Annotated in this window: 117 protein-coding genes (1 of these 117 running past the window's edge); 79 read left to right on the top strand and 38 right to left on the bottom strand. The window is 47.2% G+C overall.

The window, feature by feature from the left end:
- Nucleotides 1-257 precede the first annotated feature (257 nt).
- On the top strand, nucleotides 258-1,427 hold the full coding sequence (locus ACYVGR_RS14005) for a glycoside hydrolase family 88 protein (protein ID WP_460957609.1): 1,170 nt from the start codon (nucleotides 258-260) through the stop codon (nucleotides 1,425-1,427).
- 103 nt (nucleotides 1,428-1,530) lie between these two features.
- On the opposite strand, the gene ACYVGR_RS14000 is transcribed toward ACYVGR_RS14005, so the two are convergent.
- On the bottom strand, nucleotides 1,531-2,235 hold the full coding sequence (locus tag ACYVGR_RS14000) for an SGNH/GDSL hydrolase family protein (protein WP_460957607.1): 705 nt from the start codon (nucleotides 2,233-2,235) through the stop codon (nucleotides 1,531-1,533).
- Nucleotides 2,236-2,411: 176 nt separating this feature from the next.
- Here ACYVGR_RS14000 and ACYVGR_RS13995 point away from each other — a divergent pair, with 176 nt between their 5' ends.
- Both ACYVGR_RS13995 and ACYVGR_RS13990 read left to right on the top strand, forming a co-directional pair.
- On the top strand, nucleotides 2,412-3,020 hold the full coding sequence (locus ACYVGR_RS13995) for an RNA polymerase sigma factor (protein WP_182463993.1): 609 nt from the start codon (nucleotides 2,412-2,414) through the stop codon (nucleotides 3,018-3,020).
- Complete coding sequence (locus ACYVGR_RS13990; RefSeq protein WP_460957605.1) at nucleotides 3,010-4,761, top strand: hypothetical protein; 1,752 nt, start codon at nucleotides 3,010-3,012, stop codon at nucleotides 4,759-4,761. Before ACYVGR_RS13995 ends, ACYVGR_RS13990 begins: the two co-directional genes overlap by 11 nt.
- Before the next feature lie 230 nt (nucleotides 4,762-4,991).
- Here ACYVGR_RS13990 and ACYVGR_RS13985 read toward each other — a convergent pair whose 3' ends face one another.
- From ACYVGR_RS13985 to ACYVGR_RS13970, 4 genes are all read right to left on the bottom strand, one after another.
- A complete protein-coding gene (locus ACYVGR_RS13985) occupies nucleotides 4,992-5,891 on the bottom strand; it encodes an SDR family oxidoreductase (protein WP_460957603.1) in 900 nt (299 codons plus the stop codon).
- 257 nt (nucleotides 5,892-6,148) lie between these two features.
- Nucleotides 6,149-8,935, bottom strand: coding sequence for a malto-oligosyltrehalose synthase (treY, locus tag ACYVGR_RS13980; RefSeq protein ID WP_460957601.1), 2,787 nt, complete (start codon nucleotides 8,933-8,935; stop codon nucleotides 6,149-6,151).
- Between the two features lie 158 nt (nucleotides 8,936-9,093).
- Nucleotides 9,094-9,777 (bottom strand): DUF421 domain-containing protein, encoded by a 684-nt coding sequence (locus ACYVGR_RS13975; protein WP_460957599.1) that lies wholly within the window; start codon nucleotides 9,775-9,777, stop codon nucleotides 9,094-9,096.
- Between the two features lie 7 nt (nucleotides 9,778-9,784).
- The gene (locus ACYVGR_RS13970; protein WP_460957597.1) at nucleotides 9,785-10,474 is read right to left on the bottom strand and encodes a YetF domain-containing protein; all 690 of its coding nucleotides are present in this window, start codon (nucleotides 10,472-10,474) and stop codon (nucleotides 9,785-9,787) included.
- 178 nt (nucleotides 10,475-10,652) lie between these two features.
- Between ACYVGR_RS13970 and ACYVGR_RS13965 the strand changes: the two genes are divergently transcribed.
- Both ACYVGR_RS13965 and ACYVGR_RS13960 read left to right on the top strand, forming a co-directional pair.
- Nucleotides 10,653-12,392: an alpha-amylase family protein gene (locus tag ACYVGR_RS13965; protein WP_460957595.1), complete on the top strand. Its 1,740-nt coding sequence runs from the start codon at nucleotides 10,653-10,655 to the stop codon at nucleotides 12,390-12,392.
- Nucleotides 12,393-12,693: 301 nt separating this feature from the next.
- A complete protein-coding gene (locus tag ACYVGR_RS13960) occupies nucleotides 12,694-12,852 on the top strand; it encodes a hypothetical protein (protein WP_460957593.1) in 159 nt (52 codons plus the stop codon).
- A gap of 32 nt (nucleotides 12,853-12,884) precedes the next feature.
- Here ACYVGR_RS13960 and ACYVGR_RS13955 read toward each other — a convergent pair whose 3' ends face one another.
- Both ACYVGR_RS13955 and ACYVGR_RS13950 read right to left on the bottom strand, forming a co-directional pair.
- Nucleotides 12,885-13,334, bottom strand: a complete 450-nt coding sequence (locus ACYVGR_RS13955) for a hypothetical protein (RefSeq protein ID WP_460957591.1) — start codon at nucleotides 13,332-13,334, stop codon at nucleotides 12,885-12,887.
- 59 nt (nucleotides 13,335-13,393) lie between these two features.
- Nucleotides 13,394-13,894: a hypothetical protein gene (locus ACYVGR_RS13950; RefSeq protein WP_460957589.1), complete on the bottom strand. Its 501-nt coding sequence runs from the start codon at nucleotides 13,892-13,894 to the stop codon at nucleotides 13,394-13,396.
- A gap of 309 nt (nucleotides 13,895-14,203) precedes the next feature.
- Here ACYVGR_RS13950 and ACYVGR_RS13945 point away from each other — a divergent pair, with 309 nt between their 5' ends.
- Both ACYVGR_RS13945 and ACYVGR_RS13940 read left to right on the top strand, forming a co-directional pair.
- Nucleotides 14,204-14,800 carry a cysteine hydrolase family protein gene (locus ACYVGR_RS13945; RefSeq protein WP_460957587.1) on the top strand — a complete coding sequence of 199 codons (597 nt, stop codon included), beginning with the start codon at nucleotides 14,204-14,206 and terminating at the stop codon, nucleotides 14,798-14,800.
- A gap of 327 nt (nucleotides 14,801-15,127) precedes the next feature.
- Nucleotides 15,128-15,616 carry a response regulator gene (locus ACYVGR_RS13940; protein WP_460957585.1) on the top strand — a complete coding sequence of 163 codons (489 nt, stop codon included), beginning with the start codon at nucleotides 15,128-15,130 and terminating at the stop codon, nucleotides 15,614-15,616.
- A gap of 408 nt (nucleotides 15,617-16,024) precedes the next feature.
- Here the strand turns inward: ACYVGR_RS13940 and ACYVGR_RS13935 are convergent, their stop codons facing one another.
- Nucleotides 16,025-16,450 (bottom strand): hypothetical protein, encoded by a 426-nt coding sequence (locus tag ACYVGR_RS13935; RefSeq protein WP_460957583.1) that lies wholly within the window; start codon nucleotides 16,448-16,450, stop codon nucleotides 16,025-16,027.
- Nucleotides 16,451-17,222: 772 nt separating this feature from the next.
- Here ACYVGR_RS13935 and ACYVGR_RS13930 point away from each other — a divergent pair.
- The gene (locus ACYVGR_RS13930; protein ID WP_460957581.1) at nucleotides 17,223-18,131 is read left to right on the top strand and encodes a glycosyltransferase family 2 protein; all 909 of its coding nucleotides are present in this window, start codon (nucleotides 17,223-17,225) and stop codon (nucleotides 18,129-18,131) included.
- A gap of 862 nt (nucleotides 18,132-18,993) precedes the next feature.
- Here the strand turns inward: ACYVGR_RS13930 and ACYVGR_RS13925 are convergent.
- The 5 genes from ACYVGR_RS13925 to ACYVGR_RS13905 form a co-directional block, all read right to left on the bottom strand.
- Nucleotides 18,994-19,662, bottom strand: a complete 669-nt coding sequence (locus tag ACYVGR_RS13925) for a TetR/AcrR family transcriptional regulator (protein ID WP_460957579.1) — start codon at nucleotides 19,660-19,662, stop codon at nucleotides 18,994-18,996.
- Between the two features lie 326 nt (nucleotides 19,663-19,988).
- Nucleotides 19,989-21,569 (bottom strand): hypothetical protein, encoded by a 1,581-nt coding sequence (locus tag ACYVGR_RS13920; protein WP_460957577.1) that lies wholly within the window; start codon nucleotides 21,567-21,569, stop codon nucleotides 19,989-19,991.
- A 192-nt stretch (nucleotides 21,570-21,761) separates the two neighbouring features.
- Nucleotides 21,762-21,947 (bottom strand): manganese catalase family protein, encoded by a 186-nt coding sequence (locus tag ACYVGR_RS13915; RefSeq protein ID WP_460957801.1) that lies wholly within the window; start codon nucleotides 21,945-21,947, stop codon nucleotides 21,762-21,764.
- 28 nt (nucleotides 21,948-21,975) lie between these two features.
- Nucleotides 21,976-22,140 (bottom strand): manganese catalase family protein, encoded by a 165-nt coding sequence (locus ACYVGR_RS13910; protein ID WP_460957575.1) that lies wholly within the window; start codon nucleotides 22,138-22,140, stop codon nucleotides 21,976-21,978.
- A gap of 85 nt (nucleotides 22,141-22,225) precedes the next feature.
- Nucleotides 22,226-22,714, bottom strand: coding sequence for a ferritin-like domain-containing protein (locus ACYVGR_RS13905; protein ID WP_460957573.1), 489 nt, complete (start codon nucleotides 22,712-22,714; stop codon nucleotides 22,226-22,228).
- Nucleotides 22,715-23,104: 390 nt separating this feature from the next.
- Here ACYVGR_RS13905 and ACYVGR_RS13900 point away from each other — a divergent pair, with 390 nt between their 5' ends.
- On the top strand, nucleotides 23,105-24,340 hold the full coding sequence (locus ACYVGR_RS13900) for a PQQ-dependent sugar dehydrogenase (RefSeq protein ID WP_460957571.1): 1,236 nt from the start codon (nucleotides 23,105-23,107) through the stop codon (nucleotides 24,338-24,340).
- 236 nt (nucleotides 24,341-24,576) lie between these two features.
- On the opposite strand, the gene ACYVGR_RS13895 is transcribed toward ACYVGR_RS13900, so the two are convergent.
- On the bottom strand, nucleotides 24,577-24,900 hold the full coding sequence (locus ACYVGR_RS13895) for a nuclear transport factor 2 family protein (protein ID WP_460957569.1): 324 nt from the start codon (nucleotides 24,898-24,900) through the stop codon (nucleotides 24,577-24,579).
- 21 nt (nucleotides 24,901-24,921) lie between these two features.
- The gene (locus tag ACYVGR_RS13890; protein ID WP_460957567.1) at nucleotides 24,922-25,713 is read right to left on the bottom strand and encodes an SDR family oxidoreductase; all 792 of its coding nucleotides are present in this window, start codon (nucleotides 25,711-25,713) and stop codon (nucleotides 24,922-24,924) included.
- A gap of 141 nt (nucleotides 25,714-25,854) precedes the next feature.
- Here ACYVGR_RS13890 and ACYVGR_RS13885 point away from each other — a divergent pair, with 141 nt between their 5' ends.
- The 3 genes from ACYVGR_RS13885 to ACYVGR_RS13875 all read left to right on the top strand — a co-directional run bounded on the left by ACYVGR_RS13885 (nucleotide 25,855) and on the right by ACYVGR_RS13875 (nucleotide 27,136).
- Complete coding sequence (locus ACYVGR_RS13885; protein WP_460957565.1) at nucleotides 25,855-26,241, top strand: winged helix-turn-helix transcriptional regulator; 387 nt, start codon at nucleotides 25,855-25,857, stop codon at nucleotides 26,239-26,241.
- Nucleotides 26,242-26,435: 194 nt separating this feature from the next.
- The gene (locus tag ACYVGR_RS13880) at nucleotides 26,436-26,858 is read left to right on the top strand and encodes a hypothetical protein (protein WP_460957563.1); all 423 of its coding nucleotides are present in this window, start codon (nucleotides 26,436-26,438) and stop codon (nucleotides 26,856-26,858) included.
- Between the two features lie 47 nt (nucleotides 26,859-26,905).
- A complete protein-coding gene (locus ACYVGR_RS13875; RefSeq protein WP_460957561.1) occupies nucleotides 26,906-27,136 on the top strand; it encodes a ribosomal protein L7/L12 in 231 nt (76 codons plus the stop codon).
- Between the two features lie 272 nt (nucleotides 27,137-27,408).
- Here the strand turns inward: ACYVGR_RS13875 and ACYVGR_RS13870 are convergent, their stop codons facing one another.
- Nucleotides 27,409-28,728, bottom strand: a complete 1,320-nt coding sequence (locus tag ACYVGR_RS13870) for a PQQ-dependent sugar dehydrogenase (RefSeq protein ID WP_460957559.1) — start codon at nucleotides 28,726-28,728, stop codon at nucleotides 27,409-27,411.
- A gap of 168 nt (nucleotides 28,729-28,896) precedes the next feature.
- Nucleotides 28,897-29,316, bottom strand: coding sequence for a GNAT family N-acetyltransferase (locus ACYVGR_RS13865; RefSeq protein ID WP_460957557.1), 420 nt, complete (start codon nucleotides 29,314-29,316; stop codon nucleotides 28,897-28,899).
- Nucleotides 29,317-29,357: 41 nt separating this feature from the next.
- Between ACYVGR_RS13865 and ACYVGR_RS13860 the strand changes: the two genes are divergently transcribed.
- Nucleotides 29,358-29,609 (top strand): hypothetical protein, encoded by a 252-nt coding sequence (locus ACYVGR_RS13860; protein WP_460957555.1) that lies wholly within the window; start codon nucleotides 29,358-29,360, stop codon nucleotides 29,607-29,609.
- A gap of 59 nt (nucleotides 29,610-29,668) precedes the next feature.
- Here the strand turns inward: ACYVGR_RS13860 and ACYVGR_RS13855 are convergent, their stop codons facing one another.
- Nucleotides 29,669-30,616, bottom strand: a complete 948-nt coding sequence (locus ACYVGR_RS13855; RefSeq protein ID WP_460957553.1) for a threonine ammonia-lyase — start codon at nucleotides 30,614-30,616, stop codon at nucleotides 29,669-29,671.
- A 120-nt stretch (nucleotides 30,617-30,736) separates the two neighbouring features.
- On the opposite strand from ACYVGR_RS13855, the gene ACYVGR_RS13850 reads away from it, so the two are divergent.
- A complete protein-coding gene (locus tag ACYVGR_RS13850; RefSeq protein WP_460957551.1) occupies nucleotides 30,737-31,663 on the top strand; it encodes a sugar phosphate isomerase/epimerase family protein in 927 nt (308 codons plus the stop codon).
- 97 nt (nucleotides 31,664-31,760) lie between these two features.
- On the opposite strand, the gene folE is transcribed toward ACYVGR_RS13850, so the two are convergent.
- From folE to ACYVGR_RS13835, 3 genes are all read right to left on the bottom strand, one after another.
- Complete coding sequence (folE, locus tag ACYVGR_RS13845; RefSeq protein ID WP_460957549.1) at nucleotides 31,761-32,504, bottom strand: GTP cyclohydrolase I FolE; 744 nt, start codon at nucleotides 32,502-32,504, stop codon at nucleotides 31,761-31,763.
- On the bottom strand, nucleotides 32,467-32,928 hold the full coding sequence (locus ACYVGR_RS13840; protein WP_460957547.1) for a 6-pyruvoyl trahydropterin synthase family protein: 462 nt from the start codon (nucleotides 32,926-32,928) through the stop codon (nucleotides 32,467-32,469). The genes folE and ACYVGR_RS13840 overlap by 38 nt, the downstream gene beginning before the upstream one ends.
- A gap of 192 nt (nucleotides 32,929-33,120) precedes the next feature.
- Nucleotides 33,121-33,768, bottom strand: a complete 648-nt coding sequence (locus ACYVGR_RS13835) for a zinc ribbon domain-containing protein (RefSeq protein ID WP_460957545.1) — start codon at nucleotides 33,766-33,768, stop codon at nucleotides 33,121-33,123.
- Between the two features lie 183 nt (nucleotides 33,769-33,951).
- Here ACYVGR_RS13835 and ACYVGR_RS13830 point away from each other — a divergent pair, with 183 nt between their 5' ends.
- The 4 genes from ACYVGR_RS13830 (at nucleotide 33,952) to ACYVGR_RS13815 (ending at nucleotide 39,071) form a co-directional block, all read left to right on the top strand.
- A complete protein-coding gene (locus ACYVGR_RS13830) occupies nucleotides 33,952-35,058 on the top strand; it encodes an MBL fold metallo-hydrolase (RefSeq protein ID WP_460957543.1) in 1,107 nt (368 codons plus the stop codon).
- A 168-nt stretch (nucleotides 35,059-35,226) separates the two neighbouring features.
- Entirely contained in the window at nucleotides 35,227-36,588 is a 1,362-nt protein-coding gene (locus tag ACYVGR_RS13825) for a Gfo/Idh/MocA family protein (protein ID WP_460957541.1), read from the top strand.
- A 93-nt stretch (nucleotides 36,589-36,681) separates the two neighbouring features.
- Nucleotides 36,682-37,905: a sugar MFS transporter gene (locus tag ACYVGR_RS13820; protein WP_460957539.1), complete on the top strand. Its 1,224-nt coding sequence runs from the start codon at nucleotides 36,682-36,684 to the stop codon at nucleotides 37,903-37,905.
- A 95-nt stretch (nucleotides 37,906-38,000) separates the two neighbouring features.
- Nucleotides 38,001-39,071: a mevalonate kinase family protein gene (locus ACYVGR_RS13815; RefSeq protein ID WP_460957537.1), complete on the top strand. Its 1,071-nt coding sequence runs from the start codon at nucleotides 38,001-38,003 to the stop codon at nucleotides 39,069-39,071.
- A 180-nt stretch (nucleotides 39,072-39,251) separates the two neighbouring features.
- Here ACYVGR_RS13815 and ACYVGR_RS13810 read toward each other — a convergent pair whose 3' ends face one another.
- Both ACYVGR_RS13810 and rbfA read right to left on the bottom strand, forming a co-directional pair.
- The gene (locus ACYVGR_RS13810) at nucleotides 39,252-40,463 is read right to left on the bottom strand and encodes an ABC transporter permease (RefSeq protein ID WP_460957535.1); all 1,212 of its coding nucleotides are present in this window, start codon (nucleotides 40,461-40,463) and stop codon (nucleotides 39,252-39,254) included.
- Between the two features lie 94 nt (nucleotides 40,464-40,557).
- Entirely contained in the window at nucleotides 40,558-40,938 is a 381-nt protein-coding gene (rbfA, locus tag ACYVGR_RS13805; protein WP_460957533.1) for a 30S ribosome-binding factor RbfA, read from the bottom strand.
- 145 nt (nucleotides 40,939-41,083) lie between these two features.
- Between rbfA and ACYVGR_RS13800 the strand changes: the two genes are divergently transcribed.
- The 3 genes from ACYVGR_RS13800 to ACYVGR_RS13790 all read left to right on the top strand — a co-directional run bounded on the left by ACYVGR_RS13800 (nucleotide 41,084) and on the right by ACYVGR_RS13790 (nucleotide 45,312).
- On the top strand, nucleotides 41,084-42,493 hold the full coding sequence (locus ACYVGR_RS13800; RefSeq protein ID WP_460957531.1) for a hypothetical protein: 1,410 nt from the start codon (nucleotides 41,084-41,086) through the stop codon (nucleotides 42,491-42,493).
- An 82-nt stretch (nucleotides 42,494-42,575) separates the two neighbouring features.
- Nucleotides 42,576-43,367: a queuosine precursor transporter gene (locus tag ACYVGR_RS13795; RefSeq protein WP_460957529.1), complete on the top strand. Its 792-nt coding sequence runs from the start codon at nucleotides 42,576-42,578 to the stop codon at nucleotides 43,365-43,367.
- Between the two features lie 163 nt (nucleotides 43,368-43,530).
- A complete protein-coding gene (locus ACYVGR_RS13790) occupies nucleotides 43,531-45,312 on the top strand; it encodes a purple acid phosphatase family protein (protein ID WP_460957527.1) in 1,782 nt (593 codons plus the stop codon).
- A gap of 4 nt (nucleotides 45,313-45,316) precedes the next feature.
- Here ACYVGR_RS13790 and ACYVGR_RS13785 read toward each other — a convergent pair whose 3' ends face one another.
- On the bottom strand, nucleotides 45,317-47,203 hold the full coding sequence (locus tag ACYVGR_RS13785; RefSeq protein WP_460957525.1) for a cytochrome-c peroxidase: 1,887 nt from the start codon (nucleotides 47,201-47,203) through the stop codon (nucleotides 45,317-45,319).
- A gap of 186 nt (nucleotides 47,204-47,389) precedes the next feature.
- Nucleotides 47,390-48,148 (bottom strand): TrmH family RNA methyltransferase, encoded by a 759-nt coding sequence (locus ACYVGR_RS13780; protein WP_460957523.1) that lies wholly within the window; start codon nucleotides 48,146-48,148, stop codon nucleotides 47,390-47,392.
- Between ACYVGR_RS13780 and tamL the strand changes: the two genes are divergently transcribed.
- The 7 genes from tamL to secG all read left to right on the top strand — a co-directional run bounded on the left by tamL (nucleotide 48,147) and on the right by secG (nucleotide 56,145).
- Nucleotides 48,147-50,825 carry a translocation and assembly module lipoprotein TamL gene (gene tamL, locus ACYVGR_RS13775; RefSeq protein ID WP_460957521.1) on the top strand — a complete coding sequence of 893 codons (2,679 nt, stop codon included), beginning with the start codon at nucleotides 48,147-48,149 and terminating at the stop codon, nucleotides 50,823-50,825. The genes ACYVGR_RS13780 and tamL overlap by 2 nt on opposite strands.
- A gap of 31 nt (nucleotides 50,826-50,856) precedes the next feature.
- Nucleotides 50,857-51,090, top strand: a complete 234-nt coding sequence (locus ACYVGR_RS13770; RefSeq protein ID WP_460957519.1) for a hypothetical protein — start codon at nucleotides 50,857-50,859, stop codon at nucleotides 51,088-51,090.
- Nucleotides 51,091-51,291: 201 nt separating this feature from the next.
- A complete protein-coding gene (miaB, locus tag ACYVGR_RS13765; protein WP_460957517.1) occupies nucleotides 51,292-52,770 on the top strand; it encodes a tRNA (N6-isopentenyl adenosine(37)-C2)-methylthiotransferase MiaB in 1,479 nt (492 codons plus the stop codon).
- Between the two features lie 59 nt (nucleotides 52,771-52,829).
- Complete coding sequence (locus tag ACYVGR_RS13760) at nucleotides 52,830-54,188, top strand: sigma-54 interaction domain-containing protein (RefSeq protein ID WP_460957515.1); 1,359 nt, start codon at nucleotides 52,830-52,832, stop codon at nucleotides 54,186-54,188.
- A 136-nt stretch (nucleotides 54,189-54,324) separates the two neighbouring features.
- Nucleotides 54,325-54,768 carry an LPS assembly lipoprotein LptE gene (gene lptE / locus ACYVGR_RS13755; RefSeq protein ID WP_460957513.1) on the top strand — a complete coding sequence of 148 codons (444 nt, stop codon included), beginning with the start codon at nucleotides 54,325-54,327 and terminating at the stop codon, nucleotides 54,766-54,768.
- A gap of 83 nt (nucleotides 54,769-54,851) precedes the next feature.
- On the top strand, nucleotides 54,852-55,682 hold the full coding sequence (locus tag ACYVGR_RS13750; protein ID WP_460957511.1) for a hypothetical protein: 831 nt from the start codon (nucleotides 54,852-54,854) through the stop codon (nucleotides 55,680-55,682).
- Between the two features lie 58 nt (nucleotides 55,683-55,740).
- Complete coding sequence (secG, locus tag ACYVGR_RS13745) at nucleotides 55,741-56,145, top strand: preprotein translocase subunit SecG (protein WP_460957509.1); 405 nt, start codon at nucleotides 55,741-55,743, stop codon at nucleotides 56,143-56,145.
- 69 nt (nucleotides 56,146-56,214) lie between these two features.
- Here the strand turns inward: secG and ACYVGR_RS13740 are convergent, their stop codons facing one another.
- Complete coding sequence (locus ACYVGR_RS13740) at nucleotides 56,215-56,922, bottom strand: hypothetical protein (protein WP_460957507.1); 708 nt, start codon at nucleotides 56,920-56,922, stop codon at nucleotides 56,215-56,217.
- A 255-nt stretch (nucleotides 56,923-57,177) separates the two neighbouring features.
- On the opposite strand from ACYVGR_RS13740, the gene ACYVGR_RS13735 reads away from it, so the two are divergent.
- From ACYVGR_RS13735 to ACYVGR_RS13715, 5 genes are all read left to right on the top strand, one after another.
- The gene (locus ACYVGR_RS13735; protein WP_012925587.1) at nucleotides 57,178-57,474 is read left to right on the top strand and encodes a co-chaperone GroES; all 297 of its coding nucleotides are present in this window, start codon (nucleotides 57,178-57,180) and stop codon (nucleotides 57,472-57,474) included.
- A 92-nt stretch (nucleotides 57,475-57,566) separates the two neighbouring features.
- Entirely contained in the window at nucleotides 57,567-59,204 is a 1,638-nt protein-coding gene (gene groL, locus ACYVGR_RS13730; RefSeq protein ID WP_460957504.1) for a chaperonin GroEL, read from the top strand.
- 176 nt (nucleotides 59,205-59,380) lie between these two features.
- Complete coding sequence (locus ACYVGR_RS13725) at nucleotides 59,381-59,803, top strand: DoxX family protein (protein ID WP_460957502.1); 423 nt, start codon at nucleotides 59,381-59,383, stop codon at nucleotides 59,801-59,803.
- A gap of 93 nt (nucleotides 59,804-59,896) precedes the next feature.
- The gene (locus ACYVGR_RS13720; RefSeq protein WP_460957500.1) at nucleotides 59,897-64,267 is read left to right on the top strand and encodes a T9SS type A sorting domain-containing protein; all 4,371 of its coding nucleotides are present in this window, start codon (nucleotides 59,897-59,899) and stop codon (nucleotides 64,265-64,267) included.
- Complete coding sequence (locus ACYVGR_RS13715; protein ID WP_460957498.1) at nucleotides 64,267-68,592, top strand: T9SS type A sorting domain-containing protein; 4,326 nt, start codon at nucleotides 64,267-64,269, stop codon at nucleotides 68,590-68,592. The genes ACYVGR_RS13720 and ACYVGR_RS13715 overlap by 1 nt, the downstream gene beginning before the upstream one ends.
- A 586-nt stretch (nucleotides 68,593-69,178) precedes the next feature.
- Here ACYVGR_RS13715 and ACYVGR_RS13710 read toward each other — a convergent pair.
- Both ACYVGR_RS13710 and ACYVGR_RS13705 read right to left on the bottom strand, forming a co-directional pair.
- A complete protein-coding gene (locus ACYVGR_RS13710) occupies nucleotides 69,179-72,913 on the bottom strand; it encodes an RICIN domain-containing protein (protein WP_460957496.1) in 3,735 nt (1,244 codons plus the stop codon).
- A gap of 89 nt (nucleotides 72,914-73,002) precedes the next feature.
- On the bottom strand, nucleotides 73,003-73,662 hold the full coding sequence (locus ACYVGR_RS13705) for an ABC transporter ATP-binding protein (protein WP_460957494.1): 660 nt from the start codon (nucleotides 73,660-73,662) through the stop codon (nucleotides 73,003-73,005).
- Nucleotides 73,663-73,813: 151 nt separating this feature from the next.
- On the opposite strand from ACYVGR_RS13705, the gene sucC reads away from it, so the two are divergent.
- A complete protein-coding gene (gene sucC, locus ACYVGR_RS13700) occupies nucleotides 73,814-75,031 on the top strand; it encodes an ADP-forming succinate--CoA ligase subunit beta (RefSeq protein ID WP_460957492.1) in 1,218 nt (405 codons plus the stop codon).
- Between the two features lie 79 nt (nucleotides 75,032-75,110).
- Here sucC and ACYVGR_RS13695 read toward each other — a convergent pair whose 3' ends face one another.
- Nucleotides 75,111-75,938, bottom strand: coding sequence for a M48 family metallopeptidase (locus tag ACYVGR_RS13695; protein WP_460957490.1), 828 nt, complete (start codon nucleotides 75,936-75,938; stop codon nucleotides 75,111-75,113).
- 203 nt (nucleotides 75,939-76,141) lie between these two features.
- Here ACYVGR_RS13695 and ACYVGR_RS13690 point away from each other — a divergent pair, with 203 nt between their 5' ends.
- The 10 genes from ACYVGR_RS13690 (at nucleotide 76,142) to ACYVGR_RS13645 (ending at nucleotide 84,564) form a co-directional block, all read left to right on the top strand.
- Nucleotides 76,142-76,753, top strand: a complete 612-nt coding sequence (locus ACYVGR_RS13690) for a fumarylacetoacetate hydrolase family protein (RefSeq protein ID WP_460957488.1) — start codon at nucleotides 76,142-76,144, stop codon at nucleotides 76,751-76,753.
- Between the two features lie 211 nt (nucleotides 76,754-76,964).
- The gene (locus ACYVGR_RS13685) at nucleotides 76,965-78,887 is read left to right on the top strand and encodes a M23 family metallopeptidase (protein ID WP_460957799.1); all 1,923 of its coding nucleotides are present in this window, start codon (nucleotides 76,965-76,967) and stop codon (nucleotides 78,885-78,887) included.
- A gap of 71 nt (nucleotides 78,888-78,958) precedes the next feature.
- The gene (gene bcp, locus ACYVGR_RS13680; RefSeq protein ID WP_460957486.1) at nucleotides 78,959-79,408 is read left to right on the top strand and encodes a thioredoxin-dependent thiol peroxidase; all 450 of its coding nucleotides are present in this window, start codon (nucleotides 78,959-78,961) and stop codon (nucleotides 79,406-79,408) included.
- Between the two features lie 101 nt (nucleotides 79,409-79,509).
- Nucleotides 79,510-80,367 (top strand): transketolase, encoded by an 858-nt coding sequence (locus ACYVGR_RS13675; RefSeq protein WP_460957484.1) that lies wholly within the window; start codon nucleotides 79,510-79,512, stop codon nucleotides 80,365-80,367.
- 42 nt (nucleotides 80,368-80,409) lie between these two features.
- Nucleotides 80,410-81,387, top strand: coding sequence for an AAA family ATPase (locus ACYVGR_RS13670; RefSeq protein ID WP_460957482.1), 978 nt, complete (start codon nucleotides 80,410-80,412; stop codon nucleotides 81,385-81,387).
- Nucleotides 81,348-81,953, top strand: a complete 606-nt coding sequence (locus tag ACYVGR_RS13665) for a hypothetical protein (RefSeq protein ID WP_460957480.1) — start codon at nucleotides 81,348-81,350, stop codon at nucleotides 81,951-81,953. The genes ACYVGR_RS13670 and ACYVGR_RS13665 overlap by 40 nt, the downstream gene beginning before the upstream one ends.
- A 5-nt stretch (nucleotides 81,954-81,958) precedes the next feature.
- Nucleotides 81,959-82,912, top strand: a complete 954-nt coding sequence (locus tag ACYVGR_RS13660; protein ID WP_460957478.1) for a transketolase family protein — start codon at nucleotides 81,959-81,961, stop codon at nucleotides 82,910-82,912.
- A gap of 84 nt (nucleotides 82,913-82,996) precedes the next feature.
- Complete coding sequence (locus ACYVGR_RS13655) at nucleotides 82,997-83,569, top strand: RNA polymerase sigma factor (RefSeq protein WP_460957476.1); 573 nt, start codon at nucleotides 82,997-82,999, stop codon at nucleotides 83,567-83,569.
- A 73-nt stretch (nucleotides 83,570-83,642) separates the two neighbouring features.
- Nucleotides 83,643-84,107, top strand: a complete 465-nt coding sequence (locus tag ACYVGR_RS13650; protein WP_460957473.1) for a hypothetical protein — start codon at nucleotides 83,643-83,645, stop codon at nucleotides 84,105-84,107.
- Between the two features lie 7 nt (nucleotides 84,108-84,114).
- Nucleotides 84,115-84,564: a Spy/CpxP family protein refolding chaperone gene (locus ACYVGR_RS13645; RefSeq protein ID WP_460957471.1), complete on the top strand. Its 450-nt coding sequence runs from the start codon at nucleotides 84,115-84,117 to the stop codon at nucleotides 84,562-84,564.
- A gap of 104 nt (nucleotides 84,565-84,668) precedes the next feature.
- On the opposite strand, the gene ACYVGR_RS13640 is transcribed toward ACYVGR_RS13645, so the two are convergent.
- The 3 genes from ACYVGR_RS13640 to trpF form a co-directional block, all read right to left on the bottom strand.
- Nucleotides 84,669-85,691, bottom strand: coding sequence for a LiaI-LiaF-like domain-containing protein (locus ACYVGR_RS13640; RefSeq protein ID WP_460957469.1), 1,023 nt, complete (start codon nucleotides 85,689-85,691; stop codon nucleotides 84,669-84,671).
- A gap of 81 nt (nucleotides 85,692-85,772) precedes the next feature.
- Nucleotides 85,773-86,243 (bottom strand): PspC domain-containing protein, encoded by a 471-nt coding sequence (locus ACYVGR_RS13635; RefSeq protein WP_182464034.1) that lies wholly within the window; start codon nucleotides 86,241-86,243, stop codon nucleotides 85,773-85,775.
- A gap of 217 nt (nucleotides 86,244-86,460) precedes the next feature.
- Complete coding sequence (gene trpF, locus ACYVGR_RS13630; protein WP_460957467.1) at nucleotides 86,461-87,090, bottom strand: phosphoribosylanthranilate isomerase; 630 nt, start codon at nucleotides 87,088-87,090, stop codon at nucleotides 86,461-86,463.
- 296 nt (nucleotides 87,091-87,386) lie between these two features.
- Here trpF and ACYVGR_RS13625 point away from each other — a divergent pair, with 296 nt between their 5' ends.
- The 5 genes from ACYVGR_RS13625 to ACYVGR_RS13605 all read left to right on the top strand — a co-directional run bounded on the left by ACYVGR_RS13625 (nucleotide 87,387) and on the right by ACYVGR_RS13605 (nucleotide 98,761).
- Nucleotides 87,387-87,725, top strand: coding sequence for a PadR family transcriptional regulator (locus ACYVGR_RS13625; protein ID WP_182464036.1), 339 nt, complete (start codon nucleotides 87,387-87,389; stop codon nucleotides 87,723-87,725).
- Nucleotides 87,726-87,819: 94 nt separating this feature from the next.
- Nucleotides 87,820-90,462: an ABC transporter permease gene (locus ACYVGR_RS13620; RefSeq protein ID WP_460957464.1), complete on the top strand. Its 2,643-nt coding sequence runs from the start codon at nucleotides 87,820-87,822 to the stop codon at nucleotides 90,460-90,462.
- 64 nt (nucleotides 90,463-90,526) lie between these two features.
- On the top strand, nucleotides 90,527-93,202 hold the full coding sequence (locus ACYVGR_RS13615) for an ABC transporter permease (protein ID WP_460957462.1): 2,676 nt from the start codon (nucleotides 90,527-90,529) through the stop codon (nucleotides 93,200-93,202).
- 108 nt (nucleotides 93,203-93,310) lie between these two features.
- Nucleotides 93,311-95,974 carry a permease prefix domain 2-containing transporter gene (locus ACYVGR_RS13610; RefSeq protein WP_460957460.1) on the top strand — a complete coding sequence of 888 codons (2,664 nt, stop codon included), beginning with the start codon at nucleotides 93,311-93,313 and terminating at the stop codon, nucleotides 95,972-95,974.
- Between the two features lie 87 nt (nucleotides 95,975-96,061).
- Nucleotides 96,062-98,761, top strand: coding sequence for an FtsX-like permease family protein (locus tag ACYVGR_RS13605; protein ID WP_460957458.1), 2,700 nt, complete (start codon nucleotides 96,062-96,064; stop codon nucleotides 98,759-98,761).
- Between the two features lie 69 nt (nucleotides 98,762-98,830).
- On the opposite strand, the gene ACYVGR_RS13600 is transcribed toward ACYVGR_RS13605, so the two are convergent.
- Complete coding sequence (locus ACYVGR_RS13600) at nucleotides 98,831-99,685, bottom strand: sugar phosphate isomerase/epimerase family protein (protein WP_460957456.1); 855 nt, start codon at nucleotides 99,683-99,685, stop codon at nucleotides 98,831-98,833.
- 219 nt (nucleotides 99,686-99,904) lie between these two features.
- On the opposite strand from ACYVGR_RS13600, the gene ACYVGR_RS13595 reads away from it, so the two are divergent.
- The 8 genes from ACYVGR_RS13595 (at nucleotide 99,905) to ACYVGR_RS13560 (ending at nucleotide 119,144) form a co-directional block, all read left to right on the top strand.
- Nucleotides 99,905-100,243, top strand: a complete 339-nt coding sequence (locus tag ACYVGR_RS13595; RefSeq protein WP_460957454.1) for a PadR family transcriptional regulator — start codon at nucleotides 99,905-99,907, stop codon at nucleotides 100,241-100,243.
- On the top strand, nucleotides 100,240-102,909 hold the full coding sequence (locus ACYVGR_RS13590) for an FtsX-like permease family protein (protein WP_460957452.1): 2,670 nt from the start codon (nucleotides 100,240-100,242) through the stop codon (nucleotides 102,907-102,909). The genes ACYVGR_RS13595 and ACYVGR_RS13590 overlap by 4 nt, the downstream gene beginning before the upstream one ends.
- 78 nt (nucleotides 102,910-102,987) lie before the next feature.
- Nucleotides 102,988-105,648 (top strand): ABC transporter permease, encoded by a 2,661-nt coding sequence (locus tag ACYVGR_RS13585; protein WP_460957450.1) that lies wholly within the window; start codon nucleotides 102,988-102,990, stop codon nucleotides 105,646-105,648.
- Nucleotides 105,649-105,733: 85 nt separating this feature from the next.
- On the top strand, nucleotides 105,734-108,358 hold the full coding sequence (locus tag ACYVGR_RS13580; protein ID WP_460957448.1) for an ABC transporter permease: 2,625 nt from the start codon (nucleotides 105,734-105,736) through the stop codon (nucleotides 108,356-108,358).
- A gap of 65 nt (nucleotides 108,359-108,423) precedes the next feature.
- Nucleotides 108,424-111,084, top strand: a complete 2,661-nt coding sequence (locus tag ACYVGR_RS13575; protein WP_460957446.1) for a permease prefix domain 2-containing transporter — start codon at nucleotides 108,424-108,426, stop codon at nucleotides 111,082-111,084.
- A 48-nt stretch (nucleotides 111,085-111,132) separates the two neighbouring features.
- Entirely contained in the window at nucleotides 111,133-113,733 is a 2,601-nt protein-coding gene (locus tag ACYVGR_RS13570) for a permease prefix domain 2-containing transporter (RefSeq protein ID WP_460957444.1), read from the top strand.
- Between the two features lie 85 nt (nucleotides 113,734-113,818).
- Nucleotides 113,819-116,446, top strand: a complete 2,628-nt coding sequence (locus ACYVGR_RS13565) for a permease prefix domain 2-containing transporter (protein ID WP_460957442.1) — start codon at nucleotides 113,819-113,821, stop codon at nucleotides 116,444-116,446.
- 70 nt (nucleotides 116,447-116,516) lie between these two features.
- Nucleotides 116,517-119,144, top strand: a complete 2,628-nt coding sequence (locus ACYVGR_RS13560; protein WP_460957440.1) for an ABC transporter permease — start codon at nucleotides 116,517-116,519, stop codon at nucleotides 119,142-119,144.
- A 68-nt stretch (nucleotides 119,145-119,212) separates the two neighbouring features.
- Here ACYVGR_RS13560 and ACYVGR_RS13555 read toward each other — a convergent pair whose 3' ends face one another.
- On the bottom strand, nucleotides 119,213-119,674 hold the full coding sequence (locus ACYVGR_RS13555; RefSeq protein WP_460957438.1) for a hypothetical protein: 462 nt from the start codon (nucleotides 119,672-119,674) through the stop codon (nucleotides 119,213-119,215).
- 91 nt (nucleotides 119,675-119,765) lie between these two features.
- On the bottom strand, nucleotides 119,766-120,122 hold the full coding sequence (locus ACYVGR_RS13550) for a DoxX family protein (protein ID WP_460957436.1): 357 nt from the start codon (nucleotides 120,120-120,122) through the stop codon (nucleotides 119,766-119,768).
- 155 nt (nucleotides 120,123-120,277) lie between these two features.
- On the opposite strand from ACYVGR_RS13550, the gene ACYVGR_RS13545 reads away from it, so the two are divergent.
- The 9 genes from ACYVGR_RS13545 to ACYVGR_RS13505 all read left to right on the top strand — a co-directional run bounded on the left by ACYVGR_RS13545 (nucleotide 120,278) and on the right by ACYVGR_RS13505 (nucleotide 140,158).
- Nucleotides 120,278-120,679 (top strand): winged helix-turn-helix transcriptional regulator, encoded by a 402-nt coding sequence (locus ACYVGR_RS13545; protein WP_460957434.1) that lies wholly within the window; start codon nucleotides 120,278-120,280, stop codon nucleotides 120,677-120,679.
- Nucleotides 120,680-120,830: 151 nt separating this feature from the next.
- A complete protein-coding gene (locus ACYVGR_RS13540; RefSeq protein ID WP_460957432.1) occupies nucleotides 120,831-121,157 on the top strand; it encodes a PadR family transcriptional regulator in 327 nt (108 codons plus the stop codon).
- 111 nt (nucleotides 121,158-121,268) lie between these two features.
- Nucleotides 121,269-123,893: an ABC transporter permease gene (locus ACYVGR_RS13535; RefSeq protein WP_460957430.1), complete on the top strand. Its 2,625-nt coding sequence runs from the start codon at nucleotides 121,269-121,271 to the stop codon at nucleotides 123,891-123,893.
- Between the two features lie 80 nt (nucleotides 123,894-123,973).
- Nucleotides 123,974-126,571, top strand: a complete 2,598-nt coding sequence (locus tag ACYVGR_RS13530) for an ABC transporter permease (RefSeq protein WP_460957428.1) — start codon at nucleotides 123,974-123,976, stop codon at nucleotides 126,569-126,571.
- 73 nt (nucleotides 126,572-126,644) lie between these two features.
- Complete coding sequence (locus tag ACYVGR_RS13525; protein ID WP_460957426.1) at nucleotides 126,645-129,269, top strand: ABC transporter permease; 2,625 nt, start codon at nucleotides 126,645-126,647, stop codon at nucleotides 129,267-129,269.
- A gap of 107 nt (nucleotides 129,270-129,376) precedes the next feature.
- Nucleotides 129,377-132,028: an ABC transporter permease gene (locus tag ACYVGR_RS13520; protein WP_460957424.1), complete on the top strand. Its 2,652-nt coding sequence runs from the start codon at nucleotides 129,377-129,379 to the stop codon at nucleotides 132,026-132,028.
- A 78-nt stretch (nucleotides 132,029-132,106) separates the two neighbouring features.
- Nucleotides 132,107-134,773: an ABC transporter permease gene (locus tag ACYVGR_RS13515; protein WP_460957422.1), complete on the top strand. Its 2,667-nt coding sequence runs from the start codon at nucleotides 132,107-132,109 to the stop codon at nucleotides 134,771-134,773.
- A gap of 79 nt (nucleotides 134,774-134,852) precedes the next feature.
- On the top strand, nucleotides 134,853-137,468 hold the full coding sequence (locus tag ACYVGR_RS13510) for an ABC transporter permease (protein WP_460957420.1): 2,616 nt from the start codon (nucleotides 134,853-134,855) through the stop codon (nucleotides 137,466-137,468).
- Nucleotides 137,469-137,554: 86 nt separating this feature from the next.
- A complete protein-coding gene (locus ACYVGR_RS13505) occupies nucleotides 137,555-140,158 on the top strand; it encodes an ABC transporter permease (protein WP_460957417.1) in 2,604 nt (867 codons plus the stop codon).
- A 57-nt stretch (nucleotides 140,159-140,215) separates the two neighbouring features.
- Here the strand turns inward: ACYVGR_RS13505 and ACYVGR_RS13500 are convergent, their stop codons facing one another.
- Nucleotides 140,216-140,572: a winged helix-turn-helix transcriptional regulator gene (locus ACYVGR_RS13500; RefSeq protein ID WP_460957415.1), complete on the bottom strand. Its 357-nt coding sequence runs from the start codon at nucleotides 140,570-140,572 to the stop codon at nucleotides 140,216-140,218.
- Nucleotides 140,573-141,164: 592 nt separating this feature from the next.
- Nucleotides 141,165-141,689, bottom strand: coding sequence for a dihydrofolate reductase family protein (locus ACYVGR_RS13495; protein ID WP_460957413.1), 525 nt, complete (start codon nucleotides 141,687-141,689; stop codon nucleotides 141,165-141,167).
- Between the two features lie 294 nt (nucleotides 141,690-141,983).
- Here ACYVGR_RS13495 and ACYVGR_RS13490 point away from each other — a divergent pair, with 294 nt between their 5' ends.
- From ACYVGR_RS13490 to ACYVGR_RS13445, 10 genes are all read left to right on the top strand, one after another.
- A complete protein-coding gene (locus tag ACYVGR_RS13490) occupies nucleotides 141,984-142,214 on the top strand; it encodes a hypothetical protein (RefSeq protein WP_460957411.1) in 231 nt (76 codons plus the stop codon).
- Between the two features lie 260 nt (nucleotides 142,215-142,474).
- Nucleotides 142,475-142,813 carry a PadR family transcriptional regulator gene (locus ACYVGR_RS13485; RefSeq protein WP_460957409.1) on the top strand — a complete coding sequence of 113 codons (339 nt, stop codon included), beginning with the start codon at nucleotides 142,475-142,477 and terminating at the stop codon, nucleotides 142,811-142,813.
- Between the two features lie 77 nt (nucleotides 142,814-142,890).
- Nucleotides 142,891-145,518: an ABC transporter permease gene (locus ACYVGR_RS13480; RefSeq protein ID WP_460957407.1), complete on the top strand. Its 2,628-nt coding sequence runs from the start codon at nucleotides 142,891-142,893 to the stop codon at nucleotides 145,516-145,518.
- A gap of 66 nt (nucleotides 145,519-145,584) precedes the next feature.
- Nucleotides 145,585-148,251 (top strand): ABC transporter permease, encoded by a 2,667-nt coding sequence (locus tag ACYVGR_RS13475; protein ID WP_460957405.1) that lies wholly within the window; start codon nucleotides 145,585-145,587, stop codon nucleotides 148,249-148,251.
- 75 nt (nucleotides 148,252-148,326) lie between these two features.
- The gene (locus ACYVGR_RS13470) at nucleotides 148,327-150,939 is read left to right on the top strand and encodes an ABC transporter permease (RefSeq protein ID WP_460957403.1); all 2,613 of its coding nucleotides are present in this window, start codon (nucleotides 148,327-148,329) and stop codon (nucleotides 150,937-150,939) included.
- Between the two features lie 66 nt (nucleotides 150,940-151,005).
- Nucleotides 151,006-153,657 carry an ABC transporter permease gene (locus ACYVGR_RS13465; protein ID WP_460957401.1) on the top strand — a complete coding sequence of 884 codons (2,652 nt, stop codon included), beginning with the start codon at nucleotides 151,006-151,008 and terminating at the stop codon, nucleotides 153,655-153,657.
- A gap of 62 nt (nucleotides 153,658-153,719) precedes the next feature.
- Nucleotides 153,720-156,341: an ABC transporter permease gene (locus ACYVGR_RS13460; RefSeq protein WP_460957399.1), complete on the top strand. Its 2,622-nt coding sequence runs from the start codon at nucleotides 153,720-153,722 to the stop codon at nucleotides 156,339-156,341.
- A gap of 99 nt (nucleotides 156,342-156,440) precedes the next feature.
- Nucleotides 156,441-157,619 (top strand): helix-turn-helix domain-containing protein, encoded by a 1,179-nt coding sequence (locus tag ACYVGR_RS13455; protein WP_460957397.1) that lies wholly within the window; start codon nucleotides 156,441-156,443, stop codon nucleotides 157,617-157,619.
- A 70-nt stretch (nucleotides 157,620-157,689) separates the two neighbouring features.
- A complete protein-coding gene (locus tag ACYVGR_RS13450; RefSeq protein ID WP_460957395.1) occupies nucleotides 157,690-158,502 on the top strand; it encodes a C10 family peptidase in 813 nt (270 codons plus the stop codon).
- Between the two features lie 181 nt (nucleotides 158,503-158,683).
- Nucleotides 158,684-159,925 carry an exo-beta-N-acetylmuramidase NamZ family protein gene (locus ACYVGR_RS13445; RefSeq protein ID WP_460957393.1) on the top strand — a complete coding sequence of 414 codons (1,242 nt, stop codon included), beginning with the start codon at nucleotides 158,684-158,686 and terminating at the stop codon, nucleotides 159,923-159,925.
- A 250-nt stretch (nucleotides 159,926-160,175) separates the two neighbouring features.
- Here ACYVGR_RS13445 and ACYVGR_RS13440 read toward each other — a convergent pair whose 3' ends face one another.
- Nucleotides 160,176-161,768: a hydrolase gene (locus ACYVGR_RS13440; protein ID WP_460957391.1), complete on the bottom strand. Its 1,593-nt coding sequence runs from the start codon at nucleotides 161,766-161,768 to the stop codon at nucleotides 160,176-160,178.
- A gap of 248 nt (nucleotides 161,769-162,016) precedes the next feature.
- Here ACYVGR_RS13440 and ACYVGR_RS13435 point away from each other — a divergent pair, with 248 nt between their 5' ends.
- The 3 genes from ACYVGR_RS13435 to ACYVGR_RS13425 all read left to right on the top strand — a co-directional run.
- Nucleotides 162,017-162,670 carry a response regulator transcription factor gene (locus ACYVGR_RS13435; protein ID WP_460957389.1) on the top strand — a complete coding sequence of 218 codons (654 nt, stop codon included), beginning with the start codon at nucleotides 162,017-162,019 and terminating at the stop codon, nucleotides 162,668-162,670.
- A gap of 85 nt (nucleotides 162,671-162,755) precedes the next feature.
- Nucleotides 162,756-163,856 (top strand): DUF4856 domain-containing protein, encoded by a 1,101-nt coding sequence (locus tag ACYVGR_RS13430; protein WP_460957387.1) that lies wholly within the window; start codon nucleotides 162,756-162,758, stop codon nucleotides 163,854-163,856.
- Nucleotides 163,857-164,010: 154 nt separating this feature from the next.
- Nucleotides 164,011-164,892, top strand: the 5' portion of a protein-coding gene (locus ACYVGR_RS13425) for an imelysin family protein (protein WP_460957385.1). Its footprint extends 237 nt past the window's final position; only the first 882 of its 1,119 coding nucleotides appear in the window; the start codon lies at nucleotides 164,011-164,013; the stop codon falls past the right edge of the window.

Raw genomic sequence — 164,892 nt, 5'->3', positions numbered from 1 at the left:
CTCGTCCAATTTAGTTTCTATAGATTCTCGGGGCCGCCCGCGCGGTTGATTCTATTGTGCTGATAATCAAAGACGATAGAATCAACCGCGCGGGCGGCCCCGAGAATCTATAGAATCCCCTAGAATCTATTTTGCCAAAGCACTAGCTTTCTCTCCCTCAATAAAAACATTCCCTGAGTCGGTTATAAACAATCATTTTTATTCTTATTTCATTTTGGGGCCTCTTTCACTAACAATTGGCCCCTCACTAAATCCCGATGAAGCGACATATTTATCTTTTTCTACTATTACTTGGGCCAGTTGCTTTTGCCCAAACGCCCTTGAACGTTGATAACGAATTTGCGTTTGCCGCCAAGCAATACGAATTAATGCTGAAAAGCCACCCCGACACAACTAAATTTCCTCAGTCGACAAAACCGGACGGTACGCCCGACGACCGGAAATCAGACTGGTGGTGTAGTGGTTTCTTTGGTGGTTCGCTTTGGCACATCTATCAGCGCACCAAAGCTCCCATCTGGAAAGAAGCTGCCAACAAATGGACGATGGCCGTAGCCAAGGAGCAGTACAATACCGGCACTCACGATCTGGGATTCATGCTCTACTGCCCCTTCGGCAATGGTTACCGACTCACCAAAAATCCAGCGTATCCGCCTATTTTACTCACCGGGGCAAAATCATTGTCCACTCGCTTCGACCCAAAAGTTGGCCTGATTAAGTCATGGAACAAATTCCAGAACTATACCTACCCGGTTATCATCGATAACATGATGAATCTGGAGTTCCTGTTCTGGGCAGCAAAAACCTCAGGGAATAAGGAATTCTATAACCTTTCGGTTACCCATGCCGATAATACCATGAAGAACCACTACCGGCCTGATTACAGCAGCTATCATGTGGTTTGCTATAATCCAGATGGTACGGTAGCTGCCAAGAAAACAGCGCAGGGCTATGCCGATAATTCGGCTTGGGCACGGGGACAAGCGTGGGGTCTGTACGGCTTCACGGTTATGTACCGAGAAACGAAAGACAAGAAATACCTGGATTTCGCCCGTCACATTGCTGATTTCTATTTGAATCATCCAAACCTACCTGCCGATAAAGTGCCATACTGGGATTTCAATGCGCCTAACATTCCAAACGAAGAGCGGGATGCTTCAGCAGCGGCTATTACGGCGTCGGCTTTACTGGAGCTTTGCACCTATGGCGGTCCATCGGCAAAAACGTACTATCAATCGGCGGTGAAGATGCTGGAGAGCCTGTCTAGCCCGGCTTACAAGGCTAATCTGGGGGAAAACAACAATTTTATTCTGAAGCACAGCGTAGGTCATAAACCTCAAAAGAGCGAAGTAGATACGCCTATCATCTACGCGGATTACTATTACCTGGAAGCGTTACTGCGTTACGATGCACTCCGGAAAAAGTTTTAAATAATTGTTTCAGCCAGGCCGCCGGAGCGGTTTCAAGTTCAAGGTTTCAGGTTTAAAGCAGAATCAACCATTCTGCAACCTGAAACCTTGAACTTGAAACAACCTAATAATACCGCCTAATCGCCTGAATGGTAACAATGGTTGGAGCAGACAGATAAAAATCGAATAACGAACGGCCCAATAACTCATGACTGATCGCATTCAGGTGTTGAGGGTCATTTGCTAAAAAATATTCCTCTTGCGGACGAATAATTGAATCGGAGTCGAACACACTAAATAACTGCTTATCTGCTTCGTCCAGCAGCACATTCCGGCTCCGCTGTCGAACCCACTGATTAGCCCGATTCAGGTGAGGGAAAGGCGTTAGAACCAGCACATTATGCCGATAAGGCCGTAACTGTTTTAGTAACATGGATAAGGCCATGTTACGACGAGAACGGAGTAAAGACGATAGTATAGTCTTCGCAGCCTTAAGCGGACTCAACACTTGAGTCCCCGTACCATTAGCCTTTAAATCAAAGGATTGGTATAAAACTGGTGTAGCCAAACAAGGCACATCAATCGAATCAAATGCTGACGGTTGCAGAATCCGATGGTCCAATTGCAGAATGATTAAGTCATACCGATTAAGCGGCAACTGGGCTAGTGTTGACGACATCTGTGCCATTGTTAGATGCGCGTAGGCTTCTACCGACACCGCCTGCCCGGCAAGGCTGACCTGACGAATAAAATGCCCAATATAACTTAAGTTTCCTCCCTCCAGGCCAAAGCCGTAAGTATGTTCATCGCCAATTACTAACACGTTCATCAGTCAACAAAAACGGGGCGAATAAACCCGTTTTCTTCCTTTACGTGTGTAGTAGGTCAACTGTGGCAACCAACTCCGAAAAATAATTATCAACCAAAACAATAATTGCAACGTTCTACGTTTGAAACGCGTAGAGTAGGATAGAGTCAGATTGTTAACGTAAATCCGATCGAACTTTGTTTTTCCGAAAATCGTCTCCGTTTGCCGATAATGATCTGCTAAGCGTCATTCGGGCTTGTCGTGTCAATGATCCACGAGCCCAACGAACGCTGTTTAAGCAGTTTTTTGGCTACGCCAAAAGTATTTGTCTGCGCTATACGTCAAGTTCCGAAGAAGCCGAAGATGTTCTGAACGAAGGATTTCTTAAAGCATTTCAACATTTAGACAGCTATGACGAAACATTACCGTTCAAGGCCTGGCTACGAACTATCCTGGTCAATACAGCCATAAGCCATTATCGTAAGAATCATCGATTCGAGCAACATACATCGCTGGAAGCAGGTGAGCAGGTTACTTTCGACGAAAACATTGTCGATCAGATTGCCGCGGAGGAGATTCTGGCCCTTGTACAGCAACTCACTCCAACCTACCGAACTGTATTTATGATGCACGTGGTAGATGGTTATACACTTCACGAAATTGCCGGGATCTTGAGTCATAACGAGGCAACGGTGCGCTCGAATTATGCTCGTGCCCGGCAGAAATTACAGGTACTCATCAAACAAGCCTATCCTTTTTACGAAAATTCTAGCCCTGGGGCTACTATACCATATCATGAAAACTGACCGATTTTCCGATATTATCCGGCGAAAACTGGAAAGTATTCGGCCGGAGTTTACTGAAAAAGACTGGACGCGGATGCAAGCCACGCTTCAGCAGGCTGGACCTCCCCTGCCTGGTTCGGCTGGAGCGGGCCAGCCGTTCAGTGGTAGTATCTGGTCGACTCACCCCTGGTTCATGGCGGCTGCTTCTGTTGGTACAGCTGCGTTGATTTCATTCAGCGTCTGGCAACGGAGTCAGATCAGCGATCTCCAGAAAACTGTTGGCCAACTAAAACAGAAGTCTGATTCAATACAGATGGCCCCAATGTTGCCAACGCAGGAACAGCCAACATTGGCCAAAGCAGATAACGCTATTCAGCCTTCACAAAATCAGGAATCAACAACGGGACCAAACCTTTCTCGTCAACGCGATACGGTTTATATAACCCGCTATGTGCAGGTACCTTCTCGCTCGCAATTCGATCACTCAGAAGAGCGTCCTGATGTTAGGACAGAAACCCCACCTGATCAACGATATGCTGAGACGGGCCGTGCTCCTGCCAACTCAGGTTTATCACGCCAACAAAATGACCTAAACTCCAACCAGAAAACTAATTCATATGGCGTTTCTTCTACTCCTTTAACCAGTGACAGGAATACTTCAGATCTTGCCTCTCCAACCCTGACAGGTACGACCAATGCGCCGTCAGCCAGTGAGACGAATTCGACCTACTCCTCAGAAATGAGCGGTAATGAATCGAATCGACTGGCGGGCAATAGACGTGCAGGACGGAGACCAAAAGGTAATGGCACCAACCGAAACAACCTATACGAATCTGAATCGTATGCGGGACAGTCGGCTGTTAACCAGACCATAAATACCAATTTGCCGCCAAACGACCCGACTGCTGTTACGAACAGGGCTTCTGCATCAGCGGAGCAATCGGTGGCCGCAACGGGGACATCAGCAAGCTATGAACTGGCTAACAGTCGTTCCTTGTCGACAAAAACGGTTAACTGGAGTGCTCTAATGGCGCAACGATCAAAACGTATACGCCAGGCGTGGACTCCAGCAGTGGTAGACGTTGCAGAACAGAAATCTACGGCACCCGAAAGTCAACCAACTCCACGTCTGGGCACTCAATTCCGCCTGGGTGTAGGCGGTGAACTGGCTGGTAGCTCTCAAAATGTTGGTGTATTTTCGGAGGTGTTGTTTGGTAAACACTGGTCGCTAGGTATAGGCTTTGTCAAAGCAAACTATACCAATAAGTTTACTGATGACGAAGATTTTGAGAAACGTACCCACCGCGATTTTAAAAATGCATTTGGTCCTGGTATAGACCAGTTCCGTGACATTGTAGGCATTGATACACGTCAAACCCGTTACCAAATACCGATTAGTCTCGGCTACCGCATACCGCTTAATGCATCGTTAACGCTGTTGTCAAGTGTAGGTACGTCTTTGAATCTGAACAACTTGGAGAACGTCTCGTTTTACTGCCGTTTGCCTCTTCTTCCATTTCAGCCGAACCCAAACAAGTACACCCCTGGTCAGGTTGATCTTATTAAAAAGCAACCAATTGACTTAATCAATAGTCTATCATTGGGAGCTGGCCTTGAATGGCATAGCCGACATTGGGCTTTGCAAGGTATTCCAGTTCTTAATATGCCTATACGGTCTGCTGCATCCACAATGCAGCCTGATCAAAACTGGCAGCAAAAGGCAACGGTTAGCTTACGGGCAAGGCTTTTGTACAACTTTTAGCTGTAGCTTATCAAACCGGAACTGCCCGCGAAAGAGTTTTCGCGGGCAGTTCCGGTTTAAATTATACACTTATTTATTGGGGAGTAACCAACAGTCTACGCATTACAGTATTGGCATTACTTCACAGCCACTCCCGAGCGTAAGCGTAATGGTTGCTACCTGATTGATTTGAAGAAATCAATCAGGTAATCATGAACAGAATAAAACACACTAATACTCACGTAATAACTTCAAATACTTGGTGTTCCACCAGTTACTTGTATGGTGCTTCCCGTCATATAGCTTGAATCATTAGAAGCCAGCAATACATAGGCTGCTGCCAGTTCGGCGGGTTGACCAGCCCGACCCAGAGGTACGTCATGACCGAAATTTTTTACTTTTTCGGAGTCCATCGTCGACGGAATCAGAGGAGTCCAGATTGGTCCCGGCGCCACACAATTGACCCGAATGCCTTTTTCAGCCCATACCTGGCCCAGATTAGCCGTGAAGTTCTGGATGGCCGCTTTGGTAGCGGCATAGTCCAGCAACGTGGGGCCTGGCTTATAGGCGTTAATAGACGTTGTGTTTACGATTGTACTGCCCGGCTTCAGGTGTTTTTCAGCCGCCCGGCACAAATAAAACATCGAGAAAATATTAGTCCGGAATGTGCGGTCTAACTGTTCATTGGTGATATCCTGCAACGATGTTTGCGCCATCTGATACGCGGCATTGTTCACCAGAATATCCAACCCGCCTAGTTCTTCGACTGCTCGCTGCACAAGTTCCTTACAATGCTCATCCTCCTGAATATCGCCAGCTACCAGAACCGCTTTTCGGCCTGCTTCTTCGACGTAGCGGGCGGTTTCCTGCGCATCTTCGTCTTCGTTCAGATACGAAATCAATACGTCGGCACCCTCGCGGGCAAAAGCAATTGCCACCGCCCGGCCAATGCCGGAATCACCACCGGTAATGAGGGCTTTACGACCCGCTAATTTCCCTGAACCTTTGTAAGAGATTTCGCCATGATCAGCCTTAGGCTGCATCTCGGCTTCGGTACCCGGCGCGTCCTGCAGGGCTTGCTGCTCGTAAGGGGGTTGAGGATATTTTGTCTGCGGGTCTTCCAGGGAGGATGTTGTGTTTTGGGAAGTCATATTAGTTGAGTTAATGTTAAACGGCATCGGCTGCTGTATAGAATACTAACTGATTCCGACAGGCATGAGAGCTATAAAACGTTCCTGAATAAGGAAACGGTTCTATCTACAGACCGGCTATAGGGCGAAAACCCTGCTAATGAGTCAAGCAGACTACAGGGCAATACCTGCCAGTACGTTTGAGAGCTACGATGCCGAACGGAGACCGAAAAGACGTAATGGACACTAGTAAACTGGCGCTAGCGTTCACTGGATGGCTATTCCAGTTTAACAACAGCCAGGGGCAGATAAGTGAACAGATCGGTCACCCAAAGTCCATTGTCGACCGTACCTACGACGTCGATGAGTCGATGCTGCCATATACCAGGCGCTTCAGGTGGTAAGACGATCCGGGTGTTACCCCAATCGAGCGACACAGCGTCGGTTTCCTGCTCACGACACAGTTGAGCAATCCCTAAGGGAACTGCCACAATGTACCAGCTTCGTTCGTAGCGACGGGCAAAAGCCAGTACGTGCTGTTGGTGGCTCCCTTCAACCTGAAGTGGGATGTAATGTCCGTGAGAAAAGAGGTCAACTTGCTGATTTCGTTCGTTCAGGAGCGTATGGATCAGCCAGAGTTTGATTCGGGCGTCGTAGCGATGTTCCCATAAGTCAGCCCACAGATTAACCGTATTATGGCTAATCAGTTCATCCAGCCAGCGCTGCCGCTGATCATAGTCGACGGGTCGCCGATTGTCGGGATCGACAAGGCTTAAATCCCAGCCTTCGCAGCCCTGATAGATGTCGGGCAGGCCAGGAAGAGTACATTTCAACACCACCTGTGCCAGCGAGTTGATAATACCCAGGTCGGCTATTCGGCGATGAAATGGCGCAAATCGCTTCCAGAAAGGCTTTTTCGGGTCTAATAGCTGCCGGGCAAACGCTTTTGTGGCTTCTTCGTACACTTCGTTAGGCTCCGTGTAGGTTGAATTTCGTTTGGCTTCCCGCATGGCCTTTTCTAAATACTGCTCCAGCCGCCCCGTAAAGTTTTGTTCGTCCTGACCAGGCGACGATGTACTCCGCTTCGATTCGTGGGAAGACTCGACCGTAGGCATGGGGTAAGCCCCCACTAACGTTTGATAGATGAAATACTCATCGTTGACATCAGGTCGATTCGCCGATGCGGTGGACTCGTCGGGAGCATCTTTTTGCTTAAGGTCGCAGGTAAGTTCCTGCCAAGCCTCTACCTCCTCGAACCACTCGTCGGCAAAATCCGTCAATACGTTGAGTCGGCTACGGACATCTTCGCCCCGTTTGGTATCGTGGGTCGATGTGGCATTCAGAGCTAGCGGCCATTGCGCCTGCCGGTCGAGCATCTCCTGGTGAAACTCGTCGGTCTTCAGGCCAAAAAACTCCGGGGAGTCACCTACTTCGTCGTGCCCAATAAAGCGGGTATAGGTGTACATGAGCGTATCTTCCACCCCTTTGGCCATCAGCGGGCCAGTAAATTGCATACAACGTTGGTAGAATCGTATGGCTCGGCTGTTATAGTCGCCATTACCCGCCAGCGGCTTTGTCAATAGGACTTCCTCCAGCAGGTCGGCGGCTTGCCCTAAACTTGGTTTTCGTTTACGAATCCCCTCTAAAATGGTCTGTATCGCTTCTGCTTCGCTTTTTTTTAGGGGTACACAATTGCCATAATAGCGGTAGACCGGACACTGAACCAGAAACTCCCGGATGGCGGCTTTCAGACTGTCGGCGGGTAAAGCGTTTAATTGATCCTCCTCAATCAGGTTCAGGCTCTGGAACAACGCGTACAGGTTATCCAGCTCACCGCGCATGTGCTCATCAAGAATGTACGCTTTTTTGTCGTATAGTTCCTGGTGAACTACCTGCTTTTCGCCCAGCAACTTTGTATAAAACTGAGTGAATTTCTGCTGGCTACCGGTTTGGGTAAACAGGTTATTGACCAGCGCCAGAAACTGGTAGCCCGTTGCGCCCTGAACAGGCCAGTCCTTGGGCAGATCTTCGCCCGATTCCAGAATTTTTTCAACCACGATGTAGGCTTCGTCACCAGCCATTTCCCGAAGCTGCTCCAGATAGCCGCTCGGATCGTACAATCCATCGATATGATCGACGCGCAGTCCTTGAAACACACCCGCTTTGAGCAGATTTTTTGCGTGCTCATGTACATGATCAAAAACAATGGGGTTCTGGATGTTCAGGCAAATCAGGCTATTGACAGTAAAAAACCGACGGTAATTGATCCGGTAATTGGTTTCTCCGTGTGCACATAAGCGGTATTCCTGCTCATCGATCACTCGCCGTAGCAGAGCCCTATTCATGTTCACCGCCTTAAGGCAGGCGCGCAAATACGGTTTTTGATCGGTCTCTTCGAGTCGTTTAGCCAGTTTCAAGTGCCACTCCTGGCTTCGCAGGCTGTACGTGGTCGCATCCGTCAGCTTGTCCAGATCGGGTAACTGATCCAGTAAACGCTGAATAGGCAAACTGAGCTTATTCTCAGTAGGTTGCAGAATACTGGCATAGGAGCGCAGATGCAGCGGATAGGCCGTGTCGTAATAAGCCAGTACCAGGCGTTTATCCTGCCAGTCGATTGCCAGTTCGCCTTTATGGAGAACGTCTTCCAGTGAGTCACCCAGAAACGGCACCATCAGCCGTCCGTGGTACACCGGGCTAGTCCAGTCAATGTCAAAGAAGCAACTATAGATCGAGCGTTGCCCTTTTTCGAGCACATCCATAAGCCAGGTATTAGCCGGATCGAAGGCCATGTGATTGGGCACAATGTCCTGCAACCAACCCATGCCCCGTTCGGCCAGTTGCTTATGAATTCGGGTCAACTGAGCCTGGGTGCCAATTTCAGGATTTATCCGTTGAGGATTCACAACATCGTAGCCGTGTTGGCTACCGGCTACGGCCTCGAAAATGGGTGAGGCATAGATTGTTTTGATCCCAAGCTTATCCAGATAGGGAATGATGCGTTCAAAATGACTGAATGTAAAATCTTTATGAAATTGAATTCGATAGGTAGCAATTGGGTTATTCATAATGTTCTGCGAAAAGAATGTATACCGCGTAATCCCAGAAAAAATAGGCGGGTTGATCTTTTTACCGCGTGCTAAAGGGTCTGTAAACGCGGTCACTTTTCTAACTCCACCTAAGTGTCCGCTGACTATTCTGGTAAAATTGAAGTGAGCCAACGGCACTACTTCAGTGCAGCCACCCATACTTTATGGCCGCACTGACTACAGACATCGGATGTATGGGTTGGCTGTAAATTGCCACAGTGGTAGCAGACGTATCGACACGGCGCTTTTTCCTGTTGATCAATGAAATCGGTATCCCATTCTGGCAGAACCGAGAGGCCAGGCTTAGGTTCTGGTTCTTCAATCAGGGTGAAGGCACCGTTAGCTTCCATGTACAGCCGTTTTACATGGCCTAAGTGGATCAGGCCACTGGATCGAAGCTGGGCAAAAAGTAGTTCGCGGGTGATACGTGCCTTCTTCATAGCTGGCATTTGTATAATCGAGTTCTCAACAAGTGTGCTCTTATCACCCTGCGTAATCGCTTCAAATCGCTGATTTTTAGCCGCATAATACGAAACGATACGTTGGATAATGACCACGACTGTCCCGATAATATAAGCGGGTAGCAGGCCCCGATGTGCATCCAGAATAGGCACACCAATTGCAGCCGCCATTGAAATCATGGCGGCCATTTCATTCCGGCTCAGTTTAGAAGCCATTCGCCGACCCATTAGCCGCATTGTGAGAACCAACAGGAAATAAATCGCAGCCGCCCGGATTATAATTTCAACGTAAAAAATACCCGGAACCTCGCCAACCAGAATCCGCTGCCAGTCATATAAATGTATATCTTCCTTTTTCATGATTGAGTTAGAGTACTGCGTCTCCCCAATCATTGGCTTGACAGATTGGGCACGATTCGGGTTGGGATTTTGCGGGGATCGTGTTGCCGCAATTGGTGCAGGCAAGAAGCTTTTCGGTGGGGTGTTGGTGAATGGATTGGATTTCACTATCCGTAGGCGGTAAAACGGACAGCCCGGGCTTGCCTTTCTCATCGGTATAAATACTGAACATGCCGTATGCTTCTAAATACAGGCGTTTTACCTTACCCAGATTATAGATGTTTTCGCTGCGCAGCGCGGCATAAATCTGCTGATGAGAAAGCCGATTTTTCTCCATAACGTCTATCTGCATAATCCCATCTTTGATAATAACCGTTTCTGTGCCCTGTATCAACTTTTCGGTTTTGCTGTTTCGGAAGCCTAGTAGATTGATTTCGCGGAGAAAAGCCAATGCACAGAGTAGCGCCAGTATACCCGACAACAAACCCCGGTCGGGTAACTGCATGGCTGGCGAAACAATGGCCCCCATTGTGAGCATAACGCTCATTTCCAGATTGGTAAGCTGCCCGTTCATTCGTTTTCCAAGCAGGCGCATTACTACCAGAAGGGCTATGTAAATTAGGGTTGTACGGATAAATACTTCCAGCAAAAATTCGCCAGGAGCATCACCAATCAAGATTCGTTGCCAATCCCCAAACTTAATATCGTCTTTGTTCATGCTCCCCTAACTTTTCGATTGGCCTAAATGATTGAGTGTCCATGAGAGATCTGGGTTTATTCCTATATTCTATTCGGTATGCCAAACAAACAGACCACATCCTCAAGAAACGGAAAATGTTACTAACAGGATGGTTTTGTCGTGAGTTGGCCTCATCAACTACACTCAACGCGTATCCATGAAAAAAATAGCTCTCATCCTGTGTATCAGTCTCTTTACTGCCTGCCAGCAGAAAACATCAGAAACAGAATCCGAAAAAACATTACCCGTTCCTACGCCTACCGATTTTATCGAAGAGCTGTGGTATAAAAATGGACTGATTTATAGTGTAGATGTTGAGGTTTTCAAGGACTCAGATGGGAATGGATTTGGTGATTTCAATGGCCTATCGCAACAGCTTGATTACCTGAAGGCACTGGGCGTTGCAACCATCTGGCTGGCCCCATTTCAACCCACACCGAACAAAGACGATGGCTATGACGTATCGGACTTCTACGGAATTGACCCGAACCTGGGCACCACTCACGATTTTGACAACTTCATCCGTCAGGCGAACCAGAAAGGAATTCGAGTGATGATGGATCTGGTCACTAACCACACATCTGATCAGCATCCGTGGTTTAAGCAGGCCCGTCAGGATAAGAATTCTCCCTACCGATCCTGGTACGTATGGTCGAAAGAACGCCCGAAAAAATGGGACAAGGGCATGGTATTTCCGGGTGTACAGAAAGACATCTGGACATTAGATAAACAAGCGGGCGAATACTTCTATCATCGCTTTTACGATTTCCAGCCAGACCTGAATATGCAGAATCCGGCTGTTCAGCGAGAAATGCGAAAAATTGTCCGCTACTGGCTCGATAAAGGTATTGCGGGTTTCCGCGTGGATGCCGTTCCTTTCCTGATTGAAGTTGCCAACGCTGATTTCGATCCCGACAAACCCGAACACCAATTTGATATAATCACCCAGTTGCACCAGTACATTCAGTGGCACAAACGCGATGCCATTCTGCTTGGCGAGGCCAATGTCGATCCGAAAGAGCAGGAGCCTTTTTTTGGTAAGGAAGGCCAGAACATGCAAACGATGTTCAATTTCTTCGTCAATCAGCACCTCTTCTATGCGCTGGCGACATCCGAGATCAACTCATTGAAGAAAGCCCTGGAAAAAACTAAAGACATTCCGCCCACAGCTCAATGGGCCCATTTTCTGCGAAACCACGACGAGATTGATCTGGGTCGACTAAGTGACTCCGAACGAGATAAGGTGTATGATAAGTTTGGCCCTGACACGACCATGCAACTCTACGAACGGGGTATTCGTCGCCGACTGGCACCCATGCTGGGTGATCCGCGTCTAGTCGAACTATCCTATAGCGTGCTGTTTTCGCTGCCAGGCATGCCCGTCATTCGGTATGGGGAAGAAATTGGTATGGGTGATGACCTCAAGCTAAAAGAACGCATGGCCATTCGGACGCCTATGCAATGGACGAGCGGTCTGAACGCAGGTTTTTCGAATGGTGCGAAGCTGGTACGTCCCATTATCAATCAGGGGTCATATAGTTACACAAAAGTTAACGTAGCCGCCCAACGTTCTGACTCGGCATCGCTGTTAAACAAGGTTGCCCGATTTGCCCGAATGCGAAGGCAATGCCCCGAAATTGGGTGGGGGACATGGGAAATTCTCGATACCCAATCTGAGCATGTATTGGCTATACGCTACAACTGGAAAGACCGTTCCCTCGTAATGGTCAACAATTTCAGTCCAGAGCCTCAAAAATGCCAGTTATCATTGCCGTTGAAGACCCCTGGTACACTGGTTAATCTTTTCGATTCTGTCCAGACACAGGTTGGCAACAAGGGCACGTATACGGTTCAGTTAGCCGGCTATGGCTATAGCTGGTATCGACTGAAAAATTAATAAATCATGCTTGTACCACTAACTGTAGAAAAGCGATCAATTGGCGTAACTTCCTCTCAACCAAGCCAATGCCCTCTTATGGGCACCTACGCCAAAACAGGTAGCGATTAAGCTAACCGAATACTCGGAAGTACTACCCCTACAAAAAGAAGCGTTAGGGTACTGGAGCTTAACCACCCCAAAATCAAGCCCAATGCGTTATACACCTTCTTACTGGACAACGAAAAAGAGTGTCAGTATCCGGCATCGCTTGCTCAACCCGATGGCATAGAAGGCCCCTGGCATCAATGCGATAAAGATTATGCCTGTCGCCCAGTTTTCAAACGCCCGAAACTGGGGTTATGATGGTGTATTCTGGTATACCATACAAGACTCCTACGGTGGGGCAAGTGGCACCATGAAAAGTCCCGTATTAACTTACCCCATTCCATTTCAGCACACCTGTATCAATAAGCGTTAGTTGACAGGTGAACGGCAATTCTACGAGTTGACCTATTCCTGAGTGGAGTTCCGGTTCGATACAGTAGCCGAGTTTAAAGTTAAAGCGCCTACAGTGCTTGTCATAGGTGCCTGATCATCCGTAGTATCTCGTTTAATCTTACCCGTGGTACGTTGGCTAAACCCTTGCAAAGCGTCTACTAATGTGTTCAGTTTGGATTGATCCGCCCCGTCGACGGAGCCAGTAGTTTGCTTTGTCAGATCGATCAGTGCTTCCAGCATTTGCTGAACCTGTTCCCCATTAGGATTATCACTTTGCAATTCACTTTTTAACTTACTCAGGGTATCAACAATAGGGTTGTTGCCCTCGTTGGCGGCTTGTAGAAAACTAAGCCAACTGTTTACGAGCGAAAGCCCATCTGTTTGAGATACGCTAGCGACATCGCCGTTAAACACCTTAACTGTAATGTCAATCAAGTTAGAAGCATGCTGATTTTGTGTCATTCCTATCTGTGGTTTAGTTGTTAGGTCATCCAATGATTGCCTGCCGATGAGTCGCTTAATCACTGTGGCTTTCTTAAGTCCAATGGGTTATCGACAAACAAACCCGGAAATTCATAGTGAAACGTATGGGAGTCCTGCACAATGGTATCGATCCAGTCAACGGTTTCAATTCCTTTATCCAGGCGCTCAAAATAGAGGGAAAAGCTCACCTGGTCAAAAGGGGCTACCCTGACTACATGCGGTAATAGTCGAATGCCTTTAGCTCTGATGAGTGAGTAACTTCGATTTTGTGATCGGGCAATCAGTTTGGTATTTGGACTGACACAAATGTAGCCAATCGGTAAAGACTGCTTGTCATGGGTATAAAAGGTGCTTCCTGGATTGATAAATTGTACCTCCAGAATTGTATAATCAGGCGTTAGCCGGACAGCGGTAACCTTGGTAGCATTGGGTTTTGAGACCTCTTCAACAAACCAATTTGACACGGAATACCGGGTGCAGCTACCTGAAGAAAGCCATACCAGGGCTCCCAGGCAAGTATGAAGTAGTAAGCTTTTCATAGTAGGTTTCTACACACTATTCTACCAGCCTTCCACCAAATCGATTGAAAAGATGTATCACTTGTGAGGAAATGGCCCCTGACTTTCAGGCTAGTATTCAATTTTTGGCCACTAGCCACCTTCAGAAAGGATTCGCCATTCATCTATGTGTTTAGCGTAGTGACCTACTATATGGGTTAATTATTGGTGCCGTTCCCTTACTTCTTTTCTTGCTGTACCGCAATTGGGCCTTCTGAAAGGTATAATTTCTGTCGGTACTCTCCATCGTGGTGCTGTCTATTTATTTACGCCAGAAAGGCTCGCCCGACTATGGAAAAAGAAAATTCTGATTTACATGGAAATGCGCCGGATACCTGCCCGGTTGCTATCCTGATTATTGATATGATCAATGACCTTGAATTTCCGGAAGGTCCACAACTTCTCGAGTCAGCCAGGAAGGCCGCTTGTTGTATTGCTGAGTTAAAGCGCCAGGCAAAACGACTGAAAATTCCAGTCATTTATGCAAATGATAACTTTGGGCACTGGCGCTCGGATATAACTTCGCTGGTTCAGCATTGCCTACAACGTAACGTGCGTGGCCAGTCTATTGTGAAGTTACTGAAACCCGGATCCACCGATTATGTGGTCTTAAAACCCAAAAATTCGGCTTTTTTTGAAACGACATTATCGCTCCTATTAACCTATTTAGGGACAAAACAGCTAATTCTGACTGGACTTAGCACCGATGTCTGTGTACAGTTTACGGCGCAGGACGCCTATCTTCGGGATTTCCGCTTATCGATCCCATCAAACTGTGTAGCATCACCCTCTATGGAACGAACTCAATCGAGTTTAGCCTACATGCAGCGCGTATTGCAGGCTGATATAACCCCCACAACTGAACTTGATTTGCAACAATTCCTATAGACAGCATTTATTTAGCAGTAGCGTTATACTGGTATCGCCATCTCTGCCGAACAACAGTAAGGTTTTCATCTACGTTACGGATGTCAAGTTCCAGGGTATCTTGCCAGAGTTTATAGTTGAAAGCGTCATAGTAAGTAGGTTGAAAGTCTATTGTAACCCAACTCGATAACCAGACTATTCACCATCTTCTCCTGCTTACAAGTGAGGGAGCGGCTCCTTTTGTAGTCGATCTAATTGATGCAAAATACACTCACTTTCCTACCAAGTCTCTAGCTTTTAGCTATTTTATATTGTACTTTTGGTAGGTAACATACCAGGTCAACGTTCATGAAAAATCAATTAGCTACGAACCCTACCCTTCGAGATAACTTTAGGAATGCCAGCCTATTACTGATTGAGGATAATCACGACCACGGGAAACTAATGACAGATTCTATTGCGCAGTGTTTACCCGAAGTAAAAACCGCGCTGGTTTCGTCGGAAGTTGAAGCCCTTTCCTTTTTGAACCAGTGCCGCACCGAAGAATGGAATTATCCGAAACTTATTCTTCTTGATCTATATATGCCTGATCGCCAGCATGGCTGGCGGCTATTGGAACAAATTAAAGCGATGCCCGCAGCCATGGGTAAAATCCCTGTCGTACTATTCAGTTCATCAGGCAGCCAGCAGGATATTGTCGAAGCCTACCAGCGTGGCTGCTCATCGTATCTGGTAAAGCCCCGGTTAGCTGCTGATTGGCTTCGTTATTTTCAAAGTCTGCGCACGTATTGGTGGGAAACGGTCACGCTACCCAAGGTTGAGATTTCGTTATTTTAACCAAAAGGATTTAGTCAGTCTACCAATTGTACGACCGTCAACCAGTACTCAATTAGCTGCCTGAGGGTTGAACCCGTGAGCTTGGATCGGTTGGAACAACGACAACAGAATTGGCGTCTAGTTGGTAGGCCTGCATTATCGTCTCGCCCGGTGCCCTTGTTTTGAAATAGTTGATGGACCAACATCCATCGACTCAACCTGTCGTTCTTCTTCACCTGCTTCCAGTCGGGAGAGGTCCATTAAGTTCGTTAACATCCCCAGGAACAGTCCGACCGCAACTAACCGTGAATGCGCCCGGTTCGTATCGATTTTCCTGACGCGTCAACAGGCAATGCCAATCGTACAAGCCCAATAATGCCCATACCGTCAAAACGGTACCTAGCCAGGAGCCTGTTTAGCCATGTTTAGTTATGGGTAGTCAAAATAGGTGATGGCCACTAGACTAGCCTCAAGGATCAGTTGCGTATACCGTATAGCAAGCAGTTCGGTTGAGTTAGCTGCGCAGAACGTACACACAAAGTAGCCCGCATCACTCTGGAGAATTGCGGCAATAATTTCTTCATTCGGGGCTACATCACCGACCTGCCGGTTAACCAATTCACCTTCCTGCTGAAAAACAAGTTGCTGAATACGTACATCACTCACCTGAAAACCAATTTCCGCCAGTCGTTTTTTACTACGGTCGTAGATCTGTTCCGCTTGTGAACTACCAATGGTGAAGGGGACAAAAAACTTCATGTGTTCACTAACCTCATACAGACCAACTAAAAGCTTATGAACACGACTGGTTGTGAGGTTGTGGTTCCATGTGGTCTCAGTTAAGTCGTTAGTCACGTTGCCAACAATTCGGGTTTAAGAAGCTTCTACTCCCCAAAAGATGTTCCTGAATAAGGACTTCCATAGAATAAGTTGTTGTTCAAGCTCCATACGAGCCAACTCTTAGGCATCAAGCAATTTGCTACGACTTCTCGCTGAATCAAGCAGACCCGTTTTGATTTAAAACTTTGGTTAAGAACCTGTTTAAACTTTTTCTAATCCAGCCATAATTAGTGCTTTTTTGTCATCCCGACGCAGGAGGGATCTTCGGGTGAGTCTATTGGCTAATCTGTCCCCGAAGATCCCTCCTGCGTCGGGATGACAAAAAAGCCATTGAAAGAAAAGTTTAAACAGCCTCTAATTGAAAACCACTAGCTCACAAAGTCAAACTTAATTTTTCTAATTAATATCCAAAGAGGTATTGGTTAGAAAAATTACACGTTTTAGTACATTAATCATACAATTATGTTATAAATATCAATATTAATAAACTAATGATATTAAAATATGACAATTTGTAAATTTTTACCCTATTTATAATATATCTACTTCTTTGCAATAGCGGTCTTCTGACTTTACATCTAAAACCTAGGCCTCGCTTTCTGGTAACTATCTATATCTCCCATAAACAGTTTGGCAGATTATTAACCAGGTTACTCAGGTCAATAACTCCTGACTTTCTTGAACTGGAAGCAAAGCTCTTAGCTCAATATCCAAGATAGACAGCGGCTTTTAATGACTTCACTAACCCTCATTTCTTCACTCTGTTAAAACTGATTGATCTTTACCTATGGACCGTATTGCCGCAGTTGTCGTCACTTACAATCGACTCAATGATCTACAACAGTGCCTCAGTAGCTTACACCAGCAGACCCGGCCACCTGATGCTATTTACGTCATTAATAATGGAAGTACCGATGGAACCAGCGATTGGCTAAGCACTCAATCAGGCTTGACCATTGTGAATCAACCAAATCTGGGGGGAGCAGGCGGGTTTGCCACCGGTATCGAACGATCTCACGGAGATGGCTATGACTGGATTTGGTGTATGGATGATGACTGTCTTGCTGCCTCCGATGCCCTCGAGCAACTGGTATTATCACCCAATATTGGCCCCTGTATCAAGAACAGCATCTCGATTAACGTGCATAAACGAGATGAGCTGGCTTTCTACGTCTATCGTCCTAACAAAACCTTTCGTCTCGTTGGAGACATGAGCCCATTCGCGTTGGTCTATGGAGTGGCCTCGTTTTTTAACGGAACGTTGATCAGTTCGGAGGTTATCGATCAGATTGGCATACCGGATAAAAAGCTATTTATCTGGGGCGATGAAGTGGAGTACATGACGCGTGCCCAGAAGATGGGCTTTCCGGTTGCGACAGTTCCCAAATCGGTATTTTATCATCCCCCCAGCGTTGATCGAGATGGGATTCCCTGGCCGGGGGCGTGGAAAAACTACTACCGGGTGCGAAACGAACGGCGAGTGTTTCAAAATGACCATGGCGATAAGTATGGGTTTATTATGTTTCTGTTCTGGTCGATGCGGGCCACGTTTGAACAGTTGGGCTCCGTGCACAAAAATCGGTTCTACAATTTTCTGCTGTACGGGGAAGCCTCATTGGATAGTCTGTTGAACAATTTTGGCAAACGACCCGAAACAATCCTAACGCTACGACTCTACCGATTTATGCATAAATAACTACCTGCCATGAATGTACTTATTGCAACTTACTTGGTTCCAACCTCACCCTCGGGTGTAGTTACCTACTACTAAACGCTGGCTAGCGACTTGACGGATGCTGGTGTAAAGTTTCAACTTGTTGATGCATCTCATACGCCCACTAGCTGGCGTAAATTTCTGGGTGTGCTGAAACGACTAATGCGAGCCAGCAATAATGCCATCATCGCCCTATGCCATTCTCAAGAAGTTCCAGTGATCATTAACCAAGTTTTGTAGCCCTACAAAATGTTGCAACAATCATTCGGCCGACAGGAACTGGCGATCCAGCGGCTGAATAGATTGTCGAATATGTCACTTGTGCAGTTTCTGATAGCTGCCGTGCTAACTGACCAAAAAGCCAATTCGGTACTTTTGGGAACCAGTAACCCTGCATACCTGCTACATAATATGGAGTCGTTGCGCTATACAGACAACTTAGCGGAACACTTACCACTTATAAGTAAATTATTAGCATGATTATTACGAAAAACACCTTCCAGCCCGGACAGACACTGGGCGCTGATATTTGTATTATTGGTAGTGTCCAGCAGCTATTTCAATGGCACTCAGCTTAAATTCAGCGCAACGAAAGATTATCGCAGTAGCTGGAGGTGCCAGGCCTGAAACTATTGTCAATCAAGACCTTAATCGGGGCACTGTACCGACACCTGGTTCACACGAGCCGCTTGCAGAGAACCGTCGACGCCAGTTTGGGGGAACTTCAGCGGTCTGGGGAAGTCGTTGTATACCGTTGGAGCCAATCGATTTTAAGAAACGTTCCTGGGTTCCTAACAGTGGCTGGCCTAAGGTAGGGTTGCTCAGAGCAAAACAGCCTAGTCGCTTACCATTCCTGTACTGCTAGTTTAGCGGGTTTACTTATTAGTTGGACTGAAGGCGACTCGGCAGCTAATTTGTTTAATGCATGATAAATCACTCGAACAGCTTCTTCCATCCGTTGCCAGCCTGCTTCACTACGCATATCCAGACCAATCACCGGCCGGTTGAGTTGCGCCTGAATAGTTTGGTACGACAAGGCCCCAAAAATTACCGCTGCAATAGCCTGATGATCAACTCCCTTAATAAAAGCAAGTTGATTAACGAACATCGTTAATTCAGCGTCTAAACTTCTACTGACCACTTCGGCTAAGTGATCAGTTTCTTTGACACTTAGTTTTAATATTTCCCGGGCTGCTCGGCTCTGACGAAGCTGGCGAAAAAGCTGTATAGTCTGAACAGACCAAAAAGAAGGAAGATCTGTTGCGTGAACAGGCTGAAGCTTTTTCAACCAATCGGGTGTTAAGTGAGTAACGAGTTGTCCACGTCTTATATAATACTCAACCAGACCCTCAAGGCTACCAAAATAACGATAAATAAGCACCTTACTTATGTCGGCCTTTTTAGCAATAGCATTCACGCCAACGCCCGGCATTCCCTCATCCAATAGAATTTGCTCCAGGGCGTCAACAATACGCTGGATTGTCGCAACTCGATTACGTTTTTTAGTTTCCACAATAGGTTGTATAAAAATTCATTCATTGGTTAGCTTATCCTCTTCGATCAATTGCTTTCAGACAATAAAATACTTGTATTACTTAACAGATAAGCCAGGAAGGCTACCTAACAAACAGGACTTAGTTAGGTAGTGGCCGATTAACGAACTGGCATAATGTTATGGCTTCAATTCTGATCAGTGGATAAAATTTCTTATACCTAAAGCCGATCTCACGGTACATAAATTCGAACGCTATTAACAGTTTTTGCGAGGACGTAATTCTGCTGGATTACCCGGTAAGCTAGAAGCAAAATGTTCACATGACACTGTAGTGAAATCAAGCATTAGGATCGGAATGTGCAATCCAGAATACGATGTCCCGACAGGCCAATTGGCAACTGGCGAATAACGCGTACCTGCCCGCTCCGAATAAACTGTTCAATTTGATAAATACCCCCTTCGTCAATGACATAAAAGTGAGGGATAGCCATCCGATTGAAGCTCTTTTCGGGCATGATTCCGCTTACGTGATACTTATTCCGAACGGCTTCCAGAATTTTATACTCTACCGATGCATTCAGCATGTTACCTGACCGAATTGCCGTTTGCCAGTCTAGTACATAATGCACATCCGTTGTTTTGTCATGGAACCAGATGGGTAGAAAGTAATGAGCCGACTCGACGAAGACTGGATATCGTTTGTCTAACTGAGACAATCCCTGTAGCACACCGCTAGGGAAAATGACCACCTTGCGATTTTGATAAAAAAGAAAACCTGTCAGCAACAAGACATACACCGATACCAGTTGCGGCTTCCAGCCAGATACGCTATTCGGGATATGCCAGCGATCCTGCAACACATACCATGCATAAACGAACTGGTAGATAAGGAGTAGATGGCTAGGCCATTGATACCGACTGATAAAAACCGATGTGTGAACCACCGTTACCAGTAGCGCGATAAAAACTGTGGCCATGTATATCCAGCCTGCCAACAAATAGAACATCAACGCCTTATCATCCCGAATAGCCTGACCATTTTTTTTTAGCTGTGGCAGAGCGATATAGATAAATAATATCCCAACCAGCACAACACGCAACAGAGGCAAAGCTAAAAAAACAGTTCTCCGCTCCAGGGCCGATGAAAGCGTCGGGATTAATTCACCGATGATGGTAAAAAAAGACAAAAATGTGGGTACAGGAATCCAGGAATGAGGTTTTCCCGCTTCGGTCTGGACAGCAAAACTTGAATACCAGAGTAATAGCCATCCCAGACCAATCAGGCCATAGGTAGCTAATACCAGCAAGTACGCTCGTTGTCTGGACCAGAGATATAAAATGAAAAAGAAAGCGCCGGATGCAGCTACATAAAACAGACCAAAATTATGCGTAAATACCAGTAGAAGGCCTACCAAACAGTGGGCAATTAGCCATTTAACTTTAGCAGGCGAAACTATAAGCAACTGTAAAACAACAAAATAAATAAGACTAACTAGCAAAAAGATTGAATACGCACGTATTTGCGTGGCAAGTGTAATGTTTAAATAAGTTAAGCTAACAATTGCTGTGATAAGCACAAAATTGGTAACAGGTCTGCCAATTAACGTTGTTGTAAATCGATAAAACAGGACGATTGTAAGCGCAAAAATGACAATGGATACAGCCCGTAGAAACTGCGGATTCAGACTAACGGCATGGCCAATAAACCAGTATAGATTCGCAAAAAAAGGGGGATTCGCATCCATACCGCTAACCACCGCATCATTTAAGTGAGCAATTGATGGATCTGAGATCAGTAGGTAACTGAGAACTTCATCCATCCAAAGCCATGGTTCTTTAAAAAATAAGGAGGTAATCAAACTGCCTGCCAGCATTACGAATAGGGTAATGCTGAGTAACAGCATTGTTTTTTTTTGTCGTGTCATTCTCTCCGGGAATTTTAATTCGGCTTTTTGAGCCATTTATCAGTAGCTCTAAACTTGTCATAATCGAACAACACGCAGGTATTAACATCCACTGCCAAAGGCATGATTGTTAATGGGTCATTACAAAGCGGTGAACCCTTAAAGGATCCACCGCTTTGTAATGGTCTACATTGTTGGTAAGCGGATTAATACTCATACTTGATCCCCCTTCAAATTACCATTGCTGAATACATTCTGTCCCATCCAGAAATTACCCATCGAATCCATTGGCAGCGATCCTTGACCACTGGCCATGGCGTGATACGTATTTCGAAAATTCGTGGCATCCGCTAGAGGGGCCGAAACAGGGTCGAACCCTCGTTTGGTTACTCCCGTCAGTAATAAATTGATGGCGTAGGAAACGACTTCAATTTCGTCCCCGAAAGTCGAAGGACTGAAAGGTGTAATTCATCAGCGTGGACATCTCGCCGAACTTACCGCCTAGCAGTTCCTGAATGGCCGCAGCGTCATTTACTGAGGGGTTTTTAGGGATCGGCAACTCAATAGGAAGCCGGTCCATTTTTAAAATCATGGCCTTATGGTTTAGTTGATTAAGCTGACCTCAGTCCGTTTAACCCTTATCTGTATTGGAAAATTGGTTGTACCCGTACAGGCGGTTACAGCTGAGCTGCTTTTCGATTTACTGAGTGGGTTGCAATGAATGTTAGTTTTTCATCGGCCGCTTTCTCCTCCCTTAATGTTGTTTCGAGCATATTGGCAATCTGCTCCAAGCCAGTTTGCAGAGCCAGAGTTCTGGCTGTACCATAGCTGGCAATTTCGTAGTGTTCCATCTTCTGGGCTGCACCAATAATAGCCGCATCGGCCAGGGCCCCATCCTCCAGTTGATCCAGCAAGTCCTGGGCTTCTTCAATCAATCCTTGCATAGCCATACAGATTTCCCCTTCTGGTTCAATATCCAGCTGCTTAGCAATCTGCTCGAGCCGGGTAACCTGGCTTTCTGATTCGCGCAGATGAACCTGCAAGGCTTGTCGAAGTTGGTCACTCGTTACCCGCTCAACGAGTTGCGGCATTGCTTCCAATGCCTGTTTTTCAGCGGAATATATATCCTGAATGGTATGCTCAAAGAATTCTTGCATTGTTTCCATACGTAGCTCTCCAGTTTATTTATGCTTGGTGACTGGAGAAAGAACGTTGGCCGTAGATGCAACGCTTAAAAAAAACGTCCCCAAGTGAGGAAGTGGCCTGATCTTAAAAAGTCCAGATGATAACGGACTAAAGTGGTTGTAGTAATCCAGTTGGACTATTGGCTCTAATTTCCTGGCCTGTGCATTTTGTGGACCAGAACCGTAACTAAAGCAAGCTTTAGACATAACATGGCCCGTTAGCTAGCAAAAAAAATGAAGTTCGGAACACCCAGGTTAGGCTACTGTTTCAACGTTGTTTAATTGTTTTTTAATGATGGTATCTACTGACCATTGTACAGCCAGGTACATCAATAAAAACATATGCTCAACGTAAATCAACTGAAAGATTTTATGAAAAACCTGGTACGATATCCTCTGTTTACTGGCTTTGTTCTAATTGCTTTACTAATCGGCTGTAGTAAAGATGAGCCTTTTGACACCCAGATTCCCGAGACAAATAAACAACCCACCTCGGCTCAGGTAGAGGGGAATATATTCGAACCCGCCCTGGTCGACGCTACCGATCAACGGGTTGCCCAGCTTAAAATAGCTGCCGGTTTTAGTATTACTAAATATGCCGATCAATTGGGCAAACCTCGAATGCTGACAGTTAGCTCCTCGGGTAATGTCTACGTTACCAACCGTGAAGCTGGTACCGTTACCCTACTGCGCGACACAAATGGCGATGGCAAGGCCGATCAAAAACAAGTGGTAGCGACCATAAAAGACGTTCATGGCCTCACGATTTATTCTGACAAGCTGTTTCTAGTATCAATTCATGAAGTGTATCGAGCCGACATTAACGCCGATGGTACGTTAGGCCAGCCACAAACGCTGATTACCAATCTACCCGATGCCGGGCAACACCCCAACCGAACCATTGCCTTTGGGCCTGACGGGTATATGTATATCACGGTTGGTAGTACCTGCAATGCCTGCGCTGATCCCAATCCGGAAAATGCGACCATCCTACGGGCTAATCCAGATGGGTCAGGCCGTACCATTTTCGCACGTGGGCTACGAAATACGATTGGATTTGGCTGGCATCCCCAAACCAAAGAACTCTACGGTTTCGATCATGGAATTGACTGGCTGGGCGATGAACAGCAAAAAGAAGAGTTTAACCAGATTAAACAGGGTGCCTTTTACGGCTGGCCCTACATTTACGGTGATGGAAACTATAACCCTCATCCCCGGCCCATGGGTGATACAACCTATGCCCAGATTCTAACCAAAACAACGCTGCCTGTTTTATCTTATAATGCGCATGCGGCTCCACTTGGTATGGTGTTTTATACAGGAGCTTCTGGAGCATCCAGCAATTTCCCCGCTGAATATCAGAATGATGCGTTTGCCACGATGCGTGGGTCTTGGAACCGTGCCCAGCCATCAGGTTACAACGTTGTACGGGTGCACTTTGAGAACGGAAAACCAACTCGTATCGATGATTTTATAACGGGCTTTCTAGTCGACAACAACCAGTCGCAATTTGGGCGACCAGTCGGAATTACGACGATGCCTGATGGTTCTTTACTCTTTTCAGATGACAACAACGGAGTTATTTATCGGGTGAGTTACAAACCCTAGTTGTGCAGTCAGGTAATCAGAACTAATTGATTATGCCCAATGGCTTTTTGTAAAGAACTGTGTAGGGAGTAGCCAACATTTCGTACGAAATGTTGGCTACTCCCAAGTTAAGCAAGTCCAGTATGCCGATTAATTAGACCATCTCACTTGAACTACTTTTATTGTTGTTATGAGCAAAAAAGGAACGACTACTTTTAGCCGTTCCTTTGGAAATGTCTAAAAGTAGCCAATCCCGCTTAGCCTGTAATTTTCAATGACTGTATCAATTCGTCAGCTATTTCTAAATGATAATTCAATACAACAGGGCTTCCTTCAAAATTTCCTGAAACTTCTGCCTTTAAAAGACTTTCCGTTTCTTTTTCTTCAAAGCTGACGGGCTGCATTGTTGCCTTGTATCGCTCGTTGGCATCCGCAATCCAATGCTCTATTTCTTTTCGGCCATTGTGCGTTTTGCCCTCATCGAAAACTACAGCTGTTTCGGAAAAACAAGTTGCATAGGCAACGCTATCAAAGTTGTTTTGTGCTAGTACTAAATCGGCTACTACTTTGGGGAAATTCATTTTTTTATTTTTTAAATAGCATTAAACGGTTGGTACCGTACCCCCATCGATTACAAATTCAGTTCCTGTTAAATAATTGGCCCTTGGTGAAACAAGAAAACCTACGAACTCTGCTACTTCTTTCGGTTCGGCAGGCCTGCCATAAGGTATTCCACCCAATGCATCCATGACACGTTGTTGCGCTTCTTCTACAGTACTATTCGCGTTTCTGGCAATCTCGCCCAGCCAGGCTTCCGATGCTGTCGTATTGATCCATCCTGGCGAAACAGTCAGCACCCGAACACCCTTGGGGGAAACTTCATTGGATAAACTTTTACTGTAGTTTCTCAATCCGGCTTTGGCAGCTGCATACGGCAACGTAGAATCGTAAAGCGGCAAAATGCCCTGGATCGAAGCGATGTGAATGATGACACCACTTTTTCGATCGATCATCTGGGGCAGAAATCCTCTGTCCAGTCGCACAGGAGCCAGTAGATTAGCCTGTAGCGTCGATTCCCAATCGTCATCCGTTAATGCAACAAAACCGCCAGCAGGCGTAGATGATCCACCGAGGTTATTGACCAGGATGTCTAGCCTCCCATAAGTTGATAGCACCTCGCTGATTACTTTTTGTGATCCGTCTGCCTTACTTAAATCGGAGGGAATGAAATGTAACTTCTCGTTTTCCTTTTCCGGGGCGTTTCTTGCGGTAATAATAACCGTTGCACCCGCTTGTAAAAGCCTTTCTGCAATGGCTCTTCCGGCTCCTTTTGTACCTCCTGTTACCAAAGCAATTTTGCCTGATAACTCATTGTTAAAATTAAACTGGTCCATTTTATTGCCCTACTTTTGAGAATTAACTATAGGACAAAAGTGGCGTATAAAAGAAGTTGGGACAAGTACGGCATTACGATTCATATAGGGATAAATTTTTCCCCTATTGCCCAAACTGGAACATACATTTAATTTTGCAATATGTACGAGCGGAAAACAATACCGAACTTAAATTGTGGACTTGACCTGATCGGTGAAGTCCTGTACGGCAAATGGAAAATACGTTTGCTTTGGTTTATTAACGAGGGGTATAAAAGACCAAGTGAGTTGCAGCGAAAAATACCGGATGCGACACGCAGAGTTTTGACTATTCAGTTGAAAGAATTGGAAGAACACGAACTGGTCACCAGAAAAATTTATCCCGTTGTACCGCCAAAAGTAGAATATAGCCTTACCGAATTTGGTAAGACGTTAATCCCCGTGATTGCTGCTTTAGGGCAATGGAGCGATGAACATGAAGCCCGTTTGCGGGATGTAATTTTGAAACAAGCTGTACGTTCTGATTTGAATGTACCCCTACTTAGTTAATGGACCTTTGATAAGCATCATTACTTCGCAAGCACTACCCGATTTTTTAATTATCCCCACTATTCTGGTCAACAAGAAATTTTCTCTTTTTAATTACCCAGATGTGACTTTGGGCTACAAAAGTCTTCTAAGGGGCATATCAGCTTGAGAAAAACCGAAACCCTTAGCAGAGAAGGTAACTGACCTATTCCTTCATGGACTTAAACCTGATTAAAAACTCTGATTTTGCTCAGGGACTTTCTAACTGGACACGAACAGGATTCAAGTTTGTTCCGGATAGTGACCTTGTACTTACCGAAGATGATAAAACATTTATTAGGCTAGGCCCTCAGATGGGGTTCTATCAAGATATTATCCTCTCTCAATCAGGTGAGTATATCATTGCTTTTTCTTATCGTGCCATGTGGCAAGGCAACGGAGTGAGGCTAAAAATTCAGCGTATAGGAAGCCGAGACCAAGCAACGGACAGCCTTTGGGAGTATCTATTTACCGAAACCCAGCGGTGGACCCCTAGAAGTGTACTGGTCACCCTCTCCGATACGATGATTCGGGTAGTGTTAGAGACAGAGTCTGGTGTCGATCTAAGTACTATTCAAGTAATCCTTGTCCACAAGTAGGATAAGCAACAAAAACACCTAGTGTATTGATTGTAATCGTACCCACCATGGAAGCCAAAACGGGCTATGATGTTATTTTGAATTATCCTGGTGATAATCTAACCGCTGTCATTATAGCTATAAAAGCCAATACGGGTTTAAGTTTAAGTGAGGCAAAAAGTTTGGTAGATGCAACCAGAGCAGGGCTCGTGATCATAAAAGAAGGAATTTCGAAGTATGAGGCAGAGACTATTAAAGATGATCTTTTATTTGCTGGCGCCAAAGTGTATGTTGTTTGATACTTGGCTTAGGTATTTAGAGGGGTAGCCAACATTCGTACGAAATGTTCCAGACTTCTGTACGCTAGATTTATAGTTGAACAAATGGGTGGTCCTGGGTAAGTTTAAGTCGACCAAAACTTAACCATGACTCACCCACTACTTGCCAAATGTAAGCCCCTATTTTGCCCACATTTCAGAGCATATCTTGCGAACCTTGCTACTGGTTTGCTCTGCCAACCTCAACAAAGGACTATCTGCCTCAATTGCTCGACAATCAGAAAACTAAACCGCTATCGCATTATAGCAGATACCCGCCAGATACGACCAGAAGCGTCATCGGCCACAAGCATAGCTCCATCAGGCAATACAGTTACGCCAACGGGCCGGCCATATACATCTTTATTATTGTCTCCCAGAAAACCGGTTAAGAAATCTTCTGGTTTTCCGGGTTTACCATCCTGAAACGGCACAAATACAACTTTATAACCCACCAGTTGCGACCGATTCCAGGAGCCATGTTGACCAATAAAGGCACCGTTTCGGTATTTTTCAGGAAACTGTGTTTTATCATAGAAGGCCAAGCCCAAGGAAGCCGTATGTGATCCTAATGGCACATCGGGGACAATGGCTTTTTTAACCAAATCGGGGCGCTCCCCTTTCCGGCGCGGATCTTCATTTTGGCCGTAATACGAATAAGGCCAGCCATAAAATGCGCCTTCTTTCACACTGGTCAGGTAATCAGGTACCAAGTCATCGCCTAGTTCGTCCCGTTCATTAACAGCCGTATACAAAACTTTAGTTGTAGGCTGCCAGCCCATCCCAACTGGGTTTCGTAATCCACTGGCATAAATACGCTCGCCGGACCCATCGGGGTTAATTTCCAGAATATTCGCCCGCCGGAGTTCGTTTTCGGGGCCGTGTTCGCCCACATTACTGCCAGAACCAACGGTAACGAAAATCTTCTTTCCGTCGAGACTGGCTAGTAAGTTTCGCGTCCAGTGATTGTTGTAGCCGCCCACCGGTAAGTCCAGAATTTTCTTGCCGGGTGCTGTTATTTTCGTTTGACCAGGCTTGTAATCGTAGCGCATTAACGCGCCCGTACCAGCCGCATAGAAACTGTTACCCAAAACCAGCATCCCAAACGGCCGATCAAGCCCTGTCAGGAATGTTTCTTTTAAGTCGGGCTTACCATCGTTGTTGGTATCCCGAAAGAGGGTAATTCGATTCGCACTGGTTCCTTCGCGCTCCGACTTATTACGCCCCGTTACAGCATTGATAACTTTGGCTTTAGCACCAGTCCGCTCCGTATTGGCTTCGGCCACGAAGATGTCGCCATTGGGCGCCACGTATATCCAGCGAGGGCTCGCCAGATCGCGGGCAAACTCGGTAACCATAAAACCGGCAGGGGCCTGGGGCGTTTTGCCTTCTGGCCAGCCAACCACATTACTGAAGTTCTTCGCCGATTTTGTTGCGAACGGAGCCGGTAAATTAATCGTCGTATCGACTGTTGTAACCGTTTCTCCAGTCTGATTGGTCTCTTTTTTTGTGTTACACCCCACCAGGGAGGCAGACAGAGCTATACCTGTCAGAATGATCGTTGTTGTTTTCATCGTTGAGTAAATGTTTCAATTACTCAACCCCCTGCATAATCATTTGGTTATGATTTGCCCTCCCTGGCGATTTATAGCCAAAAAATAGCGTGTCCACAGAGGCACGGAGAGCCTAGAATTATGATCAATAATAAAACTCCGTGTTCTCTCCGTGCCTCTGTGGACATATTAATCTAAAATGCGTGAAAATTTAGCATAGGCGATAGGTCCTTTATAAAACACATCGCTCACTGCTTCCATGCCGAAACGTCGGTAGAAGTCAGCCGCATCAAGCCGGGCATCACACCAGAGGGTGACAGCCCCAAGACGCGTTGCCTCAGCAATGACATGGTTAAGAAGCAGTGTGCCAATACCTCGTCGCTGGCAGTCGGGCCGGGCGGCAAATTTGCGAAAACGGCTATCTTCCCCTTTGACAAATAGTGAGATTACAGCCACTAACTCGTCATTCAGAAACGCCCCAAAATGATGGCCTTCATCATCATTGTCCACCTTCACATAATCAAATGGTTTGTCGGGCCACAGCACCGAATGCCGGAGTGGATAGGTTTGTTCGGGAGTAATTGGTTGAAGTAAGATTTTATCTGACATTCCTTTAAAACCAAGCATTTATTACTCTTATCATTATTGCAATGGTTGCCATACTACAAATTGAGTATATATTAAAAACGGCAAAAATGAAACCTATGATTATTGCTACCCTTGTTGAAGGAGATTCTACTTATAAACCTGGCGAAAATTTAAAGTTGAATGATATAGAAGTACAAAGGATATTACCACCAAGAACTGAGCCGCCAAGGTTTGATCTACTGGCTTTTGCACCTAGTAAAAATGCTGAAGCCGATACATTGCAAATAGGTCAACTAGTAGCTTTAACTATGTAAGCAATGGAGCCATTTTCCACACTAGAAAAGTTAGAATTAGCCATGATTAAATACAGGAGTTAAAACGGCAGTTTTCCTAAATCGACATTTCCGCCTGTTACGATAATGCCGATTTTCTGCCCGGCAAACTGATTTTCATGTTTCAACACAGCTGCTAATGGCACCGCACTCGATGGCTCAATAATGATCTTCATACGCTCCCAAACCAGTCGCATAGCTGCAGCAATCTCCTCATCTGATACGGTCATGATATCCGAAACGTGGGCTTGAATAATGGCCAGAGTCCGCTCGCTGAGTGTGGTCATCAATCCATCCGCAATTGTTTTAATAAAGGGCGCTTTTTCTACACGGCCACTTTGAATCGATAAAACAGCATCGGCGGCCCCTTCAGGTTCTCCAGCAATCACACGCGTTTTGGGCGATAGATAATGTGTTGTCAGAGCCGTTCCACTCAGCAAGCCTCCTCCCCCAACCGGGGCCATAATTATATCGAATGGCACGTCTGTTCCAGCATCTTCAATCAATTCTTTAGCCGCCGTAGCCTGCCCTGCAATAACACGATCGTCATCAAAGGGGTGAACCAATACGGCTCCTGTCTGTTCGATCACTTCCCGAACGCCGTTTTCGCGGGCTTCAAGCGTGGGCTCGCATTCGATGATTTCTGCCCCATACCCTCGAACGGCATCTTTCTTGACTTGTGGAGCCGTACGCGGCATCACGATATACGCAGGTAAGCCAACCTGACGAGCGGCAAAGGCAACAGCCTGCGCATGGTTGCCTGACGAGTGCGTTGTAATGGCATTACCTTCCTTATTCTGAACAACTTGCAGGATGGCATTCAGACCTCCCCGCGCTTTGAAAGCGCCTATTTTCTGAAAATTCTCACACTTAAAAAATAGCTCTGCCCCAGCGCGATCATTGATCGTTTGATTAGTCAGAACAGGCGTGCGGTGAATATAAGGCCTAATACGGTCGTGAGCCTCTTGTATAGTGTCGAATGAAATCATGAATGAGTAGGGTATATTGTTCGCGCTTTATCGTTTATAGAGTAACGCACTGATTCCAGTAATTGGACTTCAGACATCAAACTACCAACTTCAAACGCTAAACTACAAACGTTACGAGTTATGACCTCCAACCGTCGTTCGTTTTTAAAACAAGCTGCTGGCTCGCTGGCTGCCATGGCTGTTATGCCAACTGCTTTTGCCGAAACATCAGCCAAAAAGATGTTCTTCGATATTTCCCTGGCTGAGTGGTCATTACACAAAGCCCTGTTCAGCAAGAAAATTACGAATCTGGATTTTCCCGGCATTGCCCGTAAAGAGTTCGACATCAGCATTGTTGAGTATGTTAACCAGTTCTTTAAAGATAAAGCACAGGATAAAACCTATCTGAATGATCTACTAACCCGCTGCAAAGACAACGGTATTACCAACAACCTGATCATGATTGATGGGGAAGGGAATCTGGGGGCTTCAGACGCTGCCGAGCGGTCGAAAGCGGTTGAAAATCATCACAAATGGGTTGAATGCGCGAAGTATCTGGGTTGCAAAACGATTCGGGTTAATGCTGCCGGACAAGGGACTGCCGAAGAGGTTTCTAAAGCGGCCGTTGATGGATTGGGTAAGTTGGGTGAATTTGCTAAAACCATGAATATCAACGTCATCGTAGAAAATCACGGCGGCTACTCGTCAAACGGTCAGTGGTTGTCGGGCGTGATGAAACAGGTAGGCATGAAAAACGTAGGTACCCTCCCCGACTTTGGTAACTTCTGTATTAAACACGGCGAAGGACACAAGTGCCTGGAAGAATATGATCGATACAAAGGCACAAGCGAGCTAATGCCGTTTGCCAAAGGCGCATCGGCTAAATTCTATGACTTCGATGCCAATGGCAATTGCGTAGAAACCGACTATAACCGTATTCTAAAAATCGTGAAAGACAGCGGTTTCAAAGGAATTATCGGTATCGAATACGAAGGAAATGGTTTAGAAGAATATGAAGGCATTCGGAAATCAAAGGCCATTTTGGAGCGCGTAGGCCCGATTGTATAGAATTTGAGTTATAAGGTTGAAGGGTTGAATAGTTGTAGAGTTACTGAACAGATCAGTCAACTTTACAACTATTCAACCCTTCAACCTTATAACTTTCTTAAAGTCCTACACTTGGCTGGGCTACGTAGCGCAGAAACTCCTGGCGGGTAGCTTCCTGCTCAAACTTGCCACTATACGACGAGGTGATCGTGGTGCTGTTCAAATCGCGCACACCGCGTGTCGACACGCACAGGTGCTTAGCGTCGATAATCACAGCAACATCTTCCGTTTCCAGAACACGCTTCAATTCGTTCGCAATCTGCACCGTCAGGCGTTCCTGTACCTGAGGGCGTTTGCAGAAATACTCCACAATTCGGTTCAGTTTCGACAAGCCAATGACCTTTCCGCTCGATATATAAGCAACGTGCGCTCTACCAATGATCGGTACAAAATGGTGCTCGCAGTACGTCTGAACCGTAATATCTTTTTCGAGCAGCATTTCATTGTACTGAAACTTATTGTCGAACAGCGTTGACGCTGGCTTATTGGCTGGATTCAGGCCACTGAAGATTTCCTTCACGTACATCTTGGCTACACGCCGGGGCGATCCTTTCAGACTGTCGTCGGTCAGATCGAGACCCAGAATGTTCATGATTTCACGGAAATGTTCTTCAATAAGGTCAATTTTGAGGTCATCATCAAGGGCAAAGGCATCATCACGCATGGGTGTATCGATGGATGTTGTTCCATGATCATCACCCAACTCGTCCACTAATTCGTCGTTGTAATACCCATTTTTATGGATATCCGTAAACGTTCGTCCATTAGACGGGATATTCGACGAAGTTCCGTTCTGTTTCATACAGTCTGATTTTAAGCTCTAAGCCCTCGCTTAGCTGATTTCGTAAAAGAGTATAGATTACGATGGCGATATTCTCTGCCGATGGGTTCAGGTCAGCGAATTCCACGGTATCCAGATTCAGATTTTTGTGATCGAAGCGATCAATGACATGTTTCTGCATCAGCTCGCCAAGGTATTTCATATCAATGACGTAGCCAGTTTCAGGATCAATGGGGCCAATAACCTGCACAACTAACTCGTAGTTATGCCCATGAAAATTGGGGTTATTACACTTGCCATAAACACGTGCATTCTTTTCATCGGACCAATTGGGATTGTTCAGACGATGTGCCGCATTGAAATGTTCTTTCCGAAACACAGCTACCCGTGGACTATTTGTCCGGGGGACACTTGTTTGGGGAACATCCGTTCCAGAAGTAATCATAAACTGAATCTAAAAAAGGTCAATCAACCTGTCGTTACAAAGTTTGTGTACAACACAGGCAGACAGCAGAGCGTGTAGCCAGAACGCTCCTTAGTGTGCAATCATGTTAGTAACCCATCTTACCCTAGTTTCGTTCAAAAAGGGGAAGATGGGATTTCCTCAATAATGTGTTTTTTAGGGGTACAGGGCGAGCTAAGTGGGGATACCCGTTCCACAGTCAGAACAGAATTTCTGATCCGCTTTGGCTTTCGCTCCACAGTTGGTGCAGAACCGTTCTGCTTTTTGAATTTGCCCATTAGGTGTTCCGCAAGAGGGACAAAACTTGTCAGTTGGTGCCAGCTTACCACTACAGTTCGTACAGGCAACAACAGCAGCCCGCTGATTGAAGTCAAGGTGTTGTGTATAATCTACCTGTCGAGTTTTGTCGCGAATTTGCTCCGAAGTAGCTAAGGCTTGCTGAGCAGCCAATTCTTCCCGTTCGTCTGGTGCGCAACTTTCACAAAGCCCTGCACTGGCATTCCAACAAACATCTGGACATACCCACTGCCCACAACGCGTACACTGATGAAAATGCGTTTTCCCTTCCTGAACGGCTTTAGTCAGTGCATCATCATGCGCTTTTCCGCCAATAGCCCGCTGCATATTACGCGTGGCGTTACCTGCTTCATAAAAAAAACTACCGAAAACACTGCCTGCCATATTGAGTAGTTCGCCAGCAACACCCAGATTATTTGTTTGAAAATGAGACATGTATCCATTTCCACACTTATCACACCGAAACGAAAACTGAAATCCCTTATCGGTAGAAAGATCATCGTAGTTACGAACGAACTGAATCATAGCACAGACCTAGTTATAGTTTGCTTAAATGTGTGGCTAAAATAAGAAAGAAAACCTTCGCTCCGGTAAGTTAATTGGCCATCGGCATTTGTTACCACGAACCTTTTATTATTCTATCATTACCGCCCATCAAATCCTTAGCCTGCAATGGAACCGGACAACGACAGTCCCCGTTTTGCCCCCATGAAACGATTTAAGACCGCCATGTTAATTACCGTACTTGTATTGATTGGGTTAGTAGCTGCTGTGTTCTTGTTTATGAAACAGAGTCCATTTGGCCAGGACCCAGCCGAAGCCCGATTAGAACGTATTCAGCAATCACCAAACTATAAGAATGGTTCATTCCAGAATTTAGAGCCTACAGAGGTTATGCGAGAGAACGCATCGTATGTGGGCATGATGCGTGACTTTATAAAAAAAGATAAAGACAATATTCCGCCCAGGCCAATACCCTCGGTAAAAACGGACCTTAAAGCCTTAGATGATGCCAAACCCACAATTGTGTGGTTCGGGCATTCGTCTTACCTGATTAAATCGAAAGGCGTGACCATTTTGCTCGATCCCGTTTTCAGTGGCCATGCCTCGCCCGTATCGTTTTTCGGAGGAGCCTTTGCCGGATCAAACACCTATGGTGTCGATGACATGCCCAACATCGACTATCTGATTCTCTCTCACGACCATTACGACCACCTTGATTATGAGACCGTTGTAAAACTGATTCCGAAAGTCAAAAAATTCTACACCGCTTTAGGCGTGGGTGCCCACCTCGAACGCTGGGGTGTTCCGGCCGACCGGATTGTGGAGTTCGACTGGTGGGAGCATCAACCCGTGGCCGATGGCATTGACCTGACCGCCACACCCGCACGCCATTTTTCGGGACGTAGTTTTACCCGTGGTAAAACGCTCTGGACTTCTTACGTACTGAATCTACACGGTTACAAGCTGTTTCTGGGTGGCGATTCAGGATATGGAAAACACTTCCAGACAATCGGTGATCAATACGGGCCATTTGATCTGGCCATTCTAGAATGTGGGCAATATGGTCTAGACTGGCCTAACATCCACATGATGCCCGAGGAAGTAATATCGGCGGCTCAGGATTTGCGGGCCAGAGTCTTACTTCCTGTACACTGGGCTAAATTTTCTTTATCATACCACGCCTGGAACGAGCCTATTAAGCGACTTATGAAAAAAGCCGAAAAAGAGGGCTTCGACGTAACAACGCCTAAAATTGGAGAACCTGTGGTGTTGAATGCCTCCTACCCAAGAGCTGTTTGGTGGAATTTCTGATAACCAGAAGTGTTTTCGACAGGATTTACAGGATGAACAGGATTAGTTTAGTAGAAGAAAATCCTGTTCATCCTGTAAATCCTGTCAGAAGGAAAGCTTTGGCGTATGTTTTTTGACCTGAAATCTCGTTCTTTGACAGGTTAATCGTTTATACGCAAGGTCACCCTTATGCAATCGCCTACTCGTCGTCAGTTTATTCGAACAGCCGCCCTTACGGGTGCTGCTACCTCTGTTTTTCCAACTATTCTAACTGGTGCGAAACCGGCAGACCCGAAAGTCCGTCTGGCCTTTATTGGGGTTGGCGCACGAGGACGAAGCCATGTTGATCAGGCGCTCTTCCGCGATGATGTAGAGATTACCGCTATTTGCGACCCTGACCCCGAAGCGATTAGTCGCACCAATGCGATGATTGAAAAGAAGGGTCGTAAGCTCCCGGTTGCCTATACAAAAGGCGATGAGGCTTTCAAGGACATGCTCAAACGCGATGACATCGACGGCGTTGTAATCGCAACTCCCTGGGAATGGCACGTTCCGATGGCTGTAGCTACCATGCAAGCGGGCAAATACGCGGGCGTTGAAGTATCGGCAACCGTGACGCTCAAAGAATCCTGGGATCTGGTCAATACGTTCGAGAAAACAGGGTCACACTGCATGATTCTGGAGAATGTTTGCTACCGACGTGATGTGTTATCGGTCTTAAACATGATTCGGAAAGGCATGTTTGGCGAGATGGTCTATGCGCATTGTGGTTATCAGCACGATCTACGAAACATCAAATTCAACGATGGCAAATCGATTGGTGGTGTAGGTGCAGAGTTTGGCGCGAAAGGATATTCAGAAGCTCGCTGGCGCACGCAGCATTCGGTTGATCGTAACGGCGACATTTATCCTACCCACGGTCTTGGCCCCGTTGCGCACTGGCTTGATATTAACCGGGGCAATCGCTTCACTCATCTGACCAGTATGGCTACCAAAAGCCGGGGTCTTCATAAATACGTTGTCGACAAAGGTGGTCCCAACCACCCAAACGCCAAGGTTAATTTTAAACTGGGCGATGTTGTCACCACAACACTTCAGTGCGCCAATGGCGAGAATATCGTCATCATTCACGATACCAACTCCCCCCGCCCCTATTCACTCGGTTTCCGAGCACAAGGTACCAACGGTATCTGGATGGACGATAACGATATGATCTATCTGGAAGGTGTCACCCCCAAAGCCCACAACTGGGAACCCTTCGCTCCTTATCAGGAAAAATACGACCACCCACTCTGGAAACGTCATGCCCAAACGGCTGAGAATGCGGGCCACGGTGGCATTGATTTCTTTGTACTTCGGGCGTTTATCGAGTCGATCAAAGCAAAAACCGCTCCCCCAATCGATGTGTATGATGCGGCCGTCTGGAGCGCCATCAGTCCCTTGTCGGAACAAAGTATTGCAGGTGGCAGCAAGCCCGTTGAAGTCCCCGATTTCACCCGTGGCAAGTGGAAAACGAATAAGCCTATTTTCGGCTTGACGGATAACTATTAACGGGATAGTTGCTGATTAATCAACTTCTCGTTTTAATTTGTAAAAAATTTTAAAAAGTCATTTCCTTTACCGGCTTAACCTACGAACCAGTCAATGACACCAACTACTGCTCCGCCAAAATCTCAGAATTACACGGGTCCTTTACTTATTATTGGCGCTCTCTTCTTCGTTTTTGGCTTCGTTACCTGGACAAATAGTGTATTGATGGCCTTTTTCAAGCAGGCATTCAATCTGAGTACAGTTGGCTCAAGTCTCGTAGCCTCTGCGTTTTTTATTTCCTATACGCTGATGGCCATTCCATCATCGGCCTTACTGAAACGTACTGGCTTCAAAAATGGCATGTCATTAGGTTTGCTCACTATGGCAGTTGGCACACTGGTTTTTGTACCAGCCGCCCGTGCGTTTTCGTACCCATTGTTTCTGGTGGGTTTGTTCCTGATCGGCGTTGGTCTGACCGTATTACAATCTGCCTCTAACCCATACGCTACCATCCTTGGCCCTCGCGAAAGTGCAGCCCAGCGTATTAGCTTTATGGGTATTGCGAATAAAATGGCGGGCATTATTAGTCAGCGGGTGTTTGGTAGTTTGTTTCTAACGGGTGCCAGTGTAGCTGTAGGTCCTCAGAGTTTAGAAAAAGTAGTCACTCCCTATCTGGTTCTTACAGCGATATTGATCGTATTGGCAGGCTTGATTCGGTTATCCAATTTACCTGAAGTATCTGAAGAACAGGACGATCTACCTTCAGATGCCACTTCTCACACGAGCGTCTGGCAGTTCCCTAACCTGGTTCTGGGTGTTATAGCACTATTCTGCTACGTAGGTGCCGAAGTTATTTCGGGCGATACGATTATCAACTATGGTAAAGCCATCGGTTTCGGTAACGACGAAGCTAAATACTTTACCGAGTATACTCTTTATGGCTTATTAGCGGGTTATCTGCTTGGTATTGTGGCTATTCCACGCTGGATTTCACAGCAGAACTCACTCCGTTTCGGAATGATTCTGGCCATCATTCTAACCGTCGGTGCATTGGTTACTGATGGGTTCACGTCTATTCTCTGTGTTGCGTTACTCGGTTTTGCCATTGCACCAACCTGGCCTGCCATATGGCCTCTGGCCTTGAATGGTCTGGGAAAATTCACAAAAATAGGCTCGGCTCTACTCATCATGGCAATTGCAGGTGGGGCTATTCTGCCTCCGTTACATGGCTATTTGTTTGACCATATTAACCCTAAAATGGCTTACGGATTGTTGCTACCCTTGTTTGGCTATATACTCTATTACGCTACAGTAGGCTACAAAAAAACGAGCTGGTAATATTATCTAAACGCAAGGGGTGCTAAAGATTTACAAGTGACGTAATACGTGTTACTTTGTGAACCTTTAGCACCCCTTGCCCCTTTTCGCTCAACATGAAAGTTTCAACACCAGGCCGCATTTGCCTTTTTGGTGAACATCAGGATTATCTGGGTCTGCCCGTTATTGCCGCAGCTATTTCACGTCGGATTCAGATTGAAGCCACGACAACTACACAACCCGGCTTCCGGTTGAATCTCCCCGATATCGGTCAGTCGGTTGATATTCCTTTTGATGGGACACAGCTCCCTTATCCAGAAATACGCGATTACTTCCGCTCGGCCGTAAATGTGTTGCTACGCGAGGGCTTTACGTTCTCAAAAGGAATTGAGGGTGAAGTCCATGGCAATATCCCGATTAATTCAGGTACGTCAAGTTCGTCGGCGCTGCTCGTTACCTGGCTCAATGTGCTCACGCAACTGTCCGATTCTCCCCAGCAACTGCCACAGGAAAAACTAGCCGAACTGGCTTATGTAGCCGAAGTTCTGGAGTTTGGCGAACCAGGCGGCATGATGGACCACTACTCGACCGCTGTTGGCCATATTATCTATCTGGAATCGCAACCGAAGATTCATTTAGAAAAACTGAATCCAGCCTTAGGCACATTTGTTCTGGGCGATTCGCAGGAGCCGAAGGATACCATTGGGATTTTGAAGCGGGTAAAATTCGGTATGCTCGATATTGTTGCCCGGTTGAAATCCATTAGTCCCACGTTTTCGCTGACCGATTCCGAGATTACTGAGGTAACCGAGTTCAAAGACATCCTGAGCAAAGACGATTATATTCTGCTGAAAGGCAATATCGAGAATCGCGACATTCTGCGCGATGCGCTAACTGTCCTACACAATCCTGTTGGTCTCGACCACGTGCGGTTTGGTCAATTGTTAACCAATCACCAAACCAATCTCCGGGAAGCACAGCGTATCAGCACGCCTAAAATTGACCGTATGCTTGACGCTGCTTTAAACGCCGGGGCTCTCGGCGGGAAAATTAATGGTTCAGGTGGTGGTGGCTGCATGTTCGTCTACGCGCCGAACGATCCCGAGAAGGTAGCTGAAGCGATTGAGCGGGAAGGCGGAAAAGCGTATGTCATTACGGCTGATGCTGGAACAACCGTTGAAGCCTAGTGCTTTGGCAAACTAGATTCTAGGGGATTCTATAGACTCTCGGGGCCGCCCGCGCGGTTGGTCCTACTATCCTGATAATCAAAGAAGATAGAATCCAAAGAATCTATAGAAACTAAACTGGACGAGTACTAGTTATCTGTACCCATGGGTACAACCTAATTACCTAATACACTTAACGTATTACTGTTGACTATTAGCCGCCCGTTGGGCTGGAAACCAGGACGTTAAGACAGTCATCAAGACAACAAGAACACTAGTCAGCGCAATGTCCCGAACATCTAGGCGTACCGGGTAGGCATCAATAATTGAACTAACGGTTCCCATCCGAATAAATCCGTATTGTCCCTGCGCCAGACAAATAAAGACACCAAGCACCAGACCGGTAAAAGCACCTGTTAAGGCAATAATCGCTCCTTCAGTCAGGAAAATCCGCCGGACCATATTCTTCGTAGCGCCTAAGGCAAATAAAATCTGGATGTCGCTTTTCTTCTCAATTACCAACATCGATAACGAAAAGAAGATATTGATTGACGCAACCAGAATAATGAAGGAAAGCGTCAGTGCAACGAATAATTTTTCGATATAAATAGCCCGATAAAGGTCGACATTCAGGTCGTCACGGGTTTGTACCAGCAGCTTATCACCCAGCACTGCCTGCAGAGCCTGCTTGACAACCTGCTCTTTCGCACCGGGTTGTAATTGAATTTCGAGACTCGTTACTTCATCTGGCTTATAGCTAAATAGGGATCGTGCTACGGCTAATGGAGCCAGTACGAAATTATCGTAGCGCGATTCGATGAAAAATACACCCGCCACCGTCAGTAACTCCCGGTTAAAGGCATCGGAATTGAGCACGCTGAAACTCTGCCCACTTTGCGGGTACAGAATTTCGAGTGGCGTCAGAATATCGACGGGTGAAATGCTCAGATCGTTTCGGACGCCTTCGGCTACAATGGCATAATTCACGCCATTGCGACGTAACAACAGTTTGCCTTCCAGCAACGCCGAATCGAGCTGTTGCCGTTGCAGGTAGTTATCATCCACTCCTTTAAGCTTCACAACGGTTGTTCCATTCGCATAACGGCCCAGCGCGTTATCCTGCGCTACAGATGTCAGCAGATGGACACCTGATACCTGTTGCAAGCGCGATAGCAAGGCTGGTGGGGCCAAAAACCGTTTCCCTTGTTTTGGCGAAACAGTTATATCTGCTTCAAACGTCTTGAAAATCTGTCGGTTCAGCTCATCCATACCATTAAAAACCGACAGCACGACGACTAAGGCCATCGTTCCAACACCTACGCCAAGCATCGACAGGATAGACAACCAACTAATAAAGCTGCGTTTCTTACGGGAGAAAAAATAACGACGGGCAATCCAGGCAGGAAGGTTCATTCTTCTTTATGAATGAGTGAATGAGTGAATGAGCGAATAAGTGAAACCAGCCATTGCCGTTATTCACTCATTCACTCATTCACTCATTCACAATTTACTCATTATCCTCCTCTTCATCCGGAGCAGGGGGAATTTCCAGACCAGCGAAGAGTTTATCCATTTTATCAGCGTATTCAGCCGTATCATCTAAGTAAAAACTTAAATCAGGGACAATGCGAAGCTGGTGACGCACCCGCTCGCCCAAGTGCTGGCGCAGTACTTTCCCTTTTTCCTGAATTGTTTCCAGCAACAACTGCTTATTCTTGGTAGCCAGAAAACTTAAATAAACGCGGGCAACACTCAAATCGGGCGAAACGCGCACACTGGTAACGGTAATAAACGCTCCGTTGAATAAATGAGGCACTTCGCGTTGAAAAATTTCACTTAAATCTTTCTGCAACTGCCGAGCTACTTTCTGCTGTCGTTTCGATTCCATACTAATTGGCACTTAATCTATTTTGCAAATATCCACCCATTTTTCCGTTCTGCCGAAATTGACTGTAATTTTACCGGTATTAGTCGTTAGTCAAGGGTAGATGATGCTATTACTGACGACTATCGATTATTAACTGATAACTGCTTTGCTTCGTTTCTTTCAATCTTATTTTCCTTACCAATACGTCAGCCTGCTCGGGCTGCTGTTGTTGATTCGCTTACCGCTCCTGCTCCATCCATTTCCGTTGCTGATTCCGGAGTTGAACTGGATGATCGTTGGCGAGCAGATAAGTCAGGGGAATTTATTGTACCGCGATATTTGGGATAGTATTAGCCCTCTCTCGGCGCTTGTGTATTGGGGAATCGACAGTGTGTTCGGGCGGTCGCCACTGGCGTTGCACGGGGCCGCGCTGCTGGTATCGGTATTCCAGATTGTGTATTTCAATTACCTGACGAACAATCGGGACCTTTATCCGGATCGTTCCTTCTGGCCAGGCCTGATTTATATGCTGTTCATGCACATTTCCTTCGACTGCCTCACGCTTTCGCCGGTTTTGATGTCGACGAGCTTTCTCCTATTAGCCTTCGGAACACTGATTCGGCAGATGGACCGAAGGGGCGCTACCGACGAAGTGTTTGAAGTAGGCTTTTATATTGGTATTGCCGCTCTGTTTTATCTACCATCGGCCTTATTCATTATCTGGGCAGCCCTATCGCTGCTTTTTTATACAGGCGCTACCTTTCGGCAATATTCGCTGTCGATATTTGGTTTTTTATTCCCGTTTGCCACAACGGTGCTGTTCTACTACCTCTACGATAGCCTTGACGATTTTAATCGGAATTTGCTGTCATCAGTATTTCGGGTTCGACAATATTCATTATCCGATTTCCAGTCGCTGTTAGCCTCCTTATTGATTCCATTAGGGTTGGGTGTACTTGGCTTTTTAAGCCTGCTCAATCGAGGAGGACGGTATGTCAATTTTCAGCAACGGATACAGCAGATTATGGCTATCTGGTTTGTTATTGCCGTGTTGACAATCGGATTAATGCCTTTTCTGGCGCCAATGGTTTTTCTGAGTTTTGTTCCTCCAATGGCCTACTTTACCTATTTTTACTTTGAAGGTATTCGTAGGGCCTGGCTGGCTGAGGTGACCTTTTTAATCACGTTCATCCTGATTTTGTTGCTGTTTTACCAGGGTGCTCTGGGCCTCATTCCGGGGGGTGAACTGGGGCGCTTAAGCAGTCTACAAGTGAAACCTTCGCCCCTACCAGGCGATATTAAAGATCGACGTGTCTTGATTATTGGTGAAGATTTTAGTGCTTACCGACAAAACAAATTGGCTACGCCTTATCTTAACTGGGATTTAGCGAAATATGATTTAAAAAATCTGGACGATTACGAAGCAGTTATCAATGTATTCGATCATTTCCGAAAAGACCCACCCGACTATATTATTGACCGAGAGAATGTAGTTGGTAAATTGTTTCAGCGTGCTCCGGCTCTGGCAGGTCAATACGAAAAAACAGCGGTAGCTGACGTGTATAAGCGTAAGTGATTTACGAATTTTGATGTGCCATTTACGATTTTGGGGTATCACCAATAATTCGTAAATCGTACATCAAAATTCGTAAATCAATATGCCTTCCTACACATTTACCAATAAACGAACCAACCTCTACATCTTTCTGAGCGCCGTTTTTCTGACCAATGCACTCATTGCCGAAATCATTGGGGTTAAGATTTTCTCTGTAGAAACACTGCTGGGTACCAAGCCCGCCCAAATTCATCTACTCGGCGATTTTGTTCTGGATTTTAACCTAACGGCAGGGGCGGTTATCTGGCCGTTTGTATTCATCACATCCGACATCATCAACGAGTATTTTGGCAAGGCGGGTGTTCGGCGCATTTCATTCCTGACAGCCGGATTTGTTGGGTACAGTTTCTTGATCATTTATGCTGTTACAACGCTGCCGCCTGCTCAGTTCTGGCTCGATGTAAACGCTAAAGATGCAGCTGGCAATGCCATTAATATTAACAATGCCTTCCAAATGATTTTCCGGCAAGGATTAGGGATTATTATCGGTTCTCTAACTGCCTTCCTGATCGGGCAAATCCTGGATGTATATGTGTTTCACTCGCTCCGAAAGATTACCGGAAGTAAAAAAATATGGCTCCGGGCAACCGGTTCAACCTTGGTATCTCAGTTAGTCGATTCGTTTGTTGTATTGGGAATTGCTTTTTACGTTTTCGGCAATTGGTCGTTAAGTCAGGTTCTGGCCGTTGGGATCATCAATTATATCTACAAAGCCACCTCGGCAGTTGTTTTGACGCCACTCCTCTATGTAGCCCATTATTTTATTGACCGTTATTTAGGCAAAGAGCACGCCGAAGAACTAGCGAATGAATCGGCGATGAGTTCATTTATGTAACTTTCTATTCGTCAGAAGCCTACCCCTAACTCTGGTTAGCAAAAAACGCATGACTACCTAAAAGATGGTCATGCGTTTTTTAGTATATTAGCTGTTTACTTTTTACTCTTCGTTCTAAACATCAATCCTATAGAACATACCTCTACCGTCAACTTATCAATCATTGAAACGTTTTTTATTGGTTAGTACCTTCTTCTGGTTCATCTGGACATTAACTAGTGCACAAACGATTTCGCGGGGGCCTTACCTGCAAATGGGCAGTCAAACAGCAGTCAGCATACGCTGGCGTACCGATGTACCTACAATAGGCAAAGTAAGCTACGGATTATCAGCTAGTAACCTATCTGCCAGTGTCAGCGAAGCGGTCAGCGCTACCGAGCACGAAATTCGGATTACGGGTTTAACCCCCGACAGCCAGTATTTCTACAGCGTGGGCACCACAACGCAGGTATTGCAGCAAGGGTCTGATAACTATTTTCTGACTGCACCATCTGCCACCACCAAACGTAAGATCCGGGTGGTTTCCTTTGGTGATAGTGGCATGAATCCCAATGGCAACCAGACAAACGTTCGGAACGCCTTCCTGAATTATCGGGGTAGTACGCCCACCGATCTCTGGATGCTCATCGGCGATAATTCGTATGATGGCGATGACCCAGCCTATCAGATCAATTTTTTTGAGGCCTACCAGACCACACTCATGAAAAATTCGATGCTGTTCTCGGTACCGGGCAATCACGATTATAGCAACAATAGCACACTTGCGGCTAACCATAATATTCCCTATTTCTCAAATTTCAGCCTGCCAACCAATGCTGAATCTGGCGGAGTAGCTTCGGGAACCAAAGAATGGTACTCCGTCGATTATGGACCTATTCACTTCATTATGTTGGATGGCTACGGAACTCGTCCGGTCAATGGGGTAGCGACTAAATTTTACGCGGATACGCTCAATCATCCGCAAACAGTCTGGTTGAAGCAGGATCTGGCCGCCACGACAAAAAAATGGAAAATTGTGTATCTGCACTTTCCACCTTACAGTATGGGAGGGCATAGTTCAGAAGGCGACCCTGATTTAGCGGCTATCCGTCAACGCATTAACCCTATTTTAGAACGCTATGGCGTCGATATGGTTGTGCTGGGTCATAGTCATAATTATGAGCGTTCGTACCCAATTCATGATCAATATGGCCCCATGAGCGATTTCAGCGCGAACCCTTCCGCCTACCGCTTTCCCGAAGACAATGGTACAGGGCGTTACGATGGCTCCGATAACTCCTGTGCCTACAAGAGCACATCGGAAAAGAAGAAACAGGGCACGGTTTACGTTGTTGCAGGCTCATCGGGAGCGTTGGGAACCAACCCCAACTTAGGAACACATGCCGTGATGGTTTCGACACAACGCTTGCAGGGCGGCTCTTTTTACTTCGAAGTTGAAGATAACCGTCTGGATGCCAAGTTTATTCAACCAAGCTCTTCCTCAAACTATGTCATTAGTGATCAGTTCACAGTTCTGAAAGATGTTGGTTTAACGCAGACGCTGACAGTACCACCTGGGCAATCAATGACGCTAACGGCCAGTTATCTAAGCGATTATCAATGGAGCAGTTCTACCAATACAGGCTTCTCGGCCTCTACCCGTTCGATTGTTATTAACCCATTAGCTGGCACTACCAGCACCTACACCGTAAGAGATAGCAAGAATTGCGTACAGGATGTCTTCACAGTGATTAGTTCAGGCCCTATGTTCACGCTTAAATCGGGAAACTGGAACGATCCCAGCATCTGGTCTGGCAATCGAGTTCCTACCAGTTCCGATACACTGCAGTTAAAACATCTGGTGAGCATTCCGGATAATACTGAGGTACATGCATTGACAATAAACTACGACCCCGGAATTAAGCTCCAGATTGGTTTACAAGCCAAAGTAAGGCTCGCCAACTAGCCGTTTAGTACCTGCCACCTAGCTTCCGCCGATTCAAGGTGGGCTCACGTTCAATAATTGGCAACTGAGTCGGGCGGCTAGTAAGGCCGGTTGTATCCGTTAATGAGTTTAGAAACGAAACCAGTGCTTTCTGTTCTACAGGCGTCAGATCGAGGGGCTTTTCGGCTAAGGTTTGTCCATCAAGATGAATACCAATTCCTCGTCCCCCACCCCGGTTGTAGAAATCCACAACCTGATCGAGTGTTTTATAAACGCCATTATGCATGTAAGGAGCGGTAAGAGCGGCATTACGTACCGTTGGCGTTTTAAACGCAAACCGATGGAGTTCTTTCTGGTACGTCATAAACTTCCCTAAATCTGAGTCGATTTGGGCGTTTTTGATTTTCCGGCGTTTGGGTACACCAATTAGTTCACTTTCAGTCTTGTCGAAATGGGGGGGCACAAAGCCATTGTAAATGGGGAAGAAATGGCAGGTTGCACAGCGGGCTTTGCCTAAAAACAAGTTGAATCCTAGCTTTTCGTCAGCCGTTAGTGACACCTCTTCTCTACGCAGATAGCGGTCAGATCGGGAATTAAGGCTCGTCAGGCTACGGATGTAACACGCCAGTGCGTTGCGTACGTTCGGGGCCGTCAAGCCGCCCGAGAAAGCTTCAGTAAACCTTTTTTTGTACTCACTGCTTCCCAACAGTTTACGAACGACTTCATCAGGAGACGTACGCATCTCGTGGGCATTTTTGAGCACATCGTGGGCCTGGTCTTCCAGATAAAACACCCTCGAATCATAAAACTGGACATTTTGCAAGCCAGCGTTCAGTAAGGTAGGCGCATTTCGCAGAACCGATTTCCGCCCCCGAAACGCCCGGCTTTTCACGCGACCATCGGTAAACGCCCGCTCTGGCTGGTGGCACGAAGCACAGCTCCTGGCATTATTCCCCGATAATAAGGGATCAAAAAACAGCACTTTACCCAACGCCACTTTTTGCGGAGAACTCCTAAAATCACCAAAGTTGATCAAGTAATCGGGTCGGAAAGCGCCCGAATCAGAGAGTGTGGCAACCATAGGCGACAGAAACCGGCCACTAACTGTCACCCCAACGCCTAGCGTCTGTCGAGCCTGCTGTAGTACATTACAAAGTGGATAGAGTTGTTCCCGAATAAATGCAACCCGGTCGAAACTACTAAAACCAGAGGCCTGGCTTACAGCCTGTATAGCGGCTAGCCAGTTCTTTTCTATCTGCGTTGCTAACGCATCAGGAAGACGTTTGGCATACGGTTGGAATGTTTCATGAAGGGTACTAAGAACAACGGCAGCTTCGGGTAATCCGGTCTGGACTTCGGGCGCATCATATCCAGTAATCCCCAAGGTCAATAACCGGAAAAGTTCCTCCCGTATGGCCTCTAAAATATCGGTATCCGATAGTTTGTTAGCGGGTATACCCTGCTCCAATCGGGTTGAGTACGATAGTAATATCTTTAGTTCGTGAGCTAAGCTGTCTTTTTGCGTTCGATCGTAAGCGGGAAATAGGTAAGGCTCAATAACTTGCAAACCGCGGGGCATCATAAGAACCTCACCAGGCTCATCTACTTCAACTTCTACGACCGGGGGGCCATTGACGCGACTCGCCAAAACGGGCTGATAATATTCCAATAGCCATTCGAGACGCTTGTACCCTAACCGGCTTCGTTTGAAAGCCGCCTGTAGTGAATCCTGGGGAGCATCGCTTTGTACATAGGTTGCCAGTTGCTGAACCTGCTGATGAAACCGACTTTTATCAGCAAGAAATCGGGCGTATACCTGCTCTCCCTCGGGAGGTGTTTCCTGAGGTAAAAAAGCCGCAGTAGCCACCAGTATAAAGAACAACCCCAGCGCCCGATACATTGAAACATTCATTTTCACGAAGATACGGAACGAACACTCGCTCATTGATGGCGATTTATAGCGAGTGTAGGATAAGCTCTTTTTAATGAGCTAAAAGGAAAAAGTTTTCGACAGGATTGACAAGATTTACAGGATTATTTTAGAGAATTAATCCTGTAAATCTTGTCAATCCTGTCGAAAAAACCTGTCTTACATACTTTACTGCCTCGCATTAACCCGTCGAATATTATCCAATAAAACAGCGGTAGCGATTCCAACGTTTAATGACTCAGCATCGCCATAGCGCGGAATCGTCACACGTTGCGTCACGAACTGCGCTACTTCAGGGCGGATTCCGTTCGACTCATTGCCCATCACCAGATAACCCGATTGACTAAATGCCAGTGTATGCACATCCTCACCGCCTAAAAAAGCGCCATAAACAGCCAATGAAGTGTTTTTTTGATTCAGCACCTCAACGATATTGCCATACCACCACTGCACCCGGGTAAAGGAGCCTTTGCTAGCCGAAATAACTTTGGGGTTGTACACATCGGCTGTGGTTTCGGAGCAGAGAATTTTCCGGACACCATACCAGTCGGCAATTCGCAGAATGGTGCCGAGGTTACCAGGGTCCCGAATATCATCTAAAATTAAAGCGATCTCACCTGGTTCGGCCAATAGCGGACGGTTCTCTTTCGTTTTGACCACAGCGAGCGCTGCATTATTACTTTCGAGGGTGCCAGCCCGTTCAAGATCACTAACCGATGCAATTTCGACGGGCGTTCGTTGGTGGTCTGTTAAGCGAGCGTTTTCTTTGTAAAATGCTTCGGTCGCGACAACAAGTTCAATCTGAAAATCAGACTGTAGAACTTCCTGAACGCTCTTGGCCCCTTCGACCAGAAATGCCCCATTCTGCTGCCGGTATTTTTTCTGGTGCAGCGACTGAATATATTTAAGTTGATTTTTAGAAAGCATGAAATTGATTTACGATTTACGATTTACGATTTACGATTTATTGGGTAAGCTATGTTTTGTAAGAAGCTGGCTGCCATTCGTAATTCGTAATTCGTACCTCGTAATTCTAATTGGTTTATCCGGTTGCTTGAGTTCGAAGAAGTTACGTACAAACTCGTATATCCTGACGGCGCAAACGATACGGGGCAATCATACAATTTCGAGTGAGTCTCTGGAAAGCCTGATTCCCCAAAAACCCAACCGTCGGATTCTGGCCCTCCCCATCACTCCGCCACTTTGGTTCTATCAATTGGGCGCAAGTCGGTACAACCGCGAGAAGGCCCTACAGGAGTTACAGGCCAAAACTAACGAATTTGAAGAGCAAAGCCAGCAATTAGCTGATCAACCCCAGGCGCTAAAAAAACTGAATCGTCGGTATGGTCGGAAATTGAAGCATCTGCGCGTAAAAGCCGAAGAAGGAAACTGGCTCATGCGGAGCCTTGGGGAGCCTCCCTCTTATTTTGCAGAGAGCGATGCCAAAGCCAATGCAGCCAAAATGCAGAAGTACCTCTCTGACAAAGGCTTTTTCAATGCAAAAACGGCGTATTCGCTCGATACTTTACGCCGTCGGCAGATCCGGGTAAACTACCTGATTACCGAAAATGAAGGCTTTTATCTACGCAACATTACGTATACGATTGCCGATCCTCGGGTCGACTCGATTGTTCGTCAATCATTTGACAAATCAAAACTCCAAACCGGCGAACGATTCGATTTTGATAACATGGCGAATGAGCGTATTCGCATTGAAACGCTCTTGCGTGACCAAGGTTATTACACTTTTTCGCGGCAGTATATCCGGGCTACTGACGTGGATACGGTACGCCGGGGTAATGATCGTCGTTTTCATGACAAGCTCGAACCCGGCGATTCGACTCGTCGAAATGTAGATGTAGCGTTGCAGATTGTCAATCCACCCGGCAAATCGGCACATCCAATTTATCGAATTGGCGATGTGGAAGTGCGCGTCAGTCCCGATATAGATGCGTCGGGGAGTTCCACGACAACAACTTCGCCAATTGCACTGGATACGGTGTATCGCAACGGCATTACTTACTTATTGGGTGGGCGCGATCTCTCGACTCGATTATTAGACGCCAAAATCCTGATTCGCCCCGGACAGTTGTATAATCAGACCAATTACCGGGATACCCAACGCCAGTTGTTTCTGCTCAACCAGTTTAAATACATCAATGTCAACTTCATTGATAGTACCAATCGATTACTCCGAACGCTCGTAACGGCCTCTCCATTAGACAAGTACGAAGCTACTGCAGAGGGAGGTGCTACCAGCCTGCTGTATCAGGGGCAAGCCTTTCCGGGCGGTTTTGGCAGCTTGATTTTCCGGGTGCGTAATATGCTGGGAGGACTCGAAACCTTCGAAGTCTCTGCCCGCTACGGAATAGAAGCTCAGACCGGATTTGTGGTCGATCCAACGAATCCCACTAAAGTTGTTTATAAATCGCAGGAATTAGGTGTTAGTAGCTCCCTGACTTTCCCCCAAATTTTGTTTCCTGGTCCTCTTCGGTTTGGGTTTAACCGCTATGCCCCTCGTACGCAAGTCAGCTTAAGTCTCAACAATACGTTTAGACCCGATTTTCGACGATCACTTCTTCGGGCATCCATGGCTTATAACTGGCAAACCACACCAGCTAAGCAATTCAGTTTTTTTATTGCCGACATTAACCTGATTAATGCTGGTGATGGTAGCAACAAGATTATAAGCGATGCTTTTAAAGATCAATTGGATAGTCTACAGAAGACAGGAAGCACAGTCTATCTAAGCTTCCGGCGGTCAATTAGTTCAAGTTTCAGTTTTGCGTACACCTACAATACGAATACGCCAAACCAAAATCATCGGGCTAATTTCCTCCGTGCAGTGATTGAATCAGGCGGAACAACCTTAAACTTCTTTCCTGATGCGCAACTACGAAAGTTTTTTAAAACGACCGACACTACAGGGTTACAGTTTTATAAATTCCTGCGCTTCAACCTAGATTACCGGCATTACATTCCTCTGCGGCCACGTACAACGCTAGCCTTTCGATTCAATACGGGGTTAGTATATGGCTACGGCTCAAATAATACCGCTCCTTACGAAAAATTGTTTTTCGCGGGTGGTAGCAACAGTATTCGAGCCTGGCTTCCCCGGCGATTAGGCCCTGGCTCCGAATGGCCACAAACAGTAGGCGGCAAACCTGTATTCAGTTCACCTGATGAACAACAATTTCTTTATATCATTGAAAAACCCGGCGATATGATTATCGAGGGGTCGGCTGAGCTACGAGGTAGGTTATTTCATCTTGGGGCCGACGTTAATGGGGCTATTTTTGTGGATGCGGGGAACGTCTGGAACATAAGATATAATGAGAAACGCCCTGGCACTACCTTTGGGTTCGATACGTTTATTCCACAAATTGCCGTTGGTACTGGCGTTGGTCTTCGAATCGATTTCTCCTTTTTTGTGATCCGATTCGACGGCGGTATCAAAGTATGGGACCCTGCCCGGAGATATATTGATCCAACGAGCGGGGAGCCCGTTGACAAACGATTTACCCTCCCTGAATTCTCCCTGAGTAAGTTATCGAGCGGGCCTAACCCGTTGGTCATCAACTTTGGGATCGGTTACCCCTTCTAAGCATTACCCATATATACCCATAAATAAACTCATGATTGCTACGTATTTTAAAGACAATGCTCCTAGGGATGAGCAGCTTGTGTACTATGGCCTCTCCGAATCCAGACCGCCTACACTTCCTCCCGATAGCCCTATTGGCCGCTGGAATGGGAATTTCGGGGTGATCGTTACCGCCCATCTTCAAATCAATGATTATGTTGGTAATGCCACAGCCTGCTGGGCTTATACAGGCCAAATAACGATGGTTCCAGCGTTGTTTGCTTAACTATCTCTTTGTTTTTACTGCTACATCCAGCTAAGCTTTAAGAGAAATTAACGGCATATATCCTGCCAAAATGACAGCATAATCGGGGCTTTCTTCGTAATTTTGTAAAACTAGTCGTCAGTTAATAGTCGTTCATCGCTGATCATAGCGAAGTTAGAAACTATTAACTGACGATTGTTGACTATCAACTGACGACGAACAATGACGCTCATCCCCGAACTTACCATACTACAACCGGCTGATAAGGAACAGATTGATCTGCCACGCACCTCGGAAGACGAGTTGGCAGTAGGTAAAAAACGGCTCTATATTGAAAGTTATGGCTGCCAGATGAATTTCGCCGATAGCGAAATTGTAGCAGCCGTTATGCGAAATGCAGGGTTTGCAACTACTTCATCGGCCGAAGATGCCGACGTTATTTTTTTAAACACCTGTGCAATTCGTGATAACGCTGAACAGAAAGTCCGGCATCGGCTCAAACACCTTACCGGCCTTAAACGCCAAAAACCTGAACTACTGGTAGGTATGCTTGGTTGTATGGCTGAGCGACTGAAAGTCAAGCTACTGGAAGAAGAAAAAGTAGTTGATATTGTCGCGGGTCCAGATGCGTACCGTGACATTCCCAAACTGGTTGAAGAAGCTGAATCGGGCCAGAAAGCGGTAAACGTGTTTTTGTCACGCGAAGAAACCTACGCCGACATTTCCCCCATCCGCCTGAATTCGAACGGCGTTACAGCCTTCGTTTCGATCATGCGTGGCTGCGATAATATGTGCAGTTTCTGCGTAGTGCCCTTCACTCGTGGGCGCGAACGTAGTCGTGATCCTTATAGCATCGTTCGCGAAGCACAGGACCTCTTCGATCAAGGTTATCGCGAAGTGACACTGCTCGGCCAGAATGTGGATTCATACAAATGGCAGGGAGCAGGGAGCAAGGAGCAAGGAGTAGAAGGCGCGGAGAAAGATTCTGAGCACCCTATTCCGAGTACTATGCCCCTTACCACCTTCGCGAACCTCCTCGAAATGGTGGCACTTATCCATCCCGACCTGCGCGTACGGTTTTCAACGTCGCACCCAAAAGATATTACGGATGATGTGCTGCACACGATGGCACGGTACGAAAACATCTGTAACTATATCCACTTACCGGCCCAAAGCGGCAACAGTCGGGTATTGAAGCTGATGAACCGGACTTACGACCGTCCCTGGTACATCGGCAAAATTGATCGAATCCGGGAGATTCTGGGTGACGATTGCGGCATCTCGACCGATATGATTTCGGGCTTCTGCACCGAAACCGAAGAGGAACACCAGGAATCGCTGTCGCTTATGGATTATGTCCGCTATGACTACGCTTACATGTTTGCCTATTCGGAACGTCCTGGTACGCTAGCCGCTAAAAAATATGCGGATGACATCCCTGAAGACGTAAAAAAACGGCGGTTGAATGAGATTATCGCCCGGCAACTAGCGCACTCTTCAGAACGGAACCAACGTCATATCGGTCAGGTACAACGTATCCTGATCGAAGGAACCTCCAAACGCTCTGAGGACTACCTCTGTGGCCGGAATGACCAGAACAAAATGGTCGTTTTCCCGAAAGGGAATCATGCAAAAGGCCAGTACGTCAACGTACTTGTCACCGAATGCACCTCTGCAACATTGCGGGGCGAAGTAGTTTAATCGTTCCATGTTTCAGGCTCAGCGTTGAACCTGAAACATGGAACTCGGAACAAAGACGAATGAATCAACAGGAAATTCAAAGCGTTAAACAGCGCTTCGGTATAATTGGTAATGCACCAGCTCTTAACTACGCCATCAACGTAGCGATGCAGGTGGCTGCGACCGACCTGACTGTACTCATTACGGGTGAAAGCGGTAGTGGTAAAGAGTCTTTTTCGAAGATAATCCATAGCCTGAGTGCCCGTAAACACGGCCAGTTTATTGCCATCAACTGCGGAGCCATTCCTGAAGGTACAATTGACTCGGAGTTGTTTGGTCACGAAAAAGGCTCATTTACCGGTGCTGTTGATTCCCGAAAAGGGTATTTTGAGACGACCAACGGAGGGACTATTTTCTTAGATGAAATTGGCGAAATGCCGCTCGGTACACAGGCCCGATTGCTACGTGTGCTCGAAAATGGAGAGTTTATTCGGGTTGGGTCATCGAAGACGCAGAAAACCGATGTTCGGGTTGTTGCTGCGACTAATGTTAACCTGATGGATGCGGTTGAAAAAGGAAAGTTCCGGGAAGACTTATACTACCGTCTGAACACCGTTCCCATTTTTGTACCGCCCCTCCGCGAACGTGGCACCGATATCGAACTCCTGTTTCGAAAGTTCACGACCGATTTTGCAGAACGCTATCGCATCAACCCGTTACAATTAACTGAGAGCGCCAAGCAAACCCTCATGGCCTATCCATTTCCGGGTAATATTCGGCAATTGAAAAATATTGCAGAACAAATATCTATCCTTGAGTCGGAACAGAACAAACCGATTGACGGTGAAACTCTGGCCAAATACCTGCCTCTTTCTCAACAACCAAACCGAACACTAGCCTTGTTTCCGCAAGCTCCCGGTACCAACGGTGAGAATTTTTCGGAACGGGAACTGCTCTATAAAGTGCTGTTCGATATGCGTCGGGATGTGAACGATCTAAAAAAACTCGTTCGCGATGTACTCGGCAATGAACAGGATGGTCGGCAGATTCTGCATAACCACAAAGACTTATTCGATTCAATCGCGCCCGATGTCGATTTGCGACCATCGACGGATGTAAGCGTTACCCGCTTTTTGCCTGCTACGAATGGCTCAATCCGTGCAGAGACGCCACCGCCTTCAGAAACCTACGGTACCCATCCCCCCGTTCAGATTTTTGATAATGTAGATGGTGATGTCAACGAAGTAACCGAGGTAGAAGATGTAACTCATGAAACGGAAGAAGACGATTCGCTCTCGCTCGAACGGCAGGAAAAAGAAATGATTCTGAAAGCACTTCGGCGCAACAACAATAAGCGTAAATACGCAGCCCAGGCACTTGGTATCTCCGAGCGGACGTTATACCGAAAAATTAAACAGTATGAGATTGATGAAGAGTAGGCTTTTAAATGATGAATTAAGAATCAGTCCGCCGATGCGGATGAATGATGAATGTAAAACCATAAATAAATGGCTTAGTCGTATTCTACTATCATTCATCATTCTTAATTCATCATTCATCATTCAGTCTTGCGGAGTGTATTCTTTCACGGGAACAACGCTTTCTCCCAATATAAAAACCGTAACGGTAAATAATTTTGTGTTGGCAACAGCTGGGGGGCCTGCTAACCTGCCGCTGACGTTTAATGAGAAACTAAAGGAATATTACCAACGCTACACGAACCTGAAAGTAGTTCCAAGCAACGGCGATATGGTGCTGGAAGGTAATATTACAGGCTACGACCTGTTGGCAGTGGCCCCAACAGCACAAGATCAGGCGGGCGTTAACCGATTACAAATCACGGTTTTGGCGCGTTTTTATAACAATAAAGACGAGAGTAAGAACTTCGAACAGTCGTTTTCGTTCTATCAGGATTTCCCACAGGGGCAAACTCTTAGCCAGAATGAAAGTCGCTTAGTGCCAAAAATTCTGGATCAGATCGTTCTTGATATTTTCAATAAAACTGCCGCCGACTGGTAAAAAAGATTTACGAATTACAGTTTACGATTACGATTGAAACACCTACTTTCGTAATTCGTAAATTGTAAATCGTAATTCCCTCTGTGCTTGCCCTCGATAAAGAAACATTCTCGTACTGGGTCACCCATCCCGACGACTTAACAACCACCGACTTTACTCAGTTGCAGGAGAGTCTGTCTGCCTATCCATACTGTCAATCACTGCATACATTAACCGCCAAGGCCGCTTCATTGCACCAGCGAAGTCAGGCTATATCATTTGTGCGTCAGGCAGCGGCTCATGCGCTCAGTCGTAATTCGCTCCGCAAGCTGATTGAAAATGAATTTCAGTGGTCAGATAATTTACTGACGAAACTGAATGAACTATCAGCTAAGCATGTCCCTATTCCAGAAGATTATCAACAAGAGAGCTACGCCCTTTTTAAGTCAAAAGCAGGTTTGAGTAACGCATTTCCCAATTTATCGCTCCTTCGCTTGCCAATGCCTGGCACAGGTGAACAAGAAGCAACGACCCCTACTCCAGAAGATCCAACATTAGCTGAAACCAACCTCCAGCACGAACTCACGCAAATAGCCGAGCCAGTGATTCTTCAGCCCGAACTCTCCCCAGCCGACCTTGAACGCCAACGTCAATTTGAGCTAATCGACAGCTTTATTAAGAATGAGCCTCGTATTTCACCCGTGCGAACTAAACTTGACGCACCGCTGGAGCAGGAAGATTTAACGAAACGGACTAAGCCAAGTGGTGGTGGTTTGATAACCGAAAGCTTCGCCAAAATTCTTGTAAAGCAAGGGAAGCTTGATAAGGCTCGTGAAATGTACAAACAACTTATGCTAAAAAATCCCGAAAAAAAGGCGTACTTTGTGGCAAAAATCAGCGAGTTAGAGAATACTAAGAATTCGGCAGAGGACTAAGTTTCATATTTCTCTAAATCTGTAAACGCATTAACTAAAAATTAAGCACCTTTTTTTCATGATTACGGCAACTATTGTCATCATTTGTATTATCACAGTTCTGTTAATTCTTATCGTATTAATCCAGAACTCAAAAGGCGGAGGCCTGGCTGGCGAATTTGGCGGTTTAGGCTCTAACCAACTGATGGGTGTTAAGAAAACCACCGACCTATTGGAACAAATTACCTGGGGACTTGGCATCGCTATGATGGTGCTGTCGATGGCCTCTTATATCATGGTCGACCGCAATCAGGCAGGTGGTATCAACAGTGCTAACGTAGATCGGGCACAAACCCAAACGCTTCCGGGCGCAGCAGCTCCAACGCCTGCTCCTAGTGCAGCCAATGGCGCAGCACCAAGTCAGGCAGTTCCAGGCGCTCAGACTCCAGGCGCATCAACCTCGGCTCTGACACCACAGAAATAAGCACATTCTTACCTCATAAAAATGCCACGTCTTTTCAGGCGTGGCATTTTTTATAGGCCTGTACCTAACTCAGGCAACAGCCTGTGCCAATAGTTGCTGGGCAATAGGCAATAGTGTTTCCTGAACAGGATAATTCCGCTTACTTTCCAGCATATACGTTGCCGGATTAGGCAGGTATCGATGTCGGCGAATCAGATCTAGTTTAATATTTTCAACTGTATTTACTAAGCTTTTCTGTACAGCTTCAATAAACCGAAACTGCACCAATCGTCCTCCCGGCTCCTGTTCAGAATAAAATGTCATGGAGAAATAATAGACCTGCGTTTCGGCTTGATTAGTCGCATGAATAAGCAAGTAGCCCTCCTCGGGCCGCAGTGGCAATAAACCTACGGGTGCCAGCGTCAGCGATTGAGCAATATCTGCCCAGCGCTGGTGGCCTTCGGTCAGCGTAGCCTGAAAACGAGGCAAAGCAAATTCCATAATCGCATCTACCTCAGTCATAAAGTCTGGGTCCGTTACCTCAGATTTATATTCGATTCGGGGCGGAGGTCCACTAACTCGGCTTACTCGCTTGGGGAAAGCAGCATTTAACGTACCTTTGCCCCTCGAAAAACGAATACCAGCATCGTAGTGACTGCGTAATTCGGGTAAATCAGGGCAGAGTTTGTATTCCGTAAAGTTCTGCTGAACAGCCTGTAAGTATGCCATCACGACATATTTCTGATATTCGGCATCAAGCCAATTTTGCGTAAACCAGTCAGGTTGTAATTTTTTCATAAACCAAAAAAAGTGACTTTGTGGGTGTATGATTTGGTTAATCTAAGCATTTGCTATCAAAAAACCAAATTCTATTCGCCAGGAGTATCGTCTCTGCCAAAGGAAGTTTAGCCAATGTAGCAAATGGCAGTATGTCAGGCAAAAACCTGAAAAATTGGCAGTTTAGCGCATTGGCACAGTAATTGGCGGGTCGAGAACGTCGTGTAAGTATAATACAGTACACAAACAGTTAATAACCTTAATCAACTCATTATCATGGTAGCAGAAACGGAAAGCGTTAAAGTGAACGTGAAACCGCTGGCCGACCGAGTGCTGGTAGAAGCCGCACCGGCTGAAGAAAAAACCTCGTTTGGAATCATCATTCCAGACACGGCGAAAGAAAAACCCCAGCGTGGTACGGTCGTTGCCGTTGGCGCAGGTAAGAAAGATGAGCCGCTGACGGTTCAGGTGGGAGACACGGTACTGTATGGCAAATATGCTGGTACAGAAATCACCGTTGATGGCAAAGAGTACCTCATCATGCGTGAATCAGACATTTTCGCAATCCTTTAATTTTTGTTCCAAGTTCCAAACGTTTCATGTTCCAAGTACATATGCCTCAGCAACTTGAAACCTTGAACCTGAAACAGTAATCAAACTATCAAATGGCTAAGAAAATATTTTTCGATACTGAAGCCCGTGAGCGCATTAAGAAGGGTGTTGATACCCTCGCCGACGCGGTAAAAGTTACGCTCGGACCTAAAGGTCGTAACGTTATTCTTGACAAAAAATTCGGCTCACCAACGATCACCAAAGATGGTGTAACGGTAGCGAAAGAAATTGAACTGAAGGATGCCATGGAAAACATGGGTGCTCAGTTGGTAAAAGAAGTAGCATCGAAAACAGCTGATTCGGCTGGTGATGGTACAACCACTGCAACGGTTCTGGCGCAAGCGATCTACTCGATCGGTGCGAAAAACGTAGCGGCTGGCGCAAACCCAATGGATCTGAAACGTGGTATCGACAAAGCGGTTCAGGTTATCGTGAAAAACCTGGCTGAACAAGCGCAAACCATCGGTGACGACTTCGGTAAAATCGAACAGGTTGCTACGATCTCGGCTAACCACGACGAGGAAATCGGCAAAATGATTGCCGAAGCCATGAAGAAAGTAGGTAAAGAAGGTGTTATCACGGTTGAAGAAGCTCGTGGTACCGAAACGGAAGTTAAAACCGTTGAAGGTATGCAGTTCGACCGGGGTTACCTATCGCCTTACTTCGTGACGAACACCGAGAAAATGGAAGTTGAACTGGAGCGTCCGTTCATCCTGATTTCGGAGAAAAAAGTTTCGTCGATGAAAGAGTTGCTGCCTGTTCTGGAGCAAGTTGCTCAAACTGGCCGTCCTCTGTTGATCATCGCTGAAGATGTTGACGGCGAAGCTCTGGCTACGCTGGTTGTCAACAAAATCCGTGGTGCCCTGAAAGTAGCTGCTGTTAAAGCTCCAGGCTTTGGCGATCGCCGGAAAGCTATGCTGGAAGACATCGCTATCCTGACTGGTGGCCAGGTTATCAGCGAAGAGCGTGGTTTCAAGCTGGAAAACGCTACGATCGATTACTTAGGCCAGGCTGAAAAAATCCTGATCGACAAAGACAACACAACTGTTGTTAACGGTGTTGGTCACAAAGACGATATCACGGGTCGCGTAAACCAAATCAAAGCCCAAATCGAAAACACCACGTCGGACTACGACCGCGAGAAATTGCAGGAGCGTCTGGCCAAATTGTCAGGTGGTGTGGCTATCCTCTACATTGGTGCTGCTACCGAAGTAGAAATGAAAGAAAAGAAAGACCGTGTTGACGATGCTCTGCACGCAACTCGTGCCGCTGTTGAAGAAGGTATCGTAACGGGTGGTGGTATCGCTCTGATCCGGGCTATCTCTTCTCTTGACGGCATTAACGGTAGCAACGAAGATGAGAAAACCGGTGTTAACATCATCCGTGTTGCTCTCGAATCACCATTGCGCACAATCGTGGCTAACGCCGGTGGCGAAGGTTCGGTTATCGTGAACAAAGTGAAAGACGGTCAGGGTGGATTTGGCTATAACGCTAAAAACGACACTTACGAAGATCTGTTCGCAGCAGGTGTTATCGATCCTAAGAAAGTAACCCGTCTGGCTCTGGAAAACGCAGCATCGATCGCTGGTCTGTTGTTAACGACTGAGTGTGTTATTGCTGACGAGCCAGAAGAAGCTCCAGCTGGTGGCGGTCATGGTCACCCAGGCGGTGGCATGGGCGGCATGATGTAATCTGAACCGGGATTTTCAGGATTTAAATGATTTTCCTGATTCTGTAAAACGCTCCTGATCTCACGATCAGGAGCGTTTTTTGTTTTTAGCTTACCAAAGATTGAATTCCCTTCACAGTTTAAGCCATTCCATATACGGATTTTGCAACTCACTTTCTGATAATCAATTTTATACCCATGAAAAAACTATTCTCTACCGAAAGCATTTTACAGAATAGCGGCCTGACTTGTATTCGAGTTATTGTAGGCCTGTTCCTGGTATACCATGGGTGGGAAGTCTTCGATGCCACCAAAATGAAAGAGTATGCAGTGTGGGATGTTTTCAAAGAATCAGCATCACCCTCTTTCATGGTTTATCTTGGTAAAGGCTCTGAGTTTGTTGCGGGTGTTTTTCTTACTGCTGGTTTATTCACCCGATTGGCCTGCCTCCTTATTATTGGTACAATGCTATACATTACCTTCTTTGTCGGCCACGGAAAATTTTGGTACGAAGATCAACACCCATTCCTGTTTGCCTTGCTTGCTGCAGTGTTCTTTTTCATCGGTCCTGGCAAATGGAGTATAGATGCTCTTGTTGAAGGGGTTTCTTTATCCAAATGAGCGGATCTTGCACTGTGTAAATCACTCATCAAGATCTGCATTTTGTCATTCGAGGTTTTTGCTACTTTTGCCGGCGAATACAATGGCAATAGAATGGAGAAATTTTTACGTAGAGGTTTTTGTTTTTTTTTGTGTTTAGTCTGTATCCGTCTCTCGGTCTGCGCCCAATCGAACAGTGTTAATGTTGTACAACCACCTTATAACGGAACGTGTGGTGGAACAGCCGTTCAGCTACCAATCGTAACTACGGGTGTATTCGGTGCCGACAATGTGTTTACCGTCCAACTGATTGGCGGTAGCTCGACAGCCCCAACTTATCAGGATCTTCCGACGAGGGGAAATGCGCCCACCCTTGAAATTACCTTACCAGACACAATTGTACCAAGCGCTTATCGGCTTCGTGTGCTGGCGTCGAATCCGAAAACCATAGGGCTTGCCAGTAGTTATTTTTACCCTCAGCGCAAGCCAACGGCTCGTATTATTGAGCGCCCCCTAACAATTGCCCCCTATGAAAGTGCTACAATACCCATACAACTTTCAGGCGCAGATATAACTGCTTATTATCCATACCGGGTAACAATCAATGATACACTGGTTCTTAGTAAGGACAACGTATCTTCCTTCGTTGCGTATCCAGGCAATAAAACAACTACGTATCGAATTACTAAAGTCGAAAATACTTGTGGAGAGGGTACTTCCTTTGGCCAGCAAACTGTAACAATAGCGCCTTTTGGATTGCAACTGACTTCTATTGCGCCTGAAGTGACCTGTCCTGGTACAACTGTTCAGATCGGTTTTAGTTCAAATGGGACGTTTGACAGTGGAAACCGCTTCACGGTGCAGGTCATGAATGAAAAAGGCGACTATGTCGACTTACCTACAAAAGGAGATCGGAGTCCGCTAGAGATTACTCTCCCAGCCAGCATACCAGACAATTGGGGAAACTATATTCGACTCGTATCAACAGCTCCTGCTTTAGTAAGTAACCCAATAGGAGGCCTGTATAGCAGCCGTGCGATTTCAGTATACCCTACGCCATCGGCAACTCTGGTAACGGATGTAAAAGCCATTCGATTTGGCGAAAGCGCTACATTATCTGTCCAATTGACGGGACAAAATGTCCAGTGCACGTTAAGTGAGGGTACACGGCTGGAGTATATACCGGGAGCTTATCAGCCGGTGCCCGGACAGTATAACGTAACGGTAAAACCCAGTGAATCTACTACTTATACCATTCGTTCGGCTACTGGCGCCTGCGGTCCAGTAAAAACAGCAGGAACCGTGCGAGTTGAAGTTACCAATGGAATCATTGCAGGTAAATTGGCGGATGAGCGCCCTTGTATTGGCCAGACTATTCGTATTCCTATTCAGACCAATGCCCAATTCACCACCCAGACTACGTTTCAGGTACAGATTGGAGGGAATAGCCTTTTGCCTGCTGTTTTGCAGAAAGATACTGTCGTTGCGGTGTTAACAAGTCAGGCGCTTGGTGTACCTCCAGGATTGGATGGCACTTATTACGTTGGTTCGGATGTACGAGTTATCACACAGAATCCGGCCATCATTAGCACCGTTAGCCCCAGCCGTTTTCAGGTCGGCTATGTTCCTGTATTGGCTAACATCAATTTATATACCCAACAAACCGATGGTCGATGGGATGTTGGCTATCCTTCCACACTTAATAAACCGGAGCCGATTCGGATCATGGCCGACGCGAAAAGCAACCTGCCTATAACCATTAGTTTGACCGATGGCGTACGGCAATGGCGATTCCCGGCCAATCAACTACCTAATTCGAGTGATTACCCTTACACTGTGTTTGGCGATATGCCAACGCAAAGCACGACCTATAGACTTACCGAGGTTAGCAACAAATGTGGTACACGTTCATTTGCCGATAAATCAAAGCAAGTGGTTATTAAACAGGCAGAAAATCGGCAGGTTTTAGTAAATGATCTCTCAGGTCAAATCTTTTGTGCCGGAGAATCCATTTCAATACCCTTTCAAACTACAGGTACCATTCCCGATTCGGTTCGCTATCGGGTCACCTTGTATGGGTATAGTATTTACGGATACAGTTCGTTTACGCCTGTTGTTATTGGCCGCGGGCTGAAAAGTCCAGTCTCTGTTGTACTCCCTGATGTGCCGACAGGGACGTATTCTCTACGGGTAGAGGCCGAAAATCTGACACTAACCAGTCGGGATGTATTTTTAACGCTCCATAAAAAACCTACAGCCACAATAATGCCCGGCACCACCGAAATCATCGCAGGAGAGTCGACGGCGATGACGGTGGGAGCGAGCGGAGGACTTCCTTACACGTTGCTTACGGCTGAAGGAAAATCCTTTACTATTACCGATTACGACGTCAACTCACCTAATTACGATGGTCGAGCTACTATAGAAGCAAAACCAGATAAAACAACAACTTACCAACTAAAAACGATTACGAATACCTGTGGCACAACAGACCTATTCGAACAGCGTACAATAACGGTAATACCGTATCGACTCTATATTACCCTACCGGGCAACCCTGGTAACTACACTACGTCAACTCTAGAACAGAGAACCCCTACTTGCCGGAGCGGATTACTCTCTGTTCCATTCGCCACAATTGGCGGTGTACCAACTGATGAGATCTTTGAGTTACAGATTTCTAAGGGGAACGGTGCCTCCTTTGCAACAATACCACTAATCTCAACGAGTAACCCACTGGTAGGACGATTGCCCGATTCATTTACTGCAGATCCTTATGGCTACTATCAGGTACGGGTTGTTGGCCGGAATACCGGAACCATCAGCCAGACGTCTGCTGGGTTTCGGGTTTACGAAACACCGACAGCCAAAATTGCGCTTCAACCGGGTAGTTCTTCGGTAGCTGACCCGACCGTAACCATACAGGTAAGTGTAACGAATGGCGATTACTTTACAACCTACGGTATTCGCAATTATGAGCCAGATTACTCAGGTACTTACGCGAATACACTCTCAGCACCTAATGGAACCCTATACACCCTGATTCCCCGCCACAAAACAACCTATTCGCTGGCATTTGTACGAAATGGTTGCGGCTACGGAACAGTATCGGGCGAAGCAACAGTTACTGTACGGCCAACACTCAGTATAACCACACCTGCACCTGGTTTGCAACAACTAGTCTGTGCCGGAAAACCATTGAATGTTAGCTATACGACCACTGGTGACTGGGCAACGGGGGTCAACGTTGTGGCCGAACTGCTTAGTCCAGACAACTCAAGTCGTGAGTTAAGCCGTACAACTGCCCCACAAGGAACACTCCCAATTACGCTTCCTGCGGATTTAGTACCAGGTGATTATACCTTACGACTCCGTTCAGTTGATCCAGCCCTTAGCGCATCGATAGCCCTCCGGATAGCCACTCCGGTAACGGCTCAATTAACCGGCAATCTTGTTATCAACGCAGGACAGAAAGTCGTTGTCAAACCGCTGATCAACGGAACATTTCCGATTACGTATCGCCTGTCTAATGGCTCTGTTGGTACATGGCAAACGGGAACACCTACTATTGAATTAACACCCGGCCAGAGTGGTATATATACCCTTGCGTCAACCAGTAATATCTGTGGAAACGGCTCAACAAGTGGCTCACTGACAATTTCAGTGAATCCATCTAATTCCAGGTTCATTACAACCGATCGGGTGAGTGGCAGGCTATGCGGTGGCGATACTGTGCTGGTTGACTATACGGCAGTCGGAATCGGCAATAACACGCTATCCGTCCAGCTTTCCGACCGTACTGGTGAGAACTATTCACTAGTTCCAACTCTTGGTCAAACCAGTCCACTGCGAGCTATACTGCCCGCTGGCTTACCCGGAGGGGTTAATTATCGCTTTCGGGTTACAACTGCCGATCCGACAGTAGCCAGTTCAGTACTACTATCGCCGATAACAGTTCAGGAAAAAGCAACAGCATCTATTTTTGGACCACCTTTTATTACTCTTGGTAAACCTGTTAATCTGACCATTAGTGTAACTGGGTCTGTACCGGCCTCTGTTACGCTGGGCCAGAATGGAAGTACTCCCTGGAATTGGCAGGTTACCCAACCCGAAACGATTATGACCATACCGGCCTCTTCGTTACCAACAACATTTCAATTGCTGGGCGTTGGGAATGACTGCGGTCCTGGTCTCATTCAGGGTACGGGTATTTTACGCCTGGAGTTGATAACTGCTTCAGAACCTACCGGACCGCTCATTCAGGTTTTCCCAAATCCGGTGAGTCAGGACATTTTTATTGAAAACTTGCCTACAGCACCATCGGAAATTGAGCTTTGGTCGACAGATGGTCGACTCATTCGACGTAAAATGTACTCGCCAGCCAAAGCAGTTTCCTTGTCGGTCAATGACTTGCCAATGGGAATTTATATTCTTCGAGTTAACGTAAATCAGACAACATCGACGTATCGATTGTTAAAACAGTAATGATTAGATTCCTGCTCATCTTGTGTAGCCTCCTATTGATCGGAACGAGCTACTCCCAATCAATTTACGTAAATCCGGGCCGAAACAGTTGTTTAGGGGCACTGGCGTCGGCTAGTTTTGGAGCTAATGGAGTTGTGTTTTCGCCTGATAATCAATTTATAGTAAAGTTAGAAAGTACGAATAGTATTGTCAGCAGAGAACTGTCAGCTACGGCGATTTCCAGTACGACTCTTCAGTTTCGCTACCCAACTGATATTTCACCTGGTCAGTACCAGATTATACTCCGTTCATCGAATCCAGCGATGACCTCTTTTCCCGGTGAGCCAGTTCTATTAGCGTCAAGACCAACAGCCAGCATTCGGGCTGTTCAGAAAACTATAGTAGGTCCGTTTGAGCCAATACCAATTGAGTACACATACAGTGGGCCATCTAATGCCAAAGTCACACTGAACGATGGAACAGTTATTCCAATCAGTTGGCTTTATTACATATCTCCCCAAATGACCAGTACGTTTTTAGTCAGAGCGGCCGAAAGTACTACATACACCATTAAATCGGTTACAACGGAAGCTTGTGATAACGGCATAGGTAATGGAGAAGTACCTATACGGGTTAGTCCAGTTGGATTACGACTACTGTCCTTATTACCAGCCCAGATATGTGCGGGTAGTCAATTTCGGATTGCCTATTCGACCAGTGGATCGTTTGAACCGGGCAACCGGTTTACTGTGCAGGTGCGTACCTACCTGGATAGTCTGGTAACCCAGTTTCCAGCCGAAGCGACACCGAATGGGCTAACCGCTGTAATGCCAGAATCGACACCTCCATCTGATTATTATTCGATCACCGTTATTGCCGATAAGCCAAACGTTGTCAGTAGGTTGGGAGGGCTTGTAGTACGCAAAAAGCCAGCCATTCAATTAACCAACAGCACAATTAATATTATGTGGGGAGCAAAGGCCGAATTACCTATGCTGGCAACAGGTAAAGACCCCATTCTTATTACCTTAAGTGATGGTACCGTGTTAGATCGTCAGCAGTGGCATTACTTATATAATCCTAATGAGGCCGTTGAAAGTCGGTTCTCCTATACCGTTTCGCCCACAGAGACGACTACCTATCGGGTACAGTCATTCTCAACGGGTTGTGGTAGCGGCCCGGCAACGGGAGCGATTACAGTACGCGTTGGACCGGGACTAAAAATCAGTTCGCCTGGTAATTTAACGGCTTGTAGTGGTGCCGATTGGCAAGTTCCCGTAACCATCCAAGGAACGTTGCCAGCCTCCAATCGACTTTCGGTACGAATAGCCTATGCCCAAATAGCCTGGCCTTACAAACTAGATACGCTGCTGGTTCCAGCCTTAGTAACTGACGGCATGTTACGATTTGCAGTACCCAGGTCGATATCCGGCCAAACTACATTTCGTATAGAAGGTACAGAACTGGCATCGGCTTCCGATTGGACTATACTGATGGTTCAGACAATTCCCCAGCTAACGACGTTTCAGATCGACGAATCGAATGGACAGAAATCGTTACGGCTGGTTTTTAGTGGAATCATTCCTGTCACATTCAGGCTAAACGACGGAAAAACGGACGTAGCCATGCCACCACCGACTGCATTTGGGTATATACTGCCTCTTAAAGGATACCCAACATCGACCTTTAGTGTGTTAAGCATGTCGAATGTTTGTGGGATAGGCGTTGTGAGTCAGCAGCCAATTTCTTACGAAAACCCCAACCCGCTACGTATCCGCCTTAGTGATTCCAATCCTCGCTCAGGGTGCATTGGAACCAGTGCCAGTATCGCGTTTGATGTGACTGGAGCCGCAACCGCAACAACAGTCTATTCAGTCCAGTTAGGAACGTTCGATTACACGACCAGGCAATTTGTCGTACAACAGACGATTGGCTCAGGCACACAAAGTCCTGTTCAGGTAACACTAGGCAAAGACGCACTTCTCAATGGTTTTATCCGGATCGTTACAACCGACCCGCTGGCACTAAGTGAGCCGGCCTCGTTTCCGATACAAAATCCAGCCACTGCCTCCTACTACCCAAATGGGCGAACGATCCCCTTACTTTATGAACAGATTGACTATCCTACGAGTTTGGGGGTTTCCGGTGGTCAGCCATTCGATATCACCTTTACCAATGGGAAAGATTTTCGGAAAGTATATCGCTTTGAAAACAATACCTTTCCCTTGATTGAATTTTCGGCACCTGGCAATTACTACATAGAGTCTATTCAAAATGGGTGCGGTACTGGCACAATCCGATCAACGGATACATTATTTGTTCGACCGTTTAATATTGTGACAAATTTGAAGGATTTGGGCGTTTTTTGTGCGGGTGCACTCCTAAGTGTACCCTTCACAACAAAGGGAGATGTTCCGGCAGATGCCACATTTTCGGTTCAGATAAGTCGTCGCCGAACGGATGGTTTTTATGATCTCCCTTCACTAGACTCTCCTTATCCCGGTGAGCTATTGGTACGCTTACCCGACACACTTCAACATTCAAACATATGGCTCGGTGGCAGTTCGATGCCTAATAATTCTTACTACATTCGGGTCGTTTCGAAAAACAAGAATGTTGTGGGTGGAGTAGCACCCGTACAAGTCTACATGCGCCGAACGGTTGCCGTGAACTTGTCAGCGTCTGGCGAGCCAATATATGACCCGGCTCAGGGCGCTGCTCAACTTCTGCTTGGTGCTAAAGGTAGTACACCTTTTTTTGCTTATATGGACAACCGTTCGTATGCCAGTGCAGGAGATAGTGAGGTCGATCAATCCTACTCTAATGATAGGGATACGGACGAAACAGTTAAATCGATTGGAGTAACGCCTACTTATAAAACAACGTATAGCCTTCGTACTACTTTTAATCAGTGTGGATATGGCTCTGCAACTGGGCAAGTCACGGTAAAGGTTAAAGCAAAAATCAACCTATTGCTTGGCACTTCTTATATATCTGGCGTTTGTGCGGGTGGTTTACTATCGATGAGGGCAGATATATCAGGAGATTTTGAGTCTGGCAATCAGATACGCATTCTGTTGAGTACTTCACAGGAAGCAACACCCAGATCGGATGATCAAGAATTGGCACGTCTGGATTCTATAACCGGGCCGTTGCAGGTCCGCCTACCGGCTAACTTAGTGACTGGAACTACGTATTACATCAAAGTCGTGAGTACACGGCCGGATAATGTAGTTAGTAATGCGGAGTCAATCCGAGTTGTTCAGGCTGCAGCGGCAAGCCTACATGGGAACACAGTCATCAACAGTGGAGAATTAGCATATATCCGGCTAAACATATCGGGCGGAGGCCCTTATCAGTATGAATTATCAACTGGACAAATTGGCTATTCGAGTGAAGAGGGTTATGTAAACGTAGCCGTTCAACCGAATCAGTCAACGACGTTTACACTTAAATCGGTGCAAAACGCTTGCGGTATCGGCCAGGTATCTGGGAGTGCAACTGTTGATGTGTTACCACCCAGCTCTGTTACGTTATCGTTGTCTAGATTATTTCTGACGAACGTTTGTGCGGGCAACCAGATACAGGTGCCACTTATCATTAACGGATCTAGTGGAGGATCACAAACATATCGTGTCCAATTATCTGACCCATCAGGTTTGGCATTTCAGGATATACCAACCATTGGTGAAGCCAGTTCACTAACCGCAACAATTCCCCTAAATACACCTACAGGCAATACATATAGGCTACGTGTTCGATCCCTGGAATCAAACGCTGTAAGCTCAGCAAACCCCTTCCCTATTACGGTTCGCTCACCAGCTGGAGCGACCCTGCGCGGGCCGTCTTATTTTGAGACAGGGAAACCTGCTAGTCTAACCATCGATCTAACGGGTAGTGCTCCCTGGACTATAGCACTGCGAGATTCGCTACAGACCGTTTATTTAGCCACAGGCCTCAACCCCTATGTTTATACTGTTTATCCCAATCGCTTGACAACTTATCGACTGACTAATGTTTCGAATTTCTGTGGAGTTGGCACGGTCGGATCACCAAGTATCGTTCAAATTGGTTTATTAACTCCACTCGAACAGCCCGCTAATGAACCGGCCATTCAGTTGATACCAAATCCTGTTATCTCTGTGTTGCGTATTCAATATGATCAGTCCATTCAAATAAAAATACTACAGATCACAACTAGTCAAGGCGTAGTGATGGGTGTATTTAGCCCTCTTAAACACCTTAATCGTTTTGAAGTGAATATACAATCCTGGTCTGCTGGCGTGTATCTCATTCGATGTGAAACGGATAAGGGAATTTGGGAAGGTCGTATTGTGAAACAGTAAAGCCAGACAAACTATTTAAAATATGGGCTGGGTAAGTGCTCGATTACGCCAGCCTTTCTCACTATAAATATTTGTTAAGCAACAACTAGTTCATCTATTCGGAACAAGAGCCTACATATGGAGCATATCCCAGCAAACATAGCCTAAGGAAACCTGGTTTCGATTCAAAAAAGCATCCCGGCTGGAGAAGTAAGGGCAGGGCGAAAATTGACTTATCCTGAAGCTTTCAATAAACCAGAAATTGTCAGAAAGCGGCTTAAATATGTTACTGCAGCAAACAACTAGTATATTTTATTTTAAAAATCGCTAACATATAGGCAAACAAAAAAGCCAAGCGAGATACTCTCTTGGCTTTCTGATTTACTCAACGTTATGAAAAACTTTTCTTTTCGACACAATTATAAAACAAATTTATCAAAAAATTATTCCCTGATCAAAAAAAAATTTCTCCATATACACAAAACATTGACTTTCAGTATATTATAAAAATAAATTAAGTATTAATAACCAAGTATTTTTATTAGCCTATTCGACGGTCGAGTCACAAGCTGGCTAAAAATAGAGGTCCCCAAACGCTCAGTCCAACTTATCGAGCAATGAGTAGCCGATGAGTAAAATTCCACATACTTCCGGACTGTATTCGGATTAGGTAGAGCCCATTTGACAAATCTGCAACAGATAAGCGATGTGTTGTACTACCGTCCACTTTAAGCGTTTCTGATCGCACCAATTGGCCGGTTGTGGAAAGCAAGTCGATTTGAACAAGCGAATTGTCCAAACGGGGCAAGTCCAAGTTCACGTAAGTCTGTGCCGGATTTGGATAAACGCTCACGACAGGTTCGTACTCAGCACCGAGACGTCCACCACTAGCTGTTGTACAACCCACTGTTTCAATTTTCCAGTACTGTACGTATGATCCGCTCGCGGCATACTGAATAACCTGACCTCCTTCATCCTGATTCGCAATATCCAGCAACATATTCGAATGAACAGCTTTCAGTGTCGAGTAGCCATCACCTCCCGTCTGAATAACCCATTTTTGATTATTGGCGTTGGTATTTGTCGATTGAACAACGCTCGCCCAACCCTGCGTTGACGCACTTTGTACCGCAAGCACTTTTCCACTATGAATCGCGGCAAGCTGATAGGTATTCGTTGCGCCTGTTGGTCGAAGCTCCCATTTTTGCCAGGGCTGATCGCTATAGGTCTGTTGTTTAATGGAGGCTCCGTCTGATGTTAATGCCCCTTCTACGCCTAACACCTTCCCACTCATCCGGTTCGTAACTTTATAACAGGTCGTAGCCGACACGGGTGGCGTAGCTGTGGTGGTACTTGAACAGCCAGTGGTTTCAATTTTCCAGTACTGAACATACGATCCACTAGCCGAATATTGAATAACCTGACTGCCTTCGTCCTGATTCGCAATATCCAGCAACATATTCGAATGAACAGCTTTCAGTGTCGAATAACCATCACCATCTGTCTGAATAACCCATTTTTGGCTGGCAGCATTCGTGTTCGTGCTCTGCACAACACTCGCCCACCCCTGCGTTGAAGCACTCAGAACGGCAAGCACTTTCCCACTATGAGTTGCTGTGAGTTGATACGTATTCGAGCCCAGTGATTGAAACTTCCATTTTTGCCAGGGTATATCGACAAAGGTGCGCTGCTTAACTGAAGCGTCATCGGTCGTTAAGGCACCTTCTACGCCTAACACCTTATTACTAATCCGATTCGTGATCTTATAACACAAAGCAGGATCGAACTGGCCCGGTGTTGACACCGTACCGGTTGTTAAACTAACCTCTACACCACCAGACCAGGCATTACCCGCCCGTGTGTAAACCCGAAAATAATACGTCGTTTGCGGACTTAAATTCGTAACTGTCATTGCGGTCGCTAGCCCACGATAAACGACTTTCCCTCCTTCTATAGCCGACCCGTTTCCTTGAAAATCAGCATTAGCCGTGTAACTAGTGCCTGACGGTCGATCTAAAAAACTACTTCCCGCCCGAACAGCAACCAGCACTTCATCGAAAGGAGCTGTTGGGTAATTCCAGGTCAGACTAGTGCTGGTTGTACCGGATAAAACCGCCTTCAAATTTTGTACTGCCAGATTCAACGACGCACAATCCGGGTAAATCTTAACGGAATCCATAGCGGTTAATCCGCCATTATCGGTAACCTGCACCGTAATCATGTAGTAATAGGTATTGCCATCGCATCCTACAGGCGAAATATTCACGCTGGGTGATACAGCAGCTATGGCTGGTTCTACATGTTGATGGTTGTTATGCCGAAGCGTCACTTGCCAGCTGTACGCTAAACTACTAATGGCCTCATCGGTGACAGTGGCTTTCAGTTGATAAGTGCTTTCCCGGTCGAGTGGGTACAGACTACCATTGACAGGGCTAGTGATCTTAACCGTTGGGGCAGTATTGTTTAGCGAAATAATGATCTGTTGATTAGCCGTTAAACCCTTTGTATCGGTTACGGTTAGTTGCACGGTAAACCCCTGTGTCCCTGTTCCCGAAAATACATGACTCGGATTGGCCGTCGTAGCTTTTGTACCATCACCAAAATCCCAGGCATAGGTGAGTGCATCGCCGTCGGGGTCACTCGAGCCATCGCCCTTAAATTGTACCGTTAACGGGCTCGCTCCTTTTGTTTTATCAGCCGATATGACAGCAACTGGCGGCTGATTAGTCCCATAACTAACTTTCCGTATCTCTCCGTTATTGATATTTGTATAGTAAAGTCCTCCATCCAACGGGTTATATTCCAGATCCACAACGCCATTGGTGCCACCAGCCGGAATAAACTCCTTCACATCCGTAATAGTCCCATTGCTACCTAGTGTGGCTGCTTTAATCCAGTTAGCACCATAGTCGGCAAAGTAGTAAAGGTTACGGTAAGCTGCAGGAAAATTGGTGCCTGGGTAGTAAGCTCCTCCAGTTGAACAGTTGCCTTTAAAAGGCGTGCCTGTTACTGAGGAGCCAGCTGCCCCCACCAAAGCGGTAGTTGTACTAGTGGCTGTCAGTTTCGGGGCACGGGCTATATTGGCATTATGATTCCAATCTAAAGCGGGCACACTGTGCACATAGCGCCGTTGCAAGCCAGGTAAAGCCTGACCGCTACAAGGATTTGTCACCGTAGTGGTTGAACTAGCAGCCTGTTTGAGCAGATTGGCAAAGGTGAGGTAAGGCTTATTACACGTATTGGATGGATTCGGCTCATCCTTATTTTCAAGCGTTTGAGCGGCTGCGTAATACGAACTATTTTCCAGAATGCCTTCAAAAATAGGCCAGCCCGCATTTTCGCCCCCCTGTCGAATCAGATGCATATCCTCCCAGGTATTCATGCCAACATCACCAACGAGCAAGGTGCCAGGGTTTCCGCTGGCTGGATTCGTAGTGCCCGTTCCGGGTTGAATACCCATCCGATAGGGATTACGAAAACCAAGAGCCCACACCCTTGAAGCCGCCGAACGTGGGCTAGTTGCGTTATAAAATGGATTACTGCTCAGACCATCGCCCGTGTTGGGGTCCAGCCGAAGGATTTTCCCACAAAGGGATGTAATCATCTGTGCACGAAAAGCGCCTACATTTTCATTCGTCCGTAGAATTCCATCATTAATGGCTGTTTGCCAATAAGTCTCACTGGCGCTGCCTTTATCAGTAGAGCTATAACTAGCATTATCCCCCGTCGATACCAATAATGAACCATCAGCTCCAAACAGAATGGTGCCACCCGCGTGTGATTCATGCGTTAGGGGTACACCTGTTGACTTAGTTTCGCCAAGTAACACTTTGCGGCTGCTCAGGTCAGTCGATAGTACGTTGTTCGTTGTAGTAACTTTGTAACGCGTTACCCGGCTTATTGTGGCATTGTAATACTCATCTTTTGTGGCACTATACGAGGCTGTACCAAAGTAAAGTAGATGATGGCGGTCGACCATGTAGTAAAGGTAAATCAGACCGTTCGTGGCAAAGTTTGGATCGAGGCATAGGCTCGCCAAACCAAAATCGCGCCAGTTACCTACCTCTTCGCTAATGTCCAGAACAGGCGCCGTCTGTTTTGTGTATTGAGTGCCATTCCAGGTAGATACCCAAACGCGACCCGCTTTATCCCAAACAAAGAGTTGCTTTCCATCGGCCGAGAAAATAGTGCCCATTGGCGTTGTATAGCCATTCTGCACTAAACTGTTGTTAAAACCTGTTGGCAGCGATTGAGCCAATGTGCGTACGCTCAGTAACGTAAGTAGTCCAGCCATGATCAATGTAAATCGTTTGGCTGAATGGTTCGTAGAGGAATTCTTCATAAGCTTTATTAAAAAATAGGGTTAGGGCAATAGGCTTCCACTACCCCGAAAAAACGGGGTATGCACATGAAAGAATAATCTTAAGAGAATCAGCTAAACATCATTCCATCCCGAATGATCAGCTTGCGGTCGGCAAGATCGGCCAGTTGTTCATTATGCGTCACAATGACAAGTGTCTGACCAAACTCATCACGAAGTTTGAAGAAAAGTTGATGCAACTCCTGAGCATTGTGCGAATCAAGGTTACCACTTGGTTCATCAGCGAAAACAATGGCTGGCTGATTAATCAATGCCCGGGCTACAGCAACTCGTTGTTGTTCACCGCCTGACAGTTGAGACGGCAAGTGAGATACCCGGTCACGTAGGCCGAGTCGCTCCAATAATTCGGTAGCTCGTTGCCGAACAGTTCGCTCGTCCTTACCGGCAATAAATCCGGGCAGACATACATTTTCAAGGGCCGTAAACTCAGGCAATAAGTTATTGAACTGAAAAACAAACCCAATACGCTCATTACGGAACTGAGCCAATTGACGATCATTCAGTCCAAAAACATTTTGCCCGGCAATCTGGAGTTCGCCGGAGTCGGGCCGATCAAGGGTACCCAGAATTTGGAGCAGTGTGGTTTTCCCGGCCCCAGATGCGCCTACAATTGAGACAACCTCACCTGGTTCTATGCTCAGATTAATTCCTTTCAGAACAGGTAACTTACCGTAGTTCCGGCGTATATCAATTGTTTGAAGAAGCGACACTCTGTTTTCGGTTTGTGGTTTACGGCTTACGGTCCTGTAGAATTACGATCTTTTTAACCTGAAAACCGTAAACCACAAACCGAAAACTCTTTATTATTGGCTAACTTGCCGCACAAAAATACGATTTCCAATCCTCCTTGTTGCAGTTGTCATGAATATACACGAGTATCAGGGTAAAGAAATTCTCAAAAAGTACGGTGTCCGCATTCAAGAGGGCATTGTTGCTGAGTCACCCGAAAAAGCCGTTGAAGCCGCTAAACAGATTATCGCTCAGTCGGGCCAGAAGTTTGTGGTGGTTAAATCCCAAATCCATGCTGGTGGACGGGGAAAGGGTCAGATTGTGGGTTCGGAGCAACGCGGAGTAGCCTTAGCCAAATCGGTCGATGCTGTACGCGACATTGCTAAAAACCTCATTGGCAATGTACTGGTTACCCATCAGACAGGCCCAGAAGGAAAACGGGTTAATAAAGTTCTCATTGCTGAGGATGTGTACTACCCAGGAGCGTCTTCGCCCAAAGAAATGTACATCGGCATCCTGCTCGATCGTAGCAAAGCCTGCAACGTAATTATGGCCAGTACCGAAGGTGGTATGGACATTGAAGAAGTAGCAGAGCATTCCCCCGAAAAAATCGTGAAGGAATGGATCGACCCAGCCGTTGGTTTGCAGCCTTTCCAGGCCCGCAAGGTGGCTTTCGGTCTTGGACTGGAAGGCGATGCCTTCAAGGAAATGGTGAAATTCGTTACCTCGCTGTATAAAGCGTATGTTGACACCGATGCGTCGATGTTCGAAATTAACCCAGTTCTGAAAACGTCGGACAATAAAATTCTGGCCGTTGATGCGAAGGTTAATTTAGATGACAACGCTCTGTATCGCCATCCTGACCTGAAATCGATGCGTGATCTGGCCGAAGAAGATCCTCTCGAAGTAGAAGCATCTGCCAGCGATCTGAATTACGTAAAGCTCGACGGTAACGTGGGTTGTATGGTAAACGGTGCCGGTCTGGCTATGGCCACGATGGACATCATCAAACTATCGGGCGGTGAGCCTGCCAACTTCCTCGATGTTGGGGGTGGTGCCAATGCGAAAACGGTAGAAGCTGGTTTCCGTATCATCCTGAAAGACCCGAATGTAAAGGCCATTCTGATCAACATCTTCGGTGGTATTGTTCGTTGCGACCGTGTTGCTACTGGTGTTGTAGAAGCCTACAAAGCCATTGGCGATATTCCGGTTCCGATCATTGTTCGCCTGCAGGGAACAAATGCAGCCGAAGGCGCGAAAATCATCGACGAATCAGGCTTGAAAGTACAGTCGGCGGTTGAGCTAAAAGAAGCTGCCGAAAAAGTACGTCAGGTAGTGGCCGCGCTGTAATAGCCTAACGCCTGCCGAATGCAGATAAACAAAAAGCCGGGACTCAGATCCCGGCTTTTTTATGTCTATACGTTTCTACTTAACGACGTGCGTAATACTTCTGCGCTTCAGGTAACAATTTTTGCAAATCAGCAATTCGGCGTTCATCAGATGGGTGATCTGACAAGAACTCAGCCGGTGCTTTTCCGCCACTTGCTTTTGCCATCCGGGTCCAGAACGTAATGGCTTCTCTCGGATCATAACCCGCCATCGACATAAAAATAAGCCCTAGATGGTCAGCTTCAGATTCCTGACCACGGCTATGTGGAAGGCCAACACCGTATTGATAAGCAAGTGGGCCTACAACACCAAACGCTTGCTGAAACAACGCCTGGGTTTGCGGGCTTCGTGCCGATGTTGCAATACCCGTTGCTACCTGACCGGCTTGTAACAGCCCATTAGCTACCAATCCTTCGCTCATCCGTTCGTTCCCGTGTTCGGCAATCGCGTGCGAAACTTCGTGTCCCAGCACAGTTGCTAAACCAGCTTCATTCTGTGTGTAGGGCAAAATACCGGAGTACACTACAATTTTTCCGCCCGGCATACACCAGGCATTTACCTGATTACTTTGCACCAAGTGGTATTCCCATTTGAAACCTTCCAAACGCTTGGCATACCCGTTGCTATTCATGTAGCTTTCCACAGCCTGACGAATACGGTTACCAACCCGGTTAACCATCTCTGCGTCACTATTGCTGGTGCTGATTACTTTACTTGTATCCAGAAATGCTTTGTACTGAGTGAAACTCATCGAAAGCATATCGTTATTGGGCACTAGAATTAGTTGTCTCCGTCCTGTTAACGGTACTTTCTCGCAGGCTGTGATAGCGAATGCCAGCGATAACATGATAATTAAGGTTGTTCTCATCTTTGGTGGTTTTATTAATTGGCAGATGGTGTTCTGACGTTATATGACGCATAAGGTACCAGAATTGTTCAAATTTTTCCAGCCCAATGCGGTCAGCCCCTCTTTAGTCCTTAGATTTGTAGCAATCTAAAAAGTTTAGTAACGCGGACATCCTGTCCGCTTTTTACCTGATAAGAGCGGACAGAATGTCCGCGTTACTCTCTATGAAAATCATCTGCGTTGGTCGAAATTACGCCGACCATGTTAAAGAACTCAACAACGAGCAGCCCGAAGATCCGGTTATCTTCATGAAACCCGAAACGGCTATTCCCCTTAAAAACGAGCCATTTTTCTACCCAGATTTTTCCAGCGATGTTCATCACGAAGTTGAGATTCTGGTCAAAATAAATCGGGTGGGCAAAAATATCGATGAAAAGTTTGCCCATAAATATTACGACGAAATTGGTATTGGTATCGATTTTACAGCCCGGGATTTACAGAGTAAGCTAAAAGCGAAAGGATTACCCTGGGAGTTGGCGAAAGGCTTCAACGGCTCTGCCCCTATTTCCGGTTTTGTACCCAAGACCGATTTCCCGGATCTACAAAATTTAAACTTCCACCTCGACATCAATGGTGAAACCCGGCAAACGGGTAATACCAACCTGATGATGTTCAAAATCGATTATCTGATTTCGTTCGTGTCGCGGTATTTCTTGCTGCAACAGGGCGATATTATTTTCACGGGTACCCCTAAAGGCGTTGGTCCTGTGCAAATCGGTGACCGGCTTACGGCTTATATTGAGGATAAACCCATGTTGACGTTTGACGTGAAGTAATTCCATTTTGCCCGACCGAATTATGCTTTTGGTCGGGCAAAAACCATTTACAACCTTGCTATTGATACGTTTTCTTTTTTATACGTTTATTACAGTTTTCACCTGTACAGAACTGGCGGTTGGACAATCGACTAAACCAGTCTCAACCACCGAATCAGGACAACCACAAACAGGCTATATTCAGCCGGGTACGCTTGTCGATGGTTATTTCATGTTCCCGATTCAACCTGGGGCTGCGAATTCGTTATCGGGTGGTATGGGCGATTTACGACCCAATCACTTTCATGCTGGTTTAGACATTCGTACGGGTGGGCGCGAAGGACTTGATGTACACGCAGCGGCCGATGGGTACGTTTCCCGCATTGCAGTTTTCACAGGAGGCTATGGGAATGTTATTTTTATCAAACACCCTAACGGCCTTACCACTGTTTATGGCCACCTCAAAGCATTAAAAGATACGCTGGGCGTTTATCTTCGGGAGCAGCAGTATCAGAAAAAAACGTTTGAGATCGATCTACGTCCTCAACCAGGCCAGTTCCCTGTTAAAAAGGGCGATGTCGTTGCAGCTTCAGGTAATACGGGCGGATCGGGTGGGCCACACTTACACTTCGAGATTCGGGATAATAAAGACAACCTGATTAACCCGCTGCTCTATAATTTCTCCGAGATCCAGGACAATGTGCCGCCCTATTTTGAGCGTGTTGCCCTGAAAACCATGACAGCGACCTCGCGCATTAACGGCGAATACCAACGTGTCAGTTATGCACCTGTTCGGCGCTCCGATGGTACGTTTACGATTGTACAGCCCATTACAGCGTCGGGGCTGATTGGTATGGAAGTACTGGCCTACGACAAAACCAGCGGGTCACCTTACCGAAATGGCATTAGCTGTCTGGAAATTCGGCTCGATGGTCGGGAAGTGTTTGCCTACAATATGAACAGCTTCCCCAATGAGCAAACGCGGTTCATGAATGTTCACGAAAACTATGAAGTTGAACAAACTAGTGGACAACGTTATCACCGAGGCTACATTGCCGATGGCAACATTCTGAATCTGTATAAACTACAAAGCAACGCAGCCTATCGGGGTCGGTTGCCTTTGCTAGATGGCCAGCCGCATGAAGTTACGTTGACACTCTACGATGCGTCTGATCACTCAACGCAATTAACCTTTACGATTCAACCAGAAGTTGCGCCAGCTAGCTCAGCTCGGGCAGATTCCTTAACGATTCCGCCAGCTAATTTCAGAGGGGAGTCACTAAGTGGTGAGCCGATCGCTACCATTACTACCGACGAAAATGTACTGAAGCTGACCGTCAAAAATATAACAGCATCAAATCCACCGGTTGCTAAATTGATCTCAGGCCGTACCGTAACGGAACAGTCTGTTAGCTATGTGCGTAACAACCAAGCCGTTTATCTCATAGATTTGCGCCAGACTTTACCTGATTCCGTTCAGTTTGGTCGGGGTGTTGTACGAACAAATTTCAAGAAGCGTGTCATACCCGGCCGAAATGAAGTGGTTGTCGATGGAAGCGCCCGATTGGAATTTAGTCCGAGAACTCTGTTCGATACATTGCATTTAGCCATGCGGCCGATACCAGGAGGAGGTTTAGAAATTAACCAGTCGACCATTCCACTCAACGATTACCTGACGGTTCAATACACACCCAATTACCCAATTACTATTGATACAGCCCGAACCAAAGTATATTGGACCAGTAGTGGTAACGAAAGTTTTCTGGGTGGGACGTGGACAAAAGGACGAATTGAATTCAAAACCCGTACACTGGGCAGATTTCAGTTAATGACGGACATTAATCCGCCCAGAGTTGAAATTCTGTCGGCAACACCCAAGGGCATTACAGCTCGTATTCGGGATGATTTATCAGGTATTGCCGAATTTAGGGCGTTAGTCAATGGTGAGTGGGTGTTAATGCAATATGATTATAAGCGAGCATTGCTCTGGTCGGATAAATTAGACCCAGACGAACCGTTTGAGGCTGGTGCCGAGGTATTGGTACAAGTAAAAGATCGGTCGGGTAATATTGGCTCTGACAGTACAACCATCGACGTACCCAGAGCGCCTGTACACCGAAAAGCAACCCCAAAAGGGAAAAAGAGAAGACGATAAGTTCGACGTTTCAAGTTTTCTGCATAGTCTAACCTGAAACATTGAACTTGAAACAGTAAACCCAAAACAATATGAGCCTATCTATTGGCGATCCTGCCCCAGACTTCACGAGCACTGACCAGAATGGCCAGCCGATTAAGTTGTCTGATTATCGGGGTAAAAAAGTGGTACTCTATTTCTATCCTAAAGATGATACCCCCGGTTGTACTGCCCAGGCCTGTAGTCTCCGTGACAACTACGCCGATCTACGGTCAGCAGGATACGAAGTATTGGGCGTCAGTGTCGATGACCAGAAAGCCCACCAGAAGTTTATCAAGAAATACGACCTGCCGTTTACACTCGTTGCGGATACCGACAACCAATTGGTTCAAGCCTACGACGTATGGAAAGAGAAATCGATGTATGGGAAGAAGTTTATGGGTATCGTTCGGACAACTTTTATTATTGACGAGAATGGTATCATTACCGATATCATTGGAAAAGTAGATACCCAAAATCACGCCCAACAAATTTTAAAATGAGTATTTAGAAGTGGGAAGCGAGAAGTGAGGATTGGCTGACGCAAAAATGGCATATCAGTAACTCCTCACATCTCACTCCTCGCTCCTAACCCCTAAAAGCTATGGAAATCGAACAACTCAAAAGCACGGCTACGGCCGTTCGGCGCGATATTCTTCGCATGGTTGCCGCTGTTAATTCGGGACATCCCGGCGGCTCATTAGGCTGCACTGATTTTTTTGTCGCCCTCTATTTCGAGGTAATGAACCGAAAAAAAGATGCGGATGGCAATCCTATTTTTGATATGGACGGCCGCGATGAAGATATCTTCTTCCTCTCGAATGGGCATATTTCACCTGTGTTTTATTCGGTGCTTGCGCGGGCAGGCTATTTCCCCGTTTCTGAATTAGCCACCTTCCGTAAATTAGACAGCCGCTTACAGGGCCACCCAACCACAGCCGAGCATCTGCCTGGTGTTCGTATCGCGTCGGGATCGCTAGGACAGGGTTTATCGGTAGCCAGCGGTGCTGCTTATTCTAAAAAGCTCAACGGCGATAAAAGCCATGTGTATGTCCTGATGGGCGACGGTGAGCAACAGGAAGGCCAGATTTGGGAAGCCGCTCAGTTTGCGCCCAACAAGAAACTTGGCAACCTGACCGCCATCATCGACCTTAATCATGCGCAAATCGACGGTACGACCGACAACGTAAACAGCAACCGTGACCTGGCCGCTAAGTACCGGGCGTTCGGCTGGTACGTTGAAGAAATGGAAGGTAATGACATTGCCGATGTGATTCATACACTTAAGAAATCACAGGAAGACCCCGATGTTCCAACGATGATTCTGATGCACACCGAAATGGGCTTTGGCGTTGAGTACATGGTGGGTAACTACAAATGGCACGGCACAGCCCCTAATGCAGAGCAATTAACCCAAGCCTTGAACGGTCTGCCTCTGTCAGTTGGTTATTCGGATTATTAAAAAATTTGTAGAGACAAGGCATGCCTTGTCTCTATACATACCATGAAAATCAAACGCCTGGTCATCGAAAATTTCAAGTCCATTGAGCGGGTCGAGCTTATTGAGCCGAATCCGTTCACGGTCTTTGTCGGCCCTAACGGGTCGGGCAAATCGAATATTTTCGAGGCTTTGGAGTTCAGTCATTATGTAGGCACATTTGGAAATCCTCAAGATTTATTCGGTGGGAATAACAAAATAAGCCATCGTAAACTACAAGGAAAGAGAACCGAATTATTTTTTGAAATTTCTGAAACCAACGAGCATTTTGGTGCAATTTTCTTCGGTGGTGGACATTCCAAGTTAGCTGATTATAATACAATTGAGACTTCAGGTTCTGAGATAGAATCAAAACTCATTAAGAGTTTTGAAACTCTTTGGTTTCGACAGTTCACCAAATTATTTGTAAATAATCCTAAAGGTTCCAAAATTAACTTCGATACATCTGAACGTATAAGAGACGACGCGAAGAATCTTGAACCTGTTCTCAAACGCATTCTGACTAATTCTATTTTACAAGATGAAATTTCTGAATGGCTCGAGCTGTTTATTCCAGGATTTAAAGCTGTTGAAGTAGATGACCGTGATGAATTACGCTGGTTTGAAGAGTCGACGCAAGAGTATTTCACTAAAGACTTAATCTCCGACGGCACCTACAACATTCTGGCCCTGCTGACTGCTGTTTACCAAAGTAAAGAGCCTCAATTTCTTTGTATAGAAGAACCGGAGAACGGATTACACCCAGATGTCATTAAGGAATTTGTTAATCTGTGCCGATATGCCTGTGAAGAATTTGGTCATTACATCTGGCTTAATACACATTCCCAAACCCTAGCCTCTCAATTAACATCTGACGAGATTGTAGTTGTCGACAAAATAAACGGAGCTACTCAAACGAAACAATTCAAAGGTCACGACTTTCACGGCTTACGAATGGACGAAGCGTGGCTGATGAACGCTCTTGGAGGGGGGCTACCGTGGTAAAAATTGGATTCATTTGCGAAGGTAAGACTGAGAAAAATATCCTTGAATCAGACAGATTTCAAGAATGGTTGAATGCAAATGGTTTCGATTGCTCATTACCAGTCATCGATGCAAAAGGCAACGGAAATTTGCTCCCTCACAAAATTGACGCGTTACGTCAGGAATTAGTAGGTCGGGATGTTCAGAAAATAATCATTTTGACGGATCTAGATCTTGATAGTTGTATTACTCTGACTCGGAAACGAATCACGGAGCGTGAAGACCAAATTATAATTGTTGCTGTAAAACAAATTGAAGCATGGTTTCTAAGTGATACTCCAACTTTACAAGGCTTGTTTAATGATTCAACTTTTATATTCGATTACCCAGAATTGGAAAACAATCCTTTTTTAACTCTTCAGCAATTGCTTTTAACAAAAACCAATCGGGGTGTAGGTAGTAAAGCTATTTTGGTAAATCGAATGCTGAAATACGGCTTCACTATCGAAAATGCAGCCCAACACCCAAATTGCCCGAGTGCCCACTATTTTCTAACTAAATTGCAAACCCTCGCTTCGGCGAATTAATAGACATGAAAAAATACGAATACACAGAAAAAAAAGACACGCGTTCGGGTTTCGGCGCGGGTATAGCTGAACTGGGCCGAACAAATCCTAGTGTTGTTGCTCTCACGGCAGATCTTGCGGGTTCGCTTAAACTAGAAACATTCATAAAAGAATATCCAGAACGGTTCGTTCAATGCGGTATTGCCGAAGCGAACATGATCGGTGTGTCGGCGGGTTTGACTATTGGTGGCCATATTCCGTTTGCCACAACCTTCGCTAACTTCGCAACGGGTCGCGTATACGACCAGATTCGGCAATCAGTAGCCTATTCGAACAAGAACGTGAAGATCTGCGCTTCGCACGCTGGTTTGACCTTGGGCGAAGATGGGGCTACTCACCAGATTCTGGAAGATTTGGGCATGATGAAAATGCTGCCCAATATGACCGTTATTAATCCCTGCGATTATAACCAGACCAAAGCGGCTACCATTGCCATTGCAGAGCATGTTGGCCCGGTTTATCTACGTTTCGGTCGTCCAGTAATTCCTGTGTTTACGCCTGCTGACCAGAAGTTTGAAATTGGTAAGGCCTGGACGGTAAACGAAGGAAAAGACGTTTCGATTTTCTGTACAGGTCACCTGGTTTGGGAAGCTATCAAAGCGGGTGAAATTCTGGCCGAACAGGGAATTGAAGCTGATATTATCAATATTCACACGATTAAGCCGTTAGATGTAGAGGCTATTCTGGCATCGGTGAAGAAAACGGGCTGTGCTGTATCGGCAGAAGAACACATGCTTAACGGTGGTTTGGGTGATAGCGTTGCACAGGTTCTATCGCAAAATTACCCCGCCCCGCTCGAATACATTGGCGTTCACGATACCTTTGGCGAAAGCGGCACACCTGACCAGCTAATGCAGAAATATGGCCTCACTGCCGACAAAATTGTTGAGCAGGCGAAAAAAGCAATAGCAAGAAAATAGTAGAGACGCAACCCTTTGCGTCTCCTTGCCAGATGGTTTCAGATGATGCATAGACGCAAAGGGTTGCGTCTCTACAAATAACGAATGACTGACGCAGAAATTCTCGCCAAATACCGCGACCCGTCGAGCCGGAATTTTGCCTTTAATCTGCTGGTGCGGCAGTACCAGCAGAAAATCTATTGGCATATCCGTAAAATGGTCATCGACCACGACGATGCCGATGATTTGGTGCAGGAAACATTCATAAAAGTGTGGAACAGCCTGGAACAGTTTCGGGGTGATAGTCAGTTATATACCTGGATATATCGCATTGCTACCAACGAATGCCTTAACTTTCTGAACAAGAAACGTCGACGCTTTTTTCTGCCCATTGGCGACGTAGAAGGCGAATTGATGGAGAAATTGGAGAGTAACAGCGATTATGTCACATCAGGAAACGATCCGAGTGGCGAAGACGTACAGTTGAAGTTACAGAAGGCGCTACTAAAATTACCCGACAAGCAACGTTTGGTGTTCAACATGAAGTACTTCGATGATATGAAGTATGAGGACATTTCAGATATTACGGGAACATCAGTAGGGGCATTGAAAGCATCGTATCACCTGGCAGTGAAAAAAATTGAAGATTATCTGACAAAAACTGATACAACCGATTAAACCCCAGCCGCTTTAGACTGTCCAATTCGTACAACACGGGAACCTAATTGTGTATTTTATACACACCACGATAATGAATGACAAAAACGAATTTCGGCTTGATGAACTGCCCCCTGAACATCGACTGAGGCAGTTGCCGTTTACGACTCCAGAAGGGTATTTTGACACGTTACCATCGCGTGTACAAGCTCGCGCGGTTCGTAAGTCAAAGCCGGCTTTTAGTATCACCTGGTCGTGGCAGCGCTCGATAGCGTCATTGGCAGGTGCTAGTTTGATTGCTGTGCTGGTTTGGCAAACTTTACCCCAACGGCAGGAGTCATTGGGAAATGAAGTGTTGGCCGGTGTGAGTGACGAAGCTATTTCGGCTTATCTTGATGAACAAGGGGTAGATGCCAGCGAATTGGCCGACGCTCAACAAATTCATTCGTCGTTGGGCAGCGACACAACCGCGATTCAGTTCCTTAATGTGCAGCCAAAGGATATTCAACAGCACATTAAAGAACAAACTGCACTGGATAGTCCGAACTTCGGTTCCTGATTTTTGAATGGTTAACTTTACCACAATGAGACACGCATGGATTGGTTGGCTGGTTGGACTACTGTTTATAGCACAAGTAGCCAACGCACAGAACGACCCTAACGGACGGCAGAAAATTGAAGCAGCTAAGATTGGGCTGATTACCAACCGGCTCAACTTAACGACAGATCAGGCTCCCCAGTTCTGGGCAATTTATAATGAATACAATGCCAAGAAGCAGGAACTGAATCGTCGGATTCGGCAATTGAATAACGAACCGTCGCGCACAAACCTAAACGACAATCAATTAGTAAACGGCCTTCGGGAAGTTAATTCCAATAAACAAAAACTCGCCGACCTTGACGACGAGTATATGAGCCGATTCCTGAAAGTAATTACGCCAGCCCAATTGGCGGAATTGTATAAAACCGAGCAGGTATTTAATAAAATGCTGCTTAATAAGTTGAATCAAAACTAATCTGAACCGGGATTTTAACAAGATTAAAAGGATTTACACGATTATCCGCTAATGCTTTATTAATCGTATGAATCTTTCAAATCTTGTTAAAATCCCGGTTCAGACTAATACCGCACTACTTTAAATCTTGAAATACCACCATCGAAACGGATGGTTATTTTCTTTTTAGTGCCATCGTAGCCAGGGCTGATAAATTCACCACCGCCCACACTGGTAAAATCATCCAACTGTTCCAGATTAAGAGCGCCATCTTTTTTGATCCGGCAACCCACTTCTTTCGGAACACGGACGGTTACCGAAGCCGCTCCTACATCCAGCTTCACGTCCGATACGTCGGCTTTGGCACCGAGTTTCAGGTCAAGTTCAGCAGCACCAGCGCCAACTTTCAGGCTCTTGACCGCATAAGAACTCAAATCAAGATCGCCCTGCCCTGCTCCTAGTGCCACATCCATTGACCAAACGGGGGTAGCGTTTAAATGTATATCAACCCGATTCTCGAACTTACCATCCTTGAAATCAATATCTTGATCCTCTTCGGTTGGCTTTAGTTCGATGGTTGGGATATGTGTGGTTTCGTCCCGATCTACCGACATCGAGTAGCTACCCGTTGTTTGCTTGGTGTTGGCTTTGATGAGTTCCGAACTTGGCTCACTAATGATAAACCGCCCAGCGCCACCCGACAATTTCAGGACAGCCTCGCGCGTATCGGCATCCATGTTTTCGGCAAAGGTATTGGTCTGCACCTTAACACTTTCGGATTCCCGGCGCTCCCGCTCCGACTGATAATCGTCGTCGTTATTACCATCGTCATCATCAGAATTTCCGTGATCATCATCGTCCTCATGATCATGCCAACGCATGTTAAACTCATCCCGATCTCGGTGATGCGACAGAAAACCGAATAATGTAGTAGGAACGGCTACAGCCAGCATAACGGTTGTAATAAAAGCCGCCGGATTCCCACGCCGTTCCAGAATCAGATTTACACCAGCCAGAATCAGCAGCACTGGCCATAGATTCACTAACGAATGCCAGTCAATATCGAGCATTCCCGCCCGCCGAGCCAGAAACAGAACGCCCAGCGTTAGGAGGAAAATGCCCCAGAACAATCCATTTTTTCGTTGCATAAGTCTTAGGGATGTATGCTATAGGATGTATGCTATAGTTACTGTGAAAGCATACATCATACATTCTATAGCATACATCAATTATAAGGTTCCGTTCGGGTCGTTGTTTGTATTTGTTGTGTCGTAAGGAGGTTTAATCCGATCCTTAAAAATCAGCCACAAACCAATCGCGATCAGAACAAACGGCCATAGATCACCAAAGTCAATGTCGAAATAACGATCCAGTAAAAACAGGACACCAAGGATAATCAAAACGGCCCCGCCAATAATGCTACGGTCGGGAGATGCAGGCTTGTTCGGATTGTAGGGATTCATGGCAAAATAAGGATTAGAAAAAGCAGTTGATTGGGATGTTGCGCTGCCAAAACGGCGTTCGGGGAGTGCAATCCACAAGATAATGTAAATGATAATAGCCGGAAAGTGGGGTAGGAAAATTCCGATTACAAAAAGGACGCGCACCAATGCACGGTCAATGCCAAAATAATCGGCCAAACCAGCACATACCCCCCCAATTTGGGCCTGGTCGGCAATACGTTCTAATCGCTTGTTCATGATTGCTGTTGTTTAAAACGGTGTAAACCTACTAGATAACCCTATTTGGCAAAAGGAGAATTGGAAGAATGGACGCGGTTATGGATGGAAGTATGTTTTCAATGATAGTAGGTAATGCATAGTAGTGTTCAGTATTAGGAGTTAGGAGCGAGTAGTGAGAATACATATTGCATCCCCATTCTCACTACTCGCTCCTAACTCCTAATACTAACTCATTCTAGTCTTCCTCAATCGCTTCCAGGATATCCATCAACTCCCCGAATTCTTTATTACCGGGTCGTTCTTCATCGCCCCCGCTGAGCGCAATCCCCTGAACGGGCAAATCGGCCAGTAACTCATGAATATTCTCGGCAGATACACCAATCCCCAATAAAATAGGATAACGCGACGCCAGCCGCTGAAGGGTACTTTTCAGTTCGTCGTCGAGGTGGAGCGGGCTATTGCTTTCGAGCAGTATGTAGTCGGCTCCAGTTGCAGCGGTCTGGAATAGAGTGTCGAGTTGATCGAGCGTTAACTGCGCTAAATCGACCTGTAGAATAAAGCGCAAGTCTTCATTCACTTTAGTGCTCAGATAAGGTAATAGCGCAGCTTCATCAACTTGTAATAAGTCGGGCTGGTAGGTATCGAGGAGTTGCTCAATTACTTCGGGATCGACCGATGTTGTTTCGCCAACAATCTGTACGCCTGCTACCCAGCCTCTTATTTCAGCAAATTTTTTCGGCTCTACATAATCCGGCGAGTCGGCATCCATTGAGAAGCCAAGCATGTCTACACCCATACCGGCGCAGTAGCGAGCATCGCTGAGATTGGTAACGTTAGATATTTTAACGATCGTTTTGAGAGCCATACGTCAATAAGCAGTTATCGGTAATCAGCGAATAGTCGCCATCATGGAGCTGCAAAGTTACGGACAGTCGGGCATTGTACTAGCTACCGGTAGACTAGATAATTTGACGCAGATCGGGAAAAATTAGTTGTGGAATTTCCTAAAGAAAATCATCGTACACCTGTTCGGCACCGGACAAAAACTGTACGATTTCGGACAACTCGTATCAAGTACATCGTCTCAAATGAGCCATAAAGCCACTTTTCAACAATTGGCAAAGCATTTGTTCTACAAAAGTTAATATTATCAGGTAAGTCATGAAACGAACATACTTAGGCGAGTTTGAAGAAATCGTTTTACTAACAGTCGCGGTCCTGAACGACGCTGCGTATGGGGTCGCTATCACCGACGAGCTGGATCGGCAAACGGGGCGCTCCGTCAGTATCAGTGCCGTTCACGCAGCCTTGCACCGGCTCGAAGAGAAAGGCATGCTTAGCTCACACATGGGCGAGGCTACGGCCGAACGGGGTGGTCGACGAAAACGCCTGTTTACGGTTACGGCGCTGGGCAGTCGGGCCTTACACGATATTCGGGCCATGCGCGACCAGCTGTGGAATTCGATTTCGCCAAATGCTTTACCGGCCATCAGTATATAAGTAGCAGAGGACGTAGGGTTTGGGGCATACGGTGAACCTATTCTAATCAACTACTCCCGCTACCCTTACCTTTCTGCCCCCAAACCCTTTCGCTATGAATACACAACCACCCCGATGGGCCGACCGATTACTGGAATGGTTCTGTGCTCCGCACTTGCTGGAAGAGGTGCAGGGTGATTTATATGAACGTTACATGCGGGATGTGCGTCTGCTGGGCGCTCCCAAAGCGAACCAGCAGTATAGCTTAAATGTACTACGTTTCCTTCGGCCTTTTGCCCTTAAACGACAACCAAATCCGAATTCTCAACCGGAGTGCCGGACCACTCCTTTATTCAGAGCTGCCATGTTAGAAAACTATCTCAAAATCGCGTTCAGGAATCTGACTAGAAACAAGGCATACTCAGCCATAAATATCATTGGATTAAGCATTGGGCTGGCTGCTGCCATGCTCATTATGCTGTACACCAAAGACGAAGTCAGTTACGACCGCTTTCATGCCAACAACCCGCTTATCTACCGCATTACCAGCCAAAACATAACCGCTGCAGGTGTTCCTGACCATAAACAACCCTATACCGGACTTTTTCCGGGGCCAAAATTCCATGCGGGTGTTCCTGAAATCAAGGCGTTTGTGCGGTACCGTGAAAACCGTCGGGATATGAAACAAGGCAATGAGGTGCAAAGCCAAACCGTCTATTATGCCGACAGCAGCTTCTTTTCGATTTTTACGTTCCCTTTACTAAGCGGCAACCCTAAAACCGCCTTGCAAAATCCTCACTCGGTCGTGATTTCGGAGGAGATCGCCGAAAAGAGCTTCGGAACAACAAATGCAGTTGGGAAAACCCTGTTTTTTAAAGAAGACGACAAATTTGAACCGCATACTGTAACGGCTGTTGCGAAAAAATGTCCGCAGAATTCATCCATCAAATTTGATGTATTGATGCCGATGCTTGTGAAACCGGAGGAAATGGCCAACAATGAGAATTGGTTCAGTGTGTTTATGAACACGTTCGTCGTTCTTAGCCCAAATGCCAACCTCAACACTGTGGAGGCCAAAATGAATCAGGTGTATCTGGCTGACGCACAGGAGGCTATTAAACTGGTTACCAAAAAGTTTGGTGAGCAAGGCCGGACTCAGTATGCGCTCCAACCCTTCACCGACATGCACCTCAGCAAGGACCTCCCGGCCAGTAATGGGCTCGTCGACGAAAGCAACCCTATGTTTTCCTACATTTTATCGGGTATTGCCTTATTCATTCTCCTAATCGCCTGCATCAACTTTGTTAACCTAACCGTGGCCCGTTCGCTAAAGCGAGCGAAAGAAATTGGCGTTCGAAAAGTAGTTGGTGGAGCCAGAGTGCAGCTCATCATCCAGTTCCTGGGCGAATCCTTTATTCTGTGCTTTGCAGCTTTTGCACTTGCCCTGATTTTGATTGAACTCGCCTTACCTATGTTCAATCAACTGGCCAACAAAGCCTTGGCCCTCTCTTATCTTTTCGATACGCAACTGGTTATCGGTTACGTTGCTTTATTTATTGTAACTAGCTTACTGTCTGGATTTTATCCGGCACTTATTTTATCAGGCTATAACCCTGTTCAAACGCTCTACAGTCGCTTCAACCTTTCGGGAAAGAATTACCTGCAAAAGTCATTAGTTGTTCTGCAATTCTCGCTGGCTTCTTTTCTGATCATTGCTTCGCTGACCATCTATTCGCAGTTCAATTATCTAACGAGCAAAGACTTAGGTTACGACGATAAAAATCTGGTTATCGTCGATAAATCAAATTTGACCCGTAGCGAAGCGAAACTGTTAAAAGAAGAGCTACAAAAAGATCAAAATATTGTAGACGTTGCTCCAAAAAATGGCGGTACGTGGGGTACTGTCGCCAAAATTAATGGCGATACACAATTAAGCTTTATCTATGAAACCGTCAATGAAACCTATCTGCCTCTTTTTAAAATTCCGATCGTTCAAGGGCGTAATTTCTCAAAAAATTTCCCCTCCGATTCGACCCATTCGGTTCTTGTCAATGAAACATTTGTCAAGAAAGCAGGTTGGAAAAACCCTGTTGGACAAGTAGTTGATTTCTGGCTCGACAGTACAAAATATAACGTCATTGGGGTTGTCAAAGACTACCATTTCATGGCACTGAATCGGGAAATCGGCCCGCAATTATTTACGATGAAACCCAGGAATCAATACGGAAAAGCCTTCATCAAAATCAGACCCAACACCGAAACGGCAAGCCTCCAGTCTATCGAAAACGTATTCAAAAAGCTATTCCCGCTAAATCCTTATTCCTACAAATTCATGGATCAGGAAAACATTAAGCGGTATGAGTCGGAGGCCAAATGGAAACAAATGGTGCTCTTCGGGGCCATCCTGACCATTTTCATTTCGTGTATTGGCCTGTTTGGATTAGCCACGCTCTCGGCCGAACGACGAACGAAGGAAATCGGGATTCGGAAAGTACTGGGAGCCTCGGTTACAGGAATTGTCCAACTGCTCTCCACCGACTTCCTGAAGCTGGTTTCTCTTTCGTTCATTTTTGCCTTTCCTGCCGCCTGGTATGCTATGAGCAAATGGCTCGAAAACTACCCTTATCGTATCAACATAAGCGTGTGGATCTTCCTGATAACCGCTTTCATCTCCATTTCCATCGCGTTTTTAACCGTCAGCTGGCAATCACTACGAGCTGCCATGATCAATCCCGTGAAGAGTTTAAAAACGGAATAAAATGCTTGGAGCATGGAGCGCAGTTTTGCCCTGTACCACGCGCCTTGCCCCTCGCCTAAAACCTATGAAACCAACCGGAATACCAGAATATCCTCCCCGCTGGGCCAACAAATTATTGGAAATTTTCTGCAATCCGTTGCTGCTGGAAGAAGTGCAGGGCGATTTGTATGAACGATTCAATAGGCGAGTCGAGACACTCGGAGTTGCCGAAGCAAGACGCCAGTTCGGCAAAGAGGTGCTGGGCTTTCTATTGCCTAGGTCGGGGCAACGGTTTGCCGGATTACCAAAAGCGTTCAGACACCAAGATGCTTATCCTAAACCTACACTTACTCTTATGTTTCGCAATTATCTGACTATCTCTTTACGGAACCTATGGCGAAACCGTCAGGTTAGCGCCATCAATACGTTTGGCTTAGCCACTGGGCTCGCCTGTGGTATTGTTATCTTCCTGTTGGTCAGCTACATGTTTAGTTTCGACCGGTATCACGCCAAAGCCGACCGAACGTTCTGGATTGTAACGGATATCCGTCACGAGAACGTAGTTCCGACCGATGCCACTCCCCGACCATTAGGCGATGTACTTCGACAGGAATACCCATTTGTAGAAAGTGCCGTTCGACTGGAGAATACGTTTGGGCGAATTATAAGCGTGCCAAATGGTAAAGGTGGTTTCGGGAAGAAGTTTGAAGAATCGCGGAATATCTGTTTTACGGAGCCCCAATTCTTCGACGTTTTCGACGTAAAATGGCTTGACGGAAATCCAAAAACAGCACTAACAGCCCCAAACACGGTTGTGTTATCGGAGCGTTACGCGCAGAAATATTTCGATACGGACAACGCAATCGGCCGAACGTTGCGCTTTGATAATCAGACGAATCTTACCGTAACGGGCATCATTAAAAACCCGCCTTCGAATACCAAACTTCGGTACGATGTTCTGATTTCGTACGGCACCGTTCCGGCTATGATGGGCGAAAACGGCAAACAGGCGATGCAGAATTGGGAGCGCATTAACGCGGTTTGTTTTGTTGCCCTGCGCGAAGGAACATCCCCTCAGCGTTTAGTGGATGCCCTGGCGGCTACGGGTCGTAAATATCTGAAGACGCAGGATGCCAAATTACTCGATTTTCATGCTCTGCCCCTCTCCGATTTAAACCACAATCCCCAATACGGCGGAACGGCTCCTCGCCCGATTCTATACGCCCTGATTATTGTTGGTTTATTTCTGGTCATTGCCGCCTGTATCAATTTCATCAATATCGCTACGGCTTACGCACTTAAGCGTTCGAAAGAAGTGGGCGTTCGGAAGGCGATGGGCAGTACACGGAAGCAATTGATTGCGCAATTCCTGATTGAAACAACGCTCATTACGCTCACAGCGGTGGTTATCGCGATTCTATTCGCGCAACTTGGTTTACCGTTGCTAAACAATGCATTAGCCATTTTAGGCGCTGATCTGTCGGTACTCGATCTCGTCAAACCCCGGTCGCTTCTCTGGTTTGGTGCCCTGATTCTGGGCGTGATTCTAGTGGCAGGCTTTTACCCATCGTTAGTACTTTCCCGCTTTAACCCAGTGGCCGCCTTACGAGGACGACTCACGACGAAACAAGTGGGCAGTGTATCTGTCCGGCGTGGGCTGGTCGTGGTTCAGTTTTTCATCACACAACTCTTCATTATCGGTCTTATTGTGATGATGTCGCAGGTGCGATACATGCAGCAGAAAGATCTGGGTTTCTACAAAGATGCCGTTCTAACCGTGCCTGTTCCTACCGATGATCCCATCCGACAGCAAACCTTACGCGACCAATTACGTGCCTTACCAGGCGTTGAGCAGGTTTCGTTAGGTGCCGAGCCACCAACCTCGCGCCAACGCGATCCGGTTCAGTTTACATTCGACACGCATACCGAAGCCGAAAAATTTCCGACCCGCGCCAAAATTGGTGATATGAATTACATACCACTCTTCGGATTGAAACTCCTGGCCGGGCGCAATTTCAGCAACAACGACACGACCAACAGCGAGGCCATCGTCAACGCAACCATGATCAAGCAATTGGGTCTTCGTTCTCCCGCTGATGCGTTAGGAAAACGGCTTACCATTTGGGGACAAAATCGGGTTATTGTTGGCGTTGTCAACGACTTCAATACCGATGAATTGTACGCAACAATTCCACCTACTACGCTCATCAATTACCACCCCGAGAACAATCTGGCAGCTCTGAAACTAAATCCAGCCAATTTATCTGAAACTACCAAACTGGTCGAATCTCGCTGGAACGAGTTATTTCCCGAAGCCGTCTACAAAGCGTCTTTTGTGGATGAAATGCTCGATCAGTTCTACCTCAAAGAACGCGTTTTGCTGGGGTTAATCCAGGTTTTCTCATTGATCGCCATTCTGATTGGCTGCCTGGGTTTATACGCCCTTGTATCGTTCATGAGCGAATCGAAAACGAAAGAAATTGGTATTCGGAAGGTAATGGGTGCCACAACCAATCAGGTGCTTTGGCTATTTGGGCGCGAGTTTAGTAAGCTGATGCTTATTGGCTTTACGTTGGCGGCTCCCCTGGGCTGGTTCCTGATGCGGGGCTGGTTACATGGTTATGCCTATCACATTGACTTCGGCTGGTGGGTTTTCGCACTGGCGTTAGGGGTAATTGTGGCTATCACGTTAGCAACGGTATCGTATCAGTCCATGAAAGCTGCTGTTACTAATCCGGCAAAAAGCCTACGAACCGAGTAGTGTAGAGACGCATCCTTGCGTCTCCTGTGCGTCAGCAATTAGTACCCAACTAGAGAAAACCATCCGGGAGAGGAGACGCAAAGATGCGTCTCTACACCAAACAAACCTATGAACCCACCCCGCTACGCCGACCGCCTGCTTGAATGGTTCTGCGCTCCCCATTTGCTGGAAGAAGTACAGGGCGATTTGTATGAGCGCTTCGTTCGCGATGTGCGGGAGGTGGGTATTGCAGCGGCAAACCAGCGCTATTGGCTCAACGTCTTGCGCTTTATACGTCCGTTTGCACTGAAAAGACAACCTAATCAATACGCATCACCTAGTCTAGTTAACCCGCTTATGCTACGCAACTATTTTAAAACCTCGATTCGTAATCTGGCAAAGCACAAAGCCAGTACGCTGATTAATTTGTTGGGGCTTACGCTTGGCGTAACCGCCTGTCTGGCAATTTACCTCATCACCAACTATGAACTGAGTTACGACACGTTCCACCCCGACGGCGAACGGATTTACCGAGTTGTTGGCGATGTGAAGTATAATCCAACCGACGAAAAGCATTCGGTGGGTTTTCTACCGGCTCCTGTCCCGCTGGCCTTACGAAAAGAAGTGGCAGGCCTTGAAACCGTTGCAGCCTTTCATAATCTTGAAACGGATGTACTGATTCCGAACGGAAACGGAAAACCAACACGATTCGAAAGCCGGAGACGCACTGGAGGTACTGCCGATATTGTGGTTGTTGAGCCGCAGTATTTCGATATTTTCAAGTATCAATGGCTGGCTGGAAACCCCAAAACAGCGTTGAATGAGCCATTTAAACTCGTTCTGTCGGAGCGGAAGGCCCGTACCTATTTCGGGGATTTACCACTGGAGGAAATTATAGGTAAAGAACTGATTTATGAGGATTCGGTTCGGGTGAGTGTAGCCGGTATTGTGCAGGATTGGGGAAAACCAACGGATTTTACCTTTACCGATTTTATCTCGTTTGCGACCATACGCGCCAGTCAGTTAAAACGAGGCATTAATCTCGACGATTGGAACGACAACTGGTCGGCTTCGCAGGCATTTGTAAAACTGCCCGTTGGCTCAACACCCGCTCAACTGACAACCTCATTTCAGCAATTCTCGAAAAAACATTTTCAGGCTGAGATGAAATTCTGGCCCGCTCTTCAACCCTTATCCGACCTTCATTTCAACGATAACTATCGGGACAATTATTCCCGCAAGGCACATCTACCTACGCTCTATGGCCTAATGGCGATTGCCGGTTTTATTCTGCTGATTGCCGCCATTAACTTCATCAATTTATCAACGGCCCAATCGGTACAACGAGCGAAGGAAACGGGTATTCGCAAAGTGATGGGCAGTAGTCGGGCAAACCTGATTTTCCAATTTTTGAGCGAAACAGCTTTTCTAACGGTTGTAGCCGTATTGATTTCGTTAGCCCTTGTCAATCCAATACTCTCGGCGTTTCAATCGCTGACGCCTAAAGGGTTAACATTCACGCTGTTTAGTTGGCAAACACTACTTTTTCTGGGCGTCGTTACGGTAACAACCTCGCTCCTATCCGGTTTTTATCCGTCCTGGGTATTGTCTTCGTATGTACCGGCCCTCACTCTAAAAGGTCAAACGACAGTAACCGGTGGCCAGAAAGGCTATCTGCGAAAAGCATTGATTGTGTTTCAGTTCACGGTATCGCTGGTGTTTATTATTGGTACGCTTATGGTAACTCGTCAGCTCAACTTTATGCGTAACAAAGACCTGGGGTTTTCGACGGATGCTGTTATTGAAGTCAATACCCTGCACGATGATAAAAGCCTTGTGTTAGCCGACAAAATCAGGCACCTGGCGGGTGTTGAACAGACTACGCTGCAATGGTTTCCACCTATGGGACAGGCCTATATGGTTACCAAACTCAACTATCGGGGCAAGAAGAACATCGAAATGGATGTATCGGCGAAGGTAGGCGATGCCAATTACATTCCTCTGTACAAACTGCGGTTGCTGGCAGGCCGAAATTATCTGAAAAGCGACTCCCTTCGGGAAATGGTAATCAATGCCACGTATGCGAAAGCGCTAGGCTTTAAAAAGCCAGCCGACGCCATCAATAAACTCCTTGAATTTCAAGGCAGACCGTACCCTATCGTTGGTGTAGTAGCAGACTTTCATGAGCAATCATTTCACGAAAAAATCAGTCCGGTCTTCATCAGTTATATGCCCCGACAGGCAAAAAACATTGGGGTGAAACTGGCCACAAAAGGCGGGCAACTCAGCGATGTAAAAGCAATCCTGGCCAGTATCGAACAGCAATGGAAGGCGGTCTATCCCGACAATAAGTTTGATTATACGTTTCTGGACGAATCCATTGCTCGTCTCTACGAAAAAGAGCAGAAAACCAGCCAGCTCGTTAACATGGCCACTGCCATTGCTATTCTTATTTCGTGTATGGGTTTGTTTGGGCTGGCAACCTTTACGGCTGAACAACGGACCAAAGAAATTGGTGTTCGAAAGGTATTAGGGGCATCGGTAGGAAGTATTGTAGCCCTGCTCTCGAAAGACTTTTTGGGGCTGGTTATCATTGCTCTACTCATCTCCTCACCCATCGCGTGGTGGGGTATGAACCAGTGGCTGAAAGACTTTGCCTACAAGGTCGACCTCGACTGGTGGGTCTTTGGGCTGGCGGGTCTTCTTGCTATCATCATCGCCCTACTGACGGTGAGTTTTCAAAGTATTAAGGCTGCCCTGGTGAATCCTGTACAATCGTTACGGTCTGAATAGCAAGGAGCGCGGAGCTGGGGGCATGGTGCACAGAGTGAGGTAAACCGAGCACCGAGCTCCCTGCTCCCCGCTTTACCCCCCAAACCTATGAAACCCATCCCACCCCACCTTGCGAACCGATTTCTCGAATGGTTCTGCGCTCCGCACCGGCTGGAGGAGATGCAGGGCGATTTACATGAACGCTACGAACGAGATGTTAGGCAACTCGGTGCGGCAAAGGCAGCCCGACGATACTGGCTCAATGTACTGGGGTTTCTGAAACCCCGGGCTGGTCTGCCGTTTGTACTCAAACGAAAACCTGGTACGTACCCATCCTTATTTTTCCTCAGTTCTGATATGATCCTCAATTATGTCAAAATCGCCCGGCGTCAACTCTGGCGCAATCGACTTTTTACCGCACTTAATGTGATCGGGCTATCTATTGGCCTGAGTGCCTGCTGGATTATCTACCGAATCGTTTCCTTTGATTTTAGTTTCGACACGCAAAATCCGAATCGGGATCGGATTGTCCGAATCGTCAGCCAGTTTGTGTTCGATGGCCAGGAAAGCGGTAATCCAGGTACGCCCATTCCTATGGCCGATGCCGTTCGTCGCGAGGTTTCAGGCGTCGAACGATCGATACCCATATATGAGAAATGGATGAAACACGTTCAGATTCCCCAGCCAACCGGTAAGCCGGTCTTGTTCGACGACGTAAAGAATGTGGTGGCTACCGATACCAATTATTTCAGGATGGTGCCTTATCAATGGCTGGCTGGCAATCCCGCTCAGGCGCTTGCGCGGCCTAATCAGGTTGTGCTGACCCAAAGTCGGGCGGCCCAGTATTTTCCGGGCCTGTTGCCTCAGCAACTCATGAATCGAACGATCACCTACTGGGACACCGTCAACGTACAGGTTGCAGGCGTGGTGGCCGATTTACCGTATGCATCCGACTTCAGCGGAAAAGAATTCATGTCGCTCTCAACGCTAAAAACCTCAGTAAACCCCGAAGAATGGGGCAATACCAACTCTGACGTCCAGCTTTTTTTGATGCTCGCCGACAAGGCAGATCAAAAGCAGGTTGAGTCCCAGATCAACCTGATATCAACGAAAAATTCGGGAGAAATCCTGAAAAAATGGGGGAACATGAAGCGTTGGCATACATTACAGCCTTTGGCCGATCTGCATTTCGGGGTAGAACTCCATGAACGCGACCGTCGGGCCAACAAACAGGTATTATATGGATTAATTGGGTTGGCAAGCTTCATTCTGATACTGGCCATTATCAACTACATCAATCTGGCCTCGGCGCAGGTACCCCAGCGAGCGCGGGAAATCGGCATTCGTAAAACATTGGGTAGCCGCCGTTGGCCGCTTATATTCCAGTTTCTGGGCGAAACAGCAGCCATTACCCTACTCGCCTTTGGCTTATCGTACGGGCTATCCAGATTTTTCTTTTCGGAATTTGGCGACCTGGTTCCCGAAGATATGGACCAGTATGTGAACTGGCCCATGTTGGTACTCTTTCTAATTGGCTTACTAATTCTGGTGACCTTACTGGCAGGGCTGTATCCAGGGCGGTTGATTACTCGTTTTCAGCCGGTAGCCGTGTTACGTGGACAAACCGGGTATACGCTTAATGAAGGACAGAACCGGCTTTCGCTCCGAAAGAGTCTGATTGTCTTTCAGTTTTTTATTGCCCAATTATTCATCGTGGGTGCCCTAATTGTTGGGCAGCAATTACAATATTCGCTTCAGGCCGATATGGGTTTTGTGCGCGATGCCGTCCTGACGGCTAACGTGCCCTGGAATAATAAAGAGGAAAACCGGGTCAGCCGACTGGAAGCGTTAAAGCAGGAACTGAAAAAATTGCCTGGCGTATCGGCGGTTAGTCTGGGGAATCAGCCCGCTTCCAATTCGTATTCAAGTAACACGCATCAGTATACGGGAAAGAAAGGCAAAGTAGAATTGAATCTTTACCGCAAATACGTCGATACCGATTACATTCCGCTTTACCAACTACCCCTAATTGCTGGTCGTAACCTACAACCCAGCGACACCATTCGCGAATACGTATTGAACGAAACGGCTACAAAAGCCTTCGGCTTTAACCGACCTCAGGATGCTATTGGCGCTTTCCTTAAAGAGAACGGTGGGGATGCAGGTCGTCTGGTACCCATTGTGGGCGTTGTTCGCGATTTTCACACGCGCTCATTCAAGGAAAAAATTCAGCCGACAGCCTTAATGATGGAGCGCGGAAACCTCAACACCTTCAATATCAAGCTGGCATCGGGCCAACCTACCGACTGGCAAAATACTATTGCCAGCCTCAACAGCACCTGGAAACGTTTTTACCCGGATGTTCCTCTCGATTATAAGTTCTACGATCAGACGCTGGAAGATTTTTACAAGCAGGAGCGTCAATTGTCGCGGGTGGTCAATCTGGCAACGGGTATCGCTATCCTGATCAGTTGCCTGGGCTTATTCGGTCTAGCTACGCTGATGGCCTTCCAGCGAACCAAGGAAATTGGCATTCGGAAGGTATTGGGGGCCAGTATAGCGCGTGTAGTAACGCTCCTGTCGAAAGATTTCCTAAAACCTGTCTTGTTAGCCATTGTACTAGCCTCTCCTCTCGCCTGGTATGTAATGAATAAGTGGTTGCAGGAGTTCGCGTACAAGATTGACATTGCCTGGTGGACGTTTGCCATGGCGGGCTTGCTGGCACTTGGTATTGCGCTACTGACGGTTAGTTTCCAGAGCATAAAGGCTGCCCTGGTGAATCCGGCGAAATCGTTACGATCTGAATAATGCAAGGAGCGTGGAGCAGGGTAAAGTATGCAGAATTTTACCCTGCTCCGCACTCCTTGCGCCCTGCTTTTACTGCACCTTCACCCGATTATATATTGCGCGGAAATTCTTCACGCTTTCGGCAATTTCAGGGCCGTTGTTTTCCCAGTGATATTCGTACTCAGCCGAGAGTGGGCCTTTGAAATGCTGGCGTTTTAGTTCAGTAATGACCTGCTCGATTTTGCAATCGCCCGTTCCCCAAACGACATCATGATATTTCCCGTCGGGCGTATCTTTTTTCACATCTTTAAAGTGCATGCCCAGCACATGGCCATTCAGTTTTTTCAGACATTCGACCGGATCAAGTCCCGACCGAACCCAGTGGCCAATGTCGGAGCAGGAGCCAACGTATTTGCTGTTGCCAATAGCGGCCAGCACCGTATCGGGATGCCAGTAGCGCGATGGCTTGGGGTGATTATGCAGCGCCACGTTGATTTTATATTCGTCGGCCAGTTTCCGAACCAGAGGCATTTGCTGAGGTGTGGGTTCTGAATTGATGTTCAGGACACCCATATCCTTGGCAAACTCAAACAGTGTTTTCCATTCGTCGTCGGTTTTGGCATTAACCACACCATAGGCTACCACCGTAAGCCCTTTGTCTTTAATCAATTTCTTCACGGCCTGACGAGTAGCGGCATCCATCGTAAAATCCATTTTCCCTTCTATGCCCCCACCGATGGTCTGTCCCGGAAAAGCCTCTACGTATTTCAACCCGCAACTATCAATCTTACGCAATGCTTCGGCAAAGGTGAACAGGCGAAATGAATAAGCCTGAGAGCCTAGTTTCCAGCCCGCTTTGTCTTCGGGCCCTTTTTGAGCCAGTACGGGGATGGCACCTACCGAAAGCACCAACCCGAAAAGCAGGAATTTTGTCAGATGTTTCATAGAAAAGCGAATGAGTTGTTTCCCCGATAAAAGGGGCCGCGAAAGCGAGTTTACCTATTTGGGCTAAAATTGGCCCTGTCCCAAACCGTACAACGTTTGTCCGAAACTGGACAATACTAATTTCTCTATTCCATCAAAAACGGCCTTTTCAGGCGATAAGGGCACTTATCCTAATCTGGCAAAGCATTTGCTCAGCAAAACTAGAACTAATTAATGGCCATGAAACGAAGCTATTTGGGCGAGTTCGAAGAGATCGTTCTGCTAACCGTTGCCGTGATGGAAGGACAGGCGTATGGCGTAGCGCTCACGCACGAGATCATTGAGCAAACCGGGCGCTCGGTACGTCTGAATCAGATTCACGCGGCCTTGCAGCGATTGGAAGACAAAGGCATGGTGAAGTCTGAAATGGGCGAACCTACTGCCGAACGGGGCGGTCGCCGGAAGCGCTTGTTTACCGTTACAGCCTACGGTCGGCGGACGTTACAGGAAATTCAGGATGTACGGGCAACCTTATGGCAACGGATGCCCGACCCATTCAATCCAGCTATCAGCTTATGAGTTCCCCGCCCCGCTTAGCTGACCAGCTTCTTCGCTTCGTCTGCGCTCCTGACCGTCTGGAGGAAGTGCAGGGCGATTTGCACGAGGAGTTCGCTTATCAGGTTGAGCGGATTGGCGAACGGCGCGCTCGCTGGCGCTACTGGCGGGATGTACTGGGATTCATCAAACCATTTGCTATAAAACGGAAGTCTTCGACCAGAAGCTTCAATCACTACCCTACCCCAACAAATACGACTATGCTACGAAACTATCTCAAAATCGCTTTTCGAAACCTGGTTAAGAACAAGGCCTACTCGTTTATTAACATCGGTGGGTTGGCCGTCGGCATGGCTGTAGCGATGCTGATTGGCCTGTGGTTGTGGGATGAATTATCGTACGACAAATACCACAAAAATTACGATAGCATTGCCCAGGTGTGGAGTGGTGGCACGGACCCGGAAACTAGAAAAATTGGGGGGTCTATTTCACTTCAATTTCCAATGGGCGACATTCTAAGAACGAAATACAAACACTATTTCAAACACGTACTGATGGCCTGGTGGGTAGGCGGTTATACGTTAAAAGTCGGCGATAAGAATTTCCAAAAAACGGGTGAATTTATTGAAGCGGGAGCGCCAGAAATGCTGTCGCTGAACATGCTAAAAGGAAGTTATTCGAGCCTGAGCGATATGCATTCCATCATTCTGTCAAAATCTACAGCGGAAGCGATTTTTGGCAACGATGACCCCATCAATAAATCCCTGAAAATCGACAACCGAATTGATGTAAAGGTTACGGGTGTCTATGAAGATTTACCCAAAAATACGCGCTTTGGCGAAGTTCAATTCTTCTCAACCTGGCCTCTGTGGGTTGCCTCCAACGAATGGATAAAAAAGGCTGAACATGCGTGGGACAATCGTTCATTTAATATCTACGTTCAGCTACAGCCAAAGGTCTCCATGGCAAGCGCCGATGCGGGTATTCGGGATTTTCATTATAAAAATTTACCGTCCAGTTTTCTCAAAGAAATGCAAAAATATAAGCCGTTTGTTCAGCTGGTTCCCATGAGCACCTGGCATTTATATTCAGAGTTTGTAGATGGTAAACCCGCTGCTGGGCGCATTACATTCGTTTGGTTATTTGGCATTATCGGGGTGTTCGTATTGCTGCTGGCCTGCATCAATTTCATGAATTTGAGTACGGCTCGCTCCGAAAAACGAGCCAAGGAAGTCGGTATTCGGAAAGCCATTGGCTCTATAAAGTGGCAGCTCGTCAACCAGTTTATGAGCGAGTCATTTCTAGTCGTTGTCCTGGCTTTTGCCTTAGCCATACTACTGGTTCTAACGTCGCTGTCCTGGTTCAACGAATTGGCCGATAAGGATATGACTTTACCGTTTACTAATCCTGTATTCTGGCTTATTTCGCTGCTGTTTATTACCCTAACGGGCTTTCTGGCTGGCCTTTACCCGGCCTTCTATCTATCGTCTTTTCAACCCGTTAAAGTCCTGAAAGGGACAATTCGGCTGGGTCGTTTTGCAGCCTTACCCCGTAAAATTCTGGTGGTTGTGCAGTTTACCGTGTCGGTGGTTTTGGTGATTGGCACCATCATCGTTTACCAACAAATCCAGCATGCCCGCAACCGACCAATCGGCTATAATCGGGAAGGATTGATCAACCTCTCCATGAACGATCCTAATTATAAAGGAAAGCATGAGCTATTAAAAAGCGAATTGATCAATACAGGCATGGTTTCCGATGTGGCCTTCTCGTCCAATCCATTAACAGCCGTTTGGAGTAATGCGGGTGGCTACGACTGGCGAGGGAAAGACCCCCAAAAAGACGATGATTTTGCCATTTGCGAGGTCTCTTATGACTTTGGGAAAACCGTTGGCTGGCAATTTCTTGACGGCCGCGATTTTTCAAGAGCGTATTCGACTGATTCGTCAGGCCTGATTATTAATGAAACGGCGGCTAAATACATGAATCTAAAAAGCCGTACTGGTGGATTACCGATTGGTGAATTTGTGAAAGGCTATGATAAAGTGAAAACCTGGAAAATAATCGGTGTGATTAAAGATTTGGTGATGGATTCGCCTTATGAACCCGTTAAACAGACATTCTTTTTTCTGGACAAAAATTATTCTCAGTCAAGTCAATTAACGATTAGAATCAAACCAACGGTAAGTACTGCGGCTGCTGTTCCCCAGATAGAGGGGGTCATCAAAAAACTGGTCCCTTCGGCGTCCTTCGATTACAAGTTTGTGGACGAGCAATATGCCGCCAAATTTTCGGCTGAAGAGCGAATTGGCAAACTCGCTTCCTTTTTCGCTGCGCTTGCTATTCTCATCAGTTGTCTGGGTCTTTTTGGGCTGGCGTCTTTCGTAGCCGAGCAACGCACCAAGGAAATTGGCGTCCGGAAAGTACTCGGAGCTACCGTTACCAACTTGTGGGGATTACTCTCCAAAGACTTTGTCTTTCTGGTCATTATTTCCTGCCTGATCGCGGTGCCCATTGCCTGGTATTTCATGAGTCAATGGCTCCAGAAATACGACTATCATACCAACATAGAGTGGTGGATTTTTGCAGCCGCTGGCATAGGTGCTCTTGTCATCACCTTGCTAACCGTCAGTTTCCAGGCGATCAAAGCCGCCTTGATGAACCCGATTACTTCGTTACGATCTGAATAAATGCGTAGAGCAGGGAGCACGGGGCAGGGTAGAAACCGCTCACCCCGCTCCGCGCCCCTTGCTCCACACCTAACGCCTATGACCCCACCCCGCTTTGCTGACCAACTACTCCGCTTCTTCTGCGCTCCTCACCGACTAGAGGAAGTACAGGGGGATTTGCATGAAGAATTTGATTATCAGGTCAAACGCATTGGTGAACGGCGGGCACGCTGGCGCTACTGGCGCGATGTATTAGGGTTTGTAAAACCCCGGCCGGGCCGACGTTCGGCTGGATTGCCATTTGCAATCCAGCGGGAGCTGAATCAATATCCAAAACCAACCAACACGGACATGTTACGTAATTATTTAAAAGTTGCTTTTCGAAACCTGGTCAAGAACAAAGGCTACTCAGCCATCAATATTGGTGGGCTATCGGCTGGCATGGCCGTAGCGATGCTGATTGGCCTCTGGATTTATGACGAACTCTCCTACAACACGTACCACCAGCATTACGACCGTATTGCCCAGGTTATGCAGCATCAAACGGTCAATGGACACATTAGTTCAATGGAATCCATTCCTGCTCCGCTGGATGCCGAGTTGCGAGCCAAGTACGGCAGTGACTTTAAACATCTGGCCCTAGCGGCTTATTCGGGAGACCGGGTTCTGTCGTACGGTGACAAAAAGATGGCTCGCCCAGGGAACTACATGGATGCTGAAATGCCTGAAATTCTGTCGTTGCATATGCTGAAAGGCAGTCGTAATGGGCTGAAAGAACTCAATTCTATTCTATTGTCGGCCTCAACGGCACAGGCGCTTTTTGGCAACGTTGACCCGATTGGTAAACTCATCAATATTGAGGGGAAGGCCGATGTGAAGGTAACGGGCGTTTACGAGGACGTACCGTTCAATTCGGCCTTTCATGAACTCACATTCATTGCCCCCTGGAAGCTATACGTAGCAACACAGCCCTGGGTAAAACGGGCACTTGACAAGCAGATTTGGGGCGAAAACTCGTTTCAACTGTTTGTCCAGCTTGCCGATAATGCGGACATAAAAACGGTGAGTGATCGGATCATAAACGCGAAGCTGGACAACGTACCCGCCGACGATAAGAAATACAAATCGGAGATTTTTCTGCACCCGATGAGCGACTGGCGGTTGTACTCTGGTTGGGAAGAGGGCGTACAGACGGGTGGCTATATCCAGTACGTCCGGCTGTTTGCTATCGTTGGCATTTTTGTCTTGTTACTAGCCTGCATCAACTTCATGAACCTGAGCACGGCTCGGTCTGAAAAACGGGCGAAAGAAGTGGGTATTCGAAAGTCCATGGGCTCAGTACGCAGCCAACTTGTGAAGCAGTTTTTTAGCGAGTCGTTTCTGGTAGTTTTCTTTGCATTTGCCGGAGCCATACTGATTATTCTGGCTTTACTTCCCTGGTTTAACGAGGTGGCCGCCAAGCAACTCGTTTTCCCCTGGACGAAGGTCTCATTCTGGGCAGTTAGTCTCGGATTCATCCTCATTACGGGATTATTGGCAGGTAGTTATCCCGCGTTCTATCTATCATCGTTCCAGCCGATTAAAGTCTTAAAAGGCACTTTCAAAGTGGGCAGTTTGGCGGCTGTTCCGCGCAAAGTGCTGGTCGTGGTTCAGTTCACGGTTTCCATTACGTTGATCATCGGTACGATCATCGTGTATCGACAGATTCAGCACACGAAAAATAGGCCGCTCGGCTACAATAGCAACGGTGTAGTGATGATTCCAATGCTATCGCCAGCGTTTTACGGCAAATACGACGTTCTGAAAACCGATCTCAAAAATGCGGGCGTCATTCAGGAAATAGCCGAATCATCCAGCCCAATGACGAGCGTTTGGTCAAACACGAGTGGCTTTAGCTGGGAAGGCAAAGATCCGTCGCTCGACACCGATTTTTCATCCATTTGGGTAACGCACGACTTCGGCAAAACAGTGGGTTGGCAATTTAAAGAGGGCCGCGATTTTTCGAGAGCGTTCACAACGGACTCGTCGGCCATAATCATCAACGAAACGGCGGTCAAGTTTATGGGGCTCAAGCATCCCATTGGCACGATTGTCAGATGGGGAGATGAAAAAGATCCCAGAACAAAATATTTTACCATTATCGGTGTGATCAAAGACGTATTGGCCGAATCACCATACAAGCCGGTGAAACAAGCCATTTACTTCATGGATTACAATAACGTCAACTGGATCATGCTCAAGCTGGACCCAAGCCGAAGCGTTAGCCAATCCATAGCCACGATCGAATCTGTCTTCAAAAAACACATTCCCTCGGCTCCGTTCGAGTACAAATTTGCCGATGAAGAATTCGGTAAAAAATTCGCATCAGAAGAGCGGATCGGCAAGCTGGCAGGTGGCTTTGCGATACTGGCCATTTTCATTTCCTGCCTGGGGCTGTTTGGCTTAGCTTCGTTCACGGCCGAACAACGCACCAAAGAGATTGGGGTTCGCAAAGTGCTGGGCGCTTCTGTGTTGAATCTGTGGAGTATGCTCTCCAAAGATTTTCTCGTACTAGTCATCATCTCCTGTCTGATCGCATCGCCAATTGCTTACTACTATCTGGGCGCATGGCTGAAGGATTACGACTACCGAACCGAAATGTCGTGGTGGATTTTCGCAGGTTCAGCCGCTGGCGCTTTGCTTATTACGTTACTAACCGTCAGTTACCAAAGCATTAAAGCGGCACTGGTGAATCCCGTAAAATCGTTACGATCTGAATAATTGCGCGGAGCACGGTGCAAGGTGCAGGGTAGGAACTGCTTACCCCGCTCCGCGCACCTCGCTCCCTGCTTAATACCCAAAGCCTATGACTCCTCCCCGCTTAGCTGACTACCTGCTCCGCTTCTTCTGCGCTCCCCACCGGCTGGAGGAAGTACAGGGCGATTTGCACGAGGAGTTCGCTTATCAGGTTGAGCGAATTGGCGAACGGCGGGCGCGCTGGCGCTACTGGTGGGATGTGCTGGGATTTGTAAAGCCATTTGCGATGAAACGAAAGCCAGCCGTTCCGCCACAGTATGCAGGACGCTTTGCTGACGCGTCATCTCCATCTTTATTAACTACTTATATGTTACACAACTATTTTAGAACCGCCTGGCGCAATCTGGTCAAAAACCGGTTCTATTCGCTCATCAACATGACCGGACTGACAGCGGGTCTGGCGGTAGGGATGCTGATTCTGCTATGGGTGCAGGATGAACTGAGCTACGACCGTTTTCACCATCAGGCCGATCAGATTTACCGGCTCGAAAACTGGGCTGGTACCGGCGATAGTCGGCAAATCTGGACAGCTACCGTTGCACCCATTGCGGTGCTGGGCAAAAAAGAACTGCCCGAAATCAAAGACGAGGTACGTATTTCCTACAACGGAATGTTTCCGCTCTTTACCTATAAGGGCAAAACCGTCAACGAAACCAATACCTTCTTTACCGATCCAAGCCTGTTTTCGCTATTCGATTTTTCGCTGGTGCAGGGCAATGCGGCCAATCCGTTTCCCGATAACCATTCCATAGTATTGACCGAAAGCACCGCCAAACGCTATTTTGGCAACGATAATCCAATTGGCAAAACCCTGGCCAGCAACAACAATACTGCTTTCCGGGTCACGGGCGTTATCCGGGATTTTCCCAAAAACTCAAGCATACAGGGCGATATGATGCTGCCTATTTCGCTAGAGTTCGATGAAATGTACCGCTCCCGTACCGACGGTCGCAATAAGGACAACGACTTTTCCCAGTTCGATTACAATACGTATCTGCTGCTGCAACCCGGAACTAACCTCACGCAGCTGGCCGATAAACTGCGACAGATCCATTTGCGCAACAAACCCGACGACACTGACCTTACCTACCTGCTGCAACCCCTGGCCGACATGCACCTTTACAAAGCCGATGGTAGCCAGGGGGGCATCGAAACGGTGCGTATGTTTTCCATAATTGCACTGCTTATTCTGGTTATTGCCTGTATCAATTATGTAAATCTGTCAACGGCCCGGTCCATGCTACGCTCGAAAGAGGTAAGCATGCGTAAAATTGTAGGCGCAGCTAAAAGTCAGTTGTTTGTGCAGTTTGTGGTAGAAACGGCGCTGCTCTTTTCGTTGGCGGCTGTGTTGGCCTTTGGGTTAATTTATCTGTTGTTGCCTGCCTACAATCAACTATCGGGCAAAGAATTGGCACTCGACTTTTCCAATTATCACATCTGGCAGGTAATGGGATTCACCATCGTCGGTACGCTTCTGGCCTCCAGCATTTACCCGGCACTACTGCTCTCTTCCTTCGAACCGCTCAAAGCGTTGAAAGGGCGCGTATCGGCCCGGTTTAGCGAGGCCGCTTTCCGCCGAGGCCTGGTTATTGCGCAGTTTACCGTAACCGTCGTCCTGATTGCCAGCACGTTGATTATCCGCAATCAGTTAAGCTATATTCAATCGAAAGAGTTAGGCTACGATCGTTCGCAAACGTTTGGCTTCTTTATGCTCGATATGAGCAAGCACTACGATGCCGTAAAAGCCGAATTACTCCAACAACCTGGTATTGTGTCGATTACGCGCGCCAGTGCCAATATAGTGCGGCTGAGTGGTCAAACCGGCGATAACGAGTGGGATGGCAAAGAAAAAGGCGAGAGCATGTTTATGCGTCCCGTTTCAATTGACAGGGACTTCATTCCCTTTTTTAAAATGAAGCTTCAGCAAGGTGCCAACTTTACCGGTGCCGTTGCCGATTCGACTCACTTTATCCTCAACGAAACCGCCGTTAAAGTGGCTCGGATAAAGAACCCCATTGGGAAACGATTCCGACTCTGGAACCACAAGGGCACCATCATTGGTGTCGTGAAAGACTTCCATTTTGCCTCCATGCGCCAGAAAATAGAACCGGCTATTTTTTACTACGATCCCAAACACATGGATGCCATTTATATCAAAACTACAGGTCAGCAGGCCAAACAGGCGATTACTGCTACCCAGCGTTTCTGGAAACAGTACAATCCTGACTATACAATGGATTACGCTTTTCTGGACGATATTTTCAACCGGCTGTACCAATCAGAACAAAAAACGGGGTTGCTCTTTAACCTGTTTGCCGGTATTGCCATTCTTATTTCCTGTCTGGGTCTGTTTGGGCTGGCAACCTATACGGCACAGGTACGCACTCGCGAAATTGGCGTTCGGAAGGTGCTGGGGGCCAGCGTAACGGGTATCATTCAATTGCTGGCCAAAGACTTTATCAAATTAGTGCTGATTGCCATTCTGATTGCCGTACCGATAGCGTGGTATTCGATGAATCAATGGCTCACCGACTTTGCGTATCGAATCGATGTTCAATGGTGGGTCTTTGCACTTGCGGGTTTACTAGCGCTGGCCGTTGCCTTACTAACCGTAAGTTTCCAGAGTATTAAAGCGGCCTTGATGAACCCCGTGAAGTCGTTACGATCTGAATAACTGCGCGGAGCTGGATAGGAACTGCATTACCCCGCTCCGTGCCCCCTGCCTAAAGCCCAACGCCTATGACCCCGCCCCGCTTAGCTGACTACCTGCTCCGCTTCATCTGCGCTCCTCACCGACTGGAGGAAGTGCAGGGCGATCTGCATGAGGAGTTCGCTTATCAGATCGAGCGGATTGGCGAACGCCGGGCACGGTGGCGATACTGGTGGGATGTGCTGGGGTTTATCAAACCGTTCGCGATTAAACGCAGGCAATATGCTTATTCAAAACCAACAACTACAGCTATGATTCGGAACTACCTCAAAATTGCCTGGCGAAATCTGCTGCGTCATCTGGGTTTTTCGGCTATTAATTTAATTGGCTTATCGATTGGGCTAACCTGTTGCCTGACTATCTATCTGTTTGTGCAGGATGAGTTCAGCTACGACCGTTTCCAGGCAAACGCCGACCAGATTTATCGGGTTGTCAATCAGCGAGTGGCAGAAGGTAAGCAGAACCAGTTTGCGGTTACCCCGCCCGCTTATGGCCCGGCGCTGAAAGCGAATTTCCCTGAAGTACAGCAGATGGTCCGTTTGTATGCACTGGCCAATAAATCGCTCATAACGTACCGAGACAAAAAATTCTTTGAAAGCGACATTCTGCTGGCCGATTCTACCTTTTTCGACCTGTTCGATTTTCAGTTTTTGCAAGGCAATCCGAGGCAGGCACTGCTGGGTGCGAACACACTGGTCATCTCGCAGGCGATGGCGCAGAAGTATTTCGGTGACCGGGACCCAGTTAACCAACAGTTAACCTTTATCACTCGGGGTGAGCCGATGATTTTCCGCGTTACAGGGGTGATGAAAGACCTGCCGACACAGTCGCATCTGAAAATCAATGCTGTGGGGTCATTCAGTACGCTAAAGTCCATAGTTCCACCGGGTAGGTTGGAGAATTGGGTATGGCAGCAGTTCTATACCTACATTAAGCTACCTCGTGGGTATGACCCCGCTCGCTTACAGGCTAAACTACCCGGTTTGTTAACCCGATACGCGAAACCTGAACTGGATAAACTCGGCATCACGTATCAAAGCCGACTGCAACCGCTCACGGATATTCACCTGCGTTCATCGGAGCTGGAGTTTGACATCACGCAGAAAGGTAATATTCGGTATGTGTATGCGCTGATAGTTATCGCCGTGTTTGCGTTACTGATTGCCTGCTTCAACTTCATGAATTTATCCACAGCCCGCTCACTAGCAAGGGCAAAGGAGGTAGGGTTGCGCAAAGCCATCGGTGCTGAACGCGGACAGCTTATCAACCAATTTCTGGGTGAATCGCTGCTACTGACTATACTGGCCATGTTGATAGCCCTGGGGATAACGGCAGTATCGCTGCATTTCTTTACGGACTGGGTGGATAAAACGCTTTCCCTACGGGTGTTTTTACAGCCCACTTTTCTGGCAGGGGTGGTGTTGACGGTTGTGGTGGTCGGCGGGCTGGCGGGTGTCTATCCGGCGTTCTTTCTATCGAGGTTCCGGCCTGTGCAGGTACTGACGGGTAATCGTGGCCAGTTGCCGAAACAGGGGGCGGTATCGCTTCGGAAAACACTGGTAGTACTCCAGTTTACGGCATCAACCGCCCTCATTATTGGAACGATAGTGGTAATTGCGCAGCTACGCTACATTCAGCACAAGGACCTAGGGTTTGCCAATGAGCAGGCGATTGTTCTACCCCTGCGTACCGACGCCATGCGCCAGGGATACGAGGCACTCAAGACTGATGTGTTGCGTAACCCTAGCATACGCGCAGCTACGGCTTGCTACGGTATACCCGGCGGTATGTTTGCGGGCGATGGGATTAACCTGCCGGGTAAGGCAGAACGAATCTCGACCAATATGTTTATTGTTGACCAGGATTATATACCTACAATGGGTATGCATCTGGTGGCAGGGCGCAACTTCTCCCGTAACTATGGCACTGACCTGGCCGAAGGATTTATTATAAACGAAGCGGCTGTACAGACGTTTGGCTTCGGCAGTCCACAACAGGCATTAGGGAAGGAAATGTTATGGAATAAATGGGTGCCCAGTAATCCGACCGATACGCTCAAGCGGGGACGCGTCATTGGCGTGGTGAAAGATTTCAATTATAAATCGCTGCATCAGAAAATCGAGCCCGTTGTGCTGCACATGTTCCCAGCGGTATTTTCCAATCTGGTGTTGCAGGTTCAGCCGACCAATTTACCGGCCACGCTGGATTTTCTGAAAGATAAGTGGCAGACCCTGGCCCCTGAATGGCCGTTCGACTATAAGATTGTGGATGAGGAATTTGCCCGGTTTTATCAATCCGAACAGCTCTTTGGTAAACTCTTCAGCTTATTTACGGCCTTGTCCATCTTCATCGCCTGCCTAGGTTTATTCGGGTTGACTACGTTCATGGCGCAGCAACGCATGAAGGAAATCGGTGTCCGGAAAGTGCTGGGCGCGTCAGTTACCAGTATCGTCATGCTGCTCTCGAAAGACTTTCTCAAACTGGTGTTGGTGGCTATTGTGATTGCTGCGCCAATCGCCTGGTGGGTCATGAATCAGTGGCTTCAGGATTTCGCCTACAGGATTGACATCGCCTGGTGGATGTTTGCCGGTGCGGGCCTGTTGTCCGTAGCCATTGCCCTGTTTACCATCAGTTTCCAGAGTCTCAAAGCCGCTTTAGTTAATCCCGTGAAATCATTGCGAAGTGAATAGTAAAGGGCGTGGAACGGATTTGTCCTCATACCAAGCGCTACAATTTCTATGACTAAACCGCCCCGCTTAGCTGACTACCTGCTCCGCTTCTTCTGCGCTCCCCACCGACTGGAGGAGGTGCAGGGCGATTTGCACGAGGAGTTTGATTATCAAGTCAAACGGGTTGGCGAACGGCGGGCGCAGTGGCGCTACTGGTGGGATGTGATCGGATTCATCAAACCATTTGCCATCAGACGTAAACGAGAAGAATTGACAACAACCCATTTCATACCAATCGCTATGCTCCGAAACTATTTCTCTATTGCGTTCCGCCAACTATGGAAAAACCAACTGTTTAGCGGCCTAAACATCGTTGGGCTAACGGTTGGCCTTGCAGTCAGTACATTCATCGCGCTTTACGTCTGGCATGAGTTTCACTACGATCGTTTTGAGCCGTTTGCCAACCGTACCTACCGGATTATGTCGGTAGCTAAATACGGTGATCAGGAAGTTACCTTTCCGGGGATGCATGAATCGTTTGGCAGTACAGTCAAGAAACAAATTCCGGAGGTAGAGGAAGTCGTTCGCTTTTCGGATGGGTTCAATGCGATACTTCAGTCTGACAAGAACCACCAGTTTAGTGAAGAACACATTGGTTTTGCCGATGCGCCTACACTATCCGTTTTAGGTTTGCCTGTGCTTCAGGGAAATGCGAAGACCGCCCTAAGCGAACCAGGTCGAATTGTATTGACCCGCCAGTTGTCCGAGAAGTATTTTGGCACTCAAAATTCTGTCGGTAAAACGCTGATATACGAAAAACATTTCCCGCTCACTGTTTCGGCCGTTCTTGATGACTTGCCCACAAATTCGGTCATCCAGTTTAATGGATTAATCTCATTAAGCTCAATGCCTACGCTTGGCGCTCAGCAACAGGGTATGTATAAGGGAGGTGGATTTCTGAGTACATACCTGGTTCTACGTCCCGAAGCACGTGTGCCTATGGTGGAAAAGAAGCTGGCCAAAGTGAAAGCTGGAATCGGCTTTGTCGATATGTCGGCAAAATACTTCCTCGAAGCGCTGCCAACACTGCACCTGGATAGTCGAAATACGCCTAAAGACACCCGTCAGTCCTTATACATCCTGCTGACGATTGCCCTGATTATTCTCGTATTAGCCATTATTAACTACGTGAGTTTGACCACAGCCCGCGCTACCAAACGAGCGCGCGAAGTGGGCATTCGAAAGGCAATCGGCGGTCAGCGCAGTGAATTGATTGCCCAGTTCGTTATCGAGTCTTTTCTTACAACCACGCTGGCCTTTGGCTTATCGCTGATCATGCTCCAGGCACTTTTTCCCTGGGCAAATCAGGCGCTCGCCCTGCATATGGACAATCGCGTGTTAACTCAGGGGCCTTATTGGGGACTGATGATCGCGTTATGGCTGGGCTGTTCGCTACTATCGAGTGGTTATCCAGCACTATTGCTGTCTGGCTTTCGGCCTGCCACTGTGCTTAAAGGATCAACAAATTGGCGGCATAGTGGCGCGGGTGTTCGCCAGGTATTTACAACGATTCAGTTTACGGCTTCAGTTGGGCTGCTGATTTGCAGTTTGGTACTGTATACCCAAATGCGATTTCTACGAACCACAAATCTGGGTATCAACCGGGCGCAGGTCGTAGCGCTTCATATCGACAGCGAGATGGTGCCGCAGTTCGCAGGTTTACGCGATGCAGTAAGGCAATGGGCCGGAAGTAGAAATGTAGCTGTGAGCAATACGAAATTATTTTCGCCACAGATCATGACTTATTTTTTAAAAACGGAAAAAACTAAGAAACAGCTTATGGTCAACTCCTTAATCGTTGACAAATCGTTTTTCGACATGATGGGAGTTCGCTGGAAATACCGTCCGGTGGGCTGGGAGATGGGTTCAATAACGAAAGACCTAACCGTTTACAATCAAACGGTTATGAGAGAAGCTGGTATACAAGGCAATCCGATTCAACAGCCAGCGCCCTTCAAAAACATGTCGACCGACGGAGTTGTGGCCGATTTCCATATTAATTTACACGAAACTGGTTCACCGATGATGTTAACAGTTGTCAGTGATACCAACCGTTCCGTACTGGCCAATGGTGGCTATTTACTGGTTCGATTAAACCCACACACCGACGTAACACAGGCACTTGACCATCTCAAGGAACTATATAACCAGAGCCAGCCAACCACGCCGTTCGACTGCTATTTTCTGGACGACGCGTATAACAACCTGTATGCCAAGGAAGAACGTCTGATGCGGTTATTTAATGGTTTCACAGCCCTGACTTTATTGGTTGCCTGTCTGGGATTATTGGGATTAATGACTTTTTCGGTCGAAGCCCGAACAAAAGAAATTGGCGTCCGCAAGGTGCTGGGTGCGTCGGTTACCAGCATTGTCACACTGCTTTCAAAAGATTTCGTAAAGCTCATTCTGATCGCCATCGTGATCGCGTCGCCTATTGCGTGGTGGGCGATGAGCAAATGGCTCGAAGATTTCGCTTACAAGGTGGACATTAGCTGGTGGATTTTTGCCCTGGCCGGTGGTCTGACCACAGGCATCGCCTTACTGACAGTGAGTTTCCAGAGCATCAAAGCTGCGCTGACGAATCCAGTGAAATCGTTACGGTCTGAATAAATGCGCGGAGCATGGAGCAAGGTGCAGGGTAGGAACTGCTTACCCCGCTCCGTGCACCTCGCTCCCTGCTTAATGCCCAACACCTATGAACCCACCCAAACTCGCCGATCAATTCCTCCGCTTGTTCCTGTCTGATGATCGATTGGAAGAAGTGCAGGGGGATTTGCATGAGGAGTTCGCTTATCAGGTCGAGCGGATTGGCGAGCGACGAGCGCGGTGGCGTTACTGGCAAGATGTGCTGGGGTTTATTAGGCCATTTGCGATCAGGACAAAGTCAGGAGAGTACCCAAACCCAACAACAACGATTATGCTAAGCAACTATTTCACTATCGCCTGGCGGAACGTGCTCCGATACAAATTAAACAGCACACTTACGATTACCGGACTTGCCTTAGGGTTGGCCTGCGGCTTGCTCATGATTTTGCACGTGCGGGAAGAATTAAACTACGACAAAGGATTTTCAAAAGCAGACCGTATTTTCCGGGTTACGTCGGAGAATATTGGCGAGAAAACCAGGCAGTGGGCGGCTACGTCTCCAATTCTGGGCGTAGAAATGCAGAAAGAAATTCCCTCTATTCAAACCGTAGCCCGATTTCATCGTCCTTACCCTGATCGGGTGTTCAGTTATGTACCGCCGGGTGGGACAACGAAGCAGTTCGAAGAGAAAAGCGGGTATTTTGCCGATTCGACCGTAGTTGATGTGTTCGACCTTCCGTTCGTTAAAGGTGATCCGCGAACGGCCCTCAAACAGATTGATGCCATTGTGCTCACCGAAGCAATGGCAACGAAATACTTTGGCAATGAAGACCCCATAGGCAAACGAATTCAGGACGATCTGGACAAGCGTCCGTTAACCGTAACGGGTGTGATCAAAAGTTTTCCATTTCCAACGCACCTGCAATTCGATTACCTCATTTCTATGTCCACCTATTATCGATATGCGGATAAAAGTAGCCTGGAACGAAGAGACTGGGCAGGCTTCTATAACTATATCTTACTGAACAGCAGTGCCTCAAGTTCGGATGTAGAAGCGCGGATTCCAGAATTCATGGTAAAATTCTACGCGGTTCAAGGGGAAACCAGAAAGGAAATCCTGGCAACTCGACGAACGCCCATTCAACCCATTACTGATATTCATCTGCACTCAAAGCTGGAAAAGGAAATGGGGCCGAATAGCGATATCACCTATGTCTACGTGTTTTCGATTGCTGCTCTGTTTATCCTGTTAATCGCGTCGGTGAATTTCATCAACATGGCTACCGCCCAGGCATTTAATCGCATGAAAGAGGTGGGCGTACGAAAAGTGCTGGGTGCCCGCAAAGAGCAGTTGGTGAGGCAGTTTCTTGGCGAGTCATTTATTCTGACGCTGGTAGCTGCTTCGGTTGCGTTTGTTTTATTCCGGCTGGCCATTCCCTTTTACAATGAGCTGGCGGCCAAAAACCTCCGCTTCGGGCAGTTGTTTACGGCCTCGAATGTATTGCTGATGATTCTCTTAACGGCACTCATTAGCGTGGTGGCCGGCTTTTACCCCGCCTGGTTCATCTCCAATTTCGATCCTGTCACCTCATTGAAAGGAAAGAAGAGTCAGGCTTCATCAGTTACGCTCGTCCGCAAAGGTCTGATTGTCTTTCAGTTTAGTGTGTCGGTATTCATGATCTTCAGTACCATTGTGGTGTACCGGCAAATGAAGTTCTTTCAGAATAAAGACCTTGGATTCGATCAGGATCAGGTGATAGCGGTAAAACTGTATGGACAGGAAATGTGGGACAAAGCCAACACGATTCAGCAGGAATTTCAGAAGAACTCAGCCATTACAAACGTAGCGCGCATCTCAACCTTACCCGGTGACCGATTCGGCACCGACATGTTTACGCCATTGGGTAAATCCGATGATGCCAGTCAACTGCGATTCATGTGGGCCGACGAACATACGCTTCCGGTCTTGCAGGTTGAGCTGAAAGCGGGGCGAAATTTCGTCAAAACAGTTGCCAATTCGCACTTCCCATTTATTCTGAACGAAGCAGCGGCTAAAGCCCTTAAACTGGATTCGCCTATCGGACAGAAAGCCGTAGCCCTGGGAGACACCGGCGAGATCGTAGGTATTGTCAAAGACTTCAATTTTGCATCGTTGCATACGACAGTAGAACCCCTAGTGATTGTCCAGCATCCGGGGCAGGCAAACTATTTTCTGCTAAAGATCAAAGGCAATAAACTGGCTGAGACTTTAGAACTCGCAAAATCGTCGCTGGCGCGTCTTGCCCCTAACAGCCTGTTCATCTATACATTTCTGGACGAGAAAATAGCTCGGCTGTACGATTCAGAACAACGAGTTGGCAATGTTCTAAATGTGTTTGCGGTCTTTGCCCTGTTCATTTCATGTCTGGGACTATTTGGGTTATCGGCCTATGCCGCTCAAGTGCGCACCAAAGAAGTCGGCATTCGGAAAGTACTAGGAGCTACGGTGTCGGGCATCATCGTATTGCTATCGACAGACTTCCTCCGACTGGTACTGATTGCAACTGTTATTGCCTCACCACTAGCCTGGTGGGCCATGAAGCAGTGGTTACAGAGCTTCGCCTATCCGATAGCCATTGAGTGGTGGATATTTGCCCTGACTGCGCTATTGACCGTTGCCGTCGCCGTTTTAACCATCAGCTTCCAAAGCATTAGAACCGCGTTGATTAACCCGGTAAAATCACTGCGTTCTGAATAAGACCGTTCGCCTTCGCCGTAGAGACAGGGCATGCCCTGTCTCTACAACCAACAAAACCAACTAATAAATCATGACCCCGCCCAAACTAGCCGACCAATTTCTCCGCTTTTTTCTATCTGCTGATCGGCTGGAGGAAGTACAGGGCGATTTGCATGAGGAATTTGCGTATCAGGTTCAGCGCATTGGTCTGCGCCGGGCGCGTTGGCGCTACTGGTGGGATGTGTTGGGGTTCATGAAACTCCGGCCGGGCCGACGTTCGGCTGGATGGCCATTCGCTATAAAACGACAAGAAAAACCGTATTCAACAACCAATCTAATGAACCCGATTATGATCCGAAACTATGTGAAAGTCGCCTGGCGGAACCTTGTTCGCAACAAGAGTTATTCGGCCATCAACATTGCTGGCCTATCCGTTGGCATGACGGTTGCCATGCTTATTGGCTTATGGGTTTACGATGAACTATCGTTTAACGCCTACCACCAGAATCATGATCGAATTGCACAAATACTAGAGAACGAGACGCTGGAAGGTGGCATTCAAACCTTTACGGCGTTACCCATGCCCTTAAGTGAGGAGATTCGAAGCAAATACCCGAACGACTTTAAGTACGTGGTAGCCTCTACGGCAAGTTTCGAGCAGATCATTGCCTACAAGGACAAGAAATTTACGAAGATAGGAAACTATGCCGAATCGGAACTACCCGATCTACTGACGCTAAAGATGATCAAAGGATCGCGGTCGAGCTTAAAAAACCCAGGCTCCGTTTTACTGTCCGAATCGGTCGCCAGGGCGCTCTTTGGCGATGTTGACCCTCTTCAGAAAGCGGTTAAAATTGGCAATAAATATACCGTGCAGGTAACCGGTATTTATGAAGATTTACCGCATAACTCGGCGTTTAAAGACGTAACGTTCATTGCCCCAATCGATTTACTCTTCGAGAACAAAGAAGACAAAAATAATTGGCGGAGTAGCTCGTTCGACATTTTTGTGCAACTCAATCCAGCAAGTCGTTTTGAAGAGGTTTCGCAGAAAATCAAAGAGGTCTTTCGTCAGAACACAGAGGATAAAACTCAGTCGGCTCTTTTTCTGCATCCCATGAATCGGTGGCATCTGTATTCAACCTGGGAGAATGGGGTTAACACGGGTGGGCGGATTCAATTCGTCTGGCTTTTTAGCCTGATTGGGATATTTGTCTTGTTGCTGGCCTGCATCAATTTTATGAATCTGAGTACGGCCCGTTCGCAGAAGCGGGCAAAAGAAGTGGGCATCCGCAAAGCAATTGGCTCATTGAGAGGCCAATTGATCGGCCAGTTTTTTAGTGAATCATTCTTGGTTGTAGCGCTGGCCTTTGGCCTATCGTTGGCCTTGGTCTGGCTTATCCTCCCCTATTTCAACGAAGTGGGCGATAAGCAACTGGTCATGCTATGGACAGATACTCGTTTCTGGCTCTTCAGCATTGGGTTTAGCTTGTTCACAGGCGTTATAGCAGGAAGCTATCCAGCTTTGTACCTGTCTTCGTTTCAGCCGATTAAAGTACTCAAAGGCACCTTTAACATTGGCCGTTTGGCCAGCATGCCCCGCAAAGTGCTGGTGGTTGTTCAGTTCACGGTTTCGGTCACGCTGATTATCGGAACGATCATTGTTTTCCGGCAGATTCAGTTCGCCAAAAATCGCCCCATTGGCTACAGCCGGGAAGGGTTGCTTAACATTGTCATGAACACGCCCGAAATACAGGGGAACTATGATGTGGTTCGGAATGAGTTGTTCGAAACGGGTGTTGTTGCCGACATGGGTGAGTCATCAAGCCCGATCACAGGCATCTGGTCGTCGGCCAATAATCTGGAATGGCGCGGCAAAGACCCGAACCGGGCAGCCTCGTTCGGCACTATCCTGGTCACTCCCGATTTTGGTAAAGTAATTGGCTGGAAAATTAAAGAAGGCCGGGAATTTTCTCGGCAGTTCACGAGCGACACCGCGACGTTTCTTCTGAATGAGGCCGCCGTTAAACAAACTGGCCTAAAGAATCCAGTCGGCGAGATCATCAAATGGCACGGTAAAAACTGGAAAGTTCTTGGCGTTGTGAAGGATATGGTCATGACTTCGCCTTTCGAATCGGTTATACCCACGGTTTTTATGATCGATTCAAAAGAGCGAAGCTTCAATATTATTCATATCAAGCTAAAACCTACCGTAAGCGTTCGGGATGCGCTGGCTAAGCTAGAAACTGTTTTCAAACGACTGAATCCGGCAGCTCCCTTCGAGTACCGCTTTGCCGATCAGGAATACACGAAAAAATTCGCGGCCGAAGAACGCATTGGTAAACTGGCAAGCATTTTCGCCATCCTGGCCATCTTTATTTCGTGCCTGGGCCTATTCGGTTTGTCGTCCTTCATGGCCGAACAGCGGATCAAGGAAATTGGCGTGCGTAAGGTACTTGGTGCCACCGTCCCCAACATTGTCTCGTTGCTTTCCCGGGACTTCCTACTCCTAGTATTCATCGCCTTTCTGGTTGCATCGCCCGTTGCCTGGTATACGATGGACAAGTTCCTGCAAGCTTACAAATACCGCATCAACATCGAATGGTGGGTATTTGCCTTAACAGGCGCTTTAGCCTTGGTCATTGCTTTACTAACGGTTAGCTTCCAAAGCATCAAAGCGGCTTTGATGAACCCGGTAAAGAGTTTGCGGAGTGAGTAGATAGCAGGGAGCCCGGAGCAGGGTTTTCAACGGCATTATCCCTACTCTGGGCTCCCTGCACCCTGCCATCAATCCAGCAACCGAATCAGAATAAAAGTCCCCAGTTCGGCCAGGAGAAGGTTAAAGTGAGTTGACGATAAACCGCCGAATAAGTAGGTCAGAAAGATTTCGTCGGCCAGAATGAACGAGGCCCACAAGCCAATCGTGATGCCGAATGCCGCATGCATAGTAACGTTCAGTTTTTGATTCAGTTGCAGCGTAATTCGAAACGCTTTCCAGAAAAGAATCGCTCCGATGGCTTCCCAGAAAATAACACCCGCAAACAGAAAACCAGCTAGCCAGGTTGGCGGCTCATACATGGCCACCACTCGCTGAATTAACCCGAAATTCCCCGAAACAAAGTGCCAGTTAGGTGATAGCAACGATAGAGCTCCAAGTGCATCAGCGCTATTGCTGGTGAATACAATGGAGAAGTAAAGCGCCCAGAACAATAACAATCCAGCCCTGATTCGTTTATCGACGGTTTTCATGGTATAGGCAGGTGAACAATGCGTGCCGAAATATACCATTTATTGATCACAGAGACGGATGGGGTATGTAGAGACAAGGCATGCCTTGTCTCTAGGCTGCGGGTAAAAAAATCGTTTTATCGCGGAGGAAGGCCGCAATCCAGATCAACACGAGCGGCATAACCGCGTTAAACGGCGTGCCATGAGACAGTTCAGTAGCGATGGCTCCCGCAAAATAGCAGGTCAACAGAATAAAGCCGATTTTCATTGTTTTGGGATACAGAAAGAGGGCAGCAAAGCCAATTTCCATCAGGCCCAACTGGATAACATGGTCGCCCACGCCCACTTTGTTCAGGCCTTCCATTACCTGGGGTGATTTAGTTAGTTTCATCACGCCACTCAGTATAGCCATCCCGGCTGCCAGAACAGTCATCACGATGGTCAATATACGCATTACTTTAGGATTCATGATTTGTACGGTTTTACAATGGCCTGCGCTGACCACGTATTGATGGTACAAACCTACTGAAACCCACTATCTATTTGTTATCAGTATCCCAAAGGATACCGCTATCGTTTGGGATACCACATGGTCAATTAAGTTCTGCATAGTACCTTTAATGTATGAATACACTCGTTGAAGAAGTTATGCCGGCAACGACCGACCGTCGAGAGCATTCGGCGGCTGCCTGCAATCAGAGTTTACAGGCAGTACAGGACGCGCTGTATGTATTGAACGGAAAATGGAAGTTGCCCATTATTATTGCCCTGAACGAAGGTCCCCGGCGCTTTCGGGAGCTGCAGCGTCTGGTTACGGGCATTACGGCTAAAGTCCTCAGTAAAGAACTTAAAGAGCTAGAACTTAATGAGTTCGCCGTTAGGCGTGTGTATGCCACAACCCCTGTCACCGTCGAATATGAATTGACCGAGTACAGTCATTCGTTAGATAGTATTATCGAGGCTTTGCGTCTTTGGGGCATTCAGCATCGGGCGCGAATTCTGGGTAAAGATAAAGTCGAATTTTAGCTGTTACCTGTCCAGATACGTACAAAAACTGTCCGTTTCTGGACAAATTAAGTTGTTCTAAAAAACGAAAAAGTGTCATTTCTAGCCGGAATGGCACTTTTTCGTTTCTGGCCAAGCATTTGTTATACATATACACATCTAATAAACGCTGATGAAAGGGACGTACTTAGGCGAATTTGAAGAGGTCGTACTGCTGGCGGTGGCTATTCGGTCGGGAGATGCCTATGGCGCAACCGTTGTCACCGAAATTGAGCAACAAATGAATCGCTCAGTCAATCTGGGAGCGGTCCACTCGGCGCTAAACCGACTCGGCGAAAAAGGGCTGGTGACATCAGAACTAGGCGGCATGACTGCCGAACGAGGTGGCCGTCGAAAGCGGCTTTACTCGGTTACGGCGGCTGGTCGTCGGGCATTGGAAGAAATTCGGCAGGTGCGCAATCAGATGTGGGAATCGATTCCAAACACGATCTGGATGTGATGGATTTAAAAATGAATAATGGAGATAATGTACAATGAATAATGACCCACAACGACCAATTCGTCTATAATACATTCTGTCTCCTTCATTATCCATTACGCATTGTACATTATGAAACCTCGCTGGGCTAAATACCTGATCCGCTGGCTTTTCGCCCCTCATCGGGCCGACGAGCTGGAGGACGATTTAGACGAGTTGTTCCAGCAACGGGTCGAGCTATTTGGTTTGCGGCAAGCTCGATGGCGTTACGTTCGAGACGTCGTAAGCCTGATGCGGCCCAGCCTGATGCAACCCTCCTTACTAAAACAACAACTGACTAATGAATACCCTCAACCTTTTTTTCTGACCCCAACTATGATTAGCAATTATGTCAAAATCGCCTGGCGGAACCTGATGAGGGCCAAAGGCTATGCATCGCTTAACATCGCTGGGCTGGCTGTCGGGATGGCAGCATCGGCCCTAATTTTCCTATGGATACAAAGTGAGTTGACCTACGATCGATTTTACACCAAAACAGATCGGCTTTTTCAAGTCTATAATCGGGATATATTCAATGGCAATGCGCAGGTTTGGGGCACCACGCCAAAGCCGTTGGCGCCTGCTCTAAAACAGAATTACCCAGATGTTGAAGACGCTGTTCGCTTCCGCCCCACCGGTTTTCTGCTAACGGCGGGCGATAAAAAACTAAATACGGAAGGTGCGTATGCTGACCCTTCCTTTCTGAACCTGTTCGACTTTTCCTTACTAGCTGGCAATCGCGAAAAAGTTCTTTCGGGAAACAATGGCATCGTTATTACAAAAGCGTTGGCCGACAAGCTGTTTGGCACAACCGATGCGTTAGGAAAAATCGTCCAGCTCGATCATAAGGATAGCTTTTCGGTGACGGGTATTCTGGATGATTTACCAACGAATACTCAATTTAATGATGTATCCTTTCTCCTGCCCTGGACTGCGTTTGTAACGCCAAGTTGGGATTCGGACGGATGGGTATCGAATAACAATTACACATTTGTCCTGCTGAAAGATAAAGCCAATTCAGACCTTGTCAATGAGAAGATCAAGCGCCTGACCGCAAATCATCTTAAAGGAGTGGTCGAAGATGTAGCAAACAGGCAGATTTTCCTTCACCCAGCCAACAAATGGCATCTGTATGCCAAACAGGAAAACGGGCAACTCACTGAAGGAAAGATTGTTACTGTTCGGCTATTCGGAATCATTGCGGCATTTATCTTACTGATAGCCGCTGTCAACTTCATTAATTTGAGCACCGCCCGAAGCGAAAAACGAGCCAAGGAAGTTGGTGTTCGGAAAGTAGCTGGCGCCCAGAAATCAGCCTTGATTTTTCAGTTTATCAGCGAGTCGATACTGCTTACGTTTCTTTCAGGTATCCTGGCCCTACTCCTGATCGTGCTGTGTATGCCAACCTTCAATGAACTAACAGGCAAGCAGTTATCCTTATCGTTCGGATCGGTTCGTTTTTGGGCATCGGCTCTTGCGTTCGTTCTGTTCACGGGTTTGCTGGCTGGTAGCTATCCCGCCTTTTTTCTTGCCAATTTTCAGCCAGTGAAGGTTATGAAAGGCGTTTCGCAGTCGGTACATGCTGCATTCTCACCGAGAAAAGGATTGGTCATTGCCCAGTTTACGTTCGCCATTGTACTGATTATCGCCACATTGGTTATCAAACATCAGATCAACTACGCCCAAAATCGGGAAAGTGGTTATGATCGTAACAATCTTCTGTTTTCGTATCTATCCGGCGACTTGCCCGACCACTATGGTTCCTTGCAGCAGGAGTTGATTCAGCGTGGGGCGGCTGTTGCCGTGAGCAAATCCCTCGGCCCGATCACAACCATCTCGTCCCGGCAGTGGGGTCTTTCCTGGCCCGGCAGCACAAAAGCCGATAAGGATATTGAGTTCGATCGGTTTGCTGCTGATGCTAATTTTCTGAAAACAACCGGCACGAAATTGATCGCAGGTCGGGAAATTGATGTCCGGCAATATCCAACGGATTCGTCCGCCGTTTTACTCAACGAAACCGCCGTCAAAACGATGCACCTGAAAACGCCAATTGGGGCAACCGTCTCGTTCGATAATCGAAACTGGCAGGTAATTGGCGTGGTAAAGGATTTCATTTTTGCCTCGCCCTATGAAGCCATCAATCCGGTTCTTGTTCATGGCCCCAAAGGGTCAGTCCCATTATCCTGGACAAGCATTCGATTAAATCCGGCGAACACAACGGCTCAGAACCTGGAGCTTGCGGAGGCCGTCTTCAAGAAATACAATCCTGGCTATCCGTTCGAATACACCTTCGCCGACGAGTCCTATAAAGCCAAGTTTGCCGACGAACAACGGACGAGCTTGTTGACCAGCTTGTTTACAGGGCTCACGATCTTCATTTCTTGTCTGGGCTTGTTTGGTTTAGCGGCTTATACGGCGCAACAGCGTACGAAAGAAATTGGCGTACGAAAAGTATTGGGAGCCAGCGTCCCTAGTATCATCGGCCTGTTAACCAAAGACTTCATACAACTACTCGTTATTGCCTTTGTTATTGGCGCTCCCATTGGCTGGTACGCGATGGATAAATGGCTTCAGGATTATAACTACCGCATCGCCATCGGTGCTGGTGTCTTTGTCCTGACGTTAGTATCATCACTCGTAATTGTCATGCTAACCGTTAGTTTCCAGGCCATCAAAGCCGCGTTGGTGAACCCCGTTCGCTCTTTACGATCTGAATAATGCGTGGAGCAGGGAGCTCGGAGCAGGGCTAATATCTCACTGACCCTACTCCGAGCCCCTTGCTCCCTGCCCAAAAGCCTATGACACCGCCCCGCCTAGCCACTCGCCTACTCCACTGGTTCTGCCCACCCCATCGGGTAGATGAGTTGGAAGGTGACTTAGATGAGCTGTTCCAGCAACGCGTCGAACAATTGGGCTTGCAAAAAGCCCGCTGGCGGTACATGAAGGACGTGTTAAGCCTAATGAGGCCTTCGCTCTTGAAACGACAATCGACGAATGAATACCCAAACCCAGCTTTTACTACTATGCTACGTAATTATCTAAAAGTCGCTTTCCGAAATCTGATCAAGAACCGGGTCTATTCATTTATTAACATTTTTGGGCTGGCATCGGGCATGGCCGTGGCCATGCTCATTGGCCTCTGGATTTATGATGAACTTTCGTTCAATAAGCAGTTTAATAACCATGATCGACTGGCTAAGCTCTGGCAGTTTGTAAAGTTCGACGTCGAGAAATCGTCTTACGATGTACTGCCGATTCCGCTGGCGCAGGAACTGCGGAGTAAATACCCTGATTTCGAATCGGTTGGTCTATCGGTAACGCGCGATGTTATTCTGGCATCCGGGGATCGAAAACTATTGAAGACCGGTAATTATGTCGAGCCAGATTTTATTGATATGCTGTCGCTGAATGTTGTGGCAGGTACACGGTTCGGTGATAATGACGTCAATTCGATCCTGCTGTCTGAATCACTCGCCAAGGCGATGTTCGGAACCGAAAATCCGCTCAACAAGCTCATCAAACTTGATAATAAGCAGACGGTGAAAGTCACGGGCGTTTACGAAGATTTTCCAACCAACAACACCTTCAACGACGTGACCTTTCTGGCTCCCTGGAAATTCTTTGCGGCTAACGATGAAGGGGCTAAACGCGATCAGGATCAATGGGATTCCAATTCGTACCAGATTTACGCCCAACTCAAACCAGATGCCGATTTTGATCTGATATCAGCCAAAATCAAGGACATTCGGATGAAACGAGATAATCCGCCGGGTTATAAACCCGAATTTTTCCTACACTCGATGAGCAAATGGCATCTGTATTCTGATTTTAAAAACGGGGTCAATACGGGCGGAATCATCACATTTGTCTGGCTTTTTGGCGCTATTGGCATTATTGTGCTGCTGCTGGCCTGCATCAATTTCATGAATCTGAGTACCGCCCGAAGCGAGAAACGGGCCAAGGAAGTCGGCATTCGGAAAGCAATCGGATCGTTACGGAGCCAATTGATTGGGCAGTTTTTCAGCGAATCACTACTAATGGCTCTATTGGCTTTTGTGCTGGCGGTTTTGTTCGTACAACTTGTTTTACCGTTTTTCAATCAGGTTGCCGACAAAAAAATAAGCATTTTATGGACTAATCCGCTGTTCTGGCTTGCTGGTTTGGGGTTCAGTCTGTTGACGGCGTTGATTGCGGGGAGTTACCCAGCCCTCTACCTATCCTCCTTCCAGCCAATCAAAGTGTTGAAGGGCGTCATGCGAACCAGCCGTTCAGCTACCATTCCTCGTCGGGTGCTGGTGGGATTTCAGTTTACGGTTTCAGTAATGCTCATTATTGGCACCATTATCGTATTCCGGCAGATCGAACACGCCAAAGATCGTCCGATAGGTTATAGTCGAAGTGGGTTGATTGAACTCGGGATGAATGCACCTGAGCTGGCCAGGCATTATACGACTCTGCGGAATGATCTGCTCAATACAGGAGCCGTGGTGGGTATGGCAGAAGCATCAGGTTCGATCACCTCTCAGTCTGGTGGCACAACCGATATTTCATGGAAAGGTAAAAAGGCCGATAGCAAACCACTGGTGATGTCGAATTACATCACACACGATTACGGCAAAACAATTGGCTGGCAAGTGAAAGCCGGGCGGGATTTCTCCCGAGAGTTTACAACGGACAGTGCTGCGATGATTTTAAATGAAGCAGCCGTAAAGTTAATGGGCTTCAAAAACCCAATCGGCGAAACAGTTCGACAGAGCGGTAAGGCGTATACCGTAATTGGCGTCATCAAAGACATGGTGAAAGAAGATCCGTTTAAGCCCGTCAATCCATCTTTTTTTGCTGTCAACTACCGAAATGTAAACACGATAAACATTCGCTTAGCTCCGCAGCTATCGGCCCATGAAGCCCTGACAAAAGTAGAGCAGGTATTTAAACAGTACAGCCCAGACTCCCCTTTCGACTACAAATTTGCCGATGATCAGTTTGCACGAAAATTCGGAAACGAAGAACGGATTGGTGGGTTGGCCGGTGGTTTTGCCATCCTGGCGATCCTGATTAGTTGCCTGGGATTATTCGGGCTGGCATCGTTCATAGCTGAACAACGTACGAAGGAGATTGGGATTCGAAAAGTGCTGGGCGCGTCTGTATTCACCGTTTGGCAATTGCTCTCCAAAGAATTTGTCATTCTGGTTGTTATCGCCTTCTGTCTGGCTACGCCAATTGCTTATTATGTACTGGCAAACTGGCTCCAGAATTATCAGTACAGAACAGAGCTATCCTGGTGGATTTTTGCCGCTTCTGGCGCTGGCGCATTGGTCGTTACCTTACTGACGGTCAGTTTTCAGAGTATCAAAGCCGCGTTAATGAATCCCGTTCGCTCTTTACGATCTGAATAGCGCGGAGCAGGGAGCACGGGGCAGGGTATATACCAGTTCCACAATCCCTGCACCCCGCTCCGTGCTCCACGCTATGAATACTACCCCGCCCCGCCTGGCTACCTACCTCCTGCACTTACTCATCCCTGCGCATCGGACAGATGAGTTGGAAGGTGATTTAGATGAACTGTTCCAGCAACGCGTCAGGCAGTTTGGCGTCCGGAAAGCCCGTTGGCGCTATGTGAAGGATGTAGCGAGCTTGATGCGGCCATCCTTGATGCAACGACAACCGAACACTTTGCCAGCCTGGACATACCCTCAACCAACAAATACGACCATGATACGAAACTATTTTAAAATAGCCTGGCGGACTATTGCGCGTAGCAAAGGGTTCTCGGGCATCAACATAGCGGGGCTATCGCTGGGCATGACCTGTAGCCTGTTGATTTTACTATGGGTTCAGGATGAACGAAGTGTGGATGGATTCCATGCGAATGGCAAAAACCTGTATCAGGTCTATGAACGCAACTATTTCGACGGGAAAACGGAGGCCGCTTATGAAACTCAGGGATTGCTGGCGGACGAGCTCAAACGTGCCATTCCGGAAATTCAATATGCCAGCGGCCTCGAATGGAATCAGCCGTTTACGTTCCAAGTAGGCAACAAGATCGGCAAGATGGATGGCTCATTTGCCGGAGCTGATTTTTTCAAGATGTTCAGTTACCCGTTGCTGGAAGGATCTGCTGAAACCGCGTTGAACGCGCCCAACGGCATTGCCATCTCCCGAAAAATGGCCGATCAGTTTTTCGGAAGTCCCGCCAAAGCCATTGGGAAAGTCATTCGTTACGAAAACAATGACAACCTAACTGTAACCGCCGTTTTTGAAAACCTCCCCGCTAATTCGTCGCAACAGTTCGATTTTCTACGAACCTGGACCGATTTTGTGAAAACCAACGACTGGGTCAACAATTGGGGGAATGTCAATCCATTTACTTACATCCAGTTACGTTCCAGCCCCAACGGCGAACCAGCCGATCCAGCCAACGTTGAAGCCAAAATCAAGGAATTTACATACCGCTACAAACCTAAAAATAAGGCATTCATTGAAGAGCTGGCACTGCAACCTTATCCCGAAAAATACCTTCACTCTACCTTCAAAAACGGGCAACTTGACGGTGGGCGTATTGAGTATGTACGGTTATTCAGTTTTGTAGCCATTTTCATTCTACTCATTGCCTGCATCAATTTCATGAACCTGGCCACGGCACGTTCGGCCAAACGCGCCAAAGAAGTGGGCGTTCGGAAAGCCATTGGTGCCGCTCGTTCAGCGTTGATGGGGCAGTTTGTGGGCGAGGCCATTTTACTCACAAGCATTGCCATGTTGTTTGCCATTGGACTAGTCGCCTTGACTCTGCCCGCTTTCAACAATCTGACGGGTAAGCAATTACTTCTGCCGTTCAGCCAGCCGATATTCTGGGCTACACTGCTAAGTCTATTACTGCTGACTGGCTTTTTGTCGGGCAGCTATCCCGCCCTTTTTCTATCGGCACTCAATCCGGTCAAGGTCTTGAAAGGCAGTTTACGGTTCAGCCCTGGCGCAACAAATTTCCGGAAAGCGCTGGTTGTCTTTCAGTTTGGCTTGTCTATTCTCCTGATTGTAGGTATGATTGTCATGTATCGGCAAGTGGATTACATTCAAACCAAAAACATCGGCTTTAACCGCGAGAACCTTATTTATATGCCGTTGGAAGGTGAGCTGGGCAGAAAATACACGCTGTTTAAAGAAGAAGCGAGCAATATGCCCGGCATTCAGACCATCTCGCGCATGCGAGGTACGCCTACCCTGATCGAACACCATACCGGCGATTTCACCTGGTCAGGAAAAGACCCCAATCAGGCCGTTAAGTTTGCCGATGAAACTGTAGGCTACGATTTCGTAAAAACGATGGGCCTGACGATGGTAGAAGGGCGTGATTTCTCCCGAGCATTTGGCACCGACTCGGTAGGCTTTTTAGTCAACGAAGCCGCATTGGCCAAAATAGGGTACAAAACCGGCGTTGATCAACCATTAACCTGGGGGTCTCGGCAAGGCAAGATTATCGGCGTGCTCAAGGATTTTCACTTTAGCTCCATGCATCAGGCCATTGAGCCGATCATTTTGCGACTGGATGAAACACGTATTTGGGGCACCGTCATCATCCGGGCAGAAGCCGGTAAAACCAAAGAAGCCCTGGCTAGTCTGGAAAAAGTTAGCCACGAGTTAAACCCTAACTTCCCGTTCAGCTACCAATTCTCCGATCTGGAATTCAGCAAGCTCTACCGTAGCGAACATATGGTCAGCCAATTAGCCAACTATTTCGCTATCCTTACCATTTTTATTTCCTGTTTAGGCTTGTTCGGCCTCGCCACCTTCGCAGCCGAACAACGGACCAAAGAAATTGGCGTTCGGAAAGTATTGGGCGCATCGGCAGCCAGTGTTGTCGCGCTGCTCGCCAAAGACTTTTTGAAGCCAGTCATGATCGCTATTGTTCTCACGACGCCGATTGCCTGGTATGCCATGAACCGATGGCTACAGGACTTCGCTTACAAGATTGCTATCGACTGGTGGGTTTTCGCGCTGGCGGGTGGGTTGTCTATCGGAATTGCCCTACTGACAATCAGTTTTCAAAGCATCAAAGCCGCCCTACTGAACCCAGTTGCCTCCCTTCGGTCTGAATAAAATCAGTGAAGAATGAAGAGTGTAGACGGGGCCGCCCGTGCGGTGAAGAATAATTTCTGAATCTGACCCAATGACTACTCCTTATTCTTTATTCTACACTCTTAACTATGAAACCGCCCCGCCTGGCCACCTACCTGCTGCACCTGTTCCTAGCCCCGCATCGGGTGGAGGAGATAGAGGGTGACCTGGACGAACTGTTCCAGCAGCGTGTCCGGGAGGTAGGCTTGCGGGAAGCTCAGTGGCGATATGTACGGGATGTGGTGAGTTTACTGCGCCCTTCATTCATAAAACGGCAGACGAATGAGTATCCAAACCCAACATTATCAACTATGCTACGAAACTATCTGACAATCGCGTTGAGAAACCTGGCCAAAAACCGGATGTATTCGGTCATCAACATGGGTGGGCTGGCCGTGGGAATGGCGGTCGCAATCCTGACTGGTCTGTGGATATACGATGAGTACTCGTTCAATCACTATCACCAGAATTATGAGCGAATTGCGCGGGTGATGCAACATCAAACCATTCGCGGAGAAACGAGTACGCGAGAAAATAATCCGATTCCGTTAGGGACAATGCTACGCAACGAATTCAAAGATGATTTTACGAGCGTAGTGATGTCCACCCAAACGCAAAACATCATCGTTGCTTCCGGCGATAAAGTTTTCAGTCAAAAAGGGCGCTATATGCAGGCGGAAGCCCCAGAATTACTTTCGCTGCAAATGAACTATGGAAATAGAAATGGATTAACAGAGCTGAACTCCATTCTCTTATCCGAGACGTTGGCGAAAATGCTCTTTGGCGATGCAGATCCGCTGAATAAACTGGTGAGACTGGATAATGAGATCAACGTAAAGGTAACGGGCGTATACCAGGATCTGCCTAACAATTCGGAATTCAAAGACGTGGCCTTTATCGCTCCCTGGGATTTGATGCTGTCTTCATACGATTACATTCGGGACCACAAGGATGACTGGAACAATAATTTCCTGCATATCTACACGCAAATTGCCCCTCAGGCAAGTTTTGACGCCATTTCGGCAAAAATTAAAGATCTGAAACTGGCTCATGTGGATAAAGAATATGCGGAACGCAAACCGGCTCTATTTCTCCAACCTATGCGCAATTGGCATTTATATTCAACGTATGCCAACGGCGTCATTGCTACCAGCGAGGAGTTAAAATATGTCTGGATTTATGGCATCATTGGCGGATTTGTGCTACTGCTGGCCTGCATCAATTTTATGAATTTGAATACAGCCCGCTCCGAGAAACGAGCCAGGGAAGTAGGCATTCGGAAGGCCGTCGGATCGATGCGCAGTCAATTGATCAGTCAGTTTTTTGCTGAGTCACTATTAACAGTCACCTTCGCTTTTATTCTTTCCATCCTACTGGTTCTGCTTGCATTGCCCTGGTTTAACAACGTGGCCGACAAGCGAATCGCCATTTTGTGGAGTAACCCGCTTTTCTGGCTGTTTTCAATTGTTGTTATTGTTTTAACCGGCCTATTGTCAGGTAGTTATCCGGCTCTGTATTTATCTTCTTTCAAACCCATCCGGGTCTTAAAAGGGACAATTTTAATAGGCCGCTTGGCTTCAATGCCCCGAAAAGTGCTGGTGGTCGTCCAATTTTCGGTTTCCACCATTCTCATCATCGGGACAATCGTTGTTTACCGGCAAATTCAATATGCCAAAGATCGTCCTGTTGGGTATTCCCGCGAAAACTTGCTGGTATTTCGGAAAAGCACGCCCGATTTTGAAGGGAAGTCAGACGTTTTAAAAGCGGAGTTCCTAAAAACGGGCGTAGTCGCCGACGTGGCTGAATCGTCGAGTCGGGTAACAGACATTAGTGCCATGAATGGTGGCTTTGACTGGCCGGGAAGAGATCCTGGTTTTCAGACCAATTTTGGCACCCTGAGCGTTAGCCATGACTATGGTAAAACAATCGGCTGGCAGTTTGTAGCAGGTCGGGACTTTTCAAAAGAGTTTGCCACCGATTCGGCCGGTTTTGTCCTGAATGAAGCGGCCGTAAAAGAAATGGGCTTGAAAAACCGCAACCGGTACGCCGGAACGGGCGGATTGCCCATAGGAGAAACCATCAGCTGGGATACCGAATTTGATGGCATCCAGAAGTTTAAGATCATCGGGGTTGTCAAAGACATGGTGATGCGATCCCCGTTTGAGCCGATAAAACCAACCATTTTTTTCCTGAAAGGCTATAAAGGATACATTTTTGTGAAATTAAAGCCGAGTGTTACCTCCCATGAAGCGCTGGCAACACTCGAAACTACCTTCAGGAAAATCATCCCCAGCGCTCCCTTCGACTACAAGTTTGTTGATGATGAGTATGCCCGAAAATTTGCTACCGAAGAGCGTATTGGCAAACTGGCTGGCTTTTTTGCCATACTCGCCATTTTGATTAGCTGTTTAGGTCTTTTTGGTCTGGCTTCGTTTGTGGCCGAACAACGAGCGAAGGAGATCGGCGTTCGCAAAGTGCTCGGCGCATCGGTGCTGAATCTATGGGGGCTGTTGTCAAAAGACTTTGTGGTGCTGGTCGTGATCGCCTTGAGTATCGCTGCCCCAATGGCTAACTACTTCTTGGGTAAATGGCTCCAGAAATACGACTACCATACCGACATCTCCTGGTGGATCTTTGCCGTTTCGGGCGCAGGTGCCTTGCTGATTACCTTATTAACCGTCAGTTTCCAAAGCATCAAAGCGGCATTAATGAATCCCGTACAATCGTTACGATCTGAATAAGAAGCGTGGAGCAGGGGGCTAGGGGCAGGGGTAAAACCAAGCTCCCGTCCCCTCGCTCCGTGCCCCACGCTCCCTGCTATGAAACACCCACCTCGTTTCGCTACCTACCTGCTGCACCTATTCTGCGCCCCGCATCGGGTGGAGGAGATGGAGGGTGATCTGGATGAGCTGTTTCAGCAGCGAGTCGAAGAGCTTGGCCTGCGAAAAGCCCGTTGGCGCTATACAAAGGATGTCGTGAGCCTGATGCGGCCTTCTTTGATGAAACGACAACCAACGTCGATGTGGACATACCCTAAACCAACAAATACAACCATGATACGCAATTATTTAAAAATCGCTCGCAGAAATCTTGTCAAGAATAAGACGTACTCCTTTATCAATATTGGCGGGCTTGCCGTGGGTATGACGGTCGCTATGCTCATCGGCTTGTGGGTGTATGACGAACTCTCCTTCAACCGATCCTTCGAGAATTATGACCGTATTGCGCAGGTGCTGCAAAACCAGACGTTTAATGGTGTTGTTAGTACGCAGGAAGAGAATCCTCCTCCTCTGGGCAATGCCCTCCGAACGATGTACGGGTCTAGCCGCGACGGCGGACCGTTTAAGCATGTAGTTATGTCGTCCGGCACTTTCGAAACCATCCTGTCGGTGGGCGATAAGAAGTTCACAAAACTGGGCAACTACATTGAACCGGGCATTGCCGATATGCTCAGTTTGACGATGCGCAAAGGGACACGGTCGGGCTTAAAAGATCCGTCATCCATTTTATTATCTGAATCAGTAGCGAAAGCTTTTTTCGGGGATGCTGATCCAATCGGTAAAGTCATCAAGCTTAACGATGACACAAATCTGAACATAGCGGGTGTTTATGAAGACTTTCCGCTGAACTCTCAATTTAGTGACGTAACCTTTCTGGCTCCCTGGAGCGTCATTTATCAGGCAACCAAAAACAAAGACGATTGGGATAATAACCAGTTTCGCACCTATGTCCAACTGGCCGATAATGCAGATATGGATAAGGTTTCGGCGCAGATCAACGACATCAAACTTCAGAACGGCCGGAAAGAAAGCCAGCAATATCATTCGCAGATGTTTCTTCACCCGATGAGTAAGTGGTACTTAGCGTCGGAGTTCGAGAACGGCGTATCGGTTGGCGGACGGATTCAGTACGTTTGGCTGTTCAGTCTGATCGGTGTGTTTGTTCTATTATTAGCCTGCATAAACTTCATGAATCTGAGTACGGCCCGAAGCGAAAAACGAGCAAAGGAAGTCGGTATTCGAAAGGCCGTTGGCTCCGTTCGGAGTCAGTTGATTAGCCAGTTTTTCAGCGAATCGTTTCTGGTTGTTGTACTCGCTTTTGCGCTGGCGCTTGGCCTGACAACGGTTTCTCTGACCTGGTTTAATGAAGTTGCCGGTAAGCATCTGACCATTTTCTGGACTTCGCCCTATTTCTGGGCAGCGAGCCTTGGCTTTGTTCTACTGACCGGTTTTTTAGCGGGTAGTTATCCAGCTCTCTATCTGTCATCGTTCCAACCAATTAAGGTCTTAAAGGGCATCGGCTTTCGGGCCGGACGGTTTGCAGCTCTTCCGCGTAAGGTGTTGGTGGTCATTCAGTTCACCGTCTCGGTCACGCTGATCATCGGAACGATTATCGTTTACCAACAGATTCAATACGCCCAAAATCGGCCCATGGGGTATAATCGCGCCGGTTTAATTATCCTCCAAACACCAACACCTGATGTTCATACTCATCTGGAGGCTATTCGGGACGAACTACAAAAATCGGGAGCTATCACCAACATAGCCGAGTCGCACAGCCCATTGACAGGCATTTTCCTGTCGTTACCCGATTTTAACTGGAAAGGCAAAGACCCAAATCAGCAGGCTAGTATTGCTGCCGTGAAAGTATCGTACGATTATGGGAAAACCGTAGGTTGGCAATTTACGCAAGGCCGGGATTTTTCAAGAGCCTTTACAACCGACTCGACGGGTATGGTATTGAATGAATCGGCCGTGAAACTAATGGGATTCGGGCACCGTAATCGCACCGGCGGACCGGCGGGATCGCCAATCGGCGAAGTGGTAAAAGCTGGTGAATTCTTAAATAACGAATCGTACAAGGTAATTGGCGTTATTAAAGATATGGTGATGGAGTCGCCTTATGAGTCCGTTAGGCCAACTGTCTTTATCATCAACCGAAAAAAAGGCAATTTTGCTATCTTGAAACTGGCCCCAACCCTCAGTACCGCAAGTGCCTTGAGTAAGACAGAAGCTGTTTTCAAAAAATACAATCCTGCCGCTCCCTTCGACTATAAGTTTGTTGACCAGGAACATGCTTTAAAGTTTGCCGCCGAAGAGCGCATTGGCAAACTGGCTTTGCTTTTTACCACCCTGGCTATTTTCATCTCGTGCCTCGGCTTATTTGGCTTAGCCTCGTTTATGGCCGAACAACGCACCAAAGAAATTGGCGTTCGTAAGGTACTAGGCGCATCCATATTCAGCCTGTGGCGATTGTTGTCGAAGGACTTCGTTTTTCTGGTTATTATCGCTTTTGGTATTGCTGCGCCCATCTCATATTACATCCTCGGCAACTGGCTCCAGAAATACGCCTATCATACTAAACTGTCGTGGTGGATTTTTGCAGCCTCTGGCGCTGGTGCACTGGCGATTACCCTGCTAACGGTCAGCTATCAGTCAATCAAAGCAACCCTGATGAACCCGGTTAGCTCTTTACGATCTGAATAGCGTGGTGCAGGGAGCTCGGAGCAGGGGCAGTGAAATAGCTAGCCCTGCTCCGAGCTCCGAGCTTCAAGCCAAAAAGCTTATGAAATCCCGAAACGTCGGACCACCCCGCCTAGCTACCCGCCTGCTCCACTGGTTCTGCCCTCCGCATCGGGTGGATGAACTGGAAGGCGATTTGGACGAACTGTTCCAGGAACGTGTCAGGCAGTTTGGCGTGCGGGAAGCCCGCTGGCGCTATATGAAGGATGTGTTCAGTCTGATGCGACCTTCTTTATTAAAACAACAACCTAGTGAATACCCAAACCCAGCTATTACGGCTATGCTTCGCAATTATCTTAAAATCGCTTTTCGGAATCTGATCCGAAACAAAGCTTTTTCCCTTATTAACCTCCTAGGCTTGTCTACGGGTATCACGGTATGCCTGATGATTTTCCTGTTCATCATGAACGAGTTTAGCGTAGACAATTTCCACAAAGACGGAAAATCCATTTACCGGGTCATGCGGGGTATTGAGCACGAAGGGAAAGAGGTTGGTGTCTCTTACTTGTCGGGACCTTATGGACCTGCGTTGCTGAACGACTTTAAGGGACAAATTACCCAGGCAGTCCGGGTAAATCCTACCGATGCGTTGATAAAGGCCCAAGACAAATCGTTTCACGAGCGGAAAATCATCGACGCTGACCCTTCCTTTTTTACCTTCTTTTCCTTCCCATTGCTCAAAGGCGACCCCGCTACAGTATTGCTCGAACCCGCGAGTATCGTACTGACCGAATCAACAGCCAGGAAATATTTCGGCAGTATCGACAACGCGATGGGCAAAATCGTTGAAGTCGATAAAGATTTACCCGTAAAGGTTACAGGGATTGCGCAGGATGTACCCGCCAATTCCCACCTGGATTTTGACATGGTAATTCCTCTGGAAAATTATAAGGACCGGGGCTACATGACCAAATGGATCAACAACGGCATTTACACCTACGTACAGTTGGCCCCAACTACGACCGAAGCGCAGGTGGAGCGAAATTTTCCGCGCTTCATGGAGAAACACATGGGCCAGATCATGAAAGAGTATGGCTTTCATTTTACCCTGTCGCTCACTCCATTACGTGACATTTACTTTGAACAGGCAGCCTTCGACAGCGTTAAGCATGGCGATAAGCGAGTGGTTTATATCTTTCTGTCGATTGCCATCCTGATTCTGCTGGTGGCCTGTATCAATTTCATGAACCTATCGACAGTTCGGGCGGTCGAGCGATCGAAAGAAATTGGCGTCCGGAAAGTACTGGGGGCTATAAAAGGACACCTTGTGTGGCAGTTCATTGGTGAGTCGCTCCTACTGACAGCGTTCTCCTGCGTACTCGCGCTTGGTTTTCTGGCATTGGCTCTGCCCTTCTACAAACAACTACTCGGCTACCCATTAAATCTTCCCGTTTATGCAGCACCCATCGCATTGTTTCTTATCGGGATTATCGTAGTAGCGGGGTTCCTATCGGGTAGTTATCCGGCGTTTGTGCTGGCGGCTTTTTCGCCCATCCAGGCGCTCAAAGGGAAGTTGCGGCTGGGTAAAGGCGGTGTTTCGTTACGGCAGGTATTGGTCGTGGTGCAGTTCAGCATTTCGATATTACTAATGCTCGGAACAGCCATCGGTACGCAACAGATGAGCTACCTGAAAAACAAACAGCTTGGTTACAACAAAGAGCAAACGTTGGTTATTCCTATCGATAATGGAGATATCTATAATTTCATCCTGAAGCATAAACCGGAATTATTGGCTCAGAGCCGGGTAGAGGCCGTTTCGATGATGTCGGGCGAACCGGGTGGCTTTTTCGATGGACATATGTTTGATGTAGAAGGTCAGCCCAACCGGTGGAAATCCCGAACGGAGTTTGCCGATTTCGATTATGTAAAAACGTTGGGGCTAAAACTGATTGCGGGCCGGGACTTTTCGCCCCAATACCCATCCGATACAACTCGTGCAGCTTTGATTAACCGAACGGCAGCGGCCCGACTAGGATGGACTCCAGACCAGGCCATTGGTAAGTGGCTAAAAAACACTGTGCAGGACAGTACAAACCGAACCATTATTGGCGTGGTCGAGGATTTCAATTTCCTGTCCCTGAAAGAAGCCATCGAACCGTTAGTGATTGCGCCGAACGACGACCGACGGACGGCTTTGATCCGACTAAAGCCTGGCAATATACCTGCTACGGTAGAAACCATTCAGCAACTATACGCCAAAACACGACCCGCCTATCCATTTGAGTACCACTTTTTAGATCAGAAATTCGATCAGATGTATCAGGCAGACCTGCGCCAGCAAACCATCCTGAGTGTTTTTGCGGGTCTGGCCATCTTTATTGCCTGTCTGGGTTTGTTTGGCTTAGCCTCGTTTTCGGCCCAGCAACGGACGAAAGAAATTGGCGTCCGGAAAGTATTGGGCGCATCGGTGGGCAGCGTAGTTACCTTATTATCAAAAGATTTCCTGAAACCGGTAGCCATTGCCATTCTGATCGCCAGCCCGATAGCCTGGTATGCCATGAATCAGTGGCTGCAAAACTTCGCGTACCACATCGACATCGAATGGTGGGTCTTTGCCCTGGCGGGTTTGCTGGCCGTGAGCATAGCCCTACTAACTGTGAGCTTCCAAAGCATCAAAGCCGCATTGGTGAACCCCGTTCGTTCCCTTCGATCTGAATAGCGTGGAGCAGGGTGCACGGAGCGGGGCTAACTATCTCACTGCCCCTGCTCCCGGCACCGCGCTCCTTGCCCCATGCCCTTACCCCTATGCCAACACCCCCACCCCGCCTGGCCACTTACCTCCTGCACTTACTCATTCCTGCACATCGGCTCGATGAGTTGGAGGGAGATTTGGATGAGCTGTTTCAGCAACGCGTCCAGCAGCTTGGCCTGCGGGAAGCTCGTTGGCGCTATCTGAAAGATGTACTGAGCCTGATGCGGCCCTCTTTATTGAAACAACAAGCAACTAGATACCCCAAACCAACAAATACGACCATGATACGAAACTATTTTAAGGTTGCTTTCCGCAACCTCACTAAACATAAGGGGTACTCAGCCATCAACATTGCCGGCCTGGCAACGGGTATGGCCGTGGCAGTACTTATTGGCCTGTGGGTTATCAATGAGTTTGCTTATAACCAGAACTACGCAAATTATAATCGTATCGCGAAAGTGATGCAGAATCAGACCTTCGATGGTAAAGTTGACACCTGGTCAAGTCAGGCAATGCAGTTAGCACCAGAGTTACGAAACAGTTACGGAGCTCATTTTAAATACGTTGTAACAGCCGATTATCCGGGAAACCATCTGCTGACGCTAGGCAATCAGAAAATTACGAAATCCGGAAATTTCATGGAGCCCGACATTACCGACATGCTGGCGCTGACCATGCTAAAAGGGACACGCGCTGGCCTCCGCGACCCCTACTCTATTTTGCTTTCCGAATCGGTGGCTAAATCACTATTTGGAGAAGCCGACCCATTGAACAAACTCATCAACATTGACAAAAAATGGGACGTAAAGGTAACGGGCGTTTATGCTGACTTGCCGACCAATTCTACGTTTCAGAACCTGGCGTATATCCTGCCCTGGGACTTAAAAAAGAAAGAGTTACCCGAATGGCTTCAGTGGGGTAATAGCTGGTTTCAAACCTTCGTTCAGATAGCTGACAACGCCAATATGGAGACCGTATCGCTGGCGATTAAAGATGCGAAACTGAATAGAGTCAGACATAACGATGACGCTCGCTTTAAACCCGAACTGTTTCTGCTGCCTATGCCCAAATGGCATTTGTATTCGGAGTTTAAAAATGGGGTAAATGTAGGTGGGCAAATTCAGTCCGTTAGGCTATTCAGCATTATTGGCCTGTTTGTGTTGCTGCTGGCCTGTATCAATTTTATGAACCTGAGTACGGCCCGAAGTGAGAAACGAGCCAAAGAAGTTGGTGTCCGAAAAGCAATTGGTTCGGTTCGAAAACAGATTATGCTGCAATTTTTCAGTGAGTCGTTCCTCATTGTCAGCATTTCACTGATAGTATCACTGCTGTTGGTAGCCCTTATTCTGCCCGCGTTTAATGCGGTAGCCGACCGGCAAATTGGTATCCCGTGGACCAGGCCCCTATTCTGGTTGTCGGTGCTTGGGTTCAGCCTGTTCACCAGTTTAATTGCCGGTAGTTATCCTGCCGTTTATCTATCCTCGTTTCAGCCAATCAAAGTATTAAAAGGAACCTTTCGGGTTGGGAGATTTGCCGCGCTCCCCCGCAAGGTGCTGGTTGTTGTTCAATTCACCGTGTCGATCACGCTGATTATTGGCACGCTGATTGTTTTTCAACAGATTGAATTCGCCAAGAATCGACCTGTTGGGTATAGCCGGAGCAGTTTAGTGTCCATTCCTATAAAAACCGACGCCCTCATTACCCATTTTGCTACGTTTCGGGATGAGTTGATCAATACAGGAGTCGTTGAGGAAGTGGCCGCAACAGATTCTCCTATAACCGATACCTACGTTACCAACGGCGGCTTCAACTGGAAAGGGAAAGCCCCAAACAGGGCCGATGAGTTTGTAACACTACGAATCACCCATGAATTCGGGAAAATGGTCGACTGGCAACTCAAAGAAGGACGGGATTTCTCGAAAGAGTTTGCCACCGATTCGGCCGGCTTTATTCTGAATGAAGCTGCCGTTGCGTATATGGGCTTAAAAAAGCCAATCGGAGAAATCATCCAATGGGGTGGCGCACCTTTTAAAGTCATTGGCGTGGTTAAAAACCTGGTAACCCAATCGCCGTATGAGCCTGTTAAACAGACAATTTTCTTCATCAACTACAAACGGATCAATCAGATCACTTTTAAAATAAACCCGACAAAAAGTGCGCCCGAAGCGCTGGCGAAAGTAGAAGCGATTTATAAAAAATACGACCCCGATAATACGTTCGACTTCAAATTTGCCGATCAGGAATATGCAAAAAAATTCGGTGAAGAAGAACGCATTGGCAAATTAGCCAGCTTCTTCGCGGCACTTGCCATTTTTATTTCCTGTTTAGGGCTGTTTGGGCTGGCGTCGTTTGTGATGGAGCAACGGACCAAAGAAATCGGTATCCGAAAAGTAATGGGTGCCTCTGCAACCAGCTTGTGGCAATTACTTTCTAAAGACTTTGTAGTGCTGGTAATTATCTCGCTGTTGATTGCAGTTCCGGCAACCTGGTATTTTATGCAGGACTGGGTTCATCGGTACACCTATCATGCCGAAATCTCGTGGTGGATTTTTGCCGTCTCAGGAGCCGGGGCATTACTACTAACCCTGTTAACTGTCAGTTACCAAAGCATCAAAGCCGCGTTGATGAATCCCGTTCGTTCCCTTCGATCTGAATAGCGTGGTGCAGGGAGCGTGGGGCTCGGTTTTGCCCCGCCCCCTGCACCACGCTCCCTGCTATTCCCCCAATTTCATTTCATGTTCCGAAAACTTACACAAGCCATCCAGCATTTCGCTTAATCGTTCGCCAGTTGGTGTTAAGGCATATTCGACTCTGGTAGAAACCTCCCGGATTGTATCATTCCTGACAATCAGCTTGTATTGTTCCAGAAGTTTTAAGCGATCGGCCAAAATATTATCGCTGATGTGTTCTAAATCGTCTTTCAGGCTCGAAAACCGATTGTTGCCTTCTTCAATACTAAATAAAACTTCTGTCAGCCAGCGTTTGCTCAATAGATGGATAAGCTCATTCAACGGGCACTTCTCCTCCAGAAATGTTTGATTGTAGTAGTTCGTAGAACTTAGTTTTCTCATGATTATAACTAACTTTTTAGGAGTAACTCAGGCTGCCTTGAGCGATTACCCAACGCGCCGTTTACTCAGGACTTTGTTGATGGACTTCTCAAACAAAGTAAAGAAATAAAGTAGCGGCTCTACTCCTTTCGTATAAAATTCGCTTGTCAATCAACTTATTATCAAGGCTTTTTAACATAAAAAGGCCATACACTATCCCTAGAGGACATCTTTCCTTTTTCCTTGCCTCCAGCGAACAAGTAACCATAAAGTCTTGTTCCCTATCTATAAATACCTAATTTATCAGATTGACCACTGCTGTCTGTGTTACCCTTTGGACAATCTCAGTCTTAGGAATGATCAAGGCAGGCATACGGCTAAATTTAATCAGAACGGAAAAGTATACAGTGCCTGAAATGGTGAGGTAGATATAGTAAGGCTTTTGCAAAAGCCGCAAAGACAATGATGCGGTTGATCTCCTCCCCATTTGGGAAGGAGATACCGTTTTTCAGATTAGGTTGGTTTGAAAAGCATAGCGGATTTTCTGCTATGCTTTTTCATTCTACTTAAGCACAAAACCATCCTTATTTACTCATATACGCAGGTTTCTGGTTCACTCTTTCAGTTTGTAAGAGACTGAAACAAGCCCACTTGAATATGTTTTAGAATTGATTAAGGTCAGGTTTATTCGCTCCTTGATTTTCGTAAACAATGGCTTGCCTCCTCCCAGAATAATGGGATGAATCGCCAGAAGTAACTCATCGACTAACCCTTCTTCCAGAAACGCAGCCGTCAGATCGGCTCCACCAAATAGCCAGATATCTTTACCCGGCTGGCTTTTCAGTTCGCTCACCTGCGTTTTCATATCTCCACGAATCAGCTCAAAGCCACTTTCCACTTCCTGAAGGGTGTTCGAAAAGACACACCGTTGATAGTCGGGAAATGAGTAGTTACTGGCTGGTTCGTCTGGATTTGTTAGGAGTTCGTAGGTTTTCCGACCCATAAAGAGGGCATCAATACGAGCCAGGAAGTCGGTCATGCCGTAATCCTGGTCAGTAAAGCACCAATCATATTCTCCATTAGGCCCTTCAATGTAGCCGTCCAGACTAACGGCAAGGTTTAGAATAATAGTGCGCATCAACAAGTCGTTTTATTACTGTTCAATCAAATTCAAGAACGAAAGTCAGGTAAAAATAGACCGCTAAATAAACAATGAACCATAACAAGTCGTTGTGCTCCTCAATGAAAATAAATGAATTTTCAATCCTGCAAATGCACTGTCACTGCAATCCGAATACACCCTTTACCACTTTCCAACACGTAAAATATGGCCTAGAACCTCAGAATGGCTATATTTATCCCCCCTACTCACTATTTTGCCATGCAATTACTTAACAATCAAAGCTCCCAACCGAGCTTTGAGTATCGCCTTATGAAAGCCATACGAAAAGCGATACCTCAGGTAGTGCCGTTCATTGAAGTTGACAATCCCGACCCCATTGGTATCCTCATTACCCTCTGGGATGAACAGGCCGACATCACGATTCAACATAAACTTTTTGAGGTCGATATACAGGCGTGTGTACCCGACGGTCAGTCTGCTTATATCGCAAGAATTGTCAAGGATTTAAAGGCTAGCTATCTGGCCAAAAAAGCGATCTAAAATCAGATTATCTTTTCAAACCCTTCCACTTCGCCCAATCAGTTAAACTGGTTGGGCGGTCTTTTTGATAACCCATCCAACCCACCAGTAGCAATCAGACCCGTCTTTCCATTTGTCCGTCTTGCGGACACTTATTGTCCGATTTTGGACAGTTGATTGGGGGCTTTTTTCTCAAAAACTGCCTTTAAACCACATTTAGAGCCATATCGGCGAGTTGGCATCGCATTTGATCGACATTATCGTATATAATAACCTCTGCTATGAAAAGGGCCTTTTTGGGAGAGTTTGAAGAAATTGTTCTGCTCACCGTTGCTGTGCTGGGCGAAAGTGCTTACGGCGTAACGGTCACGCAGGAAATTGAGCAAAAAACCGGACGTTCTGTTGGCTTCAGTACTGTTCATACAACGCTGCAACGGCTGGCCGAAAAAGGCTTTTTGTCCTCCGAAATGGGGGGCGCGACTGCCGAGCGGGGAGGGCGACGAAAACGATTTTTTGCCGTTACAGCCGCTGGCCGGCGAGCCTTGCAGGAGGTAAAGCAGGTTCGGGAGGAGTTATGGGGAGCATTACCTCCCCAAACGTTGCAGCTGATGGGAGGATAACTAGCCCGGAGCAAGGTGGTCAGAGCAGGGGTAAACCGAGCGCCCCGCTCCGCGCACTCTGCTCCACGCCTAAAATTATGAACCAAAAACTCGTCACTCCGCCCCGTTGGGCCAATTGGCTTCTGGAAACCTTCGGTCATCCTGATACATCGGAAGAAGTACAGGGTGATCTGCTCGAACTGTACGACTATTGGGTTGAAACCGTGGGCGAACGCAAAGCCCGCTGGCGATATAGCCTGAATGTATTGAAATTAATGAGGCCACTGGCCAGACGGAAATCAACCGAATATGAGATTCCATTCTTTCTAAGTCCTGTTATGCTACGAAACTATCTAAAAATCGCACTGAGAAACCTGGCTAAGAACCGGGTCTACTCCTTTATCAACATCGGTGGGTTGGCCGTAGGTATGGCCGTAGCGATGCTGATTGGCCTCTGGATCTACGATGAACTTTCCTATGACCGGTATTTCCAGAATTACGACCGAATTGCCAAGGTCATGCAAACCGGAGAGTTCAACGGGGAGGTATTTCATGGCGAATACAATCCAGCGCCTATTGGCCCCGAGCTGCGGAACGTTTACGCCAGTGATTTTTCGCACGTCATCATGTCTTCCTGGACGCGCGATCATATTCTGGCGTATGGCGACAAAAAACTCACCAAAACCGGTAATTACCTGAGTGCTGATGCACCCGATATGCTCACGCTAAACATGCTTAGCGGTACACGAGCTGGTTTGAAAGACCAGAATTCGATTTTGCTTTCGGAGTCGGTGGCCAAAGCGTTGTTTGGCGAGACTGACCCGGTGGGTAAACTGATGAAAATTGACAATAAACTGGACGTGAAAGTGACGGGCGTTTATGAAGATTTTCCGTACAACACCGAGTTCAGAGACATGACATTTATTGCTCCCTGGGATTTATATGCCTCATCGGAAGGCTGGGTGAAGCGGGCGCAGGACAATGTCGAATGGGGAAATTTCTCCTGGCAGGTACTGGCACAGATTGCCCCCAATGCCACGTTTGAAGGGGTATCGGACAAAATCAAAAACATACGTCTGAAGCATAGCCCCGAAGTGGCCTTTATCAAGCCTAGAGTCTATCTGCAACCCATGAGCAAATGGCACCTGTACTCGGGTTGGGATAAATCGGGAAATTTAGAAGGTCGGATTCAGTATGTTTGGTTATTCGGCATCATTGGCGTGTTTGTACTGTTTCTGGCCTGCATCAACTTCATGAATCTCTCAACAGCGCGTTCCGAAAAACGAGCCAAAGAGGTGGGTATTCGGAAAGCCGTTGGTTCAGTACGGAGTCAGTTGATTAGTCAGTTTTTTAGCGAATCGCTTCTGGTCGTGACGTTCGCGTTTGGGCTATCGATCTTGCTGGTCTTGTTGATACTGCCTCTTTTCAACGAAATAGCCGATAAAAAGATCGGGATCTTATGGACAAATCCTGTTTTCTGGCTCACAGGCATTGGGTTTAGCCTGCTCACGGGCCTAATTGCGGGTAGCTATCCGGCGCTTTACCTGTCGTCCTTCCAGGCGGTTAAAGTACTCAAAGGAACCTTCCGAGTTGGTCGGTTTGCGTCGATTCCCCGACAAATATTGGTTGTGGTGCAGTTTACGGTTTCGGTCACGCTGATTATCGGAACGATCATTGTGTTCCGGCAGATTCAGCACGCCAAAAGTCGGCCGGTAGGTTATGACCGAAGTGGATTGATTACGGTGGCCATGAACACGCCGGAATTGTATCAGCACTACAATGCCCTTCGAGACGCGCTGATACAAACCGGAGCGGTGGTTGATATGTCAACGTCTTCGTCTCCAACAACTGATTTAGGCTCTCAAAATAGCGGCTTCGATTGGGTGGGTAAAGACCCAAACTTCAAAGAGAATTTCGGGACTATTGCTATTACTCATGATTTCGGGAAAACGGTGGGTTGGCAATTTGTACAGGGCCGTGATTTTTCCCGTCAATTCACCAGTGATTCATCGGGTATGGTTCTGAACGAAACGGCTGTCCGCTACATGGGTGTAAAAGACCCTGTCGGCCTAGAGATGAAGTGGAACGGTAAGCCGTATCGGGTAATAGGGGTTATCAAGGATATGATTATGGAATCTCCCTTTAAACCAGTTACCCAAACCGTTTATATGCTGAATTATGACTGGGCTGGCGTCATAAATATCAAGCTCAACCCGGCTCGAAGCACCAGTGAATCATTAGCTAAAATCGAAGGTGTATTCCGCAAATTCAATCCGGGCAGCCCGTTCGATTATCGGTTCACGGATCAGCAATATGCGTTAAAGTTTGCCGCCGAAGAGCGTATCGGGAAACTGGCTTCAGGCTTCGCTATTCTTGCCATATTAATCAGTTGCTTAGGGCTGTTTGGCTTAGCCTCGTTCGTAGCCGAACAACGGACCAAAGAGATCGGTGTGCGGAAAGTATTGGGAGCTTCCGTCTTCAGTGTGTGGGGCTTACTGTCGAAAGATTTCGTTCTGCTGGTCATCATTTCCTTTGGTATCGCTACGCCCATCGCGTATTATTTCCTCGGCAACTGGCTCCATAAATATGAGTACCGAACCGAACTATCGTGGTGGATTTTTGCCGTATCGGGAGCCGGCGCACTGCTAGTCACCTTACTAACAGTTAGTTACCAAAGCATCAAAGCTGCGTTGATGAACCCGGTTACCTCCCTTCGGTCGGAATAGCATGGGGCAGGGAGCGCGGGGCAGGGTAAAACCGAGCGCCATGCTCCGCGCTCCCCGCAAAAACGTATGAAACACTCCCCCCGATACATCGGACCACCCCGTTTTGCCACCTGGCTTCTGGACCAATTCGGTCATCCTAACAACCGTGAGGAAGTTCAGGGTGATCTGCTGGAACTCTACACCTATTGGGTGGAGACGGTAGGGGTGCGCAAAGCAAACTGGCGATATACCCTGAATTCGCTTAAACTAGTGCGGCCACTGGCCAAACCGAAACCCCTAACTGATTATTCGTCACCCTTTATCCTCAGTCCGAACATGCTACGCAACTATTTGAAAATCGCCTGGCGAAATCTTGTTCTTCATAAAGCGTTTACGGCGATCAACATCATTGGCTTGGCCGTTGGATTGGCTACGTGCCTGCTGATTGTGCTGTTCGTGACTCACGAACTCAGCTATGACCGTTACCATGCCAAAGCCGACCGAATCTTTCGCGTGACTACCCACGGTCTGGTTAGTGGCAATGAAATCAATACGGCCTACTCGGGAGTACCCGCTGGCCCGACCCTGGTTCATGACTATCCAGGAGTAGAAGCTGCTACACGCTTTGAGCAGGAAGGAACGTATATCGTTAAGCATAACCAGGATAGTTTCAAGGAAGAGCACGTTGTTTTTGCAGATTCCAATTTTTTCGATGTCTTCTCAATACCGCTGCTCAAAGGCACCTCTAAAACAGCACTGATCGAACCGAACACCATCGTTCTTACGGAAACGGTCGCGAAAAAATACTTTGGCGACCAGGACCCAATCGGTCAAACCCTGACGCTGGGTAATACGAGGCTTGTTCGGGTGACGGGCATCTGTCAGGATGTGCCGTCCAATACACACTTTCACTACGATATGTTCGTGTCCATGCGTTCCGTTGACCTTCGGAATACGTGGCTAAGCAGTGGCGTTTATACCTATATTGTGTTACGACCAGGCTATTCGATTGACCAGTTGAAGGCCAAAATGCCAGAACTGGTACAGAAATACATCGGCACAGAAATTCAGGGGATTTTCGGCATCAGCCTGGCCGAATTTTTCCGCCGAGGAGACGCCTTTGGCTTTGTTTTCCAACCCATTACAGCCATTCACCTCCATTCGGACCTAGAGGCTGAGATTGAAGCCAACAGCGACGTTAAATACATTTATATTTTTTCAATCATCGCGGCATTCATTCTGCTGGTGGCCTGCATCAATTTCATGAACCTATCTACTGCTGGTTCGGCAGGGCGGGCTAAAGAAGTGGGCATTCGGAAAGTACTGGGGTCCGTTCAACAGCAACTGATCTGGCAGTTTTTGAGCGAGTCGGTACTTGTAACGTTTATGGCGTTAGTGGTCGCTATAGGTATAGTCGCACTGGCGTTGCCTAGTTTCAATCAGTTATCTGGTAAGCAGTTTGAGCTTACAGCGCTACTAAATGGCTGGATGTTGCCAGGTATTCTTCTGGCCTCCCTGCTAATTGGTTTGCTCGCGGGCAGCTATCCCGCTTTTTTCCTGTCGGCGTTTAGGCCGGTCAGTGTTTTGAAAGGTCAAATCAGAGCGGGCTTCCGAAGTGGCTGGTTGCGTAACACACTCGTTACGACCCAGTTTGTAGTTTCGATAGGTATGATTATCGGAACGCTGGTCGTTTATCGGCAGCTTCATTTTATCCAAAACAAAAAGGTAGGCTTCGATAAAGATCAGGTTCTTATCCTGCACGATTCCTATACCCTCAGCCCCAAAGGCAAAGCCTTTCGCGATGAACTGGCGAAACTATCGCAGATCGTCAACGTAACGCAGGCCGGCTATTTACCCGCCGGAGCCTCTAACAGCTCCAATGACGGTTTTCAGGTAGAAAATGGCACTGACCCGTCAACCATCTATCGCGAAAAAGCCTATTACATCGACGAAAACTACCTCCCGACCTTGGGTATTAGACTCGCTCAGGGTCGAAACTTCTCGAAAGCGTTTCCTGCCGATAGTTCCGCGATCCTGATTAACGAGTCGGCTGCCAAACGCTTCGGCTGGAAAACCTCCGTTGGTAAGCGACTTTGGGCAATTGGGAATGGCGGCCCGGAAAACCGTCGTTTATACACCATCGTTGGCGTTGTGAAAGACTTTCATTTCGAGTCGATGCACCAGCGCATTGCTCCTCTGGTGATGTTTTATGGGGCCGATAATTACCAGTTGGCCCTGCGCATTCGTACGACTGATATGCCCGGTTTATTGAAAACACTGGAGCAGAAATGGAAAGCGCAATCAGATACTCCCTTTGACTATTCGTTCCTGAACGAACGATTCAACCGGATTTATCAGTCAGAACAGCGCGTGGGGCAACTGTTTGGCATCTTCGCCGGGCTAACGGTCATAATTTCCTGCCTGGGTTTATTTGGGCTGGCTATGTTTACCGCCCAACAGCGCACCAAGGAAATTGGCGTTCGCAAAGTATTAGGAGCTTCGGTGGGTAGTGTAGTCGCCTTATTATCAAAAGATTTCCTGAAACTAGTGTTGGTTGCCATTGTCATTGCTACTCCTATCGCCTGGTACGCCATGAGTCGATGGTTGCAGGATTTCGCCTATAAAATCGACATCGAGTGGTGGGTATTCGTGTTGGCCGCTTTCATCGCCATCGCCATTGCGCTGATAACCGTGAGTTACCAAAGCATCAAAGCCGCGCTTGTGAATCCGGTAACCTCCCTTCGGTCGGAATAGCGTGGAGCGCGGTGCCCGGAGCAGGGTACTATGTGCCTCCTCTGCTCCGGGCACCGCGCTCCACGCCAACATACTATGAACTACGCCCCACCCCGCTTTGCCACCTGGCTCCTGGACCATTTTGGTCATCCTGACACCCGCGAAGAAGTACAGGGCGATCTGCTGGAACTCTACGACTATTGGGTAGAAACGGTGGGTGTGCGCAAAGCCCGCTGGCGCTACAGTCTGAGTGCGTTGAAACTGCTGCGGCCATTGGCCAAGCCGAAGTCGTCGAGTGAATATCGATCACCTTTTTTCCTGAGTCCTGACATGATCCGAAACTATCTAAAAATCGCGTTGAGAAATCTTGTTAAGAACAAGGTGTACTCAGTAATCAACATCGCAGGCTTGTCGGCAGGGATGGCCGTAGCTATACTCATTGGTTTTTGGGTATGGGATGAATTGTCCTACAATAAAGCATTTCCGAATTATGACCGGATTGCTCAGGTCATGCAGAATCAGACCTTTAATGGAGACGTTCAGACCTGGTCAAATGTACCACTGCCCCTGGGGCCTGAGCTTCAAACCAGCTACGGTAGTGACTTTACCCATGTTATACGAGCTGGCTGGACGAGCGACCATATGCTTTCCACTAGCGATAAGAAAGTAAAAAAAAGGGGCAATTACATGGAGCCGGGCGTTACCGATATGCTTTCCCTGCACATGTTGAAAGGAACGCGGGGGGGGCTGAAAGACATTAATTCGATTCTGCTTTCCGAATCAACGGCAAGCGCTTTTTTCGGTAACAATGACCCTGTGGGCAAGTTCATTAAGCTGGATAACAAACTAGACGTGAAAGTAACCGGCGTATATGCCGACCTGCCTGCTAATTCCACATTTGCCGACCTGACGTTTATTGCCCCCTGGGAATTAATGGTAAAAAGCCAGGAATTAGAAAAAGTACTGCGTAATCCGTGGGGAGCCAGTTGGTTTCAAACCTTTGCGCAAATCGCCGACAAAAGTGAGATGAGTATCGTTTCGGCAAAGATCAAGAATGCGAAACTCAATAAGGTCAATAAGGAATCGGCGAGTAATAAACCTGAAATTTTCCTGCAACCCATGCGCAACTGGCATTTGTATGCTGAATTTAAACATGGACACGTTACGGGCGGCCGAATCGAATATGTGTGGCTATTTGGTATCATTGGAATAGTTGTTCTGATGCTGGCTTGCATCAATTTCATGAATTTGAGTACGGCACGTAGTGAAAAACGAGCCAAAGAAGTCGGTATCCGAAAAGCCATTGGCTCTGTAAAAGCACAGTTAGTTAGCCAGTTTTTCAGTGAATCATTATTGCTCGTAACTATCTCATTTATAGTATCATTAGGGATAGTCGAAGTGATTCTTCCTTTCTTTAATGAGCTAGCCGACAAACAACTGACCGTTCTCTGGTTCAATCCTTTATTCTGGCTAGCCAGTAGTGCCTTCGTTCTCGTTACGGGTTTGATTGCAGGCAGTTACCCCGCTTTTTACCTGTCCTCGTTTCAACCCATTAAGGTACTGAAGGGTAGCTTCCGAATTGGGCGCTGGGCGGCTATTCCTCGTAAAGTGCTGGTGGTGGTTCAGTTCACTGTATCAGTCACCCTGATTATTGGAACCATCGTTGTTTTCCGACAGATCCAGTTTGCCCAAAATCGACCGGTCGGATACACTCGGAGTGGGTTGATCACCCTAACAGCAGGGGCGATCTATGAGCATTTTCAGGCTTTTCGCAATGACCTGATTAAATCGGGGGCTGCGGTGGAACTGGCTGCTTCTGAAACGCAGATAACCAATACCTATCTAACAAACAGCGGGTTCGACTGGCAGGGCAAAGATCCGTCCATGCAGGAAGAATTCGTGACGCTTGGTGTAACCTCGGGGTTTGGAAAAACGGTCGGCTGGAAGATTAAAGAAGGGCGGGATTTCTCGACCGACTCTGCCAGCGATTCATCCGGGATTATCCTTAACGAAGCAGCCGCTACATATTTAGGCTTTCGGCATCCAGTCAACAAAACCATTAAGTGGGGCAACGAAACAATGAAAATAATTGGCGTTATGAAAAACATGATTACCCAGAATCCGTATGAGCCAATCAAACAAACGTTCTTCTACCTCCGAAAAGGCTATTTGAATACAATTACGATTAAACTTAATCCGATCCTATCCAGTAGAGAGGCTCTGGGATTAATCGAGCCTGTCTTCAAAAAATACAATCCCGATCAACCTTTCGAGTATCGCTTTGAGGATGAAGAATATGCTAAAAAATTCGGGGATGAAGAAAGACTTGGCAAACTGGCATCCTCCTTTGCGATTTTAGCTATTTTCATCTCTTGCCTGGGTTTGTTTGGGATGGCTTCTTTTACGGCGGAGCAGCGCACCAAAGAAATCGGCGTTCGCAAAGTACTGGGTGCCTCGGTACTCAATCTGTGGGGCTTGCTCTCAAAAGACTTCGTTTTTCTGGTGCTGATCGGATTCGGCATCGCTACTCCCATTGCCTATTATTTTCTCAGCAACTGGCTCCAGAAGTACCAGTACCGAACGGATATCTCGTGGTGGATTTTTGCTGCATCGGGCGTGGGGGCATTGCTCATTACGCTGCTGACTGTCAGTTTCCAGAGTATAAAAGCAGCTTTGATGAACCCGGTGAAGAGTTTACGTTCTGAATAGCAAGGGACGCGGAGCAGGGCACAAACCGCCCCCTCTGCTCCATGCACCCTGCACCTTGCCAAAACCATGAAACCAAATCACCGAACCCCGCCCCGCTTTGCTACCTGGCTTCTGGACCACTTTGGTCATCCTGACACCCGCGAGGAAGTTCAGGGTGACCTGCTGGAACTCTACGCCTATTGGGTAGAAACGGTAGGCGAACGAAAAGCCAATTGGCGGTACGGCCTGAATGTAGTAAAACTGTTACGGCCACTGGCCAAACCAACACCTCAAACCGAGTATCCTTCACCTTTTCTATTGAGCCCTAGTATGATACGCAACTATGTGAAAATCGCCTTTCGAAACCTCTCCAAAAGCAAGGGGTATTCCTTTATCAATATCGCGGGCCTGGCCGTTGGCATGGCCTGCACGGTGCTGATCTTTCTAGCAGTGAGGCACGAAACCAGCTACGACCAGTACCACGCAAATGGGAGTCGGATTTATCGGGTTGAGGGTGAAAACATCAAAGAAAAACACAGCTATCCGGGTACGTACACCGGCATGACAAACGCCTTGCATAACGATCTGCCCGAAGCAGAATTAGTCGTTCCCTTAATGCAGATAGGAGGCAGCACTTTTGCCGTACCCAACTCCGATAAACGGTTCAAAGAGTCATACGTATTTGCAGGCAATGAGCTATTCCATTTACTTGATTATCAATGGATAACCGGCGATCCCCGTACCGCGCTGTCGCAACCGAATACGGTTGTCCTGACGCGCGCGTATGCCGAAAAGTATTTTGGCACCACCGATGTGCTCAGCAAAATCATTCGGCTCGATAACAAACAGGACTTGCTGGTAGCCGGTGTACTGGAAGACCATCCAACCACAACCAGCTTCCCATTCGATCTGCTGGTTTCGTTTCCCACCATCAAAAATGTTCAGCCGGATACTGATTTGAATAAGTGGAATGGCTGGAATGACAATTTTCAGGTATTTGTGTTGCTGAAAAATGGCATTAACCCTGCCCAACTAACCAGGCGTTTTCAGCATATAGTCGCTAAATACATGGGCAAGGAAGCCCTTGCCGACAAGCGTTTTTTCCTGGGCCCGTTATCTCAAATACATTATAGCAGCAACCTGGGAGGACGATCGGCCAATCTGCCTTTGCTCAAGACGCTGTCATTCATTGGCTTTCTGGTGCTGCTGATTGCTTGTTTTAACTTCATCAACTTAAGCACAGCGCAGGCATTCAAACGGGCAAAAGAGGTGGGCATTCGGAAAGCCGTTGGGAGTAACCGCTTGTCGCTGATTTACCAGTTCTTGACGGAGGCTGGTCTGATTACGTTTCTCGCCGTTCTGTTAGCCATCCTGTTAGCCTGGATTACGCTACCAACTATGACCAATACACTGGCAGTGCCCCTGAAATCTCAAGATTTATTTACATGGCAAACTGCTCTGTTCGCCCTTGTGCTGGCAGGCCTGACAACGATGTTAGCGGGTGTTTATCCAGCGTTCCGGCTGTCGGGCATGGCACCAATCTGGGCATTGAAAAACAATACATTAGCGCAGGGGAAACAGTGGTTTAGCTTACGACAGGGATTAGTGGTCGTTCAGTTTACGGTCTCGCTGATTCTGATTAGCAGTGCATTACTGATCAATCAGCAGCTTACCTTTTTCCGCAACGCTGATTTAGGTTTCAATAAATCAGCCATCATCACAGTTGGATTGCCTGACAATAAGCCCGAGAAACTACAAGCCCTTCGCGATCAACTCATCGAATCGCCCCAGATCAAAGACGTGAGTTTCTCCTTCAACAGCGCATCGTCAGAAAGCAACTGGATGCAGGCCATGGAATACCGGCAAGGTGCCAAAGACAAGTGGTTGCAAATTAAAACCCAGATGAAAATGGGCGATTCGCACTACCTGGATACCTATGGCATTCAGTTGCTGGTCGGGACGAAACTGAAGGATACCGATACGTCGGCAGCCGCATTTAAAATCATAGCCAATGAGGTGTTTATCAATCGGATGGGCCTCCATCGGCCGGAGGATGCAATCGGGCAGCGCGTGTATTACGGCAATGGGCAGGAGTTTGCCACCATTGTTGGCGTGGCTAAGAACTTTAATGTGAACTCTTTGCACCAGAAAATTGACCCGACCGTGATTCAGGTCGTACCGAATAATTTTTATCAGGCCGGCATCAAATTGCAAAGCGAGAATCCCACGGCCGAGACCGTACAGGCAGCGTTGGCGCAGATCGAAAAAGCCTGGACAGCCACCTATCCAAATCAGGTATTTGACTACAGTTTTCTGGATGACTCACTAGCGCAGGCATACCAGTCCGAAACCCGAACAGCACAACTTATTGAAGCCTCAACGTTTTTAGCGGTTTTAATTGCCTGTCTCGGCTTATTCGGTCTGGCGACATTTACAGCGGAACAACGCACCAAGGAAATTGGCGTCCGCAAAGTATTGGGTGCCTCAGTTGGCAGCATTATTACGCTACTTTCCAAAGACTTTCTGAAACTGGTAGGGGTTGCCATTATTATTGCCTCTCCCATCGCCTGGTATTTCATGAGTCAGTGGTTACAGAATTTCGAATTCAAAGTTGAAATCAAGTGGTGGGTGTTTGTCCTGACCGGTTTGCTCATGGCCACCATTGCTATGCTGACGGTCAGTTACCAAAGTATCAAAGCCGCCCTGGTGAATCCGGTTACCTCCCTTCGGTCGGAATAAATAGCACGGGGCAGGGAGGCCGAACAAGGAAACCCTGCCCCCCGCTCCTTGCCCTTACCCCTATGCCAACATCACCACCTCGCCTTGCTACCTGGCTGCTGAATCACTTCGGCCATCCTGACACCCGCGAAGAAGTGCAGGGTGACTTGATGGAACTGTATGCCTATTGGGTGGATACAGTTGGCGTGCGTAAAGCCCACTGGCGATACACCCTGAGCGCACTCAAACTGCTGCGGCCACTAGCCAACCGACGATCAAGCGAACAGTATTCCTCACCCTTTTTTCTAAGCCCCAACATGCTACGTAACTATGTTAAAATCGCGTTTAGAAACCTCGTTAAGAACAAGGTCTATTCGTTTATCAACATTGGCGGTTTAGCTGCTGGAATGACCGTGGCTATGCTAATTGGCCTCTGGATTTATGACGAGTTGTCGTTCGACAAGTTCAATTCGAACTACAATCGGATTGCTAAGGTCATGCTGCAACAAACGGTCGATGGAACAACCACGACTAGTGAAGCCATTCCCGTTCCACTGGGGAAGGCCTTAAAAAACGAGTATGGAAGTGATTTTAGCCAAGTTGTGCTGACGCACGGGACAGGTGAGCAGATTCTGGCACATGATACCAATAAATTTACGAAAAAGGGGGCTTATGTAGAGCCTGAATTCCTGGAAATGCTCCCCCTAAAACTCCAGGAAGAAGCACCGACCGCACTTAACGACCCCGCTTCTATTCTGCTGTCGGCCTCTGTAGCCAAAGCCCTTTTTGGCGACGCCGACCCAATTAATCAGATCGTAAAGGTTAATAATCAATTGGCCGTTAAGGTTTCTGGCGTTTATAACGACTTCCCAAGCAATTCGGAGTTTAGAGACGTAGGCTATCTGCTCCCCTGGGCGCAATTTGTGGCCGATCAGGGTTGGGTGAAGCGCGCTCAGGATGAAGACAACTGGACCTTGAATTCATTCCTGCTGTTCGTCCAGATTGCGCCCAACACAGATTTTGACAAGATTTCGGACAAAATCGCTCACGTTAAAGCGACTCATGCCAAAGACGAAGCCAAATTTAACCCCAAGGTATTCCTGCACCCCATGAGTCGCTGGCATTTGTATTCGGACTGGGAAAACGGCGTGCCTGTTCGGGGCCGAATCCAGTTTGTCTGGCTGTTTGGCACCATTGGGTTGTTTGTGCTCTTGCTGGCTTGCATCAACTTCATGAATCTGTCAACGGCCCGGTCTGAAAAGCGCGCCAAAGAAGTGGGCATCCGCAAGGCGGTTGGCTCAGTTCGGAGTCAGTTGATTAGTCAGTTTTTCAGCGAGTCGTTTCTGGTGGTTGCGCTGGCCTTTGTGTTGTCGTTACTACTCGTCCAGCTTACGCTACCCTGGTTCAACGAACTAGCAGACAAGCAGATGGTCATTTTGTGGAGCAATTCGTTGTTCTGGGCTTTTAGTCTAAGCTTCAGTCTGCTGACAGGGGTGATTGCAGGCAGCTATCCAGCCTTGTATCTATCCGGTTTTCAACCCATAAAGGTACTCAAAGGCACCTTCCGAGTAGGTCGTTTTGCAGCTATCCCTCGAAAGGTATTGGTCGTGGTTCAGTTTACGGTATCAGTCACGATCATTATTGGAACAATCATCGTTTTCCGGCAGATTGAATATGCAAAAAACAGACCCATTGGCTACGATCGGGCGGGTCTGTTGAGTATTCGCATGAATACGCCAGATCTGGTTAATCATTATGAAATCATCCGCCACGACCTGCTGCAAACCGGCGCTGTTAGCAACGTAGCGGAATCATCGATGCCAACCACCGGTGTTTTTTCGAGCGACTACCGATTAGACTGGAAAGGCCGCAGCCCCAACCAGCCAGTCGATTTTGACGTAGTTGCCTGTACCCATGATTTTGGCAAAACAGTGGGCTGGCAAATCAAAGAGGGTCGTGATTTCTCCCGCGACTTCTCGACCGATTCCGTTGGCCTAATCATGAACGAAAGCGCCATTAAGTATATGGGACTGAAGCACCCAGTCGGCGAACAAATAAAATGGGCTGGCGAGACATACACCATTATTGGTGTCGTGAAAGACCTCGTCACGAATTCCCCTTTCGAGCCTGTCAAACAAACGGTTTTCAAGCTGAATTATCACTGGACAAATTTCATCACGATTCGGCTCAACCCGCAGATAAGTGCTAGCGAGGCTCTCGCTAAGATTGCGCCCGTTTTCCGAACACATAACCCCGGCGGCCCATTCGATTACAAATTTGCCAGCGATGAACACGAGCAGAAATTTCGGGATGAAGAGCGGATTGGTCAACTCGCTTCCCTGTTTTCTATCCTCACTATTTTTATCAGCTGCCTGGGTTTGTTTGGTTTAGCCTCGTTCATGGCCGAACAACGGACGAAGGAAATCGGCGTTCGGAAGGTGCTGGGAGCATCCGTCTTCAATCTGTGGCAACTTCTGTCGAAAGACTTTGTTGGCCTGGTGGCCATCTCGCTCTTAATCGCTTCGCCAATAGCCTATTACTTTATGAATGGCTGGCTACAGCAGTATAAATACCATTCCGACATCGCCTGGTGGATTTTTGCCGTGTCGGGGCTGGCCGCTATTGGAATTACGTTATTGACCGTAAGTTTCCAAAGTATCAAAGCCGCCCTGGTGAACCCAGTGAAGAGTTTGCGAAGCGAATAACTGAGCGTATTCGCTGTAGCGATCAGATCAAGATGTACGGAACGATATTTTTACGGCTAGCTTTGTAGCATTGGTCGTTACAACTGGCCGAAAAATCCATTGGGCACACGCTTCCGTCTCTTTGATCTGATCGTTATTCTGGGAATTTCTCAGGGGCTGGTTTATAGTGTCTTATTGTTGGTAAAGTATGGCCAGTATGTCAGTAAGCGAATTCTGGCACTGATCCTCTTTGTTTTCGGCATTCTCAGTGCCAAAATTCTGCTGCACACGTTGGGTTTGTGGCAGAATCCGCTGCTACGCTATTTCCCACTAGCCTTCGATCTGACCTTTCAGCCTTTACTCTATCTCTACGTTGTTTCGCTGACCCAACGAAATTTTACGATTAAACGAGCCTATTTCCTTCATTTTGTCCCTACGCTGATCTTTCTGGTACACGCCCTATGGGTGTATATCCAGACGCAAACAACGGATAATCTCGCCCTTAAAGATCAACTGGCCGAAGCCCTTTATTTCAATGCGGTTAAAGAGGTCGAAGATATACTGTCCGTTTTGTCGGGGGCGATTTATGGTTTCTTAAGCTACCGACGCGTTGTTCGATACCGCCAGTGGCTATTTAATACCATCGCCAGCACCTCGTACCCGACTTATTTATGGTTACGAAACGTGCTGATTGCCACCGGCGGAATTTTCGTATTGCTGGTTATCAACATCTTCCTCGATTTTAGTGTATCGTTGAGCAATCGCTATTTTATTCACTGGCAATTGTTTTATGTGTATCTGGCCGCAAACGTCTATTATCTGGGCATTATGGGCTACCAGCAAGTGCCTTTCGAAGTAGCTTTCGACGAATCGGAAAGCGAGCCATCCCCCAAGCGTGTAGTCGATATATTGCCTCCAGATCAGGTGTTGGCCCTAAAGCAACGTATTGACGCAGCCCTTGAGCAGGATCGGGTCTTTCTAGATCCCGAGTTAAGCCTTAACAGTCTGGCGAGTCGGCTGCACAGTTCGCCGGGGGTGGTTTCGGCGGTCATCAACAGTGAATTCGATAAAAGCTTCCGCAGTCTTATTAATGAACGGCGGGTTGAGGAAGTCAAACTCCGGCTCACCGATCCGGCTTATAAACACCTATCCATTCTGGGAATCGCGTTAGAAACCGGATTCAATTCGGAAGCCAGCTTTTATCGGGTCTTCAAGTCAACCACCGGACTATCGCCCCGGCAGTATAGCGCCCAAATCGCTCCCAATACCGATAGTGAGAACTCTCAAAAGCTAAAATGAGAGGTTTTCCGAGTAGCAGCCCATTTGTTTTGCTCCCGACAATTTTCTTTCAACGCAAAACACAATCGCTATGCAACGCGTCTGGTTAACTTTATTTCTATTATTCTTTATTGCCAAAACAGCTTTCGCCCAACTCCAACAGCCGGTTTCGCTGAAAGGCACGTATCTGTTAAAAACCGAGTGGGACCAATTTGGGAAATACGCCCAATATGCCCCCGACAATCATGTCCTGGGGTGCTGGAGCACAGCGCTGGCTCAAATTCTCTACTACCATCGACTTCGGCCCACGGGTGTTGTTTCGTATCGGTGCTCCAAAGGATATACTATTCAGGATACGTTGTCGAATCATCCGTTTTCATGGAATCAGTTTGCAACCCGTATCGATCCCAATACGCCCGAAGTGGCCCAGAAAACGGTAGCGATGTTTTCGTATATGACGGCCGAAGCCATTCGAAAAGACTTTGGAACAGACCATTATCTGGAAATAGTCAATCCGGCGAAACAGCTCGAAACGTACTTTCCCTGCCAGGCCGAATTTTACGTCTCGTTTTCAGAGCCCATCCCGATTCCGCAGGAGCAGTTAAACGCGATTGCCCGGAAGGAAAACATTCAGCATGTCCTTAAATCGGATGACGTCATCAAGCTGATCGAAACCGAAATTGACGCCAAACGACCGGTCTATTTTCATTTCGGCAATTTCACGACCTACGGCCACTCAACGGTTATTGATGGTTACCAAGCCGAAAACAACACGTTTTGGGTTCACATCAATTACGGTTCAGGCGGGAAACGCAGCGGCTGGTACGACCTGTTTAAACCCATTGATGTAGCCGACGATCTAAAACTGAGAGCTTTTGTAACCATCGCCCCTAGGCCACAATAGCGATTTGTTTAGCGCGGGCGTTTGTTCACAAACTCATTTATCAGCAACTTGCTACTTTTAATAGAACGCTGATTTTTAAGATAATTACGATAAGATATGATTTACATAATTGAAATCTGCGTAAATCTTAATTATCTTAAAAATCAGCGTTCTGTTGTTCCTTATTATCGACGCTTTGTTCATGAAAACATTCGCCCTCGTTTTACTTCCGCTATTCCTCGTTTGCCTGTATCCGGCCAATCGTCCAGACTTGTTCCAGCCAGAGCCGACAATCGCTACGCCCGAAGCCAGCAAGATCGTGACCGGAGCCGATCAGGTTTCGGCGTACCTCCCTTATCTGAAGGGCAAACGGATTGGCATGGTTGTTAATCAGACGTCTATCATTGGCAGCAAACCTAGTGTGGACAGCTTAGTGAGTCTAGGGATCAACATCGTAGCTGTTTTTGGCCCTGAACATGGCTTTCGGGGAAATGCCAGTAACGGGGCTAAAGTGGACGATGCTGTCGATGAAAAAACAGGAATTCCTATTATTTCGCTGTACGGTAAAAACAAGAAACCATCCAAAGAGCAACTGGCCAATATCGACCTGATGGTATTCGATATTCAGGATGTGGGTTGCCGTTTTTACACCTACATCAACACGCTCAACCACGTGATGGAAGCCTGCGCCGAACATGGTAAAGAGTTGATGATTCTGGACCGTCCTAACCCGAACGGCTTTATTATTGACGGCCCTATTTTGGAAAAACACCTGTATTCGGGCATCGGGATGCACCCCATTCCAATCACACATGGCTGCACCATTGCCGAATTTGCCCAGATGATTAATGGCGAAGGTTGGGGCGGCTTACCGGGCAAGAACTTGTGTAAACTCAAAATCATCAAGGTGGCGAACTACACGCACGATATGCCCTATACGTTACCGGTATTGCCCTCGCCGAACCTGAATACGCAGCAGTCGATCATGCTGTACCCCAGCACTTGCTGGTTCGAAGGAACGATCATCAGCCAGGGGCGCGGTACCTATATGCCCTTCACGGTGCTTGGCGCACCTGCTCTCAAAGGCATCTATCCATTCTCGTTTAAGCCCGTCAGTATCAAAGGCATGAGCGAAACACCGCTCCATCAGAATGAAGATTGCTATGGCCTTGACTTACGAAAATACGACACCAATATCTTTCGCAAAACCCGGCAACTCAATCTGCAATGGCTGATGGAGTTATACAAAGCCTACCCCGACAAAGCCCGTTTTTTCGACACGAGCTATAGCAAACAAATCGGCAATTTTAACTTCCGAAGTGGTAACGAAGCACTTCAGAAGCAAATCATTGCGGGCGTTTCCGAAAAAGAAATCCGGAAGAGTTGGGAGCCGGGCTTATCGGCTTATAAACAAATGCGAAAGAAGTATTTGCTTTATCCTTAAAGAGAACCTGTTTAGGATTTTGAAAAAAGGATAAGGGTTGAGTGATTTTTGTCATCCCGACGCAGGAGGGATCTTCGGGTAAGGCTGAAAACCTCCGGCTACAGAAGATCCCTCCTGCGTCGGGATGACAAAAATGCTCTCGAACTGAAATCCTAAACAGGCTCAGAATTTCTAAACACATGGGCACAGAGTACACAGAGTTATTTCGTCAATTCTCTGTGGACTCTGTGCCCATGTGTTTAAACCCTAACTACTGAATCTTAGCCAGCCATAACGACGCATTGATATGCAAGGCGGGGTGCGAGGTATAGCCCGATGGCGCATCGCCCGACCAACCATTAAACAGCGTATCGTTTGTGTCGCCGGTTCCATCATCGGCAGGGGAGCTATCGCCGATGAAGACGACGCGACCAGTTCCGTAGGTGGACAGCAGCGCCATTACGTTAGTATTACTACCCACTGTGCCACTCATCCGCCAGAATAGACCTTGTACGTTGGCATTATTGGCAGGATAGAGGGTTGCTGTTGTCCCGTTATAGAAAGCCAGTTTTGAGGCTGTACCCGCAATCCCTCCCAAGACTTTCTGCGCATTGGTATTCGTGCCCGTATACACTTTGGTCGTTGGCTGCTCGCTAATGTCGACATAGTCAATATTGAAGCCAAATGGCTTGTTGTTATTGATGCCATTGTTCGACATGAGGTCGTTCCAGACGCGGGGCGAATCGGCGCCATCGCCGTCTCGGTCAGATGGATTGTAGCCATTGGGATCGGTACCGGTTAGCGACGGAGCGGTGTGGTCGGCCACCATCATGAGTCCGCCCCCGTTGGAAACGAAATTCATGATCGCAGTTTTTTCAGCAGCCGTAAACAGGCGGTTCGGTTCGACAACTACGTATACATCATAATTGCTCAAATCCTGCACATTTGCAGTATTACCGTAAGTGATCGAGGCACCAACAGGCAGCGTTTCAACCAGGTTACCTCGCTTAACCAGATCAACCGCCCAGGCCGAAATACCACCTTTCCAATAGGTTTCGGAGGTGCTTGCTGTAATACCTGTATACGAAGGGGTGGGCGTGCGTTGCGCCTTCGTTTCGACGGTTGTTCCACCTGTATAAATGGGGACGCTCTCGGTTCCATCGGCGTCGATCTGCCAATCGGCACTACCGGCGTTTTCACGCTTGCTGGCATCAAACAAAAACTTTTTGCCCGTTGGCGTACCGCCACCCGAATTGTCATTGATGGTAATATCATCAATATTAATCCGGTTCGAAGATCCTGTTGCTTTCCGAATTTCCAGCCGGACTGTTCCAGTTACATTCAGGGTAAATGTTTGCGTCTGCAATGTTGTCGTCGTGCTAACATTTGACCCCGACTGTGTCCAGGTACTGCCACTGTTAGTCGAATACCACAACCCCCAATCGCTCGACGTATCGCCGGTATAGGTTGCGTGTTTGACCGTGATGGTACTAACTCCTGACGTCACGTCGAACAGCATTGTGATTTTACCCGTATTCCGAATTCGTGCCGACCAGGAACCCGCTTTTTTATCGCCACTCAAATTGCCAACCAGCGCGTCGTACATGTTCCAGGAACCAGAGGGCAAGGTAACGTTATCGCCACTCGACGAGCCCGTGGGAGAAACATCGTAAGCCGTTTTAGGGCTGGTTGAACCAACTTCAAAACCTTCGGATAGCGATACCGACAGTACGCGGGCTGCTCCTGAAGGAGTGTCTTTGTTGACACTCGGCGTCAATTCGTTGAGCGAATGACAGCCTACTAATAACGAGCCCATGATACCACAGGCTACATAAAAGCTGTTGAACTTACTGAATTTGAGCATAAGCTGGATGTTTTAATTAACAGATAAACATACAAAAGCATCGGGATCGCAACAGTACCGTTTACTAAGAGCCTTGCTATATTATCGTTACCAGCTATTGGGTATCCTTATTCTAAAAAACACATCCGTCAGAATAGGCATAAACGAGCCTCTCCTTGTGTCATTAATGACTTTTTAACATCAAGCAACCTTAAAAGCCTCATCTTCGCACTACTGTTTATAACAAGAATAAATAAAATAAAGCCTACATGATCTCTGTCCTAATTGCTGATAATCAGTCATTGACACGAGAGGGTTTGGTTAACATCCTATCTACTACGCAAGATATACATGTTACAGGCCAGGCGACTACCTCGCCGGAGCTTATGCAACTCATTGCTGATCTGAACCCGGATGTCATCCTGATCGATACCCATTATGATGCTCATTTTAGTATCGATACATTAAAAAACAGCCCGGAAGCCTCCGTCTTAAAGAAGGTTTTGGTGGTATCGAACCGCCATTCCAGAGCTGAACTTCTCCAGGCAATCAATCAGGGGCTCAGGAATCATATTTCCAAAGAATGTAATCCAGAAGAGATCATTAGAGCCGTTCACGCCACCGCGAAAGGCAATAAATTCCTCTGTACCAAGACTGTAGAGCTGCTTTTTGATAATCAGCCAATTCTTCACCAAACCGAAGAAGGCCCCGCTTTATCAGCCCGTGAAACGGAAATCGTCAATTTGATCGCAGACGGTAAGACAAACAAAGAAATCGCGGAGAAACTCTTTTTGAGCATCCATACCATAAAAACACATCGGAAGAACATCATCAAAAAGATGGGCTTCACGTTCAAAAATGCATCCGAACTAGTACTGACAATCAGCACATTAAATGATATATCTTATTTAGACCTATTATAAATATACCCCCTCGGGGGTATTGATAGCCCTTAGTGCGAACTCTACTTTTGTGCTCGAAATAATTGTCTACATATCCAAAGTCATAATGAAGCGATCACTTCTAGCACTCAGCGCTTTTTCTGCCGTTCTATTACTTGCCGTAAGTTGCAAGGAAGACAATCCCACTACAGTTGATGCAGTTCCGGTATATACAGTACCAACCACCTATAATTTTACCAATGTCGATTATTCGGAATCAACCACTCGTTTGGGCATGGTTACTGAAATGTCGAACCTGATGAAGAGTGCACTTACAGGTACGCTGGATGGAGACAAATTGAAAAACATGTTTACCAATACCAGTTCACCGTTCTCAACTTCATTAACCTATAATACGTCAGGCTTGCAACTAAAAGATCAGTGCTATTCGCTGTTACAAACGGATGTCAATCGATTTATCGACAGTCTGGTAGCGGTTAGCAAAACAGGCAAACCCGCTAGCCGGGGTGTTGCCGGTGTAGGAGTTAGTTCGGCCAATGCAGCATCGAAATATGCGTTGACCGCAACGGGTGTCAACTATGCGCAGGTGTTTAACAAAACCATGATGGGCGGACTGATCTGTTATCAGATCGCGAATAATTATATGCCTGCGGCCATCAATAATTCGCTCGATAATGCGACCGTAACAACCGGTAAAGGAACAGCGCTGGAACATGCCTGGGACCTGGCGTTTGGCTATTGGGGTGTTCCTATCGACTTTCCGACCAATAAAACGGGGGCTAAATTATGGGGCAGCTACACAACTCAGGTCGATTCGGGTTACCATGCCAATAAGATATTCATGGATGCTTTCCTAAAAGGTCGGGCTGCGATCAGCAATAAGGACACCAAAACGTATCAGGCGCAGGCTACCATCATTTTAGAGGCTTTTGAACGAGTAGTCGGAGCAGCCGCACTTCAGGAAGTGAAAGAAGTGAAAGAGTCGATCAGTGATAACATCGTGAGAAACAGCCGCCTTTCAGAATGCTATGGGTTTGTGTACTCGTTGAAATACAACCCAAAGCGCAAAATCACCGATGCCCAAATCGACGCTATACTGGCTTTATTTCCTAAAAATTTCTACGACCTGACGCTGACAGATGTCAACAATATCAGAGATGCCATTGCCAAGCAATATGACTTTGATTCAGTAAAAGACATACTGTAAGCATTCTATTGATTCTTTAGATTCTGTGATTTTGTGGATTCTCAATAGCCTCTAAAGAATCAATAAAATCCACAGAATCAATAGAATCTAAACTTGACTAAACCATCCATGCCAGACGGGTGTGGATGGTTTTCTACCATAAAAACAACCTGAAATGCGTACATTCATTCTTATAGCCTTAGCCGCGACCGGACTCATTATCGGAGCCCAGTCCTGTTCGAAATCAAGTGATGACCAGACGCCGGTCGCCACTTCATTTGACCGGAAGGCTATGCTAACCAATCTGAGTACCAACCTGATTCTTCCGGCTTATACCGCCTTTCAGACAACAGTCACCAATCTGGATGCGGCTGTCACGGCCTTTAACGCCAGCCCCGACGCGGCTAAACTAACAGCTTTACAGACAGCCTTTCAGGCCGCTTATAAACAGTGGCAGGCAACATCGGCCTTTGGTTTTGGACCAGCCGATCAGGCAAACTTGCGGGTCAACACAAACACCTACCCTACCGATGTTGCTCAGATCAATAGCAATATTAGTTCGGGAACTTACAACCCGGTGTTGTTAGCCAACCTGGCCGCAAAGGGACTTCCGGCACTCGATTATTTGCTGTTTGGTGTAGGAGCTGATAACAACGCCATCCTCGTACAATATACTACTGACAGCAAAGCGGCCAATCGGAAAGCCTATCTGGCAGCCTTATCTGCCGAACTAAAAACGAATATTACAACCGTGGTAAACGCCTGGAATTCGGGCTATACCGCTACGTTTCTCAATGCAACCGGTACGGATGTTGGCAGCTCTACAGGCCAGCTAGTCAATCAGTTAGATTACGATTTCGACGTATTCAAAAATTACGAGGTTGGTATTCCAGCGGGTATACAATCGATGGGCGTTACCTACCCCGAAAAGGTGCAGGGGTATTATTCAAAAATGTCGGTCCAACTAGCTTTGCTACATCTACAGGCGTTTCAGAATATTTACCTGGGTAAAAGCGCACAGGGAGATGGGTTGGGATTCGACGATTATTTGACACAG

Source organism: Spirosoma litoris (genome assembly GCF_054776755.1).
Note: the sequence above shows the minus strand (reverse complement) of the source record. Positions and strands in the feature narration are given on the sequence as shown.

Coding starts and splice junctions, on each gene's coding strand:
- ACYVGR_RS14005 (WP_460957609.1), top strand. CDS start 258: ATGAAGCGACATATTTATCTTTTTCTACTATTACTTGGGCCAGTTGCT.
- ACYVGR_RS14000 (WP_460957607.1), bottom strand. CDS start 2,235: ATGAACGTGTTAGTAATTGGCGATGAACATACTTACGGCTTTGGCCTG.
- ACYVGR_RS13990 (WP_460957605.1), top strand. CDS start 3,010: ATGAAAACTGACCGATTTTCCGATATTATCCGGCGAAAACTGGAAAGT.
- ACYVGR_RS13985 (WP_460957603.1), bottom strand. CDS start 5,891: ATGACTTCCCAAAACACAACATCCTCCCTGGAAGACCCGCAGACAAAA.
- treY (WP_460957601.1), bottom strand. CDS start 8,935: ATGAATAACCCAATTGCTACCTATCGAATTCAATTTCATAAAGATTTT.
- ACYVGR_RS13975 (WP_460957599.1), bottom strand. CDS start 9,777: ATGAAAAAGGAAGATATACATTTATATGACTGGCAGCGGATTCTGGTT.
- ACYVGR_RS13970 (WP_460957597.1), bottom strand. CDS start 10,474: ATGAACAAAGACGATATTAAGTTTGGGGATTGGCAACGAATCTTGATT.
- ACYVGR_RS13965 (WP_460957595.1), top strand. CDS start 10,653: ATGAAAAAAATAGCTCTCATCCTGTGTATCAGTCTCTTTACTGCCTGC.
- ACYVGR_RS13960 (WP_460957593.1), top strand. CDS start 12,694: ATGCCTGTCGCCCAGTTTTCAAACGCCCGAAACTGGGGTTATGATGGT.
- ACYVGR_RS13955 (WP_460957591.1), bottom strand. CDS start 13,334: ATGACACAAAATCAGCATGCTTCTAACTTGATTGACATTACAGTTAAG.
- ACYVGR_RS13950 (WP_460957589.1), bottom strand. CDS start 13,894: ATGAAAAGCTTACTACTTCATACTTGCCTGGGAGCCCTGGTATGGCTT.
- ACYVGR_RS13945 (WP_460957587.1), top strand. CDS start 14,204: ATGGAAAAAGAAAATTCTGATTTACATGGAAATGCGCCGGATACCTGC.
- ACYVGR_RS13940 (WP_460957585.1), top strand. CDS start 15,128: ATGAAAAATCAATTAGCTACGAACCCTACCCTTCGAGATAACTTTAGG.
- ACYVGR_RS13930 (WP_460957581.1), top strand. CDS start 17,223: ATGGACCGTATTGCCGCAGTTGTCGTCACTTACAATCGACTCAATGAT.
- ACYVGR_RS13920 (WP_460957577.1), bottom strand. CDS start 21,569: ATGACACGACAAAAAAAAACAATGCTGTTACTCAGCATTACCCTATTC.
- ACYVGR_RS13910 (WP_460957575.1), bottom strand. CDS start 22,140: ATGATTTTAAAAATGGACCGGCTTCCTATTGAGTTGCCGATCCCTAAA.
- ACYVGR_RS13905 (WP_460957573.1), bottom strand. CDS start 22,714: ATGGAAACAATGCAAGAATTCTTTGAGCATACCATTCAGGATATATAT.
- ACYVGR_RS13900 (WP_460957571.1), top strand. CDS start 23,105: ATGAAAAACCTGGTACGATATCCTCTGTTTACTGGCTTTGTTCTAATT.
- ACYVGR_RS13895 (WP_460957569.1), bottom strand. CDS start 24,900: ATGAATTTCCCCAAAGTAGTAGCCGATTTAGTACTAGCACAAAACAAC.
- ACYVGR_RS13890 (WP_460957567.1), bottom strand. CDS start 25,713: ATGGACCAGTTTAATTTTAACAATGAGTTATCAGGCAAAATTGCTTTG.
- ACYVGR_RS13885 (WP_460957565.1), top strand. CDS start 25,855: ATGTACGAGCGGAAAACAATACCGAACTTAAATTGTGGACTTGACCTG.
- ACYVGR_RS13880 (WP_460957563.1), top strand. CDS start 26,436: ATGGACTTAAACCTGATTAAAAACTCTGATTTTGCTCAGGGACTTTCT.
- ACYVGR_RS13875 (WP_460957561.1), top strand. CDS start 26,906: ATGGAAGCCAAAACGGGCTATGATGTTATTTTGAATTATCCTGGTGAT.
- ACYVGR_RS13870 (WP_460957559.1), bottom strand. CDS start 28,728: ATGAAAACAACAACGATCATTCTGACAGGTATAGCTCTGTCTGCCTCC.
- ACYVGR_RS13865 (WP_460957557.1), bottom strand. CDS start 29,316: ATGTCAGATAAAATCTTACTTCAACCAATTACTCCCGAACAAACCTAT.
- ACYVGR_RS13860 (WP_460957555.1), top strand. CDS start 29,358: ATGGTTGCCATACTACAAATTGAGTATATATTAAAAACGGCAAAAATG.
- ACYVGR_RS13855 (WP_460957553.1), bottom strand. CDS start 30,616: ATGATTTCATTCGACACTATACAAGAGGCTCACGACCGTATTAGGCCT.
- ACYVGR_RS13850 (WP_460957551.1), top strand. CDS start 30,737: ATGACCTCCAACCGTCGTTCGTTTTTAAAACAAGCTGCTGGCTCGCTG.
- folE (WP_460957549.1), bottom strand. CDS start 32,504: ATGAAACAGAACGGAACTTCGTCGAATATCCCGTCTAATGGACGAACG.
- ACYVGR_RS13840 (WP_460957547.1), bottom strand. CDS start 32,928: ATGATTACTTCTGGAACGGATGTTCCCCAAACAAGTGTCCCCCGGACA.
- ACYVGR_RS13835 (WP_460957545.1), bottom strand. CDS start 33,768: ATGATTCAGTTCGTTCGTAACTACGATGATCTTTCTACCGATAAGGGA.
- ACYVGR_RS13830 (WP_460957543.1), top strand. CDS start 33,952: ATGAAACGATTTAAGACCGCCATGTTAATTACCGTACTTGTATTGATT.
- ACYVGR_RS13825 (WP_460957541.1), top strand. CDS start 35,227: ATGCAATCGCCTACTCGTCGTCAGTTTATTCGAACAGCCGCCCTTACG.
- ACYVGR_RS13820 (WP_460957539.1), top strand. CDS start 36,682: ATGACACCAACTACTGCTCCGCCAAAATCTCAGAATTACACGGGTCCT.
- ACYVGR_RS13815 (WP_460957537.1), top strand. CDS start 38,001: ATGAAAGTTTCAACACCAGGCCGCATTTGCCTTTTTGGTGAACATCAG.
- ACYVGR_RS13810 (WP_460957535.1), bottom strand. CDS start 40,463: ATGAACCTTCCTGCCTGGATTGCCCGTCGTTATTTTTTCTCCCGTAAG.
- rbfA (WP_460957533.1), bottom strand. CDS start 40,938: ATGGAATCGAAACGACAGCAGAAAGTAGCTCGGCAGTTGCAGAAAGAT.
- ACYVGR_RS13795 (WP_460957529.1), top strand. CDS start 42,576: ATGCCTTCCTACACATTTACCAATAAACGAACCAACCTCTACATCTTT.
- ACYVGR_RS13785 (WP_460957525.1), bottom strand. CDS start 47,203: ATGAATGTTTCAATGTATCGGGCGCTGGGGTTGTTCTTTATACTGGTG.
- tamL (WP_460957521.1), top strand. CDS start 48,147: ATGAAATTGATTTACGATTTACGATTTACGATTTACGATTTATTGGGT.
- ACYVGR_RS13780 (WP_460957523.1), bottom strand. CDS start 48,148: ATGCTTTCTAAAAATCAACTTAAATATATTCAGTCGCTGCACCAGAAA.
- ACYVGR_RS13770 (WP_460957519.1), top strand. CDS start 50,857: ATGATTGCTACGTATTTTAAAGACAATGCTCCTAGGGATGAGCAGCTT.
- miaB (WP_460957517.1), top strand. CDS start 51,292: ATGACGCTCATCCCCGAACTTACCATACTACAACCGGCTGATAAGGAA.
- ACYVGR_RS13760 (WP_460957515.1), top strand. CDS start 52,830: ATGAATCAACAGGAAATTCAAAGCGTTAAACAGCGCTTCGGTATAATT.
- secG (WP_460957509.1), top strand. CDS start 55,741: ATGATTACGGCAACTATTGTCATCATTTGTATTATCACAGTTCTGTTA.
- ACYVGR_RS13740 (WP_460957507.1), bottom strand. CDS start 56,922: ATGAAAAAATTACAACCTGACTGGTTTACGCAAAATTGGCTTGATGCC.
- ACYVGR_RS13735 (WP_012925587.1), top strand. CDS start 57,178: ATGGTAGCAGAAACGGAAAGCGTTAAAGTGAACGTGAAACCGCTGGCC.
- groL (WP_460957504.1), top strand. CDS start 57,567: ATGGCTAAGAAAATATTTTTCGATACTGAAGCCCGTGAGCGCATTAAG.
- ACYVGR_RS13725 (WP_460957502.1), top strand. CDS start 59,381: ATGAAAAAACTATTCTCTACCGAAAGCATTTTACAGAATAGCGGCCTG.
- ACYVGR_RS13720 (WP_460957500.1), top strand. CDS start 59,897: ATGGAGAAATTTTTACGTAGAGGTTTTTGTTTTTTTTTGTGTTTAGTC.
- ACYVGR_RS13715 (WP_460957498.1), top strand. CDS start 64,267: ATGATTAGATTCCTGCTCATCTTGTGTAGCCTCCTATTGATCGGAACG.
- ACYVGR_RS13710 (WP_460957496.1), bottom strand. CDS start 72,913: ATGAAGAATTCCTCTACGAACCATTCAGCCAAACGATTTACATTGATC.
- sucC (WP_460957492.1), top strand. CDS start 73,814: ATGAATATACACGAGTATCAGGGTAAAGAAATTCTCAAAAAGTACGGT.
- ACYVGR_RS13695 (WP_460957490.1), bottom strand. CDS start 75,938: ATGAGAACAACCTTAATTATCATGTTATCGCTGGCATTCGCTATCACA.
- ACYVGR_RS13690 (WP_460957488.1), top strand. CDS start 76,142: ATGAAAATCATCTGCGTTGGTCGAAATTACGCCGACCATGTTAAAGAA.
- ACYVGR_RS13685 (WP_460957799.1), top strand. CDS start 76,965: ATGTTCCCGATTCAACCTGGGGCTGCGAATTCGTTATCGGGTGGTATG.
- bcp (WP_460957486.1), top strand. CDS start 78,959: ATGAGCCTATCTATTGGCGATCCTGCCCCAGACTTCACGAGCACTGAC.
- ACYVGR_RS13675 (WP_460957484.1), top strand. CDS start 79,510: ATGGAAATCGAACAACTCAAAAGCACGGCTACGGCCGTTCGGCGCGAT.
- ACYVGR_RS13670 (WP_460957482.1), top strand. CDS start 80,410: ATGAAAATCAAACGCCTGGTCATCGAAAATTTCAAGTCCATTGAGCGG.
- ACYVGR_RS13660 (WP_460957478.1), top strand. CDS start 81,959: ATGAAAAAATACGAATACACAGAAAAAAAAGACACGCGTTCGGGTTTC.
- ACYVGR_RS13655 (WP_460957476.1), top strand. CDS start 82,997: ATGACTGACGCAGAAATTCTCGCCAAATACCGCGACCCGTCGAGCCGG.
- ACYVGR_RS13650 (WP_460957473.1), top strand. CDS start 83,643: ATGAATGACAAAAACGAATTTCGGCTTGATGAACTGCCCCCTGAACAT.
- ACYVGR_RS13645 (WP_460957471.1), top strand. CDS start 84,115: ATGGTTAACTTTACCACAATGAGACACGCATGGATTGGTTGGCTGGTT.
- ACYVGR_RS13640 (WP_460957469.1), bottom strand. CDS start 85,691: ATGCAACGAAAAAATGGATTGTTCTGGGGCATTTTCCTCCTAACGCTG.
- ACYVGR_RS13635 (WP_182464034.1), bottom strand. CDS start 86,243: ATGAACAAGCGATTAGAACGTATTGCCGACCAGGCCCAAATTGGGGGG.
- trpF (WP_460957467.1), bottom strand. CDS start 87,090: ATGGCTCTCAAAACGATCGTTAAAATATCTAACGTTACCAATCTCAGC.
- ACYVGR_RS13625 (WP_182464036.1), top strand. CDS start 87,387: ATGAAACGAACATACTTAGGCGAGTTTGAAGAAATCGTTTTACTAACA.
- ACYVGR_RS13620 (WP_460957464.1), top strand. CDS start 87,820: ATGAATACACAACCACCCCGATGGGCCGACCGATTACTGGAATGGTTC.
- ACYVGR_RS13615 (WP_460957462.1), top strand. CDS start 90,527: ATGAAACCAACCGGAATACCAGAATATCCTCCCCGCTGGGCCAACAAA.
- ACYVGR_RS13610 (WP_460957460.1), top strand. CDS start 93,311: ATGAACCCACCCCGCTACGCCGACCGCCTGCTTGAATGGTTCTGCGCT.
- ACYVGR_RS13605 (WP_460957458.1), top strand. CDS start 96,062: ATGAAACCCATCCCACCCCACCTTGCGAACCGATTTCTCGAATGGTTC.
- ACYVGR_RS13600 (WP_460957456.1), bottom strand. CDS start 99,685: ATGAAACATCTGACAAAATTCCTGCTTTTCGGGTTGGTGCTTTCGGTA.
- ACYVGR_RS13595 (WP_460957454.1), top strand. CDS start 99,905: ATGAAACGAAGCTATTTGGGCGAGTTCGAAGAGATCGTTCTGCTAACC.
- ACYVGR_RS13590 (WP_460957452.1), top strand. CDS start 100,240: ATGAGTTCCCCGCCCCGCTTAGCTGACCAGCTTCTTCGCTTCGTCTGC.
- ACYVGR_RS13585 (WP_460957450.1), top strand. CDS start 102,988: ATGACCCCACCCCGCTTTGCTGACCAACTACTCCGCTTCTTCTGCGCT.
- ACYVGR_RS13580 (WP_460957448.1), top strand. CDS start 105,734: ATGACTCCTCCCCGCTTAGCTGACTACCTGCTCCGCTTCTTCTGCGCT.
- ACYVGR_RS13575 (WP_460957446.1), top strand. CDS start 108,424: ATGACCCCGCCCCGCTTAGCTGACTACCTGCTCCGCTTCATCTGCGCT.
- ACYVGR_RS13570 (WP_460957444.1), top strand. CDS start 111,133: ATGACTAAACCGCCCCGCTTAGCTGACTACCTGCTCCGCTTCTTCTGC.
- ACYVGR_RS13565 (WP_460957442.1), top strand. CDS start 113,819: ATGAACCCACCCAAACTCGCCGATCAATTCCTCCGCTTGTTCCTGTCT.
- ACYVGR_RS13560 (WP_460957440.1), top strand. CDS start 116,517: ATGACCCCGCCCAAACTAGCCGACCAATTTCTCCGCTTTTTTCTATCT.
- ACYVGR_RS13555 (WP_460957438.1), bottom strand. CDS start 119,674: ATGAAAACCGTCGATAAACGAATCAGGGCTGGATTGTTATTGTTCTGG.
- ACYVGR_RS13550 (WP_460957436.1), bottom strand. CDS start 120,122: ATGAATCCTAAAGTAATGCGTATATTGACCATCGTGATGACTGTTCTG.
- ACYVGR_RS13545 (WP_460957434.1), top strand. CDS start 120,278: ATGAATACACTCGTTGAAGAAGTTATGCCGGCAACGACCGACCGTCGA.
- ACYVGR_RS13540 (WP_460957432.1), top strand. CDS start 120,831: ATGAAAGGGACGTACTTAGGCGAATTTGAAGAGGTCGTACTGCTGGCG.
- ACYVGR_RS13535 (WP_460957430.1), top strand. CDS start 121,269: ATGAAACCTCGCTGGGCTAAATACCTGATCCGCTGGCTTTTCGCCCCT.
- ACYVGR_RS13530 (WP_460957428.1), top strand. CDS start 123,974: ATGACACCGCCCCGCCTAGCCACTCGCCTACTCCACTGGTTCTGCCCA.
- ACYVGR_RS13525 (WP_460957426.1), top strand. CDS start 126,645: ATGAATACTACCCCGCCCCGCCTGGCTACCTACCTCCTGCACTTACTC.
- ACYVGR_RS13520 (WP_460957424.1), top strand. CDS start 129,377: ATGAAACCGCCCCGCCTGGCCACCTACCTGCTGCACCTGTTCCTAGCC.
- ACYVGR_RS13515 (WP_460957422.1), top strand. CDS start 132,107: ATGAAACACCCACCTCGTTTCGCTACCTACCTGCTGCACCTATTCTGC.
- ACYVGR_RS13510 (WP_460957420.1), top strand. CDS start 134,853: ATGAAATCCCGAAACGTCGGACCACCCCGCCTAGCTACCCGCCTGCTC.
- ACYVGR_RS13505 (WP_460957417.1), top strand. CDS start 137,555: ATGCCAACACCCCCACCCCGCCTGGCCACTTACCTCCTGCACTTACTC.
- ACYVGR_RS13500 (WP_460957415.1), bottom strand. CDS start 140,572: ATGAGAAAACTAAGTTCTACGAACTACTACAATCAAACATTTCTGGAG.
- ACYVGR_RS13495 (WP_460957413.1), bottom strand. CDS start 141,689: ATGCGCACTATTATTCTAAACCTTGCCGTTAGTCTGGACGGCTACATT.
- ACYVGR_RS13490 (WP_460957411.1), top strand. CDS start 141,984: ATGAAAGCCATACGAAAAGCGATACCTCAGGTAGTGCCGTTCATTGAA.
- ACYVGR_RS13485 (WP_460957409.1), top strand. CDS start 142,475: ATGAAAAGGGCCTTTTTGGGAGAGTTTGAAGAAATTGTTCTGCTCACC.
- ACYVGR_RS13480 (WP_460957407.1), top strand. CDS start 142,891: ATGAACCAAAAACTCGTCACTCCGCCCCGTTGGGCCAATTGGCTTCTG.
- ACYVGR_RS13475 (WP_460957405.1), top strand. CDS start 145,585: ATGAAACACTCCCCCCGATACATCGGACCACCCCGTTTTGCCACCTGG.
- ACYVGR_RS13470 (WP_460957403.1), top strand. CDS start 148,327: ATGAACTACGCCCCACCCCGCTTTGCCACCTGGCTCCTGGACCATTTT.
- ACYVGR_RS13465 (WP_460957401.1), top strand. CDS start 151,006: ATGAAACCAAATCACCGAACCCCGCCCCGCTTTGCTACCTGGCTTCTG.
- ACYVGR_RS13460 (WP_460957399.1), top strand. CDS start 153,720: ATGCCAACATCACCACCTCGCCTTGCTACCTGGCTGCTGAATCACTTC.
- ACYVGR_RS13450 (WP_460957395.1), top strand. CDS start 157,690: ATGCAACGCGTCTGGTTAACTTTATTTCTATTATTCTTTATTGCCAAA.
- ACYVGR_RS13445 (WP_460957393.1), top strand. CDS start 158,684: ATGAAAACATTCGCCCTCGTTTTACTTCCGCTATTCCTCGTTTGCCTG.
- ACYVGR_RS13440 (WP_460957391.1), bottom strand. CDS start 161,768: ATGCTCAAATTCAGTAAGTTCAACAGCTTTTATGTAGCCTGTGGTATC.
- ACYVGR_RS13435 (WP_460957389.1), top strand. CDS start 162,017: ATGATCTCTGTCCTAATTGCTGATAATCAGTCATTGACACGAGAGGGT.
- ACYVGR_RS13430 (WP_460957387.1), top strand. CDS start 162,756: ATGAAGCGATCACTTCTAGCACTCAGCGCTTTTTCTGCCGTTCTATTA.